At 56.8% G+C, this 186275-nt stretch carries 155 protein-coding genes, 1 other RNA gene, 1 pseudogene and 1 riboswitch; of the genes and pseudogenes, 74 read left to right on the top strand and 83 right to left on the bottom strand.

The features are described 5' to 3' along the window. Positions 1–266, bottom strand: a pseudogene (locus D9N14_RS03420) (hypothetical protein); the annotation flags it as partial. 253 nt (positions 267–519) lie between these two features. After that, positions 520–750: a DNA-binding protein gene (locus D9N14_RS03415; protein WP_041485979.1), complete on the bottom strand. Its 231-nt coding sequence runs from the start codon at positions 748–750 to the stop codon at positions 520–522. Positions 751–853: 103 nt separating this feature from the next. On the opposite strand from D9N14_RS03415, the gene D9N14_RS03410 reads away from it, so the two are divergent. The 3 genes from D9N14_RS03410 to D9N14_RS03400 are packed head-to-tail and all read left to right on the top strand — an operon-like array spanning position 854 to position 2678. After that, positions 854–1234: a helix-turn-helix domain-containing protein gene (locus D9N14_RS03410; RefSeq protein ID WP_050983747.1), complete on the top strand. Its 381-nt coding sequence runs from the start codon at positions 854–856 to the stop codon at positions 1232–1234. Then, complete coding sequence (locus D9N14_RS03405; protein WP_290576920.1) at positions 1231–1764, top strand: hypothetical protein; 534 nt, start codon at positions 1231–1233, stop codon at positions 1762–1764. Before D9N14_RS03410 ends, D9N14_RS03405 begins: the two co-directional genes overlap by 4 nt. An 8-nt stretch (positions 1765–1772) precedes the next feature. Continuing rightward, a complete protein-coding gene (locus D9N14_RS03400; RefSeq protein ID WP_290576918.1) occupies positions 1773–2678 on the top strand; it encodes a hypothetical protein in 906 nt (301 codons plus the stop codon). A 12-nt stretch (positions 2679–2690) separates the two neighbouring features. Here D9N14_RS03400 and D9N14_RS03395 read toward each other — a convergent pair whose 3' ends face one another. The 18 genes from D9N14_RS03395 to D9N14_RS03310 all read right to left on the bottom strand — a co-directional run bounded on the left by D9N14_RS03395 (position 2691) and on the right by D9N14_RS03310 (position 23216). Next, positions 2691–3104 carry a hypothetical protein gene (locus tag D9N14_RS03395; RefSeq protein WP_290576916.1) on the bottom strand — a complete coding sequence of 138 codons (414 nt, stop codon included), beginning with the start codon at positions 3102–3104 and terminating at the stop codon, positions 2691–2693. Between the two features lie 329 nt (positions 3105–3433). Then, positions 3434–4138, bottom strand: coding sequence for a hypothetical protein (locus D9N14_RS03390; protein WP_290576914.1), 705 nt, complete (start codon positions 4136–4138; stop codon positions 3434–3436). Next, entirely contained in the window at positions 4128–4919 is a 792-nt protein-coding gene (locus D9N14_RS03385) for a hypothetical protein (protein WP_290576912.1), read from the bottom strand. Before D9N14_RS03385 ends, D9N14_RS03390 begins: the two co-directional genes overlap by 11 nt. Before the next feature lie 818 nt (positions 4920–5737). Next, positions 5738–7627 carry a DNA topoisomerase IV subunit B gene (parE, locus tag D9N14_RS03380; RefSeq protein ID WP_290576910.1) on the bottom strand — a complete coding sequence of 630 codons (1890 nt, stop codon included), beginning with the start codon at positions 7625–7627 and terminating at the stop codon, positions 5738–5740. A 9-nt stretch (positions 7628–7636) separates the two neighbouring features. Next, the gene (locus tag D9N14_RS03375) at positions 7637–8224 is read right to left on the bottom strand and encodes a YqiA/YcfP family alpha/beta fold hydrolase (protein ID WP_290576908.1); all 588 of its coding nucleotides are present in this window, start codon (positions 8222–8224) and stop codon (positions 7637–7639) included. A 10-nt stretch (positions 8225–8234) separates the two neighbouring features. After that, positions 8235–9041 carry a 3',5'-cyclic-AMP phosphodiesterase gene (gene cpdA, locus D9N14_RS03370; RefSeq protein WP_290576906.1) on the bottom strand — a complete coding sequence of 269 codons (807 nt, stop codon included), beginning with the start codon at positions 9039–9041 and terminating at the stop codon, positions 8235–8237. Positions 9042–9224: 183 nt separating this feature from the next. Then, complete coding sequence (locus tag D9N14_RS03365; RefSeq protein WP_290576904.1) at positions 9225–9665, bottom strand: DUF1249 domain-containing protein; 441 nt, start codon at positions 9663–9665, stop codon at positions 9225–9227. 7 nt (positions 9666–9672) lie between these two features. Then, positions 9673–10296, bottom strand: coding sequence for an NUDIX domain-containing protein (locus tag D9N14_RS03360; RefSeq protein ID WP_290576902.1), 624 nt, complete (start codon positions 10294–10296; stop codon positions 9673–9675). Between the two features lie 105 nt (positions 10297–10401). Continuing rightward, the gene (gene thiC, locus D9N14_RS03355; RefSeq protein ID WP_290576900.1) at positions 10402–12288 is read right to left on the bottom strand and encodes a phosphomethylpyrimidine synthase ThiC; all 1887 of its coding nucleotides are present in this window, start codon (positions 12286–12288) and stop codon (positions 10402–10404) included. Positions 12289–12437: 149 nt separating this feature from the next. After that, positions 12438–13724, bottom strand: coding sequence for a lipid IV(A) 3-deoxy-D-manno-octulosonic acid transferase (gene waaA / locus D9N14_RS03350; protein WP_290576898.1), 1287 nt, complete (start codon positions 13722–13724; stop codon positions 12438–12440). Between the two features lie 131 nt (positions 13725–13855). Further along, positions 13856–14755, bottom strand: a complete 900-nt coding sequence (locus D9N14_RS03345) for a hypothetical protein (RefSeq protein ID WP_290576896.1) — start codon at positions 14753–14755, stop codon at positions 13856–13858. A gap of 16 nt (positions 14756–14771) precedes the next feature. After that, entirely contained in the window at positions 14772–15650 is an 879-nt protein-coding gene (locus D9N14_RS03340) for a GDP-mannose 4,6-dehydratase (RefSeq protein WP_290576891.1), read from the bottom strand. Continuing rightward, positions 15634–16668: a GDP-mannose 4,6-dehydratase gene (gene gmd / locus D9N14_RS03335; RefSeq protein WP_290576889.1), complete on the bottom strand. Its 1035-nt coding sequence runs from the start codon at positions 16666–16668 to the stop codon at positions 15634–15636. Before gmd ends, D9N14_RS03340 begins: the two co-directional genes overlap by 17 nt. Before the next feature lie 50 nt (positions 16669–16718). After that, on the bottom strand, positions 16719–17996 hold the full coding sequence (locus tag D9N14_RS03330; RefSeq protein WP_290576887.1) for a glycosyltransferase family 4 protein: 1278 nt from the start codon (positions 17994–17996) through the stop codon (positions 16719–16721). 15 nt (positions 17997–18011) lie between these two features. Next, complete coding sequence (locus D9N14_RS03325; protein ID WP_290576885.1) at positions 18012–19304, bottom strand: glycosyltransferase family 4 protein; 1293 nt, start codon at positions 19302–19304, stop codon at positions 18012–18014. A gap of 158 nt (positions 19305–19462) precedes the next feature. Further along, positions 19463–21187: a lipid A export permease/ATP-binding protein MsbA gene (gene msbA / locus D9N14_RS03320; protein ID WP_290576883.1), complete on the bottom strand. Its 1725-nt coding sequence runs from the start codon at positions 21185–21187 to the stop codon at positions 19463–19465. Positions 21188–21301: 114 nt separating this feature from the next. Beyond that, complete coding sequence (locus tag D9N14_RS03315) at positions 21302–22204, bottom strand: glycosyltransferase family 2 protein (RefSeq protein WP_290576881.1); 903 nt, start codon at positions 22202–22204, stop codon at positions 21302–21304. Positions 22205–22301: 97 nt separating this feature from the next. Continuing rightward, the gene (locus tag D9N14_RS03310; RefSeq protein WP_290576880.1) at positions 22302–23216 is read right to left on the bottom strand and encodes a glycosyltransferase family 2 protein; all 915 of its coding nucleotides are present in this window, start codon (positions 23214–23216) and stop codon (positions 22302–22304) included. Positions 23217–23425: 209 nt separating this feature from the next. Between D9N14_RS03310 and D9N14_RS03305 the strand changes: the two genes are divergently transcribed. From D9N14_RS03305 to D9N14_RS03280, 6 genes are all read left to right on the top strand, one after another. After that, complete coding sequence (locus D9N14_RS03305) at positions 23426–24772, top strand: UDP-glucose dehydrogenase family protein (RefSeq protein ID WP_290576878.1); 1347 nt, start codon at positions 23426–23428, stop codon at positions 24770–24772. A 14-nt stretch (positions 24773–24786) separates the two neighbouring features. Beyond that, positions 24787–25899 carry a glycosyltransferase family 4 protein gene (locus D9N14_RS03300; RefSeq protein WP_290576876.1) on the top strand — a complete coding sequence of 371 codons (1113 nt, stop codon included), beginning with the start codon at positions 24787–24789 and terminating at the stop codon, positions 25897–25899. A 101-nt stretch (positions 25900–26000) separates the two neighbouring features. Beyond that, entirely contained in the window at positions 26001–27053 is a 1053-nt protein-coding gene (locus D9N14_RS03295; RefSeq protein WP_290576874.1) for a glycosyltransferase, read from the top strand. Further along, positions 27050–27739, top strand: a complete 690-nt coding sequence (locus D9N14_RS03290; RefSeq protein ID WP_290576872.1) for a YrbL family protein — start codon at positions 27050–27052, stop codon at positions 27737–27739. The genes D9N14_RS03295 and D9N14_RS03290 overlap by 4 nt, the downstream gene beginning before the upstream one ends. A 39-nt stretch (positions 27740–27778) precedes the next feature. Beyond that, positions 27779–28840 carry a glycosyltransferase gene (locus D9N14_RS03285; protein ID WP_290576870.1) on the top strand — a complete coding sequence of 354 codons (1062 nt, stop codon included), beginning with the start codon at positions 27779–27781 and terminating at the stop codon, positions 28838–28840. Next, positions 28830–29873, top strand: a complete 1044-nt coding sequence (locus D9N14_RS03280) for a glycosyltransferase (RefSeq protein ID WP_290576868.1) — start codon at positions 28830–28832, stop codon at positions 29871–29873. Before D9N14_RS03285 ends, D9N14_RS03280 begins: the two co-directional genes overlap by 11 nt. Positions 29874–29879: 6 nt before the next feature. Here D9N14_RS03280 and D9N14_RS03275 read toward each other — a convergent pair whose 3' ends face one another. The 6 genes from D9N14_RS03275 to D9N14_RS03250 form a co-directional block, all read right to left on the bottom strand. Further along, positions 29880–30800, bottom strand: coding sequence for a mitochondrial fission ELM1 family protein (locus D9N14_RS03275; RefSeq protein ID WP_290576866.1), 921 nt, complete (start codon positions 30798–30800; stop codon positions 29880–29882). A gap of 95 nt (positions 30801–30895) precedes the next feature. Then, positions 30896–31816 carry a branched-chain amino acid transaminase gene (locus D9N14_RS03270; protein ID WP_290576864.1) on the bottom strand — a complete coding sequence of 307 codons (921 nt, stop codon included), beginning with the start codon at positions 31814–31816 and terminating at the stop codon, positions 30896–30898. Positions 31817–31945: 129 nt separating this feature from the next. Then, a complete protein-coding gene (glnE, locus tag D9N14_RS03265) occupies positions 31946–34867 on the bottom strand; it encodes a bifunctional [glutamate--ammonia ligase]-adenylyl-L-tyrosine phosphorylase/[glutamate--ammonia-ligase] adenylyltransferase (protein WP_290576862.1) in 2922 nt (973 codons plus the stop codon). Between the two features lie 36 nt (positions 34868–34903). After that, positions 34904–36658, bottom strand: a complete 1755-nt coding sequence (locus D9N14_RS03260; RefSeq protein WP_290576860.1) for a hypothetical protein — start codon at positions 36656–36658, stop codon at positions 34904–34906. Between the two features lies 1 nt (position 36659). Continuing rightward, positions 36660–37940 carry an acyltransferase family protein gene (locus D9N14_RS03255; protein WP_290576858.1) on the bottom strand — a complete coding sequence of 427 codons (1281 nt, stop codon included), beginning with the start codon at positions 37938–37940 and terminating at the stop codon, positions 36660–36662. A 110-nt stretch (positions 37941–38050) separates the two neighbouring features. Then, entirely contained in the window at positions 38051–39838 is a 1788-nt protein-coding gene (locus D9N14_RS03250; RefSeq protein ID WP_290576931.1) for a GspE/PulE family protein, read from the bottom strand. A 176-nt stretch (positions 39839–40014) separates the two neighbouring features. On the opposite strand from D9N14_RS03250, the gene D9N14_RS03245 reads away from it, so the two are divergent. The 3 genes from D9N14_RS03245 to D9N14_RS03235 all read left to right on the top strand — a co-directional run bounded on the left by D9N14_RS03245 (position 40015) and on the right by D9N14_RS03235 (position 46314). Continuing rightward, positions 40015–40533 (top strand): TIGR00645 family protein, encoded by a 519-nt coding sequence (locus D9N14_RS03245; protein WP_290576856.1) that lies wholly within the window; start codon positions 40015–40017, stop codon positions 40531–40533. A gap of 138 nt (positions 40534–40671) precedes the next feature. After that, a complete protein-coding gene (locus D9N14_RS03240) occupies positions 40672–43770 on the top strand; it encodes a PQQ-binding-like beta-propeller repeat protein (RefSeq protein WP_290576855.1) in 3099 nt (1032 codons plus the stop codon). 177 nt (positions 43771–43947) lie between these two features. After that, the gene (locus D9N14_RS03235) at positions 43948–46314 is read left to right on the top strand and encodes an efflux RND transporter permease subunit (RefSeq protein WP_290576853.1); all 2367 of its coding nucleotides are present in this window, start codon (positions 43948–43950) and stop codon (positions 46312–46314) included. On the opposite strand, the gene D9N14_RS03230 is transcribed toward D9N14_RS03235, so the two are convergent. Continuing rightward, positions 46251–48278 carry a CocE/NonD family hydrolase gene (locus tag D9N14_RS03230; RefSeq protein WP_290576851.1) on the bottom strand — a complete coding sequence of 676 codons (2028 nt, stop codon included), beginning with the start codon at positions 48276–48278 and terminating at the stop codon, positions 46251–46253. The genes D9N14_RS03235 and D9N14_RS03230 overlap by 64 nt on opposite strands. A gap of 263 nt (positions 48279–48541) precedes the next feature. On the opposite strand from D9N14_RS03230, the gene D9N14_RS03225 reads away from it, so the two are divergent. The 18 genes from D9N14_RS03225 to D9N14_RS03140 all read left to right on the top strand — a co-directional run bounded on the left by D9N14_RS03225 (position 48542) and on the right by D9N14_RS03140 (position 74176). After that, positions 48542–49555, top strand: coding sequence for an AraC family transcriptional regulator (locus tag D9N14_RS03225; protein WP_290576849.1), 1014 nt, complete (start codon positions 48542–48544; stop codon positions 49553–49555). A gap of 276 nt (positions 49556–49831) precedes the next feature. Then, positions 49832–50617: a ComEA family DNA-binding protein gene (locus D9N14_RS03220; protein ID WP_290576847.1), complete on the top strand. Its 786-nt coding sequence runs from the start codon at positions 49832–49834 to the stop codon at positions 50615–50617. Positions 50618–50773: 156 nt separating this feature from the next. Beyond that, positions 50774–53887, top strand: a complete 3114-nt coding sequence (gene putA / locus D9N14_RS03215) for a bifunctional proline dehydrogenase/L-glutamate gamma-semialdehyde dehydrogenase PutA (protein WP_290576845.1) — start codon at positions 50774–50776, stop codon at positions 53885–53887. 61 nt (positions 53888–53948) lie between these two features. Continuing rightward, on the top strand, positions 53949–55280 hold the full coding sequence (argA, locus tag D9N14_RS03210; RefSeq protein WP_290576842.1) for an amino-acid N-acetyltransferase: 1332 nt from the start codon (positions 53949–53951) through the stop codon (positions 55278–55280). A gap of 55 nt (positions 55281–55335) precedes the next feature. After that, the gene (locus D9N14_RS03205) at positions 55336–56664 is read left to right on the top strand and encodes a DsbA family protein (RefSeq protein WP_290576840.1); all 1329 of its coding nucleotides are present in this window, start codon (positions 55336–55338) and stop codon (positions 56662–56664) included. A gap of 9 nt (positions 56665–56673) precedes the next feature. After that, entirely contained in the window at positions 56674–57492 is an 819-nt protein-coding gene (locus D9N14_RS03200; protein WP_290576838.1) for a hypothetical protein, read from the top strand. A gap of 67 nt (positions 57493–57559) precedes the next feature. Then, positions 57560–58336 carry a hypothetical protein gene (locus D9N14_RS03195; protein WP_290576836.1) on the top strand — a complete coding sequence of 259 codons (777 nt, stop codon included), beginning with the start codon at positions 57560–57562 and terminating at the stop codon, positions 58334–58336. A gap of 122 nt (positions 58337–58458) precedes the next feature. Continuing rightward, the gene (locus tag D9N14_RS03190; RefSeq protein ID WP_290576834.1) at positions 58459–61422 is read left to right on the top strand and encodes a DUF3857 domain-containing transglutaminase family protein; all 2964 of its coding nucleotides are present in this window, start codon (positions 58459–58461) and stop codon (positions 61420–61422) included. Between the two features lie 43 nt (positions 61423–61465). Further along, a complete protein-coding gene (locus tag D9N14_RS03185; protein ID WP_290576832.1) occupies positions 61466–61837 on the top strand; it encodes a hypothetical protein in 372 nt (123 codons plus the stop codon). A 280-nt stretch (positions 61838–62117) separates the two neighbouring features. Continuing rightward, positions 62118–62272: riboswitch (guanidine-I (ykkC/yxkD leader) on the top strand. Between the two features lie 64 nt (positions 62273–62336). Next, positions 62337–63392 (top strand): putative urea ABC transporter substrate-binding protein, encoded by a 1056-nt coding sequence (locus D9N14_RS03180; RefSeq protein WP_290576830.1) that lies wholly within the window; start codon positions 62337–62339, stop codon positions 63390–63392. Between the two features lie 105 nt (positions 63393–63497). Then, the gene (locus D9N14_RS03175) at positions 63498–64325 is read left to right on the top strand and encodes an ABC transporter permease (protein WP_290576828.1); all 828 of its coding nucleotides are present in this window, start codon (positions 63498–63500) and stop codon (positions 64323–64325) included. A gap of 2 nt (positions 64326–64327) precedes the next feature. Next, on the top strand, positions 64328–65137 hold the full coding sequence (locus D9N14_RS03170; protein ID WP_290576826.1) for an ABC transporter ATP-binding protein: 810 nt from the start codon (positions 64328–64330) through the stop codon (positions 65135–65137). Continuing rightward, positions 65134–65850 carry an urea amidolyase associated protein UAAP1 gene (locus tag D9N14_RS03165; protein ID WP_290576812.1) on the top strand — a complete coding sequence of 239 codons (717 nt, stop codon included), beginning with the start codon at positions 65134–65136 and terminating at the stop codon, positions 65848–65850. Before D9N14_RS03170 ends, D9N14_RS03165 begins: the two co-directional genes overlap by 4 nt. 12 nt (positions 65851–65862) lie before the next feature. Next, the gene (locus D9N14_RS03160; protein WP_290576810.1) at positions 65863–66501 is read left to right on the top strand and encodes an urea amidolyase associated protein UAAP2; all 639 of its coding nucleotides are present in this window, start codon (positions 65863–65865) and stop codon (positions 66499–66501) included. Between the two features lie 82 nt (positions 66502–66583). Then, complete coding sequence (uca, locus tag D9N14_RS03155) at positions 66584–70210, top strand: urea carboxylase (RefSeq protein WP_290576808.1); 3627 nt, start codon at positions 66584–66586, stop codon at positions 70208–70210. 38 nt (positions 70211–70248) lie between these two features. Beyond that, positions 70249–72099 carry an allophanate hydrolase gene (gene atzF / locus D9N14_RS03150; RefSeq protein ID WP_290576806.1) on the top strand — a complete coding sequence of 617 codons (1851 nt, stop codon included), beginning with the start codon at positions 70249–70251 and terminating at the stop codon, positions 72097–72099. A gap of 86 nt (positions 72100–72185) precedes the next feature. Further along, entirely contained in the window at positions 72186–73001 is an 816-nt protein-coding gene (locus D9N14_RS03145) for an SDR family NAD(P)-dependent oxidoreductase (RefSeq protein ID WP_290576804.1), read from the top strand. Between the two features lie 140 nt (positions 73002–73141). Beyond that, a complete protein-coding gene (locus tag D9N14_RS03140; RefSeq protein WP_290576802.1) occupies positions 73142–74176 on the top strand; it encodes an AraC family transcriptional regulator in 1035 nt (344 codons plus the stop codon). Between the two features lie 30 nt (positions 74177–74206). Here the strand turns inward: D9N14_RS03140 and D9N14_RS03135 are convergent, their stop codons facing one another. Further along, positions 74207–75136, bottom strand: coding sequence for a cation diffusion facilitator family transporter (locus D9N14_RS03135; protein ID WP_290576800.1), 930 nt, complete (start codon positions 75134–75136; stop codon positions 74207–74209). Between the two features lie 16 nt (positions 75137–75152). Beyond that, positions 75153–75848, bottom strand: coding sequence for a TetR/AcrR family transcriptional regulator (locus tag D9N14_RS03130; RefSeq protein ID WP_290576798.1), 696 nt, complete (start codon positions 75846–75848; stop codon positions 75153–75155). A gap of 79 nt (positions 75849–75927) precedes the next feature. Here D9N14_RS03130 and D9N14_RS03125 point away from each other — a divergent pair, with 79 nt between their 5' ends. Further along, positions 75928–76839 carry an oxygenase MpaB family protein gene (locus D9N14_RS03125; RefSeq protein WP_290576796.1) on the top strand — a complete coding sequence of 304 codons (912 nt, stop codon included), beginning with the start codon at positions 75928–75930 and terminating at the stop codon, positions 76837–76839. A 65-nt stretch (positions 76840–76904) separates the two neighbouring features. Here the strand turns inward: D9N14_RS03125 and D9N14_RS03120 are convergent, their stop codons facing one another. The 8 genes from D9N14_RS03120 to D9N14_RS03085 form a co-directional block, all read right to left on the bottom strand. Further along, a complete protein-coding gene (locus D9N14_RS03120) occupies positions 76905–78368 on the bottom strand; it encodes an alpha/beta hydrolase domain-containing protein (protein WP_290576794.1) in 1464 nt (487 codons plus the stop codon). A gap of 186 nt (positions 78369–78554) precedes the next feature. After that, positions 78555–79052 (bottom strand): hypothetical protein, encoded by a 498-nt coding sequence (locus D9N14_RS03115; RefSeq protein ID WP_290576792.1) that lies wholly within the window; start codon positions 79050–79052, stop codon positions 78555–78557. 26 nt (positions 79053–79078) lie between these two features. Continuing rightward, on the bottom strand, positions 79079–79699 hold the full coding sequence (locus D9N14_RS03110; RefSeq protein ID WP_290576790.1) for a 3TM-type holin: 621 nt from the start codon (positions 79697–79699) through the stop codon (positions 79079–79081). Next, on the bottom strand, positions 79699–80241 hold the full coding sequence (locus tag D9N14_RS03105) for a glycoside hydrolase family 108 protein (protein WP_290576788.1): 543 nt from the start codon (positions 80239–80241) through the stop codon (positions 79699–79701). The genes D9N14_RS03110 and D9N14_RS03105 overlap by 1 nt, the downstream gene beginning before the upstream one ends. A gap of 225 nt (positions 80242–80466) precedes the next feature. Continuing rightward, positions 80467–81243, bottom strand: coding sequence for an alpha/beta fold hydrolase (locus tag D9N14_RS03100; protein WP_290576774.1), 777 nt, complete (start codon positions 81241–81243; stop codon positions 80467–80469). Continuing rightward, complete coding sequence (locus D9N14_RS03095; protein ID WP_290576771.1) at positions 81240–84245, bottom strand: DUF748 domain-containing protein; 3006 nt, start codon at positions 84243–84245, stop codon at positions 81240–81242. Before D9N14_RS03095 ends, D9N14_RS03100 begins: the two co-directional genes overlap by 4 nt. 107 nt (positions 84246–84352) lie before the next feature. After that, the gene (locus D9N14_RS03090; RefSeq protein WP_290576769.1) at positions 84353–85267 is read right to left on the bottom strand and encodes an OmpW/AlkL family protein; all 915 of its coding nucleotides are present in this window, start codon (positions 85265–85267) and stop codon (positions 84353–84355) included. Positions 85268–85277: 10 nt separating this feature from the next. After that, a complete protein-coding gene (locus tag D9N14_RS03085; RefSeq protein WP_290576767.1) occupies positions 85278–88412 on the bottom strand; it encodes an Ig-like domain-containing protein in 3135 nt (1044 codons plus the stop codon). Positions 88413–88643: 231 nt separating this feature from the next. Between D9N14_RS03085 and D9N14_RS03080 the strand changes: the two genes are divergently transcribed. Then, positions 88644–89240, top strand: a complete 597-nt coding sequence (locus D9N14_RS03080) for a hypothetical protein (RefSeq protein ID WP_290576765.1) — start codon at positions 88644–88646, stop codon at positions 89238–89240. 6 nt (positions 89241–89246) lie between these two features. On the opposite strand, the gene D9N14_RS03075 is transcribed toward D9N14_RS03080, so the two are convergent. Then, positions 89247–89414: a hypothetical protein gene (locus D9N14_RS03075; RefSeq protein WP_290576763.1), complete on the bottom strand. Its 168-nt coding sequence runs from the start codon at positions 89412–89414 to the stop codon at positions 89247–89249. A gap of 187 nt (positions 89415–89601) precedes the next feature. Between D9N14_RS03075 and pdsR the strand changes: the two genes are divergently transcribed. From pdsR to D9N14_RS03055, 4 genes are all read left to right on the top strand, one after another. Beyond that, on the top strand, positions 89602–90306 hold the full coding sequence (gene pdsR, locus D9N14_RS03070; RefSeq protein ID WP_290576761.1) for a proteobacterial dedicated sortase system response regulator: 705 nt from the start codon (positions 89602–89604) through the stop codon (positions 90304–90306). 3 nt (positions 90307–90309) lie between these two features. Beyond that, a complete protein-coding gene (locus D9N14_RS03065; protein WP_290576756.1) occupies positions 90310–92340 on the top strand; it encodes an ATP-binding protein in 2031 nt (676 codons plus the stop codon). A gap of 50 nt (positions 92341–92390) precedes the next feature. Next, on the top strand, positions 92391–92744 hold the full coding sequence (locus D9N14_RS03060; protein ID WP_290576754.1) for a PilZ domain-containing protein: 354 nt from the start codon (positions 92391–92393) through the stop codon (positions 92742–92744). A 132-nt stretch (positions 92745–92876) separates the two neighbouring features. After that, entirely contained in the window at positions 92877–93230 is a 354-nt protein-coding gene (locus tag D9N14_RS03055; protein WP_290576752.1) for a hypothetical protein, read from the top strand. A 47-nt stretch (positions 93231–93277) separates the two neighbouring features. Here D9N14_RS03055 and D9N14_RS03050 read toward each other — a convergent pair whose 3' ends face one another. The 4 genes from D9N14_RS03050 to lgt are packed head-to-tail and all read right to left on the bottom strand — an operon-like array spanning position 93278 to position 98330. Further along, positions 93278–96163 carry a DUF349 domain-containing protein gene (locus D9N14_RS03050; protein WP_290576750.1) on the bottom strand — a complete coding sequence of 962 codons (2886 nt, stop codon included), beginning with the start codon at positions 96161–96163 and terminating at the stop codon, positions 93278–93280. A gap of 14 nt (positions 96164–96177) precedes the next feature. Then, positions 96178–96684 (bottom strand): dihydrofolate reductase, encoded by a 507-nt coding sequence (locus D9N14_RS03045; RefSeq protein WP_290576748.1) that lies wholly within the window; start codon positions 96682–96684, stop codon positions 96178–96180. 15 nt (positions 96685–96699) lie between these two features. Further along, positions 96700–97533: a thymidylate synthase gene (locus D9N14_RS03040; RefSeq protein ID WP_290576746.1), complete on the bottom strand. Its 834-nt coding sequence runs from the start codon at positions 97531–97533 to the stop codon at positions 96700–96702. Then, positions 97530–98330 carry a prolipoprotein diacylglyceryl transferase gene (gene lgt, locus D9N14_RS03035; RefSeq protein ID WP_290576744.1) on the bottom strand — a complete coding sequence of 267 codons (801 nt, stop codon included), beginning with the start codon at positions 98328–98330 and terminating at the stop codon, positions 97530–97532. Before lgt ends, D9N14_RS03040 begins: the two co-directional genes overlap by 4 nt. Positions 98331–98464: 134 nt before the next feature. Here lgt and D9N14_RS03030 point away from each other — a divergent pair, with 134 nt between their 5' ends. After that, on the top strand, positions 98465–99250 hold the full coding sequence (locus D9N14_RS03030) for an NRDE family protein (RefSeq protein ID WP_290576742.1): 786 nt from the start codon (positions 98465–98467) through the stop codon (positions 99248–99250). Positions 99251–99375: 125 nt separating this feature from the next. Next, positions 99376–102240, top strand: coding sequence for a 7TM diverse intracellular signaling domain-containing protein (locus D9N14_RS03025; protein ID WP_290576740.1), 2865 nt, complete (start codon positions 99376–99378; stop codon positions 102238–102240). Between the two features lie 33 nt (positions 102241–102273). Here the strand turns inward: D9N14_RS03025 and ptsP are convergent, their stop codons facing one another. Further along, positions 102274–104583, bottom strand: coding sequence for a phosphoenolpyruvate--protein phosphotransferase (gene ptsP / locus D9N14_RS03020; protein WP_290576738.1), 2310 nt, complete (start codon positions 104581–104583; stop codon positions 102274–102276). Between the two features lie 119 nt (positions 104584–104702). Then, the gene (locus D9N14_RS03015; protein ID WP_290576736.1) at positions 104703–105215 is read right to left on the bottom strand and encodes an RNA pyrophosphohydrolase; all 513 of its coding nucleotides are present in this window, start codon (positions 105213–105215) and stop codon (positions 104703–104705) included. 233 nt (positions 105216–105448) lie between these two features. Here D9N14_RS03015 and D9N14_RS03010 point away from each other — a divergent pair, with 233 nt between their 5' ends. Continuing rightward, positions 105449–106105, top strand: coding sequence for an HAD family hydrolase (locus D9N14_RS03010; RefSeq protein WP_290576734.1), 657 nt, complete (start codon positions 105449–105451; stop codon positions 106103–106105). Next, the gene (locus tag D9N14_RS03005; protein ID WP_290576732.1) at positions 106084–107124 is read left to right on the top strand and encodes an imelysin family protein; all 1041 of its coding nucleotides are present in this window, start codon (positions 106084–106086) and stop codon (positions 107122–107124) included. Before D9N14_RS03010 ends, D9N14_RS03005 begins: the two co-directional genes overlap by 22 nt. Here the strand turns inward: D9N14_RS03005 and D9N14_RS03000 are convergent. Continuing rightward, on the bottom strand, positions 107108–108313 hold the full coding sequence (locus tag D9N14_RS03000) for a class I SAM-dependent rRNA methyltransferase (protein ID WP_290576730.1): 1206 nt from the start codon (positions 108311–108313) through the stop codon (positions 107108–107110). The two genes, D9N14_RS03005 and D9N14_RS03000, sit on opposite strands and share 17 nt — an antisense overlap. A gap of 95 nt (positions 108314–108408) precedes the next feature. Between D9N14_RS03000 and D9N14_RS02995 the strand changes: the two genes are divergently transcribed. Beyond that, entirely contained in the window at positions 108409–109299 is an 891-nt protein-coding gene (locus D9N14_RS02995; protein WP_290576728.1) for an HDOD domain-containing protein, read from the top strand. A 96-nt stretch (positions 109300–109395) separates the two neighbouring features. Then, complete coding sequence (locus D9N14_RS02990; RefSeq protein ID WP_290576726.1) at positions 109396–110580, top strand: hypothetical protein; 1185 nt, start codon at positions 109396–109398, stop codon at positions 110578–110580. A 21-nt stretch (positions 110581–110601) separates the two neighbouring features. Here D9N14_RS02990 and D9N14_RS02985 read toward each other — a convergent pair whose 3' ends face one another. The 4 genes from D9N14_RS02985 to D9N14_RS02970 form a co-directional block, all read right to left on the bottom strand. Then, positions 110602–112467, bottom strand: coding sequence for a cation:proton antiporter (locus D9N14_RS02985; RefSeq protein WP_290576724.1), 1866 nt, complete (start codon positions 112465–112467; stop codon positions 110602–110604). Between the two features lie 77 nt (positions 112468–112544). Beyond that, positions 112545–117842, bottom strand: a complete 5298-nt coding sequence (locus D9N14_RS02980; protein WP_290576722.1) for a DNA repair ATPase — start codon at positions 117840–117842, stop codon at positions 112545–112547. Between the two features lie 15 nt (positions 117843–117857). After that, on the bottom strand, positions 117858–119927 hold the full coding sequence (locus D9N14_RS02975; protein ID WP_317622565.1) for a flotillin family protein: 2070 nt from the start codon (positions 119925–119927) through the stop codon (positions 117858–117860). Positions 119928–119965: 38 nt separating this feature from the next. Further along, positions 119966–120616 carry an OB-fold-containig protein gene (locus D9N14_RS02970; protein WP_290576718.1) on the bottom strand — a complete coding sequence of 217 codons (651 nt, stop codon included), beginning with the start codon at positions 120614–120616 and terminating at the stop codon, positions 119966–119968. Between the two features lie 204 nt (positions 120617–120820). Between D9N14_RS02970 and D9N14_RS02965 the strand changes: the two genes are divergently transcribed. The 3 genes from D9N14_RS02965 (at position 120821) to D9N14_RS02955 (ending at position 122360) form a co-directional block, all read left to right on the top strand. Beyond that, complete coding sequence (locus tag D9N14_RS02965; RefSeq protein WP_290576716.1) at positions 120821–121228, top strand: YjfI family protein; 408 nt, start codon at positions 120821–120823, stop codon at positions 121226–121228. Between the two features lie 23 nt (positions 121229–121251). Continuing rightward, on the top strand, positions 121252–121941 hold the full coding sequence (locus D9N14_RS02960; RefSeq protein WP_290576714.1) for a PspA/IM30 family protein: 690 nt from the start codon (positions 121252–121254) through the stop codon (positions 121939–121941). A 104-nt stretch (positions 121942–122045) separates the two neighbouring features. Next, positions 122046–122360 carry a hypothetical protein gene (locus D9N14_RS02955; RefSeq protein WP_290576712.1) on the top strand — a complete coding sequence of 105 codons (315 nt, stop codon included), beginning with the start codon at positions 122046–122048 and terminating at the stop codon, positions 122358–122360. A 6-nt stretch (positions 122361–122366) separates the two neighbouring features. Here D9N14_RS02955 and D9N14_RS02950 read toward each other — a convergent pair whose 3' ends face one another. Then, positions 122367–123332 carry a magnesium transporter CorA family protein gene (locus D9N14_RS02950; RefSeq protein WP_290576710.1) on the bottom strand — a complete coding sequence of 322 codons (966 nt, stop codon included), beginning with the start codon at positions 123330–123332 and terminating at the stop codon, positions 122367–122369. A gap of 139 nt (positions 123333–123471) precedes the next feature. Here D9N14_RS02950 and D9N14_RS02945 point away from each other — a divergent pair, with 139 nt between their 5' ends. Further along, positions 123472–124050, top strand: coding sequence for a DUF1569 domain-containing protein (locus D9N14_RS02945; protein ID WP_290576708.1), 579 nt, complete (start codon positions 123472–123474; stop codon positions 124048–124050). 107 nt (positions 124051–124157) lie between these two features. Further along, positions 124158–124625, top strand: coding sequence for a peptidylprolyl isomerase (locus D9N14_RS02940; RefSeq protein ID WP_290576707.1), 468 nt, complete (start codon positions 124158–124160; stop codon positions 124623–124625). Here the strand turns inward: D9N14_RS02940 and D9N14_RS02935 are convergent. Continuing rightward, on the bottom strand, positions 124602–126563 hold the full coding sequence (locus D9N14_RS02935; RefSeq protein ID WP_290576705.1) for a sigma 54-interacting transcriptional regulator: 1962 nt from the start codon (positions 126561–126563) through the stop codon (positions 124602–124604). The genes D9N14_RS02940 and D9N14_RS02935 overlap by 24 nt on opposite strands. 339 nt (positions 126564–126902) lie before the next feature. Here D9N14_RS02935 and D9N14_RS02930 point away from each other — a divergent pair, with 339 nt between their 5' ends. The 4 genes from D9N14_RS02930 to cynS are packed head-to-tail and all read left to right on the top strand — an operon-like array spanning position 126903 to position 130504. Continuing rightward, entirely contained in the window at positions 126903–128297 is a 1395-nt protein-coding gene (locus tag D9N14_RS02930) for a CmpA/NrtA family ABC transporter substrate-binding protein (RefSeq protein ID WP_290576703.1), read from the top strand. A 2-nt stretch (positions 128298–128299) separates the two neighbouring features. Beyond that, entirely contained in the window at positions 128300–129127 is an 828-nt protein-coding gene (gene ntrB / locus D9N14_RS02925; protein WP_411267917.1) for a nitrate ABC transporter permease, read from the top strand. Positions 129128–129138: 11 nt separating this feature from the next. Next, positions 129139–130050: an ABC transporter ATP-binding protein gene (locus tag D9N14_RS02920; RefSeq protein ID WP_290576699.1), complete on the top strand. Its 912-nt coding sequence runs from the start codon at positions 129139–129141 to the stop codon at positions 130048–130050. A 19-nt stretch (positions 130051–130069) separates the two neighbouring features. Continuing rightward, positions 130070–130504, top strand: a complete 435-nt coding sequence (gene cynS / locus D9N14_RS02915) for a cyanase (protein WP_317622564.1) — start codon at positions 130070–130072, stop codon at positions 130502–130504. A gap of 2 nt (positions 130505–130506) precedes the next feature. On the opposite strand, the gene D9N14_RS02910 is transcribed toward cynS, so the two are convergent. Both D9N14_RS02910 and D9N14_RS02905 read right to left on the bottom strand, forming a co-directional pair. After that, positions 130507–130995 carry a Dabb family protein gene (locus tag D9N14_RS02910; RefSeq protein WP_290576697.1) on the bottom strand — a complete coding sequence of 163 codons (489 nt, stop codon included), beginning with the start codon at positions 130993–130995 and terminating at the stop codon, positions 130507–130509. Positions 130996–131004: 9 nt separating this feature from the next. Then, entirely contained in the window at positions 131005–132690 is a 1686-nt protein-coding gene (locus D9N14_RS02905) for an ABC1 kinase family protein (protein WP_290576695.1), read from the bottom strand. 235 nt (positions 132691–132925) lie between these two features. Here D9N14_RS02905 and D9N14_RS02900 point away from each other — a divergent pair, with 235 nt between their 5' ends. Beyond that, positions 132926–133339 carry an FHA domain-containing protein gene (locus D9N14_RS02900; RefSeq protein ID WP_290576693.1) on the top strand — a complete coding sequence of 138 codons (414 nt, stop codon included), beginning with the start codon at positions 132926–132928 and terminating at the stop codon, positions 133337–133339. 114 nt (positions 133340–133453) lie between these two features. Continuing rightward, positions 133454–133969, top strand: coding sequence for an outer membrane beta-barrel protein (locus D9N14_RS02895; RefSeq protein ID WP_290576691.1), 516 nt, complete (start codon positions 133454–133456; stop codon positions 133967–133969). A gap of 73 nt (positions 133970–134042) precedes the next feature. Here D9N14_RS02895 and D9N14_RS02890 read toward each other — a convergent pair whose 3' ends face one another. Then, positions 134043–134888, bottom strand: a complete 846-nt coding sequence (locus D9N14_RS02890; RefSeq protein WP_290576689.1) for a nitroreductase family protein — start codon at positions 134886–134888, stop codon at positions 134043–134045. Between the two features lie 252 nt (positions 134889–135140). On the opposite strand from D9N14_RS02890, the gene D9N14_RS02885 reads away from it, so the two are divergent. The 8 genes from D9N14_RS02885 (at position 135141) to D9N14_RS02850 (ending at position 143997) form a co-directional block, all read left to right on the top strand. Continuing rightward, positions 135141–135419: a hypothetical protein gene (locus tag D9N14_RS02885; protein WP_290576687.1), complete on the top strand. Its 279-nt coding sequence runs from the start codon at positions 135141–135143 to the stop codon at positions 135417–135419. Between the two features lie 315 nt (positions 135420–135734). Then, on the top strand, positions 135735–136145 hold the full coding sequence (locus D9N14_RS02880) for an HIT family protein (protein WP_290576685.1): 411 nt from the start codon (positions 135735–135737) through the stop codon (positions 136143–136145). Continuing rightward, positions 136142–137464: a DUF3883 domain-containing protein gene (locus D9N14_RS02875; RefSeq protein ID WP_290576682.1), complete on the top strand. Its 1323-nt coding sequence runs from the start codon at positions 136142–136144 to the stop codon at positions 137462–137464. The genes D9N14_RS02880 and D9N14_RS02875 overlap by 4 nt, the downstream gene beginning before the upstream one ends. Positions 137465–137573: 109 nt before the next feature. Continuing rightward, complete coding sequence (locus D9N14_RS02870; RefSeq protein ID WP_290576680.1) at positions 137574–139142, top strand: ATP-dependent nuclease; 1569 nt, start codon at positions 137574–137576, stop codon at positions 139140–139142. Continuing rightward, positions 139127–140149: a hypothetical protein gene (locus tag D9N14_RS02865; protein ID WP_290576678.1), complete on the top strand. Its 1023-nt coding sequence runs from the start codon at positions 139127–139129 to the stop codon at positions 140147–140149. The genes D9N14_RS02870 and D9N14_RS02865 overlap by 16 nt, the downstream gene beginning before the upstream one ends. Then, positions 140146–141531, top strand: a complete 1386-nt coding sequence (locus D9N14_RS02860; protein ID WP_290576677.1) for a hypothetical protein — start codon at positions 140146–140148, stop codon at positions 141529–141531. The genes D9N14_RS02865 and D9N14_RS02860 overlap by 4 nt, the downstream gene beginning before the upstream one ends. 38 nt (positions 141532–141569) lie before the next feature. Beyond that, positions 141570–142682 carry a DUF3800 domain-containing protein gene (locus tag D9N14_RS02855; protein ID WP_290576675.1) on the top strand — a complete coding sequence of 371 codons (1113 nt, stop codon included), beginning with the start codon at positions 141570–141572 and terminating at the stop codon, positions 142680–142682. A gap of 85 nt (positions 142683–142767) precedes the next feature. Then, entirely contained in the window at positions 142768–143997 is a 1230-nt protein-coding gene (locus D9N14_RS02850) for a winged helix-turn-helix domain-containing protein (protein WP_290576673.1), read from the top strand. On the opposite strand, the gene D9N14_RS02845 is transcribed toward D9N14_RS02850, so the two are convergent. The 16 genes from D9N14_RS02845 to D9N14_RS02770 form a co-directional block, all read right to left on the bottom strand. Continuing rightward, positions 143980–145167: a murein transglycosylase A gene (locus D9N14_RS02845; RefSeq protein WP_290576671.1), complete on the bottom strand. Its 1188-nt coding sequence runs from the start codon at positions 145165–145167 to the stop codon at positions 143980–143982. The genes D9N14_RS02850 and D9N14_RS02845 overlap by 18 nt on opposite strands. 214 nt (positions 145168–145381) lie before the next feature. Then, positions 145382–145993 carry a hypothetical protein gene (locus D9N14_RS02840; protein WP_290576669.1) on the bottom strand — a complete coding sequence of 204 codons (612 nt, stop codon included), beginning with the start codon at positions 145991–145993 and terminating at the stop codon, positions 145382–145384. Between the two features lie 19 nt (positions 145994–146012). Further along, complete coding sequence (locus tag D9N14_RS02835; RefSeq protein ID WP_290576667.1) at positions 146013–146885, bottom strand: hypothetical protein; 873 nt, start codon at positions 146883–146885, stop codon at positions 146013–146015. Positions 146886–147352: 467 nt separating this feature from the next. After that, positions 147353–148810: an aminomethyl-transferring glycine dehydrogenase subunit GcvPB gene (gene gcvPB / locus D9N14_RS02830; protein WP_290576665.1), complete on the bottom strand. Its 1458-nt coding sequence runs from the start codon at positions 148808–148810 to the stop codon at positions 147353–147355. Next, entirely contained in the window at positions 148810–150165 is a 1356-nt protein-coding gene (gene gcvPA, locus D9N14_RS02825) for an aminomethyl-transferring glycine dehydrogenase subunit GcvPA (protein ID WP_290576663.1), read from the bottom strand. Before gcvPA ends, gcvPB begins: the two co-directional genes overlap by 1 nt. Before the next feature lie 88 nt (positions 150166–150253). Continuing rightward, positions 150254–150640, bottom strand: a complete 387-nt coding sequence (gene gcvH, locus D9N14_RS02820) for a glycine cleavage system protein GcvH (protein WP_290576661.1) — start codon at positions 150638–150640, stop codon at positions 150254–150256. Positions 150641–150682: 42 nt separating this feature from the next. After that, the gene (gcvT, locus tag D9N14_RS02815) at positions 150683–151780 is read right to left on the bottom strand and encodes a glycine cleavage system aminomethyltransferase GcvT (RefSeq protein WP_290576659.1); all 1098 of its coding nucleotides are present in this window, start codon (positions 151778–151780) and stop codon (positions 150683–150685) included. A gap of 161 nt (positions 151781–151941) precedes the next feature. After that, complete coding sequence (locus tag D9N14_RS02810) at positions 151942–153534, bottom strand: ABC transporter permease (protein WP_317622566.1); 1593 nt, start codon at positions 153532–153534, stop codon at positions 151942–151944. Between the two features lie 64 nt (positions 153535–153598). After that, positions 153599–154603, bottom strand: coding sequence for an extracellular solute-binding protein (locus tag D9N14_RS02805; RefSeq protein WP_411267916.1), 1005 nt, complete (start codon positions 154601–154603; stop codon positions 153599–153601). A 170-nt stretch (positions 154604–154773) separates the two neighbouring features. Beyond that, positions 154774–156099 (bottom strand): sensor histidine kinase, encoded by a 1326-nt coding sequence (locus D9N14_RS02800; RefSeq protein ID WP_290576653.1) that lies wholly within the window; start codon positions 156097–156099, stop codon positions 154774–154776. A gap of 54 nt (positions 156100–156153) precedes the next feature. Beyond that, positions 156154–157479: a sensor histidine kinase gene (locus D9N14_RS02795; RefSeq protein WP_290576651.1), complete on the bottom strand. Its 1326-nt coding sequence runs from the start codon at positions 157477–157479 to the stop codon at positions 156154–156156. Positions 157480–157488: 9 nt separating this feature from the next. Next, positions 157489–157776 (bottom strand): hypothetical protein, encoded by a 288-nt coding sequence (locus D9N14_RS02790; RefSeq protein ID WP_290576649.1) that lies wholly within the window; start codon positions 157774–157776, stop codon positions 157489–157491. Positions 157777–157819: 43 nt separating this feature from the next. Next, positions 157820–159109, bottom strand: a complete 1290-nt coding sequence (locus tag D9N14_RS02785) for a UbiH/UbiF/VisC/COQ6 family ubiquinone biosynthesis hydroxylase (RefSeq protein WP_290576647.1) — start codon at positions 159107–159109, stop codon at positions 157820–157822. Then, a complete protein-coding gene (gene ubiH, locus D9N14_RS02780; RefSeq protein WP_290576645.1) occupies positions 159106–160314 on the bottom strand; it encodes a 2-octaprenyl-6-methoxyphenyl hydroxylase in 1209 nt (402 codons plus the stop codon). Before ubiH ends, D9N14_RS02785 begins: the two co-directional genes overlap by 4 nt. Next, positions 160314–161654, bottom strand: a complete 1341-nt coding sequence (gene pepP / locus D9N14_RS02775) for a Xaa-Pro aminopeptidase (protein WP_290576643.1) — start codon at positions 161652–161654, stop codon at positions 160314–160316. Before pepP ends, ubiH begins: the two co-directional genes overlap by 1 nt. A gap of 25 nt (positions 161655–161679) precedes the next feature. Continuing rightward, a complete protein-coding gene (locus D9N14_RS02770; RefSeq protein WP_290576641.1) occupies positions 161680–162261 on the bottom strand; it encodes a UPF0149 family protein in 582 nt (193 codons plus the stop codon). A gap of 173 nt (positions 162262–162434) precedes the next feature. On the opposite strand from D9N14_RS02770, the gene D9N14_RS02765 reads away from it, so the two are divergent. From D9N14_RS02765 to D9N14_RS02750, 4 genes are all read left to right on the top strand, one after another. After that, positions 162435–162650 (top strand): TIGR02449 family protein, encoded by a 216-nt coding sequence (locus D9N14_RS02765; RefSeq protein ID WP_290576639.1) that lies wholly within the window; start codon positions 162435–162437, stop codon positions 162648–162650. Then, positions 162647–162958, top strand: coding sequence for a cell division protein ZapA (locus tag D9N14_RS02760; RefSeq protein WP_290576637.1), 312 nt, complete (start codon positions 162647–162649; stop codon positions 162956–162958). The genes D9N14_RS02765 and D9N14_RS02760 overlap by 4 nt, the downstream gene beginning before the upstream one ends. Positions 162959–163024: 66 nt before the next feature. Beyond that, positions 163025–163206, top strand: a non-coding RNA gene (ssrS, locus tag D9N14_RS02755) — 6S RNA. A 53-nt stretch (positions 163207–163259) separates the two neighbouring features. Then, on the top strand, positions 163260–163889 hold the full coding sequence (locus D9N14_RS02750) for a 5-formyltetrahydrofolate cyclo-ligase (protein WP_290576635.1): 630 nt from the start codon (positions 163260–163262) through the stop codon (positions 163887–163889). Between the two features lie 45 nt (positions 163890–163934). Here the strand turns inward: D9N14_RS02750 and D9N14_RS02745 are convergent, their stop codons facing one another. Both D9N14_RS02745 and ilvA read right to left on the bottom strand, forming a co-directional pair. Then, positions 163935–164060: a hypothetical protein gene (locus D9N14_RS02745; RefSeq protein ID WP_290576633.1), complete on the bottom strand. Its 126-nt coding sequence runs from the start codon at positions 164058–164060 to the stop codon at positions 163935–163937. A 315-nt stretch (positions 164061–164375) separates the two neighbouring features. Further along, entirely contained in the window at positions 164376–165899 is a 1524-nt protein-coding gene (ilvA, locus tag D9N14_RS02740) for a threonine ammonia-lyase, biosynthetic (protein WP_290576631.1), read from the bottom strand. 110 nt (positions 165900–166009) lie between these two features. Between ilvA and rpiA the strand changes: the two genes are divergently transcribed. From rpiA to D9N14_RS02715, 5 genes are all read left to right on the top strand, one after another. Then, a complete protein-coding gene (gene rpiA / locus D9N14_RS02735) occupies positions 166010–166669 on the top strand; it encodes a ribose-5-phosphate isomerase RpiA (RefSeq protein WP_290576629.1) in 660 nt (219 codons plus the stop codon). Between the two features lie 114 nt (positions 166670–166783). Continuing rightward, complete coding sequence (locus tag D9N14_RS02730) at positions 166784–167497, top strand: response regulator (protein WP_290576627.1); 714 nt, start codon at positions 166784–166786, stop codon at positions 167495–167497. Further along, on the top strand, positions 167475–171482 hold the full coding sequence (locus D9N14_RS02725) for a PAS domain S-box protein (protein WP_290576625.1): 4008 nt from the start codon (positions 167475–167477) through the stop codon (positions 171480–171482). Before D9N14_RS02730 ends, D9N14_RS02725 begins: the two co-directional genes overlap by 23 nt. A 135-nt stretch (positions 171483–171617) precedes the next feature. After that, complete coding sequence (locus D9N14_RS02720) at positions 171618–172220, top strand: RNA polymerase sigma factor (protein ID WP_290576623.1); 603 nt, start codon at positions 171618–171620, stop codon at positions 172218–172220. Positions 172221–172281: 61 nt separating this feature from the next. Continuing rightward, complete coding sequence (locus D9N14_RS02715; RefSeq protein ID WP_290576621.1) at positions 172282–172773, top strand: hypothetical protein; 492 nt, start codon at positions 172282–172284, stop codon at positions 172771–172773. A gap of 36 nt (positions 172774–172809) precedes the next feature. On the opposite strand, the gene D9N14_RS02710 is transcribed toward D9N14_RS02715, so the two are convergent. After that, positions 172810–173205: a VOC family protein gene (locus tag D9N14_RS02710; protein WP_290576619.1), complete on the bottom strand. Its 396-nt coding sequence runs from the start codon at positions 173203–173205 to the stop codon at positions 172810–172812. Continuing rightward, positions 173202–173768 carry a pyridoxamine 5'-phosphate oxidase family protein gene (locus tag D9N14_RS02705; protein ID WP_290576617.1) on the bottom strand — a complete coding sequence of 189 codons (567 nt, stop codon included), beginning with the start codon at positions 173766–173768 and terminating at the stop codon, positions 173202–173204. Before D9N14_RS02705 ends, D9N14_RS02710 begins: the two co-directional genes overlap by 4 nt. Positions 173769–173897: 129 nt before the next feature. Here D9N14_RS02705 and D9N14_RS02700 point away from each other — a divergent pair, with 129 nt between their 5' ends. Then, positions 173898–174797, top strand: coding sequence for a LysR substrate-binding domain-containing protein (locus D9N14_RS02700; protein ID WP_290576615.1), 900 nt, complete (start codon positions 173898–173900; stop codon positions 174795–174797). Positions 174798–174815: 18 nt separating this feature from the next. Here D9N14_RS02700 and D9N14_RS02695 read toward each other — a convergent pair whose 3' ends face one another. The 4 genes from D9N14_RS02695 to D9N14_RS02680 form a co-directional block, all read right to left on the bottom strand. Beyond that, positions 174816–176126: a multiheme c-type cytochrome gene (locus D9N14_RS02695; protein ID WP_290576613.1), complete on the bottom strand. Its 1311-nt coding sequence runs from the start codon at positions 176124–176126 to the stop codon at positions 174816–174818. Beyond that, entirely contained in the window at positions 176116–176676 is a 561-nt protein-coding gene (locus D9N14_RS02690; RefSeq protein ID WP_290576611.1) for a cytochrome c3 family protein, read from the bottom strand. The genes D9N14_RS02695 and D9N14_RS02690 overlap by 11 nt, the downstream gene beginning before the upstream one ends. A 43-nt stretch (positions 176677–176719) precedes the next feature. After that, complete coding sequence (locus D9N14_RS02685; RefSeq protein WP_290576609.1) at positions 176720–178654, bottom strand: diguanylate cyclase; 1935 nt, start codon at positions 178652–178654, stop codon at positions 176720–176722. Positions 178655–178836: 182 nt separating this feature from the next. Beyond that, positions 178837–179709: an oxygenase MpaB family protein gene (locus tag D9N14_RS02680; RefSeq protein WP_290576603.1), complete on the bottom strand. Its 873-nt coding sequence runs from the start codon at positions 179707–179709 to the stop codon at positions 178837–178839. A gap of 320 nt (positions 179710–180029) precedes the next feature. On the opposite strand from D9N14_RS02680, the gene D9N14_RS02675 reads away from it, so the two are divergent. The 3 genes from D9N14_RS02675 to D9N14_RS02665 are packed head-to-tail and all read left to right on the top strand — an operon-like array spanning position 180030 to position 181977. Then, positions 180030–180641: an ammonium transporter gene (locus D9N14_RS02675; RefSeq protein WP_290576601.1), complete on the top strand. Its 612-nt coding sequence runs from the start codon at positions 180030–180032 to the stop codon at positions 180639–180641. Continuing rightward, the gene (locus D9N14_RS02670; protein WP_290576599.1) at positions 180547–181317 is read left to right on the top strand and encodes an ammonium transporter; all 771 of its coding nucleotides are present in this window, start codon (positions 180547–180549) and stop codon (positions 181315–181317) included. The genes D9N14_RS02675 and D9N14_RS02670 overlap by 95 nt, the downstream gene beginning before the upstream one ends. Positions 181318–181329: 12 nt before the next feature. Next, positions 181330–181977 (top strand): hypothetical protein, encoded by a 648-nt coding sequence (locus D9N14_RS02665; protein WP_290576597.1) that lies wholly within the window; start codon positions 181330–181332, stop codon positions 181975–181977. Between the two features lie 5 nt (positions 181978–181982). Here D9N14_RS02665 and D9N14_RS02660 read toward each other — a convergent pair whose 3' ends face one another. From D9N14_RS02660 to D9N14_RS02640, 5 genes are all read right to left on the bottom strand, one after another. Continuing rightward, the gene (locus D9N14_RS02660) at positions 181983–183014 is read right to left on the bottom strand and encodes a hypothetical protein (protein ID WP_290576595.1); all 1032 of its coding nucleotides are present in this window, start codon (positions 183012–183014) and stop codon (positions 181983–181985) included. A gap of 21 nt (positions 183015–183035) precedes the next feature. Next, positions 183036–183467 carry a hypothetical protein gene (locus tag D9N14_RS02655; protein WP_290576593.1) on the bottom strand — a complete coding sequence of 144 codons (432 nt, stop codon included), beginning with the start codon at positions 183465–183467 and terminating at the stop codon, positions 183036–183038. A gap of 125 nt (positions 183468–183592) precedes the next feature. Continuing rightward, positions 183593–184279, bottom strand: a complete 687-nt coding sequence (locus D9N14_RS02650) for a fumarylacetoacetate hydrolase family protein (protein ID WP_290576591.1) — start codon at positions 184277–184279, stop codon at positions 183593–183595. Positions 184280–184310: 31 nt separating this feature from the next. Continuing rightward, positions 184311–184616, bottom strand: a complete 306-nt coding sequence (locus tag D9N14_RS02645) for a Dabb family protein (protein WP_290576589.1) — start codon at positions 184614–184616, stop codon at positions 184311–184313. A 21-nt stretch (positions 184617–184637) separates the two neighbouring features. Further along, on the bottom strand, positions 184638–186035 hold the full coding sequence (locus tag D9N14_RS02640; RefSeq protein WP_290576587.1) for an FAD-binding oxidoreductase: 1398 nt from the start codon (positions 186033–186035) through the stop codon (positions 184638–184640). Between the last annotated feature and the right edge of the window lie 240 nt (positions 186036–186275).

The following is a 186275-nucleotide window of genomic DNA, read 5'->3' as shown; positions in this document are numbered from 1 at the left end:
CCGCGAAAATGGACTTCAAAGTCTGGCGTGTACTCCCGATTCTTCAACAACTTGCTATTGACCATGAAGGTCTTGGGCTGAGGGAAGTACACCACGACGTTTGGATTCGCTTCCAAGTGAAAGCAATAGTCTTTCTCCAGCATCGACTCCACCAACACCATTTGATATCTCCGATGGCAGGGCTCAACAAATGACTTGGTAGACGGAAACTTGAAGATGTTTTTAACAGCGGAAGCCTTGATCTTCCGAGCGGGTTTTCGGCGCATAAGAGTACCTCCCGGCATTGAGCAATAATGCCGAATCCGTGAATTTTGGGCGCAACCACGCAATCCACTCTCGGCTCAAAGCTGGATCGCAGACACGAGCCAACCTCGACGGATGTCGATTAGCGGCAGTATTCGGGGCTTGCTCTTGACGGGACAGCAGGGAGGGGAGATACTTCTAGGCACCACACCGTAGGTATCGCCTACACCTAAAGCCCGATAGCAAGCAATTGTTGTCGGGTTTTTTGTTTCTAAGTCATTGAATCACCTCAGCTTTATAGAAGCTCAGATCCTCGTAGCAGCCTGTTTTTCCTTCCTTTAACCCAAGCTCAACGGCAATTTTGTGGCTCTCGCCACGCAACGCTTTCCGGCTCCCGTTCAGCACCTGATACACCAATGCCTGCGAATAGCCTCTCTCTTTGGCCCAGCCACTGATGCTGAGGCCGCGCTCGGCAAACTCCTGCTTGACCTCTTCGGGTGATTTCATGGGATTCAACTAAACTCTCAATTGATACATTTATGACAATATTATACAGTTACAAACACTTTTCAATATGTTTGTACTAACCGATAGATGGGAGCCTACGTTAATGGGTTTGGACAGGAAACGTTTCGGGCAAGCTCTCAGTTCGGAGCGTAAACGCCTGAATCTACAGGTGAACGATGTAGCAGATGCCTGCGAAATTAAGCCTGGTACTCAGTATTTGTATGAACAGGGCAAGCGGGCACCCAATGCCGACTACCTGGATAAGCTATTTGAGCTGGGTTTTCGTCCGCATGTCTTACTGCCAAACGCCACGCTGGCAAATGATCAATGTGACATCCAACACCTTCGAGAAGCCTTCATCCAAGCAGACCAGGATTGTAGAGATAAAGAAGGCCGACTCCTGGATTTGGAGCACAGGCTCAGTCGGTTTTTGGATTTGTTAACCGAAATTCAATCTCCCAGCAAACAAGCTGCACAGAAATGACCGTGTTCCGCCACCTTTTATCATTAATACTCTTTGGTCGGCTCCGGTCTCTGATCAAGCTTCATGCTTCTTTCAAGGCGCTTAACCAGATCACCTCGCAAAACGACTACAATGATTTTGCAGCGAAAACCTGCTTCAATGAATTTCAAAGACATGAAGAAACACTACTGTACGGAACCATACTTTCTGCCGCCCAGCGAGAAAAACAGAACTTACTCTTCCAGAAGCTTCCCAATGACAGCCTGGTGCACTGTTTGTTTGTTGGTCGGTACATACACAAGGATGGTCAAGCTGTCCGGCACTCGGTTCTTGAAACCGTTCTTTTTTTGTTTGGTTGCGTAGTGTTACTAACAGCCACCGCAGCCGCCATTAGAATTGGATTGGATGTCGCACTATTATCGGTACCACTTGCAACAAAGCTAGGATTCATATTGACGCTGTTTGCGGTGCTTGTATTTCCGACATACCACCTGATCGGCCGCTACCTAGCCCCTGCATATACCTATTTAAAATACTTTCATAAACTCTAGAGTCATTCGTGGATCGATCACTTCAAGCCGAACTTGTGGAAAGGCTTTTTTCTTCTCTCTCCGACATCATTCTAGTAGCACAAGATATCCGAGAGCTTGCATTAGAAGAGATGGATTCCTATCCAGTTTATGTACCCACAATAGGCACATCCGAAGAAGAACATAGATCAAGTGTTGCCAGACTGGCAGCAATCGACAGCATGACCCAAATTTTCAGGGCAAACAGAGATGATAAAATCCTTACGGCTGGCATCCTGTGCACTTCAGATCAACTTGCCAGAAAATTCGAAGTTTTCAACAATGCAAAAAACACCTTCGTTCACTTAACCACAAAAGCCCAACGCATTTATGGTGTGTCGAATAGCTCCACACCAGGACGGTTTATATCAACATTGCTCCGCAATGAACTGAAGCAAGGGACACAAAGATCTTTGTTTGATCTCGCGACACGTGAACAGATTATTTACAACCAGATCGATCTCCAAGCATGCCGCTGCATGATTCGTGTTTTACCAAAAGACATGGACGTATTTAGCTGGACCTGGTCAAGCTCACACAAGCGGATAACCAAAGTCACACGGTCAGACGCCCTAAAACTGGCTAAAAATCTTACCGACGAGGAAAAAGAATCTGCCCTCGAAGCCCTGGCGCTATGCTCTGACAATGAATTTGCAAAGGTAACTCCCCTGAAGGAGCAGCTCCGGGCAAACTATGCCTATTTTGAAGATGGCGTTCGAATACCGAAATCGACGCCCTTATCCGGTGTTGTCGTTTTGCCACAGAAAAACCTGCCACGACTGCAATGGCGACAGCCGCCATCACAGCGCGAGCATGTCGAACCCCGTATTCAACGCGAATCCAGCATACACGATGAACCTTTCATTGCTGAAATAGGCCTGCACCGCTATCGATAAATAGCCAGCCGTTCAAGAAAGATCTGATTCGAAGACAAAATCACAAAACAAGAAGAATGGCGCATTGCTGTCAGAAAAATGGGTTCTATAGCCGTCAGGATCTAAGATTATGATCGTTTTCCCCGCTGTATTTCTTCTGACATCAAGAAATGTCCGCAGTGCATAAGCCTCTTGGCTATGGGGGCCAATCTTGCTCAAGCCATCAATAAGCAAGAGGTCGCTATCAATGGACTCCAAGGGCAGGCCAATTGCTGTCTCCGAATCCAAGGTCATAATCTGCACGCGGTCACACCGTTCATTTCCAAGCTTCTCTAACAACGCAATAACTTGATGACGGTTTTCAGCTTCGACAACTAGCGCGACACAACCGGAATACAGGCCATCGCGCAATAGGTCGAGTATTCGCTCTAGCGAAATCGGGATCATGGATTACCAAGGTTTGACATAGAGTTAATCAAATTCAGGGCGAGGCATATGCACATCCTACCTAAAGTCTTGAAGATGTTATGACCCGCAGTATGTCAAAGTATCCAAAAGTATTCTTCTGAAAACTAATTTATTATGTGGTGGCTAAATTTGATGCCGCTTTTTATCAGACAGTTCCGCGGAGCATCATCACAAGTGCAAGTTCTTCGTAAAAGTTTGAAAAAGTTCTTTACCTTCCCAAGTTCAACATCCCTTTACGACATACATTTGAATTCTATATTCAACCATGACACGAAAGGACCGACCATCCTATAACGAGTTATTCCTAGTTAAAAACATTCTTCAATTAATGCTCTGTATTCCAGAATCATGCTGCCCTCAGGAACTCCTCCCCAAACCAACCAATGAAGGAGATCGTCTAACATGTCCATAGCGCTCTCTGACAGCATGTAATCTGAAACTTTATATGCATCATGGTGAGCTCCTACTGGCTGTAAATGGTCTAGTCGAAGAATAGATTCGTTCGCACCATTTATAGGCAGCTTATCCCAATGAAACTGGGGGTACTCGCAGTGCCGTACTCGTTCGGTAAATGCCTCGCTATAACCAGCTCGCTTGCCGTTTTGATCAACTCCATAGTAAGGAGCAACCAAAAATGTGGGAGCAGTGGCATGGTTAGGCTTTCCTTGTGTTAAAGCCTTATCGACCAAAGACTTTTCTGTACCGAAAACCAAACATGGTCTTTTTTTCGCCCTATAAGCCGCCCACACCTCTTTATCATGAAGAGTCATTGCCGCGACTGGTAGGTTCGTTTGCTTCAATGGCTGATTTACTTTAAGAGGGGTAACCAAAACTTCTGCAGCTTCATGCTCGGTAGCCACTTTCCGCCCAACAGGTTCGAATGTATACGGAATTTGATCTACGTGTGGTATGAACGCAAAAACAATCGCCCCCCGACAAATTTTTCCGCTTTCATTTTTTTCCCACCAAGGATCAGGTTGAATAATAGATTGGAGAGAATCGTCAGGAAACATCTTCGCCTTTCCTTGTTTTTGATTTCCAAACATCAGGAGAAAATTTAACTGTCAACTTCTTACTTGAGAAATCATCGCCAGCCAAACTTTCAAGCCATTTGACGCCTTCAATAAAAACGTCATCATGGCGAGGTTCTTCAACCGGAGAAACAAGCTTAGGTTTATTTGCTTTGCGTTTTTGGAATTCTTCTCGCAGCGTAGACATTTTCTCTTTGAACTTTTTTTGCTTTTTATTCGAGAGCGACTCGATTCTCAACTTCGGAGAATCTGATTCCCCATCCATTTGTTCACATGCCAATGAGAAATCTAAATGCTCATTTGGTGCAGCATGAATCATTGGTGGTGTCTTATAGACATAATCCAATAACGAGGGGGTATCTTTTAAATACTTATGAATATCTCGATCAAGGCGCAGGGTTATAGCAGCAGGAAGAGAGCCTTTCTTATCGGCCAATAAGCGCTCATTACGCAAATTCCAGCGATGCCAGTCTTCATCACCATAATCGCTCTCAAACGATTGCTTATTTGCCATTATCGCGACTAGCGCAGGTTCGACACGTGAATGTACGGTTTGCGACCAAGGACCAAAGTTGTAGAATGTCCAATCTACGCCAGTGAACGTTTCGCCCTGATTTCTTCTGGCGTAAAACATGTCAGCCAAGTAGACATATTTAATCAAATGAATTGGGCCGAGTTGTTGATTAAAAAAATCATCCTCCTCCCCGGCCACTAGCAGGGCATACTGGATAACCAAATCAATCTTGTTTATATCCGCAGCCATAGTTATAAGGTTGTAACATCCGATCGCAATTTCAAGTCAAACCGCCAGCGCCTAGCTTCTATATATGAGCCTAGCACTACAAAAGTCCAATTATATGTTTTGACCATGCATTTACTGCGCCCAAAGCCTCAGAATCGTAGTTATAGTGGGCCTCAGTAACATAATTGGCATTGGCTGCATGTCTTATCACCTGCTTGATGACCTCTGCGACTACATGACCTCGCTAGGCCTACCGAGGTCATGTAGTCGCCAAATTTAGGACGGGGATGCGTGATAGTTGGCACTTACATACCGGCAAGCCTCATCCATTCGACCAGAAACCTACCACAATGCAGCCATCTCTTCCTGATCCAGTACCCGGCAGCGAGACAATCACTTATGACGGCGATGTCCCGACGGGGTGGCGGATTTTATCACTTCGCGCTCTAAAAGCCATTTAAACCGTATAGACAAGTGTGCTCTCAGGCGGCTGGATTCGCAGGGGGCCTTGGGTGCGACCTTGCCTAGCAGCAGCTCCACTAAATCACGGCAGCGAACGTCTTTGGCCAGCTGTTTCCTTATTCAAGGATCGCGAACGGCTCCAGGGAGCTAGCAGCCAGATAAGAGAGGGATAAATATTGGCTGAGAAACAATATACAGGGCCCTCTTAATCGGCATGTCGATGGTTTAACCTCGTCCGAGCACACGACTTCTAAGTCTCTTGCATCCCCAAAAAACCCCGGCAAATCGAGTTTGGCGGGGCTTTTGTTCAAACTTATGTGCTTATTTGTTCAAGCTTATGTCGAACTGTTCAACTTTATGTACTAATTTACAGGCCCTCACACCACCGCCAGATTCCCTTTCGTCTCCAACCATTCCTTACGATCCCCCGCCCGCTTCTTCGCCAGCAACAGATCCATAGCCTCGTTGGTGTCGTCACCCGGCTCCACCACCAACTGCACCAAACGGCGGGTGTCCGGGGTCATGGTGGTTTCCCGCAATTGCATGGGGTTCATTTCGCCCAAGCCTTTAAAGCGGGTGACCTGAATGTTGCCGCGCTTTTTCTCGGCTTTGATGCGATCCAGAATGCCCTGCTTTTCATCTTCATCCAAGGCGTAATACACGTCCTTCGCCACGTCGATGCGATACAGGGGCGGCATGGCCACATAGACATGGCCGGCCAGCACCAGCGGGCGGAAATGGCGCACGAACAGCGCACACAACAACGTGGCGATGTGCAAACCGTCGGAGTCCGCATCGGCGAGGATGCACACTTTGTTGTAACGCAGGTTGCTCAGATCGTCGGAGCCGGGCTCCAGCCCAATGGCCACGGAAATGTCGTGCACCTCCTGCGATGCCAGTATCTCGGCCGAATCCACTTCCCAGGTATTCAGAATTTTTCCACGCAGGGGCATCACGGCCTGGAATTCACGATCCCGGGCCTGCTTGGCGGAACCACCGGCGGAGTCACCTTCCACCAGGAACAGTTCGGCGCGTTCGGAATCCTGGCCGGAGCAGTCCGCCAGTTTGCCGGGCAAGGCCGGGCCGGCGGTGACTTTTTTACGCACCACTTTTTTGCTGGCGCGCATGCGTTTTTGCGCATTGCTGATGGCCAGGTCCGCCAGGGCATCGCCTTCGGCCGTGTGCTGATGCAGCCATAAACTGAAGGCGTCTTTCACCACGCCAGAGACAAAGGCCGCGGTCTGGCGGGAGGACAGTTTCTCTTTGGTTTGCCCGGCGAATTGCGGGTCCTGCATTTTCACCGATAGCACATAGGTGCACTTGTCCCACACGTCGTCGGCAGCCAGCTTCACGCCCCGCGGCAACAGGTTGCGGTTTTCGCAATATTCGCGCATGGCTTCCAGCAAGCCAGTACGCAAACCGTTCACATGGGTGCCACCCTGGGCAGTGGGGATCAGGTTAACGTAGCTTTCGGTGATCAGCTCACCCCCTTCCGGCAGCCACTGCACCGCCCAGTCCACCGCTTCGGTGTCGGCGCTCATCACGCCCACAAAGGGCTCTTCCGGCAACAGGGCCCAGCCCCGGTTGGCCGTCAGCAAATAATCCTTCAGGCCATCCTGATAATGCCACTCCTGGGTTTCACCGCTGTTTTCATCGGTGAACTTTACGTGCAGGCCGGGGCACAGTACGGCTTTGGCCCGCAACAGATGCGCCAGGCGGGAGACGGAATACTTCGGCGAATCAAAGTACTTCGGGTCCGGCAGAAAACGCAGGGACGTGCCGGTGTTGCGCTTGCCGCAGGTGTCGATGATTTCCAGATCGGAGGCTTTGTCACCGTCCTTGAAACCCATGCGATAGACATTGCCATCACGGCGGATGGTCACCTCCAGCATGGTGGACAGCGCGTTCACCACCGACACCCCCACCCCGTGCAAGCCGCCGGAGAACTGGTAGTTTTTGTTGGAAAACTTGCCACCGGCATGCAGGGTACACAGAATCACTTCCACCCCGGGAATGCCTTTCTCCGGATGGATGTCCACCGGCATACCGCGACCGTCGTCCACCACTTCCAGGGAGCCGTCTTTGTACAGGGTCACTTCGATTTTGCTGGCATGCCCCGCCAGCGCTTCGTCCACGCTGTTGTCGATGACTTCCTGGGCCAAATGGTTGGGGCGGGTGGTATCGGTGTACATGCCGGGGCGTTTGCGCACCGGGTCCAACCCACTGAGGACTTCTATGGATTCGGAGGTATAGTTGTTCTCTGCCATAAAATTCGGTTATTCCGATGTGATGTTGAAAAAGGAAAAAATGGCGGGCAGGTGCCGCTCAAAATGATCAAAGCCATGGGAGCCACCGGGCTCCACCGTCTGTTGGCTGGCGGCAAATTTCTCTACGCCCTGCCGGTAGTCCAGCACTTCGTCTGCGGTTTGCGTCAACAGAAAGTAACGTTGCGGCCGGGTGATCACCGGCACGTCCAATTGCCGCAAAACGTCAATGTGCTGTTCCGTAAATTCGTAACGCTCACCAGTATACAGGTTCTCGTTGATGCCCAGATAATCCTTCAGCAGTTCATAGGGGCGGATGGCCGGGTTTACCAGCACCAGTGGCAGGTCGTAATGCTCCGCCAGCCAGGTGCCGTAAAAGCCGCCCATGGAACTGCCCACCAGGCCCACCGGCTGCGGTAAACAGGCTTCCACCGCTGACTTGAGGATGTCGATGGAACGCTGCGGATCATAGGGCAGGCCCGGCACATGGAGTTGCACCCCGGGCATGGACGCCACGGCCTCGCCCAGAATACGGGCCTTGGCCGATTGGGGGGAACTGTTGAAACCGTGAATGTAGAACAGATGAAAGGGTGTGGGCATGGGGCTCAGGTTAATAGCCTTTGACGCTGTAATCCACCACAAAATCCACACCGGTAACGCGGGAGACACCGCTGTCGAGGGAGCCATCGGCATTGAGGTCGATCCAGCGATAGCCCGGGCTTTCCTTGTCCACGGCAAAATCCTGGCTCTTGGGCAGGAACTGCACACAGGTGGACGGCACTGACATCAGCTTCACGCCCTTGCGTTCGGTCTCGAACACCTGATGTACATGGCCCCAGATGATGGAACGCACATTACTGAACTGGTCCACCACTTTGAAGAACTCCGCGGCATTGCCCACGATCTGCTGATCCAGCCAGGCACTGCCCACAGGCACCGGCTGGTGATGCAGGGCGATCAACACATGCTTACCCTGGGAGGCCTGCAGGGATTTTTCCAGAAAGCGCAATTCAGAATCGGCGAAGTTGCCGGGCACTTTGCCGCGAATGGTGGAATCCAGCATGATGACCTGCCAGCCACCCACGTCGATGACACAGGGGCTCATGCGCTTGGCCGCCTGATGGTTGGCCATGATGTCAGTGAGGTCGTGGTTGCCGGGCAGCCAATAAACCGGACTGGTAAACGATGCCATCCACTGATGGAATCGAGCGTAAGACTCGCTGCTGCCGTCCTGGGAGAGGTCACCGGTGGCCAGCACCAAGTCGATGGCGGGCTGCTCTTCCTTGATCAGGTCCATCACCAAAGACAGGCTCTGCTCGGTGTTGAGACCCAACAACTTACCCTCTGTACTTTTGAACAGATGGCAATCCGAGAGCTGAATGATGCGAATTGATGGTTGGGTAGTAGTGCTAACCAAAGGTCAATCCATTCTATTTGTCATTAGGTAGTTATAAACCACGGATGCCGCTCCGGCCATATAAAGGCGGCATTCTGATCAGTATAACGGGTTTTCACTGGTGCGGCAGGTTCCATCGCAACAAAATCGACTCCAACTCCCTGTGAATTTTCACATTTTTTGAGTCTGTGCGCCCCTTCACACTTATACTTTGACCAGCGCTCGGCCGGACCTGAGACAGAATTCAAGCCATTCACCCAGAAAGGCATTGAGCTGGGCTTTTTCGTCGGGCTGGAACATTTTCTCGTTGGGATAGGCGTAGTTTTGACGAATATAGCGGTTGCGCTGAAATGAGAGGACCTCAGCCATTTGCGCATCATGATATAGCCGCACCGTCAGCATGGGTTTGGGCACCCAATCGTCCAGCATGGACTCCTGGGCCAGCGCCACGGTGGTGGTGTATTTGCTGCGCTCGACAATATGAATACTGACCTGCTTCAGCTCTTCGCTGTTGGCATCCACCCCAAAACACCACTCCTCCCGCTCCTCCAGCTCCGGCAACAGACGCATGATGCGATGGTAATTGATCTCGCAATTACTCATCAGCTGGCTGAGATTAGGTGTGTAGTTTTTTTTGGGGTTCATGCAACCGCTACTGCCACTTTTCCTGTAAACGCTGGTAATTCATCTGCAGCCACTGCAGGGCGATAATGGTGGATGCATTGTTGATGTAGTTCTCCTGCAGGATATGCCAGGCCTCTTCCCGGGAAAACACCTGCACCCAAATGTCTTCCCCTTCTTCCGCCAAGCCGTGCACCCCGCCCACACCAGTGGAATCGATGCCCCCGCAATAGAGGAAGAGCTTTTCATTGGAGCCGCCGGGGCTGGGGTAATATTCGTAAATATACTCCAACGCCAGCACATCACTGCCGGATTCCTCGACGGCTTCCCGGTGGACCACATCCTCCGGGGTTTCACCCGGTTCCAGAATACCGGCCACCAACTCCAGCTGCCAGGGCCCCTCGTTGCCTTCCAAGGCGCCGATGCGGAACTGCTCCAGCAACACCACACAGTCCTTGTAGGGGTCATACAACAACACCCCGACGGACGGGCCCCGGTCAAAGCATTCCCGGGTCAGCAGCTTGCACCAGCCCCCTTCAATCAGCCGATGACGCAGTTGGTAGCGTTGCATCTTGAAAAAGCCGTCGTAGACCAGCTTTTTCTCCACCACTTCCACGTCTTCATGACCAAAGCAGGGACCTTCCTTTCGATCCATGAAATCACCTTCTGCCTGTTTTTTAGCACCTCTATAAGGCTAGCCAGTATAGCGGCCTGCGACAACGCCAACCCCGGCACTATTTTTGTGCCTTTCGGGTTGACATCATATTTTCTTATAGATTTCAGCACCTTGCGCTTTGAACTCGCGGGATTTCTCGAGCATGCCCTGCTCCGCCTCGCGGGCTTCTGCCGTATTCGCCTCCTGGCTGGCGGCAAATTCGCGTACATCCTGGGTGATTTTCATGGAGCAGAACTTGGGGCCACACATGGAGCAGAAGTGGGCCACCTTGTGGGCTTCCTTGGGCAGGGTCTCATCGTGGTAGGCCTTGGCGGTGTCCGGGTCCAGCGCCAGGGCAAACTGGTCGGCCCAGCGGAACTCAAACCGCGCCTTGGACATGGCGTTGTCACGGATCTGGGCACCCGGGTGGCCTTTGGCCAGGTCCGCCGCGTGGGCAGCAATCTTGTAGGTGATCAGGCCTTCCTTCACATCCGCCTTGTTGGGCAGACCCAGGTGCTCCTTGGGAGTGACGTAGCACAGCATGGCGGTGCCGTACCAACCGATCATGGCCGCACCGATGCCGGAGGTGATGTGGTCATAGCCCGGGGCGATGTCCGTGGTCAGGGGGCCCAGGGTATAGAACGGCGCTTCGCTGCAATGTTTGAGCTGCTCTTCCATGTTTTCCTTGATCATGTGCATGGGCACATGGCCGGGGCCTTCGATCATCACCTGGGCGCCATGCTCCCAGGCTTTATGGGTCAGCTCACCCAGGGTGCGCAGCTCGCCAAACTGGGCTTCGTCGTTGGCATCCTGTATGGAGCCCGGGCGCAAGCCATCCCCCAGGGAGAAGGTCACGTCGTAGGCGGTCATGATCTCGCAGATTTCATCGAAATGGGTGTAGAGGAAGTTCTCTTTGTGGTGCGCCAGACACCACTTGGCCAGAATCGATCCACCCCGGGACACGATGCCGGTCAGGCGGTTGGCAGTGAGCGGCACGTAACGCAGCAGCACACCGGCGTGAATGGTGAAGTAATCCACCCCCTGTTCCGCCTGCTCAATCAGGGTATCGCGGAAAATATCCCAGGTCAGCTCTTCGGGTACGCCGTCCACTTTCTCCAGTGCCTGGTAGATAGGCACCGTACCGATGGGCACCGGTGAATTGCGCACAATCCATTCCCGGGTTTCGTGGATGTTCTTGCCGGTGGACAGATCCATCACCGTATCCGCACCCCAGCGGGTGGCCCAGGTCATCTTCGCTACCTCTTCCTCGATGGAGGAAGACAGCGCCGAGTTGCCGATGTTGGCGTTCACTTTCACCAGGAAGTTACGCCCCAGGATTGCGGGCTCTAGCTCCAGGTGATTGATGTTGGCGGGGATAACGGCACGGCCACGGGCCACTTCCTGACGCACAAATTCGGGGGTGATCTCATCGGGGATCTTGGCACCGAAGGGCTGGCCCGGGTGCTGCTGATGCAGAACCCCGTTGGCGCGGGCATCCTGCAGCTTCATGTTCTCCCGAATGGCCACGAACTCCATCTCATCGGTGATGATGCCCTGGCGGGCGTAGTGCATCTGGCTGACGTTGGCTCCGGGCTTGGCGCGCATGGGTTTGCGGATATGATCAAAGCGCAGATTGGCCAACATGGGATCGTTCTTGCGGCGCTGACCGTAGGCGGACGTCAGTTCATCCAGCTCCGCCACGTCACCACGGCGCTGCAACCAACCCTGGCGAATGGGGGCCAAGCCCTGGCGCACGTCGATCACGGCCTCGGGGTCGGTGTAGGGGCCGGAGGTATCGTACACATACACCGGCGGGTTCTTCTCACCGCCAAAATCGGTGGGCGTATCGCTCAGGGAAATCTCGCGCATTGGGACCCGCACATCGGACTGACTGCCCTGGACATAGACTTTACGGGAATTGGGAAACGGCTGAATGGAAGCCTCATCGACCTTGGCTTTCTGGCTGAGAAAATCGTCTGAATACGCGCTCATGGTAATCTCTGTCGTTATGAATGGAGATAAAAAGCCCCGGATTGGTCGGGGTATTCTCCATATGAAATGATCGGGTGTTACACCCGTAAACCGGAAAGGCAACTATAACCAGTGCGCCAGACGGCAGCAACCGCGTAAGGACTCAGGGGCTAGGAAATCTGCTGACAGATGAGGCCAAACAGACGATCCATGGCCCCGCGATTTTCCTCAACAACGTATTTACCCCGCTTGGATAAGGCGTAACGGGTTTCCTCATCCTGAAACAGAGCCTCCACCGCCTGCCCCAACCCCAAGGGCGTGGTGACGGTTTTCAACACCTCCAGCTCGGAGAGCATCTGTGCCACCACCTGGAAATTGAACACATGGGGCCCGGTCAACGCCGGCACCCCCATGGCCAGGGCCTCGAGCATGTTATGCCCACCCACCGGCACCAGGCTGCCACCGATAAACGCCACATCCGAAGCCCCCAGCAGCGTCAGCAGCTGCCCCATGGTATCCCCCAGAATGACATCGGTATCCGCCTGCACCGGCTCCTGCTTGCTGATGCGGCTCAGACTCAAACCACGGGCCACCACCAGATTGGCCACATCCTCGAAGCGCTCCGGATGACGGGGCACAATGACCAGCAGGGCATCCGGCACCTTGCTGCGCAGATAAAAAAACGCGTCCAGCACCTGTTCGTCCTCCCCCTCATGAGTGCTGGCGGCAATGAAGACCTTGCGCTGGCCACCCCACTGCGCCCTCAGCGCCCGCGCCTCGGTGACGGTGTCGGGCTTGATGTCCAGGTCGAACTTGACAGTACCGGTCACCTGCAGGTTGCCGGGCGGCAGCCCCATTTCCACAAAACGCTCACCATCCGCATCGGACTGCGCTGCAATCAGGGACACCTCCCGCATCATGGGGCGAAACAGCGGCAACACCTTGCGATAGCCGTTGGCGGACTTCTCTGACAGGCGGGCATTGGCCACAATAATGGGCACCCCCCGCTGCCGGGTATAGTGAATCATGTTGGGCCACAGCTCGGTCTCCATGATGACCAGCAGCTTGGGATTGAAGCGCTGCAGAAACCGGGTGAGCGCATCCGGCAGATCGTAGGGCAGATAGACATGGTGCACCCGCCCCGTCGCCAGCGGTTGCGGATACGCTTGCAGAACGCGCTCAGACCCGGTGGGGGTCATGGTGGTAATCACACAGGGGGTGTCAGGATACGTAGCCAGAATGCGGTCGATCAACGGTTTGGCGGCCAGAAACTCCCCTACCGAGACGGTATGGAACCAGAGGGAACCTTGCAGGGGTTTGCCGGGCGGATACAGCCCAAAGCGCTCACGGATACGATGGCGATAGGCCGGATTCTTCCTGACCCGCCGCTGCAGGCGCAGCAGCAGGAGCGGAATGGCGAGGTAGAACGCGAGGGTGTAGAGCCAGCGGGTTAGCAAAAGCGTATTCCAATCATTAGACGGCAACAGAAAGTTGAGTGTCGTAGACAATATAGTACAGAGATTGCAGCTGTTCTATATACCCTCGAAATGCCAACGCATAAAACATATGAAGCTTTAAAGTCCTCAAGCTACAACTTTACGAGCTCTCCCGTGTTGGTATCGACCACATCCATTCCTCTCAACATATCCAGCCTTTCATCACCGGTAATATAGGTTAGATTAAACTCCTCGTCCCGGCTTTCCCTAAACCTTGACTGCACATACCCTTCTTGAGGTAGCAGTTCCCTAATACCTGGGATTAATTTATCTTTTCTGACAAAGTAGGCGTTATTTCCTGCAGAGTTGCAGCCGACAAAAGCATAACCCTTGTTGTTAGATAACTCACATAGCGCTTTCAATGATGCACCGAAGTATAGATTACTGTAATGGCTATCAGTCCGCTGAAAATCTGCGTTGTAGGGAATTGTAACCGCCCTCTCAGCCCCGAAAACACTATTGTACTCGAGTATTAGAATTTCCGGTGATACCACCTCTAAAGATTTCCACACCCAATAATCATTTCCATCTATATCGATATGTAGCAACCCGATGTCCCCAGCCAACCCAAAGTCCGACATCAGAGTATTAATGTTTTCTCTTGTCACAAACGCAGCTCGCGTATGAAGTTCGTATTTCCAGTAGTACTCAGACTCTCTAATTAGGTTAATATTATCATCTGAACCATCAATAATATAACCGACCCAATTGTTATTCATAAGCAAGAATCTAGTGTTCGATTCTCTATAATCCTCGACCCCAAACTCCACGAAATTTTTTTGGGTCAAATCCAGCTTACTAATCAACCACTGGATAATGCCGTCATCACCAAACTGGGAAAAAATCTGAAATTCCACATCCTCAAAGGACCTAATCTTTTCAAGCCGAACTACCTTATCAGTCAGGAGTTTTCCTATAGCCAGCTTTTGAGCTTCAAGCCCAAGCTTCAATTGGCCTTCCAAGGCTGCCACTCTTTTCTTAAGGATTGACATTTTCTCTTTCTTACGTTTAAACAACCGCACCATCAACCCCAGCTCGATACATCCAGTATAATGTGTCTTCCACACTGTACTCCCACTCCGCCACCACTGATGATTCAAGCAAAGAAGGGTCCCCACAAAGAATATCTATTTCATTTGGCCGCACTAACTTTGAATCGGACTCGACCTGAATTTTGTAGCCCGCCAGCTCATTCATTATGTCAATCAGTCTGCTGATATAAATCGCTCGACCGGAGCAAATATTGGCCGTATGAACGCTGCTACTAGCCTCTAATATGCGAACATAAATGGTGCAAACATCACGGACATCGTTAAACTCCCTAGCAACATTCAAATTGCCAAGTCTTATGACCCTTTTCCTTTTCACATAAGCATCCACTATCTTTGGAACCAGAAACCTACCATCATGACCTACACCTGTATAATTGAATGGCCTCGTCAGCACGATGTCAAAATCTCGCCTAAATGGTTCGATCATATGCTCCATCGAAAGCTTGCTACAACCATAATGACTAACTGGACTAGGGCAAAGATTTTCGTTCAATTTCCCAGAATACTTATTTCCATAGACCGAAGCACTGCTGGCGACCACAATTCTCCTAGCAGGCTTCTCACAGTTTTTGAGGGCTTCAAGTAGATTCAGCGTCCCAATAACATTGACTTCATATATTCGAACTGCGTCGAGATGCGCAGTGTCAGAAATTGCAGCCAAATGCACAACGAAGTCTGGAGCAATTTCGGCCACCTCCTTATTTACCGCAGATGCATCAGCCAAGTCACACTTCAACCCCCGAACAAGGTAGCCAAAGGCTTTCAACTTCTCGACCAACCAAAGCCCAGTGAAGCCCTGATCGCCGGTTACCAACACCTTAGAAGGAGATGCCATTACGATTCCTACTCAGATCAGCTTCAACCATCATTGCACACATATCTTCGAGCGACACCTTCGCCTCCCATTTAAGCTCCCTCTTAGCTTTCTCGGGACATCCAATAAGCAGCTCAACCTCGGCAGGGCGAAAGAACTTGGGATTGACACGCACTAAAACCCTCCCACTTTCACGGTCACGCGCCACCTCATTTTCTCCTTCCCCTTCGAAATCCAAATGTATATCTACACTTGAGAAAGCTAACCGGACAAAGTCCCTTACAGACTCAGTTCGACCTGTTGCAAGAACATATGTTTCAGGGGTTGGCTGCTGTAAAATTCGGTACATACCCTCTACGTAGTCACCCGCAAACCCCCAATCCCTTCTGGCATCCATGTTGCCCAATTCCAAACATTCCAACTGGCCAAGTTTTATTTTTGCCACAGAGTCAGTAATCTTGCGCGTAACAAACTCCAGCCCTCTCAAAGGAGATTCATGGTTAAACAGTATCCCGCTTGACGCGAACAAACTGTAAGATTCCCTGTAGTTAACAGTCATCCAGTGTGCATACAGTTTTGCAACCCCATAAGGGCTTCTCGGGTAAAACGGAGTGCTCTCCGATTGGGGGACCTCCTGAACCAAGCCAAACATCTCTGAAGTTGAAGCCTGATAAAACTTTATACCCCTATCAACAATTCGTATAGCTTCAAGTAGATTTAAAGCCCCAATCCCAGTAACTTCGGATGTGAGCACTGGTTGATCAAATGAAACCGCCACAAAGCTTTGCGCCGCAAGGTTATAAATTTCATCTGGCTTGACTTCAGCAACCAGCCGAATACAGGTCGTCGCATCCAACAAATCAAACTCAACTAGATCAAGCATCGGATGGCCAAGAACACCTAACTCTCTAAGCCGCCAAAAATTAACAGACGCGACTCTACGATACGTCCCATATACTTTATAGCCACTTTCCAGTAGCAACTTGGCTAAATATGCTCCATCCTGCCCAGTCACACCAGTAATAATCGCCTTCTTCATCAGATCTCCACGCCTCTCACAGGCTTCAAATTAGAAAAGTATATAGATAACTAAAAATAGTTGGATGCGGATGCTTGCACTGCCGCCTTTGTCTCACGGTAAACTTTGTCCCAGGTGAAAAGCTTTGCGCGATCGAAACCGAGTTGCTCCATACGCTCTCTAAACTCTCCGTCATTTATTGCGCTTAGCAATAGTTCTGCAATTTCAGAAACAGATTCTGGATTTACCGTTGGATAGTCAGGCCCGACTATTTCAGGAATTGACGATACATTTGAAGTGACGCAGAAGCGGCCACATCCCATCGATTCTAAAACAGGTATGCCAAATCCCTCATATAGGGAAGGATATGCTGTAAGAATACTTCCGCTATACAACACAGGCAGATCCTCATCATCAACATAACCCGTGAAAATCACAGTCTTATCCACTTGATCATGATTAGCCAGACGATCAAGATAGTCTTTCCCCCATCCTTTACCACCAGCAATGACTAATTTAGGATTTCTCATATTCACGCTAGACTTAATTTTGGTCCAAGCTTCAACCAAACGAAGCTGGTTCTTTCTTGGCTCAACAGTGCTTACTGAGAACACATAATCAGCGTCAATTGGTATGCCGTACTTTTTCTTAACTTTCTGGATCTTGGCTGCATCCACCTCCGGCACAAAATGCTCACTTGCTGCTAATGGTATTGATACAATCTTCCCCGGATCTAGATCTGGCCTCAACTTAACTAAATCTGCCCGGGTTGAATCTGAAATAGTCACTATCAGATCGACCCTGTTCAAATTCTCGTACACACGATCAAAAACAGAAGTATCATCAAAGTATGTTCTGAATAAAACCGGAATCAGATCATAAACAACCTGAACCTTGAACGCGGGAGACTTGAGAGCAAAAAAACCATCCGACAACGCATTATGAGGGGAAAACACGATTGGGTTTCTACCAGACAAGTGAAAACTAGCGCCCAGCCTATTCAATCTTCTATTTTCAGCACTCGACCTAAGCCTATAGTACTCCCGCTTGAGTTTATTTTTGATACTAGGGTCTTGCTTGTAACTCTCTCGCGCTCCATCATAGAGGTCTCGTGCAGCACGACCCACACACATTCCATTCCCCAACACATATGACTCGTAAAGGCTTACACGTCCATCAAACACTTCTGAAAACGCCTTAACGAACTTCTTTTTAGTAAGCCCCGAACCAGAAAGAAAATGACAATCAACTTCAGGGTCAGCCAAAAACCTGACCGCCATTTCGTGAGAATAACGATATATTCCGGCCTTCTTTCCTCGAAATATGTCCGCATCGAAGTAAAAATTCATTAGAAAACACCCAAATTATTTCATTCGCGAACCGAAAGATCTTGATAAGCCAATCTGGATGGCAGCTTTAGTTCTTTCATACGTCTTATCCCAATCGAATTTTTCAGCTCTCATAAGGCCCTTTTGCTCCATACGACGCCTAAATTCACCATCATTAACACCTTTGCTTATTAGATCGCTTATCTCTTTGACGGATTCGGGGTTGACTAAAGGGTAATCATCGCCAGTAATTTCGGGGATTGAAGAGACATTAGACGTAACACAGAATTTTCCACAGCTAATCGACTCAAGAACCGGCAAACCAAAACCTTCATACAGTGATGGGTAGGCGGTCAGCACGCTGCCACTATACAAAGCTGGTAAATCCTCGTCCTCAACAAAACCTGTAAATAGTACCGACTTGTTAATCTCATCACACCTATCGAGGCTTTCCAAGTACCCGTCCCCCCACCCCCTTGAACCCGCTATAACCAATTTCGGGTCTTTGATACTCAGAGTATGTACAATATCGGACCAAGCCTCTATGAGCCTAAGTTGATTCTTCCTTGGCTCGAGCGTGCTGACTGCAAAAATATAATCAGATCCTGCCGGAATTCCATACTTCTCTCTCACCGCGCTTATTTTATTCAAATCAGTAACAGGCGCGAAGTGATTGCTTGCGGCCAAAGGGATTGCGATTACTTTTTCCTGAGTTAAGTCAGGCCTCATTCTCAGCAAATCTCTTCGAGTAGACTCCGAGTCTGTGACCACCATATCAAGCTGACCCAACACTTGATACGCCTCATCAAATGTCCGAGTGCGACCACAAAAATCTCTGTGCAATACCGGTATCAAATCATGAACGACCTGAACCTTAAATACGGGATCTGGCGAACTGAAATACTCTGGCGCCAAGGCCCTTAGAGGTGAGAAAACAACGGGCTGCTTACCGCCAAACAAAAAATGAGCGCCTGACCGCACTAGTTTACTATTTTCGCTCTCATATTTTAGTCGACGATACTCTCTATCCATTTTCCTCACGAACGAAGGCTCTGCTTCATAACGAGCTTTAGCCATTCTAAAAGCAAGCCTTGCTCTACGCTCTATTCTCTCACCATTTTTTGAGCAGTACATTTCGTAAAGGCATGCACGCTCACCGAACAAATCGTTCAACACCTCTGAAAACGCTTCTCCGCCAAGAGCCGAACTGGAGACGAACCTACAGTTAACATCCGGATCACTATAAAAGCGCGCCGCGATTTCCTTGGAATAACGATAGATCCCCGCTTTTCTTCCCAAAAAAATATCAGCATCAAAGTAAAAATCCATTCACACTCCACATATGGACCGCGCCAAAAAGAGCAGCGCATTATTCACAGGCCAAACACTCCAAAGTAAAGTTGACCATTCCAAACCGAAAATCACCATACATTTACACAACCAAATAAAGAACAATATCAATTCAGAATCCGAAACTGGAGAGCCCATTATTTATACTCAGATTTATACAACCCCGAATAGTACCCCCCCATTTGTATTAGCTGGTCATGCGTCCCACTTTCGACTATTTTCCCCGCATCCATCACAATCAGCCTATCGGCGCGCTTTATGGTTGAAAGCCTGTGCGCAATCACCAAAGTGGTTCTTGTGCTAGCCAACTCCTCTATCGCCTGCGTAACGATGGTTTCAGACTCGTTGTCCAGGGCAGATGTGGCCTCATCCAAGATCAAAATAGGCGCATTCTTTAGAAACGCTCTGGCAATTGAGATTCTTTGCCTTTGGCCACCGGATAGCTTCAAACCATTATCACCAACAAGGGTGTGCATCCCCTCTGGCAACTGATCAACGAACTCTAGAGCATGCGCTCTCCTAAGCGCCTGCAAAACAAGCTCATCGCTGACACTTTGGTCACCATAGGCAACATTGTTCCGAATACTGTCATGAAACAATGCTATGTTTTGACTGACAATCGCAATGTGCGATCTAAGGTTTTTCAACTTAAATTGGTTAATATCGTGATCATCTATATAGATCTTGCCATCAGGTACCTCATAAGCACGTGACAATAGAGATACTATTGTACTTTTCCCTCCTCCTGAACGCCCGACTAGCGCCACCATTTCTCCGGGAGCCACGCCAAATGTTATCCCTTTCAACACAGAGTTTTCACTCCCCGGATAGCTGAATGACAGTTCATTTACCCGAATAGCACCCTCAACCGTGTCAAGTTCCAATGGACCGTCGTCTTTCTCGGCTTCTTCGTCCAGTAGGGAAAAAATGATCTCTGCGCCGATGATTCCTCGCTGAATCATCATGCCAACTCCACTCAACTGCCTGAGTGGCTTTGGGATGAGAGCGATTGCAGTCAAATAACCTACAAGCTCACCTGTAGTTCCCGACTCCAAAACAGCGGGACTCAACAACAAAACGATTATTACCGCCATGGCAATTGAAATCATAAGTTGAGACAGAGGTGAAAATAACGCTGACAGCTTCCGAATCTTCATCTGCATAGAAAATGCCTGGTCAAGAGCCCCGCCGTAGCGAGAAATCTCATAATCCTCTGCTCCAAAACCCCTCACTATCCCATAGTTTCCGATCATCTCCTTCGAAACCTGCATTACTTTAGCCAGGACTTTCTCGTTTTTCCTCGCGATTTTCTTAAATCGTTTCGTCACATACGAGACAATAAAAGCGAGAACAGGAGCAACCAAGAGAAAGACAAGCGACAATTCCCAGTTCAAATAGAACACGTATGCCAACAAAAACAAAACCGTAAATCCTTCTCGAATCACAACTTTGAGAGCAGTAGTAATTGCTGCCTGAATTTGCCCAACTCCACTTCCAAGCCTGTGTAGCAGCTCCCCTTGAGGATTGTCGTCATAAAATTGCGCAGGAAGCAATGTCAACTGGCAAAACAACTGCTTCCTAATATCCCGAATTACGCTAGCTGCAACAAAATCATTGAAGTAAACCCCAATGAATGTTCCCACCCCCCGAATAAAGAATATCCCCACTGCTGCGAGAGGCAACAAGTACCGATCTTCGGTATTCTTGCCTTCAATCGCCCCAATAATCAGCTCCATCATCTTAGCCAATAATGGTTGAGATGCTGCAAACAACAGAAATCCCACAACACTTACTGCAAAGTGCCACAAATAAGGCCTTACGAACCTGAGCAACCGAAAATAGACGCTTAGACTTTCCAACATATAGACCAATATCCCATTAAAAAAGTGCGGCATTCCCAACGACAAAGAAGTTCACGCGCCACTTTATTTAATAACTCTCAACATAGGGTTTTTATGACATACCATTCATGCTACCTACAATCTTCCCCACAAGTCATAAGCATCAAACACTGCTCTTAACTTCTCGTCATTACCCGTAGACTTGCCTTTCATGTTTCCATATTTTAACCCAATTTTCTGCGAGCCCTCTATAAACAGAAACCTCTCTTCCCACTCTCTCTCATCAGGCACAACTTGAGACAAGGTGCCTTTTTTTAGACTCATTGCTTTCAACCAAACATCGTCCGCCTTAGGAGCAAGCTCTAAAAACGCATCCTTATTTAGAACTTCCTCATCAAAACAACCAGGAAAATACAGAACCCCACCAACCCCCGTCGGAAAAACACATTCTCCCAAGCTTGTACCTGCAACACAAAATTCCCACTCATTGTAAGGATGCAACCCTCCCGCCTTATTAACCTTCATCATATGAGCTCTATGGCAATGAATAACTTCGGGTGACTTCATATAGGCTCGATATAACTGATCAATCATATCGGGGGGATACAAAACATCATCATCAACCGTAAGAATCAATGCATCCGGATATTCTTTTAATGCATAGTAAAATTTAGTGTAGGGACCCAAATCCTTCTCACAGAACCTAACCTCCAACCCTCGACCAATTTGTGAGCGCAAAATCTCGGGTATGTCTCGTGAGCTGAATTCATCCTCAGAAAGCCACAGAACAACCTTGTTCGGCTTCAGTGATTGCTGGAATATACTTTCGATAGCCAAATGGACCTGGTTAATTCTTTTGGAAAAACTGGTCAACGAAACGATCAAGGGAACAGCCCTTTCTGCACAAACCCCTGAAGCAGTACGATTCAGCGCAAAGTCTTGATACATCAAAGAGACAAGCGCCCTACGCAAACGCAGAGATTCCACTTTTTCTGCCTTAGCTTTTCTACGTTTCTTTCTTCTCTCAAAAATTCCCATAAGCAACCCATTAGCGACACAACTTCAAAAAAAGTGCTTTTCGAACACAAATCCTAAACCTATCGTTCGCTCAGCACATTCTATCCCCACCAATTGTTCAGCTATCCACGGTTCTATAGCTATCAATACTGCGCCCAAACAACCCAGCTATCTGGCCTACTGACTTGCTCAACTTTAACCATGCTTGGTTCCTATTTAACTTTCTTCCTAGGATCGCACACACGACCAGTTTCAAAAGTGCTAAGATAATTTTCAGTAGACTACTCAGCAAAATTCGCAGGTTATTTGCGCCCATCTTTTTCTTGCGCCACGCATCTGTAATCCCCGCCCTATACTTTCTTTTAGCCAACCATCGTAAAGAGGTTCTACTCTGAGGTATATGTTCATGCACTACAGCCTCTGCGCACTGATATATCTCGATTCCTCTTGAAACCGCTTCTACAAAGTACTTGGTGTCCGTCCCCCCGGCTAAAGGATAAGTTTCATCAAACTTCAGCCCCAAATCTCGGTATACGATCGCCGGGATCAAAACGTTATCTGTAGCACAAGCGCTCAGCTTCAGCCCCGTAGGTCGAGCCTTCTTTCCAAATAGCCCTGAAATTTCTGGTGGGAGACCCACAGGAAGCTCGGAAATAACCCTCCCGTGAACAACAACGCCCCCTCCCAGCGAACGGCTGTAATCAAGAAGACTGACAAGCCAGTCACGCTCAACCCATTCATCATCATCGATGAAAATCAGATAGTCGCTACCCATTCTCAAAGTTTCAACAATGGCGCTGTTTCGGGCACAAGGGATTCCTCTCTTGGGCTCAATTTTGTAATGTAGAGCGAGCGGAAACTTAGAGAACAATCTTTCAACTGTTGACTTAGCGGAGCCGTTGACATCATTATCAACCACTGTGACTGTAACAGTGGTATTTTCGGGCAAGCGCATCTCGGTTAAGCTATTTAAACACTGCGCTAACAAAGCGACACGCTGGAATGTGCAAACACAAATATTGATATCCGACATGCTATCTAATAATCCAAGGCTGAAAAAGGCGGAAGGATTCTACATCACAGGACCCTACAATAGAAATTCTCATGGTTTTGATACATACAAAATAGATTTTCGTTATTAATACGCTTAATCAACTAGCAAGCTACTTAAAATCACTAATTTCAGCTTACAATTAAGACCTTTGCTTAGGCCACTCAATTGTAGAAAAGGTATTTGACCAAATGAAAATCACCGTATTCGGAACCGGTTATGTAGGACTTGTTACCGGTGCATGTTTGGCAGATGTGGGCCACGAAGTGGTCTGTGTTGATATTGACCCAGCCAAAATAGACAAGCTAAAACAAGGTGTTATTCCGATCTATGAGCCCGGGATCGAAGACGTGGTCAAGCGATGCGTGGCAGAGGGCACCCTCAATTTCACCACTTCCGCCGAAGAAGGCGTTGCTCACGGCGTGCTGCAGTTCATCGCGGTGGGCACGCCACCGGACGAAGATGGCGCGGCGGATCTGCAATACGTGGTCGCAGTGGCGCGGACCATCGGTCAGCACATGTCAGATTACAAGGTGGTGATCGACAAATCCACGGTCCCCGTGGGCACAGCCGAGAAGGTACAGGCGGCCATTGCCCAGGAACTGGAGAAGCGGGGCACTCAGCTGGATTTTGATGTCTGCTCCAATCCGGAATTCCTCAAGGAAGGCAGCGCCCTGGAAGACTTCACCAAAGGCGCCCGCATCATCGTCGGCACCGATTCAGATCAGGTTCGCGACCTGATGCGTGAGTGCTACTCCCCCTACATGCGGAATCATGACAAATTGATGTTCATGGACGTACGGGCAGCAGAATTCACCAAGTACGCTGCCAATGCCATGCTGGCCACCAAGATCAGCTTTATGAACGAGATGTCCCAGTTGGCGGAACGCCTGGGTGTGGATATCGAGCATGTGCGGGAAGGCATCGGCTCAGATCCCCGCATCGGTTATCACTTTATCTATCCCGGCGCCGGCTACGGCGGCTCCTGTTTCCCCAAGGATGTGCAGGCCCTGGCACGCACCGCGAAAACCATCGGCTACCATCCCGAATTGCTGCTGGCGGTGGAAAACGTCAATCTGCGGCAAAAGGAAACCCTGTTCGCCAAGATCAACAAGGCATTCGACGGTGACCTGGCCGGCAAAACCATTGCCGTCTGGGGCCTGTCCTTCAAACCCAACACCGATGACATGCGGGAGGCCCCCAGTCGTACGCTGATGGAATCCCTGTGGGCCGCCGGCGCCAAGGTGAAAGCCTATGACCCTGAGGCCATGGAAGAATGCCAGCGCATTTACGGCAATCGTGAAGACCTGATGTTCTGCGGCACCCGTAATGAAGCCGTGAAAGGCGCTGACGCTCTGGTCATCTGCACCGAGTGGAAAGCCTTCCGTACGGTGGACTTCAAGTGGCTCAAGGAACAACTCAACTTCAGCATCATTGTGGATGGTCGAAATTTGTACAATCCCGATGACGCCAAGGCCGCCGGATTCCTGTACTACGCGGTTGCGCGTGGAGATTCCATCGCCTCTCCCGTGCAGTGAACACCCCCTCCAGATTGACCATCGTCCAGGTTCTACCCGCCCTCAACTCCGGCGGCGTAGAACGGGGCACGGTGGAATTTGCCCGCGAGATCGCCGCCCTGGGTCACCGCTCCATTGTGATCTCCAGTGGTGGTGGCATGGTGCAACAACTGATCGCCGGTGGTACTGAGCACATCCAGATGCCGGTGCACCGCAAATCCCTGGCCTCGCTGCTGCAGGTTCGCCCCATGCGCCGGCTGCTGGCGGAGCTGAAGCCGGATATTGTCCATGTGCGCTCCCGGGTTCCCGCCTGGATCGTGTGGCTGGCCTGGCGCCGGATGCCACAAGCGACCCGTCCCGGGCTGGTCAGTACCTTCCATGGCATGTACTCCGTCACGCCCTACAGCGCCATCATGGCGAGGGGGGAGAAACTCATCGCCATTTCCGATTGCGTACACCGTTATATCCTGGACAACTACCCCGTGGACCCGGCCAAAATCACCCGTATCTATCGGGGGCTGGACCCGTCTGCGTTCAATACCGATGCCTGCACAGTGCAATGGCGAACCCAACTCTACAGCGAATACCCTCAGCTGGAAGGCAAACGCATCATCCTGATGCCGGGCAGGCTGTCCCGCTGGAAGGGGCAGGAAGCGTTTCTGGCGATGATGGCACAGTTGATCCGACTGGAGCCAGAGGCCCACGGCGTGGTGGTGGGGGCCGCCGAGCCCAACAAAGAACACTATCTTGACGAGCTGCTCAAGCAACGGGATGACCTGGGGCTGACCGAACACATTACCTTCGTGGGGCACCGTGCGGACATCCAAGCGTTTTATGGTCTGGCGGCGGTGACCTGCCATATGTCCAACAAGGCCGAGCCCTTCGGTCGCACCGTGCCGGAAGCCCTGGCCTGCGGCTGTCCGGTGGTGGCCTACGACCGGGGCGGCGCCAGTGAATCCCTGAACGCCGGTTTCCCACGGGGCCTGGTGCCCGCCGACGACATTGCCGCCTTCAGCCAACGGGTCAGTGAGCTGCTGCACGAACAGCACAGCATCAGCCTGCCTGCAGCCTTCTATCTGGAGCAGCAGGTACAGGGCACCCTCGGCGTGTACTACCGGCTGCTGGAGGAAAAGGCCCACCACCCTTAGCCAGCCTCAAGCCAGGTCAACCAAGGGTTATCCCCTGCCCGCAGCACTGTTATAATCCCGCACACTTTATCCCACTGCCCTTAGCTCCGAGGAACCCCGTTATGCCGCAACCCAAAAGGGTATTGCACATCGCTTACCAGCAATTGCGCCGCTACGGCAAAACCCGGGTAAGCTGGGCACAGAAACTGACCTTTGGGCTGATCAAGAATGACCACTACACCCAGGGCTTCAGTGACCGCGATGTGGCCGCCTTTGAAGCCCCCTTCGGGATTCGCGACCTGGGGGTAAAAAGCGCCAATAAACGCCTGCTGGAAACGGTGGAGGCCTTCGAACCGGACCTGGTGATCGCCGGCCACTGCGATATGATCAGCAATGACACGCTGACGACCATCAAACGTCGCTTGCCCGCATGCGGCGTCATTCACTGCAACAACGATCCTCTGTTCGTGCCCAGCAACGTGGAGCGCATCAAGCATCGGGCCAGCGTGGTGGACGCCATTTTTGTGTCCACCGGCCGCCGCGAATTGAAAATCTTTGAAGGCATCGGGGCCCGCGTCTACCACATGCCCAATCCGGTGGATGCCGCCATCGAGACGCTGGATAATTCCCAGCGCACGGATCTGCCCATTGATTTACTGTTCTGCAGCAACAGCAACGACTTCACCCAGCGCCTGGAGATGATCAAGCGCTTTAAAGAAGCGCTGGCGGATGAAATGAACTTCAAAACCTTTGGCAGTTTTGGGGAAGCGCCGGTGTGGGGGCGGGACTACGACCGGGCACTGGCCAACACCAAAATGGGCCTGAACCTGAATCGTCAGGAAGGGGATTACTGGTATTCCTCCGCCCGCATGGCGCAATTGGCCGGCAACGGCATTCTACAGTTCACCAGCGCCAAACCTCGCTTCGATGAATTGCTCCCCCCCGAAAGCGCGGTGTATTTCAATGACGAGGATGACCTGCTGCGCAAGATCCGCGAGTTTCATCATGACGATGCCAAGCGCCAGGCCTGGGCTGCCTGCGCCAGACACTTCTTCCACACCGAAATGAATTCCAGGTTATACGCGCAGTACATTCTGGAGGCCGCCCTGCAGATCCCGTTCAGTCATGATTACGTCTGGGCCCACGACATTAACCTGGATGGCTCCATGAAATGACGTTGCCACTAAGCACCTGCCAACCCTTTGCCAAGGGCGGTAACCGCTTGTGCTTTGTACATCCGGAGGATCCTGCTCGCTGTATCAAAGTGCGGCGACCGGATTTCACCCTGGAGGATTTGCGCCGCGCCAAAGGCTTTCCGAAAAACCTGCGGCCGCTGGCCAGTTTCGACGACAATCAGGAGGAGCATCGGGTTATGCAGGCGCTGCACCGGCGCTATGGAGAGGTACTGTACCAGCACGTCAGCCACTGTTATGGTTTTGTGGACACCGACCTTGGACCGGGCCTGGTGTCAGAGCTGGTGCGCAATGATAATGGCAGGATTGCCTACTCGTTAAAACAGCAGCTGGCCGAGACCGGGTTGAGCGATGACCTCAACACCGCGATTGATACCTTCTGTGCGTTTTGGGAATGGCATTGCATTCCATCCCGACAACTGCTCACCCATAATGTGGTGGTACAGTGTGACGCAAATGACCGGGCCTCGCGACTGGTGATGATCGACGGCTTGGGCGACTCCACCCTGATTCCCGGGCATTGGTTACCCCTTTCGTGGCAACGCAAGCGTTACCGGCAGAAAACCCGTCAATTTCACCAGCGGATCGACACCTTCCTCACCGAGTTGAAAGCCGGCAAACAGCCGAGCGAGGTGGGAAAGCTGATCCACGACGGATCACAGCAATAACGGCAACACACAGAAATGACCAGGGCTAACGGATAAACCATGCGCTTAATGCAAATCTTACTATCTCAGGCGGAAGCCGGCGCTGAGACCTATTTTGAAAAGGTGGCGGCCGCGTTCGCCCAGCAGGACGGCATCGAACAGCACCTGGTGATTGAAGCGCTGCCCAGCCGTGAAGCCCGCCTGAACAGCGCCGGGGTACAATACACCGCGGTGCCCATGGGCCTCATCAGCCGCCCACTGCTGTACGATTTCACACTGCACAAAGCTGTGCGGGAATTCAAACCGGACCTGATCGTCACCTGGGTCAATCGCGCCTCAAAAAAATGCCCCCCCACATCGGCGGTGGTGGTGGGTCGACTGGGGGGATACTACGACATCAACAACTACCGGAAATGCCAGCACCTGATCGTGAACACCCCCGACCTGGTGCGCCATGTCACGGATAACGGCTGGTCTGCCGATCACGTTTCCATGATTTCCAATTTCGGCGAGTTGCCGGACTCCCTGCAGATCCCGCAGCCGTTACCGGACATTCCCGCTGACCACACTGTACTGCTGGCACTGGGCCGCCTGCATAAAAAGAAAGCCCATGACATCCTGATCAAGGCCATGCCGAAGATTGCAAACGCCACACTCTTGATCGCCGGTGATGGGGAGCTTCAGGAGCCTTTGCAGACCCTGGCCAACGAGCTGAACGTCGCCGACCGGGTCAAGCTGCTGGGGCTGCGCAAAGATGTGTTCAACCTGTTTCAGCGGGCGGACATCTGCGTGTTCCCCTCCCGCTTTGAACCACTGGGCAATGTGGTGCTGGAGGCCTGGGCCACCGCCACGCCCCTGGTGGCCGCCGCCAGCCAGGGCCCCTCCTGGTTGGTGCAGCACGAAGAAAACGGCCTGCTGTTCGCCGTGGACGATGTGGACGCCTGCGCTGAACAGGTCAACCGCATCATTCAGGACCCGGAACTGGCCCAGCGGCTGGTGCAGGGAGGGCGCAGGAAATTCGAGGCGGAATTTTCCATGGATGTCATCATCGGTCAATACCGCGCCCTGTTCGAACAACTCATAAACGAGAAACTGAAAGGCGAGCGACAGCATGGCAACTGATCCCATCCGCGTGGCCCAAGTACTGGCCGGCGCTGAACAGGGTGGCGCAGAGAATTTTTTTGTGCGCCTGGTGAGCGGGCTGAACGAACGCAGCGAGCTGCAGGAGAAGGCCTTTATCCGCGGCCATGCCCATCGCCTGGACGCGCTGCGCAGCAACGGGGTGGAAGCGGAAGGATTTCGTTTCGGTGGCAAGCTCGACCTGCTGGGCAAGTGGCAATACGTGCGCGCGCTACAGGCGTTCGAGCCGGAGATTGTGATGACCTGGATGAGCCGGGCCAGCAGCACCACCCCCGCCTCCCCCAAATACGTGCTGGTGAATCGGCTCGGGCATTACTACAAACTGAAATACTACGCTCACGCCGACTATTGGGTGGGCATCAGTCGCGGCATCTGCCAGCATATGGTGGATGGTGGTTTTCCCAAAGATCGGGTGGTGTACATTCCCAACTTTGCCGATGAAACGCCGGTCACCCCGCTGCCTCGGGACAGTTTCAACACCCCGCCGGATCGCCCCCTGATTCTGGCCGCCGGGCGCCTGCATGAGAACAAAGGGTTTGATGTGCTGCTGCACAGCCTGGTGCAGTTGCCAGACACCACCCTTTGGCTGGCGGGCTCCGGTCCGGAAGAAGCCGCCCTCAAAAAGCTGTGTGCACAGCTGGGCCTGCAGGAGCGGGTACGGTTCCTGGGTTGGCGCAACGACGTCACCACCTTAATGGCCAGCGTGGATCTGTTTGTATGCCCGTCCCGGCACGAAGGCTTGGGCTCCATCGTCATGGAATCCTGGGCCCACCGCTGCCCCATCATCGCCACCAACTCCCAGGGCCCCGGCGAAGCCATCAGCGATGGCATCAGTGGCCTGCTCACCCCCATCGACGATGCCGATGCCCTGGCCAAAGCCATACAACGGGTGCTGGCCAGCCCGGATTTGAAACACACCTTGATTGAAGGTGGCAGTCGGGTCTATGCCGAGGGGTATTGCAAAGCACACATAGTGCAGGAGTACGTGGAGCTATACGCCCGCATCCGGCGCTGAATCCGGTCAATCCCGGCCGAGAAATTCCAGCAACCAGCGGGCCCCACGGTCCGCTTCCCAGAGGCGGTTTGCCGTTTCCGGCAGCGGCTGCGACAGGTCCCATTGAGTGTAATCCTGCAGCCAGCCTTCCTGCAGCAGCTTGCCCATGTCTTTCACCACCCGCGACTGGCGCAGGGGCTTCATGGCGAGAAGGCCGGTGGGGGCACCTGAGGTGATGCACTCATACACCATGGACACGCTGTCGCGGGTCACCCACAACTGGCCGGTATTGTCCAATTGCTGCTTGATGAAGCCACGCTGGGTATCCCGATGGGAGATCAGGGACAGATTGGGAATGGATCGGGCCGCCAGCGCCGGCAGAAAGGTGTCCGGGGAACGGCGCGAATCCGTCAAGGTCCAGTGTACCTGCGGCTGTTGCCGGCAGATGGCTTCCACCTGGTCGATGATCTCGGCATCGACCCATTGGAAATGGTCATTGACCCCGCCGATCAGAAAGGTGCCTGTGGCCTGATCACGGCCTTCGTAACGAGGCGCCACCGGATTCATAACACCGGTGGTGGCCAACACGTTGCTGCGCTGGGGTGGATTGTCATGCAGCGGGGTGATATTGGCGTCGAACAAAGCCATGGGAAACGCCCCCCGCATCAACAGGATAGCCTTGGCATGAAAGCGGTATTTGAGCTTCAGGATCAGGCTGTGGGTGCCGGCGCCAGCCCCCAGAATCCAGTCCGGTGGCGGCAGGTCCGGCTGCACCGGTCGCCGCAGCAACGCATCCAGCAGGCTGACCTGCAAAGTTTCGATATTAAGCCAATACACTTCGAACGGCGCCAGGGCCTGCAGCCGTTCCACCAACCCTTCCTGTTGGCTGCGATGACCGGGTTTCTCATCGGTGACCACCCACAATATCCTGGGCTCAGAGTGACTCATGCTGCATCTGCCTGTTGGCTGAATTTCCGAAGACAAAATAAAACCGCAGGAAACGATTCCTGCGGTTTCGAAAGGACATCAGATCCGGCTCAATCTTATACCAGACTGATCCAGTCCGCATGCTTGTCGGTTCGACCCATGACGTGATCGAAATACAGCTTTTGCAGTTGCTCGGTGATGGGGCCACGCTTGCCGGAGCCAATGATACGGCCATCCAACTGCTGGATCGGCAACACTTCGGCGGCGGTGCCGGTGAAGAAGGCTTCGTCCGCCACGTAGACTTCATCCCGGGTAATGCGCTTTTCAATCACTTCATACCCCAGCTCCTGGGCCAGGGTGATGACGGTGGCGCGGGTGATGCCATCCAGGCAGGAGGTCAGCTCCGGCGTGTACAGTTTGCCTTTGGTCACGATGAATACGTTCTCACCACTGCCTTCAGCCACATAGCCTTCCGGGTCCAGTAGCAGGGCTTCCTCTGCGCCACAGGACAGGGCTTCATTCAACGCCAGCATGGAGTTGATGTAATTGCCATTGGCCTTGGCTTTGCACATGGTGATGTTCACGTGATGGCGGGTGTAGGACGAAGTCCGCACCTTGATGCCCACTTCCTTGGCTTCCGGTGTCATATACGAAGGCCACTCCCAGGCGGCCACGATCATGTGCACCTTCAGGTTAGTGGCCCGCAGCCCCATACCCTCTGACCCGTAGAACACCATGGGGCGCAGGTAGGCGTGGGGCAGGTTGTTTTCCCGCACCGCCGCCAGCTGGGCTGCGTTCACTTCATCTTTGGTGAAGGGAATTTTCATATTCATGATGTGGGCGGAACGGAACAGGCGATCGGTGTGTTCCTGCAAGCGGAAAATGCCAGGGCCTTTGACGGTTTCGTACGCGCGGACACCTTCAAAGACACCCATGCCGTAATGCAGGGTATGGGTCAGCACGTGTACCCGGGCATCACGCCAGGGAACCATTTCTCCGTCAAACCAGATTAGACCGTCACGGTCGGCCATGGACATGATCTACTTCTCCTTCGTTGTCGTTTGCGTTGTTGTTTGCATGATCGTTTGCATCGCTGTTGGCTGTGCAATCAGAATTCTACCCGTGCCCCGCGGACGGGGCCGTTCGGGACCGGCAACTATAGCACATTAGCCGAAGGTTTTATGCCAGATTTCACGGACCCGGCGCCGCTCTGCCACAAATTGCGCGGCACTGATGCGGCCTTCGGTATTCTGCAGGGCCAGGGCGTGGGTCTGGCTGCGATAGGCCAGGTAAGCGGCCTGCAGGGCCTCCACTTCCGCCGGGGACAACAGCCCCTGCTCGCCGGCACTGTCCAGAATCCGCATATTGTCGGTCCAGCGGGTCATGGCGGGCTTTTCAGCCGACCAGTGCAACACCAGATACTGGGCCAGGAACTCGATGTCCACCATGCCCCCCGGGTCCTGTTTCAGGTTGAATTCACTGTCGGCGTCGCAGCGTTCCGGCCGCAGATCCCGTTCCTTGTAGGTACTGAGATGAGCGAGCATCTTGTCCCGCATATCAATGACTTCCTGCTTGAGTTTGGGCAGGTCACGGGGCTGGGCCAGGATCGCCGCCCGCACCTGGTTAAAGCGCTCGCTGAGCTGTGGACACCCCGCCACCACCCGGGCCCGCACCAGAGCCTGGTGCTCCCAGTTCCAGGCTTTCTCCAGCTGATAGTCCTGGAACGCCTTGAGGGAGCTCACCAGCAACCCCGCATTGCCGGAAGGCCGCAGCCGCATATCCGTTTCGTAGAGTTCACCGGAGGCCATTTTGCTGGTCAGGATGTGAATGATGCGCTGCCCCAGGCGGGCAAAGAAGACGCTGTTGTCGATGCTCTTTTCGCCGTCGGTGGCGCCAGACGAGTCGGCATCGTGTATGAACACCAGGTCCAGGTCCGAGCGGTAGCTCAGCTCGATGCCCCCCAGCTTGCCGTACCCCACAATGATAAAATCCTGTTCGCAGGGGGAGCCATCCTGGCGCTGGGGGCGGCCGTATTTCTCCACCATCTGGCGCCAGGCCAGGTCCAGAACCGCCTGCAACAGGGTTTCCGCCAACCAGGTTAAGTAATCGCTCACTTTCATCAAAGGCAGTGTACCTGCGATCTCAGAGGCCGCCACCCGCAGCACATGGCTGTGTTTGAACTGACGCAGGGCATCCATCTGCCGCTCCAGGTCGTCCTCGGGTATCCGCAGCAACACCTGGCGCAACTCACTGGTGAGGGTGTCCACCCCCAGGGGGGTCAATAGCGAAGCTTCATTCAACAGGGTATCCAGCAACATGGGGTGCCGGGCGATGGTATCCGCTACCCAGGGGCTGGCGGCGAACAGCCCTGCCAGACGCTCCAGGGAGCCGGGGTTTTCCACCAGTAAGGCAATATAGGCCGAGCGCCGCAGGATGGCTTCCACCAGCCCCAACACCCGTTGCAGGGTCAGGTCCGGGTCCTGCTGCTTGGCACAGGCATTGAGCACCAGGGGCATCAGCTTGTCCAGGCGCTCCCGCCCGACCGCCTGCAGGTGCGCCACCTGGCGGTCGGTTTTGAATTCGTTGAGGAGATGCCAGCAGTCTCCCGGGCGCTGGAATCCCAACTCATGCAGGTCCTGCTCTGCATCCTGCTGCGACTGTTCCGTCAGCCAGAGGGTCACCGCCTGATCCAGCACCGTCACCGTTTCCTGATCCTGGGGGTCGGCGATGAGGGCGTCAAAATGGGTGCGTACCCGCTGGCGCACGGCCGCAAGCTCCGCGTAGAAAGCGCCCCAGTCCGCAAACCCCAAGCCCAGGGCAATGCGCAATCTCGGCAGCTCATCGGTGGGCAGCACCTGGGTCTGGCGATCCTGCAGCGCCTGGATACGATGCTCCACATTGCGCAGAAACCGGTAGTCCTGGCACAGGGCCCCCACAATGTCCGCCGGCAACAGCCCCAGGTCACGGATGATGGTCATCACCTGCAGCACGTTGCGCTGCTGCAGCTCTACATCCTGGCCGCCGCGAATCAACTGGAACACCTGGGCAATGAACTCCACCTCGCGGATACCGCCGGCACCGGTTTTGACGTTGTCTTCATTGCCCCGGCGCAGCACTTCCTGATTGATCATTTTTTTCAGGGTGCGCAGGGACTCGATGACGCCGAAATCCACATAGCGACGATAGATAAAAGGCTTGAGGCGGCGCAACAATTCCGAACCATCGCCATGATCACGACCGATGGCCCGCGCCTTGATCATGGCGTAGCGCTCCCATTCCCGCCCCTGCTCTTCGTAGTAACTTTCCATGGCACGGAAATTCAGGGCCAGGGCGCCGCTGCTGCCGTAAGGGCGCAAGCGCATGTCCACCCGGAACACAAAGCCTTCCACGGTGTTTTCATCCAGCGCTTTGATCAGCTTTTGCCCCAGGCGGGTGAAGAAATCCCGATGGGCCAGCTCTTTGCGACCGCCCCGGGTCTGTCCCTCCTGGGCATAAGCAAACATCAGGTCGATATCGGAGGACAGGTTCAGCTCCCGGGCCCCCAGTTTTCCCATCCCCAGCACCACCATGGGCATGAGCTGGTCGCTGTCCGGGTAATAAGGCAGGCCAAACTGGGGCTCCATCCAGCCGTAGAGCCGGTCCAGGGCGGCATCGATGCAGGCGTCCGCCAGATTGCTCAGGTCCGCCACGGTTTCGGCATAATCCGCCAGCCCGCTGCTGTCGCGCCAGATGATGCGCACCATCTCGCGGCGTCGGAATTGGCGCAGGCAAACCGACAGCTCGGCTTCATCGGCCACCGAGGCGGTCAGCCCCAGCAATCGGTCATTCAGCTGCAGGGGAGAATAACGGCGCTGCAGATCGCCACTGTCCACCAGCTCCTGCAGCAAACGGGGGTGACGACAGAGCTGGTCTGCCACATAGTCGCTGGCCAACAGGCAGGCCTTCAACTGTTGCCGGAACGGTTCATCCCAACGGGATGCCCAGGGCAACAGCTCCGCCTCCTGTAATGCGCTCTGCAAACGCTCCCACTGCAACTGCAGGGCCGCAGTCACCACCGCGGGAAAACCTTCAGGGGAAAACTGTGTCATGACGGGGTCCTCTGGGTAGGATCAGGGCCTGTCGCTTCAGGGCTCGGCGCATTGGGTGGAGTCCACCCGCAATTCGATGGACTGGTTTTTCGGCGGCAAACGGCAGGGTGCCACCTGACCACTGTTCCAGTGGGAAAATCGATAGCGCTCACTGTTGATGGGGTGGGAGAACTGAAACCGGGCCCGCAGCGGCACGCCGTTTTCCACTTCCATCACGGTCACAATCATACCGGCCAACTGCACGCTGTCGCCCACGGCGAACGGCGCCTGGGGCCCACGCAACACCCCTTCCTGGACAGCATCATACAACCCTTCGCGGCTGTATAAGTCTAATGTATAGGCATTCAACACCGTGAGGGTCAATGGTTGCAGCCCGGAGGCCAACAGCCAGGTTTTCGACGCCACCGGCAACCCCAGATACGCCCGCACACCATTGATATAGCCCCCGGCACTGGACAGGGGCGGGTTGATCAGTACCGGTGTGGTTTCGCGGGGCATGTCCGCCAGATCCCAGGAGCGCGCTCCCTGGTTGAGGTAATTGTCCCCCACGATGCGCATGGAGACCATCTCCAGCGGCAACAACAAGGCGGACAATCCTAACTGCAGCACCAGCAGGGCCACCACCAGCACACCGCTCAACCCCCGCAGCAAACCGGATTGCGCCAGCTCGCCATGGCGCCAGGCCTTGATCAACAAACCGAGAAAGCCGGCGGCGCCAATGCTGGCGGCAATCAACAAACGGCTGTGGGGAATGGTGCTGGCCACCGGCACCAGACAAAACAGCGCGCCGGCCAGCCAGAAGCGGGCCCGGCGATCAGCCTTCAACAGCGGCCAGGCCACCCACAACAACAACAGGAACAACACCAGGAACACCAGCCGGCGCCCTTCCGGCAGGCCCGACCCCAATTCCGGCGGCACCACCCACAGCAACCCACCCAACAGATCCAGCCCGCGCCCCACCAACACCTGCAGGAACAGACCCGGTGCCTGGAACAGGTCCACATAGTGGCCTGAACCACTGGCGCCATACCCCAGCAGCGAGCGCATGCCCAACCAGGCGGCACCGATCACCACATAGGGCGACAACGACATCAGGCGTTCCCGCCAGGGGCTGTTTTCGTACAACACCGCGTAGGCAAACAGGTAGGCCCCCGCGGTCACCGCCATTTCCCCACACAGCAGCCCCAGGGTGAAGCACACACTGGCCCGCAGGTTCAGCAGGCCGCGATCCGACTCCCGCCACTGATGATGAAAAAAGAGGGTGAGCAACACAAAGATCACCGCCAGCACCGCATTGCGGTTGGCCAGCCAACCCGCCGGCACCCCGTGGGTATAGGACAGGGCGAACAGGAACACTGCCCACAGCCAGGCGGAGCTGTCCCCCTGCAGGCGCTTGAACAGGTGAAACCCACACCACAGCATCAGGGCAAAGTACAGCATACTGTGCACGTGCATCAGCATGGGGTGCTGGGGCCACAGGGAATAATCCAGACCGTGGGTCAGCTCCGTCAGCGGCCGCCAAAAGGCGTATTCCACTTCCGGATACGTCCACCAGGGCGCCAGCCCCAGGTTCATCAGGTCCATCACCCGCGCCGGGTTGCCGTCCACAAAACTGAACAGGCCATAGGGGCTGGCGGGGCTCACCGTCTGCAGCACCTGGCTGCGCTGGGTCACCAATCCCCAATGAAAATAATCGTCCAACTGCATCCCCACCCAAAGGGACGGCAACGCCAACAGGACGCCAAGCAGCAGGGCCCACCGGGCCGGCTTTTCCAGGACCAGAAAACTCATGTTATTTCCGCAGGTTCATAATCGGGCGTTCGATCAGCAGATAAATGACCACCGCCCCGAGAATGGTGATGATGGTGGAATACAGACAGATCAGACTCATGGCCTGCCAATGGGTGTAATCATAGCGCTCCGGATACTGCTGCATGGCGTTCACCCCCATCTGCACCAGAATCAGGATGGGGAACACATGCAACAGGTACATGGAATAGGACAGCTGCGCCAGGGGATACCAGATGCGATTGGAGAACAGCAGATTCAAAAACCAACTCAGGTAACTTTTTTCCAGGCAGACCAGGGCCAGATACGCCACCGCGCCACTGAACAGATTTCGACTGAAGGTCTGGTACAGGATGGTGAGGGTCTGCTGATCGTCCATACGGGTGCTGACCACCGGTAACCACATCAGCAGGATGATGATGCCGAAGCTGGCGAACTCGCAGACTTTGCCCCAGGTGGAGTTGAGGAAATTGCGCAGCGCCTGCTCGTGATGAAAGTAGTAGAAGGCGGCAATACAGCCGCACAGCAGTGCCCCGAAGCGGGTGTACAGATTGTCGTAGAGCACCGAGAAATGGTAGGCATGAAATTCCTGGTCAATCACCACCTGACTGCCGGACATGGTGCGAATGGGTTCGTCGGTCATGATCACCAGAAACCGCACCAGGAACGACACACCGATCAGAGCCCACAAGCCCAGCAGAGGCCGCCGGGTGTACTTCACCAGCAACAACAGAATCAGCGGGTAGATGAGGTAGAACTGTTCCTCGATGGCCAGGGTCCAGGTCCAGTTCATGGCCTGTTCGTCATAGGGCACAAAATTATTGATGTAGAGCACATTGGTCCAGATGTTGTGCAGATTGAGCTGCTCACGGCCTTCTGCATCCATGGCCACATAGCCCATCCAGGCGTACAACGCCAACACCAGCCAATAGGCCGGGCTCAAGCGCAAAAAGCGGCGGAAGTAAAAGTTGCCGAAGCGGATGCGGTTTTCCTTATCAATCTGCCGCAACAGAATACCGGTGATCAGGAACCCGCTGATGACGAAGAAAATATCCACACTCTTGTCCGCATTCCACACCCAGGCGGACCAGGTGCTGGCGTTCACCATATCGATCAGCTCCACATCCGGGTGCACCACGGAGTAAATACTGAAGGTGTGGAACACCATGATCATCAACATGGAGAGCGCACGAAATCCATCCAGCACCGGAAAATTGGACGCTGGCCGAACAAACAGCAATTTTAGATTTCGAAGCGGTGAAAACGCCGACAACAGGGTACTCATGAAAGACTCTTCTTATTTTTATTTTCAGACTGCAGTGCCTACCCTGCCTTGCCCCTGGCGAGTGTGCAACAACGGGAGCGCCCATTCTAACAACGGATTCACAGTTTAGGCTAGGTGCTGCTGACCGCCGGGGCCACCCGCATCACCTCTTCCGCCGTGGTGAGGCCCGCCGCCACCTTCTGGGCCCCGCTCAAACGCAGGGTGCGCATGCCCTCTTTCATGGCTTGTTTGCGGATTTCCGCCAGTTCCGCATTGTGACTGATCATATCCTTAAGATCCTGGGACAGGGGCATCACTTCGTAAATGCCCACCCGGCCCAGATAGCCGGTTTTGCGGCATTCCAGGCAGCCCACCGGGGTTTTGATCTTCTCCGGTTGCCGGCCTTTCCAGGGTGAAATCAAAGTCTCCCAGGCTTCCGCATCAATAAAGGCATCCCGTTTGCAGTGGGGGCACAGGGTCCGCACCAGGCGCTGGGCCATGACCCCCAGCAGGGTCGCCGAGATCATATAGGGGGGCACCCCCAGGTCGGTCAGGCGCACAATGGCGGAAGGCGCATCGTTGGTGTGCAGGGTGGAGATCACCAGGTGCCCGGTGAGCGCCGCCTGAATGGCCATGTTGGCGGTCTCCAGGTTGCGGATTTCCCCCACCATGATGATGTCCGGATCCTGCCGCAGCAAGGCCTTGACCCCGTCGGCGAAGGTCAGGTCAATGTTGTCCATCACCTGCATCTGGTTAAAGGAAGGCTCCACCATCTCGATGGGGTCTTCGATGGTACAGACATTCACTTCCCGGGTGGCCAGCTGCTTGAGGGTGGAATAGAGGGTGGTGGTTTTACCGGAACCGGTGGGCCCGGTCACCAGCACAATGCCGTTGGGCTGGGACACCATATGATTCCAGCGTTCATAATCGTCGTCCGCCAGGCCCATCTGCGCCGCGGAGCGCACCAGCACTTCCGGGTCGAAGATCCGCATCACCATCTTCTCACCGAAGGCGGTGGGCAGGGTGGACAAGCGCAGTTCCACTTCATCCCCCTCGGTGCTCTTGGTTTTCAGGCGGCCATCCTGGGGCCTGCGTTTTTCCGCCACATCCATCCGGCCAAGGATCTTGATCCGGCTGGTGACCGCCGCCATGACCGGCGCCGGCAGCTCATACACATCGTGCAGCACCCCATCAATGCGGAAGCGGATATTGCCGTGCTCCCGGCGCGGTTCCAGGTGAATATCACTGGCGCGCTGGTCGAACGCGTACTGCAGCAGCCAATCCACGATCTTGACGATGTGCTGGTCGTTGGCGTCCGGGGAACTGAGTTCCCCCAACTGCAACAGCTGTTCAAAGTTGGTCACCGTGGAGGGGGCCTTGCCGCCACTGGCCCCTTTCACGGAACGGGCCAGATTGTAGAATTCCAGGGTGAAACGGCGGATGTCTGCGGGATTGGTGATGACCCGCTTGATGCGCTTGCCTTTTAGGGTCTGCTCCAGGCCCTGCTCCCACTCACTCAGGAACGGCTGCCCACTGGTGATGGTGACGGTTTCGTCGTCCACCGCCACCGCCAGGATCTCGTGACGTTCGGCAAACTGGAACGACATGATGGCGGTGGTGGCGCCCACGTCCACCTTCAACGGATCAATGTGATAGATGGGCTGATTGGCCCGCTTGGCCAGCCACTCGGTGAGGTTGTCCAGATCCAGCTTGCGGCTTTCAAACTGCTGGTCCGCCAGGTCGAACTTGGCCACAAACTGCAGGGGGTTCCAGTTCAGTTCATTCTTCTCACGCCGCTGTCCGGCGATGAAGTTCATGTCCCGCTCGCTGATGCGGCCGTCCTCGAACAGGCCATCCAAAACCCAGCGCACATCGATGCGGATGCTGGGCTGCATGAAGCTGGCTTTACCTTTTTGCATACTGGTCACAGGGGGTGCTCTGCCGGGTATTGAATGATGAACAATTAAAACAATTGTAGTCTCAAGCGTTTAACCAAACCAACCTCCCCCTCACACAACCTTGCCAAACCGTGACCCGTCCCCAAAAATCCGGTATCTTTGCCATCACCGTACGGTCTCTCAGGAATCACGTTCCCATGGAATCATTGATCGAAAAAGCACTCTACGCCAGCCGCTGGATCATGGCCCCGGTTTACCTGGGCCTGAGCCTGCTGCTGCTGGTACTGGCCTTCAAATTCTTCCAGGAGCTGGTGCACATCTTACCCTCCCTGCTCACCATGCCGGAGCAAACCCTGATCCTGCAGATCCTGACCCTGGTGGACCTGACCCTGGTGGGCAGCCTGGTGGTGATGGTGATGTTCTCCGGTTATGAGAACTTCGTCTCCAAAATCGACATCGACGAAGGCCAGGAAAAGCTCTCCTGGCTGGGCAAAATGGACTCTGGATCGTTAAAACTGAAGGTATCTGCGTCGATTGTGGCGATATCTGCCATCCACCTGCTGAAAGTGTATATGGAGTTCAAACCCGATGCCAGCGGCCTGGGAGAGACCAAATTAATGTGGTTATTGATTGTCCACATGGGATTTGTACTCTCCGCCCTGTGCATGCAGGTGATGGACAAAATGGACCGGGCGGCAAAAGCGCTCTCCAAGTGATGTTGCTGCCCCGCTAATTCGTTACCACGCCCTTGACTTCACCCCCTGCCCCAATACCATGGGGGCAGGATGGCGTGAGCCAGCGCCACCCCATCCTGCTGATAACACCAATAAAAAAAGCCATAAAAGGAATTGCACATGGGGATCTTCCACCGGTCACTGGCGCGCACAGGCGCCTATACAGGTGTTTATATTGTGGCGGCACTGCTCATGGCAGGCTGCAAGCCCACCACCACCGACATCAATTTAACCACCCCTGCCAACACGGCCACGGGCATCACGCTGAACGCCAGCGACATTGACAGCAGCCAGTTTCAATACCAGGTCGGCGCGCCGCAGTACGGCACCCTCAGTGGCACCGCACCCAATCTGACCTATACCCCGGCCAGCGGTTATACCGGCTGGGATCATTTCAGCTATACCGCCAGCCATAATAGCTCCATCTCCCGTGAGACCCGGGTGACCATTTTTGTGGAAGAGCCCCCGGCAGCAGACTGGGTCACCCTCCAGGGCAACGCCAGCCACGATGGCCATGTGCCGGTGACCCTGCACCCCGATGGGTTTTCGCTGCTCTGGCAATCCGAGCTGGGTGCGGCGGATTATCATCCCCCGGTCAGCAACGGTGATATGGTGTTCATCGTGGGGGACCACTCATTAAGCGCCGTTCGCAGCGTGGACGGCAATGAGTCCTGGCGCCACGATTTCAACCAACGCGTGTTTTCGGTGAACCCGCCCGCCTATGCTGACGGTCAGGTCCTGCTGCAGGTGGGCAAAGAGTGCAGCAGCTGCAGCGACAAGCCCTTCCTGTACAGTTTTGAGGCCACCACCGGCAGCGTCCAGTACACCAGCCTGTTCGGGGCCCAGTGGGAACACTATCTGGCGCCAACCCCCTATGGCGATGCCGTCTATGTCAACGCGGGCGCCTATGGCGGCGCCCAGGCCTTCGACCTGTCCAGCGGCACGTCTCTGTGGTTTGCCAACCTGCCCCAATTCAGCGGTTGGACCCCCGCCGTCAACGAGCAGCTGGTCACCGGATACATGGACGGTGCCCTGTACCTGTTGGCCCGGAACGATGGCTCTGCATTGGGCAGCATTCCTGACCCGGACTACAGCTGGCATGGCTACAGCGTGAATTTTGCCCCTGTTCTCACCGGCACCGGACAGGCCCTGGTGGTGGAAAGCGGCCGCCTGATCAATTTCAATCTGGACCAGCTTGCGCTGGAGTGGCAATTGAGCGGCCAGTTTGCCCCGCAGCCTGCCTACGCCGGGAACACCCTTTATGTGGCCAGCGGCACCAGCCTGCAGGCGCGCTCCCTCACTGATGGCAACCTGATCTGGGAGTGGACCGGCCCCAGCTCACTGGACGGCAACATCATTGTGACCCGCAACCTGGTGATCGTAAGCTCTGCCACCACCACCCATGCACTGGACCGCGCCAGCGGCGAGGCCCAATGGCAGTTCAACCAGGGTGGGCACATTCTGCTGGGCAGCGATCTGGTGCTCTACATCCTGTCCGATGACGGCATCCTTTCTGCCATCAACACCCAACAGGACTACGACCAGGATGGCTTGCCCACCGCTTGGGAACGACGCCACGGATTGGACCCTTACTTTACCGATGACGCCAACGGCGACCCCGACGGAGACCTGCTGATCAACAGCGAGGAATACCGGCATCACGCCAACCCCAACCGGCGGGATAGCGATGACGACGGCCTCGACGACTACGAAGAAGCCTCCGTATATGGCACCCTGGCGAACAAGCCCGACAGCGATGGCGACGGCATGCAGGATGGCTGGGAGGTGCGTTACGGCCTGGCACCCAATGATGCCCTCGATGCAGAACAGGACCTGGATGGCGACGGCGCTTCCAACTACGAGGAAGCGCAAACGGGCACCGACCCCACCGACAGCGGGTCATACCCGCCGCCCATCAGCGAGCTGACCCTCTCCTTTGAAAACGGCCTGCCTGCTGGCTGGGAAGCCAGTGACTTGAGTGCCTGGTCCGTAACCGATGAAGTTGCCCACACAGGTCAATATGCGCTGCGCCACGCGGCCAACGACAGCAGCCATATGGAATGGAGCGGGTATTTTGCCGGCAACATGATTACGGTTCAGGCCTACCGCGGCTGCAACAATTTCTCGCAACTGCTGGTGGACACCGGTGTGGAATCCTTCGCCTTCATCATCAGCAATAGCGGCTGGTCCGAGTTCAGCTTCCCCATCGGCAAAGGCCTCAATCGCATCCGCTTCCGCACCACCTCCAGCTGCCCCATCTATCTGGACAGCGTGCAGGCCACCCCGCTGAGCGGCTGGTCCGCGAACGAAGGTGCTTACCTTGCCATCTTTGACGGCGAATTACGCTTGTACTCCGACGCCGGAGAACTGCTGCGCCGTGTTAACGTGCCCGACGCCGGCGGCTGTTGTGACTACCCACGGGATGTCACCTTGCTGGATGACGGCCGGATCGCCATTTTCAACGGGACCTTCACCCCCCAACTGAGCGTCTATGATCCCGGCACCCATCGCTGGTCACATCTGCAGGCGGACAATTGGGCCACCGTCAATAACCTCTCATACGGCGGCATCGCCGACTGGGGTGATTACGTGTTTGTGACGTCCATGGACACGGCCCTGAACAGCCATGCCGGCATCATCCGGTTTACCCTCAGCAGCAAGCAAGCCGAGCCCTTTGGCGCCCGGGAATACATTGACCTGACCCTGGGCCAGGATGGTCTGCTCTATGCACTCAGCGGCTCGGTGGTGGATGTCTATCACCCGGCAACCCTTACGTTGCTGACGTCCATCAACATCAGTGCCTCCCGCGCCATTGCGGTGGACGCCCTGGGCACCCTGTACAGCGCCACCTGGGGTGGGGAAATCCGCCGCCACGATGCGGCAGGCGCCATCATCAACTCCCTGGTGGTGGGCGGGTCCCTCTTCGACCTCAACCTGGGCGACAACGGCCTGCTGGTGGCCAGTGACCGGGATGGCCGCCTGTTCGCCACCCACACAGAGCTGATGGCTTTCAGCAACATCGTTGCCGTCAACGGAGCCGAGTTTGCTGACATCATTCCGCAATCCTCAGCCCAGTCAGCCCACCTTACGAGCCAGTTCCAGATCCAGAGCCTGGGCCTGAACGACACCGGCGCAACCACCGCGGCGACACAACCGCTTCCCGACGCGTTCGACGAGGCGGGCTTCAGCCCGTCGCCGCAGGCGCCGACCCGTTACTGACCTGGCCATTACAACCTCTGCACCGCCCAGGTGCGGAGGTTCCTGCCAGAGGGGGCCCGTCCTGGCATAAAGTCACAATTATCTGTCCTTTCCAGCGCTGTTACCGGCAAGACACCTCCCTTAGAATGTCCCACGCAATACACGTTATATACCAAGAAGTAGAAGTAGGGGGCGGTTGTGTTAGCACGAGCTTGGGCGCAATGGGTGATGAATCATCGCATCACCAGCATCGTAGTGGTGATTCTGGGGGCGTTACTGCTGGGAATGGGGGCCAAAGACGCCCAGTTCTCTGCCAATCAACGGGATTTCTTCAAGGCCAGTGATGCCAACCTCAATAACCTGATCCAGATTGAAGAGGACTACACCAGCGATAAGAACGTGATGGTGTTGGTGGAGCCCCGCAACCGGAACGTGTTCAGCCCCGACGCCCTCAAAGCCATTCAGCAGCTCACCGAGTTCGGCTGGTCGATTCCCTACTCCCAACGGGTGGAATCCCTCAGCAATCATTTGTACACCCGGGTGGACGGGGACGATTTGATGGTGGAGTTCCTGGTGGAGGATGTGGACGCCCTCTCCCCCCAGGAGTTGCTGGCCCGCAAGCGCTACGCCACCAGCAAGGTGGGGGTGAAAGACTACCTGATCACTCCGCAAGGGGATTTGTCCCTGGTGTCGGTGATCCTGAACTTCCCGGACTCCGATCATGGCGAGGCGGCCGTGGAAGTGGTGCAGTACGTTCATGAATATGTGGACGGGCTCAATGCCCGGTATCCGGAGATCGATTTTCGCGTGGTGGGCGGCGTGGCGGTGGAAACCTCCCTGCCCGCCATCATCGAGGACGACGGCCGCACCATATTCCCCTTTGCCCTGGTGCTGGTGTTTGCCTTCCTGATTTTCACTCTGCGGGATGTCATCGGCAACCTGGCCTGCATCACCACGGCTCTGCTCTCCATCATGGCGGGAATGGGAGCAGTATTGTGGAGCGGTGTGAAAGTTTCCCCCATTCTGGTGAACACTCCCGCCATCATCGTCATCATTGCCATGGCCGACTGCATTCACCTGATGGTGAACTACGCCCAGGGTCTGGCCCGGGGCCTCGATAAAAAAACCGCCCTGGAAAAAAGCATCGAGGTGAATTTCTCGCCCATCATTTTCACCAGCCTCACCACCGCCATCAGCTTTTTTGCCCTGAACTTCAGCGAATCGCCGCCCTTTGCCCACATGGGCTCCGCCGCCGGCGTGGGCATTCTGTACGCCATGCTGGCCTCCCTGAGTTTTCTGCCTGCCGTGGTGTACTACCTGCCCAGTAAAGCCAAGGGCGTCAACACTCTGCCCAGCATGGGTGGACTGATCCGCTTCTATCAGCCTCACGCCAACAAGATCATCGTCGGCTTTGTATTGGTGATGGTGGCACTGGCCTCATTCATCCCCATGAACCGGCTCGATGATAATTTTGTGGAGTTCTTCGACGAGGATCTGGAAGTGCGCCGCAATATGGATTTCATGATCGAACGCATCAGTGGTTCGGTGGTGGTGAACATCAGCATCCCTGCCACCGAAAACGGCGGCATCTACGACCCACAGTACCTGGGGCTGCTGGAGGATCTGGATCAACACCTGCAGGAAAACCCGCAATTGCGCTTCACCACTTCCTTGCTGGAGGTGATGAAAACCTTGAACAAGAACCTGCACGAGGACGATCCCGACTGGTACCGGATTCCGGAATCCCGCGAGCTGGCATCACAGTATCTGTTGATGTATGAAATGTCGTTGCCCTTTGGCCAGGACCTCAACAACCTGATCAATTTTGACCGTTCGGAAACCCGGGTGATTGCGGTCTATGACCAGCTTTCCGACAAGGAGTTGATCGACCTGGAGCTGACCATTCAGCACTGGCTGGACCAGCATCAATTCGACACCAAACAAGCCATCATCGGCAGTGCCAACCTGGCCTTCGCTCACATGCAGTACACCAATGTGAACAACCTGTCGAAGGGCTTTGTGGTGGCGTTGATTTGTATTTCGCTGCTGTTGATCTCCATGTTCCGATCCTGGTCCCTGGGCCTGATCAGTATGGTGCCCAACCTGTTTCCCGCCGCCATGGCGTTCGGCATCTGGGCCTTGATCAGCGGCAAAATCGGCTTCGGCATGTCCGTGGGCATCACCATCACCCTGGGCATCGTGGTGGACGACACCATCCACTTCCTGGCCAAATACAAATACGCCCGCGAGCAGCTGCATTTCAACAATCACGACTCGGTGCGCTACGCCATGGACACCGTGGGTGTGGCCATGCTGTTGACCACCGCCATGATGTCCATCGCGTTCACCTCACTGCTGTTCTCGGATTTCATTCCCAATCAGGATCTGGGGCTGATCACCATCATCACCATCATATGCGCTGTGCTGGTGGATCTGGTGCTGCTACCGATCATCCTGCTGAAACTGTTTGGTGACGATGGCAATGTTCAAACCCGCTCCGCTCAGTTCAGCGCAGAAAGCGGCACGGACAACAGCGCCAGGCTGGAAGGGTACTCGGGCCCATGATAGAGGGTGGTGACGCCCCCCTCCACCCGTGCCCGCTGCACCAGATTCAGCACACCCTGGGCCTGGTTGCTGGGGCTGATGGACACCCGCAAACGGCTGCCGGCCCGGATGATGACGCTGGTGGGGAAGATCTCCACCTGCATTTTCACCACCTCACCCGGTTCCAGTAATTGTTCGTGCTCCCGGGTCAGGAAGTGATAGGGCTGCACCATTTCCCCATACACATAACGGGACCGGCTTTCATCCACCGCCCGCAGGGATGCCAGCAACAAGCCATTGGTAATGGGCACCACCCGGCCACTGGGCAGTACTTCGTCCACCCGCACTGACAGCACGGCGTCCGCCGTGGTGCTGGACATCCAGACGTCCGCCTGTAACGGCCCGGCGATGAAGTAATCCTCTGTCATCGTGGCGGTTTCGTAGTTCAGGGCATCCTGCTCCAGCTGCCGGTGATCCCAATAACAGGGTCGAATCTGGGTAATGCCCGCCACCCCCAAGGTCCAATGCACATAACTCAAGGAACAGTCCGAGCCATCGCTGGGGTGAATCTCCAGCTTGAGAAAACCACCATCCGCACTTTTGCCATAGTCATATTCCGCAAACGGCGCCGCCGCCATGGCGCGCTCGGCTTCCTCCCAGGCCGGTGCCTGTTGGGTCAGGGTGCCATCTCCATGCAGATACCAGCGCTCCGGTTGCGCTGCCGGATGGGGCCAGTTGTCAGCGCTGATAAAACCCTGCCAGTTGCCTGGCTTGTAGTGTTTGACGTACTGGGTCACCGGCGCAATCCGCTCGGTACCACTGTCTATTCCCCGCAGGTGTTGATCAAACCACTGCAGCAGCACATGCAGTACCGGGTCAGTTTTTTCCGTGCCGGGCAAAGCCTGCATAAAATTACTGAGATGATCACCGTCGAACAGCATCAGGCGCGCATCCACCTGATCCCGCAGGCTTTCATACAATAGGGGTGCATCGCGCTGAAACAGATCGTTGAGGGCACCGGCAATCAGGGTGGGCGCCTGGATTTGATCCATGTTTTCCAGCGGCGAACGCTCCCGCCAGAATGGGGAATCGTACGCCAGCTCGGCGTCCCCGTGGATGGCCCGCTCAATCAATGGCAGATAATAATTGTCAATATGATCAATGTGCTCCTGGGTGGCGGCCATCACCTCAGGCATCAGCTCCGGTTGCAACAACATCAGGGGAACGTTCTGGGTGGAGGTAAGGTGAGTCAGTGCCATCCACTCCCCCATGAATACCGCATTCAACAAACCACCGGTGCCCACGATGCCCCGCTTGGCATCCCCCAACGGCACGCTGGCAAACACCGCCTTGATGTCCTGGGGGCGCACCTGCGCTGTGAACAGGGATGTGATGCCCATGTACGAAGCACCGGCGACACCGATGTCACCGTTACACCAGGGCTGCGCCTTGACCCAGTCCACCGTGTCCGCATAACCGGCCTGTTCCTTCTCACCGAACAGCTCCCAGCCGCCCTGGGAAATACCACCACCAATGACGTCCACCGACACCATGGCGTAACCGCGCCGCACCAGATAGGAATCCGGAATACCCAGAAACACACCACCGGGGGCTGCGGCAAACGACATCAAGCCAATATTGTAACCACTCTGCACCAGAATCACGGGGAAAGGCCCCGGCAGCGGCTCACCGTTGTCATCCGCCGGCAGGGTCAGGCGCATGCCCAGCTGTTGACCGGTGGAGATGGGTATATAGCGCATGGGGGCGATGTGCACGCGGGGGTATTCTGCGGGGCGGTCATAGAAACTGTCAGGATCATCCAACTGCAGCGCCACCGGAGGTGTGGGCAACACCGGGCTTGCCGGTGCGGGCTGCGCTGGTGATGAGCGCGCCTCCGTCGGCCGGGATGAAGATTCGCCGGAACCGCCACAGCCGAATAACAGCAGGGCCCCCACACAGAGCACAACACATTGATGCCTCAACACTGCATCTCTCCTTGATTCTTGTTATTGGTTTTTTTGAGTCATCACCTTATCCCGTTGCGGCAACCGGGTATTGATGAAAAGCCGCGGCCATTGACCAATTGCGCAAGCGGTGAATTTGTACAAAAAGCCCCGGTTGGGCGTATGATGGGAAGATCAATGCGGCCGCTTCCGGTTAAATCCGGCCACCAGTGATACCCCTATAAAAAAGCCGCAAAAATAAAAACGAATAACAAAAAACAAGCAAAAAGAACAAAGGAACCCAAATGGAATTTGCGACCACTGGCAGTGTCCGTCTCGGTTACGTCCGTGCTCTGCTGGATTACCTGGACAATCACCCCAATGCCACCAGCGCAACACTGGCCTCAGAACTCGAACAGCGCCTGCAGGATCACTCGCTGAACGAACGCATCCCCGTCCCTTTGTGGAGTGAAATGATGGCGAAAGCCATCGCCTGTTCCGGCGATGAATTCCTGCCCCTGAAACTGGCCAGGGAAATCAACCCCAAGCACTGGGGCGTATTCTCCTATGCGGCCATGACCTGCAAAAACCTGGCGGAGGTGGCCAGCATGCTGGTGCGCTACGAAACCGTCATCGACGAAGCCAACGATACCCGCATGGTGTTGCTGGAGGATCGCGTGGGATTACAGTGGATTCCACGCATGGAGGATTTGCATCCTGCGTTGATGCAGGTGTCCGTGGCCAGCTGGGTGGTGTTTGCCCGTCGCCATACCGGGCGCCGGGATCTGGTGGCGGACGTGGATTTCAGTTTTGATGCTCCCGCGGATACCCGCCCTTTCCGGGAGCTGTTTGGCGGCAACGTCCGCTTCGCACAGTCCACCACCCAATTACTGTTTCCCAAAGAATATCTGCAGATTCCCATTACCTATCACGATCCGGAAAGCCATCACATCCTGGTTTCGCAATTGATGCAGCAGGCGGCCAATCTGAAGCAGCCAGGCGAGCTGCACAGCCATATCAAACGGCTGATTGTGGAACAACTTTCCAGTGGCCGCTGCACGCTGGAAAACGTCGCCGCCGCCATGATGATCCCTGCCCGCACGCTGCAATATCAATTGGAACAATCCGGCACCCGTTTTCGCGAACTGCTGGATGCCACCCGTGCGGAGCTGGCTCGGCACTATTTGCTGGACCCCGATATGTCGCTGGTGGATGTGGCATTCCTGTTGGGATTCTCGGAGCAGAGCCCGTTCACCAAAGCGTTCAAGCGCTGGACCGGCGAAACGCCAGGAGAGTTTCGCAAACGCAACAGCCACTGAACAGCGGCACTGAATATCGGCGGCAGGACGCATGACGGTGTGCCACCGATGATCATGAAAACGTCATAGCCGGCGCCCATAATCCCAAGTTATCCTCCCAGCCTGAAGGTACCAACCGGCTGCATAATATCGTCTTCTCTAAGGTGCGATTTCGTTGCAATCTCGCACCAAAAAAGGTCAAACAAAACAGGTTTCTGAAAGCGTGAAAATAGTTCACAAAACCGTTGGTAAATTATCTACAATGCGCGCGCCTCAACACCAAGGAAACGGATAAGAATGAACAATACTCAACCAAATTTTGCGCTATCCCCCCGCTCCAACCTGCAACTTAATGGTCGCTGTGGATTCAACATTCAAAACGACCGCGTCAGCATCAACATCGACAGCATCGCCAACCAACGGGACAACACCAACCTGAGTGGCACCCTGGCCATCGAACTGTGGGCGTTGAAACAACCTTACCAGGGCGAGCATTTTGAGGGCGTTGCCCTGGCCGGCACCACCATCGGCGAAATCCAGGGTCAGCACTTTATTCCCAACTGCCAATATGATCTGATGTTCAGGGAGCCCCCGGCGGGCAACTGGCATCTGGCATTGATGTTGCGCGAGTGGAATGGCGCTGCCTATGAAACCCGCGACTGCGTGAACTTCGCCGTGCCCTACAGCGCCAGCTGGGTGCCCACCGTGGTGAAAAAGCCTTCCGACAACGTGATTAGTGTCAGCTTCAATGAGACGGAAAAAACTGAGCAAACTGGTGCGAAAGCAGCGGCGAAGAAGCCAGCTAAGCCTGCAGAAAAAGCCGCAGCCAAAGCGGAGCTTGACCAAACCGCAAAAACGGCTGCAAAAAAAGCTGAGCCTAAGGCGGCGCCAAAAGCACAGGACGGCACCCTGTGCCTGAATACCGCCAGCCAGAAAGAAATTGCTGCCATCAAAGGTGTGTCCACCAAGCTGGCCGCCCGTCTGGTGGAAGCCCGCCCCTTCAAAACCCTGGATGAGGTTTTGAAAGTGAAAGGCATGGGCGCCAAGCTCCTGGCCAAAATCGAAGAAGTCATTACGCTGTAACGGCGTTACCTGGTTTGACCCCTTTGGCCTGACCCCTTAGCCCCCGGCCCCCGACACAGGGTTGCCTCGGGGGCATTCCATTAAAAAGCCTCACACCTGGCCGCATCCTGTGCCAAAATGTCTTATAGAACATTGCTTTGGAATTCAGGAACGCACGTGGCACGCTGTAGAGCCCCCTCATCCATGGGATTGGAGTTTCCACTCCCCGACAATTTGCTGACCCATTATCTGCGCAGTGAGGAAGATGCTGTGCAGGAATTGCTCATGGGCTACACCCTGGACACCGCCGCCCGGGATCGCATTCGTGCCCAGGCCAGCGAGTTCCTGTTGGCAATCCGCAACACCAAGCCCGGAATCCGGGTGGAAACCCTGCTCAAGGAATACGGCCTCGATAACAAAGAGGGGGTGACCCTGATGTGCCTGGCGGAGGCGTTATTGCGCATTCCGGACCAGGAAACCGCCGAGCGCTTCCTGCAGGATCGCCTGCAACAGGGCAACTGGGCCGAGCACCTGGGCCACAGTGATGCCCGCTGGGTCAACGCCTCCACCTGGGGCCTGCTCATCACCGGCAAACTGTTCACCAAGGATCACCTGCCCGGCAACTGGCTGTCAGACAGTTTCAAGGGCCTGATCCGCCGCATGGGGGAACCGCTGGCCCTGAGCGCCATTCGCCAGGCCATGATGGTGATCGGGCAACAGTTTGTTGCCGGCGAAACCATTGAAGACGCCCTGCAGCACGCCGAAGGCGAAGCGGAAAAAGGCTACTACCACTCCTACGACATGCTGGGGGAAGCCGCCATGACCATGGCGGACGTGGAACGCTACATGGACGCCTACGAGCACGCCATCAGCTATCAGAGCGAGCGGCTGGAAGCGCGCAAGGATCATGGCGGTATCTCCATCAAGCTGTCGGCCCTGCATCCCCGCTTCGAATTGCGCCAGAGCCGTAACCTGGACCAGCTGCACAACCGCCTGCTGGACCTGTTGTTATTGGCGCAGGAAAAAGACATCGCCGTCACCATCGATGCCGAGGAATCCTGGCGCCTGGAATCCACCCTGATGCAGTTTGCCCGTGCCATCGGCCACAACCGGCTGCGCCATTGGGGCAAGCTGGGGCTGGCAGTGCAGGCCTATCAAAAACGGGCTCCGGCCCAATTGCAATGGCTGATGGATGTGAGCAAAACCCTCCATTGCCAGATTCCGGTGCGGTTGGTGAAAGGGGCTTATTGGGATACCGAGATCAAACAGGCCCAGCAACTGGGGCTGGAGGAATATCCGGTTTATACCCAGAAAGACCACACCGACCTGAGCTTTCTGTACTGCGCCCAGATGCTGCTGGCGGGGCGGCATTTTCTGTATCCGCAATTCGCCACCCACAACGCGCACACGGTGGCCAGCATCCTCACCCTGGCGGAGCAGAATCAGGTACGCCATTTTGAGTTCCAGCGCCTGCACGGCATGGGCGAATCCCTTTACGACCACCTGCTCAGCAGCTACGACGAGGCCCATTGCCGCATATACGCGCCCGTAGGACGCTATCAGGAACTGTTACCGTACCTGGTGCGCCGCCTGCTGGAAAATGGCGCCAATACCTCGTTCGTGCGCCAGGTGCAACTGGCGCAGAGTGACGGCGGCTGGCTGATCGAAGAGCCCAGCGCCAACATCCGCAATATGGATCGCCTGCGCAACCCGAAAATTCCCCTGCCACGGCGGGTGTTTCAACCGGAACGGAAAAACTCCCGGGGCCTGAACCTGGAGAGCATGAAAACCCTGCAGGGCCTGGCCAAATCCATGCAGGAGCGGTTAAAGCAGCAAACCGCCCTGCCCACGGACAACCCGCAGACGGTGGCCATTCACTCCCCCACCGATCCGGAAGAGGTCGTCGGCCATTTTACCAAAGCCGGACGCCAGGATTGTCACCAGACCTTCGACCGCTGCCGCAACGCCTGGAAAAGCTGGCGCTTTGAAGCCGTGGAAGAGCGGGCCAGCCTGCTGGAAGCCACTGCCCGCCTGTATGAGGAACACTATGACGAGCTGATCCTGCTCACCATGCGTGAGGCCGGCAAAACCCTGAGCAACGCCCTGGCAGAGGTGCGGGAGGCGGTGGATTTTCTGCGCTACTACGCCAACCAGGCCCGGCGCCTGTTCGAGCCCACCCAATTGCCCAGTGTCACCGGCGAGGAGAACACGCTGGTGCTGGAAGGCAAAGGCCCGGTGCTGTGCATCAGCCCCTGGAATTTCCCCCTGGCCATTTTCACCGGCCAAGTGTCCGCGGCACTGGCGGCGGGCAACACCGTGATCGCCAAACCCAGCACCCTCACACCGCTGATCGCCAGCCGCGCCATCGAACTGTTTCACCAGGCCGGCTTCCCCAAAGAAGTGGTGCAGACTCTGTTGGCTTCCGGCAAGCTGGTGGAGGACACCATCCTCAAAGAATCCTCGCTACGGGCGGTGATGTTCACCGGCTCCACTGCGGCTGCCAAACAGATCAACCGCAAAATTGCCGAGCGCGACGGCCCCATCATTCCCCTGATTGCCGAAACCGGCGGCCAGAACGCCATGATTGTGGACAGCTCTGCCCTCACCGAGCAGGTGGTGCGGGATATCGTACAGTCAGCCTTTGACAGCGCCGGTCAACGTTGCTCGGCGCTGCGGGTACTGTTCGTGCAAGAGGACGTGAAAGAGAAAACCCTGGACACCCTGATCGGCTATCTGAAGACCATCACGCTGGGGGACCCGCTGGATTGGGAAACGGACATCGGCCCGGTCATCGACAGCCACTCACAGTCGGAGCTGATGCTGCACATCGAACGTTTTCGCCTGCAGGAACGGGTGCTTTACCAGGGCCCGCTGCCGGAGTTGAAGGGGCATTTCGTACCGCCCACCATCATCGAACTGGAAGACCTGAACGAATTGCATGAGGAAGTGTTCGGGCCGGTGCTGCATGTGATTGCCTATTCCGCCGATAAGGTGGATGACATCATCCGCCAGATCAACCGCACCGGCTTTGGCCTCACCCTCGGGGTTCACAGCCGCATCAATCAGTTCTGCGAAACCGTGGCCAGGCGGGCCCAGGTGGGCAACATCTACATCAATCGCAACATGATCGGTGCCACCGTGGGCTCGCAGCCCTTCGGCGGCCAGGATCTGTCGGGCACCGGTCCCAAGGCCGGCGGGCCCCACTACCTGTTGCGCCTGGCCAACGAGAAAACCATCTCAGTGAATACCGCCGCGGTGGGCGGAAATACAAAATTACTGACTGACGATTGAGATCAGGGGCGTGGCAAGGATAAGATAACCCCTGAATATTCGGAGGCTTAGCAACAGAACCATGCAATCTGACGGGATGGGAGAGGCACCCAGCGCCTACGTAAACGGGTTTCGCAACAGCATTCCCTACATCAATGCCCACCGGGGCAAGACCTTTGTGGTGGCGTTTCCGGGGGAGGCTGTGGCGGCACCCCGTTTCCCACAGTTGATCCAGGATGTGGTGTTGCTGCACAGCCTTGGCATCCGGGTGGTGCTGGTGCACGGTGCCCGCCCCCAGATTGATCAGCGTCTGGAAGAAAGCCAACTCCCCATCCAGATTGCCTACCACCGCCGGGTGACCGACCAGGCCAGTCTGCAGGCCGTCACCGAGGCCATCGGCCGCACCGCCATCCAGGTGCAAAGCCAGCTGGTACAGTGCATGGCCGCAGCGCATTTGAATCCCGCCAACAGCGTGGTCTCCAGCGGCAATTACGTGATCGCCAAGCCCTTCGGCGTGCACAACGGCATCGACTACCAACACAGCGGCGAAGTGCGCAAAATCCGCCAGAGCGCCATTCACCAACACCTGGACCTCGGCCATTTGGTGTTGCTTTCCCCCTTGGGCTACTCCCCCACCGGGGAATCCTTCAACCTGTTGTGGGAAGAAGTGGCCGAGGCCGCCGCCACCGCACTGAAGGCGGACAAGATTGTGTATTTCAGCGGTGAAGAAGGCATTTTGAATGACCAGAATCAGTTGGTGCGGGAGCTGACGGTGCCGGAGGCCAACACACTCATCAGCGAACAGATCTCTCCCCATTATACGCTGATCAGCGCCCGCGATGCGGTCACCAAAGGCATCAACCGCGCCCACATCATCAGTTACCATCGCGATGGCGCCCTGCTGCAGGAGCTGTTCACCCTGGATGGCACCGGCACCCTCATCACTCAGCAAATCTATGAAAAAGTGCGCCTGGCCAGCGTGGACGACGTTGCCAGCCTGCTGGAATTGATCGAGCCCCTGGAACAGCAGGGCGTGCTGGTGCGACGTTCCCGCGAACTGCTGGAAAACGAAATTCAGCATTTCACACTGATTGAACGGGATGACAAAATCATCGCCTGCGCCGCACTCTACCCCTTTATGGAAGAACATTGCGGCGAACTGGCCTGTGTTGTGGTGCACCCGGAGTACCGTCAGGGCAGTCGCGGCGATGCATTGTTGAAAGCCATTGAACAACGGGCCGCCATGCTCGGTCTAACCTCACTGTTCGTGCTCACCACCCGCACGGCCCACTGGTTTATGGAACGGGGGTTCCGCAGTGCAGCCATTTCCGAGCTGCCACAACACAAGCAATCCCTGTACAATTACCAACGAAATTCAAAGGTATTCGTGAAACGACTGACAACGGAGCCTTAACGTTGCCACGCACAGTGCCACATGCAGCGGCCCTGAGGGATCACAGCAGAAGATTATGACTTTAACCCGAATGCTCATGCCATTCTTCGCCAAGATGGCTACCAGCCCCAAGACCCGGAACCTCCGCCGGGGCTGGTTCGAAGTAAAGCGACGCCTGCTGCCGTCTTTGAACACGGTCATTTTCTACCATCGGGTGAACGACCCCTATTCGCTTCTGCTGCTGCAAGCCATGCCCCGCTTTCTGGAGGACTTCAAAGTCCAACTGCAGATTCGTTTTGTACTGGATTTACCTGAAGACGCCAACCCCCATCCGGATCTGCAGGCTCAATATGCACTGCAGGATGCCAAGCGGCTGGCCAAGCTGCATGAACTGGTGTTCCCGGCCGACGCCAAAACCCCCAGCTATGACGACGCCCTCAAGGCCACCGCCATCCTGCTCAAACACCAGAACCGGCCCAAGTTACTGCACCTGGTGACCGAGGTGACCGGTGCCCTGTGGGGCTGCAGCACCACCACCTTTCAAAGTGCCGCCAAACGCTACGGCAGCCTGAAAGAGGCGGAAGTCCGCCCACTGCTGATCCAGTCCAGCGCCGAACTGATGGCCCGTGGCCATTACAACTCCGCCATGCTCTATTACGGTGGTGAGTGGTATTGGGGGCTGGACCGCCTGGCCCATCTGGCGGATCGCCTGAACAAACCGGGCATGCGCCGGGCCACCGGTGACCTGGCAGACTACCAACGCCAGTACCGTCATGTGCTGCAGAGCTACAACACCCTGCGCCCCCGCCCCAAACAGGTCAAAACCCTGGACTTCTATTTCTCCTTCCGCAGCCCGTATTCCTACCTGGCAGCAGATCGGGTCTTCAAGCTGGCGGATCTCTACAAGATTCCGGTGATTCCAAAGCCGGTAATGCCCATGGTGAACCGCGGCATTGCGCTGCCCAAATCCAAACGCAATTACATCCTGCGGGACGCCAAACGGGAGGCAGAAAAGTACAACCTGCCCTTTGGCAAAATCTGTGATCCGCTCGGTGACGGTATCCAGCATGCCATGGCACTCTTTGAATTCGCCCAGCAAAAGGGGCTGGACAAGGAATACGTGGTGTCGGTGTTGAGCGGCATCTGGTCCGAAGGGCTGGACGTCTCCCGCAAATCCCACCTCAGGAAAATGGTGGAGCGGGCGGAACTGGACTGGAGTGAAGCGGAAGCCTACCTGGGCACCGACAGCTGGCGCCGTGGCGCTGAGCGCAACCGGGATGAGCTGGGCAAGCTGGGCCTGTGGGGTGTGCCGGCGTTCAAATACGGCAGCTTGCTGCTCTGGGGCCAGGATCGTCTGTGGGCACTGGAGAAAGAAGTGTTGGCCGGAACCAAAAACGGAAATTAGGAATTCACTATGCGTTACCTGCTGCTGTTGATGGCCCTGCTGGGTGTCAATGTCACTGCCTGGGGCCAACCCAGCACCCCGGACCTGGGGCAAGTCCAGCAACTGATATCCGCCACCGGCCTGGATAAACATATCCAGCAGATTCCGGCGGTACTGAGCAAAACCGCCAGTGCCGGTGGTGCCCCCACCAGCGCGTTTGTCAGTCCCCTGATGAAAACCATGGCCACGGTGTTCAACCCCGATGAAATGCTCGACACCCTGGCCAAAGACCTGACCCGCCGTCTGGATGTACCCACCCTGCTGGACGCCATGCAATGGTATCGCAGCGATAACGCCCGTGCCCTGATCGGTGCCCACAAGCACGCCACCCAACCGCAGACCATTCAGAAAATGGGGGAAGTGTTGGCCACCCAGCAGAGCCAGGCGTCACCGCAACGGCTGGCGCTGCTGCAACATATGTCCGCCTCCACCCAGGCCAACGACATCGCGCTGGACATGATGGTGAACGTGCAGGCGGCCTTCATGACCGGGCTGGGCACCATGATTGCCCCCAATCAAACCCAGAGCTTCAAACAGGTACACGACAGTTTTGCCGCCACCCGCAACCTGATGGCAGACAAGATTTCCGAGCAACTGCTGCTGCAGCAGACAGTGGCCCTGGAGACAGTCAGTGATGACACCATCCATGAGTTCCTGCAATTTGCCGACAGCCCGTCCGGCAAGAAACTGTTTACCGCCCTGCGCGCATCACTGGATTACACCGTGCAAACCACTGCGGAGCGAATTCCCGCCGTCATGAAAGCCAACAACGCCAAGGCCAGCCAATAAGTTGCGACCGCTGACCCGTGCCCGGGCAACTTTACAGCTGACGGCGAGCTTACTGGTGTGGTTTCTGTTGACGCCAAGCACCGCATTCAGTCAGGCCACCGTATCGATTGCGGCCTGCAACACCGCGCCCACCCCCGACCAGCTGGCCCGCATTGGTGACTGGATCTATCGCAACGAATGCAATCGCGACCCTCGTTGCCTGGTGGAGTGGAATCAGGGTGAAGCCTTCCCATCCCTGGGTATCGGGCATTTCATCTGGTATCCCCAGGGCGTACAGGGTCGGTTTACCGAGAGCTTTCCTGCACTGATCGCCTACCTGCAACAACAGAATATTGCCCTGCCCACCTGGCTGGCCACTCGTTCGCCCTTTACCGCGCCTTGGGCTGACCGAGAAACCTTTCTGCAACAGCGGGACCAGCACCCCGCAGTAGAGTTGCGCCAGTTCCTGGCCCAACACACGGCCGCGCAAAGCGGTTTCATGTTACAGCGGTTACAGCGGGCATTACCCGCCATACTGGATCAGGTACCGGAGGCTGCGCGCGGCCAGGTCAGCCATCAATTGCAGGCTATGTGCCGATCTGAGTTGGGGTGGTATGCGCTGGTGGATTACGTGAATTTCAAGGGCGAAGGCCTGAATCCGCAAGAACGCTACCAGAACCGGGGTTGGGGCCTACTGCAGGTTCTGCTGCTTATGGCCCCAAACCGAGACATTCATCACAGTTTTGCCGATGCGGCGGCGTCTGTACTGACCCAACGGGCAAAACTGGCTCACAATTCAATGGAGCGCGAGCGGTGGTTAAACGGTTGGTTGAAGCGGGTGAACAGTTACCGGGCTTTGCCATAACCCTCACCGCACCGACCTGCCTGAACTACACTTTTCATCAGTACCGAGTTCAGCGCATGACTTAGACCACAGTGGACAACATGATTACCCAAAGGCTATCTGCATTTTTCGGAATATGGGCATTGGCATTGAGCCTGTTGCTGCCCGCCAGTCACTGCCCGGCCAGCGACATTCTCATCAACAATGAACCCGCCTGGGCAACCCCACTCGAAGTGCCAAAGCAATTCGACTACCCGGCTTCTGACATACAAAACGGCATCTACTATCTGATCCTGGATGTGCAGGCACGGGTTACCCCGGACCAGCCCACGCAAACCTACCAGCATTACGCAGAGCACATCGTCAATCAGAACGGGGTCACCGAGAACTCACAGATCAGCATCAACTACGATCCCAGTTACCAGAGCATCCAACTGCATACGCTCCGCATCCACCGTGCCGGCCAGGTCATCGACAAAGTCACCAGCGCAACCATGAAGGTGCTGCAGCGGGAAGAGGAGATGGAGAGCCTGATTTATAACGGCCAGCATACGCTCAACATTATTCTGGACGATGTGCGGGTGGGGGACACCATTGAATACAGCTTCAGCCGCATCGGCTCCAACCCGGTGTACCAGAACCTGTTTGCTTTTCAGCACAGCCTGAACTGGTCGGTGCCGGTGGGGGCGCTGCAACTGCGGGTGCTGTGGGAAAAGCCCAACCCCCTGCAGCACCAGGTAACCCGCTCAAACCTGAAAGTAGAGCAGACCCGCACGGCCGCCGGCATCGAATACCGGATTCAGGATCGCAACATCGCCCTGGTTCCGCTGCAGGATAACGCCCCCGACTGGTATTCCCCCTGGGGCCGTGTCAGCTTCAGCGAACTGGACAGTTGGCAGGCGGTGGTGCAGTGGGGCAACAGCCTGTACCACGACGCCTGGCAGAGCAACGCCGAGCTGGATGCAATTGCCGACGATATCCGCAACACCTCGGATTCCGCTATCCAACGCATCAGCAAGGCCCTGCGTTTCGTGCAGGACGACATTCGCTACCTGGGCATTGAACTGGGGGAAAACTCCCACCGCCCATCGCCGGCCTGGGAAACTCTGCAACGCCGCTACGGTGACTGCAAAGATAAAACCGTACTCTTCATCACCCTGCTGAGAAAACTGGACATCAGCGCCTATCCGGCCCTGGTGAACACCGATCTGGGGGATAAACTGGCGGAGCAACTGCCGTCGACACAGGCCTTTGACCACGTCATCACCTACGTGGAACACAATCACCAGCGCTGGTGGCTGGACCCCACCCGCACCTATCAGTACGGAGCCATCGATTCCATCCATCAGCCGGATTTCGGCAAGGCACTGGTGCTCGGCACGGAAACCGCCACATTGCAGGACATGGACCCGGACAATCGTCGTCACGGCATCAACATCGAAGATCACTTTCGCCTGCATCCGGACACCCGCAAGCCGGTGCAGTTCACCTCAAGCTCACTGTATCTGGGCTGGAATGCCGAACGCCAGCGCAACCGCATCGCCGGTGATGGCCAGGCCAAGTTGCAAAAGCAGTATGTGGAGTTTTTTCAGTACTACTATCCGGAAATCCGCAGCACACAAGCCCTGGAAGTTGAAGACGATGAGCAGCACAATCAACTGCAGGTCAGCGAATACTACGAGATACCTTCGTTCTGGCACGATGACGCAGCAGCCCAGCGCTTCACCGCAGACTTCTATCCCAACGGTCTCAGCTCGTACCTGGAAGTTCCGGACGAACCTTCCCGCCAGGACCCGCTCTATCTCACCCACCCGCATCGGGTGGATCAGACCATTCTGGTGGAGTTCGGTGCTGACGACTGGAACTTTGATGCCGATTCGTTCCGGGAAGACAACCGCTTTTTCACCTTCCGCTACAAGGCCGGTTTTGACCCTAAGGCCAGGCAACTGAAACTGCACTACCACTATCAAAGCAACACCGATTTTGTCGCAGCAGCCGACTATCGGGAATACCGGGAGGCACTGCAACGGGTGCAGGATTACCTGGGATACGGCATCTTCCAGAATTACTCCGCCACCCCTGCCGCAACCGAGTCTACCGATAGCAGCGGGCTGGCCTGGTGGCAGACATTGGATCAGAGCACCATCATCTTCGGCTATCTGGGGGCCTATGTTGTGGTGTTCCTGCTGTGGCGTTTGGAACAACGCCGTCACCCCTTCCAGGGCGAGGCCTATTTTTACCCGGTGCAGCCGGGCAAATTCATTGGCATGTGGGTTATCACCTTCGGCCTATATCCCATGTACTGGTTCTACCGCAACTTTCACTACATCCGTCAGCAACAACAGAGTTCCATCATGCCGCTGCCACGGGCCTTCTTCTACAGTTTCTGGTACTACAACCTGTGGCAGTACCTGAAAAAAGACAACGCAGCACGCCATGCTGAATCGCACCTGCCCAACCAGGCCATCGCCATTGTGCTGGCGCTGGCGTTTCTGGGGGCCGTGATCCTGATGAATGAAAGCCGCTGGTGGATGGCCGGCCTGTTGTTATCGGCCTTCATTTGCATGCCGCTGGCCAATTACATCCAGTTCATCAACCGTGAAAATCCGGACGCCCTGCACCATGCTTCCCGGTGGCGGGTGCACAATTACTTATTGGCACTGTTGTCGGTGCCGTTGCTGCTCCTGATTCAGAGTTCGGATCTGGGCTTCATTCCCAATGCTGCGGTTATTTCCGGAGACCGACTGTGGCAATCGGACATTAAACGCATGCAGCGGGTCGGCGTGGTCAAACCCGGCGATGAGATCCAGTATTTCTACAGCGACGGCTTCCTCTCGGTTATGGAAGACGGCAACGGCATCACCCAGCGACATGTGTTTTCCTACTGGCGCGAGCAGGATGGAACGATCCAGAGTGAAACCGCCAGTTTTGATGACATCGACACCATTGATGTGACCCGGGGCAGCGGCACCGATAATACGGTCATCAGCGTGCAGCGCAAAGATGGCAGTGATTTTCTGCTGTACCTGTCCACGGAAGAGTCCGGCGACGACCGCTTCATCAAAGCCTTGCGTGCGAAGCTGCCGGCCAGCCCTACCGATTCATGAAGACATTGTTCAATGTCCCGATTTTCATAACAGGAGAGACACCATGGCAAATGTTTACGAGCAACCGGATTCCACGCTGATTCACGACACCGCGCTTGAAATGACGTTTTCAAGCCTGGGTATCTGGAGAAAAATTTACCTGGGATTGAACTGGGTTCTGACCGGCCTGGTGGCTGTGTTTTTGATTGTGCAAGGCGCCAGCGGTGCGGCAGAGAATCTGCCGATACTGTATTTTGTCGGCGTGGCCGTGTTCGCCATTGGGTATTGTTATTGGCTGCACTACGCCATCGTCAACCGCAACCTCACCCAGCTCTTAATCATTGGCATCATTAACATCATTCCGTTCTTCAACCCGGTGAGCGCCATCCTGGTGTTTGCCATCCGCTCCACCAGCAAGAAGGAAATCGGCGCCTAGGGCAACCATCGAGTAACCTATAACGCTCAAACCAGCGGACAGCAGACCTGTACCCAGCGTTCGGCACCAACCGTTCCGCACCAATAGCACGCACCCCGCTATCAGGCGCACCAGCGGGGCGCAGCTGTTTTATCGAATCCTCTTCAAATCAAGCGCTTGCAGAGCAGATCTTGGCTTTTCCAGCAGTGGCACAGGCCTTGCTATTCCACTATTGACCATTTCAGAGGAATCAATGGCATCTTGATCTTGCTGTTGGCTCTGACTACAATCTGGCGCTATATCAATGGACAGCTAGGGTTCCGATCAGATTTCATGGCATTGCTTATGAACTGGTGACTGGTCCGAGAGCTGTCGACCTCAGGCACTATGCGATTGACAAACTTCAATCCGCAATAGCCGCACGAGGTTACACGGCGGGACAAAAGCCCGGGAGGCAAGCATGGCCAAGAAGCCATTGACTCCTCTGTGATAAAAACGTGTAACCCTCAGGAGGTTAACCATGATCCACCGTGTCACCGCTGCACTCTGCATTTTCGCTGCTCTGCTGAGCTTTGCTCCCCTCGCCAACGCCAAAGATTCATTCAAAGTTTGTTGGTCCATCTACGTCGGCTGGATGCCCTGGGATTACGGTGCCCAAAAAGGCATTGTAAAAAAATGGGCTGACAAATACGGCATCGACATTGAAGTCGTGCAAATCAACGACTACGTGGAATCCATCAACCAGTACACCGCCGGCCAGTACGACGGCTGCACCATGACCAACATGGACGCCCTCACCATTCCCGCTGCAGGCGGTGTGGATTCCACCGCCCTGGTGGTGGGTGATTTCTCCAACGGTAACGACGGCGTGGTGTTGAAAGGCAAAAAAAGCCTGAAGGACATCAAAGGCCAGACCGTTAACCTGGTGGAGCTGAGTGTATCCCATTATCTGTTGGCGCGGGGTCTGGAATCCGTGGGCATGGCAGAAAAAGACGTGAAAGTGGTGAACACCTCCGACGCAGACATGGTGGCCGCGTACACCACCGACGATGTCACCGCCGTGGTGACCTGGAACCCGCTGCTCAGCGAAATCGTGGGCATGCCCAACAGCACCAAGGTATTCGACTCCTCCCAGATTCCCGGCGAAATCATCGATCTGATGGTGGTGAACACGGACACCCTGAAAGCCAATCCCAAGTTCGGCAAGGCCCTGGTGGGCGCCTGGTACGAAATCATGGCCACCATGAGTGCCGACAGCGACGCGGGCAAGGCCGCCCGTGAATTCATGGGCAAAGCCTCCGGCACCGACCTGGCCGGTTACGAGGCCCAACTGGCCTCCACCAAAATGTTTTACACGCCTGCCGATGCCGTTGCATTTACCACCAGCGACCAGTTGAAAACCACCATGAAGTACGTGGCGGAATTTTCCTTTGATCACGGTCTGCTGGGCGAAGGCGCCGCCGACGCCGGCTTCATCGGCATCGAAACCCCCGCCGGTGTTTATGGTGACAAGGGCAACATCAAGCTGCGCTTTGATCCGACTTACCTGAAAATGGCTGCAGACGGCAAGCTGTAACGCCATCGGGTATCGCTAAAGGGGTGCCTTCCGGCACCCCGCCTTTACCGTCAACACCGCAGGCTCAACCACCAACGCACCACTGACCGTACGCTGGGGTTCCACATGAAGAAGCTTATCAATCAACATCCCACCCGGCCGTTTCGCTGGCTGTTGGGCATCATTCCGTTTTTTATTTTGGTGATTCTGTACATCGGCGCGTCCAATGCCCGACTGGCGGAAAACCCCAACGACAAACTGTTACCCGCCTTCAGCAGCATCGCGGAAGCCATGAACCGGCTGGCCTTTGAGCCCAGCAAGCGCAGCGGAGAATATGTCTTCTGGCAGGACACCATCAGCAGCCTGGAGCGGCTGGCCGTCGGCGTCGGGGTGAGCGCCCTGATCGCCCTGGTCTTGGGTGTGCTGAATGGCACCATTCCTTTTGTGCGCGCCAACCTGTCACCGTTGATCACCGCCATTTCCCTGGTGCCACCCATGGCCATCTTACCCATCCTGTTCATTGTGTTCGGCCTGGGTGAAGCGTCCAAAATCGTGTTGATTGCCATCGGCATCACACCGTTTCTGATCCGCGACATGCAGCAGCGGGTGCTGGAAATCCCCGGCGAGCAGATCATCAAAGCCCAGACCCTGGGGGCCAACACCTGGCAGATCATCGTGCGGGTGGTACTGCCCCAGGTGATGCCGCGCCTGATCGCCAGTGTCCGCCTGTCCCTGGGGGCCGCCTGGCTGTTCCTGATTGCCGCCGAGGCCATTGCCTCCACCGACGGTCTGGGGTACCGGATATTTCTGGTGCGGCGCTACCTTTCCATGGATGTGATCCTGCCCTATGTACTGTGGATCACCCTGCTGGCCTTTGCGGTGGATTACGCACTGCGCCAACTCTCCCAGTGGTTATACCCCTGGTTCCACGACCAGACACCGGAGAGAGCCTGATCATGAGTTACATCAACATCAAAAACGTGTGGAAGGAATACGGCGATCAGGTGGTGCTGGAACGCATCAACAGCACGGTGGAAGAAGGCGAGTTCATCACCATCGTTGGCGCCTCCGGTTGCGGCAAAACCACGTTCCTGAAAATGCTGCTGGGCACAGAGGCACCCAGCCGGGGCCTGATCACCGTGGCTAACGAACCTTTGCGCTATGAACCGGATGCCCAGCGAGGCATTGTGTTCCAGCGTTATTCCGTGTTCCCCCATATGACGGTGCTGCAAAACGTGGTGCTGGCGCGGGAATTCGAAAAGAGCCGGTTCCTGTCTCGCTTGTTTGGCCGCGCCAGAAAGCAGGCCATCGAGGAAGCACTCACCATGATCGAGGCAGTGGGACTGAGTGCTGCGGCCAACAAGTATCCCCACGAACTGTCCGGCGGTATGCAGCAACGCCTGGCCATCGCCCAGGCCCTGATCAAGAAGCCCCGCATCCTGCTGTTGGATGAACCCTTCGGTGCTTTGGACCCCGGCATCCGTGCCGACATGCACCAGTTGGTGCTGGAGCTGTGGCGGCGCTACAAGCTCACTATTTTTATGATCACCCACGATCTGAAAGAAGGCTTTTATCTCGGCACCCGACTGTGGGTGTTCGACAAGGATCGCATTGATCCCCACCACCCTGGGGCGTTCGGCGCCCGCATCACCTACGACGTGCCGGTGGGCTCGGTGGACCAGAAAGCCAGCGAAAAAATCCGTGAATCCCTGCAGCAGCACAACGCCGCCCAGGACGAACCAGAACTGAGTGGAGTCTCATCATGACGGAACCCCTGTATCAATACACCCTGCCAGCCGCCGCCCACTGGTCCCTGCGGGTGCGCCGCGGCGCCAGCCTGCGCCTGACCGATGTGGAAGGTGGCGCCAACCTGGGGATGATGTTCTATAACCCGGAAGACCTGCTGGAAAAATACAACGCGCCGGACACCCTGAAGTGCCAGCACACCTTCAAACTCACCCGTGGCAACTGCTTGTATTCCGATATGGGTCGCATTTTCTGCTCCATCACCGCAGACAGTTTCGGCTGGCACGACACCGTCTGCGGCAACACCAACAAAGAGATGACTGCAAAAAAATGGGGCGAAAAAGATTACCAGGCAGCCCGCAATGAATGGCATCAGAATGGCTACGACAGCTTTCTGGTGGAGTTGGCCAAATACGGTTTGAACGGTAAGGATCTGGCGTCCAACCTCAACCTGTTCAGCAAAGTCGTGGTGGACGACAGCGGCAACCTGAGCCTGGATACGGCTGCTGCCCAGGCCGGCGCCCAGATCACCCTGCGCTTTGAAATGGATACCCTGGTGATCATGCACAGCTGCCCACACCCGTTGAACCCGGCCAGCGAGTATCCTTACAAGCCAGTGCATTGCGAACTGCTGCCCTCAGCAGCAGTGGCCGACGACGATTACTGCCTGAACTTCCGCCCGGAAAACCGGCGCGGTTTTGAAAACAATCGCCTTTATCATTTTTTTCGCTAGGAGATCGGCATCATGATCGTAGAAAGTGAAAAACAGGCCGCCGCGGCCATTTTCAGTGAAGTGGTTCCAGCGGGGGATTATTTTCTCAAGGTGGTCGAGGCTGGACAAACCTTTCGCATTCTGGATCTGGAAGGCAACCAGGCCGCAGACACCCTGTTTTACAACGCGAACGATGTGTCGGAGCGCTACAGCGCCATGGATACCATTCGCGAGCAGGGCAATGTCTATCTCACCGCCGGGACAAAACTGTTGTCCAATCTCGGCAATGAAATGCTCACCATTGTGGCGGATACCTGTGGCCGGCACGACACCCTGGGTGGCGCCTGTGCCACCGAGAGCAACACGGTTCGCTATGATCTGGAGAAGCGCTGCATGCATGCCTGTCGCGACAGCTGGATGCTGGCCATCGCCGAACACGAAGAGCTGGGGCTGACCAAACGGGACATCACCCACAACATCAATTTCTTTATGAATGTGCCGGTGACGGCAGCAGGCGGACTGACCTTTGCCGATGGCATTTCCGCTCCCGGCAAGTATGTGGAGATGACCGCCGCCATGGACGTGATTGTACTGATTTCCAATTGCCCGCAACTGAACAACCCTTGTAACGGGTACAACCCCACACCCGTCGAAGTACTGATCTGGAACTGACGTATTCACCCTGACGTATTCACCCTGAACAGGACGACCTGCTTCAGCAACCGATAACGGGACGACCCGTAAGTGAATCGATATGTTGAACAAAGTACTGATCGCTAATCGTGGTGCCATCGCGGTCCGCGTTATCCGCACCCTGCAACAGATGGGCATTCATTCCGTAGCCGTGTATGCCGAGGCCGATGCCGATTCCCTGCATGTGCTGCAGGCCGATACTGCCGTGAGTTTGGGTGCCGGCACAGCGCGGGAAACCTACCTCAATCAGGATAAGCTGTTTGACATCATCGCCCGGGAAGGGGTGGATGCAGTGCACCCGGGCTATGGTTTTCTCAGCGAAAACCCGGAATTTGTGGAACGTTGCGAGGCCAACGGCATCGCATTCATCGGCCCCACCGCCGACCAGATGCGGGTGTTCGGCCTCAAGCACACCGCCCGCGAAGTGGCGCAGCAAAGTGATGTCCCCCTGTTGCCGGGTACGGATCTGTTGACCTCGCTTGACCAGGCCCTGCAGGCCGCCAACCGCATCGGCTATCCGGTGATGCTGAAGAGTACCGCCGGTGGCGGCGGCATTGGCATGCAAACCTGCTTCAACGATTCTCAACTGGAGAAAGCCTTCGACAGCGTCAAACGTTTGAGTGCCAACAACTTCAGCAACGACGGTGTATTTCTGGAAAAGTACATTGAGCACGCCCGCCATATCGAAGTGCAGGTGTTCGGCGACGGCGCCGGCAATGCCCTGGCGTTGGGGGAGCGGGATTGTTCCGCCCAACGGCGCAACCAGAAAGTCCTGGAGGAAACCCCGGCCCCCAATCTGAGTGACGACATACGTACCACATTACATGAGGTGGCCAAACGCCTGGTGGCTTCGGTGCAGTACCGCAATGCCGGCACCGTGGAATTCATTTACGATCAGGCCGCAGCGAAATTCTATTTTCTGGAAGTGAACACCCGCCTGCAGGTGGAACACGGCGTGACAGAACAGGTGTATGGTGTGGACCTGGTGCAATGGATGGTGCAACTGGCCGCAGGTGACCTGCCCCCTTTGCCCACTCTGGGGGCTGACTTGCATCCCAAAGGCCATGCATTGCAGGCCCGGGTGTATGCCGAAAATCCCCACAAGCAATTCCAACCCAGCGCGGGGTTGCTGTCGGCGGTGGAATTGCCGGCAGCGGACGGCAAGCACCTGCGCATTGACCACTGGATCAGTGCCGGGCTGGAAGTCTCTCCCTTCTTTGATCCCATGCTGGCCAAAGTCATTACCTGGGCCGACACCCGGGAGCAGGCCATTGCCGATCTGGACGCTGCACTGCAACGTTGTACCATCCAGGGCATCGAGACCAATATGGATTATGTGCAAACCATTCTGCACACCGACGTTTTCAAACAGGGCCGCATCCACACCCGCTACCTGAATGACCTGGCCTATCAGCCAGGCACCCTGGATGTGATCATGCCCGGCACCCTGACCACGATTCAGGATCATCCCGGTCGAACCGGTTACTGGGATGTGGGTGTGCCCCCCTCCGGCCCGTTTGACGGCTATTCCTTCCGTCTGGGGAATGAAATGCTGGGTAACCCGCAGGATGCCGCCGGCCTGGAAATTACCGTCAATGGGCCCACGCTGCAATTCAATTGCGCCACTCAAATTGTGATTACCGGTGCGCCGCTGGATGCTACCCTGGACAACCAACCCCTGCCCAACTGGCAGGTGCAGGCGGTACAGGCCGGGCAGGTATTGAAGATGGGTAAGGTACAGGGTGCCGGTGCCCGCGCCCATTTGCTCATAGCCGGAGGGCTGGACGGCAATCTTTACCTGGGCTCCCGCGCCACCTTCACCCTGGGTCAGTTCGGCGGATTCAGCGGGCGGGCGTTGCGCAGTGGGGATGTTCTGCATCTGTTGCAGCCGGATCACCCGGTTGCCGTCAAAACCTTGGACGCGGACATCAAACCCGTCATCAGCAATCACTGGCAGTTGCACGTCACCTATGGCCCGCATGGGGCACCGGACTTTTTCACCGAAGAAGACATCACCACTTTTTTTGCTGCCACCTGGGAAGTGCACTACAACTCCAGCCGCACCGGTGTGCGCCTGATCGGACCCAAACCCCAATGGGCCCGCAGCAGCGGTGGCGAAGCCGGCATGCATCCCTCCAACATCCACGACAACGCCTACGCCATCGGCACCGTGGATTTCACCGGCGACATGCCAGTGATACTGGGGCCGGACGGACCTTCTCTGGGAGGCTTTGTGTGCCCGGCCACGGTGGTCACCGCCGACCTGTGGAAATTGGGCCAGCTCAAAGCCGGGGACAAACTGCAATTTATTCCCGTCACCCAGGACACCGCCCATCGTATGGAGCTGGCGCAACAGGCGCAGATTGCAACGCTGGCAGCACAACCGTTTCAACCACCGGTGGCAACACTGGCTGAGTTGAATCCGGTTTATGACCAACTGAGTGCCGACGACAACGGCGTGCAAGTGGTGTATCGACCGGCCGGTGACAAATACCTGCTGGTGGAGTACGGCCCCCAGAAACTGGATATCGAATTGCGCTTTCTGGCCCACACCCTGATGCTGTGGTTGCAGGAACACCAACAGAGCAATCCGAAACTGGCGGCGCTGCAGGAACTCACACCGGGCATCCGCTCCCTGCAGATTCACTACGACAGCCTGCAATTACCGCTGCCGGAGCTGGTGCAGATTCTGAAAACCGCCGAACAGGAATTGCAACGCCACGACGATCTGACGGTACCTTCCCGCATCGTCCACATCCCCTTGAGCTGGGACGATGAAGCCTGCCGACTGGCCATCGAGAAGTACATGCAGTCCGTGCGCAAGGACGCACCCTGGTGCCCCAGCAACATCGAGTTCATTCGCCGCATCAATGGACTGCAGGACATCGAGGCGGTCAAACGCATTGTGTTTGATGCTCACTATGTAGTGATGGGACTGGGGGATGTGTACCTGGGGGCGCCGGTGGCCACACCACTGGACCCACGCCACCGCCTGGTGACCACCAAATACAATCCCGCCCGCACCTGGACCGCGGAAAACTCCGTCGGCATCGGCGGCTCTTATCTGTGTGTGTACGGCATGGAAGGCCCCGGGGGCTATCAGTTCGTGGGCCGCACTTTGCAGATGTGGAACCGCTATCGCAAAACGCCGGAGTTCGAGCAACCCTGGCTCCTGCGCTTCTTTGACCAGATCAAGTTCTACGAAGTCAGCGCCGAAGAACTGCAAACCATCCGTCACCAGTTTCCCCGCGGTCAGTACCCGTTGAAAATTGAGGAAACGGAATTCAGCCTCAGGCAATACCAGCAATTCCTGGCGGACAACCAAAGCAGCATCGATGAGTTCGTGCAGCAGCGGGATGCGGCCTTCGAAACCGAACTGCAGCATTGGATCGACAGCGGCCAGTTCCATTTCGATTCTGCCAGTGTCGGCCACGACCTTGCCGAAGAGGAACATACTCTGGAGGAAGGCTGCGTCGCCATCGACAGTCACGTGGCCGGCAACCTCTGGCAGTGGAACGTCAAAGCCGGCGATCATGTGGCCGCCGGTGATGTGGTCTGCGTATTGGAATCCATGAAAATGGAGATTGATGTGGTTGCGCCGGAGAGCGGCACCATTGTGTCCCTCAACCGGCAGCAAGGACAGCAGGTCAATGCCGGACAACCCCTTTTGATTTTAAAGCAGGATTAGGAGTCAACGCCGTTATGCCGGAACCTACAAGCAGAGATATGACGACCATAGACCTGAAGACCATAGACTTGAAGACCATAGACCTGACCATCAGCGGACTGCAGCAACATTATCGCAACGGGGACTTCACACCGGCGCAGCTGCTGCAACAATTGCGCAGCGCCAACGCTGCCTACAACCAGACCAACCCGGTGTGGATTCACCTGCTCAGTGAAGCAGAACTGGAATCTTACCTGGTGAATCTGGCAGGCAAAACCGTGGACGACTTGCCGTTGTACGGCATTCCCTTTGCCATCAAGGACAACATCGACCTGGCCGGCGTCCCCACCACCGCCGCCTGCCCGGATTTCACCTACACACCGCAGGAAAATGCCTTTGTAGTGCAATTGCTGTTGCAGGCCGGCGCCATTCCCCTGGGCAAAACCAACCTGGACCAGTTCGCCACCGGACTGGTGGGTGTACGCTCCCCCGCGCCCTGGGGGCCCTGCCACAATGCTTTGAATCCGGACTACCTCTCCGGCGGTTCCAGTTCCGGTTCCGGCGTCACCGTGGCCCGCGGCCTGGTGAGTTTTTCCCTGGGCACAGACACCGCCGGTTCCGGCCGGGTACCCGCCTCACTCAATAACATCGTGGGGCTGAAGCCCAGCAAAGGCCTGTTCAGTACCCGCGGCCTGGTACCCGCCTGTCGCAGCCTGGATTGCATCACCGTGTTTGCACTGACGGTGGAGGACGCCAATACGGTGTTCGATGTGGCCGCGCAATTTGATGGGGAGGATCCCTTTTCCCGACCCAACCCTTACGAAAACGGCAAGCGCTATTTCTCCGCCGAAACCTCTGGCCCAACCATCGGCGTACCGGCGGCCTCCCAGTTGAATTTTTTCGGCAACGCAGAAGCACAGGCGCTGTTTGCCGCCGGCCTGAAGCAGTTGGAAGCCATCGGCGCCACTCTGGTGGAGCTGGATTTCGAGCCCTTTGCCAGCGCCGCCCGCCTGCTTTACGAAGGCCCCTGGGTGGCAGAACGCTACCTGGCCACCCAGCCATTGATCGAGCGCTCGCCGGAATCCATGTTGCCGGTCATCCAGACCATCATCGGCGGCGGCAGCAAACCCAGCGCACTGGATGCGTTCCGCGCCCAGTACCAACTGCAGGCGTACGGCCAACAGGCCCGCCAGGAACTGGCCAAAGTGGACGCGGTGGTGATCCCCACCAACGGCACCATCTATACCGTGCAAGAGGTGCTGGACAACCCCATTCAGCTGAACAGCAACCTGGGCTATTACACCAATTTCATGAACCTGCTGGATTGCAGCGCGGTGGCAGTACCCTCGGGCTTTTATGGCAACGGCGTCGGCTTCGGCATCACCCTCTTTCACTCGGCCCTGCAGGACAAGCGCCTGTTGTCCCTGGCGGCAGCACTGCAGCAGTCCACGGCACTCCCTTTGGGGGCCACAGCCATCCCCTTGCGCCCGGCCCGCTCCCTCAAACCGGCGCCCGCCACCATCAACGTAGTGGTGTGCGGTGCCCACCTGGATGGCCTGCCCTTGAACTGGCAGCTCACCGAGCGGGGTGCAACCCTGCTGGAAGCCACCCACTCGGCCCCCTGCTATAAACTCTATGCCCTGGCCGGTGGACCGCCCTATCGTCCCGGCATGGTGCGGGTGGACAGCGGCGGTGTCGCCATCCCGGTGGAGGTGTGGCAGGTCCCCATGCAACACTTCGGCAGCTTTGTGGCCGAAATCCCCGCCCCCCTGGGCATCGGCAAAGTGCAATTGCAGGACGGGCGCTGGGAAAGCGGTTTCATCTGTGAACCCTATGGCCTGGCAGGCGCAGAGGACATCACCGCATTACAGGGTTGGCGGGCCTACCTGCAACAGGCCGTCCCCAAATGACAAGCCAAATGTCCGCTCACCCCCTGTTCTGGCGCGCCATCTGTCTTTAAAGTACGACGGCATAACAAAACAGACAGGAAAAGAGCATGAAATCACTGAACCAAAAAGTGGTGGCCCTCACCGGTGCCGCCTCCGGCATCGGTCGCGCCCTGGCCCAGGAACTGGCGGCGAAAGGGGCCATTCTCGCCCTGGCGGATGTGAATGCAGCGGGCTTGCAGGAAACCGTCGACAGCCTGCCCGCCGGCACCCGGGTCTCCACCCATGCCGTGGATGTGGCGAACAAAGAGCAGGTGTATCAGTGGGCAGAAGCCGTGGTGCAAACCCATGGCGGTGTGGATGTGATCATCAACAACGCAGGGGTGGCTTCACAGGGGTTGATTGAGGATCTCAACTACGACGACTTCAACTGGGTTTTCGATATTGTGTTTTATGGCGTGCTGTATGGCACCAAAGCGTTCCTGCCTTACCTGCGCCAGCGGCCGGAAGGTCACATCGTCAACATATCCAGTGTGAACGGATTTTTTCCGTTTCCCAGCAACGGCCCTTACAACTGCGCCAAGCACGCGGTGAAAGCCTTGAACCAAACCCTGATCCAGGAACTGCGCGACAGCAACATCCACATCACCTCCGTGCACCCCGGCGGCATCAAAACCAACATCGTTCGCAACAGCCGCATCGTCAAACCCCTCTCCCCCAAGCTCAGCAAGGAACAGGCTGCCGCCCGCTTTGAGAAAATCGCCGGCACCACCGCCGACCAGGCCGCCCGCATCATCATCAACGGCATCCTCAAAAACAAAGAGCGTCTGCTGGTGGGTAAGGACGCCTATGTGCTGGACTTGCTGACCCGCACCTTTCCCCAGGGTTTCTCCAACCTGGTGGGCCGCATCATGCTGCGGGAATGAACCCACGGCCTTGTTGCTCGTTCGTTGTGGGTAGGCGCCGGAACCTGGCCTTGCTTGTCATCAGAGGCCATAGGACTGCGCCTGCGCTGCTGTTACAGTGATCAAACTGCATCCAGACACTGAATAACGACAATAAGAACATGACCAAACGCAAGCACAACTGGGAACAACAGCCGGTTCCCGCCCTGTTTCCCCGGGTGTATCTGGAATACGCCCAGGCCCAGGGCCTGGAGGTTGCCATGGTGCTGTCCCGGGCCGGATTACCCGCCACCCTGCCCCAGCAGCCCCACCCGGAGTTGTCGTTTCTGCAGTTGCGGGATCTGGTGAACGCCATCATCCAGGCCCTGGGAGACGACAGCCTGGGGGTGGACATCGGCCTGCGCCTGCCCCCCACCGCCTATGGCAACCTGGGTTATGCCTTACTCTGCAGCGAAACCCTGGAACAGGCGGCCAGCCTGTTAATCCGCTATTGGAATCTGCTGGGGCGTGCGGTCAACGTGTCCCTCAGCACCGAAGCGCCCCAATGTGTGCTGGATCTGAACCATGTATTCCCACTGCCAGCGCCGCTGGACCATCTCAGCTATGAATCCACCATGGCCAGCTTTCACCGCGGCTTTCAACTGCTGGTGGCTGCCCGGGAGGAGGACATGGAAATCTGGTTCCAGCGCCCGCCACCCGCCTATGCCGACAAAATCCGCGCGCTGCTGGGCAACGTACACTTTGATATGCCCGCCAATCAGTTCCGTTTTCGTACCGAGCTCATGCAGAAGCGCTTGCCCATGCACAACCCCACCGGTTTACAGTTCGCCATCCAGCAATGCCAGCGGGAAGAAGCCCTCCTCAACGACAGCGGTTATGTGCTGCGGGAAAAAGTGCGGCAGGAAATGGTCTATGGTCCGGAAGGCTACGCCACCCTGGAGGACATCAGCCAGCGCCTGAACATGACCGCCCGCACCCTGCGCCGCAAACTGGAGGAGGAAGGCACTCACTTCAAAGCTCTGTTGGAAGAGGCCAAGCGCCGGGACGCCATCCAACTGCTGGACGATCGCAATCTGGAGATCCAGCGGGTGGCCACCCTGCTGGGCTACCAGGACCCGGCCAACTTTACCCGGGCCTTTCGGCAGTGGACCGGCCAGACCCCCAGCCAGTATCGGCAAACCCGTGATAATTCCTGAGCCCAATTCATGGTAACCGGCTCCGTCTGGTCAGGTTTTACCAGCCTGGTCGCGACAGGCTTCGTCGGCAAACTCAAACTCCAGCGTGGTGTAGGCCAGATTGAACTGTGCCAGCCGCTCCGCAAGCAGCGCCTTCAATTGCAACTGCGCGGCGACACTGACGCTGTCCGCCAGCACCAGGTGCGCGGTGAGGACGTGGTGCTCACCGTCCAGGGACCACAGATGCAGGTGATGGGCGCTGTCCACCCCGGCAGTGGCCACCAAGGTCTCCCGCACCCGGGTCAACAGCGCCGCATCCGGCACCGCCTGGAAAAACAGTTTGCCGGTGCTCCACAGCAAACGCGCCACGTTCAGCAGAATAAACAGGGTGAAGACGATGGACAGCAACGGATCGAGGATCGGCCAGTCCACAAACTGCATCACCAGCGCCACCACCAGCACCGCCACCCAGCCGAACACATCCTCCATCAGGTGCCAGTTCAGCACCCGCTCGTTGAGGGTGGTGCCGGCACTGAGCCGATACGCGGCGTACCCGTTCACCGCCACCCCCAGCACCGCCAGGGCCAGCATGCCTTCGGTCACTGGCATCACCGGGTCCATCAGGCGGGGCAATGCCTCGCTCAAGACCCAGATGGACCCGGCCACCAGCACCACCCCATTGAGCAACGCGCCAAACAGGGACAAGCGCTGGTAGCCATAGGTGAATTCATCATCCGCCGAACGCTTGCCCATGCGGTTGAGCAACCAGGCACTGCCGATGGACAGGCTGTCCCCCAGATCGTGCACCGCATCCGCCATAATGGCGGTGCTGTTGGTGAGCCAGCCCCCCACAAACTCTATCACTGCAAAGATCAGGTTAAGGAAAAAGGCGATGCCAATACGCCGGTCACTGCTGTCCTGGCCGGTATGATGATGGCCGTGGTTATGGCCATGATGGTGATGGTGCCCATGTGAATGCATTTCGAACCCTTTTCGATCAAGAAACCGTGGAATCCTGGCCCAGGGACGGACTGGCCTGGGCGCTGTTTTCATCCCGTACCTGATACAACCACTGCAACATCTTCTGCGTCAACTCGTCCAGCACTGCATTCAGATTCAGGCCGGGGGGCGGCATCAACGCCATCTGCAACAGGGTGGCACCGGTCATGGTGGTGATCAGATAGAGGGATTCCCGCGACAGCTGGATCAGGTATTGCTCCCGGGTCTTGCTGGCCCCCACCAGCGCCAGCCGGAACAACTCCGTGCGCATGCCCGCCACCGCCGGCACCTGATAGATAAACGGCACCTGGAACAACAACACCTTCAACAGCCGGTGCTCCTCCCGCGAGATGCCGTACAGGCTGTAGATCCAGGTACGCATGGCCTCTTCCAGCGCCAGGGTCTCGGCGTGCTGCAGGGCCGCCTGCATCTTCGCCAGCATGCTTTCCACCAGCCGGGTGGCCACCGCCGCCACAATGGCCTCCTTGCCGGGAAAGTACTCATACACCGAGCCGATGCTGACCCCGGCCCGCTCCGCAATGCCGTTGGTGGTCAAACCGGCGTAGCCCTCCTCCTCCAAAACCTGAGCACTTGCTTGGATTATGGCGTGACAAGTGGCCTTGGCACGGGCCTGTTTTGGCTCTTTTTTATATTGTAAATCAAGTGTTTGCTTCTTGCTCAAGTGTGCTCTCACCCACCCTTCAATATCCGAGTTTTTCTGAATATATGCTTGGTTTAGGATACCCTAAACCGTCATAACAGTGAGCAAGATTATGAATTCTGCCGCACGAAAACTGGAAAACGCCCTCGAGACGCCGGAATCCGGCAGCAAGAAACAGCCTATTCAGAGCCAGTGGGAAGAGCACTCCGCCGCAGAACTGGACCGCGCGATCCCCGGCTGCATCGACAGCATCGGCCTGCTCAGCGGCCCCGCCAACACTATTATGCAACTGGCTTACCCCGGTGTTGGCCACGGCGTTATGGAAAGCCGGGTGGAATCCGGCTCCATCCTGCTGCACCCCATCAAGCGCGCCCGCACCACCCTGAGCTACCTGTCGGTCGCCTTTTATGGCACCTCCGAAGAAAAACTGGCCTATCGTCGTGCCATTAACGAAGCCCACGCCCAGGTGACCTCCACGGAATCCTCCCCCATCAAATACCGGGGACTGGACCCCAACCTGCAATTATGGGTTGCCGCCTGCCTGTTCTGGGGTCACATTGATGTTTATGAAAAACTGCGTGGCCCCATGTCAAAAGCCGACCAGGCCCGCTTCTATGAATTCGCCAAACCGCTGGGCACCACCCTGCAGGTGCGCCCCGACATGTGGCCCGAAGACATTGATGCCTTCTGGGTCTACTGGAACGAAACCCTGGACACCCTGGTGATCCCGGACGACGTTAAAAACTGGCTGATGCAGCTGGTGGACCTGAGCTTCCTGAGCCCCATCACCCACAAAACCCTGGGCGGTTTCGCCAAACTGATGACCACCGGCTTCCTGCATCCGAAAATCCGGGCGCAAATGGACCTGCCCTGGGGGCCAAAAGAGCAGCGCCGCTTCCAGCGCGTCATCAAGGTACTGGCCACCGTCAACAACGCCATGCCCCGACGCCTGCGTCAGCTGCCGGGACTGGCTTTGATGTGGGATTTCCGCCGCCGCCTGAACAAGGGCCTGCCCCTGCGCTGAGCACCTGCCCATCGCCAGTTGCAATCTGTGACCCAGGGACGGGTCCTGCACCATCCCATCTGAACTCACCAGGGCAAATCAAACGCCCGGGCTTTCGCCACCGCCTCTTCGTAATCCGCCGCCAACAGAAACCCGGCTGCCCGTGCTGCGTCCGCCGCGGCAACGTATTGCGTCACGTAATCCTGCCGACTGGGATAGAGCGTCTTTAATTTCTCCTGCGTAAAGGGCACCGTGTTCCCCAGAAACGGGCAAGCAAAGGAATTCACCAGAACATTGCCGGCGCTGCCCAGCGCACCGTAATTGGCGTAGTTGTGGGTGGCAGTGGGCACCTCCAGCTCCGGCAAGCGAATACCACCGGTGGCGTTGCCATGATCATCACGCACCACCTGCCAGCGCTGGTATTCGATACGGGGTGACTGCGGTGGCGCCTCCCCGGTCAACACCCAGCGCCGCAAATGGGACAGTGCCGCGTTCACCACATAATGCTGGGGCACCTGGTTCAGGTCATTGCGGCAATCCAGGGCAATATTCGACAGGGCAGGAAAATCCCGCTGGTATTGCGGCAACAAGGTACTGACACCGTACTCATCGTAGTGAGAAGCGCCGGGCAATTCCCAACTGCGCAAAAAGTCCGTGTCGTCCTGACGCACCAGGCGGAACAGGAACATAAACACATCCTGCTCCGTTTCAAATTGCAGAATTTTCAGCTGATTGTCGTCACGGATAAAAGCCCGCGACGGCGCGGCCAGGGTGATACCCGCCTGCAGCGGCGCCGCTGAGAAAAAACGGGAATACAGCAGCATGGCGTCATACACGTCCACCGCGTCCGCTTGGAACGCATTCACATAGGTGGTTAAACGAATGGCCGACTGCGACTCCCCAGCGCCGATAACGCCGCTCACCGTCAGGCCGCCCAGCAGCTGCGCCGATTGTTGTTTTACCGCACGCCCGGCCTGGGAAAAAATATCGTAGGAAAGCCCATCGTTGGGCAGCCGCAATGTGCCGTAACGTTCCCGATCCCAGGACTTCAACATGTTGACCCCGAAAAACTGCGCACTGACCCCCACCCAGGCATAGCCTTCCCGCAACAGCTCATCGTGGGATTGGGCCCAGATCACATCCACATCCATGAAGGCGGTATTGTTGAACCACTCCACCACCACGATGCCATTGAATTGTTCTGGGTCTGCCGGGCGTCGCACCAATAAGCGGGTGGCATAATCCCGCTCCGCTTTGATGGCCACATTCCACTGGCCATCCCTCCGCCAACGCCCATCCGCTTCATAGTAGTGCCCGGTACCGGACATGATGAATTCCTCTTCCAGGTAACCGTAGGCCGCCAGATCCAGGGTTGAGGTGATGAAAGGGCGTTGTTTGATTCCGGCGTCGTGAGGGATTGGCGTCAGCACCGCATCCGGCACCGCGGCCAGCAGCGGAGCGGGCAACAAGCACAGGATAACGCACGGGATAACGCACAACAGCCGGACAAGCCAGCCGCACAGAGGGGTCAGCGCATTGGGCAATCGCATAACAGGGTCCTTTTGTTTTTATATTTTGCTGTTTTATTTTGTTGTTTTTTTATATCGCGCTGAACGCAGGCAGCTTCAAAATATTGAACAAACAGAAGGCGATGCCACTAGCCGCATCATTGTTACTTGAGTGGAAGGCTTCGCGCAACCGGCAGCGGGCAAAAACAGCAAGCCCACTCTCCGGCGTCACTTAAACAATTTGACCGCTGCTTTCTCTTCATAGACCGGGTGATTCAACATTTTCATGATTTGATAATCCACCGCCCAAATAATGCCATGGGCCGGAACTTGCCGCGAGGAATAGTGCTTGAACCCGTTTTTCTCGATACTGGCACCGGCACTGCGATTGACGTTCCCCATGACCGGGTACAACATCAACCAATAGTCATCATAACCGTTCTGCCTGGCCCAGCTCCGCGGGTAAACGTGATCCACATCTGCACAATACGCAAACACATTGTTGTTATCATCCAGAGGCTGAATACCCTCACCTTCTTTTTGCCCGGTGGCGGCCACATAGGCATCGCGATAACGATCACAAGACACTTTGCACCAAACGGTTTTGACTCCATCATTCTTGGTAACCTTGGGCCTTACAATAACCGCATCCCCTTCAAACCCGGACACCTTAGCCAAGTACCCCACCGTTCGGAGTGCCCCATCATCAACCGCCGCAACGGCCACTCTGGGTGTCTTCAAACCAGCCATCATCACCCCCCAACCAACTCACCGCTACGATCAGGCGCCGCGCTTTTGCGCCCTTTCAGCCATTGCTCCACCACTTTGTTTTTCGGTGTTTTCTTACCTTCCATCACCGCAATGTCATAGATTTTGGATTCCATGGGCTCCAGCTCATCTTCAATCTGGCGGAACTCTTTCTTGATCGCCACCAGCTCCTTGGCAGCGGTCACCACGGCGGATTTTTTGATGGTGAAATCCTGCGACTTGAGTTGCATACGACCGCCAAAATAGAATCCGATGATCACGCTGAGCAGCGCCCAATACCCTGGCGGCATCACCTCATAGGCTTTGGCAATCTGAAAAAAGCGCTCAGGGAACAGTGGCGCCAACACAAAGAAGCTGATGATGGCGAACGTCAGCAACGGTCGGGGCAGTCGGTTCAGTCCATCCACAAAGGAATCCCAAGAGCCACCTTTCTGCCGCCCCTGGAATTCCGCGGCAAACTGGTTAAGAGACGCCATGTCCCGACCAATGTCGGCAATTTTTTCGTCGTGTTGTCGCTGCCCCTTGGCTTCCTTGTTTTCCACAAAGACTTCCGCCACCTGCTTGCCGCCGGTAAATATATCGCCTATCGCGCTCCACCATGCCATCACACTATCTCCTGATCACTGAATTCGTTCACCCGGTTCATCCAACCTTTGAGGAATACCCGCTGTGAAGGATTGGCTTCCACAATCAACAGGTAAAAATTGCGTCGTTCCTCGATCAGGGCATCCAACAATACGGTGCCCATTTCCCGTAACGCCCACTCCGCACCGCGGCGGGTATTGGGGCCCACTGCGCCATCCACCGACAGCAGGGGGCGATAACCGGCCTGGTTGCACACGTTCTGTAAAAACTTGATGGCACGCCGCGGACCATGATTGACGGCGGAGTCGAAAATAAATGGCTGGATCAGGTCCGGCAGCGTATCAATGCCGGGACCTTTGTAGTAATTGCGCCGATAGATTTCCTCGGCCACTTCCCGGGACAGGTGTTTAACTTCATCGACGGTGGCAGCGCGGCCATAATAACGGGAGAGGGTTTTCTGGGTGATACCAAAATTGGTGGGACCGCCGCGGTCTGCGGGGTGATCGACGTAGCCGCCTTCGCGTATCAGGACAGCATCGATCATGTCTTCAATCATGTTCATCTGGCTTCCCTATCAAGAGCATTTTCCACAGGTGGACGATGACTTAACTGGCAGGGATTCTGCGCAATCCCTGTGCAGACAACAAAGAACCGTATTGCGGGCAGATCACGGCATCAAGCTCTGACACGTTCATCAGCATAGAGGAGCCATTGCGATGCGCCAAGTCGGCGACATCACAACCGGAACGTGATTTTTTACCCGTTATGGCAAACTTTCGGTGGAATTTCAGGCAGTGTCGGTCAGCCAGTGCCGGATCTGCTGCAGAATCCAGGGGCCGTCGTCCAGCGGCAGATCGTGGCCAGCCCGGGGATGGGTGCGCAGGGGCCAATCCCAGCGCCGGGCCATGCGCTCAGAACACACCGGATTCACCAGGCGATCGCGGGCACTGTTCAGCACCAGTACACGATCGTGGGGGCGCCGCCGTGGGGCCGCATAGCGCGCTGCCGCCAGCAACTGGCGCAGGGCATTGCGGCGACGGGTGGGGTGGGTGGTGGCGTATTCTGTCCACTTGCGCGCCAACGCGGCTTTGTGGGGATAGAGGTTACTGGAGATGTCCAGGATCAGTTTTTCCCGGGAATACGGGTCACGCTGCAGCAGCAGGTTTTTCAGGATGGCCGGGTAGTTGGCCGGCTGCAGTCGATCAAACAGGGTGCCGGCGTCGCGCAGGGAGGAATTGATGATGACGGCGCTGGTGACCTGCTGGCGGTGACGGTGCATCCATTCGATGGCCACCATGCCCCCCAGGGAAATGGCCAGCAGGTTCACCGGCCCCATGATTCCACGCACCTGCAGTTGCTGCCGGGCCGATTCCATCATCTCCCGCACGGTCAGCGGACTGGGGCGATCACAAAGGACACCGTTGCCCGGCAGATCCAGGGTGTGAACCCGGGCCTCTGGAAAGGCTTCAGCAAAGCGCGCCGGAAACTGTTCCCAGTGTTTCTGCTGGCGCACCAGCCCCCGCAGCAACACCCAATCCCCGCTCACATGGAGGCTTCCGCTCATCGTGCATCCAGCCCCAGATTCACCACCCGCCCCTTTAAATCCCCACTGCGGCTTTTGCTCACGGTGACCCGCGCGTGATCCAGTTGCAACACATCCACCAGATGCTGCTTGATGGCCAGGGCCCGGCGATCCGCCAGCGCCAACAGGTCGGTATTGGTGATGTTCTGCTGTGCCGCCACGTCCTCGTACATCCCCTGGTACACGGCGGCCTCCAGCGCATCGCCTTTCAAGTCCGGTTGCGCGGCCTGCAACGCATCCTCCCGCGCGGACTCATCCGCCAGCTTCAACTCGTCATTGAGGTTTTCGATGGCCCGGCGGTTGGCCCGTACAGTCCACCAGTCCTGATCACCGGCTTCTTCCCGCAACTCCTCCAGGGACATTTTACGGACCTCAGCCACCCGCTCCTGGATGCGCAGTTTCTTCAGCATGGGCGTATCCTCCTGCGGGGAGGCAGCCCCACTGAACGTCACCACCAACTGCGGGCGCTGAGCCAGGGCTTCCACCAATTGCTCCAGGCGCGTCTGATTTTCGGCCGTGAGCGTGGCAAAGCCGGCATCAAAATCAATGGCCCCCATGTCCTCACCGCTGCCCACCAGAGACCCCAACAACTGGAATGGCGAGGTCGCGGCTTTCACCAGCACATTAATAAAGGCTTTCAGAATAATCCCGGACACATTGAAACCGGGATCGTCCAGATCGCCGGCCACACCCACATCCAGGTCAATCACACCGTTCACGTCGCGCAACAAGGCCAGACCCAGTGCCACCGGCGCATCGATGGCCTCATCATTGGGCACTTCCTCCCCCAGGTACAGTTGATCCGCCACCAGTTTGTTGCCACCCTTGAGCTTGCTGTTATGCAGCGAGTAATCCAGATCCAGGTTCAGTTTTCCGCTTTGCAGGTTGTAGGCAATGAACTGGGCGGAATAGGGTGACAGCGCCGGCATTTCCAAACCCTTCAAAGTACTTTTGAATTCAAATCCCGGCTGCTGGGCAATGGGGTCCAGGGTGCCTTTCACACTGAACGGCGCATAACGATCAATTTTACTGGTGAGGAAAAACGGCACCGGCTGTGTACCGTCGCTGGCCACGGTGTCCAGCTTGAAATCCAGATTGTGCAGGCCGGTTTTGAATACCGGTGACAGACTGCGGTCTTCAAACCGGGTCAGGCCGTTGAGGATTTCCACCTTGGTAATGCGGTACTGCCAGTCCGGGTTGGATTCGTTGGTGTCCGGCGCGGTGTCTTCGGTCGAAGCCTCTCCACTCCCCGAGGTTGCAGGCTTGGTGATGGTGGCCCAGTTCATTTGCTTTTCCGCGTCGATCGCCAGCAGCAGGTTGGGCTCCGTCAGCACCAGGCCGCCCACCTGCACATTGCGGGCCTGGGTATCCAGATTCATGTCCTGCAATTGCAGTTGTTTAAACTGCACCACCGGCTTGCCGGTGCGGGTATCCTCCGCCTGAAACCCGTCCACCGTCAGCGCCAGTTGCGACTGGATGGGCATGTCACCCTCAGTATCCAGGGCGATATTGCCTTCCAACTGCAACGCACCTTTCTCGATGCGCAAATAGGTTCCCAGCTCAACGTATTCGGAGAACGCTGGCAACGGCAGGTTCGCCAGCCCGTAGTTCAGCTGCATTTTGAACGGCACCAGGGTCATGCTGCCCTCCACCGTTAATTCCCCCTGCTGGTCCAGACGTGCGCTCACGGACACCGGTACGGTTTCCCCTTCGGTGAGGGTCAGGTTCTGCAGCTCCACAGTCAGGGCGGTAACGCTGTGACTCTGGGTGATGCCCGGGTTCTTGTCGGAGAAATAAAACTCGCCCTCGGCCAACGCCAGGCTGTTCACCACCACGCTCCAGGGCGCGCTTTCCTCCTGCTGATGCGCGGGTGCCTGCTGCTCGATATTTTCCTCCACCACTTCCTGCACCAGCAGGTGCTCAAAGCGGGGCTTGCCGTTTTCATCCAGCCACTGATGCAGCACCGGGCCGTCCACCCGTACACTGGCGATCGTCAGGCGTTGTTGCAGCAAATCGAATTCCACTCCGCCAAGGGTGATGGCGGAGACCCGGGCCATGGGTGGGTCCAGAGTGCGATCATCCAGCGCCAGATCGGTCACGCTCAGTTGCTCAAGCCTGGCGGTCACCGCCACCTCTTCGCCTTGCTGTTGTACTGCCAGCGCGCCGTTCAGCGCCAACTGGCCATCCGCCACTTTGATGGGAATCACGTTGGTGACAAAGTCACTGAACTCCTTCAGCTCCACACCACTGGCATCCAGTTCCGTTTCCACCAGCAGGGGATCCACCCGATACTGGCCCGCCATTTTCAGGGCTCCACCACCGGGAATGGCGGCGGTGATATTGAACGGGTTCAGGTGTTCATCACCGGTAGCCAGGTAAAGGTCAGAGAGTTCAATGGTGACGTTATCCATTTCGCTGCGAGCCGGCTGCGCGCCACTGAAGTCCGTGAAACGAAAGAACCCGTCATTGATGGCGGTGCGGGAAATTTCCAGGGCAATACCGGTGCTGTCCGCGGACGCCGCTTCCTCCGCCGTCTGCTCCTCGCTGTCTTCAGTCGCCGCGAACCGTTCCAGAATGTCACTGAAATTGAAGCGGTCACCGGTTTTATCCAGATTCACCACCGGCTTGTCCAACTGCACGGCTTCCAGTTTGATTTCCCAACCGAACAGGGAGCCCCAGGGGGTGAAATTCACATAGAACTGGTCCCAGGCCAGCAAAGGCGCATCCGGTTTATCCGGTACGTAGAGGCCGAACACCCGCAGCGACAAATCGAAGGGGTTGTACTCAAAGCGCTCCACCGTAATGTCGCGCCCCACCTGTTGCGCCACGTCGGTTTCCACCACCTGCTTGAGCTTGCCCGGCAGGTACAGGTAGGACAGCGCGATGTAGAGCAGGTAGAACAGAACCAGGGCGACGAGCGTCCACTGTTGCCAGCTGAGGTGTTTCCAGCTGAGTTGCTTGAGACGGGCGGTCAGGGTGGTCACGGGCACAGCTTCCTTGTATCACGGGGATGGCTTGCTACAGAATCGAATAGAAACTGTGCCCATTATACTGATTTATGATGCGGAGTCGTGACAGGTTAGTTTCCCGGTCAGAAGTCGAACCCCACACCAATGTGATACACCCAGGGGTCCACCGTCACATTGACACTGGCATCCCCCACTTCCGCCGGACTGTAGGTGGGCAGGTCCGGCGTCTCCACCCAGATATTTTTCACCGTGGCTTCGGCTTCCAGGCCGCCGATGAACTTCACATCAAAGTTCACCCACCAGTCCTTATAGAAGTTGTACTCCACCCCCCCCTGCACCACATAACCGAGCACATCGTCGATCTCCAGTTCCGGCTCCCCCACCGCCGTCAGCACCGGATTGGTAACCTCGGCATCGTAGGTGATCATATAAGACAGGCCGCCGCCGATGTAGGGTCGCAGGGGTTTGTCCATCAGAAAGCGATAAACCACCGTCACCACCGGCGGCAACACCTTGCTTTCCCCGAACTCGGAGCCCAGTGGCTCCACCCCGGTGGGTATATTGCCCAGGGCATAGGGGGCGATGGATTCGTCCTTGAGGGTCCCTTCCGCCTCAAACTCCACCGTAAAGGGCAGCGCCAGGATGGTTTCGATGGACCACTGGCCCCGATCCCAGGGCAGGCGATAACCTACAATGGCCGAGGGGAAGCTCACCGGATTCACCGATGCCCCGGAGCCCTCAATAGGGCCGCTGCTGATGGCCAACGTGGTGGGCGAATCCGAGGGCACGTCCAGGCTCACCTCGTCGCTGGAGGAATCCGGTTGCAACGAGGTGTATCCGGCCCGCAAATAGAAGGGTTTGGCACCCGCTTCCAGACCCAGCGTCTTGGTTTTAAAACGGTCCCAGTAATTGGCCTGGTCCTCAATCTGGCCTTCACTCTGGTCCGCAACCGGTTGCTCTACGGCCGCCACCACCGGGCCACTGCTGATGGCCGCCAACATTACCGCCAAACAGGCGGGTGACATTAACCTATTCATGCTCGCCTCCTTATTTGCGGCCTTTGAGTGGGTTACCGATTAATCGCAACTGCATGGCGTTGGCCTCAATGGCCATCTTGATGGCGCCGTTGCCCGCGATGGAGGAGACGTTGATCACCAGTTCGATGGCGCCGACATTTATTTGTTCGATCAGGATGCGGCCGTCCTCCAGGAAGGTAATGGGTCCCTTCACGATGGCCGTCAGCGGCAGGCTGTGCAGGTTGTGATTCACTGCAATCAGGCCGCCCAGTAATGGAATATCCACCTCGATCTCCATGTCCGGGGCATCCATATACAGGTCGAGCTGGGCAATAAACTGGGGCTGGTCCTCCCCCGCCTCCTGCACAATGTAACCGGTCACCGGCTCGCCACCGGATTGCCGCAGGCGCAGGATGCTGAGCCCGGTTTCCACATCGGCGATGGGAATGGTAATCCCCAGCACCCGGGCGGAGGAATCCATGGTAATGGAGGTGCCATACAGGATGCCGGGATGCACCTGCACCGGAATCTGGCTGTCGCCGGTCAAGGTCATGCCCCAGAGAGCACCATCAATGGCGAGGGGTTCCGGTTCCCCCACGGTGACCGGCAAGGCACCGCTGAGGTAGATGTTGGCCTGGGGAATCACGCTGCCGCCGGGCTGATCCAGGAACTCAGCGCGGGTAATGATGCCGTTGGTGATGCCGTCCAGGTCCAGGGGCACAATCACCACCCCGGCACTGTTCTCGCTGTGCCCGGTTTCGCTGCCGTCCACAAAACCATTGCCGTTGAGGTCGGTGTAGGGCTGTAACTGCAGGGGCAAAAAGACATCGTTGTTGGCCGCCACGGCGGTGAAGGTGTTGACGATGTTGCCGCCACCGGCGTCCCCGGACCGGCCACCATTGAGGGGGTCGGGATTCAAGGGGCGCCCGTTGCTGCCGCAGATTTCCCCGGCATCACAGCTGGTATTGCCCCCCGGTACCAGAGTTACCCGGTATTGGGTACCTTCGCTCCAGGGTTGGGTGGGCGTGAACGTGAAACTGCGGGTGTCGGCGATCAGGGAGCCTTCCACCACCCCCACACAACTGCCGCCACTCAGTTCTTCAATGCGCACCGCACCGCTGCCACAGGCGCTGCCCAGCACCAGGGTAGAGGCATTCATGGGCTGGGTGAAATACACTTCCAGATGACCATCCGACGGCAGGGTGAAAGGCAGGTAGCGCTCATCCCCGGAGTTGCCACCCACGCAGCGCCCGGCAAAATTCGCGTCGCCACCGGTGAGGTTACAGGCGGCACCGTTATAGATACTGGTCACCATGGGGCCGACACTGGTGGCACCCGGGTTTTCCGTGTTGAAGGTGATCACCCCGCTGCCGCCGGTGGCGTCCCCCACATCCAGGGACAGCCCATTGCCGGACAGATCCTCCAGAGCACCCAGGCTGATCTGGTACTGCTTGTTGTAGCTGAGGGGCGTATTGGGTTGCAGCAGCACGGTGCTGCCGTCCCAGGCCAATTGGAAAGGCACGGCTCCCCCATCGGTGACATTGGTCAGCACGATCTCATCCTGGGGGTCCACGCCGGCATTGTTGATGGGTTCGCTGAAGATCAGCGACAACTCGTCCCCCACCGGGAAATCCGTACTGCCGCTGGCGGGGTAGGCCGCAGTGATCACCGGGGCGGTCAGGTCCGGCTCCGGCACGGACACCAGGTCAGACTGGATGCCCAACACCAGATGAGCGGGGGCCTGATCCAGGCCCAGCAGATCCATCTCCAGAGTGCGCACGCTTTCGATGTACAGGGTGCCGTCGCTGATGCGGGCGGTACCGGTGGCCTGGATATGGGGAATGGTCTGGTTCAGCACCGCATTGCCGGTGGGGTCTGCACTGGTGAGTGCCAGATCGAAAATCAGGTACACAAACACCGGCGACTTGGCGTCATCCACCTGGGTGCTGTAGGGCCGATAGGGATTGCGATCCATATAGCCGGTCACATCGGTGATGAAACTGGCGGTGATGTCCCCGGTCTGCAGGTTGGCGGGCACCGCGCCACCCAACGCCAGGTCCAGGCCGGTGATGGGCAGCGAGGCGCCCTTGCGAATCACAAACGGAATCAGGCCGCCAAAGGCACTGGGATCGGCCAGGCGCGCCTCCAGGGTGGCATCCCTCAGATTGATGTCATTGCTGCCGATAAGGGGCGAATACAGGTCGATGGCGTTGAGCGGGCGCCCGGTCAGCCGCGACGTCTGGGGAAAGCCGGCCTCACCAAAGGCCGCCGTGGTATTGAAGCGCTGGGTGATGACGCAACCGCAGCTGTTGGAATCCTCGGGCACCATCTCAAAGGTCACCGGATTCACGGTTTCACCATTGAGGTCAGTGATGCCGGCGTTCAGGCGCAGGCGGTAGGTGGTGCCGGGAGTCAGGTCTGACTCCGGATCAAAGCTGATGTGCTGCTTGCGCACCACCAGCGAACCGGGCACCAGGGTTTCGGTAGCACCGTCCACACTGACAAAGGCAAAGGGGCTGTTGGCCACATCGGTGGCGTCAATGCGTACGGTTTTCTCATCCAGGGGCTCACTGAATTCCACCCGGATGGTGGAGAAGTCCATCATGGGGTAGCGGGGCTCAGGGGGTGACGGCAGGATGGTGGAATAGACATCCGGGTCCTCGCCGTTAATGGCGGTCACCGTGGGCGCCACACTCGGTACCGGGTCGGTGCGGCTGGTGAGGAAGGTCACCAGGGGCGAGCTGATGGAAAGGTTGGAGGCACCGCCGCCGATCACTGCACTGGAGACATACAGCTCGTAGCGGGTGCCCTGCTGCAGCTGATCGGTTTCGAACTGCACCACCGCACCACTGACACTGGGCGCGATGGGCACCACCGAGTTGCCGGGTCCGATCAGGCAGAAGTGGCCACTGACATTGCCGCTGCCGTCCACACTGCAGGCGGCCGCCACCGCCGCGGCACTGGCATTGCGACTGAAGGTGGCATAAAACCGCGTGCCCAGTGGCACATCCGTCTGGCCATCCAGAGGGTAGGTGAAGATCACACCGTGGGACAGGGCCGGCGGTTCATAGGCGTCACCGCCACCGCCGCCGCCACAACCGGCCAGCATCAACAGCGCCGGCAAGGTACATCCGATCAGGAATTTGGGAATTGAAAACTGCTTCATAAAGGTGGGACTCGTTACGTTCACTTGTGCTTGTTATGAGGCGCTCCGCCAGCGAAAGATCCTGACCATCCCTGGTCGAGATTTGATCAAATCAGGTTCTTTAAATATGGTAGACAAGCTGAATATTCGCCAGTTTATTGGGCACAGCGAGGGCGGGCGCTCTTGATTGAAGCACTGAATCGGTAGACACTAGGACGTTGTAGAGCCAAAAAGAATAAGCAGAGGGCGGAAATGAATAAAACACTCATGATGGGCAGCCTGGTGTTGGCTAGCCTAATTTTTCAAGGTTGCACCAATACCGTTAAATACGACGACACTCCCGCCGCCAAAACCGTCCAGAAAGAGGTCAAGGACGACGCCATCAGCAACAGCGCCGTGGCCATGCTCGAAGCCATGCTGGCGGATGAACAGGTCCAGCAGGCCACCAAAAGCTCCCGCCCCAAGCTGGCGGTGTTCGGCCTGATCAACTTCACCTATGACAAAGTGGATCTGGCGTCCATCAATGGCCAGTTGATGAACGAACTGAATAAGGCGAACCGCTTCCGCTTTGCGGACCAGGGGGCCATGGCTAAGGAAAGCGAGCGCTGGAAAGGCAGCCTCTACCAGCTGTTTGAAGACGCCACCAGCGGCGAATCCCTGGCCACCGCCGTGGACGCCGACTATTTGCTGGTGGGGGAAATCAGCAACGTCATCCGCACCGAGCCGAAGCAGAAAAAGACCTTCTACCGGGTCAGCCTGAAACTGCTGGACCAGGACAGCGGGCAATACATCTGGCAACAGCAGCAGGAGCTGTTGAAGAGCGAGAAGAGCATCGTCTACGGCATCTGAGCGACCTTAGCAGGGCCTGTCCTGATCCGGGGCAATCTCCATCACACACATTGGCACCGCCACCCGCACGTCGCGGTGCTGATCCAGCGCCCGTAATCCAAACACCAACAGCGCCAGCAACAGCACCGTGGTATACCATTCATTGCGCCAGCGCGGCCGGGTTTCCCACTTCATGATTCACTCCTGAAGACATTGCATTCCGCTTCAGTAAACGGCGCCGGTGTGGCCAGGGCAGGCCGAACCCGTGCCCAGGCACTGATCAATTATGATGAATTGTGGCAGGCACTCCCGCCCCGGGAGGACTGAGGTACACTTAGGCCATCCACCCTTGCAACAGCAACCCCATTGGGTAACCGAGGTTATGGCCAAACACATTGCACTGATCGAAGACGAAGCCGCCATCCGCGAAAACTACACAATGTTCCTGCAAAGCCAGGGCTATGACATCAGCACCTATGACTCCCGTCCCGCCGCCCTGGCCGGATTGCGGCAGCGGCTGCCGGACATGGCTGTGATTGACATCGGTCTGCAGGATGAAATTGAAGGGGGCTTTGATCTGTGCCGGGAGCTGCGGCAAATGGCCCCGCACCTGCCGATTCTGTTCCTGACCGCCCGCGACAGCGAGCTGGACGCCATCTCCGGACTGCGGCTGGGGGCCGATGACTACCTGACCAAGGACATCAGCCTGCCTCACCTGTCCGCCCGCATCACGGCCCTGTTCCGCCGCCTGGACGCACTGAACCAGCCCCGCCAGGAGGACAACCGCCTGCAGCGCAGTGCGCTGCTGATGGACCTGGACCGCTTCCACGCCCGCTGGCAGGAGCAGCCCCTGGACCTGACCCTCACTGAGTTCTGGATCGTCCACGCCCTGGTAAAACACCCCGGCCACGTGAAGAACCGGCAACAGCTGATGGACGCCGCCAGCGTGGTGCTGGACGACAACACCATCACCTCCCACATCAAGCGCATCCGCCGCAAGTTCAACCAGATCGACCCCGCGTTCGACGCCATCCAGACCGTATACGGCATGGGTTACCGCTGGCATCAGCCGGGCCTGGGGGATTAACGCTTGCGACTGCGCACCCAGCTGCTGCTGGTTTCCCTCACCACCCTGTTGTTGCCCTGGGCCGGTTGCCATTACGCCCGGGAAATGGAACAGGCGCTGCGGGAAAGCCAGCGCCAGGCCCTGCAGCAGCAAGCCGGTGTGCTGGGTCAGCTGGTACAGACCAGCGAGCTGCCCGCCAATTTGCCGGGTGCTGTGTTTTACACCCCCCGCCGCTATCAACCGGTGCAGGTGGACGGCTACGGCGACGACTGGCAGAGCCACCCGGTGCACACCCTGGCTCCCGGTATCCGCTTGCAGCAGGCCCTGTTCGGGGAACGCCTGTACCTGTTCGCCCAGGTGAAGACGCCCCGCATTCACTACTTCAACCCCGGGCTTGAATTCGACCGGAGCGATCACCTGCGCTTCACCACCCACGATGGCCAGGTGCAGCGGCAGTGGGTACTGTTCACCAGCGGCCCCGGGCAATTGCAGGCACAACAATGGTTCCGCCAGCAAAAGAGGCTGCACCCCATGCAGGACATGCAGGTCTGGTGGCAGGAAACCCATGACGGCTTTAATGTGGAGCTCAGTGTCGCGGCCCAGGACCTGCTCTCGCACTTGGTGCTGGAATTTTACCAGGCCGACGCCAGCGGCCCGGCACAGCGGGTGGCCACTACCCTGCAACCGGAGCGGGGCTGGGGGGATTTCTGGCTCAAGCCGCTGCCGGCTCTGGCCCCCCTGCTGCAGGCTCAGCGCACTGAGGAGCTGGACGCCGTGGTCCTGAGTCCGGCGGGATGGCCCCTGTCCCCACAGCAGGACTGGGTCTCCCACCCGGTGGACATTCCCCCCCCCACCGACCCGGAAAACCTGCTCAACCAGGGCCTGGGCCGCTTCTATCGGCTTTTGATCGACCTGCTGACCCCCAGTGGCAGCCAGCAGCCCTGGCCCCTGGCCCAGGAAGAACTCAGCGCCAGCCAGGACCGCTTTCAGCTGGACAGCCTGCAACTCCAGCATCGGCCTCAGGCCGGTTGGTACCAGCTGCCGGAGCGACAACAGTCCGCCCTGCTGGTGAGCCAGCCGCTGCTGCATGAAGGCAACCTGCTGGGCTACCTGCTGCTGTCCCAGACCGGGGAGGCCCTGATCAGCCTGACCAACGAGGCCCTGCGCCGGGTCACCACCCTCACTCTGGGAGTGCTGGTGCTGGTGATCCTGATCCTGGTGCTGTTTGCCAGCAGCCTGTCCTGGCGCATCCGCCGGCTCAATCAGGCGGCCCGGCAGGCCATCAGCCCGGACGGCCGGGTAGCGCCCTTTGCCGCCTCCCAGCGGGCCGATGAAATCGGTGACCTTTCCCGCAGTTACCAGGATCTGCTGCAGCGGGTACGGGGCTATACGGACTACCTGGAAACCCTCAACGGCAAGCTGGCCCACGAACTGCGTACCCCCCTGGCCATCGTCAAATCCTCCCTCGAGCTGGCCCAGACCCAGGCGGACAACGCCCCCTATCTGCAGCGGGCGGAAGAAGGCATTGAACGCCTGCGCCAGATCCTGTCCGCCATGAGTGAGGCAAGCCGGGTGGAACAGACCATCCAGCACAGTGAGCGCAGCCGTTTTGATCTGGTGCCCCTGCTGCAGGACCTGACCCGCGCCTATGGGGACACCTACCCCGGGCACGAGTTTTACTGCGTCATTAGCCCCCCCAGCGCACCCGTGGAAGGCAGCCCCGAGCTGATGGCACAACTGCTGGACAAACTGGTGGATAACGCCCGCAGCTTCACCCCGGCCGGGGGCCGCATCGGCCTGGGACTGGAGCAACAACAACAGCGTTGGCAGCTGTGGGTGCGGAATGAGGGGTCGCAGCTGCCGGCGGGCCTCGGCCAACAGCTGTTCGACTCCCTGGTGTCCCGCCGCGACGGCGGCCGCAAAGGCGACGCCCCTCACCTGGGACTGGGGCTATATATCGTGCGCCTGATCGCCGAAGCCCACGGCGGGCAGGTGCGAGCGGCGAATCTGGCGGATGGACGGGGGGTGGAATTCTCTGTCTCCCTGCCGGTTTAGGGTCTATGCTTAAGCCTGCACAATAGACAAAAAAACAACGAGATAGCCCTATGTCCAACCACAATGAGTCCAGCCACGAAGAACGCCGCAGCGCCCCCCGCTCCCCCATCGAGGACACGCTCTTCATCGAGTCCATTTCCTCCCACCAGATCAGTATGGTGGAACCGGCTACCGCCAACGCCATCAATGCCTCCCACACCGGCCTGCAGGTGGAACTGGATTTTGCGGTGCTCGAGCGTGCAGAAATCGCCCTCTGGATCAATTCGGACGCCGGTGACCGTACCCTGATCAGCGGCATCGTGCGCTGGATTCAACCCACTGAACGGGACACCTACCTGGTGGGCATTGAGCTGGACGAGGCATCCGTACCGGCCATCAGCAGCTGGCTGGAAAGTATCCGTTAACACAGCTTAACGTAACTGCAGGCAAGGGATGCTTGCCTACCCCCCCTCCTTTTGATCAAATAGCCAAAACAACAACAAGTACCCGGCGTTCACTTCACAACGTCCATAACAAAAGCACCAAGAGGGAGTTTCATGAAGACCCTAATTGCACTCACCACAGCGGGGATACTGCTGAGCGGTTGCAGTAGTTCTGTGGTTGATCCTCAGGATGATCCTATCGTAACGGACCTGACCGGCAAGCCGGTGGAGTACGTGGAAAAGAAATTGGGCCTGCCCAACAAGCGTGACGAGACCCGTTCCGGGGCCATGGTCTGGGTTTATCTGGACCGGGAAAAAGGCATGAGCGCCAAAGAGTGCTCAGTGACCCTGTCCATTCGCAATAAAGTGATTGAAAACGTGGTGGTGAAAAGCGACGAGCAGTCCCTGTTCTCCATCATGAGCAGCTCCTGCTCCCGCATCCGCAAGGATCTGGGTTTGACTTCCTGATCACACCAACGCTAACGGGGCCAGAGAGGACCCCGTTAGCGTTGACATCAATCCAGAGCCTGTGACAACACCTGACGGAAGCGCTTGCCGTACTGCTCCCGGTCAGCACTGCGCACCGGGCCGATGCCCGCCCACTCCACCTGTAGCTGCTCGATCAGCTGGCGACTACTGACCGCTTCACTGCGATGGGTCAAGCCATCATTCAAGCGGTTGATCTGCAAGGCCATACGCTGCGCCTGATCCTGCGCGGGGGACTCCACGCCGGCAGCGATTTCCAGCTTCAGACACAGCTCATGCAAACGCGCGCCATTGCGGTCCAACGCCTCGGCAGAGGGTCGGTCCCCCCCCTGCAGTGCGGCCAGCACCTGCTCATAACGGGTCTGCAGCAGCGTTTCCGCATCCGCCGGCAGGTTTTGCTCGCTGTTCCATTCCGCCTCCGGGGCCCCCTCGAACGGCTCCCCCTGGGCTGAGTTCAACAACGTGTCTTCCAGCTCATCGCACAGTGCGGCGCGGCGCCACAACTCCTTGAAGCCCTGCTGCCGCAATGCGCTTTCCGCACTCAGCAGGGCCGCCTCAAACTGGGCACACACCTGCTGATAACGGGCCTTGAGTCCATCCTGCTGCTCCCGGGGTAATCCCCCCAGATCCTGGAATCGCTGTTTCAACTGCCGGAATTCCTGGCGCACGGCGGCCACATCAGTGACATCCCCTTCCGCCAGTTGCTCGATCTGTTCACACAGGTGTTCCCCGTGCACCAGGTTCTGTTCCCGTTCTTTCTGGAATTCTTCGCGCTGCTGATCACGGCGCTCAAACACCCGGTCACAGGCGGCACGGAACCGCTTCCACAGGCGGGCGTCATCCCGCCGCGCCACCAGGCCCACCGCCCGCCAGTCCCGCTGCAGGCCCTTGGCCTGTTCGATGGCGTCCGCCAGGCTGTCCAATTCCACCAGTGCTTCCACCGCCTCAATCAGTTGCTCGCGGCGGGCTTTATTGCGTTCAAACTCGCCGTGTAAACGCTCCCGCAGCTGATCCAGCAAACCGTTAAAACGCTCCTGGATTTTTTTGCCTTCCTTGCGTTCCACCGGCGTATACAGGCGCCACTCGTTCTTGGCGGTTTCATAGACTTCGTTCACCGCTTTCCAGTCCGCATGCTCCCAATCGTACTGCTGCAGATAGGTGTCCAGCTGATCGCAGACGCTGCTGCGTTTTTCCAGATTGGCCTGGCGCACTTCCGAAAGTTTGTCGAAATAGCCGCGACAGGGCTCATAGGCTTTGTCGGCGGCGGCACTGAAGCGCTCCCACAATTCCTTGTTGCGGCCCTTGTCCGCTTCCCCCAGGCTGCGCCACTCGTCCTGCAGCCGGCGAATTTTATTGGACAGGGCCTGGGGGTCCAGGTCGGCCTCCACCAGCGCTTCCATCTCTGTGATCAGCTCTTCTTTCTTCGGGGTGGCGACAAAGCCCTGCCAGTCCCGCAGCTCATTCACCTGCACCGTGAGTTCCCGCAGCTTTTTCTGGTAGCCAGAGGCCACTTTGATGGGCAGGTGCTTCACCAGCTGGCTGGCTTCTTTCAGCAAGCGGTTGGCGGGTTTCAAATGACCCTGCTCGATCTCGCTGGCGAGTTCATTGAACATGGAGCGGATGTTGTGAATGGCCTCTTCTTCCATGGCCTTGGCTTTGGTTTGCAAACGGCCGAAATGATCCAGGGCCTGCTGGTGCAGTTTCAACGATTCCGGCCACGCCAGCTCTTCCGGCCACTTCAAGTCGCCCAGGGACTTTTCCAGATCTTTCTGCTTTTGCTGCAAGGTGGCCATGGTGGCCTCCTGCAAATCCAGCACTGCCGTGGCGCTGTCGCGGATGCGTTGCTCCCGTTCGCTCAGACTGCGCACCGCATCCAGCGCCCGTTGCAACAAGCCATGAATGCGACTGAAACGCTTGCGTTCATCCGCGGCCGGCTCCACCACCGCCGCGGCTTCCTCCCAACGGGTTTTCTGGGTATTCAACAGCGCCTGCAGGGCAGGAATATCCCCCGGCTGCAGCACCGCAATGGAACTGAGCTGGCGCACCGCTTCTTCCAGCTGTTCGCAGGCGGCCATGCGTTCCTGCAGGGCTTCCCGCTGGCGCCGGGTTTCTTCCGCCAGGCGATCCTGTTCGTTGTGAATGTCATCAATGGTGGCCTTGCACAGGGCGTAGGCGCGATTGAAGCGCTGCACCGCTTCGTTGTCCGCATGGTGTTGCATGCGCTGCCATTGTTTCTGCAGGTGCTCCAGCTTGGGGCCGTACAGATTGTCATAGGGCAGGCGGGACAGGGTTTCCAGGTTCTGGCACAGCTCTGCTATCTGCTGCTCAATGGAGGCTTCCTGCTGCTGTTCCGCCCGCAGGCCATTGAGCTTGTCCTTGCAGATGCGCCACACGGATTTGTCTTTGCCTTTACTGGCCTTGATCACCCGTTCCAGCACATCCTCGCTGTGCAGGCGTTCCGCGGCCGCCTGCCGCATCTGCGCCAGGGGCAATTTCACCGCGTAGGCTTCCAGCACGGTTTCATCGGCGATGGCCGCCAGGGCCAGTGTTCCCAGCTCGACGCTCTGGGTCTGCTCCACAATGGCCGCCAGGGCATGGCTGTCCAGCTCCCGCACCATGTCCCGCACCACCGGGTCCAGTCCGCTAGCGTTATCCGACAACACCGAAATCAAATGTTCGATGGCGGCAAAGCGCACGCCGCTGTCTTTCTCCTGTTTGATCAGGGTCAGCAGTTTTTCCCGCTGGGGAATCCGCTTCATGGCCGCCAGGCGCACGTCATTCTCCACATCGCCTTTTGCCATCAGCTCAAGGATGTGAAAGTCGTTTTCATCGCTCACGTTCAGATTTTGCAGGGCCTGGATACGCACCTGCGGTTTGGCGCTCTGCCATTTGGGTTTGAAGAGGTTTTTAAACATTTCGTATCGTCGTGCTAGTTACGTTGATAGGTCACAATGCTGTACGCAATTGCAGAGTCGGTGCCGGCGGGAACATCTTCGCGTTCGATCTCCTGCCAGTCATCGGGATTCAATTCAGGAAAAAACGTATCCCCTTGCGGGGACAGGTGTACTTCGGTGATGTAGAGACGATCCACCCGATCCAGCGCCTGCCGGTAGATTTCAGCGCCACCGATCACCACCACCTCATCCTGTTCCGGGGCATGCTCACGGTTGAGGCGCTGAGCGGTGCTGATGGCGGCATCGAGCGATTGCACCGGGTAACAGTTTTCCGGCAGTGAAAGTGGACTGCGGCTGATCACCACATGGGGGCGCCCGGGCAGCACCCGCCCCAGGGAGTCAAAGGTTTTCCGACCCATGATGATGGGCTTGCCCAGGGTGCGGGCTTTGAAGTACTGCAGCTCCGCCGGTATGTGCCAGGGCATTTTGTTGTCCAGGCCAATCACGCCGTTGTCGGCCTTGGCCACGATCAGGGAAATCATAACGTACCCCCCTTCTTAAATAGCCACCGGTGCCTTGATGTGCGGATGGGGATCGTAACCCACCAATTCAAAATCCTCATACACGAAATCAAACAGGGAGGTAACCTGCGGATTGATGTTCATGGTAGGCAGGGGGCGGGGCGCGCGGGACAGCTGCAGTTCTGCCTGTTCCAGGTGGTTCAGATACAGATGCACATCACCGAAGGTATGCACAAAGTCCCCCGGCTGCAGGCCACACACCTGAGCCACCATCAAAGTCAACAACGAGTAGGAGGCGATATTGAACGGCACGCCCAGAAACACATCGCCGCTGCGCTGGTACAACTGGCAGGAGAGTTTGCCGTCCGCCACGTAAAACTGGAACAGGCAATGACAGGGCGGCAGGGCCTGTTTGCCTTCCGCCGCATTCTGCCTGGGCGATTTGCTCACGTCCGGCAGCACCGCCGGGTTCCAGGCGCTCAACACCAGGCGCCGGGAATCCGGATTGCGTTTGATCTCATCGATCAATTGCCCCAGTTGATCCACTGCCGCGCCGTTACCCGCTTCCCAGCAACGCCACTGCTTACCGTACACCGGACCCAACTCGCCGTTTTCATCGGCCCACTCATCCCAGATGGAGACGCCGTTTTCTTTCAGGTACGCAATATTGGTTTCGCCCCGAATGAACCACAGCAGCTCATGGATGATGGATTTAAGATGCACCTTCTTGGTGGTCACCAGGGGAAACCCCTCCGCCAGATTGAAGCGCATTTGATGCCCGAACAAACTGATGGTGCCGGTGCCGGTGCGGTCACTTTTGGTCACGCCCGTCTCTTTAATCAGGCGCAGAAGATCAAGGTATTGTTTCATGATGCCGTTTGCTTTCCGTTACGTTTGCCATAGGCCAGATACAACAGGATCAGCCCCACCGCGATCATGGGCAGCGACAGGATCTGTCCCATGGTGAGCCAGTTCAAGGCCACAAAGCCGATGTGGCCATCCGGTTGCCGTACGAATTCCACCCCGAAGCGGAAAATGCCGTAGAACAGGGCGAAGAGGCCGGATACCGCATAACGTGGCCGCGGTTTAGCGGAGAAGAACCACAGTATGCAGAATAACGCCACGCCTTCCAATGCTGCCTGATACAACTGTGAGGGATGACGGGGCAGATTGTCTATATGGGGAAACACCATGCCCCAGGGAACATCGGTGGTACGCCCCACCAGCTCACCGCCGATGAAGTTGCCGATGCGTCCGGCCCCCAACCCGATGGGCACGATAGGAGCACCGAAATCAAGGATGTCCCAGATATTCTTCCGGTACTTGCGGGCGAACAACCACATGGCCAGCATCACCCCCAAAAAGCCCCCGTGGAAGGACATGCCGCCGTTCCACACTTTCAGCAGGATCAGGGGATCACTGAGGAAAGCGGAAAAATTATAGAAGATCACGTAACCGATGCGCCCGCCCAGGATCACCCCGAGGGCACCGTAAAAGATGACATCGCTGACCTGTTCCACGGTCCAGCCTGAATTGGGTTGGCGGGCGCGGCGGGCCAGCAACCAGTAACCGGAGGCAAAACCGATCAAATACATGATGCCGTACCAGCGCACGCTCAACGGGCCCAACTGGATCGCCACCGGATCGATTTCCGGGTACATCAACATGGCGGGATTCCTTTTTAAAATGCGATCAACGAAAATGAGTTTGCTGTGGGCTATTATATGTTCAGCTGCTGGCCGGCCCACTGAGGCAATTAAGCAGGGGCCCTAGTGTACACCAATCAACGGCTTTCTAAACCATGTGTCTGATTCTGATCGCCCTCAACGCCCACCCGGATTACCCCCTGGTGGTGGCCGCCAACCGGGATGAATACTTTGCCCGTCCCACCCGGCCCGCGGGCTTCTGGCCGGAAGCCCCGCAGCTGCTGGCCGGGCAGGATCTCAGCGCCGGCGGCAGTTGGCTGGGGGTGACCCGTCAGGGGCGTTTTGCCGCCCTCACCAACGTGCGCGACGGTCGCCGGCCGGAACTCACCGACGCCATCAGCCGGGGCCATCTGGTAACCGGATTTCTCCGCGGGCAGGCCACGCCCGGAGACTACCTGGCGCAACTCCAGGGAGAGCGCTACAACGGCTTCAACCTGCTCTGTGGCGATGGCGGCCAACTGCTCTATCACTCCAACCGGCAACCGGGGATCACGTCACTGCCCGCCGGTGTCCACGGGGTCAGTAACGGCACCCTCAACACGCCCTGGCCCAAACTGGTCTCTGGCAAACAGGCGCTGGCGGACTACCTGGCACACCAGCACACACTGCATGCAGACGACCTGCTGGCGATCCTGAACCATCGGCAACCGGCCCCGGAGGCCCTGCTGCCGGACACCGGCGTCGATCCCCACTGGGAAAGGCTGCTGTCCTCACGCTTTATCGAAGCCCCCGCCTACGGTTACGGAACCCGTTGCAGCACCCTGCTGCTGCAACACCTGGATGGCCGTATCGAGTTCATCGAATGGGATTGGGATGACCAGGGCCGCCTCAGCGGCAGGCGGGATTACTGCTTTACACCGCAGCAAACCGGAACAGCCTAAATCCACTAGACCAACGCCTTTACCGCCCCTTACAGAGCGTCCATGGACTATATTTAAAAGGTTGAACTCATTCCACGGAGACAAAGTTGCCGAGACTCAGGTTCCACCTATGGGGAATGGTGTTGTTGTGTCTGCTGCCATGGACTCCGACCTGGGCCGCGGCGCCCCTGTTGATTGAATCCCCCCACCAGGAACAATTCAACCTGGCAACGGCCGTCAGCGTCTATCGGGATGAATCGGGCACGCTGGATTGGGAGGCCGTCCAGGCGTTGCCGGAGTCCGCCTGGCAAGGGGTGCAGACGCCGATCCCGGCGTTCGGCTTTGATACCACGCCCTACTGGTTTCGCTTCACCCTTCAGAACCGCAGTGGCGCTGCCTTTGACGGGCTGCTGGAAATCGCATACCCCATTCTGGATCACGTGACCCTGTACGAAGTGAGCGGCCCCAAGCCATCACAGCCGCTGCAACTGGGGGACACCCTGCCCTTTCACCAGCGCCCCCTGGACCATCACAATTTTGCCATTCCACTGCCGTTGGCCGACGGCGAGGAACGCCGGTTTCTGCTGCGGGTGGAAACCGAAAGCTCCGTGCAGGTGCCCCTGTACCTGTGGGAAAGGGACGCATTTTACAAAGCCCGCCAGAACACGCTGATGGGCCATGGCCTGTATTTCGGCATGCTGATTGTGATGATTCTCTACAACCTGTTTATCTTCATCACCGTACGCCACCCTTCCTACATCTACTACGCCCTGTCGGTCACCGGCATCGGCCTGTTTATGGCGGCGTTGCACGGCTTTGGCTATCAGTATTTGTGGCCCACATTGCCGCGGGCAAACCAGTGGGCTCTGGTGGCCTCGTTGGGATTCTTCGGCATCTTCGCCTGCGCCTTCACCATCTCATTGCTGCACCTGAAGAAGAACAGCCCCCGCTATTATCGCCTGTTGCTGGCCCACGCGATCCTCTATGTAATGGTATTCCTCAGCGCCTTCCTGATGCCCTACAAGCTTGCCATCCTGTTTGCCATTGTGGTGGGGCTCACCGCCTGCGTCAGCGCCCTCCTCTCCGGCGGCTACACCCTCTACCGCGGGCTGCGCGAAGCCCGTTACTATGTGCTGGCCTACGGCTCCCTGATGGTGGCCAGCATCATTATCTCCCTCAACAAAGTGGGCATCGTGCCGCGCAACTTTTTCACCGAGAACTCCATGCAGATCAGCTCCATGATGGAAGTGATCCTGCTCTCGTTCGCCCTGGCAGACCGCATCAATCAGGAGCGACGCAAAAAATACGAAGCCCAGAAGCTGGCCCTGGAGAACGAGAAGCTGGCGCGGGAAGAGCGGGAACGTTATCTCAAAGTGGAATTCAACGCCCAGGTGGAGGAACTGAACTCGCAAAAGAAAATCATCGAGGCAGAAGCCGAAAGCCGGGCCAAAAGCGAATTCCTGGCCACCATGAGCCACGAAATCCGCACCCCCATGAACGGTGTGCTGGGCATGGCGGAACTGCTGCAGGATACGGAACTCAACCCTCAGCAACAGCAATACCTGAACGTCATCAACAGCTCCGGCAAAGCCCTGCTCAACATCATTAACGATGTGCTGGATTACTCCAAGATTTCCGCCGGCAAGATGCATCTGGAACAGATCGACATTGAGCTGGAAACCTTGATGCTGGAGTGCGTATCGGTGTTTTTCGTCAGCGCCGAGCGCAAACAGCTGGCGTTTCTGGTGGAATTGCAGCAAGGGGTGCCCAACCGGGTGCTGGGTGACCCCACCCGACTGCGACAGATCCTGCTTAACCTGTTGGGGAATGCCTTCAAATTCACCCAACACGGTGCGGTCACCGTGACCGTATCGGTGATCGACCAGGAGAGCCCCCAGCTGCAATTTGAGGTCAAAGACACCGGCATCGGCATCCCCGCCGCCATCAGCAAAAACCTGTTCAATCCGTTTGTGCAGGCGGACTCCACCACCACCCGCCAGTTCGGTGGCACCGGCCTGGGGCTGACCATTTCCCAGCGCCTGGTAGAACTGATGTCCGGCCAGATCAGTGTCGACAGCCAGGAAGGTCATGGCAGCCGCTTTCGCTTCCACATCCCCCTGCTGCAAGCACCTGCCGCCCCCCCGACCACGCCCCAGGACAATCCACAACGGGAGGCCGTCCGCCAGTATCGGGTGATCCTGGCCGACCGCTCAGAGGCGTTCCTGGCAGTGATGCAACGCCAGGCCCGGCAGGAGGGCGTGACGCTGCTGACCGCGTCCACGACCGGGGAGCTGATCCGCCATTGCCAGGCCACTGCGGACGATGCCGACACCGTGCTCTTGATCGGGCATCAGCTGGCGGACGCCAGCGGCCTGGATGGATTACGCCGGCTGCAGCAACAGGGGCTTGCCCGCCAGTGCCGACGCCTGTTGCTGGCACCGATGCGGCCGCGCCCGGAGCGGCTTGAGCTGACATCCGCCGGCGTGCAGCACGTGATCCAGCAACCGGTGATGTGGAAACAACTGCGGGATACCCTCAGCGATCTCCACCGGGGGCGCCTGGACAGCCCTTCCCCGGAACCCGTTCATCCGACCCCGGTCCAACGGCACCGGGTACTGGTGGCGGAGGACAACCAGGTCAACCAGATGGTGGTGTCCAAAATGCTGGATAAATTGGGCCTGGAGTACGAACTGGCAGACAATGGCCGTCATGCCCTTGACCTGCTGCGGGATTACGATCGCTTCGATGCGGTGTTGATGGATTGTGAAATGCCGGTGATGGATGGCTACGAAGCCACTCGTCTGTTGCGCCAGCAGGAGGCCAAACTGCAGCAATCCCATAAGCCGGTGATCGCCCTGACGGCCCACGTGTTGTCCGAGCACAAACACAAAGCAGAACAGGCAGGGATGGATGATTTTCTGTGTAAGCCCCTGGGCTACCAGGCACTGGAGGAAAAGCTGACCCGGCTGTTGCCCCCGCAACAGGGGCCCCATTCCGCCGCCGGACTGTAAAGCGCACAGGGCTGTGAAGCCCCGGGGAGCAACCTAGCGGGCCTGGACCTTGGGTTCCTGGGAGGAAGTGCCCTGAAACAGGGTGGGACGGATGAAATTACCCAGGCCGGCCCGATCCAGCATCAGATCCACATGGCTTTTGATCACCGCGGCATTGTCCATTTTCCAGACCTGGGCCAACAACTCCTGGGCCGCGTCCATACCCACTTTGCGCAACACCCATTTTACCCGCAGCAGGCTGGTGGCACTCATACTCAGGGTTTCATAGCCCATGGCCATTAGCAGTACGGCCGAGCAGGGGTCACCCGCCATTTCACCGCAGATGGACACCGGTGTACCCTCGGCTTTGGCCGCGTCAATGATGTGTTTCAGGGCGCGCAGCACCGAGGGATGGAACGCCTGGTAAAGACTGGCCACCCGCCGGTTGTTGCGATCCACCGCCAGCAGGTACTGGGTCAGGTCATTGCTGCCCACCGACAGAAAATCACACTGCTGCACAAAATCCTGGATCTGGTACACCGCCGCCGGTACTTCAATCATCACCCCCACTTCCGGCATCTGCACATGGGCACCTTCTTCCAGCACCTCCAGATAGGCCCGGTGAATCAGGTGCATGGCCTCGTCGATTTCCATCACCGAGCTGACCATGGGCAACATGATGCGCAGGTTGTCCAGGCTTTCACTGGCCCACAGCATGGCGCGGATCTGCACCAGGAAAATCTCCGGATGATCCAGGGTGACACGAATGCCGCGCCAGCCCAGGAACGGATTGTCCTCCTGAATCGGGAAGTAGGGCAGGGATTTGTCGCCGCCCACATCCAGGGTGCGCATGGTCACCGGCGCCGGGTAAAACGCCTCCAGTTGCTGGCGGTAGATTTCCATCTGTTCCAGTTCACTGGGGAATCGGTCCCGCACCATGAACGGAATTTCCGTGCGGTACAGACCCACACCTTCCGCACCGCGCTGCAGGGAGATATTCACATCCGCCATCAGGCCGGTGTTCACAAACAGGTTGATGCGATGGCCGTCGGTGGTTTCGCAGGGCAGGTCAGTCACCGACTCCAGTTCCTTGGACAGCTCCGCCTGCTCGCTGATGATGGCCTGGTACTGGCGCAACACCTCCGGCCCTGGCTGCACAATCACTTCGCCGCGATGGCCGTCCACAATCAGGTTGAGCCCTTCCAGGCGGAACAGGGGAAATTCCCCCACCCCCACCACGGTGGGGATGCCCAGGGAGCGGGCCACAATGGACATATGACTGTTGCTGGAACCGTGCAGGGAGACGATGCCGGCAATGCGCTCGCGGGGGATATCCACAAAGATGGTGGGCGTGATGTCCTCCCCCACCACGATGGCCCGCTCCGGAATGGGGGCGCTCAGGGTTTTGGCTTCCTGCAGATAGGCCAGGATACGCAGCCCCAGATCCCGCACGTCCGAGGCCCGGGCCTGCAGATAGGAATCCTCCATGGCTTCAAACGCCGCCACGTGCTTCATCACCACTTCCCGCAGCGCACCCTGCACCCAGTTGCCGCCCTGCACGTGGGTGCGGATTTCCCCGGCCAGGGCGTTGTCGTCCAGCATGCGCTCATAAACCTGGAACAGGGCCTGCTCTTCCGGCGGCAGGGTCAGGGAGGCTTTCTCACTGAGGGCGCGGATGTCGGCCCGCACCCGCTTGAGGGCATCATTGAAGGCTTTCAATTCTTTACGGATGTTCTTCACCGGCCGGTCCGGCACGGATTTGAAGTCCGCCGCCGGGTACACCACAAAGGCGGTGCCGATGGCCACGCCGATACAGCCCACCACGCCGTCAAACTTGGTGGTGACGCCCCCCATGGTATTGCCGAAAATGCCGTCGATGGCGCCGGTGGCCTCCGCATGGGCCACCACTGCGGCCAGCTGGGCCGACAGGGTTACCAGGAAGGCTTCCTCCTCCTGATCGAAACGGCGCCGGTCCCGTTGTTGCACCACGATGACGCCCAGCAGCTTGCGATGATGAATGATGGGCACACCCAGAAAGGAGTGGAACGGCTCTTCGCCGGTTTCCTGCAGGTAACGGAATTTGGGATGGCTGGGGGCGTCGTCGAGGTTGATGGGCTCTTCCCGCATCCCCACCTGGCCCACCAGACCTTCGGAGAAATGCAGGGTGGCCATACCCACCGCTTCTTTTTTCAAGCCTTCGGTGGCCATCAGGATATAGCGGTTGGCGCTGTGATCCAGCAGATAGATTGAGCACACTTCGGTGCCCATGGAAAGACGTACCCGTGCCACCATCACGTTCAACGCAGAGGATAAATCCGGAGCGGAATTCACCTCCTGTACTATACGTCTTAAGGTTTCCAGCATAGAAAAGCTCTCGCAGCCGACGGTCCTTCCCAGTACGCCCCCTGGCGTGCCCTGTTCCTTGGCCATCCAGGTCCAACCGGACTTACACCGGCCACCACATTCCCGGTTAAAATTTGTTATTAATTTCTAATTGTTTTGCTGTCTCCCGCTTCCGCTGCCATGGAATGCAGGGACGGGGCCAGCTCTTTGAGCGCCTTGCGGTACACTTCCCGCTTGAACGACACCACCTGGTTCAAGGGGTACCAATAACTTACCCAGCGCCAGTCATCAAACTCCGGTGGATCACCGAAGGCAAAACTGACCCGGCTTTCGCAGCCGGTCAACATCAGCAAAAACCACTTCTGTTTTTGCCCAATACACAACGGTTTGCTGCGGTACCGCAGAAAACGCTTGGGCAGACGATACCGGAGCCAGCCCTTGGTGGAGCTGATCACCCGCACATCCTCAGGTTTTAAACCGATTTCCTCATGCAGTTCGCGGTACAGCGCCTGTTCCGGCGTTTCGTTCTCCGCGATCCCACCCTGAGGAAACTGCCAGGCATCCTGACCCACCCGCCGGGCCCACAACACCTGCCCACGGGTATTCGCCAGAATGATCCCGACATTCGGCCTGAATCCGTCCTCATCGATCACGCTTATGGTTCCAATTCTTCACTAGGATTATAAATACCCTAGTCTGCCCGTCGGTACAACTGGGATTCATCCAGCACCGGCGCACAGAGCGCCCGTCAACATCTTATAACTATAGAACTATTTGTTTGATTTTTCTAAACTTTTAAAGGCATGTGGCGATATGCAGCGTTTATTAGGCCTAAGCAGCCTGATAAACTGGCGCCCATCCTTTGCTGCCAACAAGTGAACTGACTATGAGCCTGGCCATTTTCGATCTGGACAACACCCTTTTGAACGGCGACAGCGATCACGCCTGGGGGGAATTCCTGGTGGACAAGGGCATTGTGGATGCGTCCTTCTATCGCAAGCAGAATGACCATTTCTACGAACTCTATAAACAGAGCAAGCTGGACATCCTGGAGTACCTGGCTTTCGCCCTGGAACCTCTGACACGCTTTACCCGCCAGGAGTTGAGCGACCTGCACCAGCAGTTTATGGCGGAATACGTTACCCCCATGCGCTTGCAGAAGGCGGACGACCTGCTGGCCCGGCACCGCGCCCAGGGTGACTATCTATTGATCATTACCGCCACCAACGGCTTTATTACGCGGCCCATCGCCCAGGCCATGGGGGTGGATGACATCCTGGCCACCGACCCCGAGATCGTCGATGACCGCTATACCGGGGGCATCGTCGGCACCCCCTGCTACCAGGACGGCAAAGTGACCCGCCTGCAGCAATGGCTGGCGGCGACGGATCACAGCCTGGACAACAGCTGGTTTTACAGTGACTCCATCAATGACCTGCCCCTGCTGCAGGCGGTGACTCATCCGGTGGTGGTGGACGGCGACGAGCGCCTGTGCGCCGAAGCCCGACAGCGAGGTTGGCCATGCATCAGCCTGCGCGACTGATCCGGCTTGCGGTTGCCGCAAGCCTGGTGGCGGGCAGCGTCTTCCTGAACGGCTGCGACGACCCCGAGCCACCCCCCGAACCCAGCCCCACCGTCGCCCCGGTGGTAGAGACAAGCCCCATCACCGCCGGGCAATTGGCCACTCTGGAACACTTCCGCCAGGGCACCCAAAATCTGTTCACTGAACTGGAAACCTGCAGTGCGGAACTGCTGGCCCAGGGCAACGAATTTTTGGAGCAAACCGACGCCAGTGGACTGGAAGCGCTCAAAGCCCACTGGCAGCGCTGCTTTGACCTGTATCAGACCAGCACCGTGTTGCAGGCCGCCAGTGCGGAACAGGAGGCCCTGCTGGCGGAGGCCCACAGCCGGTTGGGCAACCCCCTGACCATGCCCGGCTTTATCGACAGCGTGCAGGAATACCCCTACAGCGGCATCGTCAACGACGCCAGCCTGCCCCTGGACGCCGAAACCCTGCGCCAGCAGCACGGCATCACCGACGAAACCGAGGTCAGCACCGGCTTCGACGTGGTGGCGTTTCTGCTGTGGGGTGAATCCTGGAGTGCAGCGCGGGGCAATCCCGACCTGCCACCTCGCCCCCTCAGCGATTACCAGGCAACGGACCTGTGGGAGGACAGCACCACCGACCTGCCGATCGAGGAACACCCCAACAATCGGCGCAGACGGCTGCTGGCTCTGACCCTGGAATTGCTGGCGGCGGACTGCCAGGCCCTGGCGGGCAGCTGGCAGAACGGGGGCATGCCCGCTTCCGGAGAGGACTTCAGCGCCTGGCAAGAGCAGCAGCTGCAGGCACTGCTAACCGGTTTGTCGCAGTCACCGGAGAACCCGGCGTTACGGACGCAGGTGATCCTGTGGCTGCAAAACGGGTTGCTTCCCGGGGTCAGCTTGGATGGGTTGTCGGAAACCACACCGGCCCCGGAGTTGATTGAGCGCTTATCCGCGATTCAGGCGTCCGACCTGACACTGGAAAGCATCGAAACCCGCCCTACAGCGCCGGATTGACCCGGAAGAACAACGCCTTGAGGTAGTGGGTTTCCGGAATGGCCGGGTGAACCGGGTGATCGGGCCCCTGGCTGCCGCGATAGACCAGCTGGGCATGCCGGTCCACGTGCCGGGCAGTGGCCCGCACGGTATCCAGCAGCGCCTGCTCGGGCAGGTGCATGGAGCAGGAGGCCGACACCAGCAGGCCATCTTTCTCCAGCAGACGCAGACCCAGGTTGTTGAGCTTGCTGTAAGCGCTGAGACCGTTCTTGTAATCCTTTTTGCGCTTGATGAAAGCGGGCGGGTCCAGCACCACCACGTCGAATTTCTCCCCCTGCTCCAACAGTGCCTGCAGTACGTCGAAGGCGTTACCTTCGTAACTGGTGACCCGGTCCGCCACGCCCTGCTGTTCCGCATTGGCCTGCAGCTGGTCCAGGGCCTGCTCCGAGGCATCCACCGCCGTCAGCGTTTCCGCCCCGGCTGCCAGGGCCTGCAGCCCCCAGCCACCGATGTAGGAGAACACATCCAACACCCGCTGGCCCTTTACCCAACGCATCAACTCCCGTCGGTTTTCCCGATGGTCGTAGAACCAGCCTGTTTTCTGGCCGGTTTCCCCATGGGCCTGGAAGGGCACCCCGTTTTCCTGCAGGCAGAGGGCAGCCGGCCAGTCTCCACTGGCGACACGCACGTCCAGAGTCAGGCCTTCCTGTTCCCGCAGGGGGCTGTCATTGCGCAGCAAAACGCCTTTGGGTTGCAGTACCACGTCCAGGGCCGGCAGCAGCATGGGCAGCAGGCGTTCCATCCCGGCGGTATTCACCTGCACCACCAGGTGATCACCGAAGCGATCAATCACCAACCCGGAGAGCCCATCACTGTCGCCATACACCAGACGATAATAGGGCTCAGGATAGACCCGCTCCCGCAGGTCCAGGGCTTGCTGCAGGCGGGTTTCGAGAAAGCGCTGATCCAGTTTGCGTTTCCAGTCCCGGGTCAGCAGGCGGCCACAGATCAGGGAATGGGGGTTCACATAACCCCGCCCCAGGGGCTTGCCGGAGGCCTCTTCAAAGATCACCTCTGCCCCGGGCTCCAGCCCCTGCAATGGCCCATGGCCGGTGTCCACTTCATTACTGAAGATCCACAGATGGCCGCTCTTGATCCGGCGCTCCTCCTTGGCTTTCAAACGGATACGGGGCAGGTTGGCTTCGGACACAGGAACGGCTCCACAGTCTAATTGTCCAGCAACTGGAGCATCATTGGCCGGCTGCTAAACTGATTAATAATAAGTTGGCCGCGGATTATACCGAAATGACCTCCACTCCCATACTGGACGACGAGCACATTGCCAAAATACTGCGTGGTATAACGGTTCCCCCACAGCCCCAGGTGATTGTGGACATCCACATGGAACAGGCCATGCCCAACCCGGACCTGGATCGGATTGCCAAACTCATCAGCCAGGATGTGGGCCTGTCCGGGACCATTCTCAAAGTGGTCAACTCCAGCCTGTTCGGCATGAAAAGCCGCATGACCTCCATTGAACAGGCGGTGCAGATTCTGGGGTTGCCCACCATCGTGCGCATCATGGAAGGCCTCTCCATCAAGAGCCAGATGGATGATGAAACCATTGTGGCCCTCAGCAGCTTCTGGGACAGCGCCCTGGACATCGCCAACGCCGCCGCCACCCTGGCCCGGGCCATCGGTTACAAGGCCGGTGACAAAGCCTATTGCGTGGGCTTGTTCCATAACTGCGGGGTGCCCCTGCTGTACCGCGCCCATGATAACTACCAGGCGGTGCTGGAGGAATCCTATTCCCAACCCAACCCCCGCATCATCGACGTGGAGAACCAGTACCTGAAAACCAACCACGCGGTGGTTGGCTACTATGTGGCAAAATCCTGGGGCTTGCCGGCGGACCTGTGCGACGTGATCGCCGAGCACCACAGCGTGGAGAACATCTTCCGGCACCGGGCCAGCAGCTATGACCACGGCCGCAAAACCCTGCTGGCGATTCTGAAGATGGCAGAACACCTGTGTGGTCTGCCCCAAACCCTGGGCAACAGTGAACAGGACCACGAATGGGAGGCCATCGGCGAAGACCTTTTGGTGTACGTGGGGCTGAGTGAGCTGGATTTTGACGACCTGGCGGCCCAGATGGAAAACAGCGGCGTTGCCGCTTCCGGCTACTATGACCATTGAGCCGCTGCATTCATATTCTGTTACCCTGTCCCCTTCTCTCCCATAGCTGGCTTCGGTAGACTCTGCCCCCAGCGTTTACACCAACCGGAGATAGGGATGTTTTGTTCACCACGCCGCTACGCCACCGCGAGGGTTACCCTCCATTGCACCGTATTGACACTGCTGATGGTGCTCTGCGGCAGTGTTGCCCAGGCGTCCCTGATCGGAGCCAGCAGCAACCCCAAGCAGGCCCGGGTGCTGGTGGAGGAAGGCCGGACCATTCAGGTGCGCTGGATTGTGTCCACCACCCCCGCTCACCACACCGGTGCCTTTTCCCCCCAGGGCGTGCTGAAGGATGCCGCCACCAGCACCGTGTTGAAAACCCAGGTCACCCCCTTTAACGACAGCGAAGGCGCAGGCCCCCTGCATTTTGAGGAAGCCCTGATCATCACCGCAGAGGAAGCCCGCAAGTGGCTGGAACTGGGCTATCGAAAACTGCAGTACACCCGCCAGTTCAGCACCGGCAGCGAGAAGCCTTCCACCAGCGAAGCCAGCGTCAGCATCCTGCTGGCCACCAAGGACATGGGCCTGAACGCCGTCACCCTGAATGTGCCTCTGGCCATTCACAATCTGGAACTGAGCTTCAAACCCCAACGTTTTCGCAGCCAGATCAGCCAGGGCTTACCGTTGCAGGCGCAGCTGGGCATCATCTATTCCGGCCAGGGTCAATTGCAGGGCAGCTGGCAGCTGGGCACCATCGATCCCGGCAGCGGCCAACTGGTGTATCAAGAGCTGGCGCAAGTCAACAAAGACCTGCAGCAGGGCCGAAAGGATTGGCTGCTGAGCCCGCAGCTGGATACGATCAAAACCGGTCACCACGTGCTGCGTTTTTGTGCCCTGGAATCCCTTGAGACCGTGCAGGCCACTCCCGCCAACCTGTGCCCCAACCAGCAACTCAGCAGTACCCTGGAATATCAGGTCATTGCCGACAGCCAGCAGACCTCCGCCATCCAGACACCGGCCTCTCTCTCTGCCAGCACGCAACTGACCTGGCCGGCAACGGCCGATACGGTGATCTACGAGTTGGTATTGCGCCAGGAGAACGGGAAAGAAAGTGTGACTTCGGGGGAGTATGTGGGCCGCCTGCTGATTCCGGCCCCCAGAACCGGCACAGTGCTGTCCGCCGCGTTACTGGATCAGTTGAAGCCCGGCGCCACCTACCTTTGGCAGGTGAACGCCCTGGATCAGCACGGGGATTTGATTCGGCAGACCGCGCCGGCCCGCTTCGTTTTCATGCCCTAGGGGGCGTGGGCCACGCCTGGCTCACTTCTCCGCGGCTTTATCCGCCCCCTTGGCTTCCTGCTTTTTCTCTTCGATTTTTTCCACCACCCGCTCCACTTTCACCAGCGCCACAATGCGTGAGCCGGGGGTTACCTGCTCGCGGGTGGGCGCACCGGACAGGATGGTCAACTGTTTGCGCGGGTCCAGCACAAACATCGGGATCGCCTTGCTGCCGTATTTCTCCAGGTAATCCTCAAGGGTGAATTCTTCGCTGATATTGGTGGTACGCATCTCCGCGCCCTGGGCCACCAGACTGGCCAACTTGCTGTAGGTGGCGTCCTCTGAGAACAACGCGATACCGGACAGTTCCTCGGACACGGTCTCCCGTTCGCTCTTGCGCAGACTGGCTTGCGTGGGCAACGCGTACACCCGCTTCTTGCCAAACTCACGGGTATAGCGTTGTACCGCGAGCAAGTTCAGGTCGTCGTTCTGGGACAACCCCAGCATGCGACCAATGCCCACCAGATCCAGTTCTTTTTCCGCCAGTCGGGACACCGGGTTGCCGTGGAACGTCTTCAGACCGTCCATACGGGCCTGGCGCACGTTGTTGCGATAGCTGTCCGCCAGCATCACATCAAAGCCCAGTCGTTTCAGTTCCTTGGCGATGGTGCGGGAGACCTGGTTGGCGCCAATGAAGAGCAGGCCGCGGGGCGCCTGTTCCACCACACCCAGCCAGGTGGCCAGGGGCTTGGCGGTGAGGCTCTGGAACACCACCGTGCCGATGATCACCACGAAGGTGAGGGCCACCAGCAGATCCGCATTCTCAAAGCCCAGCTGGGACAGGCGCAAGGCGAACAGCGCCGACACCGCCGCCGCGATGATGCCGCGGGGCCCGATCCAGGCAATGAGGGTTTTCTCCTGCCAGGTGATGGAGGTGCCCAGGGTGGCGCTGATGATCTTCAGGGGGCGGGCAATAAAGTGAATAAAGCCGAGGATGGCCAGGGCCTGCCAGCTCAACACCGCCAGGTCATCCAGGTTCACCCGCGCCGCCAGGATAATGAACAGGCCGGAAATCAGCAGGATGCTCAGGCTTTCCTTGAAGTCGAGAATGTTTTCGGTTTCCACCCCGCGCATGTTGGCCAGCCAGATCCCCATCATGGTCACGGCCAGCAGCCCGGATTCGTGTTCCAGCGTATCGGACAAGGCAAACACGGCCAGCACGGAGATCAACACAAACACATTGTGCAGGTAGTTGGGAATCACATCGTTGCGCAGCAGCCAGCCGCAGATATAACCGGCTCCACAGCCCAATGCGCTGCCAATCACCAGGATCTTGAAAAACACCAGCATCACCGCCAGCCATTCATTGCCACCGGTGGATTCCGCCACGATGAAATTAAACACCAGTACCGCCAGCAGCGCCCCCAGCGGATCAATCAGGATGCTTTCCCAGCGCAGGATATTGGTGATGCGAGCATTGGGGCGCACCGAGCGCAACATGGGCACAATCACCGTGGGACCGGTGACCACCACCAGGGCCCCAAACAGCAGGGAAAGGTGCCAGTCCATGTCCAACAGCCAACTGGTGAACACCGAAATGCTCACCCAGCTGGCCACCAGACCAAAACTGAGGATACGCCACACCACCGATTCCATGCCCTGAATTTCCTTGAATTTCAGGGTCAGGCTGCCTTCAAACAGAATGATGGCAACCGCCATGGACACCAGCGGAAACAACATGTCGCCGAACATCATGTCCGGATTCAGCCAGCCGGCCACCGGCCCCACCACAATGCCGGTCAGCAGCAAAAACAAAATGGCCGGCAAGCGCAGCCGCCAGGCCACCCACTGACACACCAGACCCAGCAGGCCGACCATGGCAAAGCTCAGAATAAAATTGGATTCCACCCGGACTCTCTCGTCACCTGGTTAATGAAAACACCTGCATTGCACTCTACTGGAAAGCAGCCCCTAGCTCCAGGGCACTATTCCCCCGGCCCCGCAGTGTTGCCGCTACTGCCTCGGGTGGTATGCTTCAACCGCAACATGCTGGCTTCCAACGTGCGCAATTGTTCCAGTATGGCACCCATTTTGTGATGGGTCTTGAGATCCAGGTCGATTTTGCCGTCCATGGCCTTCACCAGCGGAAAGATGCTGCCTTCCAGGGTGGAGACCAACCCCTGCAGCAACAGGTCGATGCCCGGCACCGGCTGATTGACCACCTCCACGTGGGTGGTCATGTTGGCCATGGCGTCGGCGATGGACTGCAGGGATTGCTGCAAGCCATCGTTATTCGCGGAGGCAGGCAATTCCGCACGGGCTGACAGGGCCGTGACCGCTTTTTCAATGCCCTGGGACATGGCATTCAACTGCGACACCACCCGCACGCCCACATCGGCGTCGTCGCCACCGATCTGCTTCAGGCGACGGAATTCCTGTTTGATGGCCTCCCAACGCTGCGCTTCCTCGGCGGTAAGCACTGCGCGCAGCGCTTTTAACTTGAGCAGGTTGGCTTCGGTTCCCGTGGTCAGCAGCTGCGCCTCCCCCAGATAATGATCATTGAGCAGTGCCTCCAGTTCATCGGCGGTCATAACCGGCGTCACTTTCTCCGCCAGTTTGTTCATATTGCGGTAACTGCCCTGCAACTTGAACGGTGGCTCGGTACGGAAGCGTTCGTCCTGGGCGGCGGATTCGATGTATTGTTGATTCACTTTCAACACCACTGCCTGCACCAGGAACAATTTTTTCAGCGTCTCAACGATTTCGCGGCTCTCGGCGGCGGAATAGGGGTGCTTGAATTCGGATTCATTCACCGCCCGGCCCTTGGCCATATCCACAAACAGATAGAAGTCCGCCATGTCGCGGGTGGCCAACGGCGCCAGCACCGGATTGGAAGTCATGCTGTTTTCAATGTAGCTGAGGGCAAACACTTCTTCGGTGCCGCTCAAGACGTCACCCAGGTTATAGATGTCGGCCCGGTTGGCCAGCATGTCCGGAATCTTGAACAGCTCGCCGCTTTCTGTGTAGGGGTTCCCCGCCATCACCACGCAGAATTTTTTACCGCGCATGTCGTAGGTTTTGGTTTGCCCTTTCCATACGCCTTCGATGCGCCGGGTCCCGTCACAGAGGGAAATGAATTTTTGCAGAAACTCGGGATTGGTATGCTGGATATCGTCCAGATACAACATCACGTTGTTACCCATTTCCAGACCCAGATTCAGTTTTTCCAATTCCTGGCGGGCGGTCGCATTGGGCGCCTGCTGCGGATCCAGGGAATCCACTTCATGCCCCAACGATGGACAGTTGATCTTCATAAAGATCAGACCCAGACGATTGGCCACGTATTCCATCAACGTGGTTTTGCCGTAGCCGGGGGGCGAGATCATCATCAACAGTCCCATCAAGTCAGAACGTTTTTTATCGCCCACCGTCCCCATCTGCTTGGCCAGGTTGTCACCGATCAGCGGCAAATAGGATTGATTGATGAGTTTGTTGCGCACAAACGAGGACAACGGCCGCGCCTTGAACTGATCCAGGCGCAAGCGTTTTTTCTCGGTTTCCACAGCCTGGTGGCGCTGCGCCTGATAGCGCTGGTAAGCCGGCACCACCACCGTCTGGTGCTGCTCCATACGCAGCAGGAATTCATCCAGTCGCATTGTCAGGCTGCCCTGTTCAATATTGGCATGGGACGACAGCAAACCGTCCACCGTGAGCTCCAGATTCAACTCGCGGGGTTTCCAGGCCAGGCGGCCATCCACCAGGATGCGGACCACCGCCTCAGGAATGAAGGCGTGGAGGGATTGATCCTCCTGCTGGTGCAACCAGGCGCTGAGCCACCCTTCCACATAACGCCAGGCCTTGCCCGGCGTTCCCTGCAAGGCGCGGATATTGTCTTCAAACACCGACTGGGCATTGGCTTGTTTCAACGCCCGCTGCAGGCTTTCCATCAACGTCTGGCTGGCCCGGGTCACGGAAAATTCCAACATCGGTTTGGCCAGTTCCAGGATCAGGTAACGGGCGCTGCGCCGGGCAAATGACTCCGCCCCCGCGACACCCTGCTGTTGCAGGAATTCCTGCAGCTGCTCACCTACCTCCAGCCACAACTCGTTGAAGGCCCGATCGCTGCCAAACAGGTTGGACATCTGCACGGCAGACTGGGCCCGCATGGGCCACTGCTTCTGCTCATCCTGGTCCTGGGTTTGCGCCCAGTACAGTGTGGCCCAGGCCCGCGCCAAAGGATCAAAGCGCAACAGATCCGCCAGCTCATACTGGGGCAACAGGCGTTCCAGGATCAGCGCCGCATCGTGGTCGTGGATGCCCCGCTCATAGCCCTCTTTATAACGGGGTTCAGCGTACTGGCGCAGTAGCTCCATCAGCGCTTCCCGCTGGTTGCGCGCCTGCATCAATTGTGTGATGGAGAGCGCTTCCTGATGGCGTTCCGCCGCCCGCAATACCGAATAAGCCAGATATTCCGCCCGACTGACCTGTTCGGACTCCGAAGCCATGGCCATATTCCAGTAAGCCTGGGTGCCCTGCAGCCCTTCGATGTCACAGGCTTCATAAAAATCCGTGCCCGACAAATGAAAATACAGTTCCTCACCCCGGGGCAGCAGGGTCAAATCCAGATCCTGGGTGTTGACGCTGAAACGATGGCGCGGCCCCAGCTTGATGACCTTGCCGTCGTCTTCATAAATATCAGATTTATCCCGCAGGGAGCGCACCGCCTGATCTTTCACCCCTTTTAACTGGGCGTCCACATCATCGGCTTTGACCGCATCATCCAGTTCACGCAATTGCTGTGACAACTGCTTGAGCTTGTTCAGCAGCGGATCGGAACTGAAGAAGGTGTTCAGTTCCTCTTCGGTCTTGAATTTCTGACTGCGCTTGCGGACACCGTCGATGATGCGTTTGGCGGCATCGTGCAGGGTTTGCGCCCGGCGTTGCTGCTCATCCAACAGACCCTGCTTGTGGGATTCAAAGGATTCAAAAATCTCTTCCCGCTTTTCCAGGATGTCCGCCAGGAATTCATCGTACTCCCCGAACTGGCTTTCCAGCTCTTGCAACTGATTCATCAGTTTGGCCAGTTGTTGGTCGCAGCGATCCGGCGAGGTGGACAGGCTCAGGCCGCTGGTCATGCTCTGGGACAACAGTTTGAACTGGGCGGAAAACTGGGCCAGGGCCTCGTTGTAGCCCAGGCTCTTCAGTTTGTTCTGGGTGCGGGCACGGGCCTGGTTCAAATGGGCAAACAGGGTGGAGATGCGTTCGATGATGGCGGTGCGGACGGTGGCCTCCGCCGCGGTAATGGCGCTGACGGTTTCGGTGAGGGCATCCAGCCCATCACTGAGGGTCGCCAGTTTCTCCAGCAAAGGCGCCAGCTCGGATTTGATGTCTGTGTCTGCCACCTGCTTTTCCAGGTGTTCCAGATCATCGTAGAACGGCTGCAGGGATTGCTCCTCCGCCAGAAAATCAATGGTGCGCGCTGCAATGGCGTCCTGCTGCTGCTCCAACTCGCCATCCAGTTCCCGAATCCGTTCCTGGTTGATGTAGCGGTAATCCAGGATGGTCAGCAGGTGGCCCCGCAGCTTGCGAATGCCCAGCATGGCATTCATGAAGGGCTGTGGTGTGGTCCAGGCGTCCGGCTGCATCCGTTTGATCAGCGCCGCCACGGATTGCTCGGCATCCTGCAACGCTTTCTGGGAACTCTTGCGGATACTCTGGACTTTTTCATATTCATCCAGCACCAGCTCGCCGGACTCAATGATGGCCTTCAGGATGTCATGGGTCTCCGCCAAGGAGGCGTCCGACAACCAGTAATACTGATCAAACAGGCGGGAGGCGTATTTGCACAACTCGTGATAATGGGCCGACGCCGCATTGGGGCTGCGGATCAGCTGCACCACACTGAACAAATCCGAAATACCCCGCACCAGTTCCGCGTTGCCAATCCGGCCGTAAAAACTCTGGGACTGTTGCGCCTGGCTGGCGTGAACGTCACTGAAAAACGGCGACTGCCAGATTTGCATGGGATGCACACGGGTGGGTTCCTCGTCGGCCGAGAACACCACCATGCGGCCATCTTCAAACAGGCCGTAGCCATGGCCATAGACCGGATTGCGCAGGGCCTTCTCGATCATATTGTAAGGATACAGGGCCACCACACCGGTTTCCGCCTGGTAGTGCACGTACAGCACATCCTCGCCGTTGGGGGAGCGAATGGCACGACGGAAGCGCAGGCCCTCATGCGGTTCATCAAAGGTTTTGTATTCCCCCGTCTGCAGGTAATAACCGCCGGGAAATACTATGCCGTGATCCTCCGGCAACTGTTGGCAACTGTCACCGATGGCGTCAATGCGCACCACAGACTGGTTCAGGCGATTGAACACCAGGTGGCGCCAGCGCTCTTCCTGATAGGGCTTGATGCGCAACAGAATCAGCTGGCCGATCTCAGCAAACAGGAAATCCGCGTCATCCAGGGATTGATTGGGATCGTCCACCGGCTCCGCATAGATGCCTTTACCACTGCGGGTGTTGTTTTCCACCTTGATGGTCAGGTCGCCGGCGATGGTATCCACGAATAAGGTATCGAGGATATTCACATGGGGATGGCGACCGTCGACAATGGCTTCCCGATCCACCTCGCGCCATTGGAAATCCCACGCCGGCGGCAGCTCAATGTCGCGCTCGCCGCGGTTATCAATGTACTCAATCTGTGAACCATCCGCCGATACCGACCAGCGGAAGACGCGAATATCCGTCAACCGCTCGCCGATCTGGAACGCCGCCAGCAGACGCCCCTCCTTGACCCGTAACTGGGTTAGCGAGGTGTTCTTGTAATAGGTATACAGCTCATTGAAATCGGACTGAAACCGGGCATCTCCCAGAAACGTGTTCTGGGCAGACACCGGCTCCATGTCCAGCGCGTCTTCCCCTTCCACCAACCGATAGAGGGAAAACACATCCGCCACCGAGGTGGTTTGTTTGAGTCCGATAAAGACGTTGTAGCCAAACAGCAGGTAATCGCCCACCCGTACAATATCCCGGGCCAGGCAGTTGTTATCGGTGCGCACTCGGGTGCGGCCGATGATGCTCAACTCGGTGGAACCGAACTCCTGCAGGCGCGCCTGATTGAGTTGATTGGCCAGGGCTTCCAGACGGTTACCCTGATCCGCCAGGCGCTTGCGAATGACTTCGTAGGCGGTGCCCTGGGCCACCGCCGATTCAACCTGTTCCGTACTTTGTTTCATGCCTTGTGTGGCGCTGGCTGCCTGACTCACGTCTGTCACTGACCGTCCCTGCCTTTATGCTTCTTTCGGGGAATCCGCTGCAACGGCTTTTTCTTCACCACCCAGATTGATCAGCTTGTTCAACGCCTGCTGAATCATGGGGCTCTTACCGGTGACCGCATTGATGGCATTGCCCACCGACAGGGCTTTGGCAAAGCTGTTGAAGTAATCGCCTTCACCGCCCACGATTTCGATCTTCGCTTTCTCCAGAGCCGCCGACAGCACTTCCGCCTGATCTTTGGCGATGTCCTTATTGGCTTCGATGGTGGCCATGACTTCCTGGAACGCCAGATCCAGGCGCATGCGCAATTCTTCAAAGTCACGGGCTTCCGGACTCATATTGTTCATGGCTTCGAACTTGTCAGTGAGACCTTCCGCTTCAGCACGCGCCTTCTCACGGATGACCTGGGCAGTGGCCAGGCCTTTCTCACGCTCTGCCACCGCAGCGGCACGACCGATGGCCTCATCACCACTGGCCTGCGCAGTCAGCTTGCCTTCCATGATGGCCACGTCTGCCATGCCGATTTCTTTCTCACCACGGGCCTTGGCCTGCAGTTTTTCTTCCAGCACCCGGGCATCCGCCAGACCCTGTTTCTCGTTGGCCGCAGCCTGCTCTTCAATAACACGGGCACGGGCGATACCTTGCGCCTGATCGGCGTTGGCTTTGGCCACGCCTTCTTTCTCCAGCGCCACCGCTTTGGCTTCCTGCACGCGGGCCTGGGCCAGACCCATGGCCGCTTCTTCCGCCTGGGTGCCTTCGGCACGCTTGATCTGGGCCTCCGCCTGCTTGGCCGCTGCTTCCAGTTCCGCCTGGGCGATCACATTGATTTCCTTCGCCCGGTGGTTGGCCATCATCTCTTCGGCTTCCGCTTTCTTCACCTGTTTCACCAGGTCTTCCTGGGCATCGGCTTCCGCATCCAGCACTTTCACCTGCTTCAGACGTTCCGCTTCGGAGATCGTGCGAACATCCTTGATGCGCTCTTCCTCTTCTGCCACTTTCTTCTCAACGGCGATGCGTTCGCTGATGGTATTGGCGATGATCTTGCGCTCTTCTTCCAGTGCCTTTTCTTTTTCGATGGTTTGCAGTTCAACTTCCCGCTCGCGGTTCACCACCTCAAGCTGACGGGCTTTTTCCACTTTCTCATGCTCAATGGCCACCGCACGTTCGCGGTTCTTGCCAGCGATTTCCACCTGACGCATTTTGTTTTCTTCGGCAATGGCAATGGCCTCTTCCGCCGTGATGCGGGCCGACTCAGACTTCTGGCGTTCCTCTTCCTTGACCTTGAGGGTTTCCGCTTCCTCACGGGCGCGCAGGCTTTCCACTTCACGCTGCTGGCGGGCTTCCGCATCCGCCTGCTGACGCTCCAGCTCCAGCATGGCCTCTTTGGTGGTGACGTTCTTACGCTTGATTTCCAGCTCTTCGTCCCGCTCCAGGCGATTGGTTTCCACGTTCTGGGTGGCGGTGACTTCGGTGATGCGGCGAATACCTTCCGCATCCAGGATATTGTGAGGGTCCAGTGCCGACTTCGGCGTTTGTTCCAGATAATCGATGGCCACGTCTTCCAGCACGTAACCATTCAGGTCTTCGCCGATAACCTCAATAATGCGATCACGGAACTGGATGCGGTTTTCGAACAGCTCCAGGAACTCCATTTTCTTACCCACGGTTTTCAGGGCTTCGGAGAACTTGGCGTTGAACAACTCGTTCACCGCATCTTTGTTCGAAGCTCGATCCACACCCACGGCTTTCGCCACTTTCAACACGTCCTGGGCGGTTTCATTCACCCGCAAGTAGAAGGCGACGTTGATGTCAGCCCGCAGGTTGTCGCGACAGATCAAACCATCCTTGCCCCGGCGATCAATCTCCAGGGTGATGACGGAAATCTTCATGATTTCCTTTTTGTAGATCACTGGCAGCACCATGGCACCAGTGAAGTACACCTTTGGCGATCTGGACATGTCGTTCACGATCAACGCATTACCCTGATCAACCTTGATATAAAAGGCTTTGAACAACGCCAGTACAGCAACTACTCCTAGAACTATTATTGCAAAGCCAACCAGAAAGGGCATGACCATTTCCATAGCATGTATTCCTCTTATTTTATTGGAGAGTATCGTGATTAGTGATTCGAATTAAATTCGTGCTCGGGCACAACCCAGTAGGTGTTGTTTTCCGGATAGTGTTCTATTAACACCACCATATCGCCTCTTTTAATTTTGTTATTAGCTTCAGCCCTGATTTTAAGTATTAGACTTGCTCCTTCTAAATCTGCGGTCGCTTCGCCAAAGTTTTCATCCACTCGCGTAGAACGCACTTTGCAAGGGCGCCCCAGCAATACTTTCTCCGGTACCGGCGCATAGGCCTTTTTAAACAGTGGTTTCAGCGGCCGAATCAAAGCCGCCGTTACAGGGATTGATACCGCTATTGCAACAGGGATAAGCGCAGTACCCACAAGGTACGTCATGAAAGTGCCATACCCCCAAAAGAAGAACAAATGGACCACAAAGTAACTAATGAACCAGCCAAGCAACACCAGCAGTGTCAGGACTATCGTAAAAGGTACGCCAGTTAACCCGAGAGTAACCATTAACCCAGCTATTCCTGTAAGGCCTTCGACATCCAGATCCGCGTCGAAATCGACATCTAAGTCCAACACGTCCAGCTCAATTAGCCCCAGCGCAGCAACGGCCCAATAGAGCGTGATAACCGCCAATAAAATCGTAAAAAAAACAGTAGGATAGTGAAAAATATTAGAAATGAATGCTTCCATTTAAATCCCCGACAGCAGACATATTATGTCAAACTAGACGCTTAGACATAATATGTCAAGATTGATGTTGTTATAATCCTGCCTCAAAGAGACGCAACGATAGCAAGGTTTTATCCGGTTAGACAGATTTGCTTGACATGATATGTCAGGCAGGTCTAACCTTAACCCTATCGACATAATATGTCAAAAAGGAGACAAGCAACGATGACCCAAATCCAGGAACTCACCATTCAATTGGGGCAGGTGAATTACGAAGGGCACACCTTTAACTGCTTACCCATTCAGGGCGAACAGGAGGTGCTGCAGGTGATCGTGTCGGAACTGGATGCCATGCCCATTTTCGTCACCATCACCGATACCCAGATTCTGTGCATCACGTACCTGTGCAAGCAATCGGAAATCCAGCCGCAACGGATGGCCGATTTGAACAAAACCATGCTGGAGCTGAACGTGGCCATGCCACTGAGCTCCTTTGCCATTGTAGAAGATTATTACGTGGTGTTCGGTGCCATGGCCACCAGCAGCAGCTTTAACGACACCTGCAAAGAATTGATCACCCTGGCCTCCAATGCTTACGACGCACTGGAAGCCCTGGAAGAATACCTGATTTAACGAACACAGACCGGAGACACAACATGAGCGTACTAAACAAAATCTGGACTGCACTGCGTGGCGGCGTACGGGAAATGGGCGATGCCATCGTGGACTCCAATGGCATCCGCATTTTCGAGCAGGAAATCATCGACGCCAAGAACAGTATCCAGCAGGCCAAAACCAATCTGACCGAAGTGATGGCCCGCAAGATGCAGGCAGAACGCAAGGTCAGCAAGCTGGTGGAGGATATCCGCACCCACGAAGGCTATGCCAGCAAAGCCCTGGATCAAAGCGATGAGGCTCTGGCCCTGGAAGTGGCCGGCAAGATCGCCACCTTTGAAGGCGAAAAGCGGGAGCAGGATGCCATTGTGGCGCGCCTGACCGGCCAGGTGGAGCAGCTGAAAGCCCACATCAAAAAAGCCGAGAAGCTGATTGCCGATCACGAGCGCGAGCTGTCCATCGTGCGCACCACTGAGAGTGTGCAGAAAGCCACAGAGCAGGTGGTGGAAAACGTGGCGGCCAACAACTCCACCCTGAACACGGCACGGGAATCCCTGGAGCGCATCAAAGCCCGCCAGGAACTGAAACAGGATCAACTGGAAGCCGGCGAGTTGCTGGACAAGGAATTCGCCGGTAACGACCTGGACAGCAAACTGGAAGAAGCGGGCATCAAAGGGGAAACCGCATCAGCGGCTGACATCCTGGCCCGGATCAAAGCTGGCAAACAGTAATCCTGAAAACGGATTACGGCATTCTTAACGCGATACCAACGCGATACCAACGCGATACCACTGCGTGCGGTATCGCGCTTTTTGCGTGGTAAACAGGTAACAGCATGAACGAACGTTGGCAAAAAGAGAAGCAGGCCATCAAAGCCGTCCAGGTGGCCTTTGATGTATCGGCGGAGGCGCAGCGCGTGATCAAGCAGGCGGCGCTGGACAGCAATCTGAATCCGCCGGACCAGATCCGCAAGATTCTGGGTTTACCCTATAATAAAAAGCCCCTGCGCCCCCGGCTCACGGTCTCCCTGAAAGCCGAGGACTTCACCATTCTGGCGGAAAAATACGGCCTTGATCCCGATGACCAGAACGCCATTCGGGAAAAAGTGGCAGAAGAGCTGCTGGCCTACGCCCGCAAACACGAAGACTAACCGAATCTACAACCAGCGCCGGCGACGGAAGAACGCCAGCAACGTAATCGCCACCGTCGCCATCACACCCAGCAGGATATAGTAACCGTAGCGGGAGTGCAGTTCCGGCATGTGTTCGAAGTTCATCCCATAGATTCCGGACAACAAACCCAGCGGCACAAAAATCGCCGTAATCACCGTCAGCGCCTGCATGGTTTTGTTCAGCTGGTGCGACGTCAACGAGATATAACCTTCAATCAAATCGCCGCACTGCTCGTAATACAGCGTGCCCAGGCTGTCCAACCGCTCACACTTGTCGTACACATCCTGCATGGAGTGATAGATGGCGGAATTGGACATATCCAGGATCTCGGTGGGCTCCTTCAGAATTTCCGCAAACACTTTTTCATGATAACTGAAGACCCGGTTTAACTTGCGCAGGCGGGAACGATAGGACACAAAGCGCTGCATCAACTGGTCGGTGGGGTCGTCCAGCATTTCGTCTTCCATGCGGCTGATGTTGTCCTCCAACTCCAGCATGCGCTTGATGTACTCACCCAGGGACTGATTGACGATGCGGGTGAACAGAATGGCCGGGGTGGGCAGATAACGCTGCACATCCTCCACCACGTTCCACAGTTTCTCCACCCCGAAGGAAGTGCCGTTGCGACGACTGATCAGGAAGTTGGTGCCGATGAAAAACGCCACCTGCACGTGACGGACATTGATGTCCTGGTCAAAGCGCTCAAAGCCACGATACAGCACGAAGGTATTGGTTTCGAAATCCTCGTACTTGGGAGGATGCCGCTGGCGCTGGGCATCCTGCACCGCCAGGATATGGCAGCCCAACCCGGTGAGAAAGGCCTTCTCCTGCGCTTCATCCTCCCCCTCCAGGTCGATCCAGATGGTACCGCCTTCACTTTGCCAGCGGCTGATCAGCTCCTCGTGTCCTGCCTGTACTGCTCCGTCTTTCAACCACTGGGTTCGAATCATGCCTATCGCCTTATCAATCTATCAAAACTACCCATCCCTATGGACGGGCGCTTTTTGTCCATGGCCACCTTTATAATCCATCATCAGAGCTGTCACAACCGTTCTTCCCCCATTGGACCAAGCCTGTAGAGAGTGAGACATGAACAATAAAAACAACGGCCTAGGAGAACTTCCCGCGCCAACCACCATGAGCCGAAAATCCTTTTTGCGCCTGTCTGTCGGTGTGGCCGCCGCAGCCGGCCTGGGCACCCTGTCCGGCTGCAGCAACAACGGCCGGGGCCTGCGCTTTGGCGACCTGAATGAAGCCCTGATCGAGTTGGCCCAGATTGAAAACAACCTGGACACCCTGGAAATGCAACAGGAGTGGAGCCTGTACAAGGTACTCAACCACCTGGCCAAGACCTGCGAAGGCGCCATGTTCGGTTTTCCGGAAACCGACCCACCGGCGCAACAGGCCGTTCAGTACATTGCCTTCCAGGCCTTCGTGGCCCAGGGCTATATGAGCCACAACCTGAGCGCACCAGTGCCCGGCCCGGAAATCGCCGACGATGGCCCCCTGCCGGAAGCCTTTGAGCGCATCCGTAACGCCATCAGCGATTTCCAGAGCTTCACCGGTGAGCTGTTCCCCCATTTCGCCTATGGAAAGTTGAATTACCGGGAGTGGGAACTGGCCAATGCCTTCCACATGGCGGACCACTTCTCCAGCCTGACCTACTGAGTTGACGCCACGCGCAGTATCAGGCTAAAAAAACAGGGCGAATTCGATCGCCCTTTTTTATAAGCTTGTTCAGGTCTTTTAGAATCTCTTGAAGAGCGTCCATTGGCATGAGCGACCGCATCCAGAACAACAAACTGGTGGCCCTGCACATCCGCATTCTGGATGAGTCCGGTGAGCTGCTGGAAACCACCGAAGGCTTTCTGCCCATGCTGTATGTACACGGGCACCGGCAGATGCCGCCCGGTTTTGAACAGGCGCTGGCGGGCAAAACCACAGGCGATAAAATCGACGTGCAGGTGCCGGCGGAATTCGGCTATGGCCTGCGGGATGAGGACTTGCTGCAAACCGTGCCGCGCTCGTTACTGGCCACCGATACCGAACTGGCCATCGGGATGGAAATCACCGCAGAAACCGCCGATGGACCATTGCCGGTACGCATTGTTGAATTGAACGAGCACAGCATCACGCTGGACGGCAATCACGTTTATGCGGGCAAAACCCTGCGCTTTGTCGCCGAGATCCGCAATGTGCGGGATGCCACCGCAGAAGAGCTAACCGGCGGCCCCCAGGCCTGAGCGCAACGCCCGCCTCGACTCCGACTCTGCGTTTTTGAATACCGACACATCTATCCGCCAACGCTGGATACGGGAATAGAGGGTGGTGGGTTTCATACCCAGCAAGCGCGCCGCCCCATCCACACCCGACACCTTACCCCCACATTGCTGCAAGGCGCTGATTACATTATTGCGCTCCTCGTTGCGGCGTTCCTCTTCCGTTTTCACCAGCGTCCCGGTGTTCTCAGGTTGAGCCAGCGTCGGTGCCACGGGCAGCAGCGAACGGGTCAGCTCCGGCACATCGATGCGCAACTTGCCGGTGCCGGATACAATCACCGCCCGCTCAATCACGTTCTCCAGCTCACGAATATTGCCGGGCCAGTTATAGGCCTGCAGGCGGCGCACATCCGCGATCGACAGCGGCAGCACCGGCTTGTTCTGTTTGCGGCAGGCCTTTTCGATGAAGTACGTGGCCAACAACGGAATGTCCTCACTGCGTTTGCGCAACGGGGCCGATTCAATAGGGAACACATTCAAGCGAAAATACAGATCCTCCCGAAAACGGTGGTCACTTACATCCGCTTTCAGATCCCGGTTGGTGGCGGCAATCACCCGCACATCCACCCCCCGGGTCTGGGTATCTCCTACCCGCTCGAACTGTTTCTCCTGCAACACCCGCAACAGTTTGCCCTGCAGTTCCAGGGGAATTTCCCCCACTTCGTCCAGGAACAGGGTGCCGCCGTCCGCCAATTCAAAACGCCCGATGCGATCACTGGTGGCACCGGTAAAGGCCCCTTTCACATGGCCGAAAAATTCACTTTCAAACAGGTCCCGGGGAATGGCGGCGCAGTTCACCCGGATCAACGGCCGGGTGCGGCGTTCACTGGCTTCATGGATGGCCCGGGCCAACAGCTCCTTACCGGTGCCGGACTCGCCGGTGATCAGCACGTTGGCGTCGGTGGGGGCCACCAGTTCAATCTGGGCGATGGTATTGCGAATGGCGTTGCTGCGGCCGACGATTTCCCGATAGTTGTGTTCGGAGCGAATTTCCTCCTGCAGATAGGCGTTCTCCAGTTCCAGGCGCCGCTTCAGGCTTTCCACCTCCGACAAGGCCGCCCGCAAGCGGCGATCCGCCTCCCGCCGTTCGCTGACATCCCGGAACAACACCACCGCACCCACCACCCGGCCCTGATCCTCAATGGGCGTGCTGGTGTATTCCACCGGAAACGAGGAACCGTCCTTGCGCCAGAACACTTCGTCCCCCACCTGATGCACCACCCCATCGTGGAATGCCGCAAAAATGGGGCAGCAGTTCATCTGGTAACAGGAGCCGTCCTCATGACTGTGGTGGATGTACTCGTGGGCATTGAGCCCCACCAGTTCCGCCGCACTGTAACCCAGCATTTTTTCTGCCGCCGGATTAAGGAAAGTGGTCACCCCTTCCGTGTTGACCCCGTAAATGCCTTCCCCGGCGGCATTCAGAATCAACTGGTTTTCGCGCTCGAATTCCGAGAACACTTCTTCGATCCGCTTCCATTCCATCAGGCCACCGCGATGATAGCGGGTGGCATCGGCGTCCAGGCGCAGCTTGTGGCAGTACTGGGTATCAAACAGGGTGAACAGCAGGCGGGGTTTGCCCTGCTCTTCAAACACCGAACCGTACACCTCCACCGGGCGCGTGCTGTCGTCGGCGCAAATCAGATTCAGTTCGCTGGTGTAGCTGTTCTTGTTTTCAATGCAGGCCTGACTGAAGGCCACCAGGCTGGGGAATTGATTGGCGAACAGGATGGACACCGGCATGGAAAAGATCTGATCCCGGGTGAATCCGGTGAGGGTCACCAGGGTGGCATTGCACTCCAGCACCTGATCGGCCACCGGGTCGATACACAGTACTGCCATGTCGCTGGTATCAAGCCCATTGGCCAGTAATCTTGCCCTGGTCTCCAGTTCGTTTTCCATGTATTGCCCTCACCAATGCTCAATTACGTGAGTTCAAACAAGGGCCGTGCCAATTACGAATTCTCGTAAAATATTTTTACTCATCTGCGTAATTTACGCTTTTGCGTAACACCTTCTCACCCCCACCACCAAAACATAAGTCATTGTTTTATAAGGGCACTGGGCTACACCAACCAGATTGGCACGGAGCATGCTCTGATCATCACAGAACCAGCCCAGTGGGCGGATCATCTCCGCTGCCGGGCAGATCAGGGGGCGCCAGTCCCGCTCATGTTCCGTAATAGTGCAGGTCACTCCATTCTGCACAGTTTCACCAACCACTCCGGGGGAGAGTCAGAGATGACCGTTAAAAGTCTTGGAAACCCATACGATCCAAACACCAGCCTGACCCATGAAGCGGGATGCAGTTGCCAGAAATGCGCCAGCGCCATCCAGCAGGAAGACGCCACCGGCACTGCGCCCTCGGCACAGATGTCCTCCGAAGAGATGATGGATCGGGCCATCGAGAACGCGGTGGTGCGAGCGGTGTTCAACCAGAGCGACGTCAGCCGCCGTCAGTTTATGGGTTTGCTGGGGGGCGGTACTGCCGCGGCCATGCTGTCCACCTTCTTCCCCATGAACGAAGCCAAGGCGGCCCTCAAGGAATCCATGGGCAAGCTGGAAAAAACCAAACTCAACGTGGGCTTTGTGCCCATCACCTGCGCCACTCCCATCATCATGGCGCACCCCCTGGGCTTTTATTCCAAATACGGCCTGGACGTGGACGTGATCAAAACCGCCGGCTGGGCGGTGGCCCGGGATAAATCCCTGGCCAAGGAATACGACGCCTCCCACATGCTGACTCCCATGCCCCTGGCCATGACCCTGGGTGCCGGTTCCACCGCCGAGCCTTACATTATGCCCGCCGTGGAAAACATCAACGGCCAGGCCATCGTGTTGCATGTGGACCACAAAGACAAACGCGATCCCAAACAGTGGAAAGGCTTCAAGTTCGGCGTGCCCTTCGACTATTCCATGCATAACTTCCTGCTGCGATACTACGTGGCCGAGCACGGCCTGGACCCGGACAAAGACATCCAGATCCGTGTGGTACCGCCGCCGGAAATGGTGGCCAACCTGCGGGCCGGCAACCTGGACGGTTACCTCTCCCCCGACCCGTTCAACCAGCGCGCCGTGTGGGAAAAAGTGGGCTTCATCCACACCCTCACCAAAGATATCTGGGAAGGCCACCCCTGCTGCGCGTTTGCCTGCAGTAAAGAGTTCGCCGAGACCAACCCCAACACCTACGGCGCGTTGCTGAAATCCATCATCGACGCCACCCAGTATTCCTCCAACCCGGACAACCGCAAAGAGATCTCGGAAGCCATCGCGCCGAAGAACTACCTGAACCAGCCGGTGCCGGTGATCCAGCAGGTGTTGACCGGGCGCTACGCCGACGGCCTGGGCTCCATCCAGGATGTGCCGGACCGCATCGATTTCGACCCCTTCCCCTGGCATTCCATGGCAGTGTGGATTCTCACCCAGATGAAACGTTGGGGCTACATCAAGGGCGACGTGGATTACAAAGCGGTGGCAGAGCAGGTGTACCTGGCATCGGATTGCGAAAAGATCATGAAGGATCTGGGTTACAGCGCGCCCACCAAAACCTACGCCAACTACACCATCATGGGCAAAGAGTTTGATTACACCAAGCCCGATGAATACGTGAAGAGCTTTGCCATCGGGAGAGTCTGATGATGCAGTCCATGCCATTTCGTGCCGCTTTACTGTCGATTGTGATGGCCGTGCTGCTGTTCGGCATCTGGGAAGCCGCAGTCGTGACACCGGAAAAATCCACAGAGATGACGGAATACGAAATGCTGATGGGTGGAGCCGAACAGGAAGCGCGGGTGCCCCCGCCTTCCGACGTGCTCAAACACGCCTGGGATGAACTGAGTAATCCGTTCTATGACAAGGGGCCCAACGACAAGGGCATCGGCATTCAGCTGGCCTATTCCCTGTATCGGGTGCTGACCGGTTATATTCTGGCGGCGTTGATTGCCATTCCCATCGGCTTTGTGGTGGGCATGTCACCCCTGATGTACAACGCGTTGAATCCGTTTATCCAGGTGCTGCGCCCCATCTCACCCCTGGCCTGGATGCCACTGGCCCTGTTCATCATCCAGGATTCAGAGACCTCCGCCATTTTTGTGATCTTCATCTGTTCCATCTGGCCCATGCTGATCAACACCGCGTTTGGTGTGGCCAACGTGCGCGGCGACTGGATCAACGTGGCCCGCACCCACGAGCTGTCACCGTTGCGTACGGCGTTTCAGGTGATCCTGCCGGCGGCAGCACCCACCATTCTCACCGGCATGCGCATTTCCATCGGCATCGCCTGGCTGGTAATCGTGGCCGCGGAAATGCTGGTGGGCGGCACCGGCATCGGCTACTACGTGTGGAACGAATGGAACAACCTGGATTTGAACAGCGTGATTTTTTCCATCCTGATGATCGGTTGCGTGGGCATGCTGCTGGACCTGGCCCTGTCCAGTGCGCAACGACTGGTTGAATACAACGAATAGGAGGCAGCCACATGTCACACGCATTTCTGGAAGTCAGCGGCCTGTCGAAGGTGTATGCAACCAAAGAAGGCAACGACTTCACCGTCTATGACAACGTCAACTTTACCCTGGATAAAGGCGAGTTTGTCTGCATCATCGGCCATTCCGGCTGCGGCAAATCCACCATTCTCAATACCCTGGCGGGGCTGGATGATCCCAGCGCCGGCGCGGTGATCATGAACAACAAGGAAGTAAAAGGCCCGAGCCTTGAACGCGGCGTGGTGTTCCAGAACTACAGCCTGCTGCCCTGGTTATCCACCCTCAGCAATGTGGAGTTCGGCGTCAAAGCCCGCTGGAAGAGCTGGAGCAAAAGCAAGGTGCGGGAACACAGCACCCGCTTTCTCAACATGGTGGGACTGGAACACGCCTTGAATCGCAAACCCTCGGAATTGTCCGGTGGCATGCGGCAACGGGTGAGCATCGCCCGCGCCTTTGCCACCCAGCCGGAACTGTTGCTGCTGGACGAACCCTTCGGTGCCCTGGATGCGCTGACCCGGGGCGTGATTCAGGAGGAGCTGGTGAAAATCTGGAGTGAAACCCATCAGACGGTGTTCATGATCACCCACGATGTGGACGAAGCCATTCTGTTGTCGGATCGCATCTTTCTCATGTCCAACGGGCCCAATGCCGCCATCGCAGAATCGGTGAAGGTGGACCTGCCCCGGCCCCGGCAACGCAACACCATTTTTCAACAACCCGGTTACTACCCGCTGCGCAATTACCTGGTGAACTTCCTGGTCAACCGCTCCGGCGAGAAACCGGATACCACCTCAGGCAAACCCAAAGAGGTAAACCCGTTAGCAGATCTGGACCTGTCCGGCGCGCCAGCAGAAGGCGCGGCGGCGGACCACACCCCTCAACATCCACGAGCAGTCAATCAATAGCAACAGCAGGAGAATCGTCATGAGTGAAGTGGCAAAAACCATTATCGCTGCCAAAGAAAGCAAAGGAATGAGTTGGGAAGACATCGGCAAAGCCATCGGCATGTCGCCGGTCTGGACCACCTCCGCCTGCATGGGCATGAACAGCATGCCAAAGGAAAGCGCAGAGGCCCTCTGCGGTGTGCTGGATCTGAGCCCCGAGATCTGCACCGCGTTGCAAAAGTACCCCACCAAGGTGTGGGATCAGGCGGTCCCCACCGACCCGCTGATCTATCGCCTGTATGAGATCGTCGGCGTTTATGGGGAAACTCTGAAAGAAGTGATCCAGGAAAAATTCGGCGACGGCATCATGAGCGCCATCGACTTCTCCATGGAAGTGGAGAAAGAGGAAAACCCGAAAGGGGATCGGGTGGTGATCACCATGAACGGAAAATTCCTGCCCTATAAAGCCTGGTAAGGTTATTCCCCCGTATCCAAACCCAAATCCAAACCCAAGCCTGAACCGGTTACAGCCGGTTCAGGTTCCCCCACAAAATCAATCACCCGGATGCCGGCAATGGTGGCCTTGTTGCGCTGCAGCAACTGCTGGTGCCTGGGGTGGGCACTGTAATCCGCCAACGCACTTTCGCTGGAGAGGCGCACATAAATCCCCACATCGTAATCCTGAATGTGCACCGGCCGGTTCGCTTGTGCCTTGTGCCCCGCCGCCACCGCTTCCACACCGGGAATGTCCCGCAGCAGGGTGAGTGAATCCTCGATCACCTGTTGCCGTTGTTGCGGCGTGCTGTCTGCGCTAAAACTCACCAGCACCAGATGATGCAGAGCGGGGGTGGAATCGGCCGGCGTTTGCGCCTGCACTGGAACGGGCCAGACCACGGCAATGCCCAACGCCAGAGCACAACTCAGTAACAGGGCGTTTATCCATTTACAACTACGAGTCTGATGCACGGTTGCCTCCTAACTTAAATCCCGTTTCTTACGCTGCCACCAGGTCACCACCTGAATTCGCGCCACATTGGCCATCACCCCCAACACCCCCAGCACGCCGATCACATTCAACACGCTGATGTCATAAATGCGGGGGCCATGGGGCGTGATCAGCAACAGGGTAAACATAATCAGAAAACCCACATCGTAAATGGCCTGGGTCTGGCGATAGGATGCATCCTCCAGACGATAGGACAGGCGATCCATCAAATAGGCGTCCATTTTGGCACTGCTGCCCTGGCTGTGCACCTGGGGCAGTTCAGACGGCGGTTCATAAATACGATCCACCATCTTGATGGCGCGACTGCCCAGGGAGCGGGCCAGCCGCACCGGGTGATAGCGCTTCTTGATCAGATCCCGGATCAATGGCTCCGCCGCGTCCATCAGATTGAAATCCGGTTTCACCAGGCGGCCAAAACCTTCCAGCGTAATAAACGCCTTGGCCGCCAGGGTGATGTCCGACGGCATCACCAGATCGTAATTGCGCATCAACGCCATGCAATCCAGGATCACCTGGGGAATATCGATCTCACTCAGGTTCAGGCCGTAATACTGCTCCACAAGATCGGCGCAATCCCGGGCCAGGGCTTCCACGTCGATGTTGTCACTGTTGCTCCACTCCACCAGCACCGCGGCGGCGGTGTCCGTTTCCTGAAAAATAATGGAGCGCACCAGGCGGATGATCTGTTCCCGGCGCTGATAACTGAGCTTGCCCACCATGCCGAAGTCCAGCATGGCAATGCCGTTGCCCGGCAGCACATAAAAATTGCCCGGGTGGGGATCGGCGTGGAACAGGCCATCCTCCAGCATACAGTTCCAGGCCACCTGCGAGCCGCGGCGGGCCAGCAGCTCCCGGTCCACCCCCATTCGGTCCAGTGCTTCTGCGTCTTTGGCGGAGGTGCCCTGCACATACTCCTGCACATTGAGGGTTTCACTGGTCCACTGCCAATACACCTTGGGAATCTTCAGCCATTTGAACTTGCGCAGGTTGCGGGCAATGCGTTCGGAGTTCTTCGCCTCAATGGTGAAATCCAGTTCGCGGCGCAGGGAGCGCTCGAACTCCCGCACCATTTCCTCCGGCCGATAGCGGCGCAGCTCCACCGACTGGATATTGATGAGCCGGGCCATGCTGTGCATCAGCCGCAGGTCCGCCTCGATGGTGCGCCGCACCCCGGGCTTGCGCACCTTCAGCACCACCCGCTCGCCCTTTTTGGTCATGGCCTCGTGCACCTGGGCAATGGAGGCGCTGGCCAGGGGCTGCTCATTGATGTGGCGGAACACCTTGGCCGGGGGCGCCCCCAGGGCCTTCTCGATCAACGGCTCAATCTCGGCGTACGGCATCACCGGCGCGTTGTCCTGCAGCTTCTCCAGTTCGTGAATCATGTCCTGGCTGAACAGATCCACCCGGGTGGCCAGGATCTGCCCCAGCTTGATGAAGGTGGGGCCCATCTCCTCTATGGCGCAACGGAAGCGCTCGGGGGGCTGCATGTTCAGCATCTGGTTGGAAATGGGCGTGCGCATCAGGCGGCTGGCCTGCTCCACCGTATTGGCCAGCCCCATGCGCCGCAACACATCGCCGAAGCCATACTTGATCAGGATGGAAAAAATCTCATTCAGCCGTTTAACGTCTTTTACCGGATTGGATAGCATGCCCATGGCAGTGGGGTTCCCTCGCAAATTGTTGTTATTGGGCTGTAAAATCGGGTGATTATTTAGGGTGTTATGATTGTTGTTATAGGCTTGCGCCGACCCCAGGCATCATAGCCAGAGCCGGCCCCGTACACCACTATTGCCAGCCATTCTGTGACCTTTTGCCCTGTTTTTATAACTCTATAGATTCCATCATACACAGGTGCAGTCAGCATTTACCAGCTCAGGGAGGCCACCGGCAATGGGATCCGCCATCCATAACCGTCTACTGAAATCCGTCAACGCGTTCCTCACCGACCACCATGCCCGGCAGGAGGCCACCCGCCCCTGCGAATACGCCCGCCTGATCATGCTGTCCGCCCCCTTTCGCGGCCTGGAGATGGTACTGCGGCCCCACCACGGCCAACGCAACTGGACCCTGGGTTCCACCACCGGCGTGGACTTTTACCTGCGCCACCCCAGCCTGCTGGATTGCCACCTCAACATCGAACACCTGGACGACCTGTGGATGATCACCACCCACCCGGACAGCGGCGGCTGCATCGTCAACGGCGAACCGGTGGGCACCGCCGTGCTGGAGAACGGTGACCGCATTGCCATCGGCGCCTTCGACTTTGTGTTTCTGGAAGGCTGCGCCCCCAACCCGAGCCGATAGGCCCCGCACTTTGCCCTTACCCGCAATCATAGGCTAGAATTCCAACACCCCGGCCGAACAGCCCGCTGTCGCCCGGGGTGCATTACATTAAAAATATCTGGAGTTCTTTTATTTATGAAAAAATTCGCCTTGAGTGCGGCCATGTTGATGGCGGCCAGTGGACCCCTGTTTGCGCAGGATCCGGGTGTGTATATTGGGGTTAAGGGTGGCAGCTTTAAAATTGACGCCGAGGAACTGGATTCCAACGATCCCAACGGCAAAGGCTTTTTGGTTGGATACAACCTGGGCAACGGCGCCGCCATTGAGTTCGAGCACAACAAATCCGACACCTTCCATGCTGGTTTATCCGGTTACTACGGGCCCCAAGTGGAAGGCGAGATCGAAACCAGCGCCCTGTACTTTGCCTACCGCTCCCAGGGTACCGTGTTCTTCAAAGTCAAAGGCGGCATCCTGAAAGAAGACGTGACCGCAGAAGCCTACGGTGACAGCGCCGATGAGAGCGACACCGGCTTGTCAGTAGGTGCGGGCTTTGGCTTCAACCTGGGTGACGTTGCCCAGATCGAAGCGGAATACACCATCATTGAAGAAGATGTCGGCTATTTGAGTTTGGGGCTGAATCTGCGGTTCTGATCGGGTGGAGTCAGGACTGAGGTAAGACCACAGCAAGACCAAAACCGATGCGCTTTGGTCTTGCTGAACCCAATCAAACATAACGCACAAAATTATCCCGATCGAACTTCACCCGCGGGAAATACACCCCATCCTTAGCCCGTTCGCCGGCACCCACCACCATCACCACCTCCGCATCCCGGGGCAGTTTTAGCAGCTTGCGCACCCGCTGCTCGTCCATGCCTTCCATGGGGCAGGAATCAAAACCGTGGGCACGAAACGCCAGCATCAGGTTCTCTGCCGCCAGGGCGGTGCTCTTGATGGCCCACACCCGCATATCGGATTTGGTGAAGGGCCCACGGGGCATGGGGCGGAACAAACCGGCCACATTGGACAGCGCCTTCTTCGCATAGCCCACCGCGTGCAACGGCCCCTGCCAATAGGTGAAGGCCACGCCCTTGCTGTAGAAATCCTTCCAGTGTTTTGGAATCTTCGGCTGCGGCCACTGATCTATATTGAGCTTGGCGATCTTCTTCCAGTTATTGGTGCGCGCCACCACCACAATCAGTTCCGCCGCCGTGGTGGCCGCGTTCTGGCTCATACAGGCTTCCACAAGCTTGGCTTTCTTGTCCGGCGACTGCACCACATGGAATTCCCAGGGCTGCAGGTTGCAGGAGCTGGGGGCAATCAGGGCCAGGTCGATGCACGCGCCCAGCACCTCCCGCGGGATCGGCGTGTCGGTGAACTTGCGCACCGAGCGCCGGCTCTCCACCACCTGAGTGAAGGCCTCGCCCTGGGTTTGCTCCGGGGCCGGTTCGTAATACCGCTTCTTCACGTTGTAGTCGTAACCGTCCACCGTGGCGCCCCGGCGCAGGGTTTCCTTGAGGTCGTCCATAAAGTTGGAGCGGGTTGCGGAATCTTTCATCTCAGTTTCGGCCATTGTTGTTATCCTGCTGCTCACTCGTGTTAATTGCTTGATTTGATTATTTGATTTGGTTTTTGAATGGACTGTTTGATCCGTTCAGCCGCCCCGATCCTATGTCCCAAGGGGCATCCATCAGGCTTCCCACTCTATCAGGAACCCTATCAGGATATAAGGTGTATACATGACCGCACTCGGCGTGCAAGTCACGCGATACGGGGCATGGAAAGAGCATGCTAGCCCGAATGCGCGCGATCGGGGGGAGTCAAAATGGGCAAAATGGTGGGGAAAGGCGCCATCGTCATTGGCGCCGGGGCGAGCTGGTGCACCAAGTTTCTGGCATCGAAGGGTAACCCGGATTACAAGGGTACTGAATTCCTAAAGTGGGTCTGTTACGAAGTGAGCAACTGCCCAACCGGCACCCCAAGCCCTGCCGGAGGCGGACCGCTGTTGGGTTCGTCCATTCATTTGCAACTGGAACCACTGCTGCCCGGCCATGTGCCGAAAGTGGTGCGCACAGAGGTGAGTACTTTGTTGAATTGGAATTAGGTGGGGTGGGAACCAGGTGCAACGTGGCTTCCCGGTGAGAAAGTGCGCGCCCCTGTGATCCGTTGGGATTTCCCAGTGGGTGAATCTGGTCTCCCAGTGATCAATGGGGGCTTCCCAGTGGGGAATTTGGTTTCCCAGTGATCAATGAGGGCTTCCCAGTGACGGAAACTGACTCCCTGTTAATCGATTAGTGCTTCCTGCAGCAATTGCGATGATCTGTTTGGCTCCTCGCTACGTTTAAAGTACGATCTTGATGCAACATTAGCCAACTTTTATACTGAGCCACCTACATCTATCCATTCATGAGTACACTAGATGACTTATGAACACGAAAATTGCCCGTTTTGTCAGATTGCAGATGCAAACAATCATCATCGCGTTCTAGAACACAATGATCATGGCTTTGTGATTCGTGACGGGTTCCCGGTGTCGGAAGGCCATTCGCTCATCATCCCCAAGCGGCATGTACAATCGTTTTTCGAGTTGACCCCGGCAGAACGCAACGCCTTACTGGAACTGCTGGAGACTGCGAAGGCAGATCTGGACCGGGAATACAGTCCCGCTGCGTACAATATTGGCATCAACGATGGCCCCGCGGCGGGGCAGACCGTTCCCCATGTGCATATCCATCTGATTCCCAGGTTTGACGAAGCCGGGGTTGACCCCAGAGGCGGCGTGCGCTGGGTCGTACCGGAAAAGGCCGACTATTGGAGTGGCCGCAAGTGAGTTTGCAGGAATACGAACACAAACTCTCACGCCTGCGCATGAACACACGAGGCGGCGATGGCGGCGAAAAAAGCCCACATAAAGTCGCACTGCTGTTGGCCGTGATGGACCTGATCGAGCAACAACACATCCAGCGTAACCAAATCTACTTTGATCAAACACTGAGGGCAACATTCACCAAACATTTTGAGCGATTGGCCAACCCCAATGATCGAAACAACCCACACCTTCCCTTTTTTCATTTACGCAGCAGCGGATTCTGGCATTTCAAACTGAAACCGGGTAAGCAAGATGCCTTTGCGCAACTGAGCACGGCCTCCGGCCCCGGTGTAATCGACCAGCATATTGCCTATGCAACCCTGGACGATGAGTTGTTCGAGTACATGAGCTACCAAATGACCCGGGAGTATTTAAAATCAGCCCTCATGCAGAACCTTGCACCCGAAGCGCGACGAGAATTGTTGCAGGCAGGAAAGGACGCTTGGGATTGGCTGGAATGCGAAGCCATAGTGCAGGATTACTTCGCCATGCTGGAGCAAGAGATCATTGGCAATAAATATAACAAAGCTGCACACCGTCGAGCTTTGCTAACTAAACTGCGTAACCGATCAGAAAGCTCCATTGAGTTTAAACACCAAAATATTAGTGCCATTTTGATTGAATTGGGGCAGCCCTACATTTCAGGCTATAAACCAGCCTTTAACTTTCAGCGTATGCTGAAAGATGTTGTGCTGGCGCATATTGCGGCAGATTTGAAAACGTTGAATACCTTCGCCGATGCTGCCTCCCAAGCCGTTGAGTACAGGCAAAATGCGGTGGATTGGAACAGCGTATTGGATCGGGAGTTACCAGACCGTATCCCTCAGATCCAAGAAGCTCCACGAGAATACCTCGCCCGCAAACCCAACTACGCAGAACGTGAGCGAACCAACCGTTCGTTGGGGGAGCAAGGTGAACGCTTTGTTCTGGATTTTGAGCGCTTCCGACTGCAACAGGCGGGGCGCCCAGACCTGGCAAAGGAAATCCGCTGGGTCAGCAACGACGACGGTGACGGCGCAGGCTTTGATATACAGTCCTTTAATGTGGAACGAGAAGAAGAACTGTATATAGAAGTCAAGACCACCAGCTGCGGGAAATACCATCCGTTCTATATTTCGGACAATGAGTTAGCGTGTTCAAAAGACAACGAGGCGCAGTATTGCTTGTACCGGGTGTATGATTTCAGGGCGAGTGCGCGGTTGTTTCAGTTGGAGGGTGCTGTGGATCGTCATGTTAATCTTCAGGCTAAGAATTATATGGCTAGTTTTGGGGAGCGGTGAGGGCATGGAGATCATGAGTTGTGATTTTGAGTTGGCAGCGATTGGGTGTCGGCTTTCGACCCTTAGCAGACATTTGAAATACATGAAAATTAATACAGACGGAATTTAGATGAGAACCATAAGCCGGATCAAACTACATAATTTCAAGCGGTTCAGGGGTTTTGAAGTTCCTCTGGACGAAAGGCTCAATATATTGGTTGGTGAAAATGAATCTGGCAAAAGCTCGATTTTAACGGCAATTAATCTGGTGCTCAGCGGTAGTAGGAGCCAAGTCGAAAAGATAGGGATAGAACGCCTTCTGAATTCACAAGCTACCGAGGAATTTCTGACTTCTGAAAAAAAGTATGAAGACCTTCCGGTTACGTATGTTGAGCTGTGGTTAAACGAGCAGAATAATTTCGAGCTGCGTGGTAAAAATAATTCTGAAGATATTGAATGTGACGGGCTGCGTATGGAGTGTTCGCCTATAGACGCCCTAAGCGGGGAAATCAAAGAGATTCTGGAATCAGATGATATAAATTTTCCTTATGAGTACTATGCCGTAACCTTTTCAACATTTCAGGGCGATCAATATTCGGGATATAAAAAGTACCTGAAACATATCGTGATCGACACCGCCCTAATCGGCAATGATTACGCCATCAGGGAATATATTGGCGGCATGTATGAAAATTACGTGGAAGGCCCTGAAAAACATAAGCATCAAAATGAATACAGAAAGTCAAAGAACGATTTTAGAGATACAGCACTGGCAGCACTGAATGAGAGAGTTCAGGGGTATTCCTTCTCGGTCAAAAACGATGTCAAAACCAACCTGAGAACAGACCTCACTATCGTTGAAAACAACATAGACATTGATAATAAGGGAAAAGGCAAGCAGTGCTTCATTAAGACTGAATTTGCGCTTCGTCGCGCAGAAAACCCTGCCAGCAAAATAGACGTGGCGCTTATCGAGGAGCCTGAAAACCATCTCAGCCACATCAACATGAAAAAACTCATCGAGATGATCGGTAATTCAGAGGACAAACAGCTAATTATTGCCACCCATAGCAATATGATAAGCGCAAGACTGGACTTAAGAAAAACAATTCTGCTTCATTCAAGCGCACAAAATCCGCTTCTATTGAACGGATTACCAGAAGATACGGCCAAATTTTTCATGAAAGCGCCCAACCACGGCGTGCTGGATTTTGTTCTATCCAAGAAGGTTATTCTTGTTGAAGGTGATGCGGAATTTATGCTCATGGAGGGGTTCTTTCAGGTCGTGACGGGGCGTTCAATGGAAAGTGCCAATATTCATGTTATATCAGTTGGAGGCACAAGCTTTAAGCGCTATCTGGACATTGCCAGTATTTTATCGGTAAAGGTCGTCGTTATCAGGGATAATGATAAAAATTATGATGCAAACTCTGTGCAGCCATATGACGGTTATCAGGGAGAACATATCAGAATTTTCAGCGATACCGATAATGACCGCTACACTTTTGAAGTCTGTATGTACGCCGATAACAAGGATGTTTGTGACCAGCTATTTGCAGAAGGTCGGCGCACTTTGTCTGTTCAGGACTACATGTTGAATAACAAAACAGAAGCGGCTTTTTCTCTCCTTGAGCATGGTGTTGATAATCTGATAGTTCCACAGTATATCAGGGATGCGATAACATGGATAAACGCATAATCCTCGCAGTTGCTGGCTCCGGTAAAACTCGCCATATCATTGATAGCCTTGATCTGAATCGCAGATCATTGATCGTCACTTACACAAACAATAATTACTACAATATCAAAAGCCGGATAATTCAGAAATTTGGATATTTGCCGGATAATATCTGTTTGTTTTCCTATTTTTCATTTTTATACTCGTTTTGCTTCAAGCCGTTTCTTCTGACTAAAACTGGGGTCAAAGGAATCAGGTTTGATCCTTGCGCGAATAAGTTTGCCAAGGGAGATAAGCGTTATATTGATAGCAACAGTCGGGTTTATTCAAACAGGCTTACAAAGCTCATTATCGAGAAAGGTGAAGCCGAAAGTGTTTCGGCAAGAATTTCAAAATATTTTGATGATGTGCTTTTCGATGAAATTCAGGATTTTGCAGGAAATGACTTTAATTTTCTTCCTTATGTTGTGAATACTGATTGCAATGTGCTTTTCGTGGGTGATTTTTACCAGCATACCTTTGATACAAGCAGGGATGGAAACACTAATGCAAACCTCCATAAGCAATTAGACGGGTATCTCGACAAGGCCAAGACTATGGGGCTTGCGGTTGACGCCGATACGCTTGATAGTAGTTACAGATGTAGCCCTTCCGTATGTAAATTTGTCGAAGCTAATCTCGGCATCGCTATTGGATCGAAGCGCGAGGATGAAACTGAAATTCTTACATTGGATGATGAAACGGACATTAGAGATGCCTTTAACGATAACGATATCGTAAAGCTTTTCTATCAGTCACGGAGCAAATATCCATGTTTTGGAAGGAACTGGGGCGAATCCAAAGGGGAAGACCGCTACAACGACGTTTGTGTTGTACTCAATAAAAGCACCTACAAGCAGTATAGTGAAAACAAATTAGTCGAATTAAATCCGATAACTAGAAATAAGTTATATGTTGCTATTACGCGCACAAAAGGACGATTGATTTTTGTCAGTGAGCAACGGGTAAAGTCGATTTTGAAGTTATGAAAGAGCTGCCACAATCGCTATTTGATGTTTATTCCCTTGCGTTGCCTCGTGGCCATGGTTTTGGTAGCGCACCACCAATTGGAGCATGGCAAAGTAATGATGGCTTGGCATATGCCGTGATTACTCATGACGATGGTAGCTCTATTTTTGGTGTGCTGGCTGTTAGGCGTCGTATAGATCAAACATGGGTAATAATATTTCGTGGTGATGGCTTCTCTTCATTCGAGGAGGCTTTCGGCCACATTCCTACTTTGTTGAAAGAGGGTGAACCTCCCGAGCCGCTTCCCCCTAATACAGCGCCTCGACCATTGTTACATGATGTATGCAATAGAAAACCATCCGATATTTTTAAGCTTTTATCAAAGCCATCTCATCATGTGGCTGCATGGATGTTGAATCAACTGTATCTTTCTCTGCCGAACCCGGATGCGAACTGGGCTAGTGACTGTCAAACCGATAATTTTCATACCCGATTATGGGAGGCGCAACTACTGGCTAGCTTTAGAGAGCAAGGCTTGATGGTGTCCCAGTCGCATCCATCACCAGACTTTTTAATTGAGAACAGACACGGCGCTGAGGCGTGGGTTGAAGCTGTAACTGCTAATCCAAAAGATCGCTATAACCATGTAAACAGTACTCCAATTGACCCACCTAAAGACAGGAAAGAAAGGTTATTAGGAAGTGCTGCAGAAAGGTTTGCCAAAACACTAGGGAATAAGTTAGCCAAAAAATACCATGAGTTAGAGCACGTTAGCGGGAAGCCTTTCATCATTGCTCTAGCAGATTTTCATGCCCCTTCCTCAATGACATGGAGCCGCGAGGCACTGATATGCTATTTGTATGGCACGTACCCTGTTGTTATGACGGATGCGGGTGTACAGTTTGCTTGTGCTGAATCTGTAGAAAATTTGCTGGGGGAATCTGCATTCCCTGCAGGACTGTTTGCTGATAATCAACGCAGCGAATTATCAGCTATTATTTTTACCAATGCTTGTTCAATAGCAAAGTTCAATCGTGTTGGATTGTCAGCAGGTGCATTAGCAAAGGGTTTAAAATACACTCGTATTGGGGAGTTTTTTGATCGCAGACCGAATGCTCTGAAAGGCATACCTTTTTGTCTTGATGTTACAAGTCAAGAATACCGGACATTATGGCCTCAAGGATATGAGCCATGGTGTGCTGAACTTGAGGTCTTCCATAACCCGTATGCAAAGTATCCTGTAAAGCGGGAACTGCTGCCAGAAACAACACACTGGTTTGAAAAGAATGGTGAGATTGTTTGCAGCTCATTTTACGAGACGGCTATTTTATATTCGAAAACCATTATTCAGGATGAGTCAGAACCGACTTTAGAAATAGGTGATTTTTATGGGGATCGCTAAAATTGACCTTCTTCTGAGAATTACATAAGGGGAATGAAATGGATGTCAATGAAAGTAGAGATATTCTCATCCAGCATCATGGTCTTAAAAATACTGGTGATGTCTATACATTTTATTATGATGAAACGAATAACATCCGAAAACTATATCTGAAAGATGCGGGCCTTAATGTCCGCAAGACAGATAACTTCATTCTCGCGGGAATACTACATAAAGGGTTAAGTACCGATAGTGATTATTCAGCTCTCTTTAAAAATCTGAATCTTCAAAAAAGTGTCAGTGAGCTAAAGCTAAAGCATATTGCTAAGGGTGATTTTTTGGATATGCTTAAATCTGATAAGCTTTTCATTATTCTAAGCTGGCTCATCGAAAACAAATTCTACATCCATTATTTTAATCTCAATATCATATATTGGTCTGTTATTGACATCATTGATTCAATTATAGGGGAGCTGCATCATCCCTTTTATATCATGAATCACATATCACTTAAGAGCGATTTTTATGAGCTTGTAAGTAGCGATCCTGGCGTCTTCCTAAATGCTCTATACGAATTTAACTATCCAGATGTTCCAGAAGAAAAAGCGCATGTGTTTTGCCTATGGCTTATCGATTTTACACGCATACACGGTTGCATATTGCCTGACTTTCGAGCGAATGTACTCGAAAATCTGATGAAGGAATCTCTGAAAATCGAAGACTTACCGTTCATATCAGGATTTCATGGTCGAGAATTGATCTCCAGCTTTATGGTTTTTTATTTAAGAAATCTGTATCTATTTAAAAACTCCAAGCATATCTTTGATGAAGAAAAGAGCATTCAGGAAGACTTTAATGGATTCCCATTAACCGAAAATGGTGTGCCAATTCGGAATCACGCTTTTGTTAAATCGCATGACTGCAAGGCAGTTCAAATATCCGATGTTATTGCCGGTTTTTTAGGAAAATATTTTTCCTATTTAAAAGATGTAAATGACGAGCAATTAGCGCTTGATAAATCTGGCTTAACTAGCAACCAACTCAAGACGCTTACAGCCTTAAAAGATATCATTGATGTTTCTGATGATGTTAGCAGAGGATTTTTTAATGTTGTTAGCAGCGAGGGAGAACAAAGAAGAAATAATTGGTTTTTACATGGTGTAAAACTATAGGTCTAACGTCCGCTTATGGCCGAAAACGGACTACCCAGCATCCCCCCCTATCAAAAAGACCACCCATAAAAAGGAACCCCACTGAGTGATCGAAGTTACAAACCAGAATGATTTAACTCGCTTACGCCGCCTTTCCCTATCGGCACAAGGTTTACTTCAATACCAGCCCTATGGGCAAGGCTTGGCTGGGGCACGCAAAGCAATTAACCACTTGGGCTATGTGCAAATCGACACCATATCGGTTGTTGAGCGTGCCCATCATCATGTTTTGCATTCCAGAGTACCCAAATTTAACCCAGCCATGACCAATCAACTGTTGGTAAATGGTGACATTTTCGAGTATTGGACACACGCTGCCGCATTTCTGCCTATTTCCGATTTTCGCTTCTCCTTACCGTATAAACACGCAATCAAAAATGGGCAAACCCACTGGTATAAAACACCAGATAGAAAACTCATGGCGGAGCTGTTGGCGCGCATACGTTCAGATGGCCCGTTGCGATCCCGTGATATAGAAACGAACAGGGCAAGGAGTACAGGGTGGTGGGATTTGAAACCCGCCAAAAAGGCACTCGAGCAATTGTATATGGAAGGGGATCTAATGGTGAGTAACCGCGAAGGATTCCAGAAAACCTACGACCTGACCGAGAGAGTGCTTCCATCCCATATCAATTCGCAAACGCCTGATATCGACGAGTTTGCAACACATATTTTAGATCAACAGTTGCGCTGCCATGGCTTTTCGTCACTGAAAGGGCTGACCTACCAGCGACGAAACGCTAGCCTAAGAAAGGCAGTAAAATCATTGGTAAACGAAAGGTTGGCGCAAGGCACTTTGGAACAAATACGCATCGAGAATGGCGATGTGTTCTTGATTGAAACCGGCGCCCTGGAGCGCCGCCTTCCCAGGTTGAGTAACCGTTTTTTGATTCTCTCACCCTTTGACAATGCCGTCATTCAGCGTGAACGGCTCAAAGCACTGTTTGAATTTGACTATCAAATAGAGTGTTATGTTCCTGCTGCCAAACGCCAGTACGGTTACTTTAGTTTGCCGTTACTTTATCAGGATCAATTCGTTGGCCGAATGGATTGTAAGGCGCACCGAAAATCTAGGCACCTGGAAATCAAGTCACTCTACTTTGAACAACACCGCGTTGAGCAACACGATTTTGATGAGGCTGCGATTATTTCAGCATTCGTAGAGGCCGTTACAACGTTTTGCCAGTTTCAAGAATGTGACTCGGTGTCGTTAACGAACATCCATCCTAAAAATATTGCCCAGCGATTGCGCCACGCACTAAAGACGCTGGCGTAAGCGAACTACTTCGCTATCGACAAGTATCCCTACCGGGAACAACCCCCAATAGCGCCCTTGCGAATTCATCTTACCCGCCTTCGCGGCCGCCGCCTCCCCATGCCCCCAGAACACATCACCCCGCACCGGGCCACGGATCGCGCCACCGGTATCCTGCGCGATCATTAAACGGCGGATCGGTTGATCACTCTCAGGCACCGGTTCGATATCCACCCATAGCGGCAAGCCATAGGGCAGCCAGGATGGGTCCACCGCCAGCGAGCGCTGCGCCGTCAGGGCGATACCCTCGGCGCCGATGGGGCCCGCACCGGAAACCTCGCGAAAGAACACATAGGATTGGTTGGTGTTCATGATGGTCGCGGCCTGATCCGGGTTCTGGTCTAACCACTGGCGAATGCTCTGCATGGACACCGTTTCTTTACTCAGCACGCCCATCTTGATCAGCTCCCGGCCGATGGCGTAGTAAGGGTGCCCGTTGTGGCCGGCATAGCCGATGCGCACTTCCGATCCGTCATCCATTTCCACCACGCCGGAGCCCTGGATCTGGGTAAAGAATGCATCCACCGGATCATCCACCCATAGCAGAACGCTGTCCGGGTGTGGCCATTGATCCGTTGTGATCTGTTTACGGGTTTCGTAGGGTGTGAGTTTGCCGTTTATCACGCGGCCAGCAATGCGCTGGCCTTTTAAGTCCGACCGAAAATCCCCCAGCTGGACCATGATCAGATCGTCCGGCCGTTGGTGTAAAGGGGTAAGGTACGGTGCCTTGGGCGTACGGGAGCCATTCAGGCTTGCTTCAAAATAGCCAGTGAACAGGCCTTTGCTGTCGCCATTATTGGTGATTTGGTAGGGCTTGAAGTGGGTTTCAAAAAACTGTTTGAGCGCCGCGGGATCATCGGCATTTACTGTTTTGAATTGGGAGCAGATGGATTGCCATTGGCCGTTGCTGCCGGCCTCTTTAATTGAGGAGAAGGGTTGGGCTGGATTGAGTTTTTGAATTCGGGTGCAGCTGCGGTTGAAGGCCTGGGTGAAGGAGGTGAGGTTGTCTTGCCCCCAGCCGGGTAACGCCTTGAAGGTGCTGGGCGCGATGGTGAGGCTAGGAGTTTTGGGTGTGGTTGCGCAGGAGGCGACCAGTAAAGTGAAAAAGAGAATGGCTAAAGCCTTGAACATCCTGATACCTGACATAAGCTTGGTTTTCAAAAAAGAAGGTCTATATCCCTATAACTGGACAAAACCCTGACTAGTTCAACGCCATGCGCATCTGACGGGAGGGCGTTGAAAATTCTGTGTCAGCCTAATGGCGTATTTCATCCAGTAAACTCCAATATAGCTGTATATATAAACGGACAACTGGCAAACGCTGTAACGGGAGGCCTACAAAGAATCAGAAACCTTGATTGGTTGGTGAATAAATAAATATTTGATCTGAACCAATACAATACTTCCCCCGTACAGCGAGCACATCCATATAATTCATTAAATTAATCTGGGGCAAGATTGCTGGTTCTATTAGACACAATACAAGGTCGTAGTCGAAAAACTTATCATAATAGGCTTGCATGAGTAAGCATCTGGAGTACCGATCCTCATTACAACGCGCCAGCGCGGTATCGTGTATTTCTTCTCTAAACCAGACATCGTTGTTGGATGCATCTCTGTGTTTATGCAACTCCTCCTCAGAACTGACAAAGCCCACATCAAATTGCAGAATCTTTTGTAAGTTTGCATCTTCAACCAACGCCATTTTCTCTTTAACATCTGCTAAAACCACATCTCGAAGCTGAGACAATGAAGCTGGAGCCCCCGCCATATCGTAGCCGCTCTCTTCAATAAAAAGGTAACGCCTCAGCAACGAATCGCCATTATTAAAAACTGAAAACACTGCTTCGAGTTCTTCGCAGGACAGCTCTTCAGAGAACACGCGAGCCAATACGCACTGATCAACTTTTCTATCACCGCGACAATAAGCCAACCAGTCCAATACTATTTGCTTCATTTCGGCATTCAACCCGATATTATTTGCTCGACAAAGCGCCCAATTCAACAAACAGAAAAATATCAATCTCGTCTAGCAGGTCATCACTTGCAGTGGGCAGTTCGGCTATTGTCGACCTGAATGAATCCAGAACTGTGTTCGTGCTGAAGTCATAAACGTGCATGCAGTAGAGGATATCAAGAGGAAGAATATCGATCGGTCGAAAATATAGGGACAGACTTTCACTATCAGCATCGCTGACAAATAGGTGATATTGCATCACGTCTGTTAACTTTCCGGGAAGCCCATCTGAATTGGCAGCTTTGATCAGCGAGCCGTAGGCGCCGTGACTCTCCACATTAGACTCTCCCCTTTCCTGATGCATCAGTATATTGTGGATATAGGGCTGATCGGATAAATCACCACAATTCATCTGGCGGCTCGGCAAAAGCCGGTCCATTTCATCCAAACCAACTTTTTTCAGGTGGGCTTTATTTGAGATAACACCATACAATGCAAGAGCAAGGGCATTAGAAAATGATACGCTATTGAATTCTGTTTTTCTGACTTTATAACGGGAATAAAGCTCAATCGACACTCTGGCATATTCAAAGGCCAGCGCAAAATCCTGCCAATCAACTTCGTCAGGACTGTAGTTGCTGAGTCTCTGTACACTGCGATGCCAGAAAAAACCGGCCAACATGCCACTTGCACCATGCGCAGCTATATAGTTTTTGGCATCCATATGCTCACACAACATCCCTTTCACCAGTTGGATCTGAGATTCATAATCCCTATCCGAGGCAGTTCTATTCGGGGCTAGCTCAACCAGCCCTTTAAACAAACTTTGGTGCGTATGCATATATCCTGTCAGCGCCAATATTGTAAGCGCCATCCCCATTACAATGGGCAAGCCACCTACTGATTATTTCCTTCATTCGATCACTTCACTTTTTCTTCTCTCTACTAAACAGGCAACCTGCGAATATGGATCGCTTCATCAGTCACAGTCACCAAGCAACCCGCTTCCAGCTGAGTTTCTATCTGAATCCACACCTGTTTGAGTAGACCGGCCATATCGACACCCCGTAGCGCGGTTCATCCCTACATCAACGGTATGCACCGCATCCCAACCAGCGTCATTAAGGTGTCTTGTAGTGGAGTAAGGAATGCCTTGATCCAATAATACTTTTCGGCTCACGCAGCACCCAGCCGGATGACTTCATCGTCCAGGCTATGTGCCCCCAACTCCAGGGCCTGGCGGATATCATCACGCTCCAGCCCGGGGTATAGCGTCAATTAAGCCAAGTATACCGCCACCGCCCTGCTTGGTCTGCCCTGGGTCACCATCATTTGGTAACCCATTGACTTAACAAGACCTTACTTACCCCAAACCAAATCCAACTCCCGTGCCGCCTTCACATCATCCAGCCTTCTCACCGGCTGCGTGTAGGGCGCCCCTTTCACCAGATCCGGGGTTTCTTCCGCCTCTTTCTGGATTTTCACCATGGCTTCAATGAACCCATCCAGCTCATCCGGTGTTTCGGTTTCAGTGGGTTCGATCAGCCAGCATTCGGGCACCAGCAGGGGGAAGTACGTGGTGGGCGCGTGGTAGCCGTAATCCAGCATGCGCTTGGCGAAGTCCATCGCCGTTACATGCAGTTCTTTGGCCTGCTTGCTCAGGGTGATGATGAATTCGTGGGTGGCACGGCGGTTCGGGTACGCCAGTTGGAAACCCGCCTGTTCGGCTTTTTTCATCATGTAGTTGGCGTTGAGGGTGGAGAATTCGCCCACGCGGTGCAGGCCTTCTTTCCCCAGCACGCTGGCGTAGAAGAAGGCGCGCAGCAACACACCGGCGTTGCCCATGTAGGTGGAGAGGCGGCCGATGGTGGCAGGGATGTCTTTTTCGGTGAGCCAGCGATAGTGATCGGCACCGTCTACGCTTTCCTTGCCGACAATCGGCGTGGGCAGGTAAGGCAGCAGGCGTTCGCCCACACCAACGGGGCCTGCGCCGGGGCCACCACCACCATGGGGCGTGGCAAAGGTTTTATGCAGGTTCATGTGCAGTACGTCAAAGCCCATGTCCCCGGGGCGCACTTTACCCAGAATGGCGTTGAGGTTGGCGCCATCGTAATACAGCAGGCCACCGGCATCGTGAACGGTTTTGGCGATCTCTTTGATTTTGCGTTCGAACACGCCGCAGGTGCTGGGGTTGGTCATCATCAGGCCGGCGGTGTGGGGGCCCACGGCGGCTTTCAGGGCTTCCACATCCACGTCGCCGTCGTCGTCCACGGGTATTTCACGCACCTTGTATCCACACATGACGGCGGTGGCGGGGTTGGTGCCGTGGGCGGCTTCGGGAATCAGGATTTCGGTCCGTTCGTGATCGTTGCGCGCTTCGTGGTAGGCGCGAATCATGGCCACGCCGGCGAATTCACCCTGGGCACCGGCCATGGGGGTTAACGACACGCCTTTCATGCCGGTGACGTCTTTCAGCACTTCCTGCAGATCGTGCAAACAGGCCAGGTAACCCTGGCTGTGTTGTTCCGGTGCCAGGGGATGGCGGCTCAGAAAGCCCGGCAACATGGCAGCGCGATGGGCACCACGGGGATTGTATTTCATGGTGCAGCTGCCCAGGGGATAGAACTGGGTGTCGATGCTGAAGTTTTTGCGCGACAGGTTGGTGTAGTGACGCACCACCTGCATCTCGCCCACTTCCGGCATCAGGGGCTTTTCTTTGCGCAGCAGACCTTCGGGAATGCCGCCTTTCAATTCCGCCTTTTTAGGTGCTTGCGAGGTGGCACGACGGCCGCTTTGGCTCTTTTCAAATATCAACATCACAGCACCTCCTGCAGGGCCGCTGCATAACGATCCAGATCCGCTTCGATTTTGGTTTCGGTGGCACACAACAATATGCAGCCATCCAGTTCCGCATAATAAGCGCTTAAGTCCACGCCCCCTTGAATGCCTTTGTCCGCCAGCTTGTTCAGCACGTCGCCCGCGTTTCCAGGCACCCGAATCACCACCTCGTGAAAGGTGGGCGCCGTAAAGACTTTTTCCACGCCGTTGATGGCGGTGAGTTTTTGCAGCAGGCTTTGGGTGTTGTTGTGGCTGGCCACGGCCACTTGCTGCAGGCCATCGGCACCCAGCAGGCTCATGTACACGGTGGCCGCGGTCATGGCCAGGCCCTGGTTGGTACAGATGTTGGAGGTGGCCTTGGAACGGCGGATGTGTTGTTCACGAGCCTGCAACGTCAAGGCAAAACCGGGGCGGCCTTCCATGTCCACGGTACGGCCAATGATGCGGCCGGGCATCTGGCGCACGTGCTGTTGTTTGCAGGTGATGAATCCAAAGTACGGGCCACCGGAGGACAACGGCACGCCCAACGGCTGGCCTTCACCCACGGCAATGTCGGCGCCCTGCTCACCCCATTCACCCGGTGGTTTCAACAACGCCAGCGATGTGGGGTTCACCGATGCAATGACCAGCATGCCGTTGGCGTGGGCCCAATCGGTTAAGGCATCCACGTCTTCCAGCGAGCCAAAGAAGTTGGGCTGTTGAATAATTAAAGCGGCGAAATCCTGGCCTTCAAAATGCTTCAACGCGGCCACTGGGGTGGTGCCCTGTTCACTGCAATAGGCCACTTCCACCAGTTCCAAACCCTGGTTGTCGACGATGTTGGTGGTGGCCTGGCGATACAGCGGATTCACACTGGTGAGCACCAGGGCTTTTTTGGTTTTGGATTTGCGGTTGGCACGCACCGCCATCAACACCGCCTCGGACAAACCGGAGCCGCCGTCGTACAACGACGCGTTGGACACGTCCATGCCGGTGAGGTGGGCGATCATGGATTGGTATTCGTAAATCACCTGCAGGGTGCCCTGGCTGGCTTCCGCCTGATAGGGTGTGTACGCGGTGAGGAACTCCCCACGCCCGGCCACTTCCCACACGGCGGCGGGAATATGGTGCTCGTAGGCACCGGCGCCGATAAAACACAGATTGCCGCTGTCCTGCGCGGCGCGATCGCTCATGATGCGCATGGTTTCCATCTCGGTTTTACCGGGCGGGACCTGTTGCAGGGGCTGGGCGATGATGTCCTTGGGGATTTCATCAAACAGATCGTCGATGCTGTTCACGCCGATGGTGTCGAGCATGCGTTTTACGTCATCGTCTGTGTGGGGAATGTAGGGCATGTTGGGTACCGTGAATCAGGAAGATAAAAATGCAAAAGCCCGACTGCGGTGAATCGGGCTAGTATTCGGCTCAAGTCAGCGAGTTGGCTTACTCGTCTTCGATCTGCGCCTGATATTCGTCGGCGGTCAGGGTGTTTTCCAACTCGGATTCATCCGCGATCTGCACCTTGAACATCCAGCCTTCACCATAGGGATCGGAGTTGACGGTTTCCGGTGCTTCTTCCAACAGGCCGTTGATCTCAATCACTTCGCCGGAGACCGGGGTGTAGATGTCTGATGCGGCTTTGACCGACTCCACCACACCGGCTTCGTCACCGGCGGCCAGCTCGGTGCCCACTTCGGGCATTTCCACAAACACCAGGTCACCCATGGCGTGCTGGGCGTGGGCGGTGATGCCGATGATGGCCACGCCGTCTTCCACCCGCACCCACTCGTGGGAGGAGAGGTAACGCAATTCGGTTGGTATTTCGCTCATGTTGATTCCTCAGAACTGATATAGATTATTGAGACTTTGAAATTAAAAAACCTGTTTGCCATTGCGCACGAAAGGCGGCTTCACCACTTTGACGTCGTGCAGCTTGCCCCGGATTTCCACCTGGGCGGCCTCGCCGGTGGCAGCGGGCACCCGTGCCAAAGCTATAGAATATCCCAAGGTGGGGGAAAATGTACCACTGGTGATCTCACCCTCGCCCACGTTGGCCACAATCACTTTTTGATGACCGCGCAAGACACCTCGGGTTTCCAGCACCAGGCCCACCTGCTTCATGGCGGGGCCATTGGCCTGCTCGGCGGTGATTGGCCCGCGGCCGATGAATTCGCGGTCTTCCGGCGCCCAGGCGATGGTCCAGCCCATGCCCGCCGCCAGGGGCGAGACGCTGTCATCCATATCGGAACCGTACAGGTTCATGCCGGCTTCCAGGCGCAGGGTATCGCGGGCACCCAGGCCACAGGGGGCGACGCCACCTTCGATCAATTGCTGCCAGAAGGCCGGTGCCTGCTCGTTGGGGAGCATGATTTCCAGACCATCTTCACCGGTGTAACCGGTGCGGGCGATGAACCAGTCGTCGGCCGGCAGGCCCTGGAATACGCTCAATGACCGGACCACGGCGGCTTTGGGTTCCCCCACCACGGCACAGGTTTTGGCGATGGCGTTGGGGCCCTGCACGGCGATCATGGCAAAGTCCGGACGCTCGGTGATGGTAACGCTGAAGCCCTGGCTTTGGGTTGCCATCCAGGCCAGGTCCTTCTCGCGGGTGGCGCAGTTCACCACCACTCTGAACCAGCCTTGTGTGTTGCCGTCCTGCATGTTGTAGACGATGAGGTCGTCGATGACGCCACCGGTCTCATTCAACATGCCACTGTAAAGGGCTTTACCCGGGGTTTTCAGCTTGGCCACGTCGTTGGCCAGCAAATATTGCAGGAATGCGGTGCTGCCCTCGCCCTGCACATCCACCACGGTCATGTGGGACACATCGAACATCCCGGCATCCGTACGCACCTGATTGTGTTCCTCAATCTGGGAGCCGTAGTGGATGGGCATGTCCCAACCGCCGAAATCCACCATTTTGGCACCGGCTTGCAGGTGACTCTCATACAGGGCTGTGCGATTGGCCATGGGCGCTCTCCACTTTTGGCACGATTGTACCAAAACAATCGCTGCAGGGTTCGGGTGCTGTTCTGAAAATTTCAGATGTTGTTCTGAAAATTAAGGGGGGCAATTGTACTCAGGTCAAGGGCGGGTGACCAGTGGGGCCGTGCAGTCAGTCTAGCCTGGCATCAGTGCGCCGAGCGACGCACCAGGATGATCACCGGCAGCAGCCCCACCAGCACAATGGACAATCCGGGCAGGGCCGCCTGCTGCCAGAGGCCTTCGGAGGTCATTTCATAGATGCGCACCGCCAACGTGTCCCAGCCGAAGGGGCGCATCAACAGGGTGGCGGGCATTTCTTTCATCACGTCCACAAACACCAGCAGAGCGGCCGTGAGCAGCCCGGGGGCCAGCATGGGCAGGTAGATGCGGCGCACGATTTCCGGCGGGCGGGCACCCAGGATGGCGGCCGCCTCGGGAATGGAGGGCTTGATGCGATCCAGACTGGTTTCCACCGGGCCGAACGCCGCCGCCAGAAAGCGGGTGGTATAGGCCAGCAACAGGGCCAACACGCCCCCCACAAACAGGGGCTGCACCGGCAGGCCCAGCAGGGTCTGCAGTTGCGCCGCCCAGTGGTCCAACCAGTTGAAACTGAGCATGATGCCCACCGCCAGCACCGAGCCCGGCAGGGCGTAGCCCACCGTGGCCAGGCGCACGATGCCGTTGGACAGTACCCCTTTGTAGGTGCGGTTGAACAGGGCCAGCAGGAACGCCGCCAGCACGGTGATCAGCGCGGCGATGGCCGCCAGGCTGAGGGTATGGCCCACCAGATCCAGGTAACGGGTGTCCCAGTCCCGCCAGGCGCCCCGCGCGATCCAGTACACCAGCTGACCCACAGGAATCAGGAACGCCACCAGGAACACCAGCCCGCACCAGCCGGACACCAGCCAGGCCTTGGGCCCATTCAGCTGCAAGCGGGCCTGGGCGGCACGGCGCCGGCTGTTCTGGTAATAGCGGGCGGAACCCCGCGCCCGACGCTCCAGATACAGGCCCGCCAGCACGATCACCAGCAGCATGGAGGCCAGCTGTGCCGCCGTCTGCAGGTTGAAAAAGCCATACCAGGCCTTGTAGATGGCGGTGGTGAAAGTGTCGTAATTGAACACGGCCACGGCACCGAAATCCGCCAGGGTTTCCATCAGGGCCAGCGCCACACCGGCCACGATGGCAGGCCGTGCCATGGGCAGGGCCACCTGCAAAAACCCCTGCAGCGGCGACAACCCCAGCACCCGGGCCGCCTCCAGGGGCTCCCGGCCCTGGGCCAGGAAGGCATTGCGGGACAGCATGTACACGTATGGGTACAGCACCAGCGACATCACCATCACCACGGCGCCGGTGCCGCGAAAACTGAAAGAATAGGCCGTGCCGACGTACTCCCGCAGCAGGGATTGCACGGGGCCGGCGTAATCCAGCAGGCCCACCATGACAAAGGCCATTACGTAGGCTGGCACCGCCAACGGCAGCATCAGGGCTACATCAAAATACTTGCGACCGGGGAATTCACAGGTGGCGGTAAACCAGGCCAGGGGCACCCCCAGCAGCAGGACGCTGCTGGCCACCCCCAGCACCAGCACCAGGGTATTGCCCAGCAGGCGAAACAGTTGGGTCTGGGCCAGGTGCAGCCAGATATCCGCATCCACGCTGCCCCAGCTCAAGGCGATCACCAGCAGGGGCGCGCCCACCACCAGCGCCAGCACCAGGGCGCAGCTGCGCAGCAACCCCAGGCGCCGTAGCGCCTGGGGCAGGTAGGGTTGGGGGCGAGCGAGGGCGATGGACAACGGCGCTGGCTTAACGGTAACCGGCCCGGTCCATCAGTTTGATGGCTTCCACCTGACGGCGTCCGGCCACTTCCACATTCAGATCATCGGCCTTGAACTCACCCCAGGTTTTTACCAGATCGTCCACCGGTACATTGGGGTTCACCGGGTATTCCATGTTGATCCCGGCGAACATGGCCTGGGCCTCGCCCTGGGCCAGCCATTCCAACAACTGGCGGGCCAGCTGCGGATGCTTGGCATGCTGGGTGATGCCCGCGCCGGAAATGTTCACATGCACACCGGAGGTCTGCTGATTGGGCCAGAACAGAGCCAGGGGAATCTCCGGGGTATCCTTTTGCAGGCGACCAAAGTAGTAAGTGTTCACTATGCCCACATCGCACTGGCCGGCAACAATGGCCTCCATCAGGGCGGTGTCATTGGGGAACACGTCGGTGGCCAGGTTATCCACCCAGCCTTTAACGATCGCTTCGGTGCGCTCCGGGCCATGGCGCTCGATCAGCGTGGCCACCAGGGACTGGTTATAGACCTTCTTGGAGGTGCGCAGGCAGAGGCGGCCATCCCACTCACCGGTGGACAGATTCTCATAGGTGGAGAGTTCTTCCGGCTTCACCCGTTCGGTGGAATAGACGATGGTGCGGGCTCGCACCGACAGTCCAAACCAGCGGTTTTCAGAATCCTGGAACTGCTCAGGCACATTGGCTTCCAGAACGTCGGACTGCACTGGCTGGAACAGCCCCATGTTGGCCGCCTGCCACAGGTTGCCGGCGTCCACGGTGATCAGCATGTCTGCCGGGGTGCGCTCCGCTTCCGCCTCCAGGCGCGCCATCAACGGCCCTTCGCCATCGGTCAGGTAGGACACCTTGATGCCGGTTTCCGCCGTGAACTGATCGAACAGGGGTTTCACCAGGTGCTCCTTACGGGAGGAGTACACCACGATCTCCCCACCCTGGGCAGACGCGGCCTCAGCCTGCACCGGCTCGGAGGTGGCTTGCTCCTGTTCGCTGCAACCCGCCAGCCAACCCAGTGTGATCAACGCCATGGAGGACAGCACCTTGCCGGAAACACGCTTTACCATAAGAACACCTCTGAATTCATGAGTTTGGATATCGACGGCAGCAAATGATAATTTGTGTCATTTGCAAATGAAACAGCTTAACGGAGTTTTTTGCAGAAAGCTGACGGAAGTCAATTGGGCAGGAAAAGATTGAAGCAAACCTGCTTCTGTTCGTGATCACAATTGACCTTGATTGTGCCACTGTGACGTTGCACGTGCGCCTGGGCCAGCGCCAACGCCAGGGCCGACATGCCCGCATCCCGCTGCAATTGGCTGTGCAAATGGTTGTAGCGATCAAACAGGCGGGCCTTGTCTGACTCCGACAAAGTACCTTCATAGGTGACCTGCACCAAGGCCCCCTGGGGCAACTCCCCCAGCGCCACCCGGATCTCCGGCCCCTTGGCAAACGCCAGGGCATAGCGCACCAGGCTGTTGATGGCCTGCAGAATCTGCTCCCCCTGCGCGGAAATCACGATGCTGTCCGGGGCATCCAGCAGGATGTTCAGGTTGTATTCCTCGGCCCACGGCGCCACCTCGTGCACCGTGCGCACCAGGGCTTCCATCAAATCCAGGGGCAAGCGGGTTTCCTGGTGCGGCGGGCGGCTGTCCAGACCCGACAAGGCCAGCAGATCGTTCACCAGGGCCAGCATATTCCCGGAATGACGGATCACCTGCTGCAGGGATTCGCGCCCCCGATCGTCCAGGTCGGGTCCATTGCGCTTTTCCAGCTGGTGAGAGAATCCGACGATGGCATTGAGGGGGGTTTTCATCTCATGGCTCATGTTGGCCAGAAAGCGGGTTTTGGCTTCCAGGGCCCGGGTCAGCTCCTGCTCGGCCCGCTCGGCCCGGGCCACCTGTTCCTGCAGTTGCTGGTTCTGTTTTGCCAGGCGGGTTTCGGATTGCACCAGCTGGGACAGGTAGCTGCTCACCAGAATCAGCACCGCGCAGGTGATGCCCAGGGCCTGCAGGAGCTGCTGGGACGCCACGTGTTCCGGGGGCGTCTGATCGAGGAAGACCACGCCGTGGTTCTGCGCCAGATAACAGCCGTAAATGGAGGCCAACACCACTGCGCCCCAGCCCAGGCTGCTGCCCAGGCCCCGCAACAGGCCCGCCAGCAAGGGCACCAGTATCCACCAGCCCAGATTGGCGGTACCGATGCCGCCCCCGGTGAGAACCGCGCCCGCCCCACCCACAAACACCGCCAGGGTCACCAGCTGGGTACTGATCTGGAATTGCCGGAATACCCCCAACACCAACAGGGCACAGACACTCAGGCCCATGGCCGCTGGCACAGTCAGCATGCGCAGGCTGATGTGCCATTCATAGGCTCGCAACAGAAAGGGAATGCCCACCAGGAGCAGCAGATAACACACGGCCGACGTGGTACGTATGCGCCGCAACTGAACCGGATCGGTGCTCTGGGCATCCCATCCGCAATTCAGCAATAAACTCAGCATCCGTTCCAAAGCCACTCCTTTCTGGTGTTCCTGACCCCTCAGTATAGTGCGCGATTATTGAGTGGGCAGCGTTAGCCGGTAACAGACTCCGGCCCCGGTTTCATTCTGAACGATCAACGACCCGGCGTGCAATTCCGCCAGCTCCCGGGCCAGCGCCATGGCCAGTCCGGACACCACGATCGGCCGCTCGCAGGTGCTGTGCAGGTGATGATAGCGATCAAAAATCCGCTCCAGGTGTTGCTCATCGAAGCTCAGGTTTTCGCAGCGGGCCTGCATACACCATTGCCCCTCCTGCACATCCGCCCGCACCCTGACCGCGCCGCTGGGGCAATACTGCAGGGCATGCCCCACCACGGTTTCAATGACCCGTTTGATTTGCGACACATCCCCCTGGATGAAGGCTTCCGGCACGGCATCCAGCTCCAGATCCAGATTGCAGCGCTGGGCCGTCAGGCGCAAACGGGGGGTCAGCACGTTGAGCATCTCCCGCAGATCAATCAGCCCCCGGCTCAACGCCATGCGGTCGGATTCCAGTTGGGACAGATCCAGCAGATCACCCACCAGCATCAGCATCTGGTCGCCATTGCCCGCCACCATTTTCAGGGCATCGAACTGGCGGGGCTCGATCTTGCCTTCCAGCTGCCCCATAACCCGCTTGGTGAACCCCAATATAGAGTTAAGGGGGGTGCGCAGTTCGTGGGTCATGTTGGCCAGAAACCGGCTTTTGGCCGCCGCCGCTTCCAGGGCCACCGCTTCGGCGTTCTCCGCCCGTTGAACCTGTTTCTGCAGTTGTTCATTGCGTTCCTTGAGCGCCCGCTCCGAGCCTTCAATCTGGGTGTGATAGGCCACCATCACGGCCCCCAGCGCCAAAAACTCCCCCACCATGATCAACACCCGCTGCACGTTGCGCGCCTCTGGCGGGGTGAGGTTATCAAATACCATTCCCCGCGCCTCCAGGGTGAACAGGAACAGGCCGATAGACAGGCTGATGACGGCCCAGCACAAGCCCGCCCGCAAACCGCCGAACAAACTGCTCATGAGCGCCACAATCAGCCACCAGGTGACAGCGCCGGACGACAAGCCCCCCACGGTGACATATTGATTGAAGCCGCCGAGGAAAATGGCCAGCGCCAGGCTGTGCAGGCTCAAGGCAAAGAGGCGGCGGCGCAACAACAGCAAAGACGCACAGGCCAGGCCCAGGACACTGCCCAGCAAAAAGAGGCGGATAGGAATGCCCCACTGAACGGCGCGCGCAATAAACGGCAGTACCAGCAGGATTACAGCGATACAGGCGCAGACAAGAGAGCGGACTCTGCGCAGCTGGGTGGGAGGGGTGGCATCGGCATCCCACCCCCAGTTAAGAAATTGGTTCGTATACATGCGCCCTGTTTAAGCGGCGACCCCGTCTTCTGTGGTCGCCTCTTCCTGTAGCAGTTCCTTCTGCACCGGATCCGGGCCGTACTCCTGTATCTGCGGGCGCTTGCTGTCATCCAGCGCCACACCCACTACGGTGCCACGCAGCTCGATGTCCTTGGCATTGATTTCGATAAGTTGGTTGAGGGCCTGATCATAGTGGGGCTGGTGAAACAGAACCGAGGCATCTTTGCCGGATACCCATTCCCCCTTTCGCGTCAAATACTGACCGAGCTGGTTGCGTATTACGTACGCTTTTGCCATGCACTTACTCCTGCTTACGGTTTATCTAAGGTTACAAGAAACCTCAGAAATCCGCCACCAGGCCCGGTTGCGCCAGGGCCGGCAGATCCCCTTCCATGCCCATGGCCCGGGCCATGATCTGGCCCTTGATCAGGCTGTGCCGGTTGCAGAAGGACATGCCCAGATTGCGCACCACCCGCAACGGGGGAACATCCACGCCGAACAGCCGCTTGAAGCCTTCCATGGTGGACATCAACAGCAGGTTATGGGGTTTGCGGCGGCGCTGATAACGGCGCAGGATGCTGAAATCATCCAACGGCAACTCGTACTGCAGCGCCCGCTGAATTTCCTCCGCCAGAACCGCCGCGTCCAGCAGGCCCAGGTTGATGCCTTGTCCCGCCAGAGGGTGAATGGTGTGGGCCGCATCCCCCAGCAAGGCCACTCCGGGCTGGATGTAGTCCACCGCGTGGTTCTGCAGCAGGGGGAAGGCAAAGCGCCGGTCTGTGTTCAGCACCGGCCCCAGACGCTGCTCGAAGGCCTGCCCCAGCCGCGCACAAAACTCCGCTTCCGACAATGCCATGACCGGTTCCAGCTGATCATCGTCCAGGGTCCAGACGATGGAAGACAGACAGGAGCCGCGGCTTGTGCTCTGTTCCCGCAGCGGCAGGAAGGCCAGGGGCCCGCTTTCCAGAAACACCTGGCGAGCGGTGTCACCGTGGGGCTGGGCGGTTTGCACCGTGGTGACGATGGCGCTCTGGCCATAGGACCAGGTGCGACAGCGGAAGCCCAGCTGGTCCCGCACCCGGGAACGGGCGCCATCGGCACCGATCAGCAGGGTGGGCTCCAGGGCGCGGCCATCACTCAACAGGATGCGCCAACCGCCCTGCTCGTTTTCCAGGATTTTGTCCAACCCGGTGGCGATCACTTCCACATTGGACGCCGCCAGCACCCGCTCATACAGGGCATGGGTGGTGACCCGGTTCTCCACGATATGGCCCAGGTGGGTGGCCCCGGCCTCGGCGGCGTGGAATTGGATATTGCCGGTACCGTCGCCATCCCAGACATCCATATGGGCAAAGGGTGCCACCCGTTGCGCCGCCATGGCAGGCCACGCCCCCAGGCGCCGCAGCATGTTCTCGGAGGCTTGGGTCAGCGCGCTGACCCGGGGGTCAAAGCTGTTCGGCCAGCGTTCCGGGCCGTCTGGAAGCTGCGGATCAATGATCTGGACGGAAACCGGCTGCTCCGCCAGGGCCGCCGCCAGGGTGAGACCGGCCATGCCGGCGCCGACGATCAGGATATCCGGCTGCCCTGACCAGGAGGTGGAGGGCGAGGAGGTCGAGGGTGTTGAATTCAAGGTGCCACCTCCGGCAGCGTGGTGGACACCGAACGCCCCATGGCATGGCGGGCCACAAAGCGCTTGGTGCCCTGCAGGGTATCGAACAGCAGCAGGCCACTGTTGCGGGCCAGGCTCAGCAGGGGGTTGTGATTGCTGAACAACTTGGTGAGCTTGTCGGAAAACTGGATGGTGTTGAATTGGTCCTGCTGGCGTTGCTGCAGATAGCCGTTGAGCAGTTTGAAGTCGCCCCAGGGGATGTTGCGGGCTTTGGCGTCAAACAGGGTCTGCACCAGCACCGCCACATCCCGCATAGCCATGTTGAGGCCCTGCCCCGCCACCGGATGCAAACCGTGGGCAGCATTGCCCAGCACCACCACATTGGGGCGCACCTGTTCTTTGGCCAGGGTGAGCGCCAGCGGATAGGTGTAGCGCTTGCCCACCCGGGTGAGGCGGCCGATGGCCGGTCCTGCGGCCTGTTCCAGAGCGGCCATGAACGTCTCATCATCGGCGGCCATCAAGGCCTCGGCCCGCGCCTGGTCCAGGCACCAGGTCAGCCCCCAGCGATTGTCGGTCTGTGGCAACACCGCCAGGGGGCCGGTGGCGGTAAAACGCTCCAATGCCAGATTGTTGTGAGGGCGATCCGGCGTTACCGCCGTGACAATGGCCACCTGATCGTAGGGGGTGACCTCGGCCGCGATGCCCAGCAGTTCCCGCCCGCGGGACTCGGCGCCGTCGGCGATCACCACCAACGGGGTTTTGATCATGTCCCAGCGGCCGTCCATCTCCACCGAGGCCACCACCTGATCCCCTTCATAATGCAGGCCGCCGATTTCCGCCGGCGCCAACACCTGCACATTGGGGCAACGCTGCAGGTGCTCAAACAGGAATTTGCCCAGGTAACGGTTTTCAATCACGTAGCCCAGGGCCCGTACCCGCTCCTCTTGCGCCCGGATGAAGGCGCGGCCAAAACTGCCCTGATTGGTGATGTCGATGGTGTGGATGGGCACGGCGAATTCGCGCATGGACGGCCACAAACCCAATTGATCGAACACATGACAGGTGCCGTTGGAGAGGGCGGTGTTGCGGGCATCGTAACTGGGGTGCAGCTCCGTGGCTTGCGGCAAAAACTTTTCCACCACGGCAATGCTGAGCTTGGGGTCGCGGGCCAGACAGGCGGCGAGGGAGGCCCCCACCAGGCCGCCCCCCATGATGACCACGTCCATCAGGCCACTCGTTTATGCAGCTTGGCGGCCTTGGCCATCAAGGCTTCGATGGCATCCGCGTCCTTAGGCACCTTGGCGGTGAGTACCTTGCGGCCTTTTTCCGTCACCAGCACGTCGTCTTCGATGCGGATGCCGATGCCCCGCCACTGCGGGTCCACGCTGTCGTCGTCCGGCGCCACGTACAGGCCCGGCTCCACCGTCAGCACCATCCCGGGTTCCAGTTCCCGCCAGGCGTCCCCCACCTTGTAATCGCCCACATCATGCACGTCCATACCCAGCCAGTGGCCGGTGCGGTGCATGTAGAAACGGCGAAAGGCTTCGCTTTCAATCAGTTCATCCACCTTGCCCTGCAGCAGGCCCAGTTTGACCAGGCCGCGGGTGAGTTCCTTCACCGCCGCCTCGTGGGGCTGGTTCCAGTGGTTGCCCGGTTTGACCTGTTTGATGGCTGCCAGCTGGGCTTTCAACACCACATCATAGAGCGCCCGCTGGGCGGGGCTGAAGCGGCCGTTCACCGGGAAGGTGCGGGTGATGTCCGCCGCGTAGTGCTGGTATTCCGCCCCAGCGTCAATCAACACCAGGTCGCCGCTTTTGAGTTCGGCGTTGTTGTCGATGTAATGCAGGATGCAGGCGTTGGCACCGCCCCCGACGATACTGGAATAGGCGGGGAAGCGACTGCCCTGGCGCCCGAACTCATGCAGGAACTCGGCTTCCAGTTGAAACTCCATCAGCCCGGGATGGCATTTTTCCATGGCCCGGATGTGGGCCTCGGCGGTCATGTCCGCGGCCTTCTGCATCAGCCGGATTTCGGCTTTGCTCTTGTACAGGCGCATGTCGTGCAGCAGGTGATCCAGGGCAATGAATTCCCCCGGCGGATGGGCGCCACTGCGCACCTTGGCGCGGATGGTGTTGACCCACTCCATCACCTGACGGTCAAAATCCTTGTCCTTGCCCATGGCGTAATAGACCCGGTCGGTGCCTTCCAGCAACCCCGGCAGGATCTCGTCGATATCGCCAATGGGGAATGCATCGTCGGCACCGTACTGCTTGACCACGCCTTCAGGGCCGGCCCGATAGCCGTTCCAGATTTCCATCTCCCGATCCCGCTCGCGGCAAAACATGACAAACTCGCCGTGCTCACGCCCGGGGATCAGCACCAGCACTGCTTCCGGCTCACCGAACCCGGTGAGGTAATAGAAATCACTGTCCTGGCGGTAGGGGTATTCGGTATCGCGGCTGCGGGTGCGCATGGGGGCGGCGGGAACGATGGCAATGGAGTTGGGCTCCATCATGTCCATCAACTGGGCACGGCGTTCAGCAAACTCTTTTTTGGTAATACTCATTCAGCGGAGCTCTCCAGCGGTGCTATCAATGAATCGTGGCACCGGGTGGCACCATATTGTCGCGGTCCATGGCAAATTCGGTGAAGATCATCAGGGCGGCCATGCGCACGTATTCCAGCACCTCGAAATAGGCGGCCTCACCGTCCTCTTCCTCATCCACTTCGGTGTCCACCTGACTGATCTGCTGGATGTCACGCAGGGCGGAGAGGGCATCTTCGGTGAACTCCTCCGGCTTGCGGGAGCCGGCCGAGCCAAACCCCGCCAGGAATCCGGAACACCATTCCGCCAGGGAGCCCAGGCGGGCATCCAGGGGATCTTCGTCATCGGGCAACAGCGGCATGAAGTTGAACTGGTCGTCCGCCAGCTCACCCAGGGTAAAACGGTGCAGTTCGCAGAACCACTCCCGGGTGTTCTCCCAGGGTTCCCCCTTCACGCCCAGGTTGGACAGGTATTCCGTGAGCCAGGCCACCGGATCCCCCTTGATGCCGCCGCTGATTTGCCCGCAGAGGATGCCATGGGCCTCCGATGGGCTGGCGAGGGCGTCAATCTTGCGTAATTCCGCTTCCAGTTCGTAAAAATCCAGTACGTCTTCAGCTTGCAGGGACATTGGGTCTTTTCCGATTCTAAACACTTGCCCGCATTGTAACACGCTGCCGGGTGTAGCAAAGCCGGGAATCAGGCTAAGCTTAACCCATGAGCAGGCACCGAACGCGAAAAGCGTCATAGTGCGGACCCGGTACTTCATGTACCATAGACACCAAAAATTGCGACCGAATCCGAATGAATAAGATTGAGCAGCTATTCAAGAACCTCGAGTCCCGCGTGGATGAATTCATTGAACTCTGTGATGAATACAAACGCCATAACCGATCACTGAAGGCCAGGGAGTCGCAACTGGCGGAAGAACGCGCCAATCTGATGAAAAAGAACGACATGGCCCGGGCCAAAGTGGAGGCCATGATCTCTCGCCTGAAGGCACTGGAGCAGGACTCATGAGCGACATCGAAACGTTGCACGTCAACATTCTGGACCGGGAGTACGGTGTCAGTTGCCCGCCCCAGGAGGTGGAGGAACTGCGCAGCTCGGCCCGCCTGCTGGATGAGCGCATGCGGGAAATCCGCCGTTCCGGCAAGATCGTCGGTGTGGATCGCATCGCGGTGATGGCCGCCCTCAATATCGCCCATGAGCTCATCAAGGCCCGCTCCGAACTGGCCAATTATGACCGCATCACCGAAAAGCAGCTGGCCAAGCTCAACGAGAAAATCGAGCGCGCCCTGGCTTCCGCCCGGCAGTTGGATCTGTAAAGTCAAGCCCTTCGGCACAAATAGGTTGTTCGAGAAACCCTCAGGATTCCGTTATAATTGGGCCCGAGCCCCCTGCGCTGTTCGTGGTATCTGGCCGACGTCCCTGAGCCGATGCTTTTTTCACCCGGGGGTTCCTTCTGGTGTGGGAGTGCATGTCCGCATGACGGAAAGCCCGATACATCATAGGAACCACCACCTTGAACCTTGGGTTCAAGGGCTACCGCCAGTCACGGCAGAACGGGGGGCACTTTCTTTACATCCCAGTCAATCCAGCCCCTGGTGCCCGGCCATCTGAAACGGAATGCACGACTTGGAATTGCCAGACAACGCCCTTAACACTCCCCCGGCCAAGAACGACCTTCGTAAATCCCTGCGCAATAAACGCCGCACCCTGAGCCGGCAACAGCAACGCCAGGCCTCCATGGGGCTATGCCGCCAACTGAGCCGGTTGCCGGAGTTCCTGTTCGGCCAGCGCATTGCCGCCTACATTCCCAATGATGGTGAGATTGACCCGCAGCCCTTGCTGGAGTTGGCCTGGCGCCTGGGGAAAGAGGTTTACCTGCCGATTCTGCACCCCTGTGCCAAGGGCCGCCTGCTGTTCATGGCCCACTACCCGAACCAGCCCATGGCCAAGAACCGCTACGGCATCCCGGAGCCCCTGTGCGATCACAGCGCCTATTGCCCGGTGTGGACTCTGGATCTGGTGTTAACGCCCCTGGTGGGATTTGATGCGGAGGGCAACCGCATGGGCATGGGTGGTGGCTTTTACGACCGCACCTTTGCTTTTTTGAACACCGGCAGTCGGCCCCGGATACCGCGGATGGTGGGCGTGGCCCATGAATGCCAGAAAACACCCCATCTGCCCAATGAGCCATGGGATATCGTAATGCACAAGATTGTCACGGACAGCGCGATCTACACAGCCCGGTAGACGCGATGGAAGACGGTAGGCTGGGGAACAACCTACCGGATGGAACTAGCGAATGGAGAACTGACTGGCCACCATCTCAGGATCCGGTTGACCCTGGGTATAGGAGCTTGCGAGCACACCCAAACCCAATACCAGCATCAGTACAACCAACAAATCGGGTTTCTTCTTCATTTTACCTTGCCTCGTTAAAAAACACGCCATCACTCTCCGATGGTTTCCTTCCCGTAATTATTGTGGTGTAGAGGTCGGGAAGAAGCGTTCACCTTGATTACTTTCTGGTCAACGCCGTGTATACACTACTGCTCTCAACGTAACTATAGACCAGCCCTTAAGGAGGGCCAGCCGCCAAGTGAGTATCAGCTCACATTTCGATCACATTGGGCAGTTTTTTATTGTATGGCGGCAAGCCGCCTGGAAAACCGGGAACCGTGAGAAAGCTACCACGGCCCCCGATCTATGAAAAGATGCAAACTCAAAAACAATGACTTACTTCAAAAATAAATGGTAGGCGGGATTGTCGCTCTCTTCCCAATGCCGATAGCCGAGCCCCTGCACATAACGCTTCAGCTTAAGGTGCTCTCGGCTTGGCACCTGCAGCCCCACCAGGATTCGACCAAAGGCGGCGCCGTGGTTGCGGTAGTGGAACAGGCTGATGTTCCAGTTCTGGCCCAATTTGCCCAGAAACTCCATCAGCGCACCGGGACGCTCAGGAAATTCAAAGCGATACAGCACTTCACGGGTATCCGCCACGGTATTGTCGGGGCCGTGCCCCCCCACCATGTGGCGGATGTGCAGCTTGGCCATCTCGTTGAGGGAAAGATCCTGCACCTGATAGCCCTTGGCCACCAGGCTCTCACAGATCGCCAGACGTTCCTTGGGACCGGCAGTCTGCACCCCCACATAGACATGGGCGGCCTCCGCTGAGGCATAGCGGTAATTGAATTCAGTGATGGAGCGGCGCCCCAGGGTTTTGCAGAAGCGGCGGAAGCTGCCGGGCTGTTCCGGAATGGTCACCGCCAGTACCGCCTCCCGCTGTTCACCGATCTCGGCCCGCTCTGCCACATGGCGCAGGCGGTCGAAATTGACGTTGGCACCGCTGCAAATCGCCAACAACGTGGCGTCTTGGCAGCCTTCCCGCTCCACATACTTTTTCAGGCCCGCCACCGCCAGGGCACCGGCGGGCTCGTTGATGGAGCGGGTATCGTCGAACAGATCCTTAATGGCGGCACACATCTCGTCGGTGGTGACGGTGATCACCTCGTCCACATATTTGTGGGCCAGGCGGAAGGTTTCCTTGCCCACCTGCTTCACTGCCACCCCGTCGGCAAACAGGCCCACCTCTGGCAACACCACCCGGCGACCGGCCGCCATGGCCGCCTGCAGGCAATTGGAGTCGATGGGTTCCACACCGATCACCTTGATCTCCGGCCGCAGGTATTTGATGTAAGCCGACACCCCGGCAATCAGGCCGCCTCCGCCCACCGGCACAAAGACGGCCTCCATGGGGCCAGTGTGCTGGCGCAGGATTTCCATGCCCACGGTACCCTGCCCGGCAATCACATCCAAATCATCGAAGGGATGCACGAAGGTGTAGCCGTGCTTCTCCATCAGTTTGTCGGCCCGTTCCTTGGCCTGGTCGTAGGCGTCCCCGTACAGCACCACTTTGCCCCCCAGGGAGCGCACCGAGTTCACTTTGATCTCCGGCGTGGTGCGGGGCATGACGATCACGGACTTGATGCCCAAACGGGCCGCCGCCAGGGCCACCCCCTGGGCATGGTTACCGGCGGAGGCACAAATCACACCGCGGGACTTTTCCTCATCGCTCAGGTTCACAATCTTGTTGTAGGCACCCCGGATCTTGAAGGAAAACACCGGCTGCAGGTCTTCCCGCTTCAACAGCACATTATTGTTCAGGCGACGGGACAGGGATCGGGCTCGATCCACCGGGGTCTCCTCAGCCACATCATAGACGCGGGCCTGCAGGATCTTCTTGATGGTGCGGATGGGCATGGTGGTGCTGGTTTCCTAAGGGTTATCGGCGCATTTCGCAGCAAGCATACACTATCTGTTCGCCCCCTGAACCCCTATAATTCCCCCAAATTTTCCCGCGGGGCAGCAGCATGACACAAGATGAACTGAAACAGGCGGTGGCCAGAGCCGCCATGCAATATGTCGAGGAAGGCACCATTGTGGGTGTGGGCACCGGCTCCACCGCCAACTACTTCATTGACTATCTGGCCGAGATCAAGGGCCGCATTGAAGGCACGGTGGCCAGCTCTGAAGCCACCCGCCAGCGCCTGGAGAGCCACGGCATTCCTGTGTATGACCTGAATACCGTGGACGACATTCCGGTGTATGTGGACGGGGCCGATGAAGCCGATCCCAACCTGTGCCTGATCAAGGGCGGTGGTGGCGCCCTCACCCGCGAGAAAATCATCGCTGCGGTGGCGAAAAAGTTCGTCTGCATTGCTGACGGCAGCAAGAAAGTCCCGGTGCTGGGTGCCTTCCCCCTGCCGGTGGAAGTCATCCCCATGGCGCGCAGCCACGTGGCCCGGGAAATCGTCAAACTGGGCGGTGACCCGGTATACCGTGAGGGCTTTGTCACCGACAACGGCAACATCATCCTGGACATCCACAATATGCAGATCGTCCAGCCGATTCAGCTGGAACACCAGTTGAACAACATTGTAGGGGTGGTCACCAACGGTCTGTTTGCCGCCCGCGCCGCCGATGTACTGTTGCTGGGTACCGAGCAGGGTGTGGAGAGCATCGAGAAGTAAATCGAGAAGCAACCGGCGTTCCGCCTTTGTTTCAATTGTTTCAAACGCTTTTTCTCACGCTGCCAATGCGGGCATAATGACACTTCAGCTTGGCAGCGATGAGAAGCGTTCCCCATGGCCCAGACAGCCACCCTGCTGGTAGTCGATGACGAACCCGAACTGGTGGAGATTCTACAGGAATACTTCCAGGGCAAGGGTTATCACGTGGTGCCGGCCCTGAACGCTGCCGCCGCCCGCCTCCAGTTTGCACAACGCCCCCCGGATGTGATGGTGCTGGATATCCACATGCCCGGCGAGGACGGACTCTCCCTTGCCCGCTGGTGCCGGGAACATCATCCACGGGTGGGCATCATCATGCTGACCACCGCCGGCGAGGTGGTGGACCGCATTGTGGGCCTGGAAATGGGGGCCGACGATTACATTCCCAAACCGTTCGACCTGCGTGAAGTGCTGGCCCGGGTCAAGGGCCTGTTGCGGCGCCTGGAGGACGGTGAGCCACCTGCCCCGTCCCACGGCCGCATCCGCTTTGGTGCCACAGAACTGGACCTGAACCAACGCAAATTGCGGGACGGCGCCGGTAACGAGATCGCCATCACCAGCATGGAGTTCGATCTGCTGAAAACCTTCAGCGACAATCCCAACCGGGTACTCAATCGTGACCAGTTGATGGAACTGGCGCACAACAAAGGTTGGGATGTGTTTGACCGTTCCATTGATCTGCGCATCATGCGTCTGCGGCGCAAGATAGAAGCGGAACCGGAAAAACCGGAAATCATCAAAACGGTGCGTGGCGTTGGGTATATGTATGTCTCCGATTGCCGCCGCTGATATTCGTCGCCTGGAATCCACCGAAGAATTGCTCAACGCCCGCAACCGTAAACTGTTGCTGGCCATTGCCCTGCCCCTGTTCTGCGTGGTGCTGGCGTTCGCCCTGCACCAATATCGCAGCCAACGGGCAACGGTGTTGTCGGAACTGGAGCAAAGCAGTGCCGCCTTGGGTATTGCCCTGGACGGTGTCACCGCTGCCACCCAGGCCCATGTCACCCAGATGCAAACGGCAATGCAGGATTGCCTGCGCCAGCAATCGGCATCCCCCCATCCATTGCACCGGCACCTGCAACCTCTGCAGCCGAAAGACGGCTCCCCCTGGACACTGGACCCATTGCCCGCCGAAACCCGCGCGGTGGCCGGGCAACTTGTACGGTTGACCGCCGACGGCCGCGTTGCTGATGTTCACATGGAACTCTGCGCCCTGGAATTATTCAATCTGATCCGCCTCACCCATCAGGTCAACCCGTATTTCCAGTGGTCGTATTTTCTCTCCGCCGATGAACAGATTGCCGCCATTCACCCCTGGGTCAGCAGCACGGCGCTGTCACAGGGGCAGGGCTTCCGTTCCGTGCGAGAGGCCATCCGAAGCTGGTTTCAATACGACGTGTTCCTGGGTGTGCTGCCGGCGCGCAACGGCCAGCGGCAGTTGCATTGGACCTTGCCTTACATTGACGCCGTGGGGGCCGGTGCCATGATTTCGCTGGGGGCTCCGGTGTACGTGGATGACCAGTTCAAAGGTGGTGTCGGTGCGGATGTGAAGCTGTCCACTCTAGAGCAGTTTTTGCAGGCGTTTCCGCGCACCCACGGCCGGCTGTTGATTGTGGATCACCAGGGCATGGTACTGGCAGACACCCAGAGCGGCGCAGACAACGCCATTGAATCGATCACCACCCTGCTACCGGATTGGCCATGGCCGGCGAACCTGGCCATCGCCGCGCCGACGCGACTGACCCATGACACCGGCACCCTGTTACTGCGCCCGGCCAGCCATGCTCCCTGGAGCGTGTTGTATCTGGTGCAGAACAGCGAGATCCAACAGCTGCTGATTCCCCGCCTGATTCCCTATGCGGTGATTCTCGCCGCCCTGATCCTGACCTGCCTGCTGGCGTTGTTTCTGTTGCGCCATGAACTCATCAACCCGGCGTTGTCACTGGTGAATTATATCCAGCGCAGCAGCGTGGACCCGGCCACCGAAAAGCCCCGACTGCCGACCCTGTGGGCGGTGTGGGCGGAAGTCATCGCCCACACGGTGACCGAGAACGTGAATGCAACGCGCAGACTCTACCGCAGCGAAGAACGCCTGCAGCAAATCCTGAACAACTCATCGGCGTTGATTTCGGTGCGCGACCCTGCCGGTTATTTTGTGTCGGCCAACCAGTCGTTTCTGGCCATTACCGCCGCTCCGCATTCCCCGGTGGCCGGCAAACATTTACGGGACCTGTTTCCGGACGCCACCGCAATGAACCTGCTGCGCACGGATCAACAGGTGGTCAGCAACCGCGCCACTCTGGAGCTGGAAGAAACCATTACCCTGCACGACGGCGAGCACACCTACCTGTCCAACCGATTCCCTCTGTACGATGCCGACGGCGCGGTGTATGGCGTGTGCAGCGTCTCTACCGACATCACCAAGGAAAAACGCACCCAGGCGGTGCTGCAGGAAGCGGCCTTTGGTGTATCCCGCGCCAAAGGCAAAGAGGTTTTCGATGTGCTGGTGACACATCTGGCCGCGGCTGTGGGTGCCCGCATGGCGTTGATTGGTCTGCTGGAAGAAGACCACAAGCACATCCAGACCCGGGCGTTGTGCGACCAGGGTGAGATTTCCTCCAACATTATTTATTCCACCGAGGACAGTCCCTGCATCAAAGTGGCACGGCAAGGTTACCATTGTTTCAGTCACAGCCTGGCGCAGTGTTTTCCCGGCTGCGAGGTGGTGCAGGCCTTCCAGTTTGAAAGCTACGCAGGCGTACCCCTGATTGCCTCCACCGGGGAGACTCTGGGGATTCTGGCCGTACTCGACAGCTATACCCTGCCGGACTCTGCCCTACTGGAGTCGGTACTCAAAATCTTTGCCGCCCGTGCTGTGGCAGAGCTGGAGCGCGAGCGTTCTGATGCGGCCATGAAAGTGTCCGAAACCAGCTATCGTTCCATTTTCGAAGCCTCGGAAAGCGCCATACTGGTCCACGACATCAGCACCTGGGCCATTGTCGACGTCAACCCCAAGGCCTGTGAGCTATGGGGTTATAACCGGGAGCAAATGCTGAACCTCAACATTGCTGACATCAGTTCCGGGATTGCGCCCTACACCGGACGGGAAGCCCTGGAGTTGATGCAACGGGCCGCCCGTGGTGAACGCCTGCGGTTTGAATGGCAACGCCAGGAACGCAGCGGCAAGCTGGGCTGGAATGAAGTGTTCTTGCGTCGGGCCAGCATCGGCGGCAATGATCGCATCCTGGCCATCACCAACGACATCAGCGATCGCAAGCAAACCGAGCAACGCCTGCGGGCCAGCGAGGAACAATATCGCGCTGTGTTCAATGCCAGCAGCGATGCCCTGCTGGTGGTGGATGCCAGCGGCGCGGTGGTGGAGACCAACCGACGCTTTGAACAGCTCACCGGGCATTCGACGGAGGAAACCCGGGGCAAATACTTGAATGACGTGTTTGATCAGCTGCATCCCAGCCAGTTGGCACGCATGCAGCCGGCCTCGGGCAGCAGCGGTTATCGCACAGAAGTGGCGCTCAAGTGTCGCCAGCACGACAACCTGAATTGTGAAGTGCATGCCATGCCGGTGACCTACCGGGGGGCGCAACACACCCTGGTGGTGGGCCGGGACATGACCGAGCTGCGTCGTGCTGAACAGGAACTGGCACGGCAACGGGACGCGCTGCGCCAAAGTGAAAAGCTGTCCGCCATGGGGGCTCTGCTGGCCGGCGTCGCCCATGAACTGAATAACCCCCTTGCCATTCTGATGGGCCGCTCTGCCCTGCTGCAGGCCAAGATCTCTGATCCGAACCTGTTAACCGATGTGGAGAAGATCAACGCCGCTGCTGAACGCTGTGCCCGCATCGTCCGCACCTTTCTGGCCATGGCGCGACAACGCCCTTCCCAGCGCAACCCGTTTCAACTCAATGATGTGATTATTGCGGCACTGGACCTGCTGGGTTACGGCCTGCGTGCCAGCGACATCGAAGTCAGTACCGATCTGACACCCGGACTGCCGCTGACCAATATGGACAGCGACCAGATCGGCCAGGTGATCATGAATCTGATCATCAACGCGCAGCAGGCGCTGGAACAGAGCCCCGGTAAGCGCTGCATCCAGATCCACAGTTTTCTGGAACCGGATGCACTGTGTCTGCGGGTCAGGGATAACGGACCCGGTATCCCCGCGCAGGTGAGAAACCGTATCTTCGATCCGTTTTTCACCACCAAGGCCGAAGGTGTGGGTACCGGCGTGGGGCTATCGGTCAGTCGTGCCATTGTGCGGGAACACAAAGGTGAGATGCTGTTGGAGGACGCATCCCCATGGACCTCTTTCCTGATCCGCTTGCCCACCACCCCTCACCCGGCGCAGAGCACCGCCATCAACAACCCACTGATGGAACAGGAACAAACCCGCAGCGTTCTGATCATTGACGATGAGGCCGAAGTGGCGCAGCTGCTGGCGGAAATCCTGCGTGCTGCCGGCTTCAAAACCACGGAATTGGCCAGTGGTCGGGCTGCGGTGGAGTGGCTCGATACCAACGCTTGCGACATCATTCTCTCGGATGTGCGCATGAAAGACATGGATGGCATCGCCCTGTGGCGCTATCTGACCGAGCACCATCCACAACTGACCAAACGTATGGCGTTCATCACTGGCGATACGCTGTCCCCCAGCATTGCGCCTTTCTTGCAGGAAACCGGATTGAATGGCCTGGAGAAACCGTTCACGCCCGAAGCAGTGTTGAAACTGGTTGCCAGCCTGGAAGCCGTCTGATCCGTTTCAGTTGCGTTTCAATACCGTGCAACAAAGTAAACAGAACAGCATGAATTTGAAATCAGCCGGATAATCCACACCCCCACAATATCCCCAACCCAACCTTACATGTTTACCTGCCCGTGGGGAAAGATTATGGCAATTGCGTGCACGAACCTGGTCACCCACTCTGCTTTGCTGTCACCGTCTGCTGTGGACGACGAGTTGCATATTTTACTGCAGCGTATTGCGTTACAAGATCAGAATGCGCTGGCCGCCCTGCACCGCAGAGCGAGCAAGCACCTCAAACAACTGGCGCTGCGACTCCTCAAAGACCATGACCTGAGTGAAGACGTATTGCAGGAATCCTTCCTGCAAATCTGGCAGAACGCAGACCAGTACCGCCGCGCACAAGGCCGCCCCATGACCTGGATGAACACCATTCTGCGTTATCGCGCACTGGATAAACTGAAAGCCGAACAACGGGAACAGAAACGTCGCGATGAGCTGGAATGCAATCTGATTGGCCTGGGTGAGGATCACGCGCCCTGCCCCACCACCGAATTGGAACGAGAGCAACTGCGCCATTGCTGCCAGCGGCAATTGCAGTCCCTGCCGGCGCACCAACAACAGGCAGTGACCCTGGCCTATTTTCATGACCTGAGCCGGGAGGAAATCGCCCGCTATCAGCGGCAGTCAGTAGGCACGGTCAAGTCCCGCCTGCACCGCGGACTGGCGCAGTTGGTGATGCCCGATTGACAACCATTTGACTACCCGTGTCACTGCACCGAATCCACTACCATCCAAACGAGGCTCCACGATGAAAGAGATCACATTACACCACAGCGCCTTCCTGCCCGCCTGGTATCAAACGCGTCGCCATGAGCACACTGCACTTAAGAAGCAGGGCCGAATGCTGCTCAGGTTGCTGAGCTTTGGTGCCAGATTTACGTTGGGGGGATTGGTGGCGATTGCCCTGTGCAGCTTGCCGTCAGCCCTGATTCAAACACCGGCTACGTCCTTCTATGCGGCCTTGAGTGCGGCCATTTCCGTACTGTATATTGCCAGCCTGACGGACATCACACGGATGCGGGAAGGCTTGCCGTTGGTGGCCGCTGCCGCCACCAACTGGGCCCTGCTGGGAATCGACGCGGGCAACGTCAGCCTGGTGATGCTGTCCCTGGCCACCCACGTAGTGATGTCGATCTACGCCATTCTGAGCCAACACGCCAACAGTCTGCGGTTGCTGGGATTGTGGCCGCTGTTGCTGGGCATCGAGCTGTTTTCCCTGCTGTGTTTCGCCCAAGCCTGATATCCCGGCTTGGGCTTATAAACGCACACCAGGGTGTCAGGACTCGCCCGTCCAGATCAGTTCTATGCGGATGCCCCCGGGCTCATAGAACATGGTGTGCAGGGCACCACTATCGCCCAGGGGCTCTGGCGCAAAATCCGCACTCACACCGCTCACGCCCAGAGCCTGTTGATAAAGCTCACGCAGGCTGGCTTCCGAGTCCACCCGCAGGGCGAAGTGATGCAACCCCACCGCACTGCGCCGGTTGAAATCCGCAGCACCGGCATCGGTCTGCCACAGGGTCAGCAGGCATTGCCCGTTGCTGATGAACTTGGCCGGGTAATCCGGTTTTTCCCGTACCACCTTGAATCCCAGAATCTCCGTAAAGAACGCGGTGGTGGTGTCGAGGTCCCGAACCGACAGGCCCAGGTGATGAATGTTCAGTGTGCTCATGGTAACTCCTTGTGTTGGGCGATGAGAGAATCGAGAGCGGCCTGGTCATAGCGTGGCACAATGTGCTGGGAACAGTTCCAGTCAAAGGCCGCCACCTGAATAATGAAGCCCCGCTCCGGTGTAGCGCCGTAATCGGGGTCACAGAGCTCAGCCAGTGCGGCAGAACCCGGTGCCACCTCCTGTGCATACCCCAGCAGTTTCAATCGGCGCCGGTTGGGATAATCCATCAAAAACAGGGCAACCCGTCGGTTCTCCCGCAGGTTGCCGGTGGTGATGTATTGCCGATTGCCTGTGTAATCGGCAAACCCGAGGTGGTGCGCATCCAATACTTTGAGAAACCCCTTGGGCCCGCCGCGGTGCTGGATATAGGGCCAGCCGTCAGGATTGACGCTGGCCAGATAGAAGCTGTCCCGTTGCTGCAGAAACTGAATTTCACGTGCCTCCAGGCGGTGGTGGGAGTCTGCCCCGCCTTCCCAGCGCTGGTAGATGCGGCGACTGTCCCGCTCGTTCTGCACCGCCTTCACGGAGGGGGAAAACAACAGGTCGGCAAATCGGTGTCCCATGGTGTGCTCCCGGTTTCAGTTGTGTGGAGAAGGCTTGTGAAAAAGGCTTTTCCGGATCATCTCAACTATCGCTTGCCTTAAGAATACCCAGCGCCAACAATTAACTATTTCAAAAAATGGAACAGTGACATGGACAAGCTGAAAGCGATGAGTGTGTTTATTGCTGTGGCCGAGGAACAGGGCTTTGCCGCCGCCGCACGGCGACTAGCCTTGTCTGCTCCGGCCGTCACCCGCAGCGTCGCCGAGCTGGAGGAACATCTGGGGGTGATTCTGTTGCTGCGCACCACCCGCCGGGTGCGGCTGACCGAAGCCGGGCAACGTTTTTTGCAGGACGCCCGTCGTATCGTGGCGGATGTTATCAGCACGGAGGAGTCCATCAGCGGCATTCACGGTAACCCGTCCGGTCACCTGGTGGTGACGGCACCGGCCCTGTTCGGCTGCCTGCACGTCACTCCGGTGATCACGGCGTTTCAGGATCGTTACGAAAACGTGACGGTGTCCGCACTGTTTGTGGATCGCATCACCGATCTGATTGAGGAAGGCATTGATGTGGGCATTCGGATCGGCGCCTTGCCGGATTCCTCCATGCGCGCCATTGAGCTGGGGACAGTGACCATGAAAACCTACGCCGCGCCGCAGTATTTACAACAACATGGGGAGCCTGCGGTGCCCGAGGACCTGTATCAGCATCGGTTGATCGCCTCCACCGCCGGCAGTCGTGGTCCCCAGTGGCGTTACTATCAGGATGACAACGAGATCACCCTGCGCGCCACCCCGGTGTTCAGCAGCACCACCAATGATTCGGTGATTGCCGCCGCCGTGGCCGGTCACGGCATCACCCGCGTGCTCTCCTATCAGGCTGCAGCCCAGGTGGCCGCAGGCGCATTGCAACCCATTTTGACTGCGTTTGAGGGCGCCCCCATTCCGGTGAGCATTGTGCATCCACAGGGGCGCAATCTGCCGGCGAAAGTGAGAGCGTTCATCGACCTGGCTGTGCCATCGTTACGGCAGACATTGGGCACCCGATGAAGCGTTTGCCGGTCATGGCTAGTCTTCGATCTTGCCGGTCTCCAGCCGTTTCTGATAGATCATCTGCATTTCGTACAGATCCTGCTGCAACTCAAAAAAGCCGTGCCAGTGCGCATAATCCGCAGCCCCCATCATGGCGCCCTGGCGGGCCCGTCGGCCTTCGTGGTGCCACATGTAGTAATACTTGATCTGGAACGCGTCGGCCCAGGGATTGTCCTTCAACAGTTTTTTCTCTTTTAACTCGTTTAGCATGTTGGTGGCCGGTTGGTAGTAGGCTTCGTTGTACAACTTCACCGCTTTATCGCCCTGGGCGAAGAAACCATCGGTGTGCCTTGGACTGTGGCAGTTGTTGCAAACGGACTTCATCTTTTTACGCCCGGCCGGCCCGTCACCCAACAGCGGGCTGAGCACATCATCCGAACCGCGCACCTTCGATTCCTTGGCCCACAGATTCCAGTACAAACGCTCGCTGACGTTGTGGGTGACGCTCAGTTCACCGATGCCGCTCATATGGCAGGTGGCACAGGTCGGCGCACGATAGTCACCGGGCTCCCAGGCATCCGGTGCAGTGTCCCAACGCCAATTGTCCGAGTTGGTATTGAAGATATGGCCGTGTTTGGAGTTGTTGTAGATTTCAATATTCGGATGATCCGGCCCCAGATGGCAGGAGGCACAGGCATTGGGCTTGCGGGCTTCCGCAATATCAAATGTGTGACGGCTGTGACAAGCGGTACAACTGCCGGTGGAACCATCGGGATAGATGTTTCCCATGCCGTTGTTGGGCCAGGTTTCCGGCGTGGGCCGGTTGTGTTCGTCCAGTTCGATGCGGGTGCCATGACACTGCATGCAACCGGTTTCATTGGGGGCGCCTTTCAGCTCAGGATGGTTCTGGCCTTCATGCACATTGGTCAGGGCATGCAGGTTATCCTTGGGAATAATCTGGTGATAGGCACGAAAGTGACCACTGCTGTCGAACTGTTTTTTCGCATCCACGTGGCAGCGGCCACAGACCGCCGGGGAAACCAATGCCGTCACAAACACATCGGTTCCCACCAGGGATTCATGCTGGGTGGCCATGGGCGAGTCTTTGGCAACCCCATGGCAATCGATGCAACTGACGCCGGCATGGGCGTGCCGGCTCATCTTCCAGTCCGCCACCTGTCCCGGGCTTTCCTGTTGATGACAGCGAATGCACTCCTGGCCGATGCTGGAAATATCCCGCGTCATGTGGAGCGTTTTCACCTGTGCCAGGTTTTGCGAAGCCGGTGCAACCAGGGGCATGGTGACGGTCACGCAAAACAGCATTGCACGCAAGATTCTATTGATCATGGCTTTTCTCCCAACCCTGTTCCTCAAGGTGTATGCCCAGATTGGCATGGCCAACGTGTTGGTGACAGCCCACACAGCGCAAGCCGGTTTCCTCACCACTGAAGTATTTTCGATGGGGCAGGAAGGCTTTCCCATTGGCCATGGAGGTGTGCTGAATGAATTTGTGACATTGCAGGCAGCCGCTGTCATAGACATACCGCTCCCGGTTCTGCCGGTTGCCGTGCCAATCAATGTCCAGGGGGTCTTGCAGAATTTCCATGGTGGGGTCCACCACCCCATGGACGGCTTTCACCCACAGGTAGTGGAGCGCATTATCGTGGGGTATATGGCAGTCACTGCAGCGGGCGCGCCAACCGGCGGGGTTGTTTCCACCGTGCAGGTCTTCCCGGTAGGAGGTGCCAATGGGCTTATGGGAATGGCAACGGGTGCAGAATTCGTAATCACTGGTGAGGTGGATGCCTGTATCCAGTGCCGCCCAGCTGGTGATCATAAACGCCCCGATCAGGGCCGCTATCAAGACCAGCTTGAAGCGCATCATCCTGGGCACCATGCCTCTCCTCGATATCCCTATCGTTAATAGTACCCTGCGCGGGTTATTGCCCCCTCGCCATGGGCACCGATTGGGCGACTGAATGCTTATCCCCACTGACCACGTAACGATTACGGCCGCCATGCTTGGCTTGATAGAGTGCCTGATCTGCCCCTTGCACCAATTGATCCTGGTCAAGGTCCGGTTGCGGGATCAGCACATGAACTCCGACACTGACGGTGATATGGAGGGTTTCCCCCTCCCAGACATAGAGCTTGTCCGCCGCCGCCTGCACAATCATCTCAGCCACGTGGCGCGCGCCCTCCACCGGCGTTTCCGGCAGCAACACGGCAAATTCCTCCCCTCCATAACGGGCGATGACATCCGTGGGTCGATGCAGCAACGAAGACAGCAGCGCCCCCAACTCCCGCAGCACCATGTCGCCACAGGGGTGGCCCAGGCTATCGTTCACCTGTTTGAAGTGGTCCACATCCAACAACAGCAGGGCCAGGGGTTGTTGCTTGCGCTGCAACTGCTGCCACAAGGCTTGCAACTGCGCATCGAACAGACGGCGATTGAACAGCCCGGTGAGCCCGTCCCTGGAACTGAGTTGCTCCAGTTCCTGGTTGGCCTTTTCCAGATCCTGAAGCGTGCGCGCCAGGTCCGCTGTACGCTCCTCCACCACTTGCTCCAGGCTTTCCCGATGCTGGATTTCCATCTGCAATGACTGCTCCTTGGCCTGGCTGGCCTCGACCTCCCGCTGCAGTGCCAGCTCCTGCGCCCGGATGCGCTCCACCCGTTCCAGGTTGATTTTGTTCAACGCCCACTCTTTTTCCTGCCGTTCCTGATTGATGCGGAACGACAACGCAAAGGAGAAAATCAGGATTTCCAGGGAAACCCCGATACGCAGGCCATAACTGGCCAGAAAGTCGTTGTAGAAAATCCCCATGCGGCTGAACACAAACAGCAGGATAAACGCAAACAGCATGCCCCAGCCGGCCATCACAATCTGAGCCGGGCGGGAGCCATGCATCGACAGGCGCCAGATCCCCACCACGCCCAGCACCATGGATGCCGCCACGTTGAGTGCCATCAGGCTCACCACCGTCTGATACGGGAGCAACACCAGCCCCAGGCACAACAGTGCGTGCAAGCCCAACATGGAAAGGTACACCCGCCACAGCACCGGGAAGTGCTGGCCGAAATCGAGGAAGGTACCGAAAAATGCAGCAATGGACATATAAATCAGCAGCGACATCAAGGGCACGGAATAATGCTGCAGCGAGGGCACCCCCGGGAACAGGTATTCGTACAGCAAACCCTGCTGACTGAGAAAGAACAGCAACATCGACAGCACATAGCAGGCATAGAACAGATAGGACTTGTCCCGCAGAATCACATAGATTGCCAGGGAGTAGGCTGCCATGATGATCAGAAAACCATGAAAAATGCCGTCCACCAGGGAGCGACGGTCCGACATGAAGGTGTGGTAAAAATGCTCTGATAACGTCAGCGGCAGCTCCAGCGCTTCGGTGCTGCTCACCTTCATATAGAGGCGGTAATCCTGGTCAGGTTGCAGCTGCAACGGAAACTGCAGACGGGAGGCCTCCAGCGGTCGCTGTGAGAACGGCATGGCATCCCCCGCGTGCCATTGCTGCAAGCGGCGCTCCCCCTGATACAGATACAGCCAGACGTGATCGATCATGGGGTTGGCCAGTTCCAGTATCCAGTAGCGGGACACATCCCCCTCAGTGCGCAGATCCATCACAAACCAGTGAGGTTCCGTCTGGAAGCCCAGGCTGATGGTGTTACCCGAGCTCTCCTGCCAGTCGGCAGCGGGAATGGAGTGCAGTGCCTCCGGCGTATCCAGATCAGAGGTCACATAACGAATCCGGCTGCCGATTTTTACGGTGCGGGTAAAGGGTGAAAGGGTCAGGGGCCCCTCTGTAGACTGCCAACCGATGTCGTCTGCACGGGCACCAGAAGCGAGCAGGAGCAAAACTCCCAATAGAAAACAAAGAGATACCCAACCTGAGGCACAATTAAACTGCATTGGCGATACCACTGGAACGGCTGGTTTACCAATTCAGTATAGTTAACCCCAGGAAATTCGCGGTTAAAAAACGGGCACCTGGGACCACCAGGTGCCGGCGAAAGGATGAACGGTCAGGGGCTGGAAGATCAGGCGCTCTGGCGCCACTTGTCCCGTAGTGATTTAGGGCCGATGTCTTCCACCGTATAACCGTCGGGATGGGTGGGGAACTGCTGGAAGGTCATCACCTGCGGATTCTTGTGCTTGGGCAGCAACCGCATCAACTTGGCCCGCACCCGCAGGGCGGCCTCCACCCGACGCCGGGTGGCCGGGCTGGGCAGCGGGTAGTTCATGGCCTTCAACAGGGGCTCGTCCATCAGGGCATAGACGGCAGGCTCCGCGGTCTTCCACAACGACTTGGGCAAATAGAAGCTCAACAGCAGATCCCGGGTGCAGTTGGCCACCCGTTGCGTGGCTTCGGTATTGGCGAACATCTTGTTCTCGTAATCCAGGCTCCACTGCTCAAACGCTTCATAGGTTGGCGGGATATCCTGGATACGCATGCGCTCACCCACCGCAGACCAGAAATGATACAAAGCCAGGCATTCGTTCCGGTATAGCGTGCGCCAGCCGAACTTGTTGATCCAGCGAATGGGCTCATAGATGAAGGTGGACAGGGTATACAGAAAATCATCATTGCTGATGTCATATTGCCCGTGCATGCGGTTCATGCGCTTGATGAAGGCACCGCCCCGCTCCGAGTAATAGCCGTTGATCATGATCTCATTGATGATGATGGAGGTGTCGTCGTAGCGACGCAGAGTGTCGTTGCTGAACTCGCCGGTGCGATCCAGCAAGGCAGCAATGGACGGCACTGCAAACGTGCGAAACAGGGCCAGCTCCAGGGCACGGGTCATATCCCAGGGGAATTCCAGGTACGAAGTGAGAAAAACGATGCGCTGGCAGTCCGCTTTCGGGTCCAGCCGCTCAATTTCTTTCTGTACATTCATGCGCTTTTTCATGTTTCCCCCTACAACTTGGATTGGTGGCGAGAAGGTAACACAGGCTGTATAGGGTGAGGATGGCCTAACCCATCAGCCAGGATGGCCAAAACTACCACAGAAAGTGAGACTATACGCCATCATCAATGGGTTAGATTTGGTGCATGGGGCCGGATCATGCACCTTTCTTTTCTGCCTACCACAACAAAATCAAGCAATTCAAGAGCATTATTCCCGTTTCTGGAGCCTGAAAAATTCCCTGGCATAAAGATTGCTGAACAAATCGCGCTCAGTAATAAGATCTCGCATTTTTATTCCACATTTGAACTGAGGTTTCCCCAATGAAACGATTTACAGTGCTGACGCTCGCGGCTTTACCTGTGGATACCTGGGCCGCTGTCGGTGACGAACCGGTGAATACCGTCTGGCTGGTGGTGGCTGCCGCCCTGGTGTTTTTTATGCAGACCGGCTTTGCCCTGCTGGAAAGCGGCATGTCCCGCAGCAAGAACGCGGTCAACGTGGTGATGAAGAATTACATGGATGTGTGCCTGGGCAGTATGGTGTTCTGGGCCTTCGGCTTCGGCATCATGTTCGGCCTCAACCAGACCGGCTTTTTCGGTGCCAGCCACTGGCTGCCCCAATTCAATGACGAGTGGTCCTACACCTTTCTGTTATTCCAGATCATGTTTGCCGCCACCGCCACCACCATTGCCAGCGGCGCCATGGCGGAACGCACCCGTTACTCCGGCTACCTGGTGGGGGCAATCATCATCACTGGCTTCATCTACCCGGTGTTCGGCAGCTGGGGTCTGGGGTGGTTTCTTCGGCGGCAAGGGCTGGCTGTCGGAGCTGGGCTTTGTGGATTTTGCCGGTTCCACCGTCGTGCACTCGGTGGGGGCCTGGTGTGCCCTGGCCGGCATCATGGTGGTGGGCCCCCGCCTGGGCCGCTTTGATCCGGAAACCGGTGTGGCCCGCCTCATCCCCGGCCACAACCTGAATAATGTAGCCCTGGGCGGATTCATCCTGTGGCTGGGCTGGTTCGGCTTTAATGCCGGCAGCACCCTGCAGGCGGACAGCAGCCTGGGCAAGATCGCCCTCAACACCCATCTGGCGGCCTGTGCCGGAGCCGTGGGTACCTTCCTGGCCCAAACCCTGACCCGCAAGCCGGTGCTGCTCACCCACACCATCAACGGCAGTCTCGGCGGCCTGGTGGCCATCACCGCCGGCTGCGCTACCATGGCGCCCACCTACGCGGTCATCACCGGCCTGGTGGGCGGTGTTCTGGTGATCATCGGCAGCTACCTGTTGGAGCTGCTGCAACTGGATGACGCCGTAGGCGCCATCCCCGTGCACGGTTTTGCCGGCGTCTGGGGCACGCTGGCCGCCGGCTTTTTCATGGAAGGGGACCTGTTCAACCTGCAGCAGCTCGGGGTGCAGGCCCTTGGCTGCGCGGTGGCATTCCTGTGGGCCTTTCCCACCGCGTTCATCGCCTACTGGTTGCTGGAAAAGCTGATCGGTCTGCGCGCCTCCAATCTGGATCAGCAGCGGGGTATGGACTACAGCGAACACGCCGAACGGGGCTATCCGGAGTTTGACCGCCTGCCCCTGCATAAACCCCTGGCCGGTTAAGGAGGGCTTATCATGGATCAGCAACACGTATTACAGCGTCGCGCCATCTATACGGTGCTCCAGGAGTGTCTGAACGAGGATCAGATCATCGAAGCACTGTTGGTGTTCGAAGAGCATCACAAGGGCAAGCCCTCCATCGCCATCCACGAATACCTGACCCGCATTGGCCATTTGTTCGAACAGAAAATGGATACCAAACACATCCGGCGCCGCCTGATGGAAGTGCTGGTGCGGCGCTCCCACGACCTGGCGCCGGACCCCATGCCGCTGCTGGAACGGGCCCGCGCCAAAACCGCCAGCACCGTGTTTGACCTGAAGCCCACCGAGTCGCAACTGGCCCTGCACAGCCTGATCTCGGAGTTGATGCGCAAGGCCTCGGTGGGCCAACGCAAGCAGCTGCATGAACAGTTGGCCAAACAGCTGGGCAAGCGCTTCGTCAACGGCAGCTATGATCTGCTGGCCCAGTATCTGTTGTCGGATAATCCGCAGTATCTGGCCCGCTTTGATGACCGCGCGTTACAGGACTTTTTCACTGTGATTTACGTGGCCTGTTGTGAAGTGCTGGGGCCGGTGAAAACCGACCAGTGGTTTGGCACTGCGGTCCATAGCATTCGCCAGCACAACGCCGAGGCCGGGGAACAACTGAACCGCTTTCTCTGAGCCTATCAGGCAACAATGGGCACACCGTGGTGGTGATCATCGGTGAGGATTTCAAAGGCGGCGCGATGCTCCGTGTGCAATCGGATCTCGGCCTTGCCTTTGGGCGTGATGGTCAACCGGCACTGAGCCAGCTTGCTGTTGAGGCAGGTGTGTGAACCGCCGGGTGGATTGTGATAGGTGAGCCCCACAAAGAGATGTTGGGGCGCGCTGATCACCCCCCGGATGCGGGCCTGTTGATTGCGGCTTTCAAACTCCCAGTTGAAATAGTCATAGCGCCCCCTGGCCAGAGCCGCCTGCACCAGGTTTGTCATCACATAGGTCTCCCCCGCCACCCGGCAGACCAGCATGGTCATGCGCGGCGATTTGAACGGGCCAAGGCGTACCCGCACCGTGGCGCACTCCAGAAATGCGTCACTGTCGTTGTCGAAGCCTGCCACCTGACCCCAGGCGTACTCGTCGGTGTGCTGGCTGCCCCAGTTGTGATTCTCACTGCCCACCCAATGATCCACCACGATGGTTTCGCCGTTTACCCGTAAGGTGCCCCGAAACACTGCATTGGGGTTGGCCACCAGGGCCTTGGCTTTGGGCAAGGGCGTGTCGTAGAGGGATTGCGGCAGCAAAAACACCGGCTCATCACCGGGCTGGTAGGACAGATCCCATTCGATCCGGTTACGACCCTGCCTGGCTTCGCCGATGGCCACCCCGGGGCGCAGGCGGGATTGTTTCAACAATACGTTAAGCTGGCCGTTGTCGAATTGGCATTGCGCCAGAGGGCAGGATTCCTTGGCCACCACAATGCGGTTGCGTTCACCGTCAAACAGGATGGCCCATAACTCACCCAGGTTGTGCTCGGCATGGCCCTTGGGCGCAAAAATGGTGTAACGCAGCCAGAACGCCAAAGGGCGGCTGGGGTGGTTGGCCCGCACAAAATAACTTTCGTAATGCCCTGCCGCGTGGTGCAGATAACGGCACTCATTCATGGCGCGCCGCTGTTCCGCATACGGGTCCAGTCTGGTCGCGTCCGTGAAACTGTCCATGGTCTTAAAGCCTCAACACACTCAAATGGTGGCGTAACGGGAAAGCCGTAACGCTTTAAACGGAAAGGTGACCAGGGAATCCTCATAGGCGACTTCAATGTAACCGATGGCCTGGCCGTTCTGATACAACGTCAACGGGCACATGGTGAGCGATTCCTTCAGATTCATCAGATCGTAAGATTTTTCACCCTTGGCCTCCACGGGCCCCACCCCCGGCAAATCGAACCACAATTCATAACGGGGGCCTGCGGGTTTGAGGGTGAAATAACCGTGGGTCTCTGTGCTGACATGACGCTGGGACAGCGTGATCGAGCCCAGGAATGGCTGCGGCTTCCAGAGTTTAAGGCGATGCATGAACGTCACATCAATGGAAAATTCCAGCGGCTCCTTCTGGTGGGAGGCGTTCAGTTCCAGCCAGCCTTTCATGGTTTCTTTAAGCTTGAGTGTCAGCATAGTGGCCTCCCTGTGATTTCTTGTAGGTATAACCCAACCCGGTGCAAAACTCGATGATCCAGATCACACAGAATCTGTTCCGCTATGAGACGAACTTTAGCAACCGTCGCAGCGGCCTGAAGCGTCTAGCTCACCCGGGCACGGCACTCCAACAGGGTATCCGGGGCAGCCCCCAGTTGGGCAACCAATTGATCACCGACCTGCAGTGGCCCCACCCCGGCCGGTGTCCCGGTCAGCACCACATCACCAGGTAGCAGGGTAAAGTAACGGCTCATGTACGCCAGCAGTTCATACAGCGGTGTGATCATGTCGGCGGTAGTGCCCTGCTGGCGCGCTGATCCATTCACCTGCAGGCTCAGTTCGGTGTGCAGTGGATCACTCAATGCGGCAGCGGGTACGAACGCCGACAACGGGCAGGCGCCGTCAAAACTCTTGGCGACTTCCCAGGGGTGGCCTTTTTCTTTCAGCTTGGCTTGCAGATCCCGCAGGGTCAGATCCAGCCCCAGGCCGAAGCCCTTGATTGCGGCTTGCGCTTCGGTTTCACTGGCATGCCGCAGCGGTTTGCCGATCAACACTGACATTTCCAGTTCGTGATGACATTCGCCCTGTTGTTTGGGAATGGCAATCTCACCCGCGAACGGCACCACGGCGGTGGCGGGTTTGATGAACAGGATGGGCGTGGTGGGCACCGGGTTATTCAGTTCCCGGGCGTGGGCGGCGTAGTTACGGCCCACACACACCACTTTGCCCAGGGGCAGATCCAGGGTTTCGCCATTGAGGATGTGTTGATACGCCGTGATGTGATCGTTCATGGGGCCTTCTTTTATTCTATCGCTTGCTGGTTCAATCGGTTTCGTAATCCACAACCCGGCGCTCACTGCGGATGGCTTGCATGAAAGGAAACACCGCCACGTGCTCCGGATGTTGTTGATAGCGCTGCAGGGCGGCGCGGTCTTCAAATTCGGAATACAGCAGCAGGTCCATGGAGGTCTCGGTAGCGGAAAAGTCGATGCCCACTTCCAGCTTCAACAAACCGGGCACCTTGCCGTTCAGGGCTTCCAGTTTGGCTTTGGCCAGCTGCGCATTGTGGGCTTTGCTGTTGCCCTCGGCCTGTTCCAGCAGCTTCCACATCACAATATGTTTAATCATTATGGCCCCCGTTCTCACCCGTTAAAGATCAAAGACTTTGCCGGGGTTCATGATGTTGTTGGGGTCAAAGCTGCGTTTCACCGCCCGCATGTAATCGATCTCCGCTGCACTGCGGGTGTACTGCAGATAGGGCTTTTTGGTCATGCCCACCCCGTGCTCGGCGGACACACTGCCATGGTATTTCTGCACGGTTTCGAACACCTGGGTATTCACCTGTTCGCAACGCTGGAAAAATTCCTCTTTGCTGAGGGCCTGGGGCTTCAGGATATTCAGGTGCAGGTTGCCGTCGCCGATGTGACCGAACCAGACGATCTCAAAATCCGGGTATTGAGTGCTGACGATGGAATCGATCTCTTCCAGAAAATCCGGCACTTTCGACACCAGTACAGACACATCGTTTTTGTAAGGAGTGAATGGCGCAATGGTTTCGCTGATGCCTTCCCGCAGACGCCACAGGTTGGCCGCCTGGGTTTCACTCTGGCTGATGACCCCATCCAGAACCCAACCTTCCTCTACACAGTGCTCGAACAGGCTCATGGCCTGCTCCAGTACGTCTTCGGTGGGGGCTTCAAATTCCAGCAGCGCGTAATACGGGGTGGCGGCTTCAAATGGACGGGGCACGTCCTGGTGCTCAGTCACCAGCTGCACTGCCTTGTCGGAGAAGAACTCAAACGCGGTCAGGTCGATCTGGCTCTGGAACGTCTCCAGCACCTTCATGATGGCGCGGAACTCCGGCACCCCCAACACCAGCACGGTAAGGTTCTTGGGGCTGCGGGCCAGCTTCATGGTGGCCTCAACAATAAAGCCCAGGGTACCCTCGGCGCCGATGAACAGGTGGCGGAAATCATAGCCGGTGGCGTTCTTGTCCAGACCCACGTTCAGGTCCAGCAGATCCCCCTTGCCGGTGACCACCTTGAGGCCCTTCACCCACTCCCGGGTCATACCGTAACGGATCACTTTGATGCCACCGGCGTTGGTGGAGATATTGCCCCCTAACTGACTGGAACCGGCGGAAGCAAAGTCCACCGGGTAGTAAAGGTTATTTTCTTCCGCAAACTGCTGCAGTTGCTCGGTGACCACCCCGGCCTGGCACTGCACAGTGCGATCAATGGGGTTGAAACCGTTGATTTTATTCATCAAATCAAACGCCACCACCACTTCACCATGGGCCGCCACCGCCGCCGCACTGAGGCCGGTGCGCCCGCCAGAGGGCACCAGGGCCAGCTTGTGTTCGTTGGCATAGCGTACAACAGCCTGCACCTGCTCCACGGTTTTCGGCAATACAATGGCCAGGGGCTGGGGTTCGTACTTCTTGGTCCAGTCGCAACCGTAATGCTTGAGGCTGTCGGCATCGGTAAGTAAACGGCCCGCATCCACAAGCTGGCTTAATCCGGCAATGATCTGGTTGGTGTCGGTCATGGTTTTCTCTTTATTTACAGCTGGTTATTCAGGATATTGAGGCGAACCGAGCGGTCACACGCCCCCTGGGCAGGCAATCCGGAAGTGCGTCCATTAGGGAATTTCACACCACCATGCGAGATTTTCACGGATCTTTTCACGGTGCGGGACTGCGTTTTCGATGCGATATGATACCATAGCCGCCCTCAAAGCTACCCCCATTTGATACGAGTAAACAGCATGAGCACGACTTCTCTGGAT

This window comes from Ketobacter sp. (assembly GCF_003671495.1).
Lineage (GTDB): Bacteria > Pseudomonadota > Gammaproteobacteria > Pseudomonadales > Ketobacteraceae > Ketobacter.
Note: the sequence above shows the minus strand (reverse complement) of the source record. Positions and strands in the feature narration are given on the sequence as shown.

Bases quoted from the DNA above. Each gene is read 5' to 3' on its own strand.
- gcvH (WP_290576661.1), bottom strand. From the start codon at position 150,640: ATGAGCGAAATACCAACCGAATTGCGTTACCTCTCCTCCCACGAGTGG.
- D9N14_RS03135 (WP_290576800.1), bottom strand. From the start codon at position 75,136: ATGCATTCACATGGGCACCATCACCATCATGGCCATAACCACGGCCAT.
- D9N14_RS02770 (WP_290576641.1), bottom strand. From the start codon at position 162,261: ATGTCCCTGCAAGCTGAAGACGTACTGGATTTTTACGAACTGGAAGCG.
- D9N14_RS03185 (WP_290576832.1), top strand. From the start codon at position 61,466: ATGGCAAATGTTTACGAGCAACCGGATTCCACGCTGATTCACGACACC.
- D9N14_RS03075 (WP_290576763.1), bottom strand. From the start codon at position 89,414: ATGAAGTGGGAAACCCGGCCGCGCTGGCGCAATGAATGGTATACCACG.
- D9N14_RS02840 (WP_290576669.1), bottom strand. From the start codon at position 145,993: ATGAAGCAAATAGTATTGGACTGGTTGGCTTATTGTCGCGGTGATAGA.
- D9N14_RS02905 (WP_290576695.1), bottom strand. From the start codon at position 132,690: ATGGGCATGCTATCCAATCCGGTAAAAGACGTTAAACGGCTGAATGAG.
- D9N14_RS03250 (WP_290576931.1), bottom strand. From the start codon at position 39,838: ATGCAAAAAGGTAAAGCCAGCTTCATGCAGCCCAGCATCCGCATCGAT.
- D9N14_RS02690 (WP_290576611.1), bottom strand. From the start codon at position 176,676: ATGGTGCCCAGGATGATGCGCTTCAAGCTGGTCTTGATAGCGGCCCTG.
- ilvA (WP_290576631.1), bottom strand. From the start codon at position 165,899: ATGCCCATCCGCACCATCAAGAAGATCCTGCAGGCCCGCGTCTATGAT.
- D9N14_RS02695 (WP_290576613.1), bottom strand. From the start codon at position 176,126: ATGATCAATAGAATCTTGCGTGCAATGCTGTTTTGCGTGACCGTCACC.
- D9N14_RS03050 (WP_290576750.1), bottom strand. From the start codon at position 96,163: ATGTTTAAAAACCTCTTCAAACCCAAATGGCAGAGCGCCAAACCGCAG.
- D9N14_RS03255 (WP_290576858.1), bottom strand. From the start codon at position 37,940: ATGAGTACCCTGTTGTCGGCGTTTTCACCGCTTCGAAATCTAAAATTG.
- D9N14_RS02715 (WP_290576621.1), top strand. From the start codon at position 172,282: ATGAAAGAGATCACATTACACCACAGCGCCTTCCTGCCCGCCTGGTAT.
- D9N14_RS02680 (WP_290576603.1), bottom strand. From the start codon at position 179,709: ATGAAAAAGCGCATGAATGTACAGAAAGAAATTGAGCGGCTGGACCCG.
- D9N14_RS02855 (WP_290576675.1), top strand. From the start codon at position 141,570: ATGGATGTCAATGAAAGTAGAGATATTCTCATCCAGCATCATGGTCTT.
- D9N14_RS02800 (WP_290576653.1), bottom strand. From the start codon at position 156,099: ATGCTGAGTTTATTGCTGAATTGCGGATGGGATGCCCAGAGCACCGAT.
- D9N14_RS02650 (WP_290576591.1), bottom strand. From the start codon at position 184,279: ATGAACGATCACATCACGGCGTATCAACACATCCTCAATGGCGAAACC.
- D9N14_RS03010 (WP_290576734.1), top strand. From the start codon at position 105,449: ATGAGCCTGGCCATTTTCGATCTGGACAACACCCTTTTGAACGGCGAC.
- D9N14_RS03345 (WP_290576896.1), bottom strand. From the start codon at position 14,755: ATGTCAATCCTTAAGAAAAGAGTGGCAGCCTTGGAAGGCCAATTGAAG.
- D9N14_RS03365 (WP_290576904.1), bottom strand. From the start codon at position 9,665: ATGAACCCCAAAAAAAACTACACACCTAATCTCAGCCAGCTGATGAGT.
- D9N14_RS02960 (WP_290576714.1), top strand. From the start codon at position 121,252: ATGAGCGTACTAAACAAAATCTGGACTGCACTGCGTGGCGGCGTACGG.
- D9N14_RS02975 (WP_317622565.1), bottom strand. From the start codon at position 119,927: ATGGAAATGGTCATGCCCTTTCTGGTTGGCTTTGCAATAATAGTTCTA.
- D9N14_RS02920 (WP_290576699.1), top strand. From the start codon at position 129,139: ATGTCACACGCATTTCTGGAAGTCAGCGGCCTGTCGAAGGTGTATGCA.
- D9N14_RS03375 (WP_290576908.1), bottom strand. From the start codon at position 8,224: ATGCCCACACCCTTTCATCTGTTCTACATTCACGGTTTCAACAGTTCC.
- D9N14_RS03030 (WP_290576742.1), top strand. From the start codon at position 98,465: ATGTGTCTGATTCTGATCGCCCTCAACGCCCACCCGGATTACCCCCTG.
- D9N14_RS03280 (WP_290576868.1), top strand. From the start codon at position 28,830: ATGGCAACTGATCCCATCCGCGTGGCCCAAGTACTGGCCGGCGCTGAA.
- thiC (WP_290576900.1), bottom strand. From the start codon at position 12,288: ATGAGCGCGTATTCAGACGATTTTCTCAGCCAGAAAGCCAAGGTCGAT.
- D9N14_RS03395 (WP_290576916.1), bottom strand. From the start codon at position 3,104: ATGATCCCGATTTCGCTAGAGCGAATACTCGACCTATTGCGCGATGGC.
- gcvT (WP_290576659.1), bottom strand. From the start codon at position 151,780: ATGGCCAATCGCACAGCCCTGTATGAGAGTCACCTGCAAGCCGGTGCC.
- cynS (WP_317622564.1), top strand. From the start codon at position 130,070: ATGAGTGAAGTGGCAAAAACCATTATCGCTGCCAAAGAAAGCAAAGGA.
- uca (WP_290576808.1), top strand. From the start codon at position 66,584: ATGTTGAACAAAGTACTGATCGCTAATCGTGGTGCCATCGCGGTCCGC.
- D9N14_RS02705 (WP_290576617.1), bottom strand. From the start codon at position 173,768: ATGGGACACCGATTTGCCGACCTGTTGTTTTCCCCCTCCGTGAAGGCG.
- D9N14_RS03140 (WP_290576802.1), top strand. From the start codon at position 73,142: ATGACCAAACGCAAGCACAACTGGGAACAACAGCCGGTTCCCGCCCTG.
- D9N14_RS03080 (WP_290576765.1), top strand. From the start codon at position 88,644: ATGAATAAAACACTCATGATGGGCAGCCTGGTGTTGGCTAGCCTAATT.
- D9N14_RS03085 (WP_290576767.1), bottom strand. From the start codon at position 88,412: ATGAAGCAGTTTTCAATTCCCAAATTCCTGATCGGATGTACCTTGCCG.
- D9N14_RS03410 (WP_050983747.1), top strand. From the start codon at position 854: ATGGGTTTGGACAGGAAACGTTTCGGGCAAGCTCTCAGTTCGGAGCGT.
- D9N14_RS02990 (WP_290576726.1), top strand. From the start codon at position 109,396: ATGTTTTGTTCACCACGCCGCTACGCCACCGCGAGGGTTACCCTCCAT.
- D9N14_RS02790 (WP_290576649.1), bottom strand. From the start codon at position 157,776: ATGGCAAAAGCGTACGTAATACGCAACCAGCTCGGTCAGTATTTGACG.
- D9N14_RS02795 (WP_290576651.1), bottom strand. From the start codon at position 157,479: ATGTATACGAACCAATTTCTTAACTGGGGGTGGGATGCCGATGCCACC.
- D9N14_RS03055 (WP_290576752.1), top strand. From the start codon at position 92,877: ATGAAGACCCTAATTGCACTCACCACAGCGGGGATACTGCTGAGCGGT.
- D9N14_RS03005 (WP_290576732.1), top strand. From the start codon at position 106,084: ATGCATCAGCCTGCGCGACTGATCCGGCTTGCGGTTGCCGCAAGCCTG.
- D9N14_RS03090 (WP_290576769.1), bottom strand. From the start codon at position 85,267: ATGAATAGGTTAATGTCACCCGCCTGTTTGGCGGTAATGTTGGCGGCC.
- D9N14_RS03200 (WP_290576838.1), top strand. From the start codon at position 56,674: ATGCGTTACCTGCTGCTGTTGATGGCCCTGCTGGGTGTCAATGTCACT.
- pdsR (WP_290576761.1), top strand. From the start codon at position 89,602: ATGGCCAAACACATTGCACTGATCGAAGACGAAGCCGCCATCCGCGAA.
- glnE (WP_290576862.1), bottom strand. From the start codon at position 34,867: ATGACACAGTTTTCCCCTGAAGGTTTTCCCGCGGTGGTGACTGCGGCC.
- gcvPB (WP_290576665.1), bottom strand. From the start codon at position 148,810: ATGTTGATATTTGAAAAGAGCCAAAGCGGCCGTCGTGCCACCTCGCAA.
- gcvPA (WP_290576663.1), bottom strand. From the start codon at position 150,165: ATGCCCTACATTCCCCACACAGACGATGACGTAAAACGCATGCTCGAC.
- D9N14_RS03165 (WP_290576812.1), top strand. From the start codon at position 65,134: ATGACGGAACCCCTGTATCAATACACCCTGCCAGCCGCCGCCCACTGG.
- D9N14_RS03125 (WP_290576796.1), top strand. From the start codon at position 75,928: ATGAATTCTGCCGCACGAAAACTGGAAAACGCCCTCGAGACGCCGGAA.
- D9N14_RS03360 (WP_290576902.1), bottom strand. From the start codon at position 10,296: ATGGATCGAAAGGAAGGTCCCTGCTTTGGTCATGAAGACGTGGAAGTG.
- msbA (WP_290576883.1), bottom strand. From the start codon at position 21,187: ATGTTGGAAAGTCTAAGCGTCTATTTTCGGTTGCTCAGGTTCGTAAGG.
- D9N14_RS03290 (WP_290576872.1), top strand. From the start codon at position 27,050: ATGACGTTGCCACTAAGCACCTGCCAACCCTTTGCCAAGGGCGGTAAC.
- D9N14_RS02765 (WP_290576639.1), top strand. From the start codon at position 162,435: ATGAATAAGATTGAGCAGCTATTCAAGAACCTCGAGTCCCGCGTGGAT.
- D9N14_RS03100 (WP_290576774.1), bottom strand. From the start codon at position 81,243: ATGAGCGGAAGCCTCCATGTGAGCGGGGATTGGGTGTTGCTGCGGGGG.
- lgt (WP_290576744.1), bottom strand. From the start codon at position 98,330: ATGTTGATGTACCCGGAAATCGATCCGGTGGCGATCCAGTTGGGCCCG.
- D9N14_RS03225 (WP_290576849.1), top strand. From the start codon at position 48,542: ATGGAATTTGCGACCACTGGCAGTGTCCGTCTCGGTTACGTCCGTGCT.
- ntrB (WP_411267917.1), top strand. From the start codon at position 128,300: ATGCAGTCCATGCCATTTCGTGCCGCTTTACTGTCGATTGTGATGGCC.
- D9N14_RS03315 (WP_290576881.1), bottom strand. From the start codon at position 22,204: ATGGGAATTTTTGAGAGAAGAAAGAAACGTAGAAAAGCTAAGGCAGAA.
- D9N14_RS02665 (WP_290576597.1), top strand. From the start codon at position 181,330: ATGGATCAGCAACACGTATTACAGCGTCGCGCCATCTATACGGTGCTC.
- ubiH (WP_290576645.1), bottom strand. From the start codon at position 160,314: ATGGACGTGGTCATCATGGGGGGCGGCCTGGTGGGGGCCTCCCTCGCC.
- D9N14_RS03120 (WP_290576794.1), bottom strand. From the start codon at position 78,368: ATGCGATTGCCCAATGCGCTGACCCCTCTGTGCGGCTGGCTTGTCCGG.
- D9N14_RS02880 (WP_290576685.1), top strand. From the start codon at position 135,735: ATGACTTATGAACACGAAAATTGCCCGTTTTGTCAGATTGCAGATGCA.
- D9N14_RS03305 (WP_290576878.1), top strand. From the start codon at position 23,426: ATGAAAATCACCGTATTCGGAACCGGTTATGTAGGACTTGTTACCGGT.
- atzF (WP_290576806.1), top strand. From the start codon at position 70,249: ATGACGACCATAGACCTGAAGACCATAGACTTGAAGACCATAGACCTG.
- D9N14_RS02935 (WP_290576705.1), bottom strand. From the start codon at position 126,563: ATGGAAAACGAACTGGAGACCAGGGCAAGATTACTGGCCAATGGGCTT.
- D9N14_RS03060 (WP_290576754.1), top strand. From the start codon at position 92,391: ATGTCCAACCACAATGAGTCCAGCCACGAAGAACGCCGCAGCGCCCCC.
- parE (WP_290576910.1), bottom strand. From the start codon at position 7,627: ATGGCAGAGAACAACTATACCTCCGAATCCATAGAAGTCCTCAGTGGG.
- D9N14_RS03175 (WP_290576828.1), top strand. From the start codon at position 63,498: ATGAAGAAGCTTATCAATCAACATCCCACCCGGCCGTTTCGCTGGCTG.
- D9N14_RS02955 (WP_290576712.1), top strand. From the start codon at position 122,046: ATGAACGAACGTTGGCAAAAAGAGAAGCAGGCCATCAAAGCCGTCCAG.
- D9N14_RS03310 (WP_290576880.1), bottom strand. From the start codon at position 23,216: ATGTCGGATATCAATATTTGTGTTTGCACATTCCAGCGTGTCGCTTTG.
- D9N14_RS03045 (WP_290576748.1), bottom strand. From the start codon at position 96,684: ATGATTTCCCTGATCGTGGCCAAGGCCGACAACGGCGTGATTGGCCTG.
- D9N14_RS02710 (WP_290576619.1), bottom strand. From the start codon at position 173,205: ATGAGCACACTGAACATTCATCACCTGGGCCTGTCGGTTCGGGACCTC.
- D9N14_RS02970 (WP_290576718.1), bottom strand. From the start codon at position 120,616: ATGGAAGCATTCATTTCTAATATTTTTCACTATCCTACTGTTTTTTTT.
- D9N14_RS02930 (WP_290576703.1), top strand. From the start codon at position 126,903: ATGACCGTTAAAAGTCTTGGAAACCCATACGATCCAAACACCAGCCTG.
- D9N14_RS03295 (WP_290576874.1), top strand. From the start codon at position 26,001: ATGCCGCAACCCAAAAGGGTATTGCACATCGCTTACCAGCAATTGCGC.
- D9N14_RS03145 (WP_290576804.1), top strand. From the start codon at position 72,186: ATGAAATCACTGAACCAAAAAGTGGTGGCCCTCACCGGTGCCGCCTCC.
- D9N14_RS03245 (WP_290576856.1), top strand. From the start codon at position 40,015: ATGGAATCATTGATCGAAAAAGCACTCTACGCCAGCCGCTGGATCATG.
- D9N14_RS02760 (WP_290576637.1), top strand. From the start codon at position 162,647: ATGAGCGACATCGAAACGTTGCACGTCAACATTCTGGACCGGGAGTAC.
- D9N14_RS03390 (WP_290576914.1), bottom strand. From the start codon at position 4,138: ATGTTTCCTGACGATTCTCTCCAATCTATTATTCAACCTGATCCTTGG.
- D9N14_RS03405 (WP_290576920.1), top strand. From the start codon at position 1,231: ATGACCGTGTTCCGCCACCTTTTATCATTAATACTCTTTGGTCGGCTC.
- D9N14_RS02965 (WP_290576716.1), top strand. From the start codon at position 120,821: ATGACCCAAATCCAGGAACTCACCATTCAATTGGGGCAGGTGAATTAC.
- D9N14_RS03385 (WP_290576912.1), bottom strand. From the start codon at position 4,919: ATGGCTGCGGATATAAACAAGATTGATTTGGTTATCCAGTATGCCCTG.
- D9N14_RS03275 (WP_290576866.1), bottom strand. From the start codon at position 30,800: ATGAGTCACTCTGAGCCCAGGATATTGTGGGTGGTCACCGATGAGAAA.
- D9N14_RS02645 (WP_290576589.1), bottom strand. From the start codon at position 184,616: ATGATTAAACATATTGTGATGTGGAAGCTGCTGGAACAGGCCGAGGGC.
- D9N14_RS03285 (WP_290576870.1), top strand. From the start codon at position 27,779: ATGCGCTTAATGCAAATCTTACTATCTCAGGCGGAAGCCGGCGCTGAG.
- pepP (WP_290576643.1), bottom strand. From the start codon at position 161,654: ATGAGTATTACCAAAAAAGAGTTTGCTGAACGCCGTGCCCAGTTGATG.
- D9N14_RS03105 (WP_290576788.1), bottom strand. From the start codon at position 80,241: ATGAACATGATTGAAGACATGATCGATGCTGTCCTGATACGCGAAGGC.
- D9N14_RS02865 (WP_290576678.1), top strand. From the start codon at position 139,127: ATGGATAAACGCATAATCCTCGCAGTTGCTGGCTCCGGTAAAACTCGC.
- D9N14_RS02860 (WP_290576677.1), top strand. From the start codon at position 140,146: ATGAAAGAGCTGCCACAATCGCTATTTGATGTTTATTCCCTTGCGTTG.
- D9N14_RS02675 (WP_290576601.1), top strand. From the start codon at position 180,030: ATGAAACGATTTACAGTGCTGACGCTCGCGGCTTTACCTGTGGATACC.
- ptsP (WP_290576738.1), bottom strand. From the start codon at position 104,583: ATGCTGGAAACCTTAAGACGTATAGTACAGGAGGTGAATTCCGCTCCG.
- D9N14_RS02885 (WP_290576687.1), top strand. From the start codon at position 135,141: ATGGGCAAAATGGTGGGGAAAGGCGCCATCGTCATTGGCGCCGGGGCG.
- D9N14_RS02750 (WP_290576635.1), top strand. From the start codon at position 163,260: ATGCACGACTTGGAATTGCCAGACAACGCCCTTAACACTCCCCCGGCC.
- D9N14_RS03260 (WP_290576860.1), bottom strand. From the start codon at position 36,658: ATGAGTTTTCTGGTCCTGGAAAAGCCGGCCCGGTGGGCCCTGCTGCTT.
- rpiA (WP_290576629.1), top strand. From the start codon at position 166,010: ATGACACAAGATGAACTGAAACAGGCGGTGGCCAGAGCCGCCATGCAA.
- D9N14_RS02745 (WP_290576633.1), bottom strand. From the start codon at position 164,060: ATGAAGAAGAAACCCGATTTGTTGGTTGTACTGATGCTGGTATTGGGT.
- D9N14_RS03160 (WP_290576810.1), top strand. From the start codon at position 65,863: ATGATCGTAGAAAGTGAAAAACAGGCCGCCGCGGCCATTTTCAGTGAA.
- gmd (WP_290576889.1), bottom strand. From the start codon at position 16,668: ATGAAGAAGGCGATTATTACTGGTGTGACTGGGCAGGATGGAGCATAT.
- D9N14_RS03330 (WP_290576887.1), bottom strand. From the start codon at position 17,996: ATGAATTTTTACTTCGATGCGGACATATTTCGAGGAAAGAAGGCCGGA.
- D9N14_RS02890 (WP_290576689.1), bottom strand. From the start codon at position 134,888: ATGGCCGAAACTGAGATGAAAGATTCCGCAACCCGCTCCAACTTTATG.
- D9N14_RS03180 (WP_290576830.1), top strand. From the start codon at position 62,337: ATGATCCACCGTGTCACCGCTGCACTCTGCATTTTCGCTGCTCTGCTG.
- D9N14_RS02720 (WP_290576623.1), top strand. From the start codon at position 171,618: ATGGCAATTGCGTGCACGAACCTGGTCACCCACTCTGCTTTGCTGTCA.
- D9N14_RS02895 (WP_290576691.1), top strand. From the start codon at position 133,454: ATGAAAAAATTCGCCTTGAGTGCGGCCATGTTGATGGCGGCCAGTGGA.
- D9N14_RS03270 (WP_290576864.1), bottom strand. From the start codon at position 31,816: ATGTCCATGGCCGACCGTGACGGTCTAATCTGGTTTGACGGAGAAATG.
- D9N14_RS03415 (WP_041485979.1), bottom strand. From the start codon at position 750: ATGAAATCACCCGAAGAGGTCAAGCAGGAGTTTGCCGAGCGCGGCCTC.
- D9N14_RS02870 (WP_290576680.1), top strand. From the start codon at position 137,574: ATGAGAACCATAAGCCGGATCAAACTACATAATTTCAAGCGGTTCAGG.
- D9N14_RS02725 (WP_290576625.1), top strand. From the start codon at position 167,475: ATGTCTCCGATTGCCGCCGCTGATATTCGTCGCCTGGAATCCACCGAA.
- D9N14_RS03040 (WP_290576746.1), bottom strand. From the start codon at position 97,533: ATGAAACAATACCTTGATCTTCTGCGCCTGATTAAAGAGACGGGCGTG.
- D9N14_RS03340 (WP_290576891.1), bottom strand. From the start codon at position 15,650: ATGGCATCTCCTTCTAAGGTGTTGGTAACCGGCGATCAGGGCTTCACT.
- D9N14_RS02655 (WP_290576593.1), bottom strand. From the start codon at position 183,467: ATGCTGACACTCAAGCTTAAAGAAACCATGAAAGGCTGGCTGGAACTG.
- D9N14_RS03170 (WP_290576826.1), top strand. From the start codon at position 64,328: ATGAGTTACATCAACATCAAAAACGTGTGGAAGGAATACGGCGATCAG.
- D9N14_RS02640 (WP_290576587.1), bottom strand. From the start codon at position 186,035: ATGACCGACACCAACCAGATCATTGCCGGATTAAGCCAGCTTGTGGAT.
- D9N14_RS03220 (WP_290576847.1), top strand. From the start codon at position 49,832: ATGAACAATACTCAACCAAATTTTGCGCTATCCCCCCGCTCCAACCTG.
- D9N14_RS03205 (WP_290576840.1), top strand. From the start codon at position 55,336: ATGACTTTAACCCGAATGCTCATGCCATTCTTCGCCAAGATGGCTACC.
- D9N14_RS02940 (WP_290576707.1), top strand. From the start codon at position 124,158: ATGAGCGACCGCATCCAGAACAACAAACTGGTGGCCCTGCACATCCGC.
- D9N14_RS03110 (WP_290576790.1), bottom strand. From the start codon at position 79,699: ATGGCATGGTGGAGCGCGATAGGCGATATATTTACCGGCGGCAAGCAG.
- D9N14_RS02700 (WP_290576615.1), top strand. From the start codon at position 173,898: ATGGACAAGCTGAAAGCGATGAGTGTGTTTATTGCTGTGGCCGAGGAA.
- D9N14_RS02995 (WP_290576728.1), top strand. From the start codon at position 108,409: ATGACCTCCACTCCCATACTGGACGACGAGCACATTGCCAAAATACTG.
- D9N14_RS02660 (WP_290576595.1), bottom strand. From the start codon at position 183,014: ATGGACAGTTTCACGGACGCGACCAGACTGGACCCGTATGCGGAACAG.
- argA (WP_290576842.1), top strand. From the start codon at position 53,949: ATGCAATCTGACGGGATGGGAGAGGCACCCAGCGCCTACGTAAACGGG.
- D9N14_RS02730 (WP_290576627.1), top strand. From the start codon at position 166,784: ATGGCCCAGACAGCCACCCTGCTGGTAGTCGATGACGAACCCGAACTG.
- D9N14_RS02950 (WP_290576710.1), bottom strand. From the start codon at position 123,332: ATGATTCGAACCCAGTGGTTGAAAGACGGAGCAGTACAGGCAGGACAC.
- D9N14_RS02945 (WP_290576708.1), top strand. From the start codon at position 123,472: ATGAACAATAAAAACAACGGCCTAGGAGAACTTCCCGCGCCAACCACC.
- D9N14_RS03240 (WP_290576855.1), top strand. From the start codon at position 40,672: ATGGGGATCTTCCACCGGTCACTGGCGCGCACAGGCGCCTATACAGGT.
- D9N14_RS02845 (WP_290576671.1), bottom strand. From the start codon at position 145,167: ATGTTCAAGGCTTTAGCCATTCTCTTTTTCACTTTACTGGTCGCCTCC.
- D9N14_RS03325 (WP_290576885.1), bottom strand. From the start codon at position 19,304: ATGGATTTTTACTTTGATGCTGATATTTTTTTGGGAAGAAAAGCGGGG.
- D9N14_RS02900 (WP_290576693.1), top strand. From the start codon at position 132,926: ATGGGATCCGCCATCCATAACCGTCTACTGAAATCCGTCAACGCGTTC.